We start from the raw sequence: 230686 nt of genomic DNA on the forward strand, positions 1-230686 counted from the left end.
ACCCTCGGTTATACGTGAAGCTGAATGATTTCCTACCCTTGGCTTGTTGCGCAGAGAGCGTCCCGATCAGTTTTGGCCCCGCCATGCCGATCCAATCTGCATAAACATAAATGTCCGTCCGGTCTGCCATACTAAGACTTGCCAATCAGTTTCAAATCCTGCAATTTCCTTCCCAATTCATCGTCAGCAGCCAATTTGAGAAAATCGTCTTGCAAGCCCAGAACGCGCAGAACATTGAAATATGCTCCTATCGACACGCTAGGGTTACCTTTCTCAATGTGGTACAATGTAGTGCGATCAATACCTGCCCGTTCAGATACCTGAATGGTCGTGAGTTTCCGCCGCTTGCGGGCTAACTTGATGTTTTCGCCCAATTGTTCCAGAATTTTCTGGAATCTGGGTAGCACAACTTGCTTTTTGGTCTGCATAATGTTGATTATTATAAACAAAAATATAAATAATGTTGAAAATAATCAACATCATTTATACCGTGCGCAGTCGCGGCATCCCGGAGGATAATTTCGGGTGGCTGGCAAGCTGTTAGAAGTTCACTAAACATTATATTGCTTTTAACATAAAACTCTTCCACGATGACCCTTTGGACAGAGTCGAAATCCCTTGACGAAATCATTAAATTACAGACAAAGGCTACAAATTAATAGGCGTTTCCTGACGCAATCCTTAGCGAAAAACGCCCTTTTAGGGGGGCAGCAAAAAATAAATTATTCAAATCGCGATCGTTGGAGGAGCAGATGTTGTTGTCGAAAACGGAGCCAATCCTTTTTTTACCAACAATCATCAAGAAACCTTCACCATGAGTACACAGAACGAAACCACCACGCTCAAAAACAGTAAAGAATTATTTGTTAAAATGGTAGTCTCCAACTGGGAGCTGCAAAACCAGCGACTGAACGGCTGGCTGGCCCAATTGTCCGACGAGCGTTTGTTGGAGCCCGTTGCCGAAGGCAAAAACCGGGCAGTTTACCTGCTGGGCCATCTGATAGCAGTCAATGACGGAATGATCTCATTACTAGGCCTGGGCGAACGTCTGTACCCGGAATTGGATGAGATTTTTGTTAAAAACCCTGACCGCACGTTTGATGAAATCCCGACGGTAGCGGACCTGAAAACAAAATGGGCTAATCTGAATGCGGTATTGACCCGCTACTTCACCGAGCTCGATGCGGACGAATGGTTCGGCAAACACAATGCGGTTTCTCAGGAAAATTTCGCGCGCGAACCGCATCGGAATAAGCTTAATATATTGATTAACAGGACGAATCATGAAGCCTACCACCTCGGGCAGCTTATTTTTTTAAAAGCCTGACATCGCTTTAAGATTGTTGTAAAAGTCAGGGAATTTGTAATATTTTACAGATTATTCACCACTCCATAAACCTTCATCACTCACCACCATGGCTGTATACAACCTATCATTAAATGGTAAAAAGGTGAAAGTCGATGTGGAACCCGATATGCCTTTGCTATGGGTGATACGCGACTTTGCCGATCTGAAAGGGACCAAATTCGGGTGCGGAATGGCGCTATGCGGCGCTTGCACGATCCACCTGAACGGTCAGCCGACACGGGCATGCCAGACACCGGTTTCGAGTGTCGGGAAAAACGATAAAATCACGACGATCGAAGGTATCGGCGAAGGCAAGATGAGCATTATCCAGAAAGCCTGGATAGAGGAGCAGGTCCCGCAATGTGGTTATTGCCAGTCGGGACAGATCATGTCGGCCGCAGCGTTGCTGAAATCCAACCCATCACCGACCGACGCGGACATAGACGCGGCTATGAGCGGCAACTTGTGCCGCTGCGGCACTTACGACAGGATCCGAAAGGCGATTCACCGCGCCTCGGATGAAATGAAAGTAGCCGGGAAAGGGATCGGTCAGCGTTAATGCAAGTTCATCAACCTTAGCCACAGAAAACATTGGAAAATATACAAACATCGCGGCGCGACTTCCTGAAAGCCGCCGGATTTACATCGATCGGACTGGCCGTAGGCATTTCGGGCTTTACCAGGGATGCTTCCCTGAAAAAGATCGCCCCGGCGGTATTGAAGCTGGAAATCAATCCATTCATTATTATCGATACCACCGGAAATATCACGTTGGTGAATCCGCGCCCGGATATGGGCCAGGGCTCGACGCAGGCCGTGCCGTCGCTATTAGCCGAAGAGCTGGAAGTGAGCCTGGAAAAGGTGCTCATTGTACAAAGCGACGGTAAAGGCAAATATGGTAGCCAGACCTCCGGTGGCAGCAGCTCGGTGCGCGAGCTGTGGATGCCGATCCGTAAAGCCGGTGCAGCAGCGCGGGAAATGCTGACGACCACCGCAGCCAAAAGGTGGAACCTGCCCGCTGCGGAATGTGTAGCCGAAGACGGTAAAATATGGCATAAGGCTAGCGGAAAGAGTCTCTCTTACGGAGAGCTGGCAGATGATGCCTCGAAGCTGGAAATCCCCAAAGAGCCCAAGCTGAAAGAACCGAAGGATTTCAAGATCATCGGAAAGTATAACAAGCGTCTCGATGTACCCGAGCGGGTGACAGGAAAGGCTGTTTATGGCCTTGATGTGGACGTGCCGGGTATGGTGTACGCCGCCATCGTGCATTCGCCGATGATCCATGGCAAAGTTGCCTCGATCGACGATTCGGATGCGAAAAAGGTGAAAGGCGTTTTGCAGGTAATGAAAACCGAGCGGACCATGCCGCACCGTACCTCGGAAGCCGTAGCCGTTGTGGCTACCAACTGGTGGGCCGCATTGAAAGGCAAGCGGGCGCTGAAAGTCAATTGGGATAATGGTAATTATGCCAAAACGGTGGATACTGCCAGCTATTTCGCCGCGACTTATGAGGCCGCCCAAAAGGAAGGCGTGAATTTTGAAGAGAAGGGTGATTTTGCAGCCAAATATGCTACCGCGAAGGACAAGCTTGAATCTCACTATGAAACGCCATTTCTCGCGCATGCGCCTATCGAGCCCGAGAACGCGGTCGTACATGTGAAGGATGACGGCTCGGTGGAGATATGGGCGCCGATTCAAGGGCCGGACTGGGCATTGAGAGATGTTTGCGGGTATTTGAAAGTGAAACCCGAACAGGTGAAAATCAATGTGACGTTGCTGGGTGGTGCATTTGGCCGCAAGGCTTACCATGACTTTCTGCTCGAAGCATGCCACATTTCAAAAGAGCTGAAAAAGCCCGTCAAAGTAATCTGGACCAGGGAAGACGACATTACCCAGGGACCGTATCGCCCCGGGATGCTGAGCCACATGCAGGGATTTGTAGAAGATGGCAAGATCACGGGTTTCCATCACCATGCAATCGGGGAGTCCATCGTAGGACAGGTTTTTAAAGGACTGAAAGACGACGAGGCTGATCCGTGGCTGAGCGAGGAAATCAGTACAGGGAACAACAAATACCAGTTTGCAACAGCTTCGAAAGTGAGCTGGACGAATGTGAAAACCGACATTCCCGTGGTTTGGTGGCGGTCGGTGTATGCTTCCAACTTCGGCTGGGGGCAGGAATGCTTTGTGGATGAACTGGCGCATCTGGCCAAAAAAGATCCGTTAAAAGCACGTCTTGAAATCCTGCCGGACGAGCGCTTCAAAAAGGTGCTCGAAACGCTGGCGGAAAAAGCCAATTGGAATGAGAAGCTTCCCGAAGGCAGCGGCAAGGGAATTGCGGTCTTCAAATCATTCGGAAGCATTTCGGCCTGCTGCATTACAGTTTCCAAAAAGGACAGCGGGGTTAAAATCGATAAGGTCGTGTCTGTGATCGATTGCGGCTATTATGTAAACCCGGACAACGTAAAGGCGCAGACAGAGGGAAATATCGTGATGGGGATCACTGCCGCGATCAAGGATGGAATCACATTCACCAACGGCATTTGTGACCAGACCAACTATCACCAGTTCAATGTCATGCGGATGAACGAGGCGCCTCCTATGGAAATCCATATTGTTGACAGCGGGGCCGTTCCGGGCGGGGTAGGAGAACCTGGCCTGCCACCGATCGCTCCCGCGCTGGGTAATGCGATATTCGCAGCCACCGGCAAGCGACTTCGGAAACTGCCTTTTGACATTACTAATATTGCCTGATAAAATGGCCTATGATGAACGGGTAGCCAATCGCATTCGCGAGGCTCTGGTTAATCAGCCCTTGGTGGAGGAGAAATCCCTCTTCCAGGGGCTGGCTTTTATGGTCGATGATAAGATGTGCATCTGTGTCCGCAACGATGTGCTGTTATGCCGCATCGGGCCCGACGAATATGATGCGGCGCTGGAAATGAATGGCGTGGAGCCGATGATCCACAACGGGCGGTCGATGAAGGGTTATGTATTTGTAAATCCGGAAGGATATGCCTCCCGGGAAGCCTTTGAGTCATGGGTGGCCAGGTGCCTTAGCTTCAATAAGGTTGCCAAGTCATCCAAAAAGAAAAGTAATGGAGGAACTGTTGGTTAACCAGAAATATCAGCTGGAAAAATTTCCCGGAAAGGGAGGCTGGACATACGTGGTCCTGTCCGAAATCCCGCAGAATATCAAACGGAAGTTCGGGATGGTGAAGGTTAAAGGGCGCATTGATGATTATGAATTGATGGGCTACAATCTGATGCCTATGGGAACGGGCCAGCTGTTCCTGCCCGTGAAAGCGGAAATCCGCAAGCGAATCCGCAAAAAGGAAGGTGATTGGGTAACGGTAGAGCTCTATGCCGACAATTCGGCATTAGTTATCCCGGAAGAACTGATCGATTGCCTTAAAGATGAGCCCAAAGCCTATACCAACTTCATGAAACTCGGCGAAGGTGCTCAAAAAGAATACCGCGACTGGGTTTATTCTGCCAAAAAGGACGAAACGAAAGTAGCCCGTATCGCCAAAATGATCGATATGCTATTGCAGGGAAAGCGGCTGACGGGCGATCAGCCGATTTGAATTAATGTTTCCAATAAAAAGTCCCTACCGAATTGCGATAGGGATTTTTTATTGGAAGCATGCCAATCCTTACTCCGCGCCGTCCGTCTTAGCCCGTTGAACGGCATAGCCGCCGATCTTGTGGCCGGATGACAGGCCGACTTCGCAGTCGAAGCGGTAGTGGATCATACCGTAAATGCGGGACACCGATGCTTCGGACGCCATGTCGTCGACCTCCTTCTTTTTATCAGGGAAAATGTGCGCTAACACCTCGGCTGCGGCTCCCGAGAATGTAGAGTGGCCCGATGTGTAGGACGGGAAGTTAGGCAACCCGACAGAGGTTTTGATCTTGCTGCTCATCTGGTTCGGGCGTGGATAATAGTACCAGTACTTCACGTCCCAGCAGCAGATTCCCGCATCCTGCATGGTGGTGCCCAGCAGGGCAAGTGTACGAGCGGTGCGCACCTCGCTGTATTTGTTTTCGTGGCATAATTCGGCGCCCTTCCTGTGCCAGTGGCCCGGAGGGGTGTAGCTTCCAACGCCATCGGACCAGAAGCTGGCGATACGTGCTTGCTCGCGCGTCTGATTTTTAGCGATGTTGAGCAATTCGTCGAGATCCTTTTGGTATGCAGGGCTACCGATGGTTGGCGGCGCCTCGGGACGGAGCGCTACTACCGTTGCCGAATCGAAATTCCAGGGCTTTACGAGGCCGTAGGTCGGCAGCATAGGCGGACGTGGGGGGAACTCCTGGCTTACCCACGGCTCGGTAACACCGATTTTCCGTGCGTTCGCGATCATGGAGGCTGTTTGCGCCTGGTTGTTGGCGCCGCTCATTTTGTCGGTTTTAGCGCGTGCCATGATTTTGGCGCCTACCGCTTTGCCCAGCTCGGATCCGGCCAGGATATCACTTTCGACGTTCATTCCTGCCGATATTCTGCTTTGTTTGTGCTCGGCCAGTTTGGCTTCCAGGAAAGGTACTTCGCCAGGGAACATTGCTTTGAGGATCACGCAGGAAACCTCGGCAACGACTGCGTCTTCTGATGGGTAAGACGGAAGATCGCTCACAGGTAGCAGCGTTTTGATCGAAGTATCGTTCTTGGAAGGGGCTTTACGGTTGTATTTGAATTTGTAGTTCCACGCGGCTACCAGCGCGTCATACTGCGCTACACTCAGGTAGGCAAGGGCGCGTGCTGTGTAGGGCGGGTTGGCAAACGGGAATTTTGGATCTTCCAATGGTTTGCTCGCGTCGGGTACCGGGTACTTGCCATCCGCATTTGAAGCCGGCGGGCTGTTGTAGCGTGCAGCTAATTCGCGTGCTATTTCGTTCCACCGGTATACTGCGCCTGCTCCCCAATAATTGATTTGCTCGCGTTGCTGCGGAGTAACGGCGTCAGTTGCGGTTTTCAGCTTTTGAAGTTCAGCTTTATATTCAGCGGAAGCCGCTTCCTTGGGTTCTGCAACAGCGATGTCGCCAGACGAAGCTAGTACGTAAGGTTTCCAGGTACCGGCTTTTTCGTCCAGGCTGGAAGGAGTGTTGATGCCCGCAGTGGGTTCATCGACGGTCTTGGAGCAGGACCATAGCATCATCACCGCCATAGCCGGTAGGGCAAAGCGAGTGATGGATTGCCTAAGAGAGATATAGTTGATTTTCATCGTTTCAGTCTGGAATGTTAGTTTTTAGCTTCTTTGAGGTAGCGGAACTGGTAAAGCACGCCTACGGAAAAGGCGGTGCTTTGCCCCATATTCTGCCCCGAGATCACATGCGACGCGCGCGCATTCACGCCAATATTTTTAGGCTGGAATTTGGCATATAACCCTACCAAAGTCGCCTTCATATTGTTGCTCGGGAAAGGCATGTCATTACGGCGGATGTTATCGCCGCCATCACATGCGCCGTATTCGATAAAACCTTCGGCCTGGATGGATTTTTTTAGATAACCGAGTCTTGCCGAAGCGTCGTATGCATTGGGGACGGATACCTTGTTGGTGTTATACAGCTTGCCGTCGGCCTGATAAGAATCGCGGTCGATGGTAATTTTGCTTCTGAAAATATAGGAGCCCGAGGCGGTCAGGTAAATGCCGCTGCTATGCCGGTAACTGGCCAGCAACCGTGCAGTGGCTGTTTTGCATTGCAGACCGATTGACATCGGCAGAAAGTCGGGGATGTAGTTGGATGCGGGAATCGATGCGCCTCCGATGGCGTGCAGCGAGAATCCCGATTTGTTCAGGAGGCGGTATTTCAACCAGAGGGAGGCATCCTGTACGCCCTTCTGCCACCTGAGGTTACCCGCGCTGGCTTGTGTCCATACGTAAGGCAATGCCACGATGGCATTGAGGTCTTTCGTAATACCGACTGCCAGCATCGGCATGATGCTTTGTGTCGTATGCGTACCGATATTGAGGTTTTCACGCTTCAAAGTGTTTTCCCAATATTGGTCCCACGAGCTGTGCGTGTAGGATACGGCCAGACAGGCCGTTTTCTTGCCCATATAAATAGCGTCATTGGGCATCTGCGCGTAGGCGGAGGATATCGAGCCGGCGATCGTCAGCAATATGCCGAGCAGACGCAGCCCTTTTTGATGTAAAGAACTTATCATAGATCAGAAATTAATATGATGGCGCACACCTGAATGGTGCAAATAGTGTAGCATAACACCTACGGTTCAGCATGTCTGAACCTAGTGCGTCATGATTTTAAAGAGCATGTCAGCAATGTTCGGGCGGGGGAGATGCCAGCGAGGTTGGGTATGAGGGGTAATGCGGCGCAACATAATGCGTATGGGCCGATAAACGAAGTTCTTGCGCGATGGCCTCGGAATGAGCCGGGAACTGCTGCGTATTGGGAATATAAATTTTCCAAAGGTTGCCGAGCAACTCCACGGCTTTGCCGTACGGACTCTGGGGAAAGTCGGCCTGGGGATCATTCAGTACCTGGATCGCATTGGCCAGTTCAAAAAAGTGGTCGCGGGCTGCTTCATTGGATTGCAGCGTCACGTAAAGCGTATCGTTCTCGTGTACGACATGGGTGGGGTTGTAAAACTGCCCGTCCTGGCGAACCAGCCCTTCTATGTTTTCAGTGATTTCCAGATCGCCGGAATAGGGTAGCGACGGAAGGTACATTTTCCTGACCAGCGAGCGGCCCGCTTCGCCGGCAGTAGCGATCTGGTAGTCCTTTTCAAAGTAAAGAACAGCGAAGCTTAGCCCAAACATGTTGTAGAGCAGCAATATCAGTAACCCTATCGACGCCAGTCTTCTCAATTCTTAAAGAGGATTTATGATCAAATGTAATCACTTTAGGTACATATAAACAAGGGACTCTTTAAATCATTAACAGGCTCATTTACTGCAATATGTAGTAACCATGGGTTATTTAATATAGGATGAATGGGTTATTTATTTGGATTTCAGAGATATGTATAGCAGGCCTGGGTTAACGATTGTTAAAATTCACTATCTTGATCCCTCCAACATGTACCCCTGAAAGCCATGCGAACCGAACTGTCTTTGTCTGCGCTTTGTAAGCACACGGTACTGAGCCTGTTGCTGGCCTGCTGTGCATTCTCCCAGGAAAACACATTTACCCAAAAGGATTTCGAAGAGCTGAAACCGATCGTGGGAACCTGGCTGAATAAACGCCCGAGAGGTGATATTTACGAAACCTGGACCCGAAAAACTGACACGGAATTTATCGGGATGAGCTATACGGTGGCCGGCGCCGGTGCCGCAGCTGGCGATACGACGCCCCTTGAAAAGATCCGCCTTTATATCCGGGGTGGACAGATCGTTTACGCTCCGGTGGCCGCAGGGCAGAACGAGAATAAGGAGGTTTTGTTTAAACTAAAAAGCATCGAAGGCAAACGTTTCGTGTTCGAAAACCTGCAACACGATTTTCCCAAGCGCATTGTCTATGATTTCAGGTCAAATGATTCGCTTTATGCCCATATTGAGGGGGAAGTGCAGTCCCGGCAGCGCAGAGTCGACTATCCCTACCGAAGAATACATTAAATTATCCATAACACCATGAAGAGATCAGAGATCCTACCAATGCCCCCGTTTTTTGACCGATACATCAACCTAGTAGACGATATTGACCTTTTCGATGGTTTTTCAACACTTACGCCGGGGCATGTTTTTGCCGAAACGGAAAAGCTGATCGCGCTTGGAGACAGGGTTTATGCAGAAGGCAAATGGACTGTCAAGGACATTTTGCAGCACATAATCGATAATGAAAGGATTATGTCCTACCGGGCGCTTCGTTTTTCCAGGAATGATAAAACCCAGCTTCCGGGCTATGACGAAGCGATTCTTGCAGCAAATACGGTAGCCGGCCACCGCACCGTGGCCGATTTGATGGAGGAATGGAATGAGCTGCGCCGAAGCACCATCACTTTGTTTAAGAACATGGATAAAGCCATGCTGACGCGCGTGGGCAATGCCAATCAGACCGAAATAACAGCGCTCGCTCTGGGTTTTGTGATCCTTGGGCATCCGGTACACCACATGAACGTGCTCCGCGACCGCTATTTCCCGCTACTTTAAACCCCTGCTAACTGTTCGAGCGCCTCTTCCACCTTAGTTACCGGCAACTGGCAGGTTTTATCGAAGCAGACGTAAATGGCTGTTTTGGCATTTATTTCAGTTCGATTTTCCAGCAGCGGCAGCGTGGAGGAGGTGCTTGTGCCCATCACGATTTTGTTGGGGACAAAAAAGCGATCAAAATCCTTGCGCATCGCATCTGCATCGCCACCGACGATCGCGATTTCAGCGGTGGGCACGGCACGCTGGCAATACAGGGCAGCCCAGTTGGTAACCCATTGCACATCCGCCAGCAGCAGTTTGGTCATTTTAGAAAGCATATTGTCGGCTATTTCCAGGTACTCGTCGCGATCCAGCATTTTACCCAATGTGTAAAGATTATGGGCCATCATGGAGTTGGATGCCGGGATGACATTGTCAAAGAGCTCTTTTTTGCGCGCGATGAGCGCTTCGCCGTAGGTATCGGTAAAATGGAAGAAGCCTTCGGACTGGTCGAAGAAATTGCTTAACGTGTAATCGGCCAGGGTTTGTGCTTTTTGCAGCCAATCTTCCTCAAATGTGACCTGGTACAGCCCAAGATACCCCTCTATAACCGCGGCGTAATCTTCCAGAAAGCCGGTCACCGTGGCTACACCATTCTTGTAGCTGTGTTTCAAACGGTTTCCCTCCGTCATTTTGGATGCGATGAACTGCCCGGTAGCAATGGCCAGACCGCGTATTTCTTCATGCCCTAGCGCGCGGTAGGAATCAGTTAACCCTTTGATCAGTAGTCCGTTCCATGATGCCAGTATCTTGTCGTCCAGTCCCGGCCTGATTTTCGACCGGCGTTTTTCGGCCAGTTTGGCTAATGCATTTTCATACAATGCAGGAAAATCGCCGGCCTGAATTCCGGCGGTTTTTGCCGCATATTCAACGGGCTCGGTCAGGTGTAGGTGATTGTAACCGTGCTCCCAATTCCCTTGCCGCGATATTTTGTAAAGTTTTGAAAACCAGTTGAAATCTTCGCCCAATGCGGCTTTAAGCTCCTGCTCGGTCCAAATGTAAAATTTGCCTTCGATGCCTTCGCTGTCCGCGTCCAATGCCGAGAAGAAGCCGCCGTCCGCACTGCGCATCTCGCTTGTGAGCCATTGAATGGTTTGCTCGATACGGCTTGCATAAAGCGGGTTCTGAGTCAGCGCATAGGCTTCTGCGTAAATGCTAAGCAACTGCCCGTTATCGTAAAGCATTTTCTCGAAATGCGGGATAAACCAATCCTCGTCCACCGAATAGCGCGCCCAGCCGCCACCGACGTGATCGTAAATCCCACCCAGGGCAATGCGGTTCAGCGAGAGCTCAACCTGCGCCAATGCTTCGGGATTTTGGCTGATATCGAAATAGCGCAGCAAAAATTTGTAGATCGAAGGCATCATGAATTTCGGCGCACGGTCCATACCACCTTTCTGTGTATCAAAACGCCGCTGAATTTGCTCGAACATCAGGTCTGCATCGCTGGTATTGAACTGAACAGTACCACTGACCAGGCCGTATTTCTGGCTCTCGGAAGCGACCATGTTTTGGACAAAGCCCTCAGCGGAGCTGGCCAGCTCGTCGTAGTGATTGGTAAATGCCTGGTTAATGCTCTTTAAAAGCTGCACCCAGTTTTGAGCAGGCAGGTAGGTCACCCCGTAAAATGGTTTAGTATCCGGCAGCAGGAACACATTCAGCGGCCAACCCCCACGCACGCCCATGGCTTGCACGGCGTCCATGTATACCGCGTCCACGTCGGGCCGCTCTTCCCGGTCGACCTTGATGCACACGAAATATTCATTCATTACCTGGGCTATGGGCTCCTTTTCAAAGCATTCGCGTTCCATCACGTGGCACCAGTGGCAGGCTGAATAGCCGATACTGACCAGGATAGGTTTGTTTTCGCTTTTGGCTTTGGATAATGCTTCTTCACCCCAGGGATACCAATCCACCGGATTGTGGGCGTGTTGAAGCAAATATGGGCTGGTTTCTTTGCTGAGTCGGTTCATAGCAGTGCAGGCAGCGGCTATTGCAGGATCACTACCTTTTTAATGACAGTTCGGTTATTGGTAGTAAAACGGGCAAAATACATGCCAGACGATAGTTTAGGCAAAGGGATCGTCATCCTGGTTTGGCCGGCGAATGCTTTCAGTTTTTGTTGCAGAAATATCTGCCCTTTGCTATTGGTCAATGCAAATTCGACGTCGGTAACGCCGTTGATACCCGCCAGCGAAACGTTAAGCTCCCGTGCCGCCGGGTTTGGATAAACATTTACCATATCGATAGACGGTTCGACACCATTGACAGAATCGTTCAAATCGAATTTACAGAGGAAAACCTCTTTTCCCTTTAACGTAATGTTGCGCGCCCAGTTCTGATAGGAAACGGTGATCGAAGTCGTAGCGTTATCGGCTGCATATGGATTTTGAGCGGCGATCAGGATATTCTGGCCCTTTACAATGCCTCGCCAAACCGGGCTTTGCTGTTCCATATTGTCCCGCGCCGACATGGGGATCACCAGCTGATAAGCCCCTTCAAGCATATCCTTGAATTGGGAGAGCCTGTACAGCCCGTAAATGAAATGCTCGTAGGGCGCATAATTTTCCTGCCTGTCGGCCGATAAAAACGGGTTTTCCCAAAGCCAGAGGCCCTTTGCTCCGGAAAAGAAGGGGAAAATAGCGGTGGCTTCCGCCATAAAATCGGTGATCAGCGGGATGTTCGGGTCATAGCTATCGTGTACACGCAGCCATACGAACGGGATGATAGGCTTGGTGCTCCAAGCGGCATTCACTTCAATACTGAATAGCAGGTAGGAGAGGTAGTCCTTGCCGATAGGGTGATCGTAACCATAATAGTAATAGGGCGAGGGCGACAGAAAGTCCATGGCATTGTAAAAGCTACCTCCGATCTTTCCCGCATTGTCCTGCATCAGGTAATGCGTACGTGCAAGGTTAGTGGTCCAGTCCTGCCAGCTGTTGGCGGTGATATTCAGCCAGGTATTGCGGATGGGAACGTCGCTGTAACTGGTCAATGAAGCCTTTACACCTTTCGCGCGCAGACGGTTAGCGGCCTCGGTATACCACCAGCGGATATCCCGCTTGTAAGTAGCGAGGAAGTCGGCGTCGGACAGGTTTCGGTAGCTTTGGGGGATCTGCGTATTGGTTTTCAAGGCAAGAATATCGCGGTCTTCGCGCTGCATGCGTTCAATGTCCAGGCACACCACATCGGTGCTGGTAACAGTGCTTGCATAATTATCCCAGTAGCTCCGGTAAGCGGCAGTATCATTGCCCCACGGGCTTTTCAGCACATTATCGGCCCACGGCTGGTTACCACTCGATGTGGCCACCCCGTACCAGAGCATTGCGCGCTGGCCTGGCGCGAGCGAGCCAGGTTCAGAACCGCTGAATGCGGAAATATGGCTGAAACCATGCCTCAGTGGCTGTGACTGGGTGTCCCCGAAGCGCGGTCCGCTGTAAATTACTTTAAATGGGAGCGAAAACTCGGGGAATTTGCCCCATTCGATGCTATTGTTCGTTTTTACCGGGTTTAGCACATAACCGGGCTGGCAATTTTGACTCTGCGCTTTTGATGCGCAGAGCAGTACACTCAGAAATATGCTGAAAAATGCCTTTGAATAGATGTTTGTATAGTATGTCATAAGATAAGACCAGACAAATTCGTTACTTTTGCAATGTCGCCAATTTCATTTTTCCGGGACGCGCAGTCCGCGACGCGTAGTCCGGGACGCGCAATCCGGGACGCACAGTTCAGCAGAATAGAAATTGCCTTGAAACGTAAAATACAATCAACATGAAACGACTACTTCTTTTTGTTCCAGTCCTGTTTTTCTCGCTTTTGATGATTAGCTGTGGTGGCAAAGATAACAACGAAACGCCGGAGCCGACAGCAAAGAGTAAAATACTGGTCAATTATCCATGGAGAATGTCTTCCGTAACGGATTTGTCTGGAAAAGACATTCCTAAAACGCAATTAAGTGGTGACACAAAGTTCATTCTGGAAATGGACATTCAGTTCCAGCAAAACGCGACGGTGAGGGCTTTGGATCAAAATTCCAGCCAGGTAATCAATGGCGGCACCTGGTATCTGATCAACGAAGAAAAGGCGCTGGATATCAAGATCGTCGGATTCTCCGGTGAATTCGGACTGGAAGAGCTGACCAACAGCAAAATGAGGCTGAAAAGCAAAATGCCGGTTAACGGGGTAGAGCAGGAGGCGATCATGGTCTTCCAGCCTGTGATCAAATAACCGGTGGTGCAGTATACAATTTATAGTGAAAAGCGGCGGCTAAAATCTGCCGCTTTTCTTATTTTGTACAAATTTTTTTGAATGAAAAAGAACGTTCCCTCCATCATCAACGCGTGGTGCATGTACGACTGGGCCAATTCAGTGCACGCATTGGTGATCGTTTCCAGCATTTTCCCCGTCTATTTCAGCGCGACCGCATTAAGCGCTTCGGGTACGCCCGAGGTTAATTTTTTTGGGGCGCAGATCAAAAGCTCCGTACTTTTCTCCTACACGGTCTCCGTTTCATTCCTTATCACAGCATTGCTGATCCCCATTTGCACGGCCATTGCCGATTTTACAGGGAAGAAGAAGCGGTTTATGCAGTTTTTCTGCTACACCGGGGCGGTGAGCTGTATGCTGCTATATTTTTTTACCAAAGAAACTATGCTTTCCGGGGTGTTTCTCTTTGGTTTGAGTTTGATCGGATGGAGCGGTAGTATCGTCTTCTACGACTCTTACTTGCCCGAGATCGCTACCGAAGATCGATTCGACAAGTACAGTGCGCGTGGTTTTTCGCTGGGGTACCTGGGTAGCGTGTTGTTGTTACTGTTCAATTTGAGCATGATCCTGGCGCCGCAATTCTACGGCATTACCCAGAAGTCGCTTCCTGCACGTATTTCATTTTTTACCGTGGGAGTGTGGTGGATACTGTTTGCCCAGATCCCATTTTATTACCTGCCATCAGGCAACGCGGAGAAGGAAAAGAGCGGGAACTGGATATTTCACGGGTTTAGGGAACTAAGAAAGGTATACGGGCGTCTGCGCGAGCAGCCTTACCTGGCCAAGTTTCTGAGCGCGTTTTTCATCTATACGATGGGCTTGCGCACGGTCATGTACGTGGCGACGATCTTTGGTGCAAATGAATTGAAATTGCCTTCGCAAAGCCTGATCATCACCGTGCTGCTGATTCAGCTGGTCGGGATTGCCGGCTCTTACACATTTGCCTGGCTATCGGGAAAGATCGGTAATATCTATGCTTTAATGATTGGGGTCGCTGTCTGGATCGGCATCTGCACCGGGGCTTATTACACCACCGAAGCGATGGAGTTTTACGTGATCGCCTGCACGGTGGGGATGGTAATGGGCGGCATTCAGTCGCTTTCCCGGTCGACTTATTCCAAACTGATCCCTGAGAATATCACGGACACTGCTTCCTATTTCAGCTTTTACGATGTGACCGAAAAGCTCGCGATCGTGATTGGTACATTTATATATGGTACCGTCGAGCATATTACAGGCAGCATGCGCAACAGCATATTGGCATTGCTGGTTATTTTCGTGATCGGCTTGATGCTGCTATACCGCATTCCTTCCAGGAAAGTTTACAACTTCGAATTGGATCGTAACGAAAATTGAGCTAATATCGCGGCACCAAAAAGCAGGATGTTAGCTCAGCTGGTTCAGAGCGCCGCCTTGACAGGGCGGAGGTCAGCGGTTCGAACCCGCTACGTCCTACAAATGTAAAGGCCTGTATGATTGCAGGCCTTTGTTGTTTGCTTCTTAATATCAATCCCTGATAACCAGTCGGCTAGTCACAATGGATGGGCGATCACAAACATGTCGCGTACACCGGCTGCGATTTTGGAGCTGCCACCGAAAGTGAGATTGCCTCTGTAAAATCCTGTCAGGTAAGGTTTGCCATGAGACCCTACCGCGACGCCCGTACCGATGACAAAGTCGTCGCTGCGCGGAAATTCTGCGCGTTGGAGCGAGCCGTCCGGACCATATTTTAACAGGACCGAAACATTGCTGATCACATAAGTATTGCCCGATTGGTCTGTGGCTACTCCCGCGCCCTGGGAATTCATATCAAGGGGCGTGCCCCATAACAAACTGCCGTCGGAACTGTATTTGTTTAAAAAGCCGTTGGCTTCTACTTCGTGTTGGCCGGTCACAAATATATTGCCAAGCCTGTCTGTGGTGATGCCTATGCCTGAGTCAGAGTCCGGCCCTCCGTTTGACAGCATCCATTGAAACGAGCCGTCCTTGCTGTATTTGGCAATAAACACGTCCGCGTTACCTGCGGAAGTTCTGGTGGTATTGCCAAAGGTTGTTGTGCCGAAATAGGTACCGGTTACATAAACATCGCCACTATTGGGGTCTGTGGCAATTCCGTTGCCGGTTTCGCGGTGGCTGCCTCCTGCTGATTGTACCCACAAAAATTCTCCGTTGGTGTCGTATTTGGCGACAAACAGATCGAATTCTCCGGCGGATTGCTTACGAATGCTGCCAAAAAAGCCGGTGCCCTGAAACTCCCCGGTCACATACACATTGGCCATATTATCGATGGCCAGGTCATATCCGCGCTCCCCACCGTCGCTGCCGGCGGAGCGTATCCACTGTGCCTGTCCGTTGGTGTTATATTTGGCGATGAACACATCGGCGCTGCCCGCGGAGGTAACCGAGAAGTTGCCGGCAGAAATTGTTTCATAATAATGGCCGGTCACGTATACGTTGCCGTTTGCATCGACGGCAATGCCGTGTCCCTCGTCGTATGAGGTGCCCCCGATGGTTTCCACCCATTCAAGCAGTCCGTCTGGCTTATATTTCGCGATAAATACATCGGTGTTTCCCGCAACGGTTTTGGTAATGCTTCCGAAAGTGGTAGTAGCAGAAAATGATCCGGTCACATAAATGTTGTTTGCCGTGTCCAATGCAATGTCATAGCCGATGGCATTTCCTGCGGTTATAATAATGGGTGGGGTTATAGTCCCGATTGTATCCGGTTTTCCGACACTCTCAGGGATAGGAGCAGGTTCATGGGTGTGTGAGTTTTTGCATTGCCATAGTCCTAAACATAAAATGAAAAGACAAATATATCTCATGATAAATGAAAGATTTGGTAAGAAGTAAATCCGGCCGGATCAGGTGATTGCGGATACATAGACCAAAATACAGGCCCATTGAGTTGCACGGTTTCAGTAATAATTTCAATAACCAGAGTTTTATTATTACTTTAAAAAGACAAAGCTGAATTGAATCTGGAATTGTTGATTGTATTGAATGATTATGCTGGAATTGACGGAGCGCCGATGGGCGTTGTTTGATTATGTGAAGGAAATGCACGGCGGTCAGAAACGTAAATACACCGGTGCACCCTACTACACGCATTTACTGAGCGTAGCCGACCGCGTCGAACAATACGTGCAAAATGGTTATGAAACCGAAATAGCATTTTGCCACGATTTGATCGAAGACACCGAGTGTTCATTGGCTGACTTGTCTTACAAACTGATGAGCATTGGCTATAACATCGAGGAGGACGAGGTGATACTTGCCGGCGTAGACGACCTGACCGATAAATATACCACCGAAAGGTATCCGTCACTGAACAGGGCGGAGCGGAAGGAGCTTGAAAGCGCAAGGATAGTAGCGTCACGGCCGATTGCCCAGACTGTCAAGTACGCGGATATTATCGATAATATGCTTTCGCTGGCCGAGCATGATCCGGGCTTTGCACGGGTGTACGCGCGTGAAGTGGATAGTTATTTATGGAAGATCAATATGGGAAATCCAGGGCTCTACGCGGCTTGTTGCCAACTTCTGACGGAGGTCAAGGGCAAACTGAGGATCGACCAGAATTAGATCAGGCTCATTAAAAAAGCCTGCTTCGCAAAAAAAGAAGCAGGCTTTCATTATATCGGTAGCTAATTAAAGCGTCCGTTTTACTTCGCGTAGCTCGAAACTTTCGATGATATCGCCGATTTCGATGTCGTTGTAGTTTTTGATACTCAAACCACATTCGTAACCGTTTCTTACCTCCTGAACGTCATCTTTGTAACGTTTCAGCGAGTCGATTTCGCCCGTGTAAAGTACGATACCGTCGCGGATCACGCGGATCTTGTTGTTGCGTTTCACATAACCATCCGTAACGTAGCAACCTGCAATGGTTCCTATACGGCTGATCTTGAACACCTCGCGGATTTCGATGTTTCCGGTGATGATCTCTTCGATCGTCGGAGCCAACATACCCGTCATCGCGTCTTTGATCTCTTCGATCGCCTGGTAAATTACCGAGTAGTGGCGGATCTCGATCTGATCCTGTTCGGCCATTTTCTTCGCATTCGAAGAAGGACGAACCTGGAATCCGACGATGATCGCATCGGAAGCAATCGCAAGGTTGACGTCCGACTCGGAAATCTGACCTACCGCCTTGTGAATGATATTTACCTGAACTTCCGAAGTTGAAAGTTGCAGCAATGAATCCGAAAGCGCTTCTACCGAACCATCCACATCACCTTTTACGATCAGGTTCAACTCGCGGAAGTTACCGATCGCCTTACGACGGCCGATCTCTTCAAGGGTAATGTGCTTGCGGGTACGGATCGATTGTTCACGCTGGATCTGCTCACGTTTGGTAGCAATGTCACGCGCGTCACGCTCGTTTTCGAAGACGTTAAAGCGGTCACCCGCCTGTGGCGCTCCGTTAAGACCAAGCAGCTGTACCGGCATGGACGGACCCGCTGTTTTGAGCCTTTTTCCAAGATAATCGGTCATTGCTTTTACTTTACCGAAGTGCGCACCGGCCAATACCACATCTCCAACTTTCAAAGTACCGGTTTGAACGAGGATCGTCGTCACGTAGCCGCGGCCCTTGTCGAGCGATGCTTCCACGACGGTTCCCGCCGCGCGGCGGTCCGGATTGGCTTTCAGTTCGAGCAATTCTGCTTCGAGCAATACTTTTTCGAGCAGCTCGTCGATACCCAGACCTGATTTGGAAGATATCTCCTGGGTTTGGTATTTACCACCCCATTCTTCCACCAAAAGGTTCATATTCGCCAGCTCTTCGCGGATTTTCTCGGTGTTGGCACCTGGCTTATCCACTTTACTGAATGCAAATACAATAGGTACACCGGCTACCTGTGCGTGGTTGATCGCCTCGCGTGTTTGCGGCATGACGCTGTCGTCCGCTGCGATTACGATGATTACTACGTCGGTAATTTTCGCACCACGTGCACGCATCGCGGTAAATGCCTCGTGACCCGGGGTGTCCAGGAATGTTACCGGCTTGCCGGTTTTGGTTTTAACACTATATGCACCAATGTGCTGGGTAATACCTCCGGCCTCACCGCTTGCTACGTTTTCCTGACGGATGTAGTCAAGGAGCGATGTTTTACCGTGGTCAACGTGACCCATGATCGTTACGATCGGTGCTCTTTCTTTCAGGCTGTCCTCGTCGTCGACTTCCTCCTGAACGTCGTTTTGTACTTCTTCTTCCGCTGAAATAAAGGCTACTTCAAATCCGAACTCGTCGGCAATGAAAGTAATGGCTTCCGCGTCGAGGCGCTGGTTGATCGAAACGAACATACCCATGCTCATACATACCGAGATTACCTCCTGCACGGTCACGTCCATCAGGGACGCCAGGTCGTTTGCAGAAACGAACTCGGTTACGCGCAATACCTTTGTTTCTTCGTCGTCGAAGCCGTTTGGATCGTTCTGATCTGTGCGGTCGCGGCGACGGCCTTTTCCTCTTGCAGGACCTTTGGCGTTACCACCACCCATACGGGCCATTGTCGCCTTGATATTGCTGGCAACTTCCTTATCGGAAACCTCCTCGCGGCGGCCGCCTCTGCGGTTGTTGTTGCTGTTATTGCCTCCACGGTTGCCCGGTCCGCCTTGCGCAGGACGTTGCCCGCCTCCTTGCTGGTTACCACCCTGAGAGGTATTACCCGGCGTGTTAGGACGGTTGCGGTTAGCATCGGTGCCAGCAGCATTGGTATTTGTATTATTGCCCGGAGTTGCTGCATTCGCGTCGGCTGGACGGTTTTCACCAGGGGCCGCCGCTCCGTCGCGGATTCGTTTCCTTTTTCTCCGGCGTTTTTTGTCAGCGGCATTGTCGCTGGAAGCTACCGGATCTTTCTTTTTATTAGAAGGGAGTTCAATTTTTCCAACTACCCTTAGGCCTCTGAGTTGTTCACCGCGGGCTTCGATCAGTTCCGATTCACCGGATGGCTGCTCTTCCGGCGTATTGCTGCTCTCCGGAGCAGCAGGTACCGTCGGTTTTTCAGCAACTGGCGCTGTCTCTTTCGGTTCCACAGGCGCAGGTGCTGGTTTAGCTTCTGCTGGTGCAGCCGGGCGCGGTTCTTCTTTCACAGGAGCCTCGGCGGCCGGAGCTGCGGCAGCCGGTGCTGCGGCAGCCGGTGCTGCTGGTGCAGCCGGAGTTTCTTTTACCGGGGCCTCTGCCGGAGCTTCCTTCACAGGTTCAGGCTGGGTTGCAACCGGTTTGATTTCTTCCTTCTCAACCGGCGCAGGAGCAGGCCTAGGAGTTTCTGCAACCACTTCCTTCGGAGCTTCCGCTTTGGGTTGTTCCTCAGGAGCGGGCTGTTGTACTACCGGCCGTTTTGCATCCAGGTCGATCTTGCCAACTACTTTGATACCAGGAAGTTTATTTTCAAAAGCAGGTTGTGGCTCGGCAGCGGAAGGTTTTTCTTCCACAACCGGTTTCTCGTCTGCTTTCGGTGTATTTCGGAAATATAGAATTCCCTCAACATCGCTTTTAACTTTGTCTTCCTTCACCTCAATCGGTGCTTCCACAGGAGGAGCAGCCGGTTTTTGTGTCAGGGAAGTTCTCAGCTCATTCGATTTGAAGTCCTTCGCAAGAAACTCAATTTGATCGGCATTAATTTTGGTATTCGGATTAGTTTCCACCTTATACCCCTTGGCAGACAGATGATCCACGATCGTAGTAATACCCACGTTCAGGATCCGTGCCACTTGGCTAAGGCGCATCATTTTATCTTCTGCCATATTAGCAATTTAGTAGAATAAGGTTTTGCATTGATTGCAGGGCTGTTTTGCACAGCCCCACGGGTTAATATTATTCAAATTCTTTCCGCAGAATATCGAGTACTTCCTCGACAGTCGCTTCTTCAAGATCGGTCCTTCTGACAAGCTCTTCCTTGCTCAGAGCGAGTACGCTTTTGGCGGTATCCAGACCGATTTTGTGCAATTCGTCGATGATCCACTCGTCGATTTCATCCGAGAATTCGGTCAAATCAACGTCTTCATCATTTTGTTCTTCGATATCGCGGAATACGTCGATTTCCATTCCCACCAGTTTGCCGGCCAGCTTGATATTCTGCCCGCCTTTACCGATTGCCAGTGATACCTGGTCTGGTTTGAGGAATACCGATACGCGTTTGGCGTCGCGGTCGATCTGCATCGAGCTTACTTTTGCAGGGCTCAATGCACGGCTGATCAGCAGTTCGAGGTTGTCGGTGTAGTTGATAACGTCGATGTTTTCGTTACCCAATTCACGAACAATGGAATGGATACGTGAGCCTTTCATACCTACGCAAGCACCCACCGGGTCGATCCTGTCGTCGTATGATTCAACGGCAACTTTGGCACGTTCCCCTGGTTCACGAACAACTTTTCGCACAGAAATGATTCCATCGTAGATTTCCGGGATCTCCACTTCGAAGAGCCTTTCCAGGAAAACTGGCGACGTTCTCGACAAGGTGATCTTGGGCGAACCGTTGTTCATTTCCACTTTATGGATCACCGACTTCACGGATTCTCCCTTGCGGAAACGGTCTTTCGAAATTTGTTCGGTACGTGGCAGCGAAAGCTCATTACCCTCCGAATCCACGATGATTACCTCGTGTCTCAAAGTTTGGTATACCTCCCCGGTGATCATTTCACCCACCTGATCCTTGTATTTTTCGTACATGATCTCCTTTTCCATGTCCTTGATCTTCTGGATCAGGGTCTGGCGGGCTGTTTGCACCAGGCGGCGGCCAAATTCCACCAGTTTTACTTCTTCGGCCACTTCTTCGCCTACTTCAAAGTCACTTTGGATTTTGCGGGCTTCGGCCAGCGGTATTTTGTTATATTCCCAGATATCCTCGGAGTTGTCGTCCACGATCTCGCGGGTACGCCACATTTCGAGGTCACCACTCTCCGGGTTGATGATCACATCAAAGTTATCGTCGGTGCCATATTTCTTGCGAATCATAGTACGAAATACCTCTTCCAAAACACTGATCATCGTAGGACGATCGATGTTCTTGGAGCTTGCGAACTCCGCGAATGATTCAATTAATATTCCGCTATCCATGGGTATGTTAAAGAATATTTGCTGATACTAAGTTAGACATATTATATAATTGATCACAACCAGAAAATGCGATTCCGGCGTCGTGAGTCTATTTAAAAGAGATTTCGATCAGAGCCTTGGAAATTTCATCCAGGCGGATCGTCCGCACCAGCGACGCCTCGTCGACCGGTGTTTTCGGTTTTTTCTTGGGAGCGGGCAGCTGGATGGTAATGCTTTCATCACCTGCATCCGTCAGATTTCCCAGGAGGGCTTCACCGGTTTTCAGGGTAATCTTGAGGTTCCGGCCTACATTTTTCTTGTACTGGCGCGGCAACACCAACGGCTGGTCCAGGCCAGGGGAAGAAACTTCCAGCGTGTACGCGTCTGTGAATATTTCCAGCTCTTCAAGCTGCTTGGCTAGCCTGCGGCTGATGGAGGTGCATTGCTGGATGGTAATACCCTCGTCGCTGTCGACAAGGATGGTAACTTTCTGATTGGCCTTTGATGGTTTCATAACGATGTCTATCAGAAAACAATCGCCATCTTCCAGAAGCGGGGCCAACAAAACTTCTAAATGTTCCTTTACGGTCATGTATAAGCTATACAAATAAAAAAGGGGATTTAGACCCCCTCAATCAATCGATCAAAATAGAATTGGATGCAAATATAAAATTATTTTATCATTTCTACAAACATTCGGGGATGTCTTCCAAATCCGTTTCCGTCGGCTATTTTTGCAAAAAATGCTATTTAGAATCAATGAAGGGGATCAAGAAGTTACTGTGGTTTTTATATCAATGCTTTGCTTGCTATACCCTGCTGATTTACATACTGATACTGTGGGTGCCGCTGGATGGCTGGGTGGCCGGATTTATGATGATGTCGTTTCCCGCGGTCGTGCTCGTCCACCTGATTTCGGTGCCTGTTTGGTTTGTGGTGGAGAAGAAAAAGGCCATTTTGCCGCTGATCATGTTTGTAGCCGCTGGTTTATTTTTTTCAAGAACCTATCAATTCGGTGGTTCCGATGATGCTTCGGCGGAAAAGGACGGTAAGCGCAAGTTCTCTGTGATGAGCTATAATGTCCACGTTTTTCAGAAATTTTCGGAATGGCGGCTCGTAAGCACGCAAAAGGAAATCAGAGAAATGAAAGCCTGGATAGGGGATAGCGGTGCCGACGTGCTTTGCATGCCTGAATATTACGACGAGGACGACACTATTTTCGATTCGGGAAATTACCTGCGAAAAAAAGGATACAAACATTCGGCCCATTTCTATCGGAGGAAATACGGCAAGTCGTACTGGGGATTGGCAATACTTTCGAAATATCCGATTGTAGCATCCCGGGATACGATTTTTGTGGCCCAAAACGGAATGATCCAGGCCGACATCAAAGTGGGGCGTGATACGGTGCGGATAATCGGTTTGCATTTGTATTCGATGACGCTGGGCCTCAGTAAACTGGTACATCAAAAGGAAATGGACGGTGTGAAGGCCGAGGGCCGCATTACACTTCGGAAAATGAAAAATGGATTCACGCAAAGGGCCGAAGAGTTTACTGTTTTGCAGGACTGGGTCAAAGCATCGCCCTATCCGGTGCTGGTATGTGGGGATTTTAATGAAGTACCTTACAGCTATATCTACGGCAAGCTACGGAAATCACTCAAAAACAGCTTTGAAGAGAAGGGGAACGGGTTTGGCTTTTCTTACAACCACCTGCCTTATTTTATCAGGATCGATCATCAGTTTTATGATGAGAACAAACTATCGGTGCTGGACTTCACTACCTACTCCAAAATAAAGTACTCGGATCATTATCCGATCATGGGTACTTACCGCTTCAAATAAAAACAGGCTCCCAGGAGCCTGTTTTACTGATATTTAATGCCGAGACTGTCCAGCTCATGTACGGAGACCGTGGGCGGGAAAATGCCTCTGTCAAGTTTTTGCTTGACGAGCCCACCCGTTTTGGCGGCTTCCTGCTCGGTCGTAAAACCATCCATACCGGGCACTCCGGGAATAACCTTCTGCTCGATTACCAGCGTCGTATCCTGGCGGATGTTGTAGCCCCAGCCGTGCTCGCCCCTGATGGTTTCAACCTTGAAACGGGAAAGGCCTTCGCCGCCCTGATTTGCCCCCTGTCCTTTAAAGAACAAAAAGTAAATCGCTGCTGCGAAGGCCGTGGCCAATATACCTATGATCAGGATTCTGCTGTTTCTGCGGATCACAGATCGTCGTCAGTGTTAATTGGCTGGGAAGGATCAAAGCCCCAGAAGTCATCTGTGCCGCCACCTGAGCCGGATGCGCTACCTGTTCCGAGGTAACCGATCTTACCCACTACGAATGCACCTGCAAAACCTCTCTGCGTTGGGAAAGGAGCCCTTTCGATCCAGCTGTTTGCGCCCGGATCGTACTCCCAAACATCAGATCTGCCTTTTCCGCCCACTACATAAGCTTTTCCATCGATCACGAAAGACGAGCCGTATGAACGCGCTGGAAATGCATCCTGGTCGAACCCGTCAGCGAAATCTACACGGGTCCAGTTACCTGCACCGCCGTTACCTGCCGGATCGAAGCTGTAAATATCTTTATACGAAGTTTGTGAGTTGCTTTCTCCGAACCCTACGTAAGCTTTGGCACCGATGGTAAAGGAGATAGCACCAGTTCTTTTACCACCTTTGAAGGTCGCCATTTCCGTCCACTTGTCGGTAGTAGGGTTGTATTCATAAAAATCCTGGTAGTAGTTGCTCGCGTTGTAGCCAAGGCCTACGTATGCTCTGTCGTTTACTACGAATGAAGTAGCAAACTGACGGGGACCGCCTCCAAAGTCAGCGATCGCATCCCATTTGTTGGTAGCAGGATCGTATTCGTAGAAGTCTTTTTTGTAACCTGCGTCGACGGCCGTTACATTGTCGAAGCCGCCGCCTACATAGGCTTTGCCTTTCAACACGAATGCGGTGGCGCTGTTACGCCCCGATCCGGGGAATGGAGTTATTTGTGACCAGGTTTGTCTTTCGGCATTGTAAGCCCAAAAATCTTTTACCCGGGCAACTGTTTCATTTGTATAACCAGTACCAATGTAACCTACGCTACCAATCACAAAGCTCACTGCGTTGGTCCGGATCGATCCTCCGAAGTTCGGCAGATCCTTTCTGAACCAGTTTCCTTGTTTTTCTGCATCATCATCCTTGTGACAGCTCATCTGAACCAACGCGGTAGAAGCGACTAGAAGGGCTAACGAAGTCTTTTTTAAGGTATTAAACATGAAATTATTGTTTGACGAATTGTTACAAATGAGTATTGAGAATTATTGAATATTTCAATTGGCCGCTTGCCTGCATGTGATATGACAAGTTCACCGGTAACCTAAATTTTTTGCAAACATAACATCTTGATACTGCTAAGTAAAATAATCAGAAATTTTTTGTCCAAAACTTTAATCTGTCAGTTACTTTCAACGCGTAACAGGTTACAATGTTGCGCCGTTGGCGCCGGTCACTTGCCTCTGGATGCATTCCAACCCCGAAAGGTTTAAAATAGTCCTGCATCTTTTACGTTTCTTACCGTGTTTGCCACTATTCCGGTGCCTGCGGCGTAACGGTTCAAAAGCCTCTGTTTAACTCTTACGTATGCATTCCGTTTTTTGTTGCAAACCGGATTTTACTTTCTTATTTGTCCTAAATCGTTGAATCATGTTGTATTTAAGAATGCAACTGATATTTTTGCACTTTTTACTGTTCTTGCTCTAAATGAAATTTCAGTCTTATTCCTTAGGGAAGTCGTCCATAGTCTATAAGCTTCTGATCATAATTGGATTTGCATTTTCGCTCACAGCGTGTGAGTGGGGAGATCAGGTCGAATCCCTGGCCCAGCCTAATCCGGATGATTTTGCCGTACTTAGTACCGATACTGTCACAATTAAGCTCTCAACAATCGGCACGGATTCGCTGATGACCGGCGCTGCCTCGCGTATGCTTCTGGGCAACTATAAAGATCCTTATTTTGGAAAGGTACGAACCCTGAGCTTCTTTCAACCAACGCTGGCTAGCGGTATGTCTGTGGTGCAGGAGGCAGAATATGACTCGCTGATTCTAACCCTGAGATACGATAACTCTTACAGCTATGGCGATACGACCAAGCCGATGAACCTGACGGTTCACAAATTGCTTACCGATATTCTCGAAAAAAGCGCTTATTGGAATCACAATTCGACCGCATATGACCCGACAGCGATAGGAAAGATCACCATTGTGCCAAGGCCTACTACAACGAAACTGTTGAAAATCAGACTTTCGGACGCATTAGGGAAGCAGATTTTTGAAATGGCCAAAAACAACCAGTTGACTTCTAACACAGACTGGATAAACCTGGTGAAAGGATTGGTTGTAGTGCCCGCCACGACGGATAATGGCCCGGTTGTCGGCTTCAAATGGGGCCCTCCGGTAGGAGATACCACTTCGCTTCAACTTCATTATCATACGCCGCTGGTGAGCGAATTCAAGAAGGATTCGGCGTTATTTCGGGTTACGGCAAGCTACAATCAGACGTTGGCCGATCATGCAGGCACGCAGCTGGCGAAATTGCCTCAGAACACACGTGTTTCCCTGCCGTCCTCGCAATCTGGTAACCAGGCCTTCATGCAGGCGGGAACAGGTGTCATGCTGCGTGTAGATCTACCTTACCTGAACCAATTCAGATACGCGAAATACACAGCGATTAATAAGGCCTATCTGCGTGTGAAGCCGCTGAAAGCTTCTGTTACTGATGCGTTTAGGGTTCCAAAGGTTTTGTATTTGTACCGCCTCGATAAGAATAACCAGTTTTACACGGATGCCAGCGGTGCGCCTCTGGCGGTCACCCTGCTTGGTACCCCAAACGGCGTGAGCAGCGCTTATTTCACTGACCTGATCAAGAACGAGCAATATTACCGCTTTGATATCAGCTCATTCGCAACGGAAATAATGGTTTCAGAGTCCAATGATATAGGCGGGTTTGTGCTGCGCAGCAGCCCGTTTGGTTCGAGCGGGACTTTCCGTGAAGCAGGCAGTCTGTACTCGATGAGCGTCGACCGGCTGGTGGTGGGCGATCAGTTGAATGCAGATAAAGGCGTAGAGCTTGAACTGTATTACACGACGGTGAAACCTAAGTAGTAATTCAAAATCAACAAAGAAAAGGGGTAAGTTTAACGCTTACCCCTTTTCTTTTACATAACCACCCCATTCTTGGGCAGTATCTTCTCCGGAATTTTCTCGGCGCCGATCAGTTGCAGCAGGTTGATCTCGATGTTGCGCGACATCGAAGTCATTGGAATATCATTAGGCCCGTTTTCGAAAGGGTTTTGCATGATATAGGCAATCCATTCCACATAAAAGAATAGGAACGAAATCGTGAATGTGATAGGGATGGCAATGCGGCCAATGCTCTCGACAAGGCCCATCGGAAGTACCAGCGTGAAAATGAATATCACCAGGTGTACGAAAAAGGCGTACTGGGTAGGAAAAACGGTGTTCTTGATCCGCTCGCATTTACCCATTGCGTCGCAAAGCCGTCGCAGGGTATCGTCGATGTTCTGGTAGAGCAAAGTCTTGATTTTCCCCGAATCGTGTAAGGCAGCCATTCTAAACTGGATCAGGTTTAGAATGGCGTTGGGGATATTGTCTTGTGCGCTCACGTACTCGTGCTCCTGGGCAGTCAGGTGCAGGTCGGCATACACGAGCACCTGTGTGCGGCGAAGCGAATTGGCCAGCGCGTAGCACCAGGCAATTTGTAAGTGTGCGATATTGGAAACCAGCTCTTCCTTTTCTTTCGCGGGCGCTTTGGTGAACGCAACCGTCTGGCGAACGAGCGTCCGGCTGTCGTTGACAATTTCTCCCCAGGATTTACGGGCTTCCCACCAGCGGTCATAGGCCGAATTCGTCCTGAAACCCAGCAGCAGCGAGAGTGCCGTGCCCAGAATAGTGGTAATCGAAATAGGGAAGGAAAGAAAATGCCAGTTTTGATAACTGAAAAGATAAAATACCAGCGTTGCGTAAGCGGTAACCGCAACGACGCCCACCCAAATGCCTTTGAGCAGGCGCCAGATCGAAAAGACCTCTTTGACGTACATAAATGATCATAATAAGTTCTTTGCCAAAATAGAAAAAAGCGGGCCATAGTGTTTGCTATGACCCGCTTTTTGAAATAAAAACAATATCCTGTTAATGCGCAGCAGGAGCGTCGGAGACACCGCCGGGCCTGGCCGGCTGGTTGCCTTTTTTGCCTGTCGCCAGCTTTTCGATGGCTACAAACAAGACCGGCACAACGAAAATAGCCAGCGAAGTTGCAGCGAGCATACCGCCAAACACCGTCCAGCCAATGGTTTTCCGCGACTCGGCCGCCGCACCGCTTGCAAATGCCAGCGGAAGCACCCCGAGGATAAATGCCAGGGACGTCATAATGATCGGCCGCAAGCGCAGCTGCACCGCTTCGAGCGTCGCTTTGACGAGCTCCATCCCATTATCTACCCGCTCTTTGGCAAACTCGACGATCAGGATCGCGTTTTTGGCTGCGAGACCGATCAGGGTAATCAAACCGATTTGCGCGTAAATATTGTTGGACAAGTTCGGCAGGAATGTCAGCGTAAGGATCGAGCCGAATGCACCGATTGGTACCGCAAAAAGTACGGAGAACGGGATCGACCAGCTTTCATACAGCGCTGCCAGGAACAGGAACACGAATACGATCGAGATGGCGAAAATAGTTACCGTACTGTCACCCGCCTTAATCTCCTCGCTACTCATGCCGGAGAATTCGTAGCTGTAACCGGCAGGAAGCTTGGCTGCTTCTTCACGTAATGCGGTGATCGCCTGACCACTACTGAAACCGGGTTTCGGCGTACCGTTGATCTCCACCGAACGGTAAATGTTGTAGTGCGAAATCAATGCAGGGTTTTCTACGACCCTTGAAGTAACCAATGCGCTGAGTGGCACCATATTGCCAGCCTTGTTGCGTACGTAGAACTTCTGGATCTTGTCCAGCGACGAGCGGAAACTGCTGTCAGCCTGCACCATTACGCGAAAGTTCCGGCCGTAGAGGTTGAAGTCGTTGACATACGAACTACCCAAAAGTGTCGATAGTGAATTGAAGACATCATTCACCTGCACACCGAGTTTCTTGGTTTTGTCACGATCCACGTCGATCTGGTAGCTCGGCGTTCTGGCATTGAAGAAGGTATAGGCCATCGCGATTTCAGGGCGCTTGTTGACTCTTCCCAAAAACTCGCGGGCTACCGCTTCAAACTGCTGGATGTTATCGGTACTGGTTGATTGTTGCAGTTGGAATGTGAAACCGGAGGTTGCTCCCAAACCAGGGATCGCAGGAGGCGCGATGGCCAGTACGCGGGCTTCTTTGATGTCGGCGGTACGCTTCTGAATCTCCTTGATCACGGCTTGTACGTGGTGCTCGGCGCCTTTCCGGTCGGCCCATGGGTGCAAGCTGACAAACATGGTACCCACGTTGGATTTGTTCGAGAAGCTGATCACGTTCAACCCGGCCAGACCACCGACAACCTTCACTTCCGGAATAGAGGATACGCGGGCCATAATGTCCTTGATCATCGCCACGTTGCGGGTCGTAGAAGTTGCTTCCTGCATTTCATAGGTTACAAAAAGACGCCCTTCATCTTCCACGGGAATAAAGCCGGAAGGCTTGTTTTTAAACAGGAAGAATAACCCTACAAACAGACAGACCATCATCACTAGCACCAGCGGCGTGGCTTTAATCCATTTTGAAACCCCTCTTGTGTAGGAATGCGAAACCTTATCGAACCAGCGGTTGAAACGGTCGAAGAATTGTTCCAGAAGGTTCTTTTTATCGTCGGCTCCTTTGGAGGGGCGCAGCATGATCGAGCAAAGCGCCGGCGTAAGGGAAAGCGCGACAAATGCGGAAAGCAATACAGAAACCGCGATTGTGATCGCAAATTGCTGGTAGAGGCGCCCTACGATACCTGGTACGAAGCCCACCGGCACGAATACGGCCGCAAGGATCAAGGCAATCGCGATTACCGGACCGGAAATGTCTTTCATCGCCTGCTCGGTAGCAGCGCGGGGCGACATTTTTTTCTCATCAATATAATGCTGAACCGCTTCGACCACCACAATCGCATCATCCACCACAATACCAATCGCGAGTACGAATGCAAACAGCGTCAGCGTGTTGATCGTAAACCCGAAAGGAATAAAGAATATAAAGGTACCGATCAATGAAACCGGGATCGCCAGGATCGGGATCAACGTCGCACGCCAGTTTTGCAGGAAGAGGAACACCACCAGTACCACCAGGATCATCGCCTCGCCAAATGTGTGCAATACCTCCTCGATAGACACTTTCACAACCGATGCTGTTTCAACCGGAATGACGTAGTCGATATCTTTCGGGAAGGTTTTCTTCATCTCGGTCAATGCCTTCATCACACCTTCATAAGTGTCAAGGGCGTTGGCGCCGGGAGCCTGGTAAATCAGTACAAATGCTGCGGGTTTACCACTTACAAACGCATTTACACCGTAATCAAACTTGCCCAATTCCACGCGCGCCACGTCACGCAGGTATACTACGCTGCCTTGCGCGGGGTCGGAGCGTACGATGATATCTTCAAACTGCGCTTTGGTGTTCAGCCGGCTGTTGGTCAGCACGCTGTATTCGAATGCCTGCGCGCCCGGTTGCGGGGTACCACCCACGGTACCGGCCGCGATCTGCAAGTTTTGCTCTGCCAATGCTGCGGAAATATCCGAAGGGGTCATTCTCAGGTTGGCCAGTTTCTCGGGGTTAAGCCAGATACGCATCCCGAAGTCGTCGGCACGCGATACGATATCACCCACACCTTTCACGCGTTGAAGCGCGTCTTTGAGGTAAATGTTGGCATAGTTACCGATAAACTGCGCATCGTGCGTGCCGTTAGGCGAGTACAGCGCCAGGGCGATCATAATGCTGGGCTGGCGCTTGCGAACGGTCAGACCAAGGCGTTTTACCGCATCGGGCAGGGTAGGTTCGGCCACACTTACGCGGTTCTGAACATCCAGGGCCGCAATATTGACGTCGGTACCGACATCGAATGTCACGTTAATGCTGCTTTGCCCGCTGCTGGTACTGTTGCTGGACATGTAGGTCATGCCAGGCACCCCGTTGATCTGTGTTTCAATGGGGGTCGTAGTCGTTTGTTCGACCGTCTGGGCGTCGGCACCCGTGAAGTTCCCGCTCACCGTTACGGTAGGTGGGGTGACATCGGGATACTGGGCAATCGGCAGGGTGGTCAGGGCAATGAGCCCCACCAGGACTATCACCACCGAGGATACTATCGCGGTGACCGGCCTTTTTATAAAAACATCTGCAATCATTTCGTACTGGTTTATGAAATAGTAAAAGGGACCGGCTGCTTATTTTTTCTGAGGACCGCCCTGATTCGGTGCCGCACCCTGGGCAGGTGCACCTTCCTGAATGGCTGCTCCTTCACGAAGGTTCTGCACACCTTCCACCGCGATTTTCTCGCCTTCTTTAAGCCCGTCCTTCACAATGATGTTGGATCCGATAGCGGTACCGAGCGTCACTTTGCGCTGAGTAACCTTGCTGCTGTCGCCGGCCACGTACACAAAGAATTCGCCCAATTGCTCGGTTACGGCTTTATAAGGGATTACCACCGATTTCGAACCTGCATTGTTGAGCACCATCACCGTGCCGCTCATGCCGGCGCGGAGCTGGTTATCCTTGTTGGGGAAAACCAGACGGGCTTTGATGCTACCGGTCTGCGGGTCCACGGCGCGGTCGAGCAATGCGATCTTGCCGTGCGCCGGGTAAACGTCCGTTCCGAATTTGATTGAGAAGGTCGAATCACTGGCCTTTTGGGATTTCATCAATGTGGTGAAGCGGTAAATCTCTTTCTGGTCCACGTTGAAATCGACCGCCAGCTGATTGTCGGTCGAAACTTTGTTGAGCACTGTCTGGCCCGCGGAAACCGGCGCGCCGACTTTCACTGCCGAAATGCCGATGATACCATCAAATGGCGCAGTCACTTTGGTGTAGCGCACGCTGGTCTGGCTCGCTTTGATGCTCGCTTTGGCCGCGTCCACCTGTCTTTTGGCTACCTCGAGTGCGGCGTCCGCATTATCGACGAGCTGTTTGGCCACCGCGTCGTTTTTTTCGAGCTCGTGGTAGCGGTCCGCATCTTTCTGCGCGCGGGCCAGGTTGGCCTCCTGCACATTCAGGGTAGCCACAGCCTGATCGTAGTTGGCATCGTAAAGCTGGGCGTCAATCGTGTAAAGCAGCTGACCTTTGCGCACGCGGGCTCCGTCGGTGAAATGGATGCCGGTTACAAAGCCGGTAACCTGCGGACGCAGCTCGATTTCGTTCAATGGCACTACGGTTCCGGGGTACTCGTCATAGTATGAGGCCTCGGAAGTTGCTACCTCTGCCAAGGTTACTTGTACAGCCGGAGGGGCGGTAGGCGCCTGTTGCTGGTCTTTTTTGCCGCATGAAAAGATCGTCAATGCAAGCAGGGCAGCGGGGTAATATTTGGTTGTATTTAAATACATATCATTAAAGTATTTTCTAATGGAAGCAGGAGTTAAGTGTCGGCTTGGCCGGTTATTGGATATTGATCTGTCCGAGTGCTTTCTGAACGTCGATCTTGCTGGCCAGTACCAGGTACAATGCATTGTAATAGTTGATACGCGCCAGACGAAGGTCGGTTTCGGAAGTAACTACTTCCAGATAGGTTTTGATACCCGATTTGTATTGCAGCTGGATCACATCATACACCTCACGCGCCAGCTCTACGTTCTCTTTCTGAGCGAGCAGGTTAGTCAGGTTACCTTTATAGTTGGCTAATGCACTGGCATATTCAGAGTTTACATTGTTTTGAAGACCTTTCAGATCCCAGTCCAGGCGTTTGAGCTGCCATTCGGCTTGTTTGGTATTGGCTTTCCTTTTTCCGCCCTGGTAAATAGGCAGCGACAAGGTCAGCAAACCAAACGAGTTGGGGTAGTTCTTGTTATAAAGGTCTGAGAAATGGTTGTTCTGAAAGTTCAGGTTGTAGGCCCCGTTCAGCGACAGGTTGGGCAAATAGCTCCATTTGTTGTATTGCAAGTTCGCTTCGGCCAGCTTTTTCTGGGTGGCCAGAATCTGGTATTCGATCCGGCCGTTCAGATCTACATTCTGCAAAGTGTCCAGGGCGATTTCGCGTTCCATTTGCAAGGTATCATAGCTGATCTGCAACGCTTTGTTAATCGGATAGCCCATCAATGTTTTCAGGTATTCCAGTTTGGCTTTCAATACTTCCTCGTTGCTTTTCTTATTGGCACGGGTGTTGTTGAGCGAAATCGTCGCCCGCTTGTAGTCGATCTTGTCGGTAATACCTGATTTGTACTGGTTTTGGGCATCTTTCAGGCTGCGTTCCAGGCGCAGGATGTCCTCTTCGGCCACGCGGATCTGCTGGGTGGTGGCCAGCACGTCATAGAATGCCTTGGAAACGCTCACGGCCAGATCGGTTTTGTTGTTCACCGTGTTCTGACTTGCCGCGAAAAGTACATCGCCACGGGTACGCTTGGCTAGTAGCACGTCACGGTTGAAGATCTGCTGCGAAAGCGTGAACTGTGTAGCCGAAACGTTGTTAACCCCCAGCTTTACCGGGTTACCGGCGATAATGCTGGTCTGAACAATAAAGTTGTGCTGCAAATTGTAGTTAAAGCCGATCTGAGGGTACCAGTCGGCCAGTTTGGCGCGGACCTGATTGGCAGTAATCTGCTCGTCGATCAGCGATTGCTGGATCGCTGGCTGGTTTTTGATAGCGTACGCAACCACTTCCTGTAAAGTTGCCTGTTCCAGCACCGGCGCTTCCCGGTTACTTTCCTGGATGCCCTGAGCCAGGGCGGTACTGAGCAAATTCAATAAGAGGAATGCCGAGCTAAGCGCCAAACGCGTCGTTTTTTGTGGCTTAGACCAATGCTTCATGTAGGTTTTAATTAGAATTTTGGATAGAAATTAAGAGCTTCTGTCTGATGATGAACAGGTTTGATAATTGGAAAAAAACGTGAAAGGATCAGCTATCTGTGGCTAGAAACAGGATTTTGACCCCTGAAAAGAAAGGATGGTGTGGCGTTAACATGGCCGGTAGGTTTAGAGAACGTTTTTGTAAACAATCGGTGACATTATCGGGCTGCGTATAAGCTTCCCCGTTGTCCGATTGTACTTATTAAGGATTAAAATGAGGGAATAGTTTCCTATGTCTTTGAAAAAAATGAGCAGCGCACCATGAATTCTTTAAAATGTGTAATTTTAAAGCAGAATTGTGCCGTTCTAGGACATTTCAAAGGTTTTGGTTATGCGTAAAAATTACGCATTAGTGTTTTCTTCCATGCGTGTTTCATGCTGCGGCCAGACCTTTTCGATCAGCCCCGCGAAGATGATCACCAGCACGCAGCCGATCAGGTTCAGCCAGAGAAATGCGGTAAGGTCGATCACGTAGCTGACGACCACGAATATTTCCCCGATAATGCTTCCCCAGAAAACCGCGCGGCTGCCGATATTTTTGAAATAGAATGCGACCAGGAATATACCCAGTATTGTCCCGTAAAACAGCGAGCCCAGGATATTGACCGCCTCGATCATACTTCCCAGCCGTGAAGCATATTGCGCGACGGCAATACAGAACACACCCCAGAAAAACGTCGCCCAACGCGAGGCGGCTACGTAATTGCGGCCGTTCTCGTCCTTGCGGACAATCCGTTTATAAATATCGACAATCGTGCAGGAAGCCAGCGAGTTATAGGCCGCAGCTACCGAACCCATCGACGCCAGAAGTATCACCGCAATCAGCAGCCCCACCATCCCCGCAGGGAGGTAGTCGATCACAAAGCGCAGGAAAATGTAGTTCACATCGTTGGTATCGCCGCCATTAGCTTTCGAGAGCACAGCTGCGGCCTCTTTACGCACATCCTTTACTTTGCCTTCCAGACCTGCCAGAACACTGCGGGACGCCGCAATCGCTTGCTGATCATCCTTGCGAATCGCCTCTGTAAGCGCCATTACCTCGGGGCGTTTCACCGCCTGGATTTGCTCATGCTGCTTTTCCAACGCCGCATATTCAGTAGCGTAAGGGCTGGATTTGACGCGGTCGACGGCCGTCTGGTTGAAAAATAGCGGTGGTGTGGTGAACTGGTAGAATGCGAACACAAGTACGCCAACCAAAAGGATCAGGAATTGCATCGGAATTTTCAGCAGGCCATTCATTGCAAGTCCGAGCTTGCTTTGGCCTTGTGAGCTGCCGGTCAAAAAGCGGCCGACCTGCGATTGGTCCGTGCCAAAATAGGAGAGCTGCAAAAAGAACCCGCCAATCAGTCCCGACCAGACATTATACCTGTTATTCAAATCGAATGTAAAATCGATCAGATTGACTTTGCCCATCTTGCCTGCCACATGCAAAGCGTCGGTAAAAGACACTTGTTCGGGCAGGAACTTTACCACCATCACGCCCGCTACGACCATACCGATCGTGATAATGCCCATTTGCTGCAAATGCGTATGTGAAACGGCCCGCGATCCGCCCAACGTCGTATACAGGATCACTACTCCGCCGGAAATGATGTTTGTCCAGGTAATGTCCCAGCCCAGAATGGCCGAAAGGATCAGCGAGGGGGCATAAATGGAAAGTCCGGTGGATAAACCGCGCTGCAAAAGGAATAAAAATGCGGTTAATGCTCGCGTGCGCAGGTCAAAACGGCCTTCGAGGAATTCGTAGGCGGTGAATATTTTGAGCTTGCCGAATTTGGGAACAAAAGTCACGCACAATACCACCATTGCAAGCGGCAAGCCGAAGTAGAACTGGACGAAACGCATACCGTCGGTATAGGCTTGCCCGGGAGCGGAAAGGAAGGTGATCGCGCTGGCCTGGGTAGCCATCAGCGACAATGTCACATGGTACCAGGGCATGGATTGGCCGGCAAGCAGGAACGAATCCATCGTGTGCTTCTCACGGCTGCGGTAGATCCCGTAAAGTACTACAAATAGGAGGGTAAGCGAAAGAACAATCCAGTCGAGTGTGCTCATTGAAAACGGGTCATAAATAAATAGAAGAGGACAATTTGCAATGCGAGCATGCCGATCAGCAGAATGTACAGCTGTTTCCAGCTATTGACAAATGGGGGCAGCCCGTCGCGGTCCTGCGAGCTATTTTCTTTTATGATCATCGTTCGGGTCGAAAGGTTTAGTACGGAAAAATGGCCGGGTATTGTACCACAAGCAAAAGTAGAACGGTTTTGACATACTTTTAGCATGTAAAAATGTTAACGAAGCGTTAACGGTACCTCTATCCGTCAACTGGCCGGACAGGACAGAACAGGCTAGTTGACTAGTTAATAATTATTTATTTTCCCGCAATATTCCAATCCTGAACACCAAAACGATCTACTTGTGAAAAACTACCTGGCCTTCCTTTTACTTTTTCTAGCAGTACTTGCCGGCAGAGCAGCCGCGCAGGACCTTCCTCCGGCTTTCGATAACAGTTATGATGCCCAGAGGGATTCAAGGATCAGGCAGTATCTTTCTCCCAAACGCATTGTGTGGATGTCCGACCGCAGTGGGGCCAGTGTGGCAGACCCTACCAATTTGCTCAGGAAGGGTACCGGCCAGGCGGATCTGGTTCACAGAAACTTCGCGAAGCTGGTCAGCAAAGAGGGGGAAACGCCGGGGATATTGTTTGATTTTGGCAAAGAAATACAAGGAGGCATTCAGATCGTCACCGACCAGCCTGCGGACCAGAAACCGATCCGTATCCGCATTCGCCTGGGTGAGTCGGTCAGCGAGGCCATGTCCGATATCGATACGATTCACGGTGCGACCAACGACCATGCGATGCGCGATTTTACGATTCAGGTGCCGTGGCTCGGTGTAATGCAGGTAGGCAACTCGGGTTTCCGCTTTGCCCGGATCGACCTGGTGGATCCGGGTCGCGAGCTGCAACTGAAAGAAGTCCGCGCTATTTTCGAGTACCGGGACATTCCCTACCTGGGCTCATTTAAAAGTAACGACCAGCGCCTGAACACAATCTGGAACACTGGCGCCTATACGGTGCATTTGAATATGCAGGAATACCTCTGGGACGGTATCAAGCGTGACCGCCTGGTGTGGGTGGGCGATATGCACCCCGAGGTGATGACGATCAATACTGTTTTTGGTCAGAATGAAGTAGTGGCCAGAAGCCTTGATCAGGCCCGGGACATTACGCCGCTGCCGGGCTGGATGAATGGCATTAGCGCCTATTCGATGTGGTGGGTGCTCATTCACCGGGATTTATACAAAAACCAGGGTGATCTGCAATACCTGCGCAAGCAGCAAAAATATCTTGTCGCGCTGCTGGACCAGCTCATGCAGAAAACCAAAGACAATAAGGAGGATCTCGACGGAACGCGTTTCCTTGACTGGCCATCGAGCGAAAACCCGAAAGGCATTCACGCAGGTCTGCATGCGATGATGATCATGACGCTCGAAGCGGGCGCCGAGCTATGCCAAATCCTGGACGAGCCCGCGCAAGCGGCGCGTTGCAAAACCATGGCGGCGCAGATGAAAATGTACGTCCCCGACGCCAACGGTTCCAAGCAAGCCGCCGCGCTGATGGCCCTGGCTGGGCTGATGCCTGCCGAAAAGGCCAATGCAGAGGTGATCGCCGTGGGCGATTGCGAGCGTTTTTCGACATTCTATGGCTATTATATGTTGCAGGCCAAGGCCAAAGCGAAGGACTATACCGGCGCGCTGAACTGCATCCGCAATTATTGGGGCGGCATGCTCGACATGGGCGCTACCACCTTTTGGGAGGATTTCGATCTGGCCTGGACCAAAAACGCCGCACCGATCGATGAGCTTGTGCCGGATGGGAAAGACGACATTCACGGGGATTTTGGCGCCTATTGCTACAAAAAGCTTCGCCACAGCCTCTGCCACGGCTGGGCCTCAGGGCCTACTTCCTGGCTTTCCGAGCATGTGCTGGGGGTGAGCATCGTCGAAGCGGGCTGCAAAACCATCCGCATTCAGCCTAACCTGGGCGATTTGCAATGGGTAGAAGGGACTTACCCGACACCGCTGGGCGTGGTGAAAATCCGCCATGAAAAACAGGCTGATGGCACTGTCAAGTCCAAAATTGATGCACCGAAGGGTGTGAAAGTGCTGCGTTAAGATTTAATTCGCTTTTTTTATGAAAAAAAATATGCTCTCAGCTATGCTGGTATTAGGTACCCTTATGGCAAGCGCAAAGGGGCTGGTGCCTGGCTACCTTCGCTGCGAATACAAAGAATCACCGGTGACAGATGCCCTTCGCCCACGCCTGAGCTGGGAGCTGTCAGCGGTTGAAAACAATCAGGTGCAGACAGCCTATCAGATCCTGGTTGCTTCCTCAATCGAAAAACTTACCGAGAAGGATGCTGATTTGTGGAATTCAGGAAAGACAGCCGGCAGGAGCACTGCGCAGGTCGAGTATGCGGGAAAACCACTCGCGTCGCGCAAGGTTTGCTATTGGAAGGTCAGGAGCTGGGACAAAAATGGTCTAGCAGGAGAATGGAGTAAGCCGTCGCAATGGGAGATGGGGTTGCTTGGTAAATCGGAGTGGAAAGGGCAATGGATTGGGCTAGACCTGGACCGTTTGGGCAGGGGTAAAGTGTATCATCTGCCACCTGCTCCATACCTGAGAAAGGAGGTAACGATCCGTAATGGGATTAAGAAAGCACGGCTATATGTTACGGCACTGGGCCTGTATGAGTTTACTATTAATGGAAAAAAAGCGGGTGATGCGTTTCTGACTCCCGGCTGGACGGATTACGACAAGCGCGTCTACTATCAGACCTACGATGTGACTGCCGATTTGAAAGCCGGTAGAAACGCGCTGGCTTCGCAGTTATCCTACGGTTGGTATGCGGGTTATCTAGGCTATTCATTATTGGTCAAAAACCCGGTGGTACGCGCGTTTTACGGGAAGGTTCCTTCGCTGAAAGCGCAATTAGAAGTCGAGTATGCAGATGGGAAAACAGAAACTTTCGTGACTGACCAGACCTGGAAAGCCAACCAGGGAGCGCTACTTGAATCGGATTTGCTCAATGGCGAAACTTATGATGCACGTTTGGAGCAAACCGGATGGAACATGGCTGGTTTTGATGACTCCCGATGGAAGAACCCCCAGGTATTTGCAGATAAAGTGGAGCGTGAAATTCAGGTCTATCCCGGCCCGCCGGTGAAAATCACCCAGACGCTGCAAGTCGTGAGCCGGAAAGACCGCGGGAATGGCGCTTACATTTTTGATATGGGGCAGAACTACGCGGGCATTGTCAGGCTGCACGTAAAAGGCCGGGCCGGTGATACGGTTCGCCTGCGTTTTGGCGAAAAGCTTTATCCCGATGGCCGGTTGATGACCGAAAACCTGAGAATGGCCCGGGCTACTGATACCTACATATTAAAAGGGGATCCTGCGGATGAGACCTGGGAGCCCAAGTTTACATTCCACGGATTTCAGTATGTCGAGGTGACAGGGCTCAGAGAAGCGCCCACAGACCAAACGCTACTGGGATTGGTCATCGGCTCGGACACGCCGAAAGTCGGAACATTCCAGACCGACAATGCGATGGTCAACCAGCTTTACAGCAATATCGATTGGACGCAGCGGGCCAATTATGTGGATATCCCTACCGATTGCCCGCAGCGCGATGAGCGTATAGGCTGGACGGGCGATGCGCAGGTGTACGTGAAATCAGCGACATTCAATCGGGATGTGGCCTCGTTTTTCACCAAATGGGTGGTCGATCTGAATGACGGGCAATATGAAAATGGCGCCTATCCGCTCTACGCGCCGCGTCCGAACCTGCGCAAAACCGATACTTTCTCCCCGGGCTGGATGGAGGCGGGCATTATCTGTCCGTACCAGATTTACCAGACCTACGGCGATACCCGCATGATCCGCAATGGCTGGGCCGATATGGTGCAGTTCATGGATTTTCTTGACGTAAGAAGCAAGGGCGCCTATCTTTTTAAAGAGAATGCATTTGCCGATATCAATCCGAAAGGCGGCTTTGGGGATTGGCTCTCATTTGGCAAGAAAACCCCGCCGGATATGCTCGCCTCTTTTTACTACGCCTATTGCGCGGATCTGATGGCCGAAATGGCGGCAGCGATCGGGAATGCAAAAGATCAGCAGCGGTTTGCCGAAACGGGAAGGAAAGTACGGGACGCGATCCGCGGGCATTATGTGGATCAACAGGGGCGTTTCAAATGCGACCAGAAGGCTTATGGCAATGGAGCAGGTTATGTCGACGGTTCCCTGGGTTTTACAGGGCATACCCAGACAGCTTACGCTAATGCTATTTACATGGATATTATCGCCCCGGCGGACCGCACCAAAGCGGGAACCTATCTTACGGAGCTATTGAAAGAGAATGGTGATAAGCTCGGTACGGGTTTTCTGGGCGCCAAGCCGCTGCTTCCAGCGCTTTCGGCCACGGGCCATTCGGATCTTGCCTATAAATTATTTCTGAGCAAAGCATTCCCATCCTGGGGATTTGAGGTTGAAAATGGCTCTACAACTATTTGGGAGCGGTGGGATAGCTTCACCAAAGAGGACGGCTTTAAATACAATGCGGCCATGAACTCGTTCAGTCATTACGCGTTCGGAGCCGTGTGCGAATGGATGTTTGGCAATGCGGCAGGGATTGTGATGACCAAACCCGGATTCGAGACGTTTGATATCCGCCCCGAAATCGCGCCCGATAGTATGGGGAGGGATGGGATCAATCATTTAAAAGCTTCGCTGCGCACAATTAATGGCATCATCGCCTCCGAATGGAACAAGGCTGACGGTAAACTGACCATGAAGGTGACAGTGCCTGTGAACACGCTCGCGCATATATATGTACCCGCAGGCGAGAATACGCAGCTGCTCGTGAATGGAAAGCAGCTATCCTCCTCCGCGCCGGTAAAAAACCTTGGGAGAAGAGATAGCTGCACGGTTGTCGAGGCTGGCTCGGGCAGTTATGAATTTACGGTGGAAAGGTGAGCAACTAGCTCACCGTTTCGTTTACCAACCGGTCGATACAAACGCCGAGACTGTCACGCCAGTAAGGAATGGCAATGCCAAAAGCGCTTTTGATTTTAGACTTGTCCATCACCGAATAGGCCGGGCGGACCGCGCGCGTGACATATTCCGAAGTTTTAACCGGATTGAGCTTCACGGTCGTTTCGCTCAGGTCAAAAACCGCTTTGGCGAAATCATACCACGAAGTAACGCCTTCATTGCTGTAATGGTAAATGCCGTAGGCCGTGCTGCCGGATTCGGTAATATCCAGGATCACATTGGCCAGATCGATCGCATAGGTAGGAGAGCCTATCTGGTCGATGATCACGCCCAATTGCTCGCGTTCGCGACCGAGGCGCAGCATGGTTTTGACAAAGTTGTTACCGAATTCGGAATACAACCAGCTGGTGCGGATGGTGAAATGCTCGGGCAAAATCTCGCTGATAGCCGATTCGCCTTCCAGCTTGGTTAGTCCGTATATATTTTCAGGCTCGGCCGGATCGGTTTCGGTGAGCAGTTTGGGAATATCGCCTTTGAAAACGAAGTCCGTCGAAATGTGGATCAGCGTTGCCTGGTGTTTTTTACATACTTCGGCGATATAAGCAGCGCCGTCGCGATTGACTTTCCGGCAAGTGTCCACGTCGTCCTCTGCCTTGTCGACAGCTGTGTATGCCGCGCAGTTAATGACGAACTGCGGTTTTTCAGCCGTAAAAAGCTTGTCGAGCAGATCCTTGTCGAGGATGTTGGCGTTTTCTTCCGAAGGGAAGGAAATGTCGGTAATGTTACGTTCCGTTGAGTTTTTTTTAAGGCAGCTTCCCAGCTGACCTGAGGCTCCTAATACGACTATTCTCATTGAGTATTTGTTCAAATGCGTTCTTTGCAAATTTAAAGAATGCCTCAGGGAAGCAGGTATTATTTGTTGATTATTATTTTTCGGGAAGTGGTTTTGCCCTTATCGTCTTGGATATTTACAAGATAGACGCCGGCGGGAAGACTGTTCACATCGATGCCACGCTCGTAGTTCCGGTTGACTGATATAATGCTCCGGCCGCTCATGTCGACAACTGACATTTGCTTAATGCTTTTGCTGTTGCGAACAAAAATCCTGTCGCGCGCCGGGTTGGGGTATACCGCTGTATGCATTTCGTCAAGCGAATTGTTCTGCGGTTTCAGTATTTCCGTACCATCTGATGAGACCAATGCGCTGTCGGCGCCCGGCGCCATTTCACGTGTTGAGGAAAGATCCGCCCCGAATGTGTAAGCCAGGTAAGTGTTCGGAACAATGGCCGCGTTGGTCGTCATCGATCCAGCGCTAATGTAACTGGTACCGCCAAACAGCGACACCGGGTCTACTGTGGACGGGACTTTTACCCATTTGGAGCCATTCCAGCCGATGATATAAACCTTGCTCAGATTCCCGCTCGGCGCCAGTGTGGACATGCCGCTTTCCAGGTGCCATGATAGCGTGATTTTCGTAGCGGTTGCGCCGTTAATATCCCAATATTCCTGCGTTGAAATCTTGCCGACATTGGCATCCTTGCTTGTGGCCGAAAACGGGGCACCGGTAGGAAGTGGGGGATAATTGCCCCCCTTATGGCTTGATGTAATGCCTATCGCCGGATTTGCTGAAAAATAGGCCCCGGTGGTGCCGTCTGCGCTGGCCGCAAAGGGACGGTATACGGAATTATCGCTGGTGGGAAAGACAAAGCGGTTACTACCGGTAACCTTCACATAGCCATCGACCGTATTGGCGGTGACAACGGCAGTGCTGGGATAAGTAACTTTCCCGAATGCCAGGCGGTCGGTAAATATCCTCCGCCTTTGCGCATGCAGGCTGTCCATTCCGGTCAGCAGCACGCATAAGAGTGCTAAAATACGTAAAACCCTTCTCATCGTTTCTTTTATAAATTCTATGTGTATATAACACTTTTTGTTACGTAAAAATAGAATTTATACTACACATAAAAAAGTGTGCCCTGCGAAAAGTGATGAAAGGGATTGTGTAGGAAGTACAAAAGGCACTCAAGGCGCCTTTTGTAGTGCATTAATGTTGTGGATACTGTAAGATAAATGCTACTGACCGCGTCCAAGTACCATTACTTGAACCGTTCTGAAAATCAGCTGAACATCGTCAAATACGCTGTAAGATTTCAGGTATTGAAGGTCATATTTGAGGCGCTCGACGTTCTTGGCAACCGTATCGGCATAGCCTACATTGATCTGTCCGATTGAAGTAATGCCGGGTTTGACCGTCAAAAGGCGCTGGAAGTCGTGGGGAGCTGCTTCCATGAGCATGTCCACGTCATATTTGTACAAGGGGCGCGGACCTACCACCGACATTTCACCTTTCAACACATTGATAAACTGTGGCAGCTCATCAAGGCGCGACTTACGCAGGATACGGCCTATTGGTGTAATGCGTGGATCGTCGTCACCTTTGGAGTGTTGCAATCCCATTTTATCCGCATCCACTCTCATACTACGGAACTTGTAGATGTAGAACAACTCGCCCCAACGCCCCGAACGTTGCTGCTTGAAGAACACAGGCCCGGGTGAAGTGATCTTGATCGCTGCCCACACCAGGAAGAACACCGGCGCGCCGAGGATCATCACGATCGTGGAGAATATCAAATCGAATGCACGCTTAACAGTCTGTTCGTTCAGGCTTGAAAACGGCTTGGTGTTGATCTCGATGATCGGGTACATGTCGTGGTATTCGATCGTGGCCATATTGGTCATAAAGCCACGGAAGTCGGGTACCAGGCGAATGTGCGTCCGTTGGCGCTCACCCATGCGGATCACTTCCTTCACCTGCTCGTCATTCATCTCCGAAAGGCAGCAATACAGGTAATCCAGCTGCTTTTCTTTCACCATCGCTTCGAGCGATTCTATGGGATTTTTTTCCGAAGAAGGATCGATTGATCCGGAAAACCGGTAGCCTAGTTCTTTACGTTCTGCATAGAATTCGCGGATGAGCGCAGCAAGGTCGCCCTTACCCACGATCCCGTACCGGTTATAGTTGTAACCAGCCTGTCGGTAAATTTTCAAAAAAAGCACGGCTGCGGCCCTCGACGCTGTCGATAGCGAGATGAACATTACGTAGGTCATCAAAAACTGATAGCGCGAATACTCTTCTCCCTGCTTGCTAAGGTAAAGGAATGCCATCATCACCGCACCATGCACTGTCACCGCTTTCAAAAAGCTCGCAAGCTGCGTATTGAAATGGTAAGATAGCCGGGTGAAGCGGTAAGTTTTAAAAACGTAGATCGTAAAAATCCAGACCAGGTTTGCAACCAGGAGCAGGTTTACATACTGATTTTCGAAAAGCGTGGTGATCCCGTTATCAAAACGGAAGATATAGGCAAAGAAGAACGATAGATTTAGGAGCGCGACGTCCGTCCAGAGGTGAGCCTTAGGCAGTAGCCCAGGATAGTGATTTTTCATAAGTTTTATAACGTTGAGTATAATGCTTGCCTGGATACCAACTCCTTTTCGGGTTAATCTGGCCATCGGTGCTGAAAATATTCAGAGTTCAGTTCCGACCTGCCAGCCCCATATAAGAGGCATTCGATGGTACGTAACAAGTTTACGCTTTTTCCCTTTTAATTCAAAATCATCGATCCATACTATTACTACAAAGTGCGAGTAATCAGTAGATTATGTTTGAAAAATAATAGAACTAGGTGGAATAGTACTGTTAATATTCAATTTTCTTTAAACCTTTTATACGGAAGAAATGATGCTCAAATACAGTAATATTCCACCCCGTCGTTCTATCATGCTTTAAACGGCTAGCTCGGCACCGCTCGGCAATAACCGAAGCAGGTATTTGCCATAGCCGCTTTTCACAAGCGGCTGCGCAATTTCCGTCAGTTGCTCCGCCGTAATGAAGCCCATTCGATAGGCAACTTCTTCAATGCAACCTATTTTAAGACCCTGGCGGTCTTCGATAACCTGTACAAATTGTCCGGCGTGCATCAGCGACTCGAATGTCCCGGTATCAAGCCATGCCGTACCGCGGTCCAGCACACCGACCTTCAATTTGCCGGACTCCAGATAGACTCTGTTGACATCTGTAATCTCATATTCACCCCTCGGAGAAGGCTTGATCGACTTGGCGATTTCAATCACGTCATTATCGTAGAAGTACAAGCCCGGTACCGCGTAATTTGATTTAGGAATTGCCGGTTTTTCTTCGATGGACAATGCCTTGAAAGATGGATCGAATTCCACCACGCCGTACCGCTCCGGATCGTGGACCTGATAGGCAAAGATCACGCCACCTTCGGGATCGTTGTTAGCCTGCAACAGTTTGGAGAGCCCGGAGCCGTAAAAAATATTGTCTCCTAATATCAGGGCAACCTTGTCATCTCCGATGAATTCTTCGCCGATGATAAAGGCTTGGGCAAGTCCATCCGGACTTGGTTGTACGGCGTAGCTGAATTTACAGCCGATGCGGCTTCCGTCTCCCAAAAGCTTTTGAAAATGCGGTAGATCGTGCGGAGTGGAAATGATCAGTATCTCGCTTATACCTGCCAACATCAGGATGGAAAGCGGATAATAGATCATCGGTTTGTCGTAAACCGGCATAAGCTGCTTGCTAACCGCGAGTGTCAGAGGGTGCAGGCGCGTGCCGGAGCCGCCTGCGAGAATAATTCCTTTCATTTGTAATCGTCGAGTTTAAAGTTATCGCGCGTTGATCAATCAACGGCCGTCGTACATTTCTTCGTAGTAGTGGCTGTACGCACCCGATGTAATGTTATCGAGCCACCCCTGGTTGGCGAGATACCAGTTGACGGTTTTCTCCAATCCCTCCGCAAATTGTAGCGAAGGTACCCATCCAAGCTCTGTTTTTAGTTTCGTCGCATCGATCGCATAACGCAAGTCATGGCCGGCGCGGTCGGTAACATAATGGATAAGCCGGTCGGATGTGCCTTCGGGACGATCAAGTTTTTCATCCATGATCTTGCAAAGCAACTTCACGAGATCGATGTTTTTCCATTCATTGTGCCCGCCGATATTGTAGGTCTCGCCATTCGCGCCTTTATGGAAAATAACGTCGATCGCTCGGGCGTGGTCTTCCACGAACAGCCAGTCACGTATGTTTTCACCCTTACCGTAAACAGGTAGCGGCTTATCATTGAGGATATTGTTGATCATCAATGGAATAAGCTTCTCGGGGAAGTGGTTGGGGCCGTAGTTGTTGGAACAGTTGGAAATCACCGCCGGCATTTTGTAGGTGTTGTGATATGCCCTTACAAGGTGATCCGAAGACGCTTTCGACGCGCTGTATGGTGACCTTGGGTCATATTTAGTAGTTTCCAGGAAGAATTCGTTCGGGTCGTGAAGTTCGCCGTAGACCTCGTCGGTAGAGACATGATAAAACAAATGCTCCTCGAGGTTGTCTTTCCAGCTTTTTTTTGCCGCGTTCAGCAAATTAGCTGTCCCGATTACATTGGTCATCACGAACGCCATTGGGTCGGTAATCGACCGGTCTACATGCGACTCGGCTGCAAGGTGAATAACTCCGTAGAAATCATGTTCCGAGAAAAGCTCGCCAAGGAATGCCGCGTCCACGATGTCGCCTTTCACGAAGGTGTAGTTGGCGCTGTTTTCGATATCACGCAGGTTTTCGAGATTGCCCGCATAAGTCAGAGCATCGAGGTTGAAGATATGGTATTCGGGGTACGTTGTTACGAAGCGGCGAACCACGTGTGATCCGATAAAACCAGCACCGCCGGTGATGAGTATCTTTTTCATAATTCGTTCAAATTTTTTTTATTACAAACAGGAGTGTAATCAGCCTTTGAATACTGTCTTGAACACCTCCTCGAAAAGCGGAAGTATCTGGTCCTTTTCAGAAACGATAGGATTTTCGATTCCCCATGGGATAGCAAGGGTAGGATCGTTCCAACGGAGACCACCTTCGGCTGATTTATTGTAGAGACCGGTGCACTTGTATTGGAAAATACTGTCTTCCAGCGCTGTGAAACCATGCGCGAAACCCTCTGGAATGTACACCATATTGCCTTTTTCGGCATCCAATTCAAATAGTTCATACTTACCAAAGGTAGGGGAGTCTTGTCGCAGGTCCACTGCCACGTCGAGTACCTTACCTGCGATCACTCGTACAAGTTTGCCTTGCGCATGGGGAGCATTTTGGAAATGCAAGCCTCTTATTACCCCTTTTTTGGAAAAGGATTGATTGTCCTGAACAAACTCGCTGGTCAAGCCCTGGGCTTTCCACACTTCGCTGTTAAACGATTCAAAAAAGTGACCGCGGTCATCCCCGTAGATCGAGGGAGTAATCAGCAGCACATCAGGAAGGGATGTTTTGTTGAACTTCATGTTGCGTTGAGTAAATGGTTTTGAAATGATTTTCGTACTGGTCTATGATCTTATTCCACTCGTATATATGCTTGATTTTATGCAGGTTATTTTCAACCATTGAGAGATGTTGCTGTTTCCGCACAGTATCGATGCACTTCTGCACATCCTCCGCATTTCTGAAATAGAGTGCGTCATTTTCCAGGATCGTCGAGTTGAACTCGTTCTCGTTTGCGCAGATTAATGTCTGTGACGCCATTGCTTCGAGCAGGGAAGGGTTTGTTCCACCTACTGAATGCCCGTGGAAGTAAATATTCGAGAAGTAACGCAGGTTGTTCAGGGCATTGATATCATAAATTCCGCCAACGAACCTGATGTGTTCAAAGTCTTTGTATTTGGCTTTGAGGTATTCACCGTATTTGGTTGCATGCTTGCCTACGACGAGGAATGGCAGCTTTTGCTTCGCTTTTGAAACCCCTTCCAGAATTACATCCACATTATTTTCAGGTTCCAGACGGGCTATAAGCATGTTGTAAGCGTACTCCGTCAACCGGTATGGATCCAGAACGTTACTATCGGCATCTTCAAAAGGGAATGCGCCGTATGGAATGTAAGTGGAGGTGATGTTATACTTCTTCGTCAGGTAGCTTTGAATACCCAATGAGTCGGCAATCCAGTGATCGCTGTAAACGGTTCCCAGGTATTCAGCCCATTTCAAAAAGGACCTAACCGGCTTGGAATATTTCGTACGCTTCCATTCCAGCCCGTCCATATTCGTTGTAACGATCGACTTGCGCCGGGGCAGGAGCCAACCCCAGATCGTGCTGCTGGTATATCCCAACTGTAAGATGATGTCGAAGTTTTGGGACCGTGTGTGAAGGATGCAGTTTAAATCATACGCGAACTGTCCCACCGTACCCCATTTGTCTTCCGGGTCATTGCAGTGCACAATTTTCACCCCGTTCCATTCCGACTTTTGATAGGGATGGGTATGGGAGTTGTACACCGTGATGTCATGGCCGCGTTCCACCAGCCCCTTCGCCAGGTACTCGGCGAACTGTTCGAAACCACCGTAGTGGTTAGGGATTCCCCTTGTGCCTATGATTGCTATTTTCATGATTTTTAGTATCTACTTTTTGAGAAGAGAAACCAGCCTTTCCGCCGATGTTTTCCAGGAATATTTCTGCCGTATCTGGGCCTGTATATTTGAGAGATCATTTGAAGAAATAGCATCCTTATCTTCGATAAATCGTTTTACGGCTTGCGTGATAGATTCACGGTCGGCGTTGACGTGGAAGGAATCAAAGAAAGTGAAGTCTTGCATGGCAGTGGCATTGGTTGAGATCGTCGGGATTTTCAGCGCCGCGGATTCCAGTGGCGGAATGCCAAATCCTTCGGCAGATGAGGGGTAAACGAACAACTCCGCAGCTCTGTAAAACTCCATCAGGTCTTCGTCCGAAATATTCTTGAGAATCTTGACGAGCGGTCTGTAATCTTCAGGAACAGAATTGATAAGGTTGTTAAATTCAGGATCAACAATGGATTCATGCCCGATGAATACAAGGGAGATGCCGCGATTGTAGAGTTTCAAGTCAAGATATGCAGAAATAAGCAGCTTCTGTTGTTTCCTGGGTTCGATCCTGCTGACGTACAATATGTAGTCTTTCACACCAAACCGGCTTTGAATTTTTTGCTTTGATATCCGTTTATCGTAAGGTTCAAAGTAGAGCGAGCCAACCCCGTTCGGAATTACTGAAATGTCGGATATGTTCAGCCCGTAGTGTCGGCTGATGGCTTCCCGTGAGTATTCTGATACTGTGGTAATGACGTCCGATATTTTAATAGAATTCTTAAACAGGAAGTCCTTTGATAACCTGTAAGACAAGGGGAATTCACCGGGAAAATCCTTGAATAACAGGTCGTGCGTCGTGACAATATACTTGCAGAACTTTATTGGTGGAACCACGTACTGGAAATGCGCATAGTCCGGCCTAATCTTCTTAAGAATATACGGAAGTTCCAACGACAAGCGCAGTAATGGCGATTTTGAACGATACTTGATGAAAGATAAGTTACTTCTTTTACCAAACTCTTCCTGCAAAGTGTCGGTATTTTGAGCAGCTATGAAAATCTCGATATCAGGGCGGTCGATAAGCTGCTTATAGAGCTCCCTGATAAAAGTTTTGGTGCCCTGATGCTCCTTATCGAATACATGTCCGTCGACAAAAATCTTTAAGCTATTCATAGTAATAGGTCGATTGCTAGCGTACATTAACGTTGAGTGATCTTTTGAGACTTTTAAGCCTGTCGTGGCCATCGCTTGTGGGGACGAGATAACTACCCTCGCCGAGCTCGTTCCATGCATAAATCATAATGATCGGGTATACCTTACCGTCATTGGCATGTTTCCTTAACCAGGTACGACAATTCTTCATCGACTCGTATACCGAGTTGGCAGAGAAGCCCGTAAAGTATGCAGTGGTATCGGCCTTCGCGCGGGAATTGGTCCATGGTCTTGGGTCCCAATTGAGGGTGACAGCGGGGAAGTAAGGAATTTCGGATAATTGAGTGATTCTTTCCCATGTTCTGGTTTCATATGCCACCAGGTTATTTACTGGCTGTGTCCTGCGACCGGCTTGGTTTATATTGTGGTAGTTGTAGCCGGTAATGAAATCAAATCCGCATTGCCCCGCCAGAGAAAGCGTGTAACGGTCGTCAGACGAGCAGAGTGCAATTTTCAGACCGGGCAACCCCCGGCCTTTGGCTGCTTCCCTCAAACTGGAGAGAGCGGATTTAATTGACTCAGCCGACCCGAAATTTTTGAGTAGCGTGCCGGCGGAAAGGAATATTAAAAGTGGTGCGCCGTCCACCTGTAAATAGTTGTCTTGCTTGATGTCGGCAAGAATGCGCTCCTGAAAGACGGCCCAGGAGTCCGGTGAAATCTCAAAGCCATAATGATTTGAAACCAGTAGGCAGTACCTGAGTTTTGACTTGTTTACTGACTCTTGAAAGTACCGGAGCGCAGCATTCAGTGAATCCGCTTCACCGCTTTTCTGGGTTGAAAAATACCAGCAAAAGGAAAAGAAATCCAGACCTGCATCGGACGCCGCCAGTATTTGTTGATCGATCGCTTTTTTTGAATCGGAGTTCCAGCCCCAGACGGGTTTGCGATCAGCGAAAGATCCGGTCAGTTTTTGAGTGATATGTTTCGATCCGGCAGTCCATCCCCCGAAATAGTAAGCACCAACCAGCGGCTTTTGCCGGTTGTTGGTCTGACCGAACGTGGGGCCAGCTATCATCAGTTGTAATAATATGATTGCCAGTATTCTCATTCGTTAATAGGCGGATTATTTTTCGTTTCGGGCGTTTACACCTGCTTCAGAGCTTGCAAGTATTCCAGGTATGGGAGTTTGTTTTTTGCTCGTAAGTGTTTTTCCCAATTGAAGGAATGGATACTCAATATATCTGTAGGTTATGAACGATATCCCGACAATGAGGGCGATCCACATGACGAAGGTCAGAACGGGCTGACCAGGAATTTGAGGAACGGTTTTGAAGATCAGGCCTTGTGTCAGATAAAGTGAATAACTCACTACACCCAGCCTTAAAAAGACCGGATTGAAACTTTTATTACGAAAGAAATATCCCAGCATGAAGAGCAGGTACGCGGACACCAATGCAGATGTTACTGGCACAAACGAGAAAATGCCAAGGTCTTCCGGGTTGTTTGGTCTCCCGTACAGGTTAGCGTACGTGTTTGCGACCAGAATGCACATAGCCAATCCCAGAATCGTCAGTAATGTGCGGGTTGAAATTTTCTTGTCGTAATGTTTGAAGATCACTGACCCGGTAAACATGGTCGCTAGATAGAAAGCGGTTCCCCAACCCTTTTCGGCAAAATGCAATACCTTAACTGCTATAACGCCGAATGCGAAGCAAAATAGGAGAGCGCCGACAGCGATAACCACGGTTTTACTGAGCATACGCAAAATAAACAAGCCTGAAACGATCAGGTAAAAGACCATTTCCAGAGAAAGCGTCCAGTACAGACCGAGTATGCATGGTTGTCCTACCAGGCGCATCAGCATGGTTGTATTCCAAAGGATTACTTTCAAAGACGGAAAAGGATCCGCCATCAATCCTAAACTGATCAGGGCCAATGTGGCTATCAGGCTGACGTAATACAACGGGAACAAGCGAAATATCCGGCCAATCCAGAACTTCTTGAGTGAACCGTGCTTTTCAAGTGACACAGGTATGATAAACCCGCTGCAAAGGAAGAACACAGTGACACCAAAAACACCGAATTGAAAGTAATTATAACTTATTTCTCGGAAGAATGGTGAGAGTTTTTCTCCGCCATGCTGCAACAGAACCGCGAAGGCGGCGACAAACCTTAAGAAGTCCAAAAACTCGAGTCGGTGACGCATTGCTATTTGACCTTAATGTATGATTAGAGACTTGTTCGGATATTTTTCCTGTTGAGAGATCCGTCTATAAAACCCAGGTAAATTCCCTTTAACGATCGGCTGTCTTTCAGATATGTCAGTTTTAATGTAAGATAGAACATCCATCTCATGGCGAAAGCAGAATAGAATACGGGTAACATTATCAAAGGCAGGTGTTTCTTTTGCAGCAATATGAGATTCCTTGTTGCCATGTAAAAGGTGAACCACTTACCTTTATTCGACTTGAAAGAGTAGCTGACCTTGTGATAAACAATGGCATCTGCGGCATATATGATCTGGTGACCCGATTTCAGAATTCGCAGGCTATAATCGGCATCCTCGGAATTGGCAAAAAAACGCTCGTCCAGAATTCCTATTTCTTCAATAGCCCTGGCGGATATCAATGCCGAACATCCGTTCATGAAATCGATAGACTTGGAATCGTTAAATTTTGGAGAATCCGTTTTGTTGATTCCGTAATGTTCAACGACTCCTGTCAGCCGGGAAATTCCACCACCGGCGTACCACAGAACCTGTGGACGGTCATAGTAAAAAATTTTGGGGACCACAGCAAAACAGCGCGGATTGGCGGCGAACTGTTGCTGCATCACATTCAGGAACGTTGGGTCAACTGTGGTATCATTATTCAGCAACAGATAATACTCAGGGGCGTACTTTTCTTTTGCATACAGTATTCCCTTGTTATTTCCTCCGGTAAACCCGTAGTTTTTGTCTAGTGGCAGAATATCCAGATGCGGGTGATTCGGGAAATCGCGTTTCAACGATTCCACTGAGCCATCTGCCGATCCGTTGTCGACCAGTATTAGTTTGTAGTTTGTGTATGTAATATTATCTAGGGATTCAATACAATCCTTTGTAACCTGATAGCCATTCCAATTCAGGATGATAATACATATTAAGGGATTTGTATGCATAGGAGTTTCCGTTTTTACTATTAGTTTGAAAGGTTTGACAGGCTTTTGGGAGCTTGCCTTCTGGCGGAGTATTCAATATCCAGCTGCTTGAAGATCAAAGCCAGGTAAATGAGCATGAATTTCATCAAGCCCTGATCACCGGTAAGAAGGGCAAATGCCAGATAGCCTGTGAAGAGCGACACGCCTATCATGCCGGTATACCGGTTGACTTTTCTGTAGCGGCTCAAAAGTTTGCTGTACGCTGCGGAAAACATAAAGAGGTACGCTGCTGCTCCGAGAATACCGCCGCTGATGAGGACCTGGAAGACGATACTTTCGGCCCCGAGAAGGTCCCCTGTACGACCAGCTTCCAGGAGATATTGTATATAGTTGAATCCCCAACCCAGAACAGGCTTTTTGGAATAGATTTGCAGGGCACTGAGCAACTGGGTGTACCGCATTTCCAAACTACTTCCGGAAACGTTTCCCTCTTTTCCCAGCGTGAAAATGTTGTTAACAGTAGGCAAATAATCCGCAAGCAATTCGCTGAACAAGGTAAGTACGATCAAGGTTGTGCTGGCACCAAGAAATACGATCTGAAGAGACTGTTTAAGCCTTCCCAGAAGGATAATTACAAAAAGTGAAGCGAATAGACAGACCAACGAAGATCGCGAGTTGATCAGGAACAGACTCAAAATACAAGCAAGAATTGTTATGATCGTCATTAACTTACTCTTCTTGAAAGCCAATCCTTTATCAGGTTTTAAGTAAAGGAGGCAGAAAACCAGGTGAAGTGCCACTACACCACCATACAGAATGGCATTCGGGTAGTATGCCTGCAAACGTCCGGTGACATTACCCCTGATCTTTTCGGAAAAATCCGCGAAAACGATTTTGGAGTTAGGAAAAGGGTTGTTGTACTTGAAAAAATCTACTACGGGATTGACGTGCGTAAAATGGGTAATAAGGCCATAGAGTATGACGAACCCGAATGAAATGTTGATATACTTAGTTGCAACCCGCATATCGGCATTATTCGAAATAAATGCCCATATCAGCAATGATGGGAGAAAATAGTCGAATGCGAACGAAAGGACAATGTTGACGTTCATTGAAAAATATTTCTCACCAAGCGAAGCTATGGCCGACAATAGCATGATTAATAATATAGCCTGGTAACTCCTGAACAATGGGAATGTTCGGATCCTCTTCACGAATGGTTTTCCATGAAACATCAGGATGGCACCCAGCAGAAGGAATGTTAATATCCTGGTAAAACTGATGATCGGTAGGCCGGCCACATAAAAGACAGGTATGTAACTTGGAATTGAAAAGTAAAGCGCAACGCATAGGTAAACACCCTTTTTTAGTCCTTTGTAGTAACTAAACAAGAGTGTCAGAACAAATAGTGGTATAAAAATCGCTGTTAGCATGAGTGCAAGTCGTACTGTTTGTTCGTACTTATGCCGATTTCGGCGCTTTTAAGAGTCTTTTCGTCATCCCTAGAAAATTTCGGATATTTTCGATTTTTGTAGCTTTTTTCGAAGCTCGCATCAATGTACGCCATTCAAAGGAAGGTGTTTTCATGAGCAACACTTTCATAGCCATCACCCTCGGGATGACGTTGGCCTTTCTCGCATGCTGATAAGGCTGAATCCGTTTCAACAGCGATACGTCGAATGACGCTTCTTCGATATTTATTGCGTTTTGTGCCAGTGCCCCGTCCAATAGCTCGTCTCCTTTTTTAGTACGGGTCACGATCAGGCTTCTTCCGGGTCTTTGTTCGAAATCCGGGTAGCCATCGCTGGATTCTTCCCAAGCGTCGGCACAAACCAGATCCGCCTGTTCGCCGGTGCCGTCGGGGCAAATTTTGCAACGGAATTGAAGGTATTGATTCAGAATCCGCCCCCACGAATCGTTGTAAGTCATTTTGTGCTCGTTACCAGCCTTGTCGGTGAACTTGAAGTAGCCAGGCCAGCCATCTCCACGGTACCGTAACGACTGGACTTCGCTCGGCTCGCCGCCCAAGCTTCTGATCGCTGCTTCGGTTCCGCGCATACTAGGCACGCCTGCGCAGAAAAATGACAGCAGATACTTAATTTTGCTGCCTTTTTCCGGGTACAGTTTCTGATATTGCCTTACCGCAGCGATTTCGCAAGGTTTTGCTACTACCGCCAGCCTATCATACACTTCAAGTGCTCTTTCGAGGCCGAGAAGTGTTGCAGATGGAGCATAACGCGAGCCAGCATTTTGGACAGTCGCAGTGGTATCTGTGCTTACCTTGCTTTCGATATAAAGCGGTTCGCTCGCCGATGCTCCTACCTGAATCACGGCCTGGACCGTCCCGGAAGACAGGAGGTAGCCCGACACGGCAGTTAACACACCCCCGGAAGACCCCAGTTGCCTGCTTTCGCTATCGGTCGCATATCCGGTGCACATCCGGCTGTATATTCCCCAGATCGGATCATTTTGAAAATTATTTTCGAACGTGAGACTGTTCTCGATATTTAATCCCGGGCAAAACTTTTCAAACTCTTTGTTTTCTTCACTGGTTAATGCTTCAACCTCCTGAGGACGCAAAAAACCAGCCTTGTTGAAACCCAGACTTATCTTTCCGTTGAACTTGCCTGCGCACAAACCGCAACCTACACAAAGGTTGTTATTCAGCACAGCCCCGATAGATGATCTTGATTGAGTTTTCATAATATTGGATAGTTTTTCTCGCCAGCGTTTGATGTGGCTAATTCGGACTGAATTTGATCGCGCTGCCCTACGAGTGTAAGTATTTGGTTAACTGTTGCGTCGATGTTTTCCGACGACAGCGACGACAGGTTAATGACCCGGCTCTGTTGGCCAAAGTTTGCGAACGTTCCTTCAAATTTGTAGCTATATGCAAGGCCAATCGTGGGCACCGAGGATGAAAGTCCGGCGATGCACGAGTGCATACGTGAGCCCATAAAAAAGTAGCACTGCGAAACAATGTATTTCAGCTCCTGTGCCGAATAGTTTTTATCGATTACTGAGATAGATTTATCATTGCCAAACTCCTTGAGTATTTGATTCGACGCGACGAGATCATCTTCCGTATTAGGGCTATCGGCATTGTAGGTGTGAGGAATTAGCAGAACAGGATATCCATTTTTGAGAAGCTCGGATATCAATTTATGAACGAACTGTTTATAAGAACTGTAAGCTCCTGCCATCGCAGCGTAGCTTCCAAAATACATTAATCCGTTGATATTCAGCCCGACAGTTTTTGGGCTCAGGCCAGCTAGCTCAACTTTTTTGGGTTGCATTACCACTGCCATGTCCCTGAAAAGCTGGTACTTAACGTCAATTTCATCTAAAAGGGAAATTGCTTTGGTATCTCTCACAAAGACGTTCTTGCAGCGTTTCAAAATAAAGGATCCCAGAGATTTACCTGTAGGTGTTTTGAATGGTCCGATTGTTTGAGGCAGAAAGACCAATGGTTTCCTTAATAGCAATGCCAAATATGAATCAAGGACGTGACGGATTTGTCGCCTGAAACCGTAAATGTCACTGAAAGAATCTCCCTCGTTTACATTGTACACGGTACGCGCACCGAGTATGAGCTGACTGATCGGGTCGTCGAAGTCCTTTTTTCCGAAAAGCGACAGTGCCCTCACGCGAAGTACATGTGTGAGTAAAGTCCTGAATCTTATGTAGTAGACGTCGATATTTTTAGTGGCGCCGTTGTATTCAAATTTATAGTCCGATTTCCAGGGCCCGTTTTCGACACAGAGCACGTCGATTTTGCAATCTTCGTACTGTTTATACAGCAAAGTTGCAGCACCGATACCCAGGGCATTTACTCCTCTGTTGTCACTATTGTAAGATACTCCAAGGAGTAGAAATCTGTGTTGTTGAGAGCTCATTTCTATAATTATTTGTATTGGGTATTAGTTATAGCTTTTCGAATTCTTTTATGTCGTACATGAATTTCATTTTCGCCACAAATGCATCCTTTGGCAAATTGAATATACCGCTGTTTAAAATTGCCTCCTGGTGTTTCTGCTCAAACCGAGACCGTATGAAAGTGGCCGGATTGCCGGCAACAATGGCAAATGCCGGAACATCTTTTGTTACAACAGCGCCCGCACCGATAACTGCGCCTGTACCAATCGACCCTACATTAGGCAGGATAATCGCATTGGCGCCAATCCAAACATCGTCTCCAATAACCAGTGCGTTCCGGGATATTCTTTCCTGTTCGACATAACCCAGTCTCGGATTATACAAGTAGGGGTGAGTCGACGCCCAATTTATTCCATGGTTCCCGTTAAATATCCGTACACCCGGACCAAACGAGCAATAGCGACCAATTTGAGTTCCGGCAGGAATTCGCTCGGGATCGAAACAGCCATATGAATACTTTCCGACAGCAACGCGGTATTGTATTTGAAATAATTCCCTCAAAAGATCGGAGTCCATTTCGCGTCTACGCAAAACTTTGAACACCACTTTTTTTAGCTTTTCCGGCAAGTGTTTGAATATACGTACGGTTATGCGATGAAATATGGAACTCATTCTTTTGTATTTCTTAACGAGCTGAAAGAGATAAAACCAAGGTTATTTAAGGTAAATGCTGTTCTGATGATGACCTGGATATACATTAGTACAACAGCAAGAATGGCTCCATAAATACCCAGCACCATTATTAACAAGGTCGCCGCTATCGCGAACGTCACTATGACTTCGATCTGAATTTTCAGCTTTTGTTTCTGAAACTTTTTCGCTACCAATACGGCGGCAAGAATACCACTGATACTTTGCAGGAAATTTGCTACGAGCAACAAGACTGTGAGAATGTATAGATTGTCGTAGGTTTCGCCGAACGCCAGATGGATAATCGGTTTCCCGGATATAATGAACAATATCAATATTCCAAGGTTGACTGCCGAAATACTGCTGATGCTTTTTAAAGCTACGTTAAACGGCTGAGAATCTTCAATCAGTTTTGGCAGTATTATTTTGATTTTAGACATCGAAAGAATCAATGCGGCAGATGAAATAGTGAATGCCAAATTGAATTCGGCCACTTCCTTACCTTTAAGAAGTATTACGACTAGAAAAGGGACTAGCCGCATGTAGACCGGGATAGTTACATAGTTGAGACCGTAATTAATCAGATCGCTACTGATAAGGGAAAACCCGGTTGGTATTGCAGCAACATCCGATTTTTTCAGAATGTTGTAAAGCTGTTGTGCGGTGACTACTATTGATACTATTATGCTGCCGGTTAAGAAAAGTGTTAATGGAATTTCAAAAAAGAATAACAGAATGAGCATTCCGGTTGAAAGAACAGAAAATGCAAAATTGATAGTTGTCAATTTCTTGAAGTTGGCCGTCTTTTGATACCATGGTAATAAGAGTTCGGGAATTATGGTTTCAAGAAATACCTTTGTTAATACCAGGTAATAAAGCGGGCTGGAATCCACCATCGTTATCGTTGCAAATGCTATTGTGAAAATGCTGACGGATAAGGAAAGGAAGAAGGCAAGGTATCGTTCGATTGTGTTTTGCTGATTCGATTTTACCAGCATGTATTCGCTGAATCCGAAATTTGCTGCAAGTACGATGTATACACTAAAATTATAGTACGTCACATACGTGGCGTATTCATCCGGCAGCAGGGTACGTGCCAGTAAAAGGTTTGTAAGAAAACTCAGACCTTGCCTGATCAGGACTGAGGCAGGAAAGGTCAAGTTGGAATTACTTGCCTGTCGTTGAAGGGATTGAATGGAAATAGCCACTTTAAGCAATTTATCGGATGAACAAAATAGCTGTAAGGGTACTCTATTTTCTGCCGAGCTGATGTTACAGAGACCTGATACGGATCTCTTATCCCCGGAAAAGTGCGATGCTTTTATGCCAGTGCGCTAACGTTTGAACTGAACATTAACAGCACAAAAAAGACCGACCGATCAATGAATTGAACATGGCATGAGGAATACATGCCTAGACTGTCAGGTAGAAAATAGCTTACTTCCGGGCGCATCAACCGCAAGGTTGTGCGCCCGGAAGTATAACTAGGCCCTGGTAACCAATTTCTTGATTTTGGTTGTTAGTGTTCCCGTATTTGCTTGCCCTTCCTCGGCATAATAGCCGTATCCGTAGCCTCCATAGCCGTAACCATAGCCGTAACCCGCACCGTAGTTTACACCATTGAAGATGACTGCCAGGTTACTGAATCTACGTACGTGTTGAAGCTCTCCAATTCGTTTCAGGTGATCGAGAATCGTGTAATTGAAACGAACGATGTACAGCGTGGCATCTGCATGCTCAGCAATGAGTGCGGAGTCTGTCACCAAGCCATATGGAGGTGAGTCGATAAGAATATAATCGTATTGCGTTTTGAGCTCCTCGAGAAGGATAGGCAGTCGCCCGTTGCTTAGAAGCTCCGACGGGTTGGGAGGGATAGGACCGCTCGTAAGTACGTCGAATTTGGGGTGCACGCCTGTAGATTGGATGAATTCTTCCGGACGGCCTTGTCCGATCAGACAGTTAGATGCTCCAAACCGGTTTGTTACGCCCAATCGTTCATGTAACGTTGGTTTACGAAGATCCAATCCGATCAGGAGGACTCTCTTATCGGAATAGGCAAGACTGGCGGCGAGGTTAATACTCACAAAGCTCTTGCCTTCACCACCAATCGATGATGTGAACATGATTACCCGGCAAGTTCCGTCCCCAAGGTATTGGAGGTTGGTTCTGAGTGCCCTGAATTGCTCTGCTACGGCACTTCGACTGGTCATTTTTATGATAGCTTCCTCACCGGGAATAGTGGCGGCAAGGGCCTTCATTTGCCCAATTTCACCCAGAATTGCTGAGTGAGTAACTTTTTCAATCTCTTCTCTGCGTTGGACGGTGTTATTCAGCATAAAAAGCAGATTGATCAGCAGGATAGGAATAACCATCCCGGCAGCCCCGGCTCCAAGCCATATCAGGGATTTCTTCGGTTTAATCGGCTTGAAGCTTGAAATCGGCGCGTCTATCAACCGGCTATCGGTAACAGTAGATGCGTAAGCCAGCGCAGTTTCTTCCCGCTTCTGGAGTAGGTAAAGATAGAGTTCTTCCTTAATCGATTGCTGGCGCTTGATGCCGACAAATTCCCGTTCTTTTTTAGGTATACTCCGCAGCCCGGCTGAAAACCTAGTATTGATGCCTTCGAGGTTTCTTTTCGTTACGGCCATCCCACGCTTTAAGTTCTGCACGTTTTCGCGGATAGACTGTCTGGTGCCGGCAAGTTGTGTATTGATCGTCTCTAGGAGCGGGTTATTGGGCGAAGTTGTGCGGGCGTACCGTTCTCTTTGCAATTCGAGTTCATTGAATTTTGTCAAAAGAGAGACCAATACAGGGTCGTCGATCATATATGTTGCAGGAGCAACTGCACCTTCACCAGCATTCTGAATGTAATTATCAACGCTTTCCAGAATACTTATTTTTGTATTTACTTCGTTGAGCTTCGAATCGTTCTCTTTGATGTTTTCAAGAAATAATTGAGATTCTGCACTGATATCGGTAATTCCCTGATTGGTTTTGTAAGATTCGACATCTTTTTCTACGTCGCCGAGCTCACCAGTAATCAATCCAAGACGATTTTCGATGAATTTAAGTGTATTGCTTGCTTCGCTGTTTTTGTCGCTCAATGAAGACTGGACATAAACATCCAGTAACTTATTGAGCACGTCTTTTGAACGTTGTACATCGGAATCCTCGTAAATCAATTCAAGAACTGTACTTTTAACGTTTGGTTGTTCAACTGAAAGGCGGGTAAGCATATCTTCCGCAAGTTGTTTGACCTCAGTAAAGTGTAACTTCACATCTTTGTATTCAGAGTCAACTCCCTTGGTAACAATAAATGCTCCCCAGGCGTTGTTGAACCGCTGATTGAACGTAAATAGCTTTTCTTCATCATTGAACCTGAAGTGAGTGCTGTCTTCCACATGGATAACCATGGGTTCCTGATAACCGAATGGATTAATCACTTCCGCCTTTACGATAACAGGGCTTCTTTTGTACAGGTTAACAGTGCGCAAACCGTCCTTTGATGTGTAGGCAACATCAAGATTTAACTCTTTAATTACCTGCTCCATCAACGTTTGCGACTTGATGATCTCGAGCTCGTTTTCAACAAGCTTATTTCCGCCGAATTGAGAACTTAGCTCGGATAGGATGTCGCCTTGTGCCCCGCTTAGCCCTTTGTTTTCGTCCTTAATAAGGATGCTTGTCTTGGTGCTGTAAACGGGCTGGGTTGTCTGCAGGTAAAAAAACGCTGCTGTCAAGCAAAGGAAAACGAATATCGGAAACAGATACCAATACCTGAAGTATCGGGCGACGTATTCGTTGAAGTTGAAATCCTGTCCTTCCTCATCAAAAATATCTTGTGAAGAGGTGTTTGAGATGTTGTTTTTCATAACGTTGAGTGTAAGGAACTTTCTATTTACTAGCGGTGCTACTTTGTCAGATTGATTATTAAAATCCCCAGCGTGCTGATACCACCTACAACTGCTACGATGATAGGGACTGTTCTGATCCTGCTATCGGTATCTAGCATTCTTGCTTTGACGGGTTCGACATAAATGATATCGTTTTTATGAAGGTAGTAATAAGGCGAGTTGAACACATCTCTGGATGTAAGGTCCAGTCGTGCATATTCCCGTTTCCCGTTTTCCTCGCGGATGATCATTACATTACTTCTGTTACCATAAATAGTAAGGTCACCAGCCAAGCTCAGTACTTCGGGCAAAGTGATTTTTTCATCCGGAATAACGTAAACAGCCGGTAGTTTCACTTCTCCCAGCACCGATACTTTGAAGTTGAGGTTCCGGACAATTACCGAGGGCTCTTTGAGGAATTCCTTTAACCTGATCCGGATACTGTCGGCTGCATCGTTTGTGCGTAACCCAGAAACTTTCATTCTTCCCACCAATGGGATCTCAATATTACCGTCATGATCAACCAGATAACCCAGTGGTTGAACGCGAGCACCGCCCGTGCTTGAATAGTTGGTACTGGCCGTCGTAAACTGGTTAGGGGTATTAAAAACCTCGTTCGCTTCTGCATTCAAACTTCCAACAATGATTGAAAGCATGTCGCTTGGCTGAATCGTCGGGACATATTTTTGAGTAACCTCCTGCGAATAATATCTGGTTGAGTCTCCTTGGAAATATACAATCGATTTTGGTGACACGCATGACGTCATTCCTGCGATTGTCGCGAAAAAAATAATAGTGATTGTGGCTGCTAGTCCTGATTGACTGAAAGTGCGCATAACGATGTTGAGTATTGAGATAAAATTAGGTATGTATTAACTAATTGTTATAGAGCCTATTTCTGGGTGATACTTACTGGATATTCTTAATTCAACGGCTTGCGGCCGGGGCCTGGAATTTCGGAATTACCAATTGGAGCAATTTTTGCGATACTGGCAAATCTTAATATTTTACTATTCGGATGCTTTTTTGATATTTAATACAAATATAAAATAAATTCAATTATCGATGCTATTTTGATACAAGTTTTTCATTCTGGAATGGATATTTGGATAGCCAGCCGTTTTTGTCACATTTCGAAATCATATCGAGATGCCCCATCTTGTGGGCGTCGGATCCTAAAAAGCTCACTAACTGTTTTTCCAGTAACCAGTTGGCCATTTTCTGAACGTTGGGACCGTAGTAGGAGCTAAGCGATAAAACATTTACTTGCAATTCGCACCCTTGTGCTACCAGCTTTTGAAATACCTCAGGTTGCGAGTGGAAGTAGGTGTAACGCTCGGGATGGGCGAGGACCGGCTGGTATCCTTTTGCCAGGATTCCGAACAAAGTTTCGGAAGTATTCATCAGCGGCGTTGAATAAGGTAATTCAACGAGCAACCGCTTGCCAGGCAAAGTGAGTAGCTCTTCGCCTTTCGAGAGCATTTCAACGAAATGTTCGTCGATGAAATATTCGGCGGCCGCTTGTACATTGACTTCAATATTCGCGTCACGGCAGGCATCCCGAACTTGTTTTAAGCCTTGGCGTATGATGTCCGGAGTGTTTCTGTAGCAATCCCATATCACGTGCGGGGTGGTGATGATATGCGAGTATCCCAGCTCCTTCATCTTGAGGATCATTTCTATCGACTCCTCCACCGTTTCGACCCCATCGTCAATCCCCGGAATCAAATGGGAGTGAATATCGATCCCGATTCTGTCCAACTGAACTATTTCTGCGGTCTTACTTTTTCCGAATAACCAACTTAGCATATTGCAATTAAAACGTTTTGGAGAGCTTTATCTGGAATCCTGCAGAGTTATAAAGAAGCTTTCCATTGTCAAACGCCACTATCCCTGCTATCTTAAATCCATTCATTAACTCGCGATTTACTTCAAGCATTCCTGAAAATTGTCTTGTTGCTTTAAATATTCCATAAATTGGCTCAGTATGAATGGTACCGGTGGTATGGCCGACGAGGCTCGTTCCGAAGGTACCGTAATTGGTGGAGTAAGTAAGTTTAGTCATAATCCCCAGCGGCCCAGCTGAGCCTGCAAAGCCGAAATGGAAAGCAACGACCCGGTTGTTGGTGAAATAATCCATCGGGTATGTCGGCAAACCCTTTCTCATATCCCGTCGATTGGTAATTAGTGGTGTGCCCAGTCCTACGGTTTGATAAGACCATCCTTCCTTGTATAGATAATTGTTATAATAGTCTTCATCACCGGAAGGAGTAATCTTAGACCCTGCCTCTCCTCCCTGGTTCTTGGTGTAAAGGAATTCGAACAGTAGCTTGTTCCACTTTACTTTACCTGTGCTGATGGTTTTGTTGATGATGCTCAGTCCGTGAAGCCCGTCTTTTACGTTGGAAAGGTGGGCAAGCCCCCCGACTTCATAAAAGGTCTGGCGGTAGGCGAGCAGCTTCACGTTTTTGAAATCGTACTCAAAACCGACGTCGATTGATCCCATATGGTTGCCTACCTTGCTGGAGTTCCAGACCTTTCCGAAAATCACATATTCGTAAGTCTCCAACCCGCGAAGCTCGAATCTGTTTTTACCAAATGTTTTCTCCGACCACACATACTTCTCATCCCCAAAAAACACCTGATGATTAAATCCTCCATACAATTTGAATCTGGCTGCCGGCTTACCCAGCCGTACGTAAAGCGACTTTTGGTGAAATTGCGTGGTCGTCATGTTCGTGTCTCCATATTGCACCGGCGTCTTGCCGACCCAGCCGTGAGCGAAGTTGCCCTTAAATGCCACAAAACGTCCCAAAAATGGGATCGGATAATACTCGGGTATCGAAATCTGAACCTTTGGGATGCCCAGCGCATTGCCGGATATCGCATAGTTTCCCGAGGTCAGCAGGGTGTCGGATAATCCCATTACTTCCTTGATCCGGCCGCCTTGCAACTGAAATATACCTATGCGGAGTTTGCCGTAGCCTTCAATGAGTGTCAGGTTGGAACCTTTCCCGGCGTTGCCACGAACTTGTAGAGATGCTCCCCAGTCGACGAGTTTGGTCTTGGAGGTGTCATAGTCTACGCGGGCGCTGCCGATCAGGCTTGCCGAAGGTCCTGACAATGGGACACTTCCGAATTGATTGGAACGCATCCAGAAGGGAACCTGGTCATTAGAAGTAAAGCCGGCCTGACCTTCCAGACCAAATCGAACGTATGGAAATTGGGCCTGGGCGTTAAGGAGGGGTGTTGTGCACAAAAGTGCAATCAGGATTTTCTTCATGTTTTACGTTGAGTACAAGCAAAGTTACTGACTCCGATCAATTATCCAACCATTGAAGGAATGCAGTTTGAATTATTCCTTGAACAATCCGTTTGGCGTCAAAATGATTTTGCCAGTTTCGTAATTACTCCCACAGAGGAGGGTAACACATCGCCGGCGTCAAGAGCCGCCGCCAATCCTAAACTAAAATCGTGCCTGAATACTTTGCGAGCTTCCAGGTAACCGGAAAATTGCGAACGTTTACCAAATGCCTTTCCGGTCGAAAATGTTCCGTAATTCGTTGAGTATGTTAGCTTAAGAAGTGCTGACCATGATTTGGAGTTTGCCGAGGCAGCACCGTGAAATGCCAGCAGACGGTTGTTGATGAAGTATTCCCGCTCATTTCTGGGAAGCTCGCTCTTGCCGTCCAAAGTGGTGGTGATCAGGGGAGTTCCGAGTACGTTACCGTAATAAGACCAGCCTTTGCGGTATATATAATTATTATAATAATCCTCGTAACCCAGCAGCCCAAGCCGCTTCACGGCATCTGCTGCCTGATTTTTGGTATAAACTGCTTCAAATGTCACCTTTTTCAACCGAAACCGCTCATCAGCAGGGGCTTTGGTTGTAAAACTTATTCCATTTAGTCCATCGGCTGCATTGGCCAGGTGTTTGAGGCCGTCTTTGTCGTAAAAGCTCTGACGGTAGAGCATAATGGTTAACGACCCGGTGTCGTAGGTAAGACCGAGATCCACGGAGCCCAGGTGGTTTCCGACCTGGGAGTATTCAAAGCGCTTGCTGAGCACGACGTAGCTGTATTCTTCCCAGCGCGAAAGTGTAAACTCATTTTTTGAGAAAATAGACTTGTTGTTTCCCCACTGCACGTTGTCGTTCAGGCCTGCGAAAACTTTGAGTTTTGAAGTCGGCGTTCCGAAACGCAGGTAAAGGGATTTTTGATGCAGGTATGTTCTGGCTTCATCCACTTGTCGATAGGGGAATTGGATTGCCAGGGTACCCATCCAGCCATGTGCGTAGCTTCCCTTGACAGCGATAAACCTTTTGAGTATTGGAATGGCGTAAAATTCGGGCACGGAGAGCTCTACTTTGGGGATACCCAGGGCATTACCCGAGACGGAGAAACTGCCGGAAGTCAACAATGTGTCGGTCAGCCCGATGGTTTCGCGAAAACGGCCGCCACGTATTTGAAAGGCGCCGAGCCGCACTTTTCCGTATCCCTGAATGAGTAGTGCTTTCACGCTGCTGCCTGCATTCAAGCGGCCTTCCAATCCTGCGCCCCAATCGAAGAACTTGTCGCGTGAAGGGGCAAATACTTTTTCAGACCTGACGATGAAGCTCGCCGAACCACCCTCCAATGGAGTACTTCCGTATTGATTGCTCCGCATCCAGAACGGCACCACATCATTTGTTGTGACCGATCCCTGCGCTTCAAGGTTTAATTTATACAGTGATCCCTGCGCAAAGGTCAAATGAGAGAATAATACAAAAAGAAATGGTAATAGGCTTATTTTCATGCATATAACGTTGAGCTTAACCAAATATAAGGAACAACGTTACATTTCAATGATCGGTCAAACTAATTTTATAGAGGATTTTACTAAATGATAATATAGTTCCCAACAGGTGACTTACCGCCCGGCGAGCGTCTCCTGATGCCGCCACAAGTCCTGGAATGCCGGGCTGTTCCGGTGAAGATGATCAAATGTTCCTTCGTCGATCAGGTAGCCATCGCGGAGGATGTATACGTAATCGAACTTGGTGAGCAAATGTAGCCGGTGGAGTGTCGACACGACGGCTTTGCCACTGAATTCGGCAAACATTTTATCATAAATCGCCGATTCGGTTTTCGGGTCGATACTGCTGGTCGGCTCATCGAGCAGCACAATGTCGCTCGTGCGTGCTGCGAGGATGCCGCGTGCGAGCGCGAGGCGTTGCTTCTGGCCACCCGAGAGGTTTACACCCTTTTCCTGGATGCTGGATTCGAGGCGTCTCGGTAGCTTTTCGACTACCTCTGCGAAATGGGCAGTTTCGCAAACCTGCATAATGTCGTCTTCTTCGAATGGCAACCCGAGGGTAATGTTGTAGGCAATGGTATTTTCAAAAATCTCGGGGTCCTGCGGAAAGAGCGTCACCTGGTCAGCAAGCATTTCAATGGCTGCTTCGTACCGGCCGTCGACGGTTACTTTCACGTCCTTTTCAGGTTGATACAAACCTCTTAGCAAGGCAAGCAGCGTACTTTTCCCGCTACCGCTTTCGCCGATGAAAGCGATGCGCTGGCCGCGGCGAACGCGGATATCGAGCCCGTGGAGGCTGTGGGCCTGTTTTTCCGCATCGTAGACTTCGCCATGGGAGAAATTCAGATTGCTGATGTGGATTTCCTGCCAGTTTTCCGGAAGGTCACCGGCCTCGTCGATGCGGTGATGCTCGCGATAGGCCTCGCCGATGGCCCGGGCAGTTTGTACTTCGGTGTTGTAGCGGATGATCTCGGTGTATTGCCAGGCAATGTCCTGAAATACTGAGGTAAACTGGTTGACATAACTCAGCAGCGTAACCAGCCCGCCGACCAGGAACACTTCGCCCGGCACATAATGCTGGTAGACGTAGCCGATGGTTACTACAATGTAGATGATCGCAATAAACACGCTTGCCACAAACCACTTCCATTCGTTAATCGACACCGATCGCCGGAAAGGAGGAAATACGTCGGCTACCTTGCTCATCAAACTGATTTTCATCCGTTTTTCAAGCCTTAGTGTGATGACGGTGATGATATTGGAAAGGCTGTCAAACAGTGTAGAGGAAACAATGTGCTCTTTCTCGTTGGATTCGTCGAGCGCCTTAATGAAGGGCTTATCAAATTTAAAAATCACATACACATTGATAACACCAATGAGTACGCCCACCGCGCCAAACAGGGGGGAGAACCAGATAATCGCGACGAAGGAAAATATGAATTTGGCAAATGCGTGCAGGAACATGAAGCCGTTCTGAAAGAAGTCCTTCAATGCTTCGTATGCCTTACGTATGCGGTTGATGGTCGCGCCGCTGTGGTGGTCCTGGTGCCAGCGAATAGGTAAATGCAACGCCTGGTGATACAATTCGTCGAGAAAATTGCGGCTCAGGTCGAATGCCAGTTTACGTTCCATCACGCGTGCGGGCCCGTGGAACGCCCATTCGAGCAGGATCAGGCCCAGGTATGCGCCCCCGTACACCCACACGTTGCGTAAGGTGCCCTCTGCATCCTGTTGGATGGATTGGATAAACCAGCCATAAAGCAGCGGATGCGCCGCCAGTACGAGGTTGGCCATCACAAACATTCCATACACGAGCAGGTAGCGGCTGCGTTGCTGCCGGGCATAGCGCCAGGCCGTAGCGAGCAGGGACAAATAGGGATTCTTCATGCTAAAAATCAGTGGTTGCAGGAACGACGGAACGTCCCCCGGCTCACTAAACCACAAAATGCATTCGAAGGTTGCCTCCCGGTCGGTAAACTTTGCGTGAAGAATCAGTAGTTTTTAGGAGTTTGCGGTTTAGTTACACGTTGACCGATTTTGACAAACCAACCTTTTTGAACTACCAAACCGGAATTTTATGAAAAGATTAATGCACGTTTTTTGCAGCGCTGTTTTGCTGAGCATTGCCCTTGGAATTTCTGCACACGCACAGGACGGCTGGATCAGCCTGTTCAACGGAAAAGACTTTACCGGTTGGAAAATCGGTGCGAATGCCGGTTCCTTCACGATCGAGGATGGCACCATTAAAGTGGCCGGGCCGCGGGCGCACCTTTTTTATGAAGGGCCGGTTAAAAACCACATGTTCAAAAACTTTGAATTTAGGGCACAGGTTAAGACTACGCCGGGCTCGAACTCTGGTATTTTCATCCATACTACTTACCAGGAAGATGGCTGGCCGGCGGTAGGTTACGAAGTGCAGGTTAACCAGTCGCATACAGACTACAAGCGCACCGGTAGCCTTTACAATGTGATCGACGTAAAAGATACTTACGTGAAAGACAATGAATGGTATACCGAGTATATCAAAGTGGAAGGCAAGCACATTACTATTAAAATCAACGACAAGGTAGTGGTAGATTATGAGGAAACCGGCGTTGACAAACGTGAGGGCGAGATGAAGAATAGATTCCTGAAACAAGGTACATTTGCATTGCAGGCGCACGACCCCAAGAGTGTGGTGTACTACAAAGACATCCAGGTAAGACCGCTAACCGAATAACCCACATTGCTTCCGATGGAAGAAGAAGTTCATTTCGAATCGATGTTGGAACGCTTCCCCAAAAAGGGAGGCGAATTTTATATGATAGTGCCCGATGAGGTAGCTGCGCAATTCGTCGAAGGACGTAAGCCCGCGCGTGTGCGCTGCGTGATCAACGGCCAGGTGCATTTCCAGTGCGCGATCCGTTCGAAGGGTGGGGGAGGCTTTTATATTAATGTAGCCACTCAGCTTCGTCAGCAGGGTAAGCTGGTGTTAGGCCAGAAACTGCACGCGACTGTTCGAAAAGACGACAGTGAGTATGGCAGGGATATGCCAGAGGAATTGCAGGAATTGCTGGCGCAGGATGAAGAAGCGAAGCGGCTATTTGAAAATGCCAAACCGGTGAACCAACGGGCTATTATCCACTATATTGCCAGCGCCAAATCGGTCCAGGTAAGGATTGACCGCTCCATTATGATGACGGACCGCCTTAAAGCTGGACGTATTGTGTAAAGAAGTGTCAGACGTTGTCAGGAATAGTCAAGTGTAGTGAAGTATTGTCACTGATTGTCAGGAGTAGTGAAGTGTGGTTAGGAATTGTCACTGATTGTCACGAGTAGTCAGGTGTAGTCATGAATTATTTTCCTCTCAATACATGACTACACTTGACAATATTTGACTACGAATGACAACGCCTGACTACAAATGATAAGACTTGACCAAAAAACATCATTCATCGCGGTTAGAGACATTCCGGTACTGGCTCGGAGAAATGCCTTCGGATTTACGGAATTGCCGGCCGAAGTAATTCAAATCAGAGAACCCCAGCTGATAGCAGATGTCGGAAATGCTATCCTTGGTGTGCGACAGGAGCTGTTTTGCCTTTTTAATCTTTTCCCGCAATATAAAATCCAGAGGGCTGATGCTGAACTCGCGTTTGAACGCGCGGTAGAACGACGCCCGGCTCATGCAAGCCTTCTCGCTCAGGTCTTCTACCTGGATCTTTTCATTGATATTGGCTTTGATATAATTCACAACAAATGCCAGCGGATTGTCTTCGTGTTGGTAGGAGGCATCGTCGGTGGCGGCAAGGTGTTGTGTCTGGATAATATGTACAATGAGCTCCTGCAACGTCAGATCAGCGAGAATGTCTTTACCTAACGCTGAGCCGGAACAGATTTTAATCAGTTTGTTGAGCGTCTGTGCCAGTTCGATGTTATTGAGGAAATGATACTGGTTATGCTGCAAGGACCAGAACTGCTGCCGGCCTTCGCGGGGATAGGTCTCGCTGAGGCGGTCTACGATCTGCTGGATTTTCATCTGGTCGATGGCCAGGGCAATGCATTGGGTGGGATTGTCGCGCTGAGCCTCGGGGAAGTCGATTTTCATCGTCACATTCGCAGGTACCAGCACCGTTTCTCCGGGAAGGTAATCAAATCCTGGCTGGTCGAACAAATGCATGACTTTTTTGCCCCGCAGCATGCTGGTCACTACAAAATCCGGGAAAGTAAGCGGCACAAGTGCCGAAGGTTGCAAAGTTTCAAACAGGTTCAACTCGCAGTTTTCCAGCGTGAATGCCCTGCGGTTCTCCACCAACGTTTTCAACGATTTCTCCCCCGAAACCGCCACCTGATCCAATCTGAAACCCGCTGCCATTGTTTTCTTTTGTTTTAAACCTCAACATCTCTTACAGCTCCCACACGCTTCACCACAACTCAACATCAATACAAACTCGTGACAATACCTGACTATCAATGTCCATCTATGACTATGCCTGACTACAAGTGACAATCCTTGCTACGCCGGCCACCCTTACTCCTTCGTCCTTTCTTCCATCCTCCCACTAATCCATTTAAATATAACTCTTTTTCGAAAAAATGAGATAATTATCCTAACACTTGACACGATCGTACCAATGATTAACGCCCGGCGAAGCTAGGTTTGTATTGTTAATCATTTCTAAATATAACCTTTAATCATGGATACGATCACCGAAAAACCGGCAGTTGAAAGTAAGGCTTACAGCAGCGAAAATCTGGCTAAACGGCCTGATTTTAAGGAAAAATATGACAACTATATCAACGGCCAATTTGTCGCGCCGGCCAAAGGCGAGTACTTCGAAAATATTTCACCTATTGACGGGCAGGTATTCACCAAAGCCGCCCGCTCAACGAAAGAGGATATAGAAGCGGCACTCGACGCGGCGCATGCTGCGTTTCCGGCCTGGAGTAAAACTTCCGCCACCAATCGCAGCAACCTGCTTCTGAAAATTGCGCAGGTAATAGAAGATAACCTCGAATACCTCGCGATCGTCGAAACCATTGATAATGGAAAGGCCATCCGCGAAACCCGCGCAGCCGACCTCCCACTTTGCGTCGACCATTTCCGCTACTTCGCCGGCGTGATCCGCGCCGAGGAAGGCAGCATTTCAGAGCATGACGAAAATACGGTTTGCATTAACCTGCACGAGCCACTGGGTGTGGTGGCGCAGATCATCCCCTGGAACTTTCCGCTCCTGATGGCAACCTGGAAAATCGCGCCGGCACTGGCGGCGGGTAACTGCGTGGTGGTCAAACCGGCCGAGCAGACGCCTACTTCTATTATGATACTCATGGAGTTGATCGGGGACATTCTGCCTGCCGGCGTGCTCAATATTGTTACCGGTTTTGGTGTAGAAGCCGGTAAACCGCTCGCATCGTCGCCACGCGTGGCCAAGGTCGCATTTACGGGTGAAACCACTACTGGACGGCTTATTATGCAGTACGCTTCCGACAACCTCGTGCCGGTGACGATGGAGCTGGGCGGTAAATCGCCTAATATTTTCTTCCCGTCGGTGATGGATGAAGATGATGCTTTCCTGGACAAAGCCATCGAAGGTGCCGTGCTATTTGCATTGAACCAGGGCGAGGTTTGCACCTGTCCGTCGCGGATGCTGGTGCATGAAAGCATTTACGACAAGTTCATCGAAAGAGTAATTCAACGCACAAAGGCGATCAAAATGGGGCATCCGCTCGACGGTACCACCATGATGGGCGCGCAGGCTTCGAACGATCAATACGAGAAGATTTTGTCTTACCTGAAAATAGGCAAGGAAGAAGGCGCGGAAGTACTCACCGGCGGAGATGCGCAGACTTTCGAAAACGGCATTTCGGGAGGTTACTACATTCAGCCTACGATTTTTAAAGGCCATAACAAAATGCGGATTTTCCAGGAGGAGATTTTCGGTCCGGTAGTGTGCGTGACCACTTTCAAAACCACCGAGGAGGCTATTGCGATTGCTAATGATACATTGTATGGGTTAGGTGCGGGCGTGTGGACGCGCGACGCGCATGAGCTTTACCAGGTACCACGGGCGATCCTGGCGGGTAGGGTGTGGGTGAATAACTACCACGCCTATCCCGCCCACGCTCCGTTCGGTGGCTACAAAAAGTCGGGTTTTGGCAGGGAAAACCACAAAATGATGTTGGGCTACTACCGCCAGACCAAGAACATGCTGATTTCGTACGACAAGAACAAGCTGGGATTTTTCTGAGGATGTTATGACCGAGCGCGTTCTGATTACTCCCGAAGCCAAAAAGGTCGTGAACCAGCTTCGGGAGTTGCACGGTGAGCTGATGTTTCATCAGAGTGGAGGTTGTTGTGATGGCTCACAGCCCATGTGTTTTCCCAAGGGAGAGTTCCGCGTATCGGAAAGTGATGTGTTGTTAGGGGAAATAGGAGGCTGTGCGTTTTTTATGAGTCGCGACCAATTCGAGTACTGGCAGCATACGCAGCTGACGATCGATGTCGTACCCGGTCGGGGCGCGAGTTTTTCATTAGAGATACCATTGGGTGTACGTTTCATCACCCGATCGAGACTTTACACGCCCGAAGAGGCTGGCGATCTCAGGGCAGTCAACGTCTGAAAACTGTATTGTTGCAAGAAGTTATAGTCAAGTATAGTCAGATGTGGTCAGGTTTTGTCAAGGGTTGTTTTTCCCTCAATGACAATACCTGACCATACCTGACTATTCTTGATTGCACTTGACTATACCTGGCCACAATGACCACACCCGAGCCAGTCGTGTAGTGAATCTTTTACACGGTGGTTTCACACCTTTCTTGTCGTTTTAGCACTTAATGGTTATATTTGTTCAAATCGAGCGGTTTGCTGACTGGGAAAATCAAGGTCAGCTATATGTATAACACATCTGTAAATCAACGAATTTGCGGATATTAAAAGCTGAATTTTGAATTTCAACGAATTTGAACTCCACGAAGACGTTTTGAACGCCGTGGATTCCATGAACTACCAACTGGCAACGCCTATCCAGGAGCAGGCTATACCACACATTCTCAGCGGGAAAGACCTGTTAGCTTGTGCACAAACAGGAACTGGCAAAACAGCCGCGTACCTGATTCCCATTCTCGACAAAGTTGCCCACGAGGCCAACGCGCACACCGGCGCGCTGATTCTGGTGCCTACCCGGGAGCTTGCTGTGCAGATCGATCAGCAAATCCAGGGACTGGGCTATTTTGTAGGTGCGACCAGCATTGCAGTCTATGGTGGCAATAAAGGCCCGGAATGGGATCAGCAGAAGAAAGCATTAACCCAAGGTGCGGACATTATTATTGCTACGCCGGGCAGGCTCATTGCGCATTTGCAGCTGGGCTACGTTCATTTCCGTGACCTGCGGCACCTGGTCCTCGACGAGGCCGACCGTATGCTGGACATGGGCTTTCTGGGTGACATCCTGAAAATTATGAGTTATCTGCCCAACGAGCGTCAGACATTGATGTTTTCGGCCACCATGCCGCCCAAGATCGGTGACCTGGCCAAACGCATTCTGAAAGACCCCGAAGAGATCAGGCTGGCGGTTTCGCGCCCGGCCGACCGGATCGATCAGCAGTTTTATCTGGCCAAAGACGAGCAGAAGCTGCCGCTTCTGATGCATTTGCTGAAAGGCGTCGAAAATATCAGTATGGTACTGTTCACCTCCCGCAAATCCAACGTTGAACCGATCGTGCGGGCACTGCGTAAATTGGGACTCGGCGCACATGGTATTTCATCGGATTCGGAGCAAGGGGAAAGAGAAATCGTACTGCGTGACTTCAAAAACCGGCAGTTCCCGATCCTGGTTGCGACCGACGTATTATCCCGCGGCATAGATATTGATAATCTCAGCCATGTTGTGAACTACGACGTTCCCCGCGACCCCGAGGATTACGTGCACCGTATAGGGCGTACAGCACGCGCCGAATCAAAAGGCACAGCCATGACGTTCATCAATGAGCACGATCAGAAATATGTATTGAAGATCGAAAGGCTTTTTGAGAAGGAATTGGAGAAAAAATCCGTTACGGCAGAACTGGGACTGGGCGAGGCTCCTGTATTCGAGCCGCCACGTTTTCGTACGGCAGGACGTAATAGCAACAGAAAGAACAGGAAAAAATCCGGGCAGGGAGCGCCATCCGCGAGGAAACCACGCCCCGAAACAAAGCCCCAGCATACGACCGGCGCAGAAACCGCCGTTGTAGCTGGTGATGCGGCAGCGGCCATTGCACCGAATGCGGCCGGCAGGGCGAAGCGCAGGAACAAGCGGAGGAGACCCAAGAAGGATCAGCCGAAAACCGTAAACCCTACTGAGGCACAGGCCTCTTGATCAGAGTTAGTCAGACGTGAGCATTGTTTGTCTTGCTTATTCGTCATGAAAGAACTTAAATTACGTACACTTGGACCGTTTGATAGATTGGATAAGGAATTATAAATTCAGCGTATCCGATCCTCCCATCATTACGATGGAAGGCTTGTTTTCGCTGTTACTGCTTTTGCTTCTGAGCCTGCTTGCGGTATTTTTTCACCTTGTCCGCATCCTTTTCAACTCCCCGGTTGATTTTTCGCTCGATTGGAACCTGTTTCTGAGCTGGATACCGCTCATTATCGCCTTCATGGCGGATAATCTCACGAAGCGTTTCGGACACATTCCATTCGTTTTAGGGATTCTCAGCATTGCCTGGCTCGCATTCTTCCCGAATGCACCTTACATGATCACCGACCTGGCGCACCTGACCGTGGATTACCAGCGCGATTTGACCTGGCATGATATCATCATGCTGTTTTCTTATGCAGAAGTGAGCCTTTTCAATGGGCTGGTCTCGCTTTACTGGATCCACCGCTCCTGGCGGAAGGTATTCGACCGGAAGCCTGCCAACACGCTGCTGCTTTTAAGCCTTCCGCTGGCGGGCTTTGGCGTATATCTCGGCCGCGTGCGCCGGATGAACAGCTGGGACATTATTCATGAGCCGCGCGCGATCCTTAATAACCTCTTCGAAAGTCTGTTGGACCGCACCGCGTGGGTGTTTGCGATGGAGATCGGGATGTTATTGGGGATATTATACCTGGTGCTGTGGGGGGTGATACGTTTCCGGATCCGGCATTCGAAGAAGAACACCGAATCCGGAGATCACTAGTTATTGATAAGAATCTCGAATGTTTCTGAGCCTACCGTCACGAAATGCAATCCGTTGTTGATTTTCGAGACGTCGACGGGTTCTGATGGTACATATTTTCCAGATTTTACGATCTGGCCCTGGACATTTCTAATATTAAACGGCTGATGGGGGTTTTTTGCCTTGATTGTCAGATTATCTTTGACTGGATTGGGGAAAATATTAGTAGCATCTGAATTCACTCTATATTGCGAAAAGTTGTCTTTTACTGCCACTATTTTGGAATATGCAAAAGTTCCGTCTTCATCTTTTTGTTTTAAGCGATAGTAAGTTGTGGGGTAGGGCGCAATATCCGGGTATTCATACTGGTGATTTGCTTTCGAATTGCCATTCCCTGGGATGAATGCCAGAACGTCAAACAGCTTGCCGTTACGACTTTTTTGAAGTTCAAATCCGGAGTTGTTGACTTCCTGCGCGGTTTCCCATTTCAAGATGTTACCTTCCCGGTTATTGGATCCCGTAAAACTAACCAGTTCGACAGGTAGTGAGGCGCAAACGGTGTTGATCTCATTATCGCTGTTGCACCCTTGGGCGTTCCCTTCTATCAGATAATTGGTGCGGTTGGCCATGAAATTGCAAATACCCTTGACGCTACAGAAAGAAAGAAGCGGATTGTCAATGAGCTTGATGTAGGACGGGGTTGTATAATCCAGGCTGTCGAGGCCGGCGAGCGTGGTTAGCACGCTATTTAATTCAAAATTGATATAATCATTTACAACTCTGAGGTTGCGTAGTCCGGTAACACTGGTTAATCCTGCATTTTGACCTATGTATAGAAATCCACCGATGCGGGTCAATGCACTCAGCGGGTCAAAATTGGTAACCAGCGGAATCGCTCCCAATGCGACCGCGCCCTGTATTTCAACAATATTTTCCAGGCCGGTGAGATTAAGCAGGTTTTCATTTCTACCAATGGACAAAAAGCCGGGTATAAGGGTGAGTTTGCTTAATGCTGAGACGGTAGTCAATGCTTTGTTATCAACTACCCTCACGTTGTACCCCACAGTTGTTAAATCAGAAAGGCCGTTTAAGTTAGTGATTAATGGATTATTGTTTATATCGATTTCCCCCACCACGTTTTTCAGACCTGAAAGGCCATCCAGACTTAACAGGCTTGGATTCTGGTAGATGTATAGAGGGCCATTAATGGTGTCTATTCCCGAAAGGCCTTCTAGATTGATAATTCCGGCTCCGGAAACGGTGATTCCCTGGATCTCACAGGATTTGGTAGCAGGAGAAAGTGTATCGATGCTATGCTGGCTTGTCAGGTTGAGCGTTATCGTGCATCTTTGTGCGTTGGCCGACCAAGCGGCCGAGAGGGCCAGTACGGCCAGAAGGAGAAATTTTCTCATAAGATATTGTCCAGTGAATTTTGTAACCGATGCAATATAACCTATTTCGGCATGGCGAAATTTGCGGCAACGAAAAATTGGCAAAAGGTTTCCAAAACTAACTTTTCAACTATAACAAATGGAGCCTTTACAGATTTTGTACCGGTGCGAGCACCTGGTGGCTATCAATAAGCCCAACGGCCTGCTCGTGCATCGCTCGCCGATCGCAAGTGATGCCGATGTTTTCGCCGTGCAGCTCCTGCGCGATCAACTGGGCAGGAAAGTGTACCCCGTCCACCGTCTCGACCGCAAAACTTCCGGCGTGCTGCTGTTTGCCTTAGATGAAGCCATCAACAGCGAAATGCAGCGCAAATTCATGGATGGCGAGATCAACAAAACTTATCACGCCATCGTGAGAGGCTATACTCCCGACACCGGTACGATCGACTATCCTTTGAAACGCGACGACGGCGTCACGCAGGACGCTGTTACTTATTTCGAGACATTAATGCGCAGCGAAGTGCCATTCGCCATTGGAAAACACGCTACCTCCCGCTACTCGCTGGTGAAGTTAAACCCCGACACCGGACGTATGCACCAGCTTCGCAAACACATGGCGCACATTCTGCATCCGATCATTGGCGATCGCCCACATGGGTGCAACAAGCAGAACCGGTTTTTCAAGGAGCATCTGGACATGATGCAGATGATGCTGCATGCAGTGGAGTTGGACTTTATGCATCCTTTGACAACAGAAAGGGTGACCATTCAGGCGCCCTTTCCGGTAGAGTTTTCGCGAATGCGCCAGGTATTGTTGCTGGAATGATGGGTATTTGACAGACGTAGAAAATATCTCGAAAAAATTTGTAGAAATACTTTGATAAATATTTTGCAATTGATTAGTTTTGTGATGTGTTAGGAAGTGATGTTGTTCAAAAGAGATCGAAGTATGTAAAGACTATCCAATCCAGATCCGGGATAGTAGGACGCCCAATCTTACACTCCATTTTTCGGGCGCATTGGCGTCCGGCAGAGAACCCTCAGTTCCTGAGCTCTTTTAATCACGACGAATCAGGCAAGTATTTCCTTATGGCGAATCGACCGTAAAGGACAGACATATTGTGCCCGTCAGAACCGCCTCCGTACCGGAATTTCAACAAGTCGGAGATATTCCTTAAAGTTTTTCACGCTTTGTAACCATTACGCCAACCTCATGGCATACCTGGATACCTATACCACCCCCTTAACGGCTGCGACGGCTGCACACCTGTTAAGAAGGGCGACTTTTGGACCGACGCAGCAGGAAATAGCCGACTTTACCGGCAAGACGGCATCGCAGGCTGTTGATATTTTGATTAATAATGCATCCTACCGGGCGACGCCCCCGCCGCCGGTGGAAATGGATGCGACAAGAAGCGATGCGGGGCAGCCTTTTTTGGGGAAGTCCTACGATGAAAATAGGAGCTTTTCCTACTACAACTATATTAGGAATTGGTGGATTGGATTTATGGCTGAGCAAAATGGCCGTCCTTCCGTTCTCGAAAAACTCACTGCTTTCTGGCAAAATCATTTCGTAGTTACCTATGCGTCCATCCAAGACTATCGGTTCGCTTATCGTTATCTCGCATTACTAAGGTCGAACTCGCTTGGTAATTTCAAGGAGATGGCGATTAGCATGACCAAGGATCCGGGCATGCTGATTTTTCAAAATGGTAACGAGAACTGGAAAGAGCTTCCAAATGAGAATTATGCCCGGGAATTACAAGAGCTGTTTACCGTGGGGCAAAAGGATTTTAATGGAGTTGCCAACTATACCGAACAGGATGTGAAGGCGGCGGCGAGGGTCCTGACCGGCTGGCAGGCATCCAACCTGAGAAAAGCAGGTACAACAGAAATCGGATCATCTTTCAATCCGGACAGACACGATACGGGGGATAAGACCTTTTCAGCAAAATACAACAATACGATTATTGCGGGGAGATCCGGGGCCGACGCGGGCGAGGTGGAATTGAGGGAGCTGATCAATATGCTTTTGAGCCATCCTGAATCTCCCAAATACATTTGCCGGGAGTTGTACCGGTGGTACGTAAACCCCAATGTTACAGCGGAAATCGAGGAGCAGGTTATTAAGCCGTTGGCAACATTTTTCGCGGGAAGTTCCAACAACTTTGCCATAGAGCCCATAATTCGCACGCTTTTGACCAGCGTAATTTTTTTTGACAGCAGAAATTTCGGAGCGATCGTCAAATCTCCTGCGGAGCTCTTGATTGGAACAGTCAGGATATTCGATGTAACCGTGCCGGACTACGTGACCGACTATTCCGCATTTAATAAAATGATAGCCTTCCTCAGCAGTGGAATGGATCTCTTGCAGCTCAATTTGCTCAACCAGCCTTCCGTTTTTGGTTCGCTTCCATACTATCAAACAGGGTACTCAAGAAACTGGATCAACGAAACGACCATCGGGCAGCGCGGCACACGGACGGATGCATTTATTTACCCCTACTTAGAGCTCAAACCGGGCAGTTTGATGGCGATCGATATTCTCGGGAGGTTAAGACAAATCCAACCTAATTTTTCCGACGTATCCGGGACACCGGGTATTACCTGCGAGCAGGTTTTGGCCGAATTTACCAAAAACCTCTTTCCGTTCGAGCTTCCACAAGCACAAAAGGACTTTCTGATAGACTCCATTATGATGATGAAGAACAGCGCACGGACCACATGGGTGCGGGAGTGGGACGCGTATAGGTCGGCACCCAACGATCCCGCCAAGCAGAACGTCGTGCTGTGGAGGTCCAGAACGCTATTAAAGTATTTGTTGCGCATGGCAGAATACCAACTGTTTTAACCGGGTGTATATGAAAAGAAGGGATTTTATAACTGCAGCGTCGGCGTTGGTGGCTCCCGTCATTCTAGACGGCTTTGGCGTTAAGTCGTTTGCGAAAGGCTCAGCTCTGGTACAGTCGCTTAAACAGACCGCTGCGCTGAATGGCGACCGGATTCTGGTCATCATTTATCTGGCGGGTGGGAACGACGGATTGAATACGGTAATACCACTTGAATTTTACTCACAGTATTACAACATGAGGAGTAATATCGCAATACCCGAGAGTGCCATCCTGAAATTGTCGGGAAATCCGGAGACCGGCTTTCACCCTGTCATGACCGGCATGCGCGCACTTTATGATGAAGGTAAGCTGGCGATCGTCAATGGTGTGTCGTATCCCAACCCCGATCTCTCACATTACAGATCAACCGATATCTGGATGACCGGGGTTGAATCCAATCAGTATGCCTTGTCGGGGTGGGCAGGCAGATATATCAATGACCGTTATCCCGGCTTTCCTGACAGCTATCCCAATGCTGAAATGGAAGATCCACTGGCTGTTCAGATCGGACAAATCAGCACGACTACCCTGGCTGGAAGCGAACAGGGGATGGGTATTACCATTCAGGATCCAAATTCATTTTATCAATTGATTGGAGAAAGCAGTGCTGCCATAGATTGGCCCACCCCATGCTGTGATGCAGGCGACTTGTTGAATTATATTCGTCAAAAACAATCATTTGCGGTGGGGTATGCTTCCGAGATCAAAGCGGCCGCGGACGCTGGAAGGAACCTGGCGGCTTATCCGGATTCAGCACAAAAAAATGAATTGGCAGATCAGCTCAAAATCGTAGCCCGGCTTATACATGGGGGACTTAAATCAAAAATCTATTATGTGGAGCTCGGTAATTTCGACACCCATTCCGGTCAGGTTGGAACAAGTGTCACAGAGGGTGTCCATGCACAGCTGCTTAAGAAACTTTCCGATGCGGTCTATGCCTTCCAAAATGATTTGAAACTGCAAGGAACCGAAGAGAAGGTACTTGGGATGACATTTTCTGATTTTGGCCGAAGAGCAAATTCGAATGCTTCAAAAGGGACCGATCATGGCATTGGGGCGCCTATGTTCGTGTTCGGAACCGGAATCAAAAGACAGCTGGTAGGGATGAACCCGAACCTTGTGAACGGACTTCTGCCTGCCAACCCAGGTGCCGGCGTGGTTAACCGGGATATTAAAATGCAAATCGATTTCAGACGGGTTTATTCGGATGTTTTAAACGACTGGTTTGGAACCGCAACGACCAAGACAGACCAGCTCTTGTTTAAAAATTTTCAGACAACCTCATTATTCTCGGATGTAGTGCGGACGATTTCCTCCGGTTCCTGGCATAATCCAGGTGTTTGGTCGTCTGGGCGCGTGCCTACTCTAAAGGACATTGTGCGGGTAAGTAAAGGCCACGTCATTGAAGTCGGGTCAGCAGTTCAGGCGAAAGACTTGAAAGTGGAGATAGGAGCCGAGTTGAAATTTTTAGGAAAAGTTGGGGTACAAATACAGAACGGGGCCTAGATTATGAAGAGATTTCGACTGGCATTAGTTTTATTCGGCTCGTTGTTACTCGCGACCGGAGCATTTGCCCAAACGGGAATTTTGCGGACAGAACGTGCCCCGACTTCGGTGGTGACTTTCACCGAAAGCGCGGATTTCCTCGGGCTGAGCAGCACTCATTTTATTGATGGGTATGTGAAAAGGGATGGAGTCGGGCGTTTTATTTTTCCGGTTGGCCATGGTAGTAAAGCAGGCCCCTTCGCCACAGACGGAGGAGGAATTATCGGCGCATATTTTGCCGAATCGGCCAGTGGTTCGGTTGTTTCCGGCGGGCCTTTTTCGGTCAACACCAAGACAGATGAAGTACAAGCGGTCAGTACTAACGAGTACTGGCATATTGACGGCGCGTTGGCGACAACCCTGACCTTCACCTGGAATAATGAGAGTGCAGTTGCTGCATTGACCGGAAGTACGTTACAGAAACTATCCATTGTTGGCTGGAATGCGACTAACAAGCGATGGGAAAAAATTCCTTCGCAGGTAGATGCTGTGTCCGCTCTCGGTGGAAATAGCACATTAAATGCAGGGTCAATTTCGAGCAGTCGGCCGTTTGTCCCAAACGGCTACGAGGTATTTACCCTAGGCGCCTTGACCAACAGCGTTGCTCCGAGCGATTATGCCGGAAAACTGGAAGTCGCCGATTGCAGATCGATATCCGGATGGGTTTATGATAAAAACAATATAGAATCCGAATTAGTGGTTGAAGTAGTCGAAGGAGCGACTGTACGTACTCAAACTCTTGCAAATACTTTCCGATCCGATCTGTGGAATCAGGAGATAGGAACAGGAAAATACGGATTTTCGATCCCATTGCCGGAGGATTTCCGGGACGGGAACTACCGTAACCTTTCTGTTCGCGTTCGAGGTACCGAATTCGTTTTAGACGGTTCCCCGAGAAGCGTTGGTTGCGGTTACCGTGGAGAATTCGAAACTGCTGACTGTTACACGATTAAGGGATGGACAATGATCGGGGAGTATCCCGATTCTTCGTTGGTGGTCGACCTTCTGGCCGATGGTCAGATGCAAGGATCATTTCCGGCCAACCTGTTCCGCGCGGATATTCAAAGCCAGATTGGTGGCAGTGGAAAAATAGGTTTTGAGTTTGCTTTGCCTAACTCGGTCAAAACCAACGTGCCGAAACAGATTAGTTTGAGAGCAAAAGACAGCAAGTATGTGCTGGATGGGTCCCCGAAGACATTGCAATGTGGGACGCCACAACTCTTTGGGAATTTTGAAAGCGCCGATTGTGCTACTTTCCGTGGCTGGGTTTGGGATAAAACGTATCCTTCCAGCGCATTGGCAGTTGAGATTTTGGAAGGGGGCAATGTGGTGGCTAGCGGTGTCGCCAATATTTATCGCGCAGATCTGAAAGCAGGCGGCTACGGTACTGGTAACTACGGATTTGCAATCCCGCTACCTGCTTCATTTAAAGACGGCAAGGCGCATCAACTGACAGCGCGGGTGCAGGGCAGCAGCTACATGTTAGGTGGTTCGAAAAGCGTTACTTGCTTGCAGGAGGAATACGTAGGTTCATTCGAGGAAGGTGATTGTAACTCGCTTCGCGGGTGGGTCTGGGACAAGAACCACCCAGATGTGGCGTTGACAGTGGAACTGCTCTCGGGCGGGATAGTGGTGGGGACGAGCGTGGCCAAGACCTACCGTGCGGATTTGAAAGCGGCGGGCTACGGTACAGGTAACTACGGTTTTGCGATCCCCTTACCTACGAATTTGAAGGACGGTCAATCACGTTCATATAGCATTCGTGTTCAGGGTACAACTTATGTTTTAGGCGGCTCTCCGCGCAGTATTACCTGCGCAGTTCCGTCGCAGTACCTGGGCAGTTTCGAGTTGGCAGACTGTTCTGTTTTCCGTGGCTGGGTTTGGGATAAAACGTATCCTTCCAGCGCATTGGCAGTTGAGATTTTGGAAGGGGGCAATGTGGTGGCTAGCGGTGTCGCCAATATTTATCGCGCAGATCTGAAAGCAGGCGGCTACGGTACTGGCAACTACGGATTTGCAATCCCGCTACCTGCTTCATTTAAAGACGGCAAGGCGCATCAACTGACAGCGCGGGTGCAGGGCAGCAGCTACATGTTAGGTGGTTCGAAAAGCGTTACTTGCTTGCAGGAGGAATACGTAGGTTCATTCGAGGAAGGTGATTGTAACTCGCTTCGCGGGTGGGTCTGGGACAAGAACCACCCTGATGTGGCGTTGACAGTGGAACTGCTCTCGGGCGGGATAGTGGTGGGGACGAGCGTGGCCAAGACCTACCGTGCGGATTTGAAAGCGGCGGGCTACGGTACCGGTAACTATGGTTTTGCGATCCCCTTACCTACGAATTTGAAGGACGGTCAATCACATTCATATAGCATTCGTGTTCAGGGTACAACTTATGTTTTAGGCGGCTCTCCACGCAGTATTACCTGCGCAGTTCCATCGCAGTACCTGGGCAGTTTCGATATGGCAGATTGTACGGGCCTGAAAGGCTGGGTCTGGGATAAGACGTATCCTGCCAGCGCTTTGACGGTAGAGATCCTGGAAGGCGGTACGGTGGTGGGCAGTGGTTTGGCTAACATATATCGTGGAGATTTGAAAGCGGCGGGATACGGTACAGGTAATTACGCTTTTAATATCCCACTGCCCGCGTCCTTAAAGGATGGGGTAGTCCATCAGTTGAGTACGCGCGTGAAGGGGAGCAGTTTTACGCTGGGCGGTTCGCCTAAGAGTTTAGGTGTTTGTAGCACATCAGCTAGGATTACGGAGCTGCATGCTGCAGGGATTGAAATTCAGTCTGTCGAAGAAGGGGAGCCTGCCTTTACTTTCTTCCCTAATCCAACTTCCGGCATTGTAACGGCACGACTCGATCAAGTCAAAGCAGGGACAAAATTGTCTGTGGTGAATTTGGTTGGCCGAACCGTATGGACGACGCAGCTTTCAGAAAGAGATTATCCCATTCACCAACAGATTGACCTTCGGGAATTCTCCCCTGGTATTTATGTTGTGAAGCTGGAAGCGGGTTCTAAAATAAAATTGAGACGACTGGTTCTGGTGAAGTAACCTCCGTGAGTCGCTCCATCAATTGAAATAGTACCCCTGTTGATTGCGTAGTCGTGACGCGATCAACAGGGGTACTAACTTCATAAATCCAATCCTCAAGCCCGCACAGCGACATCCTTATGCGGAAATCTCACAACAGGTTTCCCCCCGCGTGAGCCGGCCTCCGATTTGCTTCCGGTAGTTTCTGTTTTGAGAAACCCCGGTTTTTTTGCAAGATCCACCAAATCCGCAAAATGCTTCGTGGCAAACCGCTCCATCAGCATTCTGCGGTGATATTTGAGCTCGATCATCGATATGTTCAGATGGTTGGCGATTGCTTTGAGCGGCTCTTCCCGTGAAAGGGCTTCCAGTATGGCCCGCTCAATGCTCGATAGATAATCTACCGATGGAGCTCCCGCGGTAATGCCTGCTGACAATATGTTCTGAACATCTTCGGAGAGAAACAAATTGCCTTTCTGAACCTGTGCAATCGCGGTAAAAAGCTCTTGGGACAAGCAGGTTTTGGTCAAGAACGCCTTGGCGCCTAACCGCATGTAGCTTCTGATCAGCCAGTCGTCATTGAGCGATGTCAGCACGATTATTTTGGTGCTTTTGTCAGTATGGCGAAAGATGGCGTCTACGCCCTTGTCGTATTTGCCGTTGAAGCATAGTTCGGTGATTATAAGGGTAGGAGGGATAGCGCGAACTTCCGTTGTAAAAGCCTGGATCGAGCTGTAATGGTCGATCGATTCTATGGCAGGCAGAGAGTTGATCAGATTTATTCTGAGGGCTTCGGTGAAGATCTGGTGGCTATCAATTAGTGCTATTCTCATTGTTGGAGGGATTAAAGATTAGTTATGTATTGTACTGATTATCAGGGGTTATTTGGCAGAGAGGCGCTCCATTCAGGTTTGCAGGTGAATGCATACCAGCTGGAAGCCGGGCAAAATCTAGCGGACGATATCTGTTATAGAAATCTAGGAGCTAGCTGGCAGCTTTGGATGTGAAACGGTAAAAAACGGGACTTGCCGGCCAATCAGCGCTGGCTGGATGCTTTTGGTCGAATTGATTGGCTCATCAATGTAGTCGCGACAGATAATCGTTGTGTGATCTGCCGGGGAGGCCGGCCCTGTCGGGCAGTTGTGGGAATCGTTGCTGGTAACATCTTTCTATTATTAACGTTGAATAAAATATTACTTCATGGCTATACCGCATCAGATAGATTCTGCTCCGAACGATCTCTGATTTGCTTTCAGAAATTGTAGAAGGCTCTTGGCTGGATACGGATTTTAGTGCGTGAAATGAGCTGGGGTCGAATACCCGGAGTAGAATATTGAGTTGAAACTATATAACAAAGTTTACTATCACAAATCATAGATCAAGTATATACTTTTAATCAGACTAGTTATTTAAATAGTTATATTAATAGATAGGATAGTTTTATTTTTCTCGTAAGAGAATATTCGGCGACACCTCATTGAATTGAATTCGAGTTGTTTATAAGGTAATTGTTGATAATGAATAGGATAAGGGGCAAGTTAGCGTCAATTAGAATAGTGCAAATTGACACGTTATTGCATATACGCAAACTGGTGCGAAGGTTAGGCCGCCGGATGTGACAGTGTAGTATTTGTAGCCGGGTATTGATCGCTAAATAGAAAGATGTTGTAATATTAATTCTACATATAAGTATTCCAGATGAATTGCGGTCGTGGAGAGGTTTTGAAAGACTTTTACACTGCTAACCGGTAGGTAATTATGTTGTAGAATGTAATAGAAATTACTATTAACCTTCGAATTAGGTCACTATTTTGCTTTCGATTTTACTCAACGATATAATGAAGGGGATCTTGCGGCATGCAGATCCCCATTTTTGTTTCTAATCTGCGCTAGCCAGTTTCGGCCGAAATTTAACCACCTTGTTGCTCTGCGGCTTCACGGTTTGCAAATACGCGAAAATCGCGCGTAGGTCGCCTTCTTTCATCCCCGCGTACATCGTCCAGGGCATTGGCGTATTCATTTCATTTGATGCAACCTTGTATGGCTTGTAGCTCGAATCGGCGTAGGGTTTGAAGCGCTGCACGAATACATCGGCCGTCCAGGTACCGATGCCGTTGGTCTTGTCGGGCGAAATATTTGCCGAGGTGGTAATACCATTTGGCATGATAAATTCCATTCCGCCACCAAACTCTGTTCCGGGTACTTTTTCGCCTTTCTCGCGCTTGCTGTGGCATTCTATGCAGCTTGCCGCCGTGGCCACATAGCGGCCATAGGCAATCTGGTCGGTTTCCGACGGGCGCTTGGTAAGATTGGCTTTGGCAGGCATTGTGTTGATCAGGATATTGACAGGGAAGTCATATTCAGGGGCGGCTATGTCGTGCTTCACTGGCGCGAGGGTACGTACGTACGCGATGAGGCTGTAAATATCTTCCTGGTCGAGCTGGCCGTAATTCCGGTAGGGCATAATCGGGAACAGCGCCTGACCATCTTTGCTGGTACCGGTGGTGATGGCGCGGAAGACCTCGCCGTCGGTCCATTTGCCGATTCCATACGGAGTAATATTTCTGGCATAAAACACGCCCGGAAAACCCATATCACGGCTGAAAAGCTCGCCTCCGCCGCCGAAATTGCCGGCGGCCAGCGGGGCTGAAAACAGCGTCCAGTCACGGGTACTGTGGCAATCCACGCAGACTGCGACGTGATTGGCAAGATACTTTCCTCGTTCGATGCGTTCGGGCGTTCTTTCCACCGAAAGAACAGGAGCTTCGCCGACATCGGGAAGCGCAGTTTTTACATAGGTAGCAGCCGCGCCGGCGGCGAGAATGAGCATCAAAAGGAGAATGCCCACGATTTTAAAGAGCTTTTTCATAACAGAGGGGTGACAGTAGATGGTGAATGTGAGGATTGATCATAAGGTACGATAATTCCCGTAAAGCTCAAATACTTAGTTATTTAGCGAAACTTGAAGGGCAGGGTTGCAACGTTTAAATGCAACATGGTGTCTAAAACTCAAAATTCAATCCGGTCATGGCCATGAAAAGAACTTTATTTGCAAGCTGTCTCGCATTGCTGATGCTCTCGTGCTATCCCAGGGATTCTGAACCCTTTGTCGGCAATGTGAAATTCAATGGCACGGGTTACCGGCCGGTTTACAAAAATCCCGAAGAGATATCCAAAGTGGAAGTTCAGGCGGCACAGGCGCTCAAAACGCCGGGGAAAATCTATACGTTCGACCGGTATCTTTTCATCAATGAGCTCGGCAAGGGCATTCACATCATCGACAATACCGATCCTAAAAAGCCGGAAAATCTTTCATTCGTCTCCATTTTAGGCAATTATGACATCGCCGTGAAGGACAATTGGCTGTATGCCGACAACTTCTCCAACCTGCTGGTGATAGACATTGGTGATCCGAAAGTCCCGAAAGTTGTGAAAAGCATTCCCAATGCCATTCCCGTGCATAATTACCCGCCTTTGCAAGGGATCTATTTTGAATGCGCCGACGAGAAAAAAGGCGTCGTAGTGGATTGGGAAAAAGTGGATATGGCAAAGCAACCCAAATGTTACCGGTAATCACTGAACGATATTGATTAGCTATGAAAAAGTTGATACCTCTTTTATTCCTTGGGCTTGCGGCGATCGGCCTGATGCTGCTGCTAAATGCATGCGATGATGGTAAAGCTGACTCGGGACCCAGCCCGCAAACCGGAGCCGGTGGTTCGATGGCAAGGTTCGCAATTACCGATAACACGTTGTATATCGTCTCAAAACAATCTCTGGAAGTGTACGACATCAATGATGCTGCAAATCCCACCAAAGCGATAACCAATAATATGGGTTTTGGCATCGAAACGATTTTCCCATACCAGAAGAACCTGTTTATCGGCGCGATGGACGGCATGTACATTTATGATAATACTAAACCCAATGCGCCTGTGTTGTTGTCCAAATACACACACGTGTTTTCTTGCGATCCGGTGGTGGTGCAGGGGCGCTATGCTTATGTGACGTTGCGCGCGGGTGTGACCTGCCGGACGGGCACCGCTTTCAGTTCGCTGGATGTAGTCGATATCGGCGACCCTGCCAAACCGCAACTGGTGGGTAGTCACCGCATGGATTCGCCGTACGGATTGGGTGTGTCCGGGAACAAGCTCTTTGTATGTGAGGGCGATAAGGGCTTTCGGATGATGGATATCAGCGATCCAAGGGTGCCGATTCAAAAGCATCTTTTCCAGGAAGTCCCGGCTTACGATGTGATCGTACGCAGCAACCGGTTGATCGTGACGGGTAAGGATGGCCTTTACCAATACAAATACGACGATTCGGACAGCCTGGAATACCTCAGCAAGATCCCTGTTCTATGAGAACCAGCCTGCTTACTATTATCGCTTCATTGTGTTCGCTTTGCACCTGCTTCGCGCAGTTCGATGTCGAAACTGCCAAACGGCACGTAATTGTCAAATACTCGCCGCTGCCGATGTTTGATCTGGACAATACCATTCAATTCGGGGTTGAAATACCTTTGGGTAAAGGGGATTTTGCATTGCAACAGGACCTGGGGTACGGAAATTCTTCTTTTAATGGTTGGTATCACGATAACAGCCAGCGGCCCGATAAGGAGATTTACAAAAGCCGGACGCATTTGAGATGGTATTTTGTAGAGAAACGCAGGATGCGTGCCTACGTTGGGCCTGAGGTCTTATTCAAAAAGGTAGTCTATCGCGAAAGCCAATGGTTGGGTAAGGATTGTGAGTCGCCTTGGGGGCCATGTAGTTTTTTCCAGAACCAGCAGGTAAGGGTTGATAAGAACGTTGTGGCGGGGCATGTCCGTTTTGGGTGGCAGTTTATTACCCCCGGCCGGTTTGTTTTCGACGTTTTTACCGGTATCGGCTTCCGCCATATATTCGCTACATCACATTCACCGGGCATACCCGACTCGGATATACGAGGTGTTGATGACAGTTGGGAGCGCATTTCCCCGAATGAGTCCGATGTTCGTCCCAGTGCTGTAATGGGTTTTCATTTGGGAATTCTGTTAGGTAAATACCGCCGGGATTGACTACATTACCATTCAATCCCTAAACATCGGACAACCATGGACAATGCTATCAGCTGGTTTGAAATACCAACCACCGACCTGGATCGTGCTACTGCTTTCTACGAATCGATTTTTCAGATCAAGTTCATTCCGCTCGACACCCCGAACCTGAAAATGCGCATGTTCCCTGTGGACAACATGGCGACAGGGGTAGGCGGGGCGCTCGTATACAGCGGTGGGTTCCATAAGCCTTCCGCCACCGAAGGCCCATTAATCTACCTCAATGCGAATCCGGATGTCCAGATCGTGCTGGACCGGGTAACAGATGCCGGCGGCAGAGTAATCGTTCCCAAAACACAGATCAGCCCCGAATACGGCTATATGGCCGCATTCATCGATTCGGAAGGAAACCGCATTGCCTTGCATTCGGCACCAGTTGCGTAAGCCTAGATTTTGACCTGCAATGTCAGGTAAAAGCCCCGCCCGTCGGATGGCAGGATACCCGGACCGGGATAGCCTGTTGCCCGGCGGGTAAAATACATTTCGTTGGTCAGGTTGTTGATGCTGCCCTCCGCTCTGAACCGTTTCCACTCATAGGAAAGGCTCACATCCAGGATCTTGTAAGCGGGGATGAGCCCTACTACGGAGGACACGCCGCCATCGACCGCATTGGTCGCTTCGGAGAACTGGTCGGTAAGATGAGTAAGTTGCAGGGAACCTTTCAGCTTTTTATAGCCCAATCGCAAACCGGTTTTCAGGTTGATTTTAGGTACAAATTCCACCTGGTTACCTTGCACTCCGGGAATCTCGCTGTGTTTGTATTCGGATCTAATGAATGCAACGTTTGCGAATAACACTCCGCTCCAGACCGTCTGCTCGGGCCGTGCGAGCCTGAGCAGATCGGCCTCCGCGTACGATTCAATTCCCATGATAATTGCCTGGCCAACATTGCTTCTCAGGCGTAGCACACGGTTGCTTTCATCATAAAACTGTACTTCACCAATGCGGTTGTTATAGTTCAGGTAGAACAGGCTCACGTCGTAATTGAACAGTGAGGTTTGATGACTGCGCACGCCCAAGTCGATCGAATAGCCTTTCTCATCCTTTAAATTCGGATCGATGACCGACGACGGGTTCGCAATGCGCATATCGCTGAAGGTGATCGACCGGTAGTTTTGTGATATGTTGCCGTAAAGCTCAACCTTTTCGATGGGCTTATATCCAACCCCGATGCCGGCGAGCAGGAAATGACGGCCGTTGGTGCGGTACTCTTCGGTCCGGGAGATGTTGATGACATTACCCGCAAGGTCTCGCGCGATGTTGCCATAATAGCCGTCTGCGGTTGTTTTGATATATTCAAAACGCAGGCCGGGCGTGATCGACAGCTTGTCGTTGAGGTAAAATATATTTTCTGCAAAAAGGGCAATGTTGCGGTTGGGAAAACGGTAGTCGTAAGTAATGAACCTGTCAGGTTCTACGAACGTAAAATCAGCATCCTTTCCTTTGCTGCCCAATCCTTGCAAGTTGTGGTTGTATCCATAGTAGTAGCGCGAGCCCACGAGTAATACCGACATTTTCTTGGCAACAGAATACCTTTTCAGGTAACGGGCTTCGGCGCCCCAGTTGGTGAAATCACCTTTGATCAGGTCACGTTCGCTGTTGTCGTCGATAGTCGCTACGCGGTTAGGTCTGAAACCGAGCGAATAGCGGTTGGCGGCCAGCCCGAAAACACGCAGGTTGAACTCGTTGCCTGCATTAAAACGATGGTCGAAATGCACCGCCGCCATATTCCAGTTGACATTAAACCAGTTACGTTCGCGGTTGGTCTGGCGGGGATTATCGGCAAACATAGCGTCCGAAAGTCCGCCAGGTTGCTTGGCCAGGTAATGCATATGTGTGATATCGAGGCCGATCGTGGTTTTATCCGAAAGCTTGTAATCCAGGTCGGTATAAAATGTATAATTGTTGAAGCGGGAATTCGTACGCCAGCCGTCGGCCCTTTTGTATTGGAAAAAGGTATAGTAGCTTACCTTTCCGACCGTCCCGCTTGCGCTGGTAAATGCATTGTAAAATCCGAATGAACCCACGCTTTGCCGTGCTACGACCTCTATCTTGCGATCCTGAACCGGCTTTTTCATCACAAAATTGATCAGCCCGCCAAATTGCGTACCATATTGCAGCGAAGCCGCGCCGCGCACGATCTGGATCTTGCCGACCGCCTCAATAGGGGGGGTATAGTAGCTTTCGGGGTAGCCCAGCGCGTCTGCGCTGATGTCGTGGCCGTTCTGCCGCACATTGAAATTGGCCGTCCGGTTGGGATCCAGGCCGCGCCCGCCGATATTGAGCTGCAAGCCGCCACCCTCGTTTTCCCATATATTGAGCCCTGCTACACGGGAGTACACCTGCCGCGCATTATTGGTCGATAAATTAGCTACCAGCTGTTCCGGGGTAATCACTTCCGATTTTTTGCCCTCGTAAATGCCCATGCTTTCCACACCGCGAAGCCGCGAGAACCCAAAATCCGCCGCTTTTTCCTTCACGGTCAACTCATCGAGGTTTTGTTCAGACGAGGTAAGGTAAAGCTTGAAATGCAGGTCCTTCCCGCGGGCATTGAATTGCTTTTTCTCGATACGGTAACCCGATAGCGTTGTTTGCAGCGTGTAGTTACCGTTCGGGACGGACTCGAAAATAAACTTACCTTCCTCATCGGTGACGGTGGTGAGGTTTTCGCTTAAAGAGATAGTGCAACCTTTGATGGCACTGGTGTCGGATTTGGAAAAAATGTGGCCCGATAACCTTGTTTGAGCCAAAGCAATACTACTGATTAGCAGCAGGAGGGGTAAAAATTTAAAGACCTTTAATTTCATTGTTAAATGGGGTAATCCAGGATTTGTGTCGGAACGAGTCGCATTGCCGGGACAGGTCCACGTCGGGGGCGATCAAGGGCCTGCCGGTGCGGCCGTTCAGGGCTACATACGAATCTACGTACACGTGTGGTTGCACGAAGCCGCGCGCAGCGTAATGGTCGCGCAGCATATGCGCGTATTGCAGGATCATATCGGGCTGGGTCGACATCATTTTTTCCTGCAAGCGCGTAAGAAAATCATTGTTGTTGACAGTCTGCCGTTTTCCATTGGCGTCCGTGACGGTAAACTGAGTATACCCCGCTTTCTCCATCAACATAACCCTCCACGAAAACCGGTAACCTTCCTCGGTCCAAAACAGCTCGTCGGGGTAGAGCAGGTACCGGAACGGGAAAGCGATTTGGAATACGAAGAAAACTGTAAAAACAGCGTAAACGGCCGGTTGTACCAATGCCGGGTATCGGTAACGTCCCGCCGGCTTTGTAATGATCGCAGGCCGTCCGAGCAGGCGTCCAACCCGATTGATCAGTTTTTGATGAAATTCAGCCGGGAAAAATACAAGTGCAGTCACGATCATGATGTAAGGGAACATGCCGATCGGAAAAAGCAGTGAAGTTAGTAGATGGAACACTACCACCGAGGCATAGGCAAATGGTCTCGTCCGGCGGTTCCACAGCAGAAACCCGACGCTCAGATCGTACATGCATCCTATCCAGCTAAAAACGTAGGCGGTTTCAAGGTGATTGAACAAGCTGCCGATAACGGGCGTGTCGTTCTTGGCAGGCAACCATATTTTCAATGGCAATGCTTGCAAAAGCCAGTCGCTATTGAGCTTTGCGATGCCGGCGTAGAAATACAGCATGCAAACAAGCACGCGGACGCAGTCGATGCACCAGGCGGGGATTTGTCCGGCGTGCGCGGCTTCATTGCGACGCGCATCAACGGAGAACATCGTGTTTGCAGGCAGGAAGATGAGCATAAAGCAAAGCAGGCTCACAAAATAATAATGGTTTAGATAAGTGCTCTTGTCCATGAGCTCGATGTAGGTGAAGCTTAGGAAAAGCGCGATCGAGGCCAGCCGGTAATACCAGCCGATCGAAACAAGCAATGCCGAAACGCCACAGACCGCGAACAGGAGATAAGTCCACTCGCCAAGCGGCTTGACAAACCCGAAACCATAAAAGGAGAAAAAGAACTGCGGGTTGATATACAGCTCCCTGACCCAACCCAAAGCCACAAAACGGGCTGTGCTGATCATCAGCATCAGTCCGAAAATGGCCCTGAATACAGCCAGGGGAGCCGCTGAGGTATATTTTTGCAGATATGCCCGCATGGTGTCCTACTAATCCCCGTCGTTGTCGGTGTAAGTGATAGTAATGCTCATAGCGGAGGTCATGTCCACTTTCAGCATCCGTACGGCCTTTTGCATTTCGCTGTATGTGTCTTTCATCACCTGATTATTGGTTTTGACTTCTTCGTACAAGTTGGGTTTCAATGCGTCGAGCCTGGCAGCAGCTGCCTGGAACTGCGCATTGATACTTTCACTGAGCAATTTGCCTGTGCTGCTGTCTTTGGCCCCCAATGCATCCAGGTAGGTTTTAAGACCTGGCCCGGCTTCTCCGGTTACCGCGTACCTGCCATTGAAGAAATCAACATAGGCTTTGTGTGCTGTCTGGGCAAGGGTCTTTGAAATATCTTTTTTGTAAAATGCCTCTACTTTTTCGGGGGCAGGAATGCCGCTGGCCATCGCGCCGGAAGGAATCCCGAATTTGCCCGAGCGGATGTAGCGCTCATAATGCAGCACAGTAGCATTGACCATCAGAGAGGTCGACGAACCAATGTCAAGGCCGGTTTTGCTGATAAACGTGTTGAGGTAATCACCCTTCCATTCGCCCATCACCTTCCCCAGCAAGGACTCCATCCTGGCGATAACGCGGGTAATGTAGGCGAGCTTTTTGGCAGCATCTTTATCGGTCGTGTAATGCGCAAGAATAGCCGCATCGTCAGCGCCAATGCCGTTGAGCAGGTAATCGAGCGCGGGAAAGCCCTGGGTGGCATAAGAAGCCGGTACTTCGAGGCTCGATGCAGGGTCAGCAATATTGGCCGCAATGGCCGTCTCGCTGGCTGGGTAGATGTTGAAGAAATTCCGGACAGTTTGTTTTTCCCCGGGTCCGAAGTCAAACAGTTCGACGCGCTCCCACGCTACATATGCACCCGCCCACGCGCTGCGAAACTCTCCGAGCGTCTGGGCATCGGGCTTGGCAGTGAATGCTTTTGATTTTTCCGACATCAGGTCAAACTTGATCTTGAACTGATCGTAGGAAGGGATGATAATGTTTTCGGCCAGGGCTTTGAGCATTACCGACCGGTCTTTTCCTTCGTCGGTAGGTTGAGGGTCGGGCTTATCGCTTCCGCCCGAACAGCCGAGGAAAAGCATTGTCAGCAGGAGCGCGAAGTACTTTTTCATTCTATCAGAGGTTAGATTTAAAACGACAAATGGTGGACCGGCTAAATGCCGATCCACCCACTTGAAAAGAGATAATATGTGTTATTGAAGCTTGAATTTCTTCGTAATTGCGTCGGCTGCGGCATTTACTTTGTCATTGGTCAAATCCCAGAACTGGTTCGGCGATGCCGGTCCGATCAGGCCCAGCAGGATCGTGTCGGAGAAGTTCGAGTCGGCACCGTTGATGGTGCAGTAACGCAACGAGTAAATAAAGCCAAGGCCTTCACCGATGGCGTGTGCGCGGGCTGCATCGGTCGTTCCACTTTTCCATTTCGCCAAATAACCCAATGCCGCCGAAGCGATAGCTTTCTCCATTTCCGTACGGATGAAAGTAGCCTGTGTTTTAAGCTCAGCCTTATCGTTGTTTACGATGGCTACGCGGCCTTTTACAAATGCAGTGTGGATTTTGGCATAAGAAGCCTTGTTGTATTCCCAGATATACGAGCCCAGGAACGATTCGGTCGCTTTGGCGCCCTTTGCAGCGTCGGTTGCACCTTCTAGGAAAATAGGGTTTGGCGTAAGCAAGCCGAAAGCTTCATCCCAATTGTGTTCAAGTGCGGTATATTTTTTGCCCGAAACCAGGGTGGTGTTGTCGGCTTCAAGGCCTTTGTCCATTACCACATTGCCGATATAATCAAGCTGCAACGCGCCAATAAGGCCTTTCTGGATGATTTGCGCGATTTCGATACCTCTTGAAGTCACCAGGTAAGTTCCCAGCTTACCGGCTTTGCCTTTGGCTGCGGTCTCTTTCACCGACTTGCTGATCTCGGCCATTTCACCGAAATAGCCTTCCAGTGCTTCACGGTCCTTGTCCGCCGATGTTCTCGAAGAAGCCGTCAGGTTGCGAAGTTGTACGCCTGATGCATTCAAATCGGCACCTACCACCTGGATCGCCCCTGATTTGATATCTTTGAACGGGTTACCAGTATTCGCAAACATGTTTTTCATAACAGTTGCATCGAGCGTGGCCGAATCACGCACCGCGCTGCCCAGGTAATAATTCAATGCCTGGAACATCCTGTACCGATCAACTCCGGATTTCAAGTCTGCCGTGGTATCACCTTTGGTATCGATAAAAAGGGCTTTATAAGGTGTCGTGGGCGTTACTTTCGCATAGTCGATCTTGGTGCGAAGGTCTTGCTGCGCAGGAGGTGTAGGCTCGTCGTCATCTGAGCAGGAAACAAGTCCGAATGCAGCGACAGAGGCGAACAATATAGCCCGCAACTTGAAATTGTAGTGTAGCATTTATCCAGTAAGCGTTTTTGTTGGGGATGTAACTGTAAAGATTTATTTAGATTGATTATAAATCGCTGCAAACATAAAGATTATTTAGAATTGGAACAAATTATGAAAGAAATGAAGGCAAAAACTTTTTGGGTGTATCAATAAAAAGAAAATTCCCTGCTGAATGCGAGCTTGTTAGCTTACATTCAGCAGGGAATTTTCGTTGATAAATCTCAGCGAGCGTGGCGCTCAGCTGCCTGTTTCCGGTTTCTTCCTGCTGTTATATTTCTTCTCGGCCGTTTTGGCTTTTTCAAAATCCAGTACTACGCCGTTGATACAATACCGCAGGCCGGTAGGGGGAGGACCATCGTCGAAAACATGCCCTAAATGCGATTTGCAGCGGCCACACATAACTTCGATGCGGTGCATTCCCAGACTGTTGTCCGCAGCTTCTATGATGGATTTCTTACTGATCGGCTCAAAGAAGCTCGGCCAGCCGCAGCCGCTTTCGTACTTGGCGTCGCTTTTGAATAGCGGGTTACCACAAACGGCGCAGTAGAACGTGCCGATCTCTTTCGAATGCTCGTACTCGCTGGTGAACGGGCGTTCGGTGCCTTTCAGGCGTGCCACGCGATACACTTCTGGCGACAGGACCTTCTGCCAGTCGTCGTTGCTTTTTTTGACAGGCGCGGTTTCGGTATGCGAGTATTCGGGTGCTTTCTCGGCTGGTTTGCTCTGGCCAGAGGAGGATTGCCCGTAGCAGTTTTGCAATGTAAGGGCAAACACACCGGCGATGGCGGCCATAATGAAGTTTTTCATGCGTTTATCATCTGTTTTTTCAAGATATACGATTAAAACGCTCGCACGGGTCAAACAAATTCCCCGAATTTTATAACAAAAGTATCACAACGCGCCTCAGATGAACACCGACAGGTCGCGCACGCCCAGCTTACGGGCGGTGGTGAAGCCTTCGCCGTATTTCACGCCGATCGCGTGGCCCATTTCTTGTGCACGCGCGATAATGAATTCCAGGAACTCCGGCGACGAAATGTAGCTCTGCGGCTCGCCTTCAACTTTATATTCGGGTACGTGAAACTGACTTTTGAAAGCCTTTATAGCTTCCACCTTTTTGTCGTGGAAATCGGTTATGTCGACGATGAAATCCGGGGTAATGTACCGGTCCTGGATAGAATGGAACACCTGTTTCGGACGCCATGCCTCCTGCTCGTTACCCTTTTCGTCGTAAGTTTTGACCATGCGCAAGCCCGAATAGAAGCTGGCTTCGGCGACAAGTGCCCCGCCGCGGCCGTGATCGGGGTGACGGTCGTCGATTGCATTGGTAATGACGATTTCAGGGCGGTATTTACGGATAAATGGAATGATCGCTTTTTGGTGCGCTTCGTCGTTTTTGAAAAAACCATCGGCCAGGCCTACATTTTCGCGTACTTCCACGCCAAGAATGCGGGCGGCGTCGATGCCTTCCTGAATGCGGCCTTCGGGTGTACCGCGGGTACCCAGTTCGCCTCTTGTCAGGTCAACAATACCCACTTTTTTACCCAGCGCGATTTGAGCGAGCAATGTGCCGGCGCAGCACAGCTCTACGTCGTCGGGGTGAGCTGTGATGGCAAGAATATCTAATTTCATGATGGTTTCGGGATTATTTGATGCGCAGTTTCTGTCCGATCCGCAGTGTGGTGCGGGTGGACATGCGGTTTTTACGTGCAATCGATGAAATGCTTACGCCGTAACGCGAAGCAATAGAGCCCAGTGTATCACCTGAGCGCACCTTGTGCAGAATAGAACGGGAGTAGGCCTTGGGGGCGTCACCCGCTTCAAATTCGCTTTTGGTCGATTTGCCACGGATGTGGCTCCATGCCGCGCTAGTCAGCAGGAAGTGGTCAGACTTAATGGCTGCGCCTGGCCAGTCAAAAATATGTTCGGGATCGAACGGGTTCCCTTCATAGCGGTTTTCGTAATGCAAATGGGAGCCTGAGCTGCGGCCGGTATTTCCCCCCAAACCGATCACTTCACCGGCTTTCACCAATTGACCCGATTCTACCATTTGTTTGGAAAGGTGACCGTACAGCGTTTCCAGGCCATTGTAGTGCCTTACCACCACAAAACGGCCATATCCGCTGCCATCCCACGCCACGATCCGGACCATGCCATCGTAAGTACTTCTTACCGAGTCACCCGTTTCCAGGTCCAGGTCAGTACCATTGTGCCAGCGGCCCCAACGGTAGGCAAAGTGGGAGGTAACCGGCGTACGTTCCATCGGCGCCGACCACATGCGGTTGGCGGCCTGGTCATACAATTTGAGGTCTACGGGCTCATCGAAATCTTCCGGTTTCAGGCCGTAGGGGTTGATCGTGCGGGCATCCCAGATCACGTAATATTCAGCTGCCTTTACCCATTCATCCGCAACAAGCACAGAATCTTCGGCGATCACTACTTCGGTTTCCCCTTCGTCAATGGTGGCAGTATCTTCATTCACGACGGGGTTCAGCGGCTTGACCGGCTCGAACTGGCTCTGGAATTTCAGGTTGGAGGTTTCTACCTCATATTCGTCCTCGGGCTGAGGAGGTGCTTTGGTCGTCGGGCCCTCGTTGGCATTATTGCCCGACTGGTTGATCTTGGGATTTTTTCGGAATTTTCCTCGCTCTTGCGCTTGCGTGTTCCAGGAGATCAGACACACGGCCATTAGCAAACAGACAATAAGCTTTACTTTCATAAGTATAATACCAAATCAGACTACGCTGGTGCTTATTATTCAGCGTAGCCTGATCCTTTTAGGGGTTGTGCGATTGATTTAAGCTGTTTCTTCTTCGATAATAACGTCCACTTCCCGCTCTACGAGGAATCGCTCAGCATCCAACGCCGCCATACAGCCTGTTCCCGCAGCGGTGATTGCCTGGCGGTAAACATTATCCTGTGCGTCACCGCAGGCAAATACGCCCTTGATGTTGGTCAGAGAGGTCCCTTTAACAGTTTGGATATATCCGGTTTCGTCCATGTGGACATAGCCTTTGAAAATATCCGTGTTTGGTTTGTGGCCAATCGCAACAAAGAAACCAGTTGCTTCCAAAAGTTGCTCCTCGCCCGTTTTATTATTTTTAACCAATACCGATTCAAGTCCTTCTTCACCGTTCAGCTTCACGGTTTCGGTATTCCAGAGGATTTCGATATTTGGCAATGTTTCCAAACGTTTCTGCATGATCTTCGACGCGCGCATTTCGTCGCGGCGCACCAGCAGGTATACTTTGCGGCAAAGTTTGGCCAAATAGCTGGCTTCCTCGGCAGCTGTATCGCCGGCACCTACCACCACCACGTCCTGACCACGGAAGAAGAAACCGTCGCACACCGCGCAGGCAGATACCCCGCGTCCGTTCAAACGTTCTTCGCCTTCAAGGCCAAGCCATTTGGCAGAAGCACCTGTTGAAATAATGACCGCGTCGGCAGTGATTTCGTGCTTATTGTCGATGATTACTTTATGCGGATAGCCGGTGAAATCAACCGAAGTAGCCAGGCCGTAACGGACATCGGTGCCGAAACGTTTGGCCTGTTTTTCGAAATTGATCATCATTTCGGGTCCCGTAATGCCATCGGGATAGCCCGGGTAGTTGTCAACTTCTGTGGTGATTGTCAGCTGGCCACCCGGCTGGGCACCTTGGTAAAGTACAGGATTCAATCCCGCGCGGGACGCATATATGGCGGCTGTGTAACCGGCAGGGCCGGAGCCAATTATTAAGCAAGAGACTTTCTCGGATGACATGTTAATATAAAACTACTGTTAATGACGAATGTTCTACGTTTTGGCTGGAAATTCCAGCGGTGCCAGACAAGGCAAATACGCGTGTGTGAACTTGAATTTACCCTTATTGTACCTGTTGGTACAACACAGGCAGACTGACAAAAGTGCAAAATTTCAGCCCGTTATGCAAATGCGTTTAAAGGATGCGCCACTCGATCCTTCGGTTTTTTTGCCGGTTCTCATCGGAATCATTGGGCGCCATGGGTTTTGTTTCGCCATAACCTTTGGCCAAAATCCGGTCGGCCGCAATTCCCGACTGTTGCAGATAATATTGTACCGACTGCGCCCGGCGTTGCGAGAGGGCCATGTTCTCGGTGTCCGAACCCACGTCGTCGGTGTGGCCGGATATTTCAATTTTAATGTTTTTGTTTTTATGCAAAAAGTCGCTCAGCTTGTCGAGCTCCACTTTCGATTTGTCGTCCAGGATATATTCCCCGGTTTTAAAGAAAATATTGTTCAAAACCTCCGCGCGGTCCTTTTCAATGGCTTCCAGCGGGATTTCAAGGTCTACAAACGATTGATCTTTATCGACTGAAAATGAAAGGCTTTTGAACAGATACCCTGGCCTTGACACAAAGAAAGCATATTCACCTCCGCTATTTAAAACCGCCAAAAACGAGCCATTCTGGCTGTCGGAAGTGAAAGAGCCTACCTTGGTCTGGGTTTTCAGGTCAAAAAGATCAATATCGGAAGCCAGTACCGTACCCGTTTTTTTATCAAACACCTTACCCTTCGCATAGCGCGTAGGCGTGATGAGCTTTTGCAGCGACTCCGGCACGCGGAAGGTATATAGCAGCGAGCGTCCGCCGCCCTTTTCGGTGTTATCATCAGTATAGTAGGCATTTTCGCCGTTGGAGGCTATAAAAAGTCCTACCTGATCGGAAACGGTGTTGATTGGGTAGCCAATATTCGCAGGCGCTGCCCATATCGTGTCTGTTTTTTGGGTGATAAAAATATCGAAACCACCCATTCCCGCCAGACCGTTGGAAGAGTAAAACAACGTACGGCCATTGGCATGAATAAAAGGGGCATTCTCGTCATCGGGCGTATTAATGCCCGGGCCAAGGTTTTTCGGGGCGGTCCACTGTTTCTTGTCGTCCAGGTGCGTTACCCAAATGTCGCGTTTTCCCACGCCGCCTTTCCGGTCGGATGCGAAGTAGAGGGTATGTCCATCGGCCGACAGAGAGGGTTGTGACTCCCACTCACGGGAGTTAACCTCTTGTCCCAGGTTCACTGGTTGGCTCCATTCTTTTCCCACTTTATGAGAAATGTACAAATCACAGCTGCCAAGGCCATCGGGGCGGTTGCAGGCTGTGAAAACAAGCGTGCGGCCATCGGCAGAAACCGTACAGGTCCCTTCGTTGTTGGTCGTATTAATGTTTTTGGAGATTTCCTCGGGTACATCCCAACGGTCAGCCGGGCTGCGGTCAGCCGGGCCGCCTTTTATTCGCCGTGTGAAGTAGATGTTTTCGTCGCGGTTAGCGGTCAGGCCGGTGAATATCAGCGTCTCATCATCGGCGGTCATTACCGGGAAATATTGAGTTCCCAGAAAGTTTACCGTATCTCCCATTGATTTTTTCTCAATAGGAAGCGGGTTTTTAACGGCCTGCTGCGCAAAACGGGCAGATGCGACCGATTTTTCCGCTAACCTGCCCAGGCTGGACCTGGCAGGAAACAATGCGAATGCTTTTTCGAAATAAAATTGAGCTGAATCATACCGCTGCACATTGAAATGGTCACGGCCTATCCATTGAAAAGCCGCTGCCGATTGCGGTGCGTCCGGTTTGAGATTGATAGCCTTATAGTAATGCTTGCGGATCAGATCCGGCTTTCGTTGGAGCTCGTACACCTGCGCCAGACGTAAATGTGTATCGTAACTGTTCGGCTCAATTTCGAGCACTTTTTCAAACAGCTCTGTGGCCTCAGGGAGCTTCCTTTCCTGCCATGCCTTTTGTGCCTTATCGTATACTTCTCTCGCTTTTCTGGATAATGTAACGTCCTGAGCGGAAACGTTTTGGAGGGTGATAATGGCTAGCGCGAAACAGAAAAGAAGAACCCGGTGCATTATGGAATGTTCATAAACTTGTGAGTTTGTAACGACATTTTCCATTTGGGATTGTCTTTGATATAGTCAATTATCAAAGGCAACATCCCGTCCTGCTTACTCCATTCAGGTTGGAGAAGCAGCGTGCAGTCCGGCGAAACTTTGGCGGCATGTTCTTCTGCGAACTCGAAATCGCTTTTATTGTAAATGATCGCTTTCAGCTCGTCGGCATTCTTGTAAATGTCCGGGTGGGGTGTTTTGAATTTTTTGGGAGAGAAACAAACCCAATCCCAATGCCCGGTGAAAGCATACACGCCCGAGGTTTCGATATTGGTTTTGAAGCCAGCGGCTCGCAATGCACCCGTGAGCTCGTCGAGGTTGTACATTAACGGCTCCCCTCCGGTAATTACTGCCAATCGACCGGGAAACTGTAACGCGCCGTCCACAATCGCATCAACGCCGAATTTAGGGTGGATACTTGCGTCCCACGACTCCTTCACGTCGCACCAGTGACAGCCTACGTCACAGCCGCCGAGGCGGATGAAATACGCAGCACGACCACTGTGCTGGCCTTCACCCTGCAGGGTGTAAAAGGCTTCCATCACCGGAAGTTGAGAGGTAACGATGGGCAAAGTTTCAGTAAGCAAAGTCTTGAAATATTGAATGTTGAAAAAAGTGTAACACGCCTGAGCGCCGTAAAAATCCCGTAAAGGTACAAAATTCAAACTTCCTGAGAGGGTTAATGGTTCTCTTTAAAAGTAGCATCTTTGCATTTATGAATACAGTAGCAATCCATCAGCAGGAAGTGATTTGCGCGCTTGCGACGCCTTCGGGTGTGGGCGCGATCGGTGTTATACGCGTGTCGGGCCTGGGCGCGATCGCGATGGTCAACAGCGTTTTCAAAGGTAAGAACCTCGAAAACGTCGAATCCCACACCGTACATTTCGGTACCATCAATGCCGGCGACGAGATCATCGACGAAGTGCTCGTATCCGTTTTCAAAACGCCACGGTCATTTACCAAAGAAGATTCCGTCGAGATTTCCTGCCACGGCTCCGACTATATTATCCGGCAGATATTAAAGGTGCTCATCATCCAAGGCGCCCGCATTGCCAAACCCGGTGAGTTTACCCAGCGTGCCTTTATGAATGGCCAGTTCGATCTGGTACAAGCCGAAGCCGTGGCCGACCTTATCGCCGCCGACTCGCAGGCCAGCCATAAAACCGCATTGAACCAGCTGCGCGGTGGCTTTTCGAAAAAGCTCGCCTCGCTGCGCTCCGAACTCATCCATTTCGCTTCCCTGATCGAACTTGAACTCGATTTCGGTGAGGAAGACGTAGAATTCGCCCAGCGCGAGGACCTACGCAGGCTCATTGATGCGTTACTTTCTACTATCGAACCACTTATCAGCTCCTTCGACTTTGGCAATGCAATCAAGGAAGGTGTTCCCGTGGCCATCATCGGCTCGCCCAACGTCGGCAAATCGACGCTTTTGAATGCATTATTGAATGAAGAAAAGGCTATCGTTACGGCCATCGCCGGCACCACCCGCGACGTGATCGAAGACACCATCGTCCTCGAAGGCCTCAAATTCCGCTTTATCGATACCGCCGGCATCCGCGATACCGATGACGTCGTAGAATCCATTGGTATCGAGCGTTCGAAAGCCGCTATGGACAAGGCTGACATTGTAATTTTCCTCTTCGACAGCGCGGAGACGCTTGCTGATAACCGTGCATTGGCTGCATTGCTGCCTGCGAATAAGGAGGTGGTTTTTGTTTTAAATAAAACTGATATTAATCCTTCTCTCGCTTCCGAACTGGCTGGCGACGCATCAGACATCATTCCCATTTCCGCTCACACGCAGCAGAATTTGCCCGCATTAACGCAGAAACTCGTCTCACTTGTGCACGGGCAAGCCGCCGGGGATACAGTCGTGACCAATCTGCGGCACTATGAGCATTTGTTGAAGACTTCGGATTCTTTGACGGATGTTTTGAATGGCTTGTCATTGGGCGTTACCGGAGATTTTCTCGCGCAGGATATCCGGTTGGCGCTGCACCATTTGGGAGAGATAACGGGGACGATTGTGACGGATGATTTGCTGGATAATATATTTTCGAAGTTTTGTATCGGCAAATAAATAACGCAAAGTGTCGATAAACAAACGGTTGAGAATTGGGTCTTTTAAACTATAATTTGTTCGTGGTTTTTTAAGTCTTCTATGGATATTTTCGGCAGCAACTTTGTTTCGCCTTCAATTGACTTACTATGGTTTTTCGTTGTTAATAGATGGTGGGTGAGTTCCAAACGTTTTTGCGTTAGTCATTTTATAGCGATGAACTCGGCAATATTAACAGATACAGATTTAACAGGTATTTACCAGATTTAAGGTTTATCTTCAAGCGATAGGAAGTAGGTCGGATCTGTTTCCCGTTTTGCAGCTTTGTTAAATTAAATGAAAATAACAAGTCTGGTAATAGGCCTGCTCCTTTTATTGTGGACGTTGACGACAGCCCAGCGCGCTGCCGCCCAACCGGGTGCACCTCCGCGGGGGACTGAAAATGTCTATGTAGCATCGGTGAAGCACTATGGGCCGGAGAATGGTTTGGCTCATCGGGAGGTAAATGCGATTTTTCAGGACCGGCAGGGCTTTATGTGGTTCGGTACCAAGTTTGGGCTCAGCCGTTTTGACGGAAAAACATTCACTAACTACACGAAAGATCGCAACGGACTTGATTTTGACGATATACAATCCATTGCCCAGGATGCTGATGGATTGCTCTGGCTCATGGGGCCTTTCGGCGAGTCACGGATTTCGCTGTTCAATCCATTGACAGGAGCGACAATTCCGTTTGAAAAAAAATTTGGTAAAAAGCATATCGGAACCTACCTGAACATGCCGCAGCGGCTACTGGGTAGCCCAAACGGTACGATATTTTTTGCCAACTATATCCCGGCAATGCTATCTTCCTATCATCCTAAATCGGGTCTGAGGCATGTCCGTCTTTCCCGATTTAAGCAATTGACCATTCGCCAGGTAACCGTCAGGAACACTGTCTGGGCCATTGCCGACGGACGGGTCCTGGTTGAACTCACCGCCGAAGGGCGTGTTCTTCGGCAGTTCGGCCATGCAGAAATCATGTTTACCGGCTGTTTAGGGCATCGCAACGCGGGTAGCGAATTTTTCTACCCGGCCACAGATTCGGCCACCAGGGCTGCCAAGGTTTACGGAATTGATGAATCGGGGAATCAGTTCGAGCTTCCGCGGGCACAACAACCAGATTTGCTACATCCGCTTTTCCCGATTTGCTACACCTTTGATAAAACCGGTGCAGTGTGGGACGGAGCGCGTCTTCGGGACTCAACGGGCAAAATATTGTTGGATATTAGTGACCAGCTGACGGGTGAAGCAGTGGTCAACCGGAGTTTTTTTGCCGATCAAAACGGCGCAATGTGGCTGGGAACGAGTTTTGGCGTGTATCAGGTCAAGGTGGTACCCAATTACTTCCGCAGGTTATTTTACAATGCCGCGTACACCGGCGAAAAAACAGCGGCCATTCGCGGGATCACAGTCAGCGGGGATGGCGTTTACGCCAGTTTGGAAAAATTCGGGCTCTATACCTGTAACGCCAAAGGTGAATCCGTAAGAAAGCTGTTGAGCGAGCCGCGTTATGGACCGACGGTGGCACTATTGGATCATCCGCCCGGGAGGCTGATGCTGGGGTTGGGACATTACCTGGTGGATTATGAAAGGAAGACTGGTACGCAGAAGGCGTATCAGCTGCCCGACAACACCACAATCTGGGCGCTTCAACCGTTTGCTGACGATCGATGGCTGGCCGGTGGTCGGCTGGGACTGTGGTGGGTTGATTTGAAAGCAGGCCGGGTAGAATCATTTACCCGCTATAATCAGTTTCAGGAGCTTGCACAATCGCATGTACTGTATATTGCCCCGGACTCGAAAGGGACATTCTGGATTTGCTCGGGAACCGGTTTATATACGATCGACCCGGTAAGGGGCATTACCGCCCGTTATTGGAGTGGGGGAAAGGGGCGTTTCTATTTGCCTGCTGACGTTTATGAACATTTTTATCAGGATCAAAATGGTATCTATTGGTTGGGAACAGCCAATGCCGGGTTGATACGATGGGACCAGTCCCGGAATACATACCGGCAGTTCCGGCACTCCGAAGGATTGACCAATGACAATATTCACGCGATTTATCCCGACCGCAGAGGCCGCCTCTGGTTAAGCAGCGACCGTGGTATCATGCAGTTTGATCCGGTCCGGCTGATCACCAGGGCGTATTTTACCCAGGACGGCGTTACAAATGACGAGTTTAACCGTACTTCACACTTTCAGGACAAAACCGGGAAACTGTATTTTGGAGGACTAAACGGGGTTACTTCTTTCGACCCCCGGGACTTTGAAAACGAAAAGCCACAGGACCCGCTGCCGATGCGCCTGGTTTCGTTCCGTCAGTTCGATAACTCGCTCGGTCAACTCACAGACAAAACCGAAGAACTCGCAAAAACATGGGAGATCATCGTCCGGCCGGGCGAACACACTGCAGTGCTGGAATTCACGATGCTGAATTTCGCAGATGCTGAAAAGAACGTATACGCTTATCAGTTAAAGGGGCTTGACAACACATGGACTCAGCAAACCGAATCGACGTTACGGCTGGGTAATCTGCCTTACGGTAAATACCAGTTGCTGATCAGGGGCCAGGCGGCAAACGGGCAATGGTCAGCCAATACGCTGACAATCGGCGTTGACGTCAGGAAGCCTTTTTACCTGCAGACCTGGTTTTTGGTGCTGGCAGGAATGTTATTGATTGCAGGTATATGGGGTTGGTTAAAATGGCGGATCTGGAACCATCAGCAAGAACAACTGAGACTCGAAGTGGAGATCAGGCATGCCACTGCCCGCATCGAGCAAGACAAGGAGGTTATTGAAGGGCAGGCCAGGTCGCTTCATGCGCTCAATGAAGCCAAGTCCCGCTTTTTTGCCAATATCTCCCATGAGTTTAGGACACCACTGACTGTTATTCTAGGCATGACCTCCGAGCTGAAACGGTATAAACCGGATGAGGTAGTTGAGCGAGGCCGCCGTGCTGCCGACCTCATTGAGCGCAATGGGAGCAGCCTGCTGCGACTAATCAATCAGATTCTGGACCTTTCCAAACTTGAATCCGGGACGATGTCGTGGCAACCTGTCCGGGCTGATCTGGTCAGATTCACCCGTTATGTGGCTGAATCTTTCGATACCATGGCCGCCGCGAAGAATGTTCAAATGCATTGCCATTCTGATGAAGATGATCTGGAAGTGGATTTTGATAAGAATAAAATGCAGGACATCCTGTCAAATATCCTGACTAATGCCATTAAATTCACTCCCGCCGGTGGGCAGGTCTATCTCCGGCTGACTACGGTTGCTGTAACTGGTGAGAACAGTGAATCGGTTGGGGGCCAGGAATATTACGAGGCGGTTTCACCGGTGCAGCAACCGGGCAGTGAATGGATTTTAATTCGTATACACAATACCGGTCCCGGTATTGAGGTGGACAAGTTACCTCTGATCTTCGACCGTTTTTTTCAGGTCTCCGGCCAGCCGACCTCCGGAACAGGGGGGACAGGTATTGGCCTTGCGCTGGTACGAGAACTGGTTTCGCTAATGCAGGGTGGGTTGAGCGTTCGAAGCATTCCGGGTGAAGGAGCTGAGTTTGTCGTCCGCTTCCGTCGCACCCGTCAGGCACCGTCCGGATCACTATTACAGGCTGAGTTGGTTCCGGGGAGTTCCGACCCGTCGGACGCGATTGGCCCGGCCGGTGAAGGGGCCGAAGAAAACCCTGTTCTCTTGCTGGTGGAAGACAACGACGACGTGGCGACTTACATCGTATCCGCCATCGGCACCAACTACCGCATTATTCGTGCAGGCAACGGGCAGGAAGGTATAGATCTGGCTTTGGAAAACATTCCGGACCTGATTCTGACGGATGTGATGATGCCGCTGAAAGATGGCTATGAATTGTGCGATACGCTTAAAAGTAATCCTGCGACGAGTCATATTCCTATTGTTATGTTAACGGCCCGCGCCGGAACGAGTGACCGGATCAGCGGACTCAGGCGCGGCGCCGACGCATACCTGACCAAGCCGTTTCAACGGGAAGAGTTGGAAGTCGTGCTGGGTAACCTGCTCAGATCCCGTCGCCGTTTACAGGCCTATTACAGCCTGCGGGCGATGGGATCTCCAGAGCCTGGCCTGGCTCCCGTGGAGGAAAATGAGTCGGTGGAAAACTTGTTTTTGCAAAGGCTGCGGTCCGCGCTGGAAGCACAGTGGGGGAACAATGAGGCATCGATGGAGGCGATTTACCAGGAGATTGGTATGAGCCGCTCGTCACTCCACAGGAAGATGATTGCCCTCACAGGGATGTCGGTCACCCGCTATGATCGCTCCCTTCGCCTGGCTCGGGCGAAATATTTGCTGACTAGCACTCCCATGAGTATTTCGGAAGTAGCCTATGCGGTGGGATTCGAGGATCCGAAGTATTTCAGCCGGTTGTTTTCCGAGCAATTCGACCATTCTCCAACTGAATTCCGGCGGCTGGGACAATAGTCCACCCTTTTGAGCACGTGGTCCACCTTCGTTTCTGCGTCCTGCTATAAGTTTGTTGCGTGGGTTTTGATCCATCGTAACCTAAACTTAATTTACTCAAAACCATGACAACGAACCACGCTAAACAGCCTTCCCCTGAAAGCATCCTTCAAATGGGCACCGGCTTTTGGGCATCCAAAGTACTATTGGCCGCCGTCGATTTCGACCTGTTTACCCTTCTGACAGAAAGCAGCCCTCCGACGGCCGCCGAGTTGAAGCAAAAGCTGGGTTTGCATTGCAGCGACCGGAATATGTACGACTTTTTAGATACGCTCACCGGCTTTGGCTTTTTAAACCGTACCGGTATCCTCGAAACAGCCACCTATTCCAACACTCCCGATACCGACCTGTTTCTGGACTTGAAAAAACCGACCTATGTAGGCGGAATGCTCAAAATGCTCAATAACCGCCTGTACGGCTTTTGGGGAAACCTGGAAGAAGGGCTGAGAACCGGGAAGCCGCAGAATGAAGCCAGGAATGGGGGTAATTTGTTTGAAAACATATATCAATCTCCTGAACAGCTGGAAAATTTTGTGAACGCTATGAGCAGCATTCAGGTGGGCGCATTTATGGCTTTTGCCCAAAAGTTTGATTTTACCAGATACAAAACGCTGACAGATGCGGGTGGTTGCAGCGGCTTGCTCTCTGTCCTGATAGCTAATCACCAGTCCCATATGTCGTGCGTAAGCATGGACCTACCGGGTGTGACGGCCATCGCAGAGAAAACAATCGCGAAAGCGGGCTTAAATGGCCGGGTGAAGGCGGTATCTGGCGATTTTTTCAAAGACGCATTTCCGGCTGCGGATATGGTGGTCATGGGTAATATTCTCCATGACTGGGACGAGAACCAAAAAATCGGCCTGATGAAGAGCGCGTACGCCGCATTGCCCGACGGAGGTGTTTTTATAGCCATCGAAAATGTGATTGACGGCGACCGGAAAGCGAATGTATTTGGCATGTTGATGAGCCTGAACATGCTTATCGAAACAGGTACCGGCTTTGACTACACTTTGGCGGACTTCAACCGGTGGGCTATGCAAGTTGGATTCAGTTCCACCTCGCTATTGCCGCTCGTCGGGCCGACCAGCGCGGCGATTGCCATAAAATAATACAGCTTCTTTCCTGAAAGAGCGTCCGGTATTCCGCCGGACGCCTGAATAACTATGTCCAACCAACTCGACGGAAAAATTTAAATCAAAATTATGATGGATCATTATGTGTTATCTGCTGAATATCGGCTACGAAGTATAGCTGTGTTAGCTTTCATCCTTTTGGTCACCAACAATGTATTTGCCGATACGATCTGGCAAGGCGACATCAGCAGCGACTGGGACACACCTGGCAATTGGTCGGCCGGGGTGCCCGATGCGTCCGACATCGTATTCATTCAAGGTGTGGCGCTACCTAATGTTAACCCCATTATCGCTGGTGCGGCAGTCGCCAAGGCTGTTTCGCTGTCTCCCGGTGGCTTCCTGACCATCGCCGTAGGCGGAACCTTGTCCGTCGCCAATTCTTTAACACACGGGATATTTATGTCCGGCTCAATAGAAAATAACGGGACGTTGAATATCGATGATGTTGCTTACAATGCCATTGGGCTGGCATCAGGAAGTCTTTTTACCAACAAGGGCACGATCAACATCGGAAATACAGCGGATATTGGCTATTCCGGCATATACAACGAAGCTGGTACTTTTGTGAACGAAAGTGGGGCCATTTTCATTAACCGAACCGGCAAGGCATCGTCAACCGTTGGTGCAATTGTGGTTTCGGGGACCTTCACCAACAAAGCGAATATCACCATTGGAGGCGTTGTGCCAGGACTTTACGATGGCAAAGGCATTTGGTGTGCTATTTCAGGAAATTTTTTAAATGAAGCCGGCGCCCTCATCTCGATTAGCCGAACGGTCTCGGACGGGATTTACAATGTTTCGGGCTTTACGAATAATGGATCCATTGATATCGGGGCGGCGGGAGATATCGGCGGTTATGGAATACTTAACCATAATAACTCGTCCTTTACGAACCAGGGGGCTATTGCTATCGGAACCGGAGGAAATATCGGTGGAGATGGAATAGCGAACCTTAGTGGTGCGTACTATACGAATCAGGGATCCATTGATATCGGAACCGGAGGGGATATCGGCGGCGATGGAATTTTCAACGATGGTTACTTTGACAATACCGCCAGTACCGCCTATATCAACATTGCATCAGACAACGTCATCTCCAATAACGACAACTACGGAGAGTTTTACAACGGAGGGGTGGTCATTGAAAACGCAACCGGTTATAGCAGTATCTCCGAAAACACTGGCGTGATACAAAATCTGAATGGCGGCAGTTTCGCGGTTCTTTCAGGTTATGCCGCCATTTCTGCATCTGGTCAGATATGGACGGGGTTCTCGGATGCCGAATGGAATAACTCGTCCAATTGGCATAATGCATTGGTGCCTACGGCTTCCGATGATGTGACCATAGCAGACATGACTACTGACCCGATCATCAGCACGATTGAAGCGAAAGCGAAGTCAGTAACGGTTCAAAATGGTGCATCACTGACAATAGGGGGCTCGGGGACCTTAACTATTGATGGTGCAGATGTTCAAGGTTTGTTAAACCAGGGCACGGTAGTTAATAACGGATTGCTGAAAATCGGGCTTACCACAGGCACGGGAAGTTATGGTGTGCGAAACGAAGGGCAGTTTGCCAACAGCTCCGGCGGGGTGAAAATCGACAATGCCACCCAGGCTGCGTTTTATAATTTCTCAGGCACATTCACCAACAATGCGTCGCTCTCGCTTAAAACTGTGGTAGCTGCGCCATTTTTGCTCAAATCAGATGGAGGTACAATCAGTAATAATGCGAGCGGAACCTTGTCCGGTACAGGCATAATCAACCCTGCGCATTTTACTAACAATGGCATGCTGTCGCCGGGGTATTCGCCCGGGATTCTCACCTTCGATGGCAGCGAGAATTTTGCAACCAGTACCCTGGCCATTGAAGTAAACGCGGCGGGAGTTGCGGGGATAGATTTCGACCAGATCGTAGTGAATGGAACAGCGACGCTGGGCGGTACCCTGGCGCTCACCTTCAATTTCCCGGCACCCAGTGACGGCGATGTCGTGACTATTATAGACGCCACTGCGCTAGCCAGCACATTCAGCTCGGTAACAGGCTTGCCTGAACATTGGACTGTGAAATACGATTCACCCAATACCGGGGAGGTAAGTCTGGAGTATTCGAATAACTTGCCGGTAACCCTGGTGCATTTCGCAGCTAAAAAACTGAATGATGGTGTAAAACTGGATTGGCAAACGTCGGAAGAAACCAACAATCAGGGATTTGATATCGAACGCCTACTTTACCAGGGAACATGGGAAAGTATCGGGTTTGTGGAAGGGCATGGTTCTACAAAAGGAAACAGCACTTACTCCTTTTGGGACGGAAACCCCCTGGCGGGTGTGAATTACTATCGGTTGCGCCAGCTGGATTTTGACGGGAAAGTTGAATATTCCCGGATCGTTAGTGTGAGTATGGATGAAGCAGCAGTTGTAAAAATATACCCAAATCCAACTAGTGGAATTATCCATGTAGAAGGTTCCCGGTCCGAAGTGAAAATTCTGGATATTCTGGGTAGGTCTGTGATGGATGGAACAATAACCAATCAAAAAATCGACGTTTCCCATTTACCTGACGGTTTTTACATCCTGGCGGTTTTTTCTGAAAGCAAAGTGCAGTCAATTCCGGTTGTGAAACTCTCATCGAGGTGACACCGTTCTGACCGCGCTCTGCGTCGGCGACGTTTCCATCAATGTGACTCAAAATAGAAACCCTTACAGCAATACTCGCGCAGGATGAACGGGATTCTCAAACCGGAGCTCATCCCGAAGTGTAACTTTTAAGCTCACAAAGAAGCTAAGAATGTGATTGAAGTAATTATAGTCAGCAAAGACCGCACGCTAGTTTAAATTATTCGATTTTGGAAGTGGCCTGTGTAGGAAATACCATTAGGCAGGCGGGAACAATTTCTGTATCTTATTTAGTCAATTTTGTATGTAATTTATTGATATGTAGTGGATTGTGTGTTTTGTGTCGGCAAATAAAGTAGGTAATAATATACAAACGTCTGAAAATTACATTGGAAAATACGGCGTCACTGACCACCTGACATAGTCTGTATGCTATGACTTAACTCACTGATGAAAAGAAAAATACGGGAACAACTTAGAACGAAACAGCCTGGTCAGTGAAAATTGAAATCAGCGGGGCCGCCCGGCGGTAATCAGTTATGCCGTATTTTCCATTTGAAGGGGGTGAATTGAAGAAAGTAAGCCGGACGCCATCCACGGGGCATAAATTCATTTCAATACCTGCACTTTACCAGTATATTGAACGCCGGTGTACAATGTCACCAAAACATTGTACAAGCCAGGCAATAGTTTGCTTACCTCAATACCCTGCGCGGTAAGGTTTTCCCTTTTAAGGACATTCACTCCTGACGCATCGTACATGGAAACTGCTTTCACTTTCCGATAATTGTGGATGATCAGTTTATCGCTGGCCGGATTTGGATATACATAGAAATCGGCCGGTTTTTCGAAATCTGCGCGCTCAATATGGCTGTACGCAAAAGTTTCATCGTGATCCACCATTTTCAGACGGTAGTAATTGACACCATTTGCGGGTGAGCGATCTTCGAAGTGGTACTTTTTCAAAACCTTGCTTTCGCCAGTTGAAGGGATACTACCGATTACCTGCCATATTTTGCCGTCGATGCTGCGCTGGATATCAAAACGGTCGCTGTTGGTTTCCTCCGTTGTCGACCAGGTCAGCAATGAGAAGGACTCTTGCCTGGAGGCGGCAAAAGACACCAGCGTCACAGGCATGCTGGTACAGGTTGCGTCAAGACTGTCGCCGGTGATGGTCCAGGATTTGGTAGCAGTCAGATAGCCCCGTGCGAGCTCTGCGGTCTGGCCGTATGTCTTTTCATCGGCCTCAAGGGCAAGTCCAAAAGGAGTAGCGGGATTGGCTGCCCATCCTATGAGCGTATTGCTGTAATTAGTGCAATCCAGGCCGCTGCCTATCAACATCCCTGACATATCGACTGAATCATTTAAAGTCAAGTTGCCAAGCGGTTGATTGAAAGCCGAAGCATTTTTAAACATACTACTCATATCAGTTACATTACTAACGTCCCAGTCTCCGATAGGCTGATTGAAAACCTGGTTTGCATAAAACATTGCACCGATATCGGTTGCGCTGCTGACATTCCAGTTGCCGATAGGCTGATTAAATGCTGACACACCAAACATCCCACTCATGTTGGTTACACTACTGACATCCCAATCAGCGAGTGGCTGATTGAAAACAGGATTGAACGCAAACATGGAGGCCATGCCGGTAACGTTGCTGACGTCCCAGTCTCCGATAGGCTGATTGAAAGGAGTATTATTAAACATAGCATTCATCCGGGTCACATTCCCGACGTTCCAGTTGCCAATCGGTTGATTGAACGCGTGAGCTTGAATGAACATTTGCGTCATGTCGGTAACACTACTGACGTCCCAATTTCCAATAGGTTGATTAAAATTCTTCGCGCCGTCGAACATATGTCCCATATCGGTCACACTGCCAACGTTCCAGCTACCGATAGGCTGATTGAAAGCAGAGTTTGTGAACATAAAGGCCATGTCGGTTACATTTTTCGTATTCCAGTTTGCAACAGGTTGATTAAAGGCCAGGGTCCCCGCGAACATGGAGTTCATGTCTGTGACCTTACTGACATCCCAGCTTCCGATAGGCTGATTGAAAAGCTGGGCCCCGTTAAACATACTAGCCATGTCCGTAACTTCACCCACATCCCAATTGTTCATGGCGGGCGCGTTGCTCAATGAAGAACAACCTAAAAAAGCCCGTTGCATGGTGGTTACACTACTAAGTATGGGCGCGTCGGTCGCTGAAATCGCGGTCAAATTTACGCAGCCGGTATAAGCAGATTCCATGGAGGACCACACTACACTGCCCCATTGCTCAATAGTCAGCAGTTTCGGGTAACTGCCAGTGTGAGCGGTGATTCTATGAAACGGGACGGCGCCGGTCGGCCTGATGGCTATGCGGTAGATTCCGGCAGCGGGTAATGTAATGACATTCTGGTCTGTAAAAGTACCTGCCGCCGGCAAGGTCCCGGCCAAACCGGCAGGGATGCTCTCGTAGTACACGGTGTACTCCCCAAAGGCTGGGATTTTAATTTGAGTGTTGGCTGTGCCGTCGCCTTGAATATCCGTTTTCCAGGTCGTTACATAATCCGAAGCAGTAATTTGAGCTTGCGACTCGATATCTGCGAGTGCCCCTAGAAAGATCATCAGGAGCTGCGTGATAAAAGAATAAAACTTTGCAGTGGGGTAGATATTTGCCATGTTATATCGGAATGGGGCCAAGCGATGAAGTTATAGATTTATTTTCAGGTACACATACTAAAAAACACTATGACTCTGTCGAAAAATTGTGACAGGCACTTGGTTTATCGCGCAGTCCGGGAAACTAAGAGTTAGGTGAAAGACAGACTGAAGTGGTTACTGGTGACGGCATCCGTAACTGGCGTAAGTTATTGAATTCCAATGCGGAAGATATGTATATTTAAGGCATAAGTGAGCGCATCAAGTATATTCTTATGTCCGATGACCTCGGCGAAGTCGAAACTGTTCGGAATTTCCGAACAGTTCAACGGGAGGGGAGCCGGTTGGTAGAGCGCAACCGGATTCACTATGATTTTGATCATCATCGCGGTGGGATACAGAGGGAATACGAGGCTAGGAACTCAATTCCGGCAATAGGAAAGCCAGCGGCTCAAAGATTTTCTTGTAAAAGGTTATGCAGTAAATGAAGCTTATCCATCGATCGAAGAAAAGGCTGCGACTTTACTCTATCTTATCATCAAGAATCATATATTTTGTAGATGGTAACAAACGTGTTGCCGTGGCATGTTTCCTGCTATTTTAGGAAGAAACGATCTGCTAATATCTGACGGCGGTGATCCAAATTTCAGTAACAAGGCGCTAGCCAGCCTTACCTTGTTTGCCGCAGCCAGTAAGCCGGCAGAGATGGAGATGGCAAAAAATCTCATCATCAGCATACTCAACAGAAACCAGTAGTTTCTGTATCTTATTTGGTTCTTTATTTATGTAATTTACTGATAATGAGATTAGTGAATGTTCTGTATCGGCAAATAAATAGATAGAAGACTGGTAAGTAATAATATACAAACGACTGAAAATTAGATTGTTGATCTGAATTTTCAGTCGTTTCTTTGGCTCTTTTCCTGGTGATCTACTAGTTTTTGTCCCTTAAGACCAGTTGGTTTTGGAAGGCATACGAAATAGAGGAGATAACTTCTCTTATTTACGCTTGACCTAACTACATTTTGATTGGGCGATGCTTATTGATTGGGCGATGCTTAGAACATAGCGTAGTTGACCGGAACGCTGTCTACAAACTGTTCAAAGCTGATTATTCTTCCATCTTTCAACTTCCAAAGGTGGGCTACACGTGCAGAAAAATATTTGTTTGTTATTTTGTAGGTTCCGCTGTAAGTTCCATAGGCAACCACCTTGTCCTGGTCAGCCAAATAGCCTTCCGGAGTGAATTTATAGTTGATCCATTCGCTGGCCAACCTGCTAAAAACGTTTTGAGTGATCGCCTCCAATCCGATATACCTTCCCGCATAGGGAAACCCCTTAGCTTCTATCCAGATGATGGTATCGGCCACATACTTAGCAAGGTTTTTTCCGTTTTCCTCGGAACTGCCACCCTCGTAAGTGCCCTTGATAATTTCTAAATTTGTCATAAGTTCAACGGGGCTTTGCCTCCCGGTCATGTTCTGGGCATAGCCGGAATTCGATCAAGCATTCTACCATTTCATCTCGCCCGTATTGACTTTTGCGCCGATTTGCAGGGCCGTTTCAAAGCTGAGACCCGGGAATTCAGCAGTAATGGCTTCAATGAGCTCTTGTGAAGTTTTGTTATTTTTCAACGCCTGTTCGTAGAACTCGACGTAGGACTTGGTGTGTTGCACGGAAGTGAGATCCAGAGCGTCACCAGTTCTTCCATGAGCAGGAACCACGATTTGCGGCTGCATCGACGTGATTTGATCCAGGATGGCAATCCAAAGACTGCGTGCATCGGGTGTTTGAGCATCTGCCATCCAGGCATTGAAATGATTGCCAAAGACATTGATACCGCCGACAACCGCTTTCAGTGAAGGAATCCATATGAAGGTCCTGCCAGGGAAACTTTCAAGTCCAATTACTTGTAATTGGTTGCCTTCCAGCTCCATATTTTCACCTATTAAGATTTGTGGCAGCACCACGTTTGAAGTAAGGGCTTTTCCTAACCGCTGACCCCAAACGTCAAGTTTTTTTTGAGCTGTGGCTTTGATGTGCTCCACAGTCGAAGCAGCAGCGTAGGCGGTAACCTGCGGAAAGTGTTTTTTAAAGACTTCGAGCCCAAAATAGAAATCTGGATCGCCGTGCGATACGAAAATGGCCTTCAGGTTTTTATTGGAAACCTTGATTCTGTTAGCGACTTTTTCGGCTTCGGCCAACGTGAACTGTGCATCAATTAGCACAGCATCTGTTTTTCCGGAAACAATTACTGAGGCGACACCGAAACTGTTTTCGGAAGCGTTGAAAACCTCAAGCGATAAAACCTCGCTTTCAATTGTAATGAAATCCTGTGTCTGCATTTTGAATTCAGTTGAAAGGTGCTTAGACCTTGGTATGATAGAAATATATTGTGATGACAATGCAAAACTACCAGTACACCTTACTGAAACCTTTGAACAAGTTCAATAAATGCAGTACCCGTTATGTCGACCGGGCGATTTTTTTTCGAATCTTACTCAGAAACTCGTGGCTGATCCCAAGATAGGCGGCCAATTGAAGATTTGTCAGTCGGCAGGCCAGCTCCGGATATCGTTCCGTGAAATCCTGGTAGCGCTTGTCGGCCGTTTTACTGAGCATATCGATCATGCGGCGCTGCATGGCTGCATGCGTTTTTTGAGTCATGACCCTGAAAAGCTTTTCAATTTTGGGAATATGCTCGTAAGCGTACTCCTTGTCTTGTGCTGAAATCATCAGCAATTGACCGTCTTGTAGACTTTCGATGAAAAGCTGAGAAGGCCTTTGCGTGGTAAAACTGTCGATATCGGTCACCCACCAGCTTTCTGTTGCAAAGTACAGAGTCTGTTCAGAACCATTACTATCCAAATGATATACCCGAAAAAGTCCGCTGGTTACAAACCCTTCAAATTTACATACATCCCCCTCGCGTAGCAGAAGCTGTTTTCTTTTCACCGTCTGTGGATGAAACAGCCGGCAAAAATGCTCCATTTCATCATCCGAAAGAGCAGTATGTTTGGCAATGTTTTTTTTTAGCAGATCAAACATCAAAATTCAGATCATGTTACTGGCATTAGCGACCAAGAATGTTCAGGCGGAAGCCTGTAAACGATATGCGGAAAACTAAGTTATCAATTTCGTTCCGTATTTGGTCGCGTCAAAGCCTAGTTTGAAAGCAATTTCATTCACTGAAAGACTGGCGCTGATCAAAATCATCTTGGCTTTCTCCATCAATTTTTCATATAAATGATGATGTGTGCTCAAGCCAGTCAGATGCGATGAACCATCATTCATTCTCAGATGATGGTTGATATCCAGCAAATCAAGTGATCCACCCGCGTCACCCCATGTCTCCATCAGCGTCAGCACGGCGTATTTAAAGGGTTTTTTTGAAGGAAGAAGCCGAGCATTTCGCTTCCCTTTCGATAGCGCTAACAATTTCTGGGTCGAGGAGTTGATGACCGACGACGTTTTGCGGACAGCGAATGACCTTGTCAAGCAGTACGGTCCCGCAAAAACTGAAATCAGGTACACGTTTTGATTTGTAAGAGAAAATTCATCTCTTGCCCACTACAAAAACAGTGTATTCAAATGCTTAGTAAAACCATCGTGATGACCGCATTGCTGGCCGGTTCGTTTTGTGCTCAGGTGCAGGCTGGTAATCCTTCATTTCCCCTGCATACTGTGGCAAAGGCAGTCCCGGATTCGATTGATCTGACCAAAATCCCTTACAGCGAAAAGGAACTGGCCGCATTTCCCATTTTTGACCCGCCGACCGACATCGTCCCTCTGAATAAGCCACTTATCCGCGATTTTGACAGGCTATTTTTCCCAACGAAACAGGGAATGATTCCTTTGGAAGGGAAAGTTTACAAAGCATTCATAACGAGTGTGACGAGTAAAGAATGGTCGTTACCGTTCTTTGAAAAGAGTTACCGCGAGCTGATCATCGGGGCGGGCGGCGTGCTGATTTACCAAGGAAAAGTGCCGGCCGCAGAGCTGGAACGCATTCAGGACGAGGCCACATATTTCGGCGAAGAGGGCTCGATCGACTACACCAATACGGTGGTGAAAGTTTACGCAATCCGTAGAAAAGAAGGCGATCATGTCTTTGTGCAGTTTTCGGGATACAGTGCAGGCGGTTCCATCCAGATTTTGCAATTGCCTGAAAAGGAGAAATGAGGTAAGCATGCAAAAGTCCCTGGCTGTCTGGCCGGGGACTTAATACAGATCTAAAAAACAAAAATCATGAGAGCCATCAATCCCTGGATCAATTTTAACGGTAACGCCGAAGAAGCATTCACTTTTTACAAATCCATTTTCGGCGGAGAGTTCACGAAGATCGTCCGTTTCCGGGACCTGGCCAGCGACGAATTCCCAATACCCGAAAGCGAAGCCGATAAAATTATGACCATCGAGCTGCCGCTCGGCGAACACAACGCCTTGATAGCCAATGATGTTCCATCCTTTATGGGTCGCGTCGACGAAAACGAAAACCGATCCAAAATCGCCATCAGCGCCGGAAGCCGCGAAGAAGCGGAGCGGCTGTTCGAAGGGCTTTCCGCCGGCGGAAGTGTCGAAGGGCCATTCGGAGAAAGTCCGTGGGGAACGTACGCAGGTATGTTCCGCGACCGGTACGGGATTGAGTGGATTGTGGAGTTTGATCCGGAGGGGTGAGAATGTAATCTCTCTCTCTTTAATTTTAATATGCGGCAGTTTCGTTTTTGAATTTAGAAACGCCAAGAAATAAGTCCCTATCCCGTAAAAATGCCGAAATCCAGATTAAGGCCAAAGGTATCGCCGGGTTGAGCATCGATCCATCATGTGACAACTCCGTAGTCATCGCTCCGGCAAAATAGCAGCAAGAGTGCTGTCAAGCGAATTAAAAGACCTGGAAATGAATGGATTTATTGTCAAAAAGGTGTCGGTAGGGTATCCCGTTACTATTGAATATCAGTTGCTGCCGTATAGTGAGACCCTACAAGAGGTAGTCGGCTCATTATCAAAGTGGGGTATTCAGCATCGGGAGAAGATCAGGCATGAAATGTCAGAAAATGTTTCCAAAAAGCAGTGAAAGGATACGGTGGGTCTCCATACTGAGACCTCATTGTCATCATGGCCAATAGCGCACAAAAAATCCCATGCTAGGTAAATTATGGTGCCGATATCGGAACGAACGTGTTTATGGCTATTTTTTGGACTCGATTACCTAAGCTGCTTTATCGAGCTGCTGGCTTTTTGTAAATGTTTCCCGTAAACGGGCGCATGCTCACCCTGGCTTATTTTCAGACGCTTTCTCTTACTGAGCTATCGATGTTTTAATGATTTTGCCCTTATTGCACCCTCAGGGTTAGAAATTCCCTGCGTGCAATAAGTGGAAAATTTACGGCCAGCCAAAAAAGTTAGCCGGTGGCACGAAAACATGAAATGCGGAAAAACTGGCACGATTTCTTTTTTCTTCGATTATTATAACTTTACTTTGTCTATCAAATTAATAGAATATCAGTCAGCCACCGACCGGTTTATTTCCAGGCATCTTAATTTATCTACATCATGAATGCACATTCAGAAAGGATAACTATTGCTTCGTCCACGGTGGTATCCCGCCGCCTATTCCGAGGCACCGATTGGTGTTGTTGATATTGTCCTACTTCATTCTCTGATCCCGGAAGTCATTCCGGTGACCGGCCGCGAATGCTGCCGGCTGGCTTTGTATGGACTTGCCTTTGTGGCGTGTATGCATAAGCGTTACTTATTCTACTCACCTAATACTGTTAAATGAAACGAGTTTTATTGCTAACAATGCTGATACTGGCCGTCCGGCTGGCATCGGCTCAGGAAACCGTCAAGGGTTTTGTGAAAGACAACACCGGTCAGTCGCTGCCGGGGGCCACGGTTGTCCAGAAAGGCACTTCCAAATACGCCGTAACGGACCCCGACGGCAATTTCGAGATCCCGGCAGGCAAAGAATTTCCATTTACATTACAGATCAATCTGACGGGTTATCAGCAACAGGACGTAGAAATTTATGAGCTGTCTCCCGTGCCCATCGATGTGGTATTGAAAACCGCCAACGTACTCGACCAGGTGGTTGTGATCGGCTATGGGACGCAGAAAAAAGGTGATTTAACGGGCTCTGTATCATCCATTTCTACGGGTGATCTCAAAGGCGTGCCCATTTCCTCGCTCGACCGCGCATTGCAGGGCCGAGCTGCGGGCGTGCAGGTAACACAGTCGTCGGGGCAGCCCGGAAGCTCGGTGAGCATCAAAATCCGGGGTGGTAACTCGATCAACGGCGCCAACGAGCCGCTGTATGTGATCGATGGGTTTCCGGTTTATAACAACAACAGCTATGCCGACGCCGGGGTTACCAATGGCCCGACTATCAATGCATTATCTACATTGAATCCCAGTGATATCGAATCCATAGACATTCTCAAAGACGCTTCCGCCACTGCCATTTACGGCTCGCGCGGTGCGAATGGGGTGGTGATTATTACTACCAAAAAAGGCAAGCAGGGGAAGAACGTGATCACCTATGACGGCTACTATGGTGTGCAGAAAGTATTGAAAACGCTGCCCTTGCTGAATGCACAGCAATGGGCGCTGCTGAAAAATGACGCGATGGCCGATTCGAAAAAGGCCCCCGCGTTCAGTCAGACGGAGATCGACAGCCTGGGGAGGCCGGGCGTCGGTACCGACTGGCAGGACGAGGCATTCCGCCAGGCATCGATCCAGAACCACAGTCTTTCGTTTTCGGGTGGTGATGATAAAACAAGGTTTGCATTGTCGGGCAACTATTTCAAACAGAACGGGATATTGCATAATACCGACTTTGAGCGCTATTCTTTCCGGATCAACATCGACCGCGACATGAGCAAGCGTTTCAAGCTGGGTTTCAATTTTACGGGCAGCAAATCGTCGGCCCAGGTAGCGCCCGAAAACGTGGTGCCTAACCTGCTCCAAATGCCGCCTACCATGCCGGTTTACGACCCGACTTCGGCTAACGGCTTCACATTGCGGAGCATTTACGACAGCCCGCTGGCCAACCCGGTTGCCACACTGTTTCTGCAAGTGAACCAAACCCACATTTTCCGCGGTTTCGGCAATGCATATGGCGAATACCAGATTGCCGACGGACTGAAAGCCAAGGTTTCGCTGGGCACCGACATTCTGCTCAACAAACAGAACCGCTACCTGCCCTCGACCTTGCAGGAAGGCAGCGGGTTGAATGGCCAGGGTATTGTGGGAAATAAAAACACCATCGGCTGGCTGAACGAGAATACTTTGAGCTACAACAAAACATTCAGCGAAGACCACGCGCTCGACGCGGTGATAGGAATCACCCAGCAGGCTTCCACCACCGAAAACACCGTTGCCCGCGCCGCTACATTCGTGACCGACGATTTCAGTTACCATAACCTCGGTGGCGGTACCACTTTTCAGAATGCCTCTTCCAATTATTTCAAATGGACGCTGCTTTCGTACCTGGGCCGGGTGAACTACACTTTCCGAAGCAAATATCACCTCACGCTCACCGCCCGCGCGGATGGTTCTTCCAGGCTGGGTAAGGACAAGAAATGGGGCTTTTTCCCGTCGGCCGCGTTCTCTTGGAACCTGGGGCGCGAAGATTTTATCCGCAATGTGCAGCAGATCAGTAACCTGAAATTTCGCGTAAGCGGGGGCGTAACGGGCAACCAGGAGATCGCGCCCTACACTTCGCTCGCCCAGGAAGCCTATTACAGCTATTTGTTTGGCCGGAAGCTGGTGGCCGGTTATGCGCCCAACGGTATTGCCAACCCGAACCTGGGCTGGGAGCAAACCGCTCAGTATGATGCCGGTATTGATCTGGGGTTGTTCAAAAATCGCGTGAATGTGACGCTCGACGCTTATTATAAGAAAACCACCGACTTGCTTCTGGACGTGCCGCTGCCTTACACGAGCGGTTATCCCAATGCATTCCAAAACTACGGAAGCGTGGAAAACAAAGGGATCGAGCTGTCGATCAACACGGTTAACTCCGAAGGTGCATTCGGCTGGACCACCGATTTTGTATTCTCCACCAATCGCAACAAGGTGCTGAGCCTTGGCCCCGGGGTAAGCTCGGTGATTTCGGGCGTTTCTATCGCGCAGGTCGGCTATCCGCTGGGTTCTTTTCTGGTGCTGAAAACCAATGGCATCTTCCAGAGCGGGGACGATATTGTCAATTTACCCAAGTTCAATGCGAACGATAGAGCTGGAAGCCAGCGCTATGTCGATGTGAGCGGTGCGGATGGTAAGCCCGATGGCACGATTACCCAGGCTTATGACCGCGTGATTGTGGGTAATGCGCAGCCGAAGTTGCTTTTTGGTCTGACCAATAATTTCTCTTATAAAAACTTCGATCTAAACGTGCTGCTGCAAGGGCAGTCGGGCAACAAGGTTTACAATGCCAACCAGGCCAACCTCGAATTGGGTACAGGCTACATTAATGCCTCCACGACGATGCTCGACCGCTGGACGCCGGCCAATCCGAGCAATGTGATCCATCGCGCCATCGAAAACCCGGCGGTGACTGTTTCCGACCGCTTTATTGAAAACGGCTCGTACCTCAGGCTGAAAAACCTGAGCCTGGGTTATTCGCTGCCGGCTTCGATTACCGGTAAGCTGGGTATTAGCCAGCTGCGGCTTTATGTAACTGCCCAGAACTGGGTTACCTGGACGAAATACACCGGTTACGATCCCGAAGTGAGCCGCAACGAACAGGCCACGCTCACACAGGGCGTCGACAACGGCGTGTACCCGGCCAGCAAAACGTTCCTGGGCGGTCTGACACTCACTTTCTGATCAGTTAATGGAGAACATCGCAATGAAAAAATTGACTTATACATTACAAAAAAGCCTGCTCGCCATGACGTTGACCGCATTGCTCGGCGGTTGCGTGGACCTGGAAGAAGCACCCAAATCGTTTGTTTCCTCCGACCAGTTCTTTAAAACCCAGGCCGATGCGCTCGCCGGAGTGAACGCGATCTATTTTCGCCTCAATTCCACCGGCCAGACACCTTATCACATCCTTTTCTCGACGGGGATGGATATGATGACAGACGATGTGCAGCCAGGCCCGGGTGCCACCAATGCGGATGTGCGCTCCCAATCAGCGCTCTCGCATTCGTCGACCGGTCAGCGCGTACGCGAGATCTGGCAGCAGCATTACGACGCGGTCAACCGCGCCAATATCGCTATCGACAAAATCCCGCAGATCCAGATGGACGAAACTTTGCGCGGCCGGCTTGTGCTGGAAGCCAAATTCCTTCGGGGATTGTTTTATTTCAACCTGGTGCGTCTGTATGGCGATGTGCCGTTGATTCTGCATGAGACTACCTCGCTGAGCCCCGCCGACCTGTACGTAGCGCGCGCGCCTGCGGAGCAGGTCTATCAGCAGATTATTCAGGATTTAAAGGACGCCGAGGCATTGCCCAATGAGCCATTTGCCAAATCGGGCGCCAAATACGCGGCCGCCGATGCGGGGCGGGCAACGGGCGGCGCAGCCCGGTCGCTGCTAGCGAAGGTGTACCTGACGCGCTATGACTATACCAATGCAATCCAGAAATCGAAGGAGGTGATCGACGGACCATTCGGTTACGCATTGTTTGCCGACTATTCGCACGCATTCCTGCCCGCTTACAAAAATGGCATCGAGCATGTTTTCTCCGCCCAGTTCGAATCCAACGCCGACTCGCACGGCAACAACCAGGCGATGCGCGAGGCGCCTACGGGCATTCCCGGCCTGAACGGCAACTTTGCCGAGCAGCCGATGCCGGGTGTGTATGAGCTGTATTCGCCGGGCGACAAGCGCCGGGATGTGACATTCATTACTTCCATCGTAAGCCCCACCAATGGGCAAACCTACAAATTGACTGTGAAGGACCCGGCTACGGGCGGCACCAGGCCCAACCCGCATTTTAACAAATGGTGGGACCCTGCGCAGGCCGGTAACCTGTCGCAATCCGCCGCCAACGTGTCGATCCTCAGGTTTTCCGATGTGCTGCTCATGCATGCCGAAGCCGAAAACGAGCAGAATGGTCCGACAGCCGCCGCCTATGCATCCTACAACAAGGTGCGCCAGCGCGCGGGATTGGCCGGTTTGACCGCCGGCCTCTCACAAGCGCAGTTCCGCGACTCGCTGCGCGTGGACCGCCGGCTTGAATTCGTGTTCGAATATTCGCGCTGGTTCGATCTGATCCGTTACAAACCCTTGGAGGGGCCTGATGCTTATCTTATCAAATCCTTGCATGCCGCCGGTAAAACCAACGCGCAACCCAAGCACTACCTGTACCCGATACCACAGCAGGAAATCGATAACAATCCCAAGTTGCAGGGGCATCAGAATCCGGGTTGGTAGACAGTTTGATGTTTTGAAATCCTAAATAACTATCTCATGATCAAAAAATTAGTACTAATGTCGCTGCTTGTGACCCAGGGATTCTGCCAGGCGTTCGCGCAGCAATCGACGGCTTCAAAACGGCCGAACATCATCCTTATTTACACCGATGATCAGCGTTTCGACGCGTTGAGCGTGGTGCAGAAAGAGCAGGGTGACAAGGCCCGGTTCCCGTGGTTCACCACGCCTAACCTGGACCGGCTTGCCGGCGAAGGTGTCCGGTTCCGGAATGCATTTGTGATCAATTCGCTGTGCTCGCCCAGCCGCTCTACCATGCTTAACGGGCGCTACAATCATTTGAACGGCATTGCCAATAACCATACCGGGCTCAGCGATACCACCGTGACTTACGCGACCGAGCTGCGCAAGGCAGGCTACCGCACCGCATTCTTTGGCAAATGGCATATGGGCAAAGAATCCGGCAAACGTCCGGGATTCGATTATTCAGCCAGCTTCGTAGGCCAGGGCCAGTATTTCGATTGCCCGATCGAGATTAACGGCAAACCCGAGCCGAGCAAAGGCTGGGTGGACGACGTTTCGACCACCAATGCGATCGAGTATATCAAGGCGCACCAAAGCGAGACGTTCCTGGTTACGCTCGCATTCAAATCCGGCCACGGGCCATTCCAGCCGCCCGCGCGACATAAGGATACTTTTGCGAACGTAAAACTGACCAAACCAACCACCGAAAACCTGGATTCGCCTTACAAGGGCCAGATCGAAACCCCGCGGCGCCAGAATAGCAACACAGGGCAGAACGCGGCGCAGAATACCACACCATCCGCATCCTGGACTGAAAACAACGATCAGAAGATCCGCAATTATTTCGGGGCATTAAAAGGCGTCGATGAAAACGTAGGCCGCGTGCTGCGCACGCTCGATTCGCTCAGGCTCGACCAGAATACGGTGGTCATCTTTTCCAGCGATAATGGCTTCTTCTTCGGAGAGCATGGCCTGGGAGACAAGCGGGCAGCATATGAGGAGTCGATCCGCATTCCGCTGCTGGTTCGTTACCCGGCCCGTTTTCCCAAAGGCAAGAAAATTGATAAAATCGTGCTAAACCTGGATAACGCACCTACATTGCTCGACCTGGCAGGCATTCAGCCGCCGGCTTCGTTCCAGGGTAAAAGCTGGGTGCCGCTCATCGAAGAGAAAGCCAAAGACTGGCGGACCTCGTTTCTCTATGAATATTTTTACGAGACGCCCTACAACACGCCGACCATCAAAGCCATTCGCACCGAAACCGGCAAGTTGGTCCAGTATCCCGGCGAGGAAGGCTGGTCGGAGCTGTATGACCTTTCCAAAGATCCCAATGAGACCACGAATTTATATCAGTCGGCTGGCGGCGAAAAGCTGAAAAAGCAATTGCTAGGCGAGTTGAGCAAGCAAGAAAAGGCGACGGGCTATGTGAATCCGGATTATGCCGACGCGCGTCCGGTTGACGAGAAAGGGCAGTATAAGCGGCCTGCAAAGGAAATCATCCCTTAATGTATTTCAAATCGTCAACCACCCAACAAAATCCTATGTTCCGGCGTCAATTTCTGGAAAATATGGCTTCGCTGCCTGCACTCGCGCTCGATTTTCCGGCGCTCGATGCGAAGCTGCTCATCACCGGCATCCGCATTCATGAGGTGAAAGTGAACCAACGCGGTAACTGGCATTTCGTGGAGCTGCTTACCAATAAGGGCCTTACCGGCCTGGGAGAAGCTTCGCACGGATTTTCAGCCGCAGTGAAGGATGGCGGCGACCAGTTGCGAACCGAGTTGAACTCGTTGTTTCAACTCGTGAAAGGCGAATCGCCCTTTGCCGTTGAGCAATACCGGCAGCGGGGTTTTCAAAAGGCATTTGAACGGGGCAAGATCGCCATCACCGCATTCAGCGCGATCGAGCATGCATTGTGGGATTTGAAAGGTAAAGCGCTCGGCGTACCCGTCTACGAACTACTCGGCGGTAAGCTGCGCAGTGAGTTGAAAGTGTATGCCAATATCAACAGGGCCACCAATGAGCGCGATGCCGATGGCCGCCGGCTTATTTCAGCGTTTCAAAGTAATGCTGAAAATGCATTGAAAAGTGGTTTCAAAGCAGTGAAGCTGGCACCATTCGACGATATGAAGCCGCTGAAAACTTCGAATGAAGCACAAATCGCCTCCGATATCGATTACGCCGTGCGCTGCATTGAAGCTGTCCGACAAACGATCGGCCCTCAAACCGACCTGCTGATCGACGTTCATAGCCATTTGGACCGGGAACTAGCCATTTCCACAGCAAGGCGTTTGGAAAAGGCCGATTTATATTGGTTTGAAGAGCCGGTGGACCCGCAGAAATTCCCGGCCGAAACCCGCGCTATTACTGACGCTACCGTGCAGCCATCCGCAGGAGGCGAGTCGATATTCGGCAGGCAGGGTTTCGCACAGCTGATCGCTACGCGCGCGTTGGACGTAATCATGCCCGACGTGAAGCATTGCGGAGGTATCCAGGAACTACGTTTCATCGCCGCATTAGCCGAAACGGCAGGCAACATCGCCATTGCCCCGCACAACCCAAGCGGTCCGGTCTCCACTGCCGCCAGCGTGCAAGTGTGTGCATCCATTCCTAATTTCTCGATTTTGGAATATGCCTACGGCGAAGTACCATGGCGCGCTGAGTTGTTATCGCCGGTGGAACACTTCCAGAACGGCTTCATCCGGGTACCCGACACGCCTGGGATAGGGCATAAGCTGAATGAGGCGCTCTTGAAAAAGCACTCGGTTTAAAACATTCTGACCACTTATTTATCTGATCATGACAAGTAAAGCAACAAATTTCCTGGCGGGGGCCCTGGCCGCCGGGCTTATTTTTCAACCGGTCCATGCCCAATATACACCACAGAAGACATGGCAGGGGAAAATCGGCAAGACGATCCCTGAAACCCGGACGTTTTATGCTGAGCACCGCATTACAGCGCCGCAGAATGCGCCTAACATTATCTATATCCTGATCGACGATATCGGCTATGGTTCAGCGTCCGCGTTTGGCGGGCTGATTCCCACGCCCAATATCGATAGCCTTGCCAATAACGGTTTGCGCTATACCAACTTTCACACGACCGGCGTGTGTTCTCCCACGCGTACGGCGCTGTTGACTGGCCGCAACCACCATTCCGCGCACGTAGGCAGCAATGCAGGCGCGGGTACGCCGGGTTACGACCGCGTGATCCCGTTCGAGAAAGGATTTGTGAGCGAGATTTTGCGCGAGCAGGGGTACAACACATTTGCGGTGGGTAAATGGCACCTGACGCCCAAACGCGATCAGACACAGGCAGGGCCTTTCAACCGCTGGCCGGTGGGGCGCGGATTTGAGAAGTACTATGGCTTTCTGGGTGGGGCCACCGACCAGTACCGGCCTATATTATGGGAGGGAACCGAGAAGGTCGAGAAAGGGTATGATGATAAACGGCTACTGTCCGAGCTGATCACCGACCGGGCTATTAGCTACATTGCAAACCAGAAATCAGCGGCGCCAGATAAGCCATTTTTCCTATACTACGGTCCGGCAGCTACACATTCGCCGCATCAGGTGGATAAATCTTGGAGCGACAAGTTCAAAGGCAAGTTCGACAAAGGCTGGGACTGGTACCGTGAGCAGGTGCTGGCCCGGCAGAAAAAACTGGGTGTGGTGCCTTCTTATGTGACGCTGGCGCCCGGCAATGAGCTTGTCAAGAAATGGGATGAGCTTATCGCGGACGAAAAGCGGCTCTATTTGCGGCATATTGAGGTCTATGCGGGTTATCTGGCCCACCTGGACCATGAGATCGGGCGTTTGGTACAATACCTGAAAAGCATCGATCAGCTCGACAATACCCTGATATTCCTTTCGATCGGTGATAACGGCTCTGCACGTGCCGGCGGGCCGAATGGTCGGAGCAATTTCGGTACCGGTGCGCAGAGCGAAAAGGAAGACCTAAAAAGAGATCTGGCCAATATCGATCTGATCGGCACCGAAAAATCTAATGTGCTTTACCCGATCGGCTGGGCGCAGGCTACCAATACGCCATTCCGCTATTTTAAAGCCGAGGCCAATGGCGAAGGCGGTACGCATAACCCGTTGATCGTTTTCTGGCCGAAACACATCAAGGAAAAAGGCACCGTGCGTAGCCAGTACACGCACGTGATTGACATTTTGCCCACCACACTCGAGCTCGCCGGCCTGAAAACCGTACCGACCGTGAATGGTATCAAACAGGACGCCCTGGAGGGAACTAGTTTTGCCGCCTCACTCAATGACCAGGACGCGAAAGATAACCACCGCATTCAGTACTATGAGATTTCCGGCACACGATCTGTTTACAAGGATGGCTGGAAAGCCGGTGCTTACCACAAACGCGGACAATCGTTTACAGCTGATACCTGGGAGCTGTTTAAGATCGATGAGGATTTCAATGAAAGCAACAATTTGGCAGCGAAAAATCCGGCTAAGCTTGCCGAGCTGAAAGCGGCTTTTGATCAGCAAGCAACCAAATACAATGTGTTCCCGCTCCGAAACGGTGATAGCAATGAGAAAGACAAAGAGCCCGATTTCTTCGATGGGAAAAAGCACATTGTACTCTATAATGGCCTTGCGCACCTGACCGAAGCGCCCATTTTCAATAACCGCTCGTTCACTATCTCAGCGGAGCTGCAACTGAACGACAGTCACCGCGAAGGGGTCATTTTTGCAATAGGAGGGCAATTCGGAGGATTGAGCTTCTTTGTGCGAGGCGGGAAACTGCATGCCGCGCACAATACCGACGGCCAAATCGAAAGCCTGGATTCTGGCAACGAAATATTGCCGGCCGGTAAGTCGACGGTGAAACTGATTTTTCAGGCCGATCAGACAGCAAAAAACGGCACTGCGTCCATCTACATCAACGACAGGAAAGTAGGGGAGAGATTGCTCTCTAATGCGGTATTCAAAGACGATTGGGATGGAATCTCTGTCGGCCGGGACGATAACACCGCCGTTTCGAATGAGTACAAGTCACCTTACGTCTTCGCCGGCGGGCTAAAGAGCGTGGTGATTGATTTTTAGCGTGGCTATTGTATCAGATTGCCGCGGATTCTGTGAAGGATGAGTCCGCGGCGCTGTTTATTTTGTTGTTCGGCATAGGGTGCCACACGTAAAATTGTCTCTGTACAGATAGAGTCCGATTGTTGCCATTTTGTTAACCGGCGTTGCCATGGAAGTATCCGAACAACTTGTCATGCATTACTTTTCTGGAAAAACCACCTCCGAACAGGATAGGGTGGTAGAAAAGTGGCTTGCATTGCATCCGGACAATGCAGCCAGGGCGTTGGAATGGATCAGTGAGCAGGAGCCCGGAAAGGGCCAGGAAATTTTCGGGGATTTGATGATCTCCAAAGAGCAGGTCTGGGCCGATGTACAACACAGGTTCCCGGAGGCGGATGGCAGCCGCAAAATGCCTTTCACCTCTTTCGGCAGACAACGTACTTTGAAAAGATATCTGGCCGTCGCCGCGAGTCTGGTATTGATCTGTTCGTTTGCGTGGTTCTGGCTGAAAGAATCAGACACTGTCCGTGTTGCAGCCGCATACGGGCAAACCCGGCGCGTTACGCTTCCCGATAGTTCGGAGGTTGTCCTGAATGGTAACAGCAGCGTGCACTACCAGGCATCGTGGGAGGGCCGGCCACGCGAGATATGGTTGGAAGGCGAGGCTTTTTTTGACGTAAAACACCTTCGGACGCATTCGGATTTTACAGTCCATTTATCTGCGGGTAAAGACATTCAGGTGCTGGGCACGCAGTTCAACGTCGTCGACCGGCAAACCAGAAGCTGCATTGTTCTCAAATCAGGAAGTATCCGGCTAAGCCTGGCCGAAATGAATAAACAGGTTATGATGAGACCCGGCGATATGGTGCAGGTCAATGGAAACGGTTCGGAAATAACCGGCAAAGAGGTTGTCAATCCCGAAAACTATTCGTCCTGGACCCAGGGCCGCTGGCGGCTTGACGGCACCTCGCTGGGAGATATGCTGCAAAAAATCGAGGAAAATTATGGAGTAACGGTTCTGGTGGAAAACCGGGAACTGTTGACCAAAAGAGCATCCGGCTCTATTCCGTTGGGCTCAACCGGGGCCCAGACCCTTATCGAGGACATTGCCAATTTGTTTGAATTACAGTTCATCAAGAAAGATAATACGCTGATCCTGGCCCGGTAACCGGCCAGCTTCGGGAAAGATCATTTGCTCCAAAGCCGCAAAACGGAGCATTGTCTTTGTGAAACCCGATTTTACCCTGTCATCATGAACCCAGCCTGCCGGCGCAAGTCACCTGTTATAACGACCGTTGACCGTGCCCTGCCTGGCCTTGCATTGCAGTTACGTATAACCTGTTTCGTTACTTAAACTACGGATGACCACTATGAAAAACATTTCCAGGATTGCGTTATGCATATTTTTAGGCCTGATCGGCTACCCGGTGGGCGCTCAGGGGCAACTGGTCTCGTACCTGAGCGAAAACCGTCACGCTGATCGGTCCCGGCAACCGCAGTACATTCAGTTGAAGGAGGGACTCAAAACACTTGAAGGTAAATTCAATGTATCGATCGCTTACCAAACCGGGCTCGTTGACCAGATCCAGATAGACAGGAAACTGCTGGTGTCAGGCAAGGATGCGACGATCGAAGGCATGCTCGAAGCGGTACTGAAAGATTCGAGAATACATTACCGAAAATCACGTGAAGGGCTGTACCTGCTTTATAAGGAAGAAAGCGCACCTAAGACCCAGGTGAAAAACACCGGCGATTCCCCGAATGTCCTGCTCAAAGTCGACGCCAGCCCCGCTTACGATAGCAAAGCATTCGGTGTAAGCGGCAAAGTGACTGAAAAAACGACAGGGAGTGGAATACCGGGTGTAAACATTCTCTTGAAAGGCGCCAATATCGGCACAGTGACCGACGAACATGGCGGGTTCAGTATCGAGGTGCCATCGACGGACGGAGTGCTGGTATTTTCTTACATCGGATATGTTACGCAGGAGATACCCATTGCCAACCAATCCGTGGTGAACGTAGTCCTGGCCGAAAATGTCCAGGCACTTTCGGAGGTAGTCGTGACCGCGTCAGGGTTCAAAGAGGCTGCCGACCGGTTGGGCTCCACCAGCAGCAAAGTCGCCGGAGAAGCGTTGGCAAGGTCGGGAGAAACCAGTGTGATCAACGGCCTGGCCGGGAAAGCGGCGGGAGTGCAGGTATCTAGGGCCGCGGGTGATCCGGGTGCAGCCGCATTTATCCAGATACGGGGCCAGAATACCCTCACAGGCAATACGCAGCCGTTGATCGTGGTCGACGGTATTCCGATCAGCAATACTACGGAAGGCGGAACCTCGGGCGGGGTAGTGCCCCAATCACGTCTGAACGATATCAATCCCAACGATATAGCTTCCATGCAGATACTCAAAGGTGCTTCCGCGGCGGCACTATGGGGGTCACGCGCGGCAAACGGGGTAATTTTGATTACCACGAAAAAGGGCGCGGACAGCAATAAGCTCAATATCGGTTTCAGCTCCACATTTTCGGTAGACCAAATCAACCGATTTCACCCGTTCCAGGGAAAGTTCGGGCAGGGCGCCGGGAGTGTCTACAACCCCAACGGCGCCAACGCCTGGGGGGATAAGATCGCCGACCGTGCGGGGGGCGCCGATGAAGTCAATACGGCGGGTGCCTTTTTTGAGGCTTTGGATGGCAGCAGGTATTATCCCATTATCAGGAAAAATTCACGGGATGTGTTCAACACTTCCAACTATGACAAAGTTTTCCGCGACGGTTATTTTACGGACAATGCGTTGAGCCTGAGCGGAGGGGATCAGAAAACCACTTATTTTTTCAGCATTGGCGATATACGCCAGAAAGGCGTGCAGCGCGGCAACAGCACCTATAATCGGACTACACTGCGCCTGAATGTGGAGCGTAAGTTCAATGAAGTCGTGCGTATGTCGGCTACGGCAGCCTACACCAAAAGCTTTTCGGACAGAATCCAGCGGGGCAACAACCTGGCAGGGGCGATGGTGGGGCTTTTGCGCAATCCGGCGGATTTCGATATCTCCGACTACAAGGGAAGCTACTATTCCAGCCCGACCGCCTCGCCGGTTACCGGGCGCCAGCGCGGATACCGCAGCTACCTGGGAAGCGTTATCAATCCGGCCAACAACAATGCGCTCTGGGCGCTCTATGAACAGCAGAATTCTACCGACGTCGACCGTTTTATGAACAGCGCCGAACTCGGGATCAAACCCGCCGCCTGGCTGGATATCGTCGCCCGCGCCGGATTGGATACGTATTCCGACGAGCAGATCAACTATTTTCCGGTCAATGACATTACCGGCGCGGGAACCGGCCAGTACAAAGAGCAGATCACCAAAGAAACCCAGGTGAATGCCGACCTGCTGGCCCGTGCTACCAAAGATTTCGGCCCCAATTTCAGCTCCACGTATGTAGCGGGTGTGAATCTCAACAACCGGAAATACAACAATATGGGTGTGACGATCTCCAACTTTCTGGTGGCCGACGCGCCGGCAAATTTTGCCAACGCTACCGCGCTCAACCGTACGCCCGTAAATCTGAAAACGGAGGTGCGAACCGTCCGGGCGTATGCGACCGCGAGTTTTTCGGCATATGATGCATTGTTTCTGAACCTGTCCGGCGCTGCGGAATCGGCTTCGTCTTTCGGCGCGCTTTCCGACAAAACATTCTATTATCCCTCCGCCGACGTGGCCTGGGTTTTCACCAGGTTGAAATGGATGGATAAGGTAGAAGCCATTAATTTCGCCAAGCTGCGCGCGTCCTACGGGGTCGTTGGGGTGCAGCCGCTCCCGTACCGCTCCAATACGATCTTTTCTTCCACCGTTTATAGCGCCAACCCTTGGGGAGACAACCTGGTAGGTTCCCAATTTGGAAACGGCGCCTATACGCAGGGCAGTTCATTGGGCGATCAGTACCTGAAGCCTGAGCGGAAGACCGAGTACGAAGTCGGGCTGGACATGCGCATGCTCGACAACCGTCTGAAACTAGGTTTGACATACTATAACAATAAGGTACGCGACGTGCTGGTGCCGGTAACGCTGGCACCCACCACCGGTTTTGCCACCAAGTACACCAATGCAGCGGTACTTCAGAACAAGGGCCTGGAAATGGACCTGAGCTACGATGTGATCCGAAAGGGAGGTTTCACCTGGGCGGTTCGCGGGAACTTTACCCGCAACCGCAGCAAGGTGCTCGACCTGGCCGGGACGCAGTCGCTGTACCTGGTGGGTGGCATCGAAAATTTTCTGGATGCTCGCGCGGTGGTCGGACAGCCCACGGGGGTGTTCTGGAGTAGCCGCTACCTGTTGAAGGAAGATGGATCGATGACGCTCGATGCCAACGGGTTTCCAGTGGCAGATCCGGTTACCGGGGTAGTAGGGGATCCGAACCCGGATTGGATAGGCGGTTTTGGGACGACATTATCCTACAAAAAGTTCAGCCTGGATGTGCTCTTCGAAACCTCGCAGGGCGGCGACTATTTCAGCGGTACCCGGGGTGTTATGTACAATTTCGGCACTCATCGTGATACAGGCAATGAAGTTACGCTGACTGCCGATACTAAAAACTATGCGGGTAAGACCATTCCCGCAGGGACCACCGTACGCGGCAATCTGAAAGACTTTGGCGCCGGTCAGGTGCTGCTGGACGAAAGTTGGTACACCACCCTTGGAAGCGGGTTCGGGTCATTGAAACAGCAGTTTGTGGAAGATGGCAGCTGGACCCGCCTGAGGCAGCTTTCGCTGTCCTACCGGCTGGATACGGAGGCATTCCGCAAAGCTACCAAATTGCAATCGGTGGAGTTTTCGGTGACTGGCCGTAACCTGTTTTTATGGACAAAGGTGGTAGGTATCGACCCTGACACCAACCTGTCCGGAGGTCCTGCCGGGCGTAATATGGATTATTTTAACACCCCCGGTACACGTTCCTACCTGTTTACCATCAAAGTAAATTACTAGTATTCCCCAACCCGCAGCATCCATTTCAAAGCATTTACCCGGACAAATCACGATGAAAACGACGAGAAGGAAATTGATAAAAATGGCAGGTCTGATCCTGGGCGCCGGGCTCATCTCCTGCGAATCACTGGTCGATAACATGAATACCGACCTGAACAATCCCACCGATGCTTCGGCGTCGTTGATCCTGACAGGTGCGCAACTGGGCAACGTTTCGGTGCAGGAAGGACATTTGGCGCGTGTGGCGGCGATGTGGTCGGGGTACTTTACCGGCACGGATCGTCAGTACAAGGATATTTATAGCTACAATGTCACCGGGGCCTCATTCAATGACGTCTGGCAGTTTGTCTACCAGGGTGTCGTTGAGCAAACCAAGCTGGTGATTACCAAATCGCAGACCACCAACAACAGGCTCGTGCAAGGCATCGCGAAGGTCACCCGGGCCAATGCGCTGGGTACCGCCGCGGCTTGCTGGGGCGATGTTCCCTTTTCGGAGGCAGCCGACATTACCAAATTCCCCAATCCGGCTTTTGAACCGCAGATCGAGGTCTATAAAAAATTGCAGTCGCTGCTCGATGAAGCCATCGCGGACCTGGAATCGGGCATTGGTACTTCTCCGGGAGCAGCCGACATTTTCTTTCAGGGAGATGCCGGCAAATGGACGGAGGCGGCCTATACGCTTAAATCGCGGTTTTATATGGAAACCAGGGAGTACAAGCTAGCCTACGCAGCGGCTGGCAAAGGGATCGCAGCTTCCGGGCGCTCGCTTGTAGTCACACACGGCAGTACGCTGAACGTGAATGAAAACCTGATGTACGCCTTTATTGCCAGAAACCGTGTGGGGGATATCAATGCGGCACTGGCACTGGCGCCGAAGCTGCTGAACCCTGCCAGCCCTAACTATCACGGCAATGCTAAAACCGACGAAACTGCGCGCTACAATCATCACTTCATTACGGTAAACGCGAGCGGAACGCAGATCCCCGTTTCTCCCAATACCAATAGCACGACAACCTCCCGAGGGCTTTTCGGTCAATCCGCACCTTATCCATTGATTACATTTTCTGAGAATCTTCTCACGTTAGCCGAAGCCGGGTTGAGAAGCGAAGGGGTAGAGATTGGATTGGAAAAGCTCAATGCCTTCCGCGCCTACCTGAATGGTGGAGGAGACCTTGACCCGACCTACAAAACTTACCCTTACCGGTATGAGCCCTACACGGCAGGCGATATCGCGCCTGGTGGTATGCTCAACAAAGACGGCGTCCAGGCTGAGCAGGCGTTGCTGCGCGAAATCCTGATGGAGAGGTACCTGACTTTTAACGGGCAAATACTGGGCTTCAATGACCTGAGACGGACTCGAAAAGAGACCGTGGCCGTACAATTGCCTCCCAACGCCGGTACCGCGTTGCCCGAACGGATGATTTACAGTGAAGCGGAGGTGAATTCCAATACCAGCGCCCCGCGCCCGGTTCCGGGGGTATTCATAAAAACACCCGTAAATCTTTAATAAATTGCTTTGTAACCTGCCAAAACCGATCCGTAATCGAATGATGTTCTTTCAGAAGCAAAAAATAGGACTGCTTGTTTTAATGCAAACAGCACTGCTGACGGCCAAAGCCGCAGCGTTTACAGCCGACTCGGTGAAAGTAACCCTCACCGAAGGGACCAACCTGGCGATCGCCCTTTCGCCCGACAAAAAGACGATAGCCATGGATTTGCAGGGTACTATTTTTACCATTCCTGCCGGCGGCGGCGCCGCCCGCCCGCTAACCGACGAATTTGGCGACTGCCGACAACCGGCGTGGACCCCGGATGGTTCCAAAATCACTTTCCAGGCCTTTTGGGACGGCAACTTTCATATTTATTCGGTCGGTAGGGAGGGTGGCGCGCCCGTGCAACATACATTCGGCAGTTTCGACGACCGCGAACCGACCTGGTCGCCGGATGGTACCCGCCTGCTTTTTTCTTCCGACAGAAGCGGCAACTACGACATCTGGCAGCTCGAACCGGCGACAGGCAAGCTCACACAGCTTACGAGCGATCCGGCTAATGATTATTTCCCCGCATTCTCTGCCGACGGCGCGCAAATCAGCTACGTTTCGGAGCGAAATGCAGCCCCCGGTATTTACATTATGGACGGCTCAGGCCGTGAAAAGCTGTTTCTGACCACCACAGGGAAGCTTGGCGCGCCCGCCTGGCATCCGAGTCAGCCCAAAATCATTTTCCATAATTTTATCGAAGGGAAAACAGTGCTGGATATGGCCATGATCGGAGGAGGGGAGTGGGTAACCCTTTCCGCGGATGGTGAAGATGTGTTCCCTTTTAAAGTCAGCTGGGTTTCAGATACCGAATATTTGTATACGTCGGCAGGAAAGATAGTGCGTGGAAAACTTGCTGAGCAACAAAAGCTTTCGATTCCGTTTTCTGCGCAAATGACATTGGGAAGAAAGCCCTATCCGGCCAAAAAATATGATTTTAACACTACAAAACTTCAACCGGTGAAAGGGATCCGGGGGCCGGTAGTCTCACCGGATGGCAACCAGGTAGCTTTCACTGCCCTGGGAGATATGTACCTGCTCAAAAAAGGCAGCACGGTTCCGACTCCGCTCACCAATGACGAGTTCATCGAAATCGATGCGGCATGGTCGGCCGACGGAAAACGGCTCGCCTACCTGAGCGACCGGAAAGGGGACATGGACTTGTATGTACGGGATATGGCGACAGGCAAGGAAACCCTCTTACTGGACGCGGACGGGCCGCTTACGCTTCCTTCCTGGTCGGCCGACGGTAAACAAATTGCTTATTATCAAAAGGATCCTTCGGTATTCGGACGTTCCGCGCTCAAAGTCATCGATATCGTTTCCGGTAAATCCAGTCCCATTTATGAGCCGGTTTTCGACGGTTCCCAGCCCAGCTGGTCGCCGGATGGCAAATACATTGTCATATCTTCACTGGTTCCTTATTCAACCCGCTATCGCGAGGGCGTCAGCAAGTTCCTGATCATCTCGACCACTGACAAAAGCTATCGTTACGTGACGCCTGTCAATGAAAGAACGCTCTCTACCCGTGGCAAAAACGGCCCGTACTGGTCGCCGGACGGCACTAAATTTGCATTTTCGATGGACGGTGTGCTCTGGACGGTCGCTGTGAGCGGAAATGGCGATTTGCTTGCCGCCCCGCGCAGACTCACCAACGAACTTGCGGAATGCCCAAGCTGGACGGGCGATTCGAAAAGCATCGTGTACATGGCCACGGATGTACTCAAAAAGGTTTCGGTGGTAAGCGGCCTTAGCGAGACCATTCCGGTGACGCTCAGCTACAAGGTACATCAGCCCGGCGGCCGTTATGTGATTCACGCCGGGAAGCTTTTTGACGGTAAAACGGATGGTTACCGAAATAACATGGACGTAGTTGTCGAAGGCAACCGTATCATCAGTATTGAGCCGCATAAACCCGGCAGGGCAGGGAAATTGATCGATGCGTCCTCCCGGACAGTGATCCCCGGCCTGATTGAAATGCATACACACCAGTCGGCCACTGCGGGCGAACCGCTGGGAAGATTGTGGCTCAGCTATGGTATCACCACGATCCGTGAACCAGGCGGCGACCCTTACGATGTCATCGAGCGAAAAGAATCCTGGGTCAGCGGGCGAAGACTCGGTCCCCGTGATTTTTACACGGGCGGGATTCTGGACGGCAGCCGGATTTATTACGGGATGAACGTGGGCAATGTTCCCGGCGCGCAACTGGAGCTGGAACTGGAAAGGGCAAAGCGCCTTGATTTCGATATGATCAAAACCTACGTGAGGATGCCCGACCTGATGCAGCAGCGTATCACGGCTTTCGCACATTCGATAGGTGTGCCGGTATCTTCCCACGAAATTTACCCCGCTACACGCTATGGCGTAGACGCGGTAGAGCACATGGGCGCAACAAGCCGCAGAGGGTATTCGCCCAAGCTGACAGCCCTGAACAATTCGTATCAGGATGTTACCGAACTACTCGTCAAGTCGGGAATGAATATCACTCCGACCGCTTCCCTGCAAGGCGGGCTGCCGATGCTGGTGGACAAGGACCCGGCTTTTTTCGAACATAAACAATTCGCCGCCTTCTACGGACCTGCCGTGGTGGAGCAGGTGAAAGCGCAGACAAACCTGCGTACCAAGAGCAATCCGGCCTTTTTAACTACATTTTCAAATATCCAGAAAACGGTCAAAACCATGGTAGAACGCGGAGGGCACGTCACGCCCGGCACTGATTCCCCGATTATACATCCGGGGATCAGCTACCATGCGGAGTTGCAGAGCTGGGTCGATGGCGGTATCTCGCCGTTTCAAACACTCCGGTCGGCCACGCTGTATTCGGCGGAGGCGCTGGGTGTAGCCAAAGACCTGGGTACTCTGGAAAGCGGAAAACTTGCCGATATGGTCATTCTCGAAGGAGATCCTCTCAAAAACATCAAGGACGTGCTGAATGTAAAAACAGTGATCCGGAACGGTGAAATTTTCGCTATCGAGGATATTCTCAAAGCCAGGGTGCAGCAGGGTAAGCCGGCATTACAGGGGTCTCATTCAAGTAATTGATCGCGCAGATGATCAGGAAAATCCTAGTACTCGCTTCCCTTTCTTTACTGGTATGTCTTTCAGGTGCAGCCCAGCAAAGCGATCAACTTGTAAACGAACGGATGCTCCCGGCTATGGAGGAGCTGAAAGACTTTGTGGCGATCCCCAACGATGCGCTGGTGGCCAGCGATATTGAGAAAAATGTGGACTGGGCCCGGAATGCTTTTGCAAAGAGAGGTTTTGAGGTCTCGGTGCTGAAAACGGATAAAATGCCTCTTTTTCTGGCGGAGAAGATCTTCGACGGAAATCGTAAGACTGTGCTCTTTTACTTTCACCTGGATGGGCAGGCAGTGCGGCAGCAGGAATGGTTTCAGGCAAATGCCTACGCGGCTGTGTTGAAGGAAAAGGATCAAAACGGAGCGTTCAATCCAATCGATTGGTCGGTATTGCGGGGCGGCAAGATCAACGACGAATGGCGGCTTTTCGGGCGCTCGACATCGGACGATAAAGGCCCTATTGTAATGTTTTTGCAGGCCATGGATATGCTCGGTTCACAAAAACAACAGCCGCCGTTCAATGTCAAGGTGGTTTTGGATTGTGAGGAAGAAAAAGGTTCGCCCGGGCTTAAAGGCGCTTTGGCAAACTACAAGTCTGAGCTGGCGGCCGACTACCTGATCGTCATGGACGGTCCCATGCATTCGTCGAATCTTCCGACCCTGACTTTCGGCTGCCGGGGCGGTACCGGGTTTTCGCTGACTACCTACGGCGCGATCACCCAGCAGCACAGCGGGCATTTCGGGAATTACTCGCCCGATCCGACATTTAGTCTGTCCAGGATAATTGCCTCGATGAAAGACGAAGACGGCAGGGTCTTGATCAAAGGTTTTTACGACGGGATCAGCTTTGACGATAATGCGGCGAAAGTGATGGCTGCCGTACCCGATGTGACTGCCGACATTAATGACCGGCTGCAAATCGCGGCAGAAGAAAAAGTGGGGAAAAACTATCAGGAATCGATGCAGTACCCGTCGCTGAACATCCGGGGCCTAAAAGCGGCGGTGGTAGGGAAGGAGGGCGGCTCGATCATCCCTGAGCAGGCCATTGCCGAATTTGGCATCAGGCTCGTCCCTGAAACCGACGGAAAAAGAATGACGGGCCTTGTAAAAACGCATCTTGAGGGTTTGGGGTATCAGGTTGTCGACCACGTCCCAACCAAAGCGGAAAGGCTGCGGTATTCCAAACTGGTTTTTATGGATGGCGGTGGCAGTGGCTCGCCCGCTTTTCGGACGGAAATCGACTCGCCGATTGGGAACTGGCTGAAAAAATGTATGAATACAGCTTTTCAGGTCGACCCGGTTATCATACGCATTATGGGCGGCTCAGTACCGGTAGTGCCTTTTATTCAGACCCTTGGCGTGCCTGCGGTGATTGTTCCACTGGTGAATATGGACAACAATCAGCATAGCCCCAACGAAAATCTCCGGCTGGGTAATCTCAGGTCGGGCATTAAAACTTGCTATTCAATTTTAACGACACCTATTGATCAATGACCCGTCACCATCAAAAACGTTCCATCGTTTTTAAGTTAATGTCTGCCAGCACAAGTATCATGCTGGCGGGCATTTTGCATTTAATACCGGCGGCCAACGCTTCCCCCCAGCCATCCGCCGATTCGGTGAAGGTTACCCTCACCGAAGGAACAAACATGGCCATTGCGCTTTCACCCGACAAGCAAACGCTCGCCATAGATCTTCAGGGAACGATATGGGTGCTGCCCGTGACCGGGGGAAATGCGAAAGCGATTACCGACGCGCTTGGCGACTGCCGGCAACCCACATGGTCGCCGGACGGCACCCAGGTGGCATTTCAATCATACCGGGATGGTAATTTTCATATCTGGAAAGTCAATAAGGATGGCAGCGGACTTCGGCAGCTGACCACCGGAATTTACCATGACCGGGAGCCGTATTGGTCGCCGGACGGGGCCAGCATCGCATTCTCCTCTGACCGCAGCGGCAACTACGATATTTGGAAAATTTATTTAAAAAACGACAGTCTGGCGCAACTGACCGATCATCCCGGCAATGACTATTCCCCGGCTTTCAGCGCCGACGGTAAGAGCATCGCCTATATATCCGAGCGCGCGAGCGCTGCGGGCATTTATATCCGTGACGAGCAAGGCGAGCATAGGTTGTTTGTACACAGCAAGGAAAAGTTGGCCTCTCCGGTATGGCAGCCTGATGGTGAGCATATGGTATTCAACAGCCTTGCGGCCGGGAAAAGCCAGCTTGAAATGGTGAAAACGGGCGGTAGCGACTGGCAAACCCTGTCGCCGGAAGCGGAAGATGTATTCCCGTTCAGGACATGCTGGCTTTCCTCGACCGAATACCTATATACGGCCGATGGGCAGATCAAGCTCGGAAAGGTAGGGAGAGACGATGCGAAAGGGATTGCTTTTACGGCCGTGGTGACGCTTCAGAGAGACAGGTATGCGCCAAAAAAGCGCGACTTTGATGCTGCGCTTTCCAGGCCGGTGCAAGGTATTCGCGGGCCGGTGGTCTCCAACAGTGGAAAGTTTGTGGCGTTTGCCGCACTGGGAGATATATGGGTTTTGGAAACCGGAAAACCCAAGCCGGTGCAGATCACCCACGATGTATTCATCGATATTGATCCGGTCTGGTCTGCCGACGACCAGTGGCTTGCCTTTACCAGCGACCGGAATGGTAATATGGATTTGTGGATCAGGGAAATAAGCACCGGGAAGGAAGTGTGCCTGCTCGACGCGGCAGCTAATCTGAAATTTCCAAGCTGGTCGCCCGACGGTGCCCGGATCGCGTTTTACCAGGCCGACCCGAGCGCTTACAGCCGAAGCAGCCTTTGTGTGATCGAGCTTAAGACCAGAAAAGTAGCGGCGCTGTATGACGGACTTTTTGAAGCATCGCAGCCTAGTTGGTCCAAGGACGGCAAATACCTGGTGGTCTCTTCACTGGACCCGTATTCCAGCCGCTTCCGGGAGGGGCTTAGCAAGTTTCTGGTCATTTCGTCGGACCGGTCCGGGGCGCGTTTTGCTTCGCCCGTACCGGGGCGGTCGCTTGCTACGCGTGGTAAAAATGGCCCGGTGATCTCCCCCGACGGCAGGACGATCGCCTACATCCTGGATAATGTGCTCTGGACCATTCCGGTGGACAGCCGGCTGAATATTGCCGGTCCGCCGGTGCAGCTCACGCGCGAGCTGGCGGAAAACCCAAGCTGGACGGGCGACTCGAAAAGCATTGTTTTCCTGGCTACGGACAAGCTTAAAAAGGTTGTTGTTTCCGATGGACGCATTGAGCCGCTCAGCATGGACTTTACCTGGAGGCCGGAGCAACCCAAAGGCAGGCAGGTGATCCATGCCGGAAGGGTTTTCGATGGCATATCGGACCAATACATCGAAAATGTCGACATCGTCATCGAGGGAAACCGCATCAGGGAAATCGTGCCGCACCAAACGAATCGGAAAGAAAAGGTTATCGACGTCTCTGGTCAAACCGTGATCCCGGGTCTTTTCGAAATGCATACCCATCAGAATGCCCAACTTGGCGAGAAAGGAGGCCGGTTGTGGCTGGCATACGGGATCACTTCCATACGGGAACCCGGGACCGACCCGTACGATGCATTGGAGCGGAAAGAGTCGTGGGCCAGTGGCAAGCGGCTGGGGCCGAGGAGTTTTTTCGCCGGTGGTCATATGGAGGGGAGCAGGGTCTATTATAACCGTAGCACCAGTAACGTGGCAGGGGCCCAGCTGGAACTGGAACTTGGCCGTGCGGTCGCACTAGGTTACGACATGATCAAAACCTACGTGGGATTGCCCGATATTTTACAAAAGCGGGTCACTGAATTTGCCCACGCAAACGGCTTGCCGGTATCGTCGCACGAAATCTACCCGGCGGCCGGCCTGGGCGTCGATGGCGTCGAGCACATCGGAGCGACAAGCCGCAGGGGCTATTCCCCCAAATTGACGGCGTTGAATAGGAGTTATCAGGACGTGGTGGCCCTGACGACACAGTCGGGCATTTACATGACGCCTACTATTTCCCTTCACGGGGGAATGAATGCATTGATATCCGGAGACAGCTTATTTTTCGACCATTGGCAGTTTCAGGCATTTTATTCCGAAAAGCAAAAACAGGAGCTCAGGTCCGCTGCCGCAAGGGCCAGGGGATCAAACAAAACATATCCAAACATCGAAAAAACGATGGTACGCCTGATGCGGTCGGGAGCCAGACTTACGCCGGGGACCGACTCACCGATCATACCGTCGGGACTGAGCTATCATGCCGAGCTCCAGAGTTGGGTGGCGGCCGGTCTTTCACCTTTTGAAACCTTGCGTGCTGCCACCCAATGGTCTGCCCAACAGGCAGGAGTTGGCGACGACCTGGGCACGCTCCAACCCGGCAAGCTTGCCGACATGGTGATCGTCGACGGCGACCCGTTAAGGCAGATCAAGGATCTACTGAATGTTAAGGCGGTTATCCAAAACGGGAAATACCTGGACATCAAAGCTATTACAGAAGTAAAATGAAATATTGTATTGTTAAATATTTGGCGCGCAATTTATTATATTTAACAATATGGATTTTGCGGAATAATATTTTGAAAATACTTCTATTTCAACGATAAAAAATATGAATAAATCAACATTTTCCGATGATCAGCTCATTGAGCTGATCGCGGCGGACGATACAGAGGCATTCAAAATATTGTTTGACAAATATTATTCGACCCTGGCCCGGATCCTGATGCGCTATTCGGATGACTCAGAGCTGATCAAGGATTGGATCCAGGATATTTTTGTTATGCTTTGGGAAACCAGGGCGCAGCTTCAAGGTCACCAGATTGCTAACTTTAAGGCCTATTTCATCGTAATGGCGCGTAATCATGTGATGCGCGTGCTCGCCAGGAAGAAAAAAGCAGTGCTGGTGTTCTCCCCGGAAATGGAAGTGTGCGATGTCCCGGACAACACCCTTTGTGAAAGCCTGGATGCGGCCGAACTCAGGCTCATGCATGACGCTGCGCTGGCCAAGCTTCCTGCAAAGACGCAGCAAGCCTACCTTCTTAACCGGCATAAAGGGCTCACTTACGGTAAAATAGCGGACACAATGGGGATTTCTATCAAAACCGTCGAAGCCCATATTTCGCGGACGATTGCATTCCTGCGGCAGGAACTTGTCGTTTATTTACGCTAGATAAACCGGGTTGTTGCTGGCCTACTTTCCCTACATAGGCGTGTATCCAACGGATTTCTGATAAAATCAATTTCTCTTTCCGGCAATGAGAATGCCTTTATCTTGATATACGTAGGTATATTATACGTGCCCGTATGGCGTGTTATGAGATTGGTATTTTGTTATATCTTATTAAAATTCAATATTTTATTATAAACTTTTCAAGAAAATGAAATGAGGTCTTGTACGTACGTAATGATATCGTAAATTTGAATAAAATTACTTACGTAACCAAATCAACGACCATCATGAAAAGACTTTTCCTCAATGCAGGTTTGTTGCTGATGCTTTGCCAGGGCATCGCGCTGGCCGATGGCGGTCCGGATGCCCGGGATCGGAAGGCTGCCCGCAAAGTGCGCGTGCTGCGTGAGATTCCCGGCTACCTGGCGCCAAAGGATTCGGTGACAGCGGCCGAAAAAGCAGAGGACGATTTCAAGCCGTCTATCCACGTGGGGGCGATCGTGCATATGTTCGCTTCCGCCGAGCAATCGGGTTTCGGCGGTAATGTGACCGACAAGGCAAGTGACTGGAACAAAGGTTTTTCGCTTTACCGGGCGCGGGTGCTGGTGGGCGGGCAGCTTTCCAGGAAGGGGAGCTTTTTTATGGAAACGGAGCTTCCGTCGCCCATCGGAATCCAGCTCGGCGACAGTACCAAGAATGTGAAAGTGGCGCCGATCCTGCTCGATTGTCAGTATGAATACGCTTTCTCAAATGCATTTCAACTCATTGCCGGTATGCAGCTGGTTTCCAGCAACCGCAATGGCCTGCAAGGTGCGGCGGGATTGATGGCCAACGATTTTACCTATTTTCAATACCCCTATAACCTTTTCGCCAACAGCCCCTTGCAAGGCAACTTCGGCCGCGACCTGGGCGTGAATGCGAGGGGGTTTCTTTTAAAAGACAAGTTGGAATACCGGCTGGGTCTGTTCACGGGCAGGAACCTCGATGGTCAGGCGCCGTTACGTATAGTGGGCCGCGTTGCTTATAATTTCCTTGACCCCGAGAAAGATTATTACTATGCCGGTACCAAGCTCGGTGCAGGTAACACCATCGCCTGGGGCGCGGGTTTCGATACGCAGGGTTCTTATTATAATGTAGGTACAGACCTTTTCATCGATAAAAAGGCCGGAGATGCTGGCTCTGTAACCCTGAATGCCGCATTTCAATACATGACGGGCGGTACCAATGTCAATTCGAAATACACTTTTGCCCGGCAGATTCCCAGGCAAACCGTACAGTTCCTCGAACTGGGCTATTATTTCAAAAAAACACGTATCCAGCCTTGGGTGCGTTACGAAAACCAGAACATCTCCGCAACCAAAGAACAGGCAGGTTCGGAGCTGATCGACAATTTCGACAAAGCCAAATCGAGCAGCGTTTACGGCGGCGGATTGAATTACTTCTTTAATGGAAGCGCCACCAATCTTCGTCTTTCCTATGTGGCGCGCAAGCATAATGTGGCCGACGCGGGTGGTGCGTACAGCTCGAAGACCTACGGCCAGGTTTGGTTGCAAGTACAGTTTTTCCTATTTTGACCCGTTTCGACGTGTTTAGAAGGGCTTCTTTTGATCTTAATTTTCACTCATATCACTATTAAAATTGACCGATGAAAACATTCAAAATGTCTTGCCAGGTAGTATGGATGGTTGTGCTGGTGCTTGCACTGGCGGCTTGCGGCGGTTCGGGTTCAGGGGGTAGTCAGGAAAGCAAAAAGGAAACTGTGAAGGTGGGTATCCTGCATTCGTTGAGCGGAACGATGGCGATTTCGGAAGTTTCCTTGAAAGACGTCGTGCAAATGGCTATCGATGAAATCAATGCAAAAGGCGGCGTGCTCGGCAAGCAGATCGAGCCGGTAATCGTGGACCCGGCGTCCGACTGGGACCTTTTTGCGGAAAAATCGAAAGAATTGTTGCTCGATAAAAAGGTATCCGCGGTTTTCGGCTGCTGGACGTCCGTTTCACGCAAATCGGTACTGCCTGTTTTCGAGGAAAACAATGGCCTGCTTTTCTATCCGGTGCAGTACGAAGGCGAAGAATGCTCTACCAGCGTGATTTACACGGGTGCTACCCCGAACCAGCAGCTGATCCCGGCGGCCGAATACATGATGAGCGAAGAGGGGGGAGGGTACAAGAAGTTTTATTTGCTGGGTACCGACTATGTTTTCCCCAGAACAGCCAACAAAATCCTGAAAGCGTTTTTGCTTTCGAAAGGTGTCCCCAAGGAGAATATCGTGGAAGAATACACGCCTTTTCACCACCAGGACTACCAGACAATCGTCTCCAAAGTGAAACAATTCGCGGCGGGCGGCAAGGCGTGCGTACTTTCGACCATCAACGGCGACTCGAATGTGCCTTTCTACAAAGAGTTCGCCAACCAGGGGCTTTCGGCAGCGACCTGCCCGATCATGGCATTCTCGGTAGCGGAAGACGAGCTGCGCGCAACGGATACCGAATTCCTGGTAGGGCACCTGGCGGCATGGAATTATTTCCAATCCAAGGAGTCGCCTGAAAACAAGAAGTTTGTCGAAGATTTCCGTGCATTCTGCAAGAAAAATAACCTCCCCGGCGGCGACAAAAGGGTGACCGACGACCCGATCTGCTGGGCTTACACCGGCGTGTACCTCTGGGCGAAGGCAGCCGAAAAAGCGGGTTCGTTTGAGGTATCCAAAGTACGTCCCGCATTGTACGGCCTGGAATTCGCTTCGCCGGATGGCCTGGTTAAAATGGATATGAAAAACCACCACCTGGCCAAGCCGGTAATGATCGGAGAGATCAAGCCCGATGGCCAATTCGATATCATCTGGCAATCAACCGGCCTGGTGAATCCCGAGCCCTGGTCCAAGCTGACTTCCCCCGACAAAGACTGCGATCACGTGGGTCACGGCGGAACGTATACAGTAGCAAGTAAGTAGGCATTTGTCCACAGCGGCCATCGCGGCCGCATTTAACATCCATGGTTATGAACTGCATTCAAAAGGTGTGGCTGGTGATCCTTTTGGCCATCGGAATCGGCGGCGGAGCGTTCGCACAGCAGGCAGACAGCATTTCCATTAAGGTGGCGGCTGTGCTGAGCCCGCCGAACGACACGGCCCGCAGCCAGGCGCTGCAGTACCTGGCTGCGCAGAAAGACCCGTCGACTTTCCCGCTGCTCGCGGCGATCAATGACAAGAAGCTTTATATGCTGGACGGCAAAGCCGTTACCACGGGCGAGGCGGAAAATTTCGGTGGAAAAGAGGTTTTTACGGTCTTTTACCTCTATCCGCAAAACAAGGAGGCGGCGGTTAAGCTGCCGGCCGATCAACTGCAGAAAGTAGAGATCAGCAGATCCGAAAGACTTATACTCAACGTTGTTTTGCCCTATCTGAATTTGACCAGCCATGATCCCCAAAAGCGGATCATGGCGTACGGTCAGCTCGTAAGCGCGCAGGACACGGGGAAAATCGCGATCCTTGCAAAAGCATTGCGGCAGGAAGCCGACGCCGGTGCGCTTACCGCGGGAAAGGAGGTGCTTTTTCAAATGAAACTGCATGAGGCACTTTCTGAACCCGAGGCAAAGGCTTACATCGACAGCCTGGATGGAAATTGGGGTGAAAACGTAGGGCTGATCCTCAAAAATTATGCGGAAAATGGGAATGTCGTATCGGCGCGTGCGTATGCCGCGGAGAAGGTAAAGGCGCTCGAAAGCCTTCAAGGGCGTATCGAGAAGGCGCAAAACCTGTTCAGCGGCATTAGTCTCGGCAGTATCCTGATCCTGATCGCACTCGGCCTGGCGATTGTCTACGGGCTGGCCGGGATCATCAATATGGCGCACGGCGAATTTCTGATGATCGGGGCCTACACGACGTATTGCATGCAATCGCTTTTCATCGATACCCTCGGCGTGAAATCCGACCTGTATTTCTGGGTCTCGATCCCAGTCTCGTTTATCGTGGCGGGCATATTCGGGTTGGTGCTCGAAAGATTGGTGATCAGGCATTTGTACGCCCGGCCGCTGGAAAGCCTACTGGCTACCTGGGGCGTCAGCCTGATCATGGTGCAAGCTGCCCGGAGCATTTTCGGGGACCTTACGGCGGTAAAAGCGCCTGCATTCCTGGCGGGCGGCTGGCAACTGATGCCGCATTTGGTATTGCCGTATAATCGGTTGTTTATCATTGGATTAACGGTAATTGTTGTCTCGCTCACCTACCTGATGCTCTACCGCAGCCGTCTGGGCATCCGCATTCGTGCGGTCACGCAGAACCGCACCATGAGCGCGTGCCTGGGTGTGGAGACGCGCCGCGTGGACGCGATCACATTCTTCCTGGGCTCGGGACTGGCGGGCCTTGCTGGCTGCGCGATGACGCTGATTGGCAACGTGGTGCCGGATATGGGCCAAACCTACATTGTCGATTCGTTCCTGGTGGTGGTAACGGGTGGTGTCGGCAAGATTGCCGGGGCTATCGTGTCGGGTCTGGGGATCGGTTTTCTGACCAAGGTACTCGAATCGTTCTACGAGGCTGTTTATGGAAAAGTGCTCATTCTGGCGCTTATCGTGGTCTTCCTGCAATTCAAACCCCGCGGGCTATTCCCCGACAAGGGTCGTATCGCCGAGGATTGACCTGTCAATTTTTGAAGGGAAACCAATATTATCTCACATCGATTATGGGAAATAAAAAGGATTTCGGGTTGTATGCATGCGGTATCGCATTGTTCCTGATCATTTTGCCGCTGGGTAATGTGCTGGGTTTCGTATCGGGCAACACCATCTCGCTTTGGGGGCGGTACTTCTGCTTTGCCATTGTGGCGCTGGGCGTGGACCTCATCTGGGGCTATACCGGCATTCTTTCCATGTGCCAGGCCTTTTTCTTCTGCCTGGGCGGATACAGCGTGGCGATGCATATTGTGCTCAAAGGCGCGACCGCCTCGGGTACCAATGGCATTCCGATGCCCGACTTTATGGCCTGGAACCAGGTGGAAGCACTGCCGTTTTTCTGGGTGCCTTTTCAGTCGTTTGGGCTTTCCCTCGCATTGGGGCTGCTCATTCCCGCGGCATTCGCCTTGGTTTTCGGGTATTTTATTTTCCGAAGCCGCATCCGCGGGGTGTATATGGCCATCATTACCCAGGCGCTGGCACTGGCGATGTGGCTCATTTTCCTGCGCAACGAAACCATGTTGGGCGGTACCAACGGTCTGACGGATTTTAAAACGCTGCTGGGGCTGAGCCTCTCCACACCGGGCATGAAACTGGGGTTGTATCTGGTGTCACTGATTACGCTGGGCGTCGCTTTCTGGTTCAGCAGGAAACTTGTCGATTCCAAGTTCGGCAAAGTACTGCAAGCCATCCGCGACAGCGAATCCAGGACGAGTTACACGGCCTACCGCGTCATGCATTACAAACTAGCCATATTCATCCTCGCAGCATTACTCGCTGCCGTTGCCGGAATGCTCTACGCGCCGCAAACGGGTATTATCACGCCGGGGAGAATGGATGTGAGAGCGTCCGTCGAAATGGTGATGTGGGTGGCAATTGGCGGCAGGGGTAAATTGAAAGGCGCCATTCTGGGCTCGCTGATCGTGAATTTTCTGTACAGCATTTGTACCAGCCTTTTTCCCGATTCCTGGCTGTTCATACTCGGTTTCCTGTTTGTTACCACGGTATTGTATTTTGATAAAGGACTGCTCGGGATGCTGGAAACAGTGGCGGCAAAGCTTGGAAGTAAACGTAAGCCCAGCCCTCAGCCCGCAGGTCACGAAGTAATGCAGTCGTAAGCCGGCTGGTCTGTTAGTTGTTATTCCAAAACCAAAACTGCCATTATCATGCTATTGACAGTGAAGAACTTATCCGTCTCTTTCGGGGGCGTGCATGCATTGAACCTGAGCGGGTTCAATTTGCTGAACCGCGAACTGCGGGTGATCATCGGTCCGAATGGCGCTGGCAAATCGACATTCCTGGACATTCTTTGCGGCAAAACCAAGGCCGACGCCGGTCAGGTCCATTTCGATGGACATTCGGTACTGGGTAAAAGCGAGGTGCGTATCGCCGACATGGGCATCGGCAGGAAGTTTCAAAAGCCCTCTGTATTTCCCAGCCTGACGGTGTATGACAATATGCTGCTCGCTTTCAAAATGAACAAAGGTATTTTCGCTTCGCTGTTTTTCAAGCCTAATCAGGAAATCGACGATCGCATCCATGAAGTGGCATTGAAAGTAGGTTTGCAGAAATGCCTGGGAAAAGTTGCGGGGGAGCTTTCGCACGGCCAGAAGCAGTGGCTGGAAATTGCCATTGTCGTATTGCAAGACCCGAAACTGATGCTGATCGACGAGCCGGCGGCCGGGATGTCGGATGAAGAAACAGAGAAGACCGGAGAGCTGCTGCTCCAATTGGCCCGGCAGCATGCTATTATCGTGATCGAGCACGATATGAAATTCGTAGAGCAGATCGCGCAGGACCTGGTGACCGTGCTCGTGCGCGGGAAGTTGCTGATGGAGGGCACCTTCGAGGAGGTACGTAACGACCAGCGGGTGATCGACAGCTACCTGGGCAGGGCCAATGTTCAACTTGAAAATTTCTGAAAAATGAACGCACCGATCCTGAAAGTCAGCTCGCTGACATCCGCCTACGCGCAAAGTACGATTCTCTGGGGCACGTCGCTGGAAGTTAAAAAAGGGACCGTAACTACCGTAATGGGGCGCAATGGAGTGGGGAAGACCACTTTGCTCAAAACCATCATGGGTATTGTGCAGCCGAAAGACGGAATTATAGAATACAATGGCGAAGCGGTAACGAAGTTGCCTGCATTCAAAAAGTCGAGAATGGGCATTGCCTACGTGCCGCAGGGAAGAGAGATTATTCCGAAACTGACTGTCTACGAAAACCTCAAACTGGGCCTGGAAGCGGTACCCGACCGGAAAGCGAAGATTCCCGAAGACGAGATTTACACTTTGTTTCCGATTCTGAAAGATTTCCGCAACCGCCTGGGCGGCAACCTCAGCGGCGGCCAGCAGCAGCAGCTGGCCATCGCCCGCGCGCTCACGGGAAGGCCGTCATTACTGCTGCTCGACGAACCCACCGAAGGGATTCAACCTTCCATTTCGCAGGAGATCGGGCAAATTTTGAAGACTCTGGCGCGGGAGAGGGGTATTTCGGTTTTGCTCGTCGAACAAAAGATCGATTTTGCCAGTCCGGTCACCGACTACTACTATTTCATGAGCCGCGGGGCGGTGGTTTCCCAGGGAAGCGCGGAAGAAATGAGCCTGGAAGAGCTGCAAAACCACATTTCACTTTAAGTTTTACTGGTTTACATAACGCGTATACTCATGTACCTACGTATCTTTACGCGTAGGTACGTGAGATTTTCCAGTTTCAGCCCATGCTAAAAAAACAAGTTGTCCAGGACGAAACCCAGGAGCGGAAGACTTTTCTGTACTTCACCTGGCTCTATGTATCGGCATTGCTGATCGTGGCGGTGATCTCGATCCTCAGCCAGATCCTGATCCAGCGCTACCTCACCGCCCAGCGCGACGATTCCCATATTATCAATTATGCGGGAAGGTTACGTACTTATAGCCAGACGTTAAGTAAGACGGCATTGCTCATCGAATCGGGCAGGGACGTGGAATCCAATCAGAAGGAGTTTGTCAATACCCTCAAACAATGGCAGAAAGCACACGTGTCGTTGATCAGCGGTAATTCTTTCTTAAATCTTCCTCCCAATAACCGTAAGGAAATCGCCATGATGTACGACATGGTGAAAGATCCTTACCAGGAAATATTGGCCGCCTCGAACAAAATGGTGGCCGCAATGGAAAGCCGTAAGGCCGGTGATTCGCTGAATATCGGGCCTTACGTAAAGAAAATACTCGAATACGAGAAGTCGTACCTGCTGGGTATGGAGCTGATCGTGTTCGACTACGACCGTTTCTGGCGGCAGAAAGTACGTACGCTGAAGGAAATCGAATACATCCTGCTGGGGGTGGTGCTTTTTACGTTGTTGCTGGAAGCGGGGCTGATCTTCTTCCCGCTTTCGATCAGGATCCGTCAGACCATGACCGGGCTGATCGACTCCGAAAACCGCTCCAAGCAGCTGGCCAGGCAGTTGCAGGAAAGCAGTATATCCATTGAAAAATCGCACAAAGAGCTCCGGGAGACTACTTATGCATTGGAAAAAGCCACTTACCTGGTTAAAACCGACCAGGACGGCAGGATCATTTACGCCAACGACAAATACTGCCATGTGACCAAGTACAGCAGCTCCGAGCTGCGCGACCGCCCGCTTTTCTACAATAACCAGGGCGGAAGCGAGAGCATCATTTACAGCCATATCCGCGACCCGCGGCGGCGCACCGAAGTATGGCAGGGAGAAGTGTATGATACGGCATCCGACGGTTCGGGTTTCTGGCTGGATGTGACATTGATGCCCATTATCAACAATCAGGGTGAGTTGTACCAATATCTGGTCGTTTGCAACGACATTACCAAGCGCAAAAACACGGAAAAAGAGCTATGGCTGCTGACCGAGGAGAAAATGCGGCGGCAGGAAACAGAGCAGCACATCCGGTCGCTGTCGATCATTACCGGTCAGGAAAAGGAGCGTGAGCGCGTCGCCGCCGAAATCCACGACGGGATCGGGCAGATGCTGACGAGTCTGCGTATGAAGCTTGAACAGGTTGATGACCGGATGGAACATAAGGACCCGGAAATCCAAAGAGTGAACGAACTGCTGGCGGCGATTATATTTGAGACCAAGCGCATTTGCGCGGACTTGTTGCCGAGCGTACTGGAAGATTTCGGGTTGCGGTCGGCGATCAGGGAACTGGTCAAAATGTGCCGGGAGGCGTCGGATCAGGTCACTTTTTACCTGGAAGAGAACATTAAAGCCGAAGCATTGCCGCGCGAGCTGGAAGTAGGGGTGTTCCGGATCTTGCAGGAATCGCTGAATAATGTGATCAAGCATTCGGGCGCGACGATGGTCGAAATTCACGTCGACAGCGACGGCGAGTTTCTGAATATGATCATTCAGGACAACGGAAAAGGATTTTATTTTGATAACCAATATATTTATTCGCGGGAGAAGTTTCCAAAGGCACACGGCCTGCGGGGCATGAAAGAGCGGGCCGATCTGCTGAGAGGGACGCTTAATATCAGTTCGGAGCCCGGGAAAGGCACCACCGTCCAGCTGGAACTGCCCTTGCATTTATAAACTAACTTCCCACAACAGACAAACGACCCGAAACATGAAAAAAATTGCCGTATTCTTAGTCGACGACCACGAAATATTCAGACACGGTCTCAAACAGCTCATTAGCAATGAACCGGATATGGAAGTGACGGGCGAAGCCTCTTCCGGCGAAGAGGCGATCACCTCACTTGCGCATATACCCGCGGACGTTATCATTATGGATATTCGCATGCAGGGTATCAGCGGGCTGGATACGGGTAAATCGGTCATTAAAGCCAATTCCAATGCGAAGCTGCTGTTTTTCAGCTTATTTGATAATCCAGACTACGTAAGCACGGCGCTCGACATGGGCGCCAGCGGCTACATTTTGAAAGACACAAGCAATAAGATCTTCCTGAATGCGATCCGCTCGGTGCATGCGGGACATTTCTACTTCATCGGCGATGTAACGGACACCGTGGTGCGGAAATATCATGAACAGCGCAATGCTACCGGTGGGGACGCACCGGCTGCGGGTGTCGCCGAAATCGCACTCTCCAAGCGGGAACAGCAGATTATCCGCATGATTCATCAAGGTGTAAGTAATAAGGATATTGCCGAGACGCTCGGCATCAGTATCCGCACCATCGAGGCCCATCGTTTGAACATTCTTCGTAAGTTTCAGGTCAATACGATCGAGGAAGCGATGGAAAACGCCCGCGCCGCTTCATTATTGGTTTAAATAATACTTCAAAAACTTGCAGCGCTTGGATTAGGTAGTTATATTTACGTACGTAATAATACCTAAGTAATTCCGAGCGCTATGCATTTATCTCCCAGAGAACAGGAAAAGCTCATGTTGTTTCTGGCCGGTGAGCTGGCCGAAAAGCGAAAGGCCCGCGGTTTGAAATTGAACTACCCCGAATCGATCGCGCTGATCAGCAGCCGGTTGCAGGAAGCTGCCCGTGACGGACAATCGGTGGCGCAGCTGATGCAGTTTGGCGCTACCATTCTGGCCCGCGAGGATGTCATGGAAGGCATTCCCGAAATGATCCATGATATCCAGATCGAAGCCACCTTTCCCGACGGTACCAAGCTGGTGACCGTGCACAATCCGATACGTTAAAACGCAACAATATGGTACCAGGTGAATACTTTCTGGCGGAGGGCGATATTATAGCCAATCCCGGCCGCCGTACCGAGCAGCTTACGGTAGTCAATACCGGCGACAGGCCGGTTCAGGTAGGCTCGCATTTTCATTTTTTCGAAGCCAACAAGCAGCTCGCTTTCGAGCGCGTGAAGGCATACGGCATGCGTCTGAACATTCCGGCGGGAACGGCGGTCCGTTTCGAACCGGGGGAGGAGAAAGACGTATGGCTGGTAGCGTTAGGGGGCAGTGGCCATGTTTTCGGATTCAATAAGCTTGTAGATGGTCTGCTCGAGGGTAATCAGGACGCAGCGTCAGCCGAAGCATTGAGGAGGGGTTTTAAAAACGAATTGCCATGAGTCTTCATATCAACCGCATTAAGTATGCCAATATGTACGGCCCTACCACGGGTGACCGCGTACGCCTGGGCGACACCGACCTGATCATCGAGATCGAGCGGGACCTTTCCGTGGGCGGGCCGGAAGGCTATGGCGAGGAGTCGAAATTCGGCGGCGGTAAGACGATCCGCGACGGTATGGCGCAGTCGGGCACGGCTGTGCGTGATGACGGCGTGCTGGACATGGTCATTACCAGTGTGATGATCGTCGATCACTGGGGCATCGTGAAAGCCGACATTGGTATCCGCGACGGGCACATTGTGGCGGTTGGTAAAGCGGGCAACCCGGATACCACCGACGGCATTACACCCGGTATGGTGATCGGGGCGGCCACAGAAGTGCATGGCGGTGCGGGACTGATCGCGACGGCGGGGGGCATCGATACGCATATTCACTTCATATGTCCCCAGCAAATAGACCACGCGCTGTTCAGCGGCATCACGACCATGATTGGGGGCGGCACGGGGCCGGCCGACGGCACGAATGCCACGACGGTTACGCCCGGCGCCTGGAATATCCGCAAAATGCTGGAAGCCGCCGAGGCTTTTCCGATGAACCTCGGATTTACCGGAAAAGGCAATTGTGCCGCCGAAGCGCCGCTGGAAGAGCAGGTGAGGGCAGGGGCCATCGGGTTAAAGATTCATGAAGATTGGGGGGCCACACCTGCGGTGATCCATGCATCGCTACGTGTTGCGGACCGGCTTGATATTCAGGTAGCTATACACACCGATACACTCAATGAAGCCGGTTTCCTGGAAAGTACCATGGAGGCCATAGGCGGGCGCGTGATCCACACTTACCATACCGAAGGTGCCGGGGGCGGCCATGCGCCGGATATTATCAAGGCGGCCATGTATCCCAATATCCTTCCTTCGTCGACCAACCCGACGCGGCCATTTACCGTCAATACCATCGACGAACACCTCGATATGCTCATGGTTTGCCACCATCTCGACAAATCGGTGCCGGAGGATGTTTCTTTCGCCGACTCGCGCATTCGTCCGGAGACCATCGCGGCCGAGGATATTCTGCACGACATGGGCGTTTTCAGCATGATGAGCTCCGACTCGCAGGCCATGGGCCGGGTGGGAGAGGTGATTACCCGTACATGGCAGACGGCCGACAAGATGAAAAAGCAGCGGGGCTTCCTGCCGGAGGACAGCCGGGCCGCGAACGACAATTTCCGGGCCAAACGCTATGTAGCCAAGTACACGATCAACCCGGCCATTACCCATGGTATTTCCGAATATGTCGGTTCCATTGAACCGGGCAAGCTAGCCGATCTGGTGCTCTGGAAACCTGCTTTTTTCGGGGTAAAACCGGAGATGATCATCAAAGGCGGCATGATCATCGGCAGCAGAATGGGCGATCCGAACGCGTCTATCCCCACGCCGCAGCCTGTCATATACCGGCATATGTTCGGCGCTTACGGAAAAGCGCTCACGGGTACTTGCATGAGCTTTGTCTCGCAATGCTCGCTGGATGATGGCATTGTGCAGCAATATGGTCTTCAAAAGCTGCTGCGTCCGGTCAGGAACTGCCGCGACATTTCCAAAAAAGACCTGATACATAACGACGCGACCCCACAGATCGATGTGAACCCGGAAAACTATGAAGTGAAGGTGGACGGAGCGCATATTACCTGTGAGCCGGTGTCGGTGGTACCGCTGGCACAGCGCTATTTTCTTTTTTGATAAAAATGACTTTCAACGCATTTGAATATGATTATCAGGGAAAAAGCAGGGCACATTACAGACTACGAAGGCCTGGATATCACGCCCGACTGGCTGGACCTGGAATGGTTTGAAACCCGAAAAAGGATCTTGCATAAGAAGACGAGCCGGGGGCTGGTCGTGTCGATGAAATTCCTCGCCGAATCCCCGGAAATCACGGAAGGTGATGTGCTGTATGCCGATGCGGAATGGCTGATCGTAGCCCGGGTCCTTCCTTGCGATTGCATCGTCGTAAAACCCGGCAGCCTGTTCGAAACCGCTTCACTTTGCTACGAAATCGGTAACAAGCACCTGCCGCTTTTCTTCGAGGATGATGCGTTGCTGGTGCCATTCGAGATGCCGCTCTACCGCCTGCTCACTGCGCAGGGGTATGCCGTGTTGCGCGAAGATCGGAAGTTGCTCCACCCACTTAAGACGACTGTTTCGCCGCATGGTTCGGGCAGTAGCGGCAGCTTGTTTTCAAAAATCATGCAATTGACCAACTCCTGAAATACCAATGGAAATGCGCCTGTTAAATCTGCTGCAACTAAGCGATCCAACACTGCCGATCGGCGGGTACGCGCATTCGGGCGGGCTGGAAACCTATGTACAGTCGGGCATCGTTTGCAGCAGGGACACTGCCTGCGACTACATTCGGCAAATGCTTACCGAAAATATCTGCTATGGTGACGCCGCATTTGCCTCGCTGGCTTATGAAGCGGTTTGCCAAAACGATATCGACGAATGCATTAACCTGGATACCGAATGTGCCGCCCTCAAATTGCCCAGGGAAATCCGCGAAGCGAGCATGAAACTGGGAAACCGGCTATTGAAAGTGTTTCAACCGGTTTTGCAAAACCAGGTGCTCGATCAATACGTAAAAGCCATTCGCGGAAACGCTGCTTCGGGACATTACTGTCTGGCGTTCGGGATATGTGCCGCAGCGATGGGCATTTCCAAGGAAGAAATGCTCACCGGATTTTACTACAACGCAAGCGTGGGAATGGTTACCAATAGTGTCAAAATGATCCCACTGGGCCAGCAGCAGGGGCAGGAGCTTTTATTTTCATTACAACCATTGATAGCGGAGCTGGTGCAAAAAAACATACAGCCCGACCGCGACTTGCTCGGGCTTTGCTGCACCGGGTTCGATATCCGCTGCATGCAGCATGAAACTTTGTATTCAAGACTTTATATGTCCTAAATATGACCCGTAACTATATTAAAATCGGCGTGGCCGGGCCGGTAGGGTCCGGCAAAACGGCCCTTATCGAACGCCTTACCCGGCAAATGGCTTCGGTTTACAGCGTGGCGGTCATTACGAACGATATTTATACCCGCGAGGACGCCGCATTTCTGACCGTCAACAGCCTGCTGCCGCCCGAGCGCATCATTGGCGTCGAAACCGGCGGCTGCCCGCATACGGCCATCCGCGAGGACGCGAGTATGAACCTTGAAGCAGTCGAGGAAATGGCCGACCGCTTTCCCGATCTGGAAATCATATTTATCGAAAGTGGTGGCGATAACCTGTCGGCCACATTCAGCCCAGACCTTGCCGACCTGAGCATTTTTGTGATCGACGTCGCCGAAGGGGACAAGATACCACGGAAAGGCGGGCCAGGAATTACCCGCAGCGATTTGCTGGTGATTAACAAGATAGACCTCGCGCCTTACGTGCACGCGGACCTGGGCGTGATGGAGCGCGACGCGCGCAGGATGCGCAACGGGGCACCCTTTGTTTTCACCAACCTGATGTCGCTCCAGGGCCTGGACCAGGTGATCGGATGGATACGCCGATATGCCTTAATGGAGGAAATCGCCGAGCCAGAGCTGGTGCGATGATAGCCTCCCTGGATGTCACAGCGGCATTGCGCGGCGGACGCACCTACCTGAAAGAGAGTTTTTGGCAACCTCCCTTCAAAATCGCGGATGTTACCGAAGACAGGCGGCGCTCTGAGCTGCATTTAATGCAAATGAGCGCATCGCCGGGCGTGCTGGCCGGGGACCATTACCAGATCGGCATCTGCCTGGAAGAAGGGGCAACTGTTCATTGGCACACGCAGTCCTACCAGCGCCTGTTCAGTATGGCATCGCCGGCGCGGCAGCAGGTGCGGGCGGAGCTGGCTCCGGGCGCATCACTGACTTACCTGCCGCATCCCTGCGTACCGCAAGCCGGGGCCGATTTTCGGGGTGAAAACCGGATATTTCTTTCACCGGACAGCCGGCTGATATGGGGCGAGATCGTAACCTGCGGGCGTAAATTGAATGGGGAGGTATTCCGGTTTTCCAACTATCGGTCGGTAACCGAGGTGTTCCTCGAAGGCAGGCTCGTTTTAAAGGAAAATCTGCGATTGATGCCGCAGCGTGTCAGTCCTGACAGGATCGGGCACCTGGAAGGTTTCACGCACCAGGGCGGCTTGATATGCGTCGACCCGCGGCTGGATGTTGCGGGCCTCGTTCCGCACCTGTCGGAAAGGCTGGCGGCAATTCCCGGTATCGATTTCGGTATTACCAGTCTGCCGGTCAACGGGTTTGCGCTGCGAATGCTGGGGAACCATTCAGAGCGGCTGATGCAGGCGCTCAAAATCACATCAGAGATCATCACAAAAGACGAAATACTATGCAAACCGAGTTTCAGGTATTGATGGCCGCGGCTATCAGCATTGCCTGTCTGCACACACTCAGCGGGCCAGATCATTATATTCCATTCATCGCCTTGTCGCGAAGCAGAAATTGGTCGCTCGCTCGTACGATCGGCTGGACGGTCCTGTGCGGCTGCGCGCATGTGTGGAGTTCGGTACTGCTGGGTTTGGGCGGTGCTGCGGCTGGCTGGTCGCTGAGCCGGATCGAATGGCTGGAAGGCGTCCGGGGAGGTATTGCAGGCTGGATGCTGCTGGGCTTCGGGATTGTTTACGGGATATGGGGCCTGTGGAAAATGCGTGGCGGCTATTCCCACAAGCATTTCGATGCCGGTGATAATGGGGAATTGTATGTGTATGAGCATAATCACAGTCAAGCCGGTGCGCCTGGCGCAGTGGCGCCTGCCGATCGTCACAAGGTTACACCGTGGGTGATGTTCGTCATATTCCTGCTGGGGCCGTGCGAGCCGATGATCCCGCTGCTCTATTTCCCGGCGGCAAAAAGTTCGTGGACGGCCATGGCCACGATGATCGCCGTCTACACGGTATGTACATTGGCGATGATGCTGACGATGGTCCTGCTCGGATTTTTTGGTATTTCAATGTTCCGCCTGTCTTCGCTCGAAAAGTATATGCATGCCCTGGGAGGGCTTACGATCACGATTTGCGGGGCCGGAATGGTGTTCCTGGATTGGTAGGGAGCGTTCTCCGTGGAGTACCGTGCAAGTACTGCATCGGGTTAATCAGATAAAGAGCGAAACTGCGCCCGAACAAAAGCTGCCTTGAATAGGATGCAATAATCATGTCAAATATGAATTTTGCCTTCCATGACGACTACCGCAGATCCGCTGATCCAGATATTATCGGCTTCGGCATTGAAACGGATTTCTGACGGCCGGCCCATTTTGAGTCCTTGCAGCAGTTTGTATTCCGTTCCGGCTTTTACATAACCTTTTTGCAATAGGTAACCTGCCAGGGGTCCCGCGGCACTGCCGGTCGCCGGGTCCTCATCAATTCCGATCCCCGGGTTGAAAAACCGCGCCTGAACGGTGTAACGCGGATCGTTTTCCGACAGGACAAAGCAGTAAAATCCTTCAAAGCCATAATTTTCGGCGATTTGGATCAAAAGCTTTTTGTTAACCGTTGCAGCTTCCAGGGCAGCGATATCCTTCAAGGGCACCATCAAATGTGTGGCTTCGGTCGATACGACGGTGGGGGCGAGGTCATTTGCCAATACCTGTTCGTTGTCCAGGGAAAGGGCCCGGGCGACCTCTTGTTGTGGTACTGCCGCTTTAATAATGGCAGCGCTTTGCCGCATACCAATAACCGGCTTGGCCGGGGTCGAATGATCGACAGTCAAAGTTATGATGTCGTCCTTCATGAGCACATACTGGCTTCCGTGCTGCCCGGCAAAAATATCCTGCCCGTTCAGCAGTGCGGCGGCTACTGCGCCGAGCAAGTTATGCCCTGCGCCACCCACCTCAAATCCGGTCGGTGTAAACGAGCGAACCTTCAAGGCCTTTTGGGAGTAGTAAATAAAAGAGGTTTCTGAATAGCCAAATTCAAGGGCTATTTCCGAGTAGGTTTTTATATCCAGGTCTGATTCCGTCAGTACGACCGCCAGTGGGTTGCCCTTATACCTTACAGCAGAAAAAACGTCGAGTACGTAATAGGGATAGCTTTTCATGAATGCAATATAATCTATAAAGTCTATGGATGACAATCGAAATTAAATTACTTTTCTATGTTCTTTGCCCCATTGGATCATCGAATCAATCACCAGATCAAATGACCGGCAGTATTCGGTAACCTCGTATTCCATTCCCACATACCCTTCGGGATCAGGTTTGCGAACAATAATCCTGTTCATTTCCAACTCGCGCAGTTCCCGACTCAACGTTCTGGCGGTTATTCCCGGCATCGACTTTTTGAGCTGATTGAAACGCATGTTGCCGCGACTCAACGAAAGCAGGATCGGTAATCTCCATTTTCCGCCGACGACGCTCAGCGTGTCTCGAAGGTATTTCAATTCTGCGGCGTAAGGGTAGCTGGGGTCCATTTTGAAAGCGTTTTAGTATCCTTGAATATACCATTTGGCAAGCGTGAGCACTTCCTGTATATCATTGTAGAAAAAAGTGAGATGAAAAATCAGTCAAAAGTAAACATTCAGGATCAGCCTTCTGCGTTTATAGCGATTCACCAGCTTATACAACGGTATACCGATATGATCAATCTGAGAGAGTGGGATGTTCTACCTGAAATTTTTTCTGAAAATGCTATCTGGAAAGCGCTGCCGCCAGTCAATATGCAGTTGACAGGACTAAGTGCGATCTGCGACGGAATCCCGGAAAGCGTCGGCCGGACCGCATTTCTGGTGCAGTTCACAACCGGCGCAATCATCGAAATGCACGATGATTCCCGTGCTTCGGTCCGGTCTCATCTGACAGAAATCGGACGCTTCACAGATACGGAGCAGGATTTCAGGGCTGTCGGGATTTACCGAGATATAGTTATCTGCGAAGACGGGATATGGAAGTTTTACCAGCGCGTCTTCGAGCTGCGGCACCAGCTGGATCACAAAACACCAGGACTGAACCCGCATTTGCCAAATGCCGGTACCGATCGCGCGTGCAGCTAGGGAGCTAACACCTGGTCGAATTTTTTTACCAAATTGGCTGGCTGCTCGCGCATGGCATAATGTCCGCCTTCCATTTTGAAAACCGGCCAGTTCCTGACCCGGGCCCGGTCGACTCCCATTTTATCGGTGCCCGCATTGGTTTGCCCGTTCTTTGTCATGGCTATGAATGAGGTCGGGATGTGCCGCACGGCCGGGTTTGAGATACGCAAAGGTTCCAGGTAAGTTCCAAGTGGTTGCGGTACGTCCATCGGTGGGGACTGGCTGGTAGCCCCGAACGGATATAGGACAAGGCTGTCCCTGACAAATGGAGCGATCATACCGTCCCAGATTTTGCCACATACATCTCTGGCGCTCTCCCCATCGTTGGGCACCATCGCATCCAGATAAATCAGCCGGCTGATGCGGTCCGGCAGCTGTTCGGCCACACCGGATATCACCATACCGCCAAAACTGTGCCCTACCAGTACCACATCGGATAGGTTTTCAAACCTGATGACATTGACAACATCGTTGATATAGGTCGTCAGATTGATCTTCGCATTCGAAAGGTGAACACGTTCCCCCAGCCCGGTTAAGGTGGGCCTGTAAACAAGGTCGCCGCGGGCCGTTAAAATCGAATCCACCCGGGCGTAATCCCATCCACCCGACCATGCGCCATGTACAAGTACGAAGGTCCGTTTCGCGCCGGGCTGTGCCATGCAACAGGTACTTAATAATAGAATAGAGATAAGCAGCAGTTTTTTCATCATATGTTCATTAAGAGTATGATGCGAAATTAGCTACCTTTACTATCGAAAATATAGTTGTTACCTGATGGTAAGTAGTTACCCACAAGTAAGTATCAAGCATGAATAGCTCACAACCTGCATGCCAGTACGAATTAATGGCCGCCCGCGATGCACTTGAAGTGATTCAGGGCAAATGGCGGATTCCCATTGTGATTTCACTGACCTATGGCACCAAGCGTTTCGGCGAACTGCAGCGCGATATTTCCGATATATCGCCAAAGATGCTTTCGCAGGAGTTGAAAGCATTGGAAATAAACCAGATAGTTGTGCGAAAGCTGCACGACAGCATGCCTGTGTCGGTTGAATACTCGCTTACGCCGCTGGGCCTGTCGCTGAAAAACCTTTTGGTAGAACTGCGGCTCTGGGGTAAGCATCTTCGCAGTGAAATCGTTGGCCGGTGAGTGTCACCGTTTAAGTAATTAATATGTTGATAACGGCTTTAAAAACGGAGAGAAAATAAAGGCAGGCTGGATCAGCGACAGTGACTACGAATAGTACGCCCTGGTAGCGCCTGGATGGCAGAATTCATTGTTCGAAGGATTCCTGTACACCATTGAACAGCCCTGTATTCCCTTTTTCCCAGATTTTGGTTAGCTCTTCAACTATCTCCGGATGATCTGCTGCAACATTGTGATTTTCGTGCGGGTCGGTGAGGTGGTCGTATAACTCGACGGTTGGCTGCTGGTTTCTGAAATATTTCGTGAGCCGGTAACGGCGATTTCTAACCGAGATCCCTTTGTTGTAATAGCTGTAAGCGACATTGTCCCAATCCTTTTGACTGCCTTTTTGTAATAGCGGAGCAAAGCTTTTTCCGTCCAATGCCGGAAGTGTTTTCACCCCGCACAACGCCATTAAAGTAGGGTAGATGTCGATGGAGCTTACAATCTGGTCGCGGACAGCGCCACGTTTTGATCCAGGAGTCTTAACGATCAGCACGCTGTTTACGGCCTGTTCAAAAATGGTGTGCTTACCCCACACGCGGTAGTCGCCTAAATGCCAGCCGTGGTCACTCCAGATCACGACAATAGTATTTTTCGCAAGCCCGGATTGGTTGAGCTGATCGAGCACTTTGCCGATTTGGGCGTCAGTATAGCTGATTGCCGCATAGTAAGCATGCCGGAGTTTTTGAGCATAAGCAGGCGAGACCGGTTTTTCCAGTGAGGCTTGCTCCTCACCAGACAGGTATTGGTTGAACTCCCTGCTCGCGTGCAGGCTCGCAGCGTTTGTGTTTTGGGGAATATTGGGAGATGGAGTCAGCGTAATTTTTGACTCGTCATACAAATCCCAGTATTTTTTTGGGGCATTAAAAGGCAAATGCGGCTTGAAAAAGCCGACGCCGAGGAAAAACGGTTCTTTTTTTGCTGCCAATTCTTTCAGCTTTTTAACGGCGAGATCGGCCGTTAGTCCGTCCGGGTAGCCCTGGTCGGCAACCTCTGCCGCTTCATATGGTTTTACCTGACCCTTTTTTGTTTGCCTGTTGCTGCCGTCGGCATAACCGAAAAACGCATTCCAGCCGGTGCCCCATTTTCCGGCATCGAACAGAATTTCATCCCAGCTGTTGGGAAGCTCAGCCTTGTCACTTTTGGGGTCGGTATACCCATACACATAACCATCGGGAGAATGACTGATTTTCCCGATCCCAACCGTATAATAGCCATTGCGCCGCAAATTGTCGATGAACGTCTCGGGCAAATCAGTACGGGTTTTGCCAGCTATACATTGTTCAATAGCTTCATTTTTGATCTCGGTGAGGTTTCGCGGCCGGCGGCCCGTAAGCAGGCTATACCGCGATGCACCACAGGTCGGCTGGGTTACATACTGTCGTCGGAATACAGTCGCATGCTTTGTCAGTCTTTCCAGATTCGGGGCCTGCACCTGAGTGTTACCATATACTTTCAAATCAGGCCGAAGATCGTCAATACAGATAAAAAGGACATTGGGTCTACTGCCCGCAGATTTTGTGGTCGTCTGGGCGGATGCCGTCAAAATTGCTGCGAGTAAGGCCACTCCAAAGACTAACGCCGCACGCTGTGGCGATGTATTCATGATTGCTGCATCTGTTACGTAAACGTTAATCCAAAGGAACGCTATCCAGCTGAATATCCCAGTGAGCATCAAGGATTTCAAAACGGCGCTGTTCCTCCTTTTTCAACTTTTCAAGATCAGGATATAGTGCCTTTTTATATGGTTCGGTCAGGTTGGGATCGAATGCGGCTTCGGCGTTTTTGAAGACGAGCGTGACACGGTAGTCCCACCGGCTTTCTTCGGTCGAATGTAACCGCGGCTTTTCAGCCTTGATCGACAACAGGTCGCCTTTTTCGAGTGCTTTTTTCAGCAAGGGGTAGTGGTTCTTTTTATAAAGGGCGATGAATTCGTCTGCCAGCCCCCATTTAACTTTGTAATAACCTTCGACAGTAAATCCGGCCTGGGCCGTCTGCGCAAAAGTGCAGCTACCGAAGGATCCCACGAAGATGATCAGCAGCATCAGTGTTTTTTTCATAAGTAAGAATTTTTGAAAGGGACGTGTGTAAAGACAGTTAAATTTATTTTAAATGGTTAACTCTATCAAATAAATAGAATATAGTTGTGCAGTGTACCACCTTTGATAAATGCCTGCCTGCACATTGGCCCGGCCGGTGGTAAACTGGCCAACATTATTGATATAGCTGACCGGTGACTTTCGAATTTTCTATCTTTGCATTAAAATCTATTTAAGAGATAGAATAAGTATTTTTAAATGAAACTCAAAGCAATTACACTTGGTGGTCTGTTCGCCGTATCGAATGCCGCTTTTGCTCAGGACAAACCCGTGCTCGTCGAAGGAACTGTCCCCGGCGCAGGTTCGGGGTACGTGTATCTGGAAAAATTCGAGGAAAAGATTTTCTATCCGATCGATTCGGTCAAAATCGAAGGCGGCAGGTTTAGCATGAAAGCTTCGCTGAAACTCCCGGAGCTTTACGGCCTGACGGTCGATAAGAAAAAGGATCCGCTGTTCCTGTTTCTGCAAAACACGAACAAGGTTAATGTCACGCTTGATACCGCTGCGCGTTACCACCAGGCGAAGGTGACGGGCTCGCCTGCGCAGGACCTGTTCGAACAATACAAGGCAAACCCGGATGTGAAAATCGATGAATTCATTAAAGCCAATCCGGCCTCGATCGTATCTGCATATGTGCTTTACCGCAACTTTGCCTACCGCCTTTCGCCGGAAGAAATTGAGCGGAATATTGGCCTGCTCGATGCATCCCTGCACCAGACGCCATACGTGAAAACCTTACAACAGCTGGTTGTGACCCTGAATAAGGTGAGCATCGGAAAGCCGGCAGTTGATTTCACGGCCAATACGCCCGAGGGCAAGCCCGTGAAGCTGTCCGACCGTTTCGGCAAATACCTGCTCGTTGACTTTTGGGCCGCCTGGTGCGGGCCTTGCCGCAAGGAGAATCCTAATCTCGTAAAAGCGTACAAAGCATTTAAGGACAAAGGCTTCGATGTGCTCGGTGTTTCGCTGGATAAGAGCAAGGATGCGTGGATGAAAGCCATCGGGAAGGATGGCCTGGCCTGGACGCAGGTTTCCGACCTGAAATACTGGCACAGCGAGCCGGCAGCACTTTACGGGGTAAGGGCTATTCCTGCCAACTTCCTGATCGACCCTCAGGGTAAAATCATCGGAAAAAACCTGAGAGGAGAAGAGCTGCACAAGAAACTGGAAGAGCTGCTCGGTGCACCCGCCGCAACGGCTGCAAGCAGATAAGATAAAAAGTACCACACCCGCTCCTCGCCAACTTTTAGCATACAATGCCATTTGAAACGGCTCATTAAGCCGATGGGATAACTATGTCCTGTAAGCCATGAATCAATCCAGTAATACTACCCAATACTTATGACCATTAAACTACTCACCTTAGGAGGCCCGAACGCCGGCTCCTTTTTACAAAAATTGAAATGTACATGGCTGATTATCTTTTGCTTTGCCTCCACTTTGCGCGCACAAACCGTGATCCGCGGTACGGTGCTGGACGAGGGCAATCAGCCGGTAGCGGGCGCGACGGTCGCCATCCGGTCGGCAGGAGCAGGGAGCGTTACGGATGTTGAGGGGAAATTCAACATTTCTACCGGCAAAGCGTTGCCGCTTGCGCTTACTGTCAGTTATCTGGGGTTCAAAACCCAGGAAATCACCGTCACCTCTACCCAGGAACCGCTCAATATCCGGTTGGCAGAATCGACCAACCAGCTGGATGAGACGGTGGTGGTAGGTTACACAACATCTAAAAGATCGAGCTACACGGGGTCGGTGGCGGTTGTGAATGCGAAAGACATTGAAACGCTGCAAATAACTACGGTCGGAAAGGCTTTACAGGGCACTATACCGGGGCTGCAATCCATTGCTTCGGCAGGCCAGCCGGGCTCCGATGCGGATCTGTACGTAAGGGGTGTCGGCTCGGTGAATGCTTCGACGGCACCACTGTATGTGGTCGACGGTATACCTGTCGCAGATGCCAATAATCTGAACCCCAGGGATATTCAATCCATTTCGGTATTAAAGGACGCGACGGCAAGTGCGTTGTATGGTTCCAGGGGTGCCAACGGCGTGATTGTGATCACCACCAAATCTGGTTCGCTGAATGCGAAGCCTGCATTCAACTTTTCGGTCAACTATGGCATTACCGGCCGTGCGGTGAAGGATTACAAGTATTTGTCGGCCAAAGATTACTATGAACTGCAATGGGAGGCGATCCGAAACACGCAGCTCGACCAGGGCAAAACCTCAGAAGCGGCCGCCCAATATGCCACCGATTACCTGGTGGACGGTGCATTGAAGGTCAATATTTTTGGCCCCAACTACCCCAAACCCGTTGGGCTTGACGGTAAAGTAGTGCCAGGCGCGACACCGCTTTGGAACGACAACTGGGGCAAGGCCATTTCCCGCCCCGGCGTGCGCCAGCAGTACGACCTGAGTGTGAGCGGCGGGAGTGCGAGTACCAAATACTTCCTCTCGGCCGGTTACCTCAATGAGCAGGGCTGGATCCGCACGTCGGATTTCCGGCGCTACAACCTGCGGACCAATTTGCAGTCTAAAATCAACAAATGGCTGGATGTGGGCGCGAACGTCTCGCTGTCGTCCGGCTTTCAAAAGGCTCCTAACCAAAGCGATAGCAACACCGGCAACTTCGCCAATTTCCAGCGGCTTATCTCCGATATTTACCCTGTCTACGAGCGGAATCCGGACGGTACGTATATTTTGGACGAACAGGGTAATAAAAAATGGGACTACGGCACATGGCGCCCTACAACGGCAGTGAGCGGTTCCAATATCCTGGGTTCGGCCGAGAATGCCATTTCCGGCGAACAGACCGACGCTGTGCTGCTCGGGACGAATTTCACACTCACGTTCGCAAAAGGATTATTCCTGAAAACAACGGCGAATGTGGATTACCGTTCGGTCACCTCGCATACCTATTCGCATTCCTATTACAGCACGGGGGTGATCACCGACGGCGCGGGTTCCGCATCGCGAAGCGCCCGCCGCATCCTTAACTACACGGTGAATAGCTTTTTGAATTATACGGTCAACCTGGGCGGCAAGCATTCGCTCAGCCTGCTGGCCGGGCCGGAAGTGTACGTCAACAACGTTTCCTTCCTTTCGGGAAGCCGTACAGGTTTTCAGGTTTTGGGCAAAACGGAGCCTTCGGCGGGGACGGTCAGCGGCGTGTTTGACGGGACTTCCTCGGACTACAAACTGGCAAGCGGCCTTGCCAAGCTGGATTACGATTACCTGGGACGCTACCACTTTTCGACCAGCTACCGTCGCGACGGCTCCTCGCGGTTCAGCAAGCAGTCGCGGTGGGGGAACTTCTGGTCGGTGGGCGCGGCCTGGAACATCAAGCAGGAAAACTTCCTGAAAGACGTTTCGCACCTGGATAACCTCAACTTGCGCGCGAGCTATGGTGCGCAGGGCAACGACAAAGTGGGGGATTATGCGTACGGAGGGTTCTATTCTATTTACAACAGCCTGGATAAGCTCGGCCTGTTGCCGTCCGACCTTCCCACGCCCGATTTGAAATGGGAAACCAACCTGAACCTGAACTTCGGCGTGGATGTGTCGCTGTTCGACAACCGGCTCATTGCCCAGATCGACCTGTTCGACCGCCGCTCGAAAGACCTGCTGTTCAACAGACCACTCTCGCCGTCCACCGGTTACAGCGGCATCAGCGCCAATGTCGGCTCATTGAGCAACCGCGGGATCGACGGCCAGATCACCGGCGTACCATTCCGCAGCAAGGATTTCACATGGACGGCCACGCTTAACTTCGGGCATTATACCAACAAAATCACCAAACTGCCTCAGAAGGAAATCCTGACGGGTTCGATAGGCCAGTACGGCAATACCAAAAAGCTGGTAGAGGGCGGCTCGGTCTATGATTTTTACATCAAGGAATGGGCAGGCGTAAACCCGCAGAACGGCAAGGCCACCTGGTACAAGGATGTGCTGGACGAGAACAAAAACGTGACTGGCCGGACGACTACCGAAAACCAGACCGAAGCCACGCCGTACTTCCAGGGTAGCTCGCTGCCCGACTTCTATGGCGGCTTCAACAACAGCATTGCCTACAAAAGCTTCGAATTCTCGTTCCTGCTCTCGTACAGTATTGGCGGCAAAGTTTTCGACGGCGACCAGCCGATGATCACGCACCTGGGAAATGCTCCCGGCCGCGCGTGGTCGGAGGAGGCGCTCAACCGCTGGACGCCGGAAAACACCAACACCGACTACCCACGCCTTTCGTACGTTTCCGATGCCTGGAACACCATTCCTTCCACGCGGTTCCTGTACGATGCTACCTATGCACGTCTGAAAAATATTTCGCTCACCTATACTTTGCCACGGGCGTGGGTATCGCGCCTGACGCTCAGTGACGTGAAAATCCGCCTCGTGGGCGACAACATCCTGACGCTCTACGGTCATAAGGGAATGGATCCGGAGCAGACCGTTTCAGGCTCTACCTACTACCGCTACCCGGCGCAAAAATCGTTTTCGGCAGTTCTTAATGTGTCATTTTAATACAACATCTATTTAGTCCATGATACGGAAATTCAGCTCATTAGTCGTTGCGGCAGCCCTGCTAACCTCGTGCAGCGACGAGTTTTTCAATACTTCCCCGGCCACCCAGATCACCACGCCCGAAGTGTTCTCTTCGGAAGCCAATATCGACGCGTTCGTCAACGGGTCGATCCGTTTCCTGCTCGAAAACAGCACCTCCCAGGACAATCCGGGGCTTCCTACCATTTTCCTCACGCATGATGTGATGGGAGAGGACGCGTTCGCCCGCGACGGCCGGTACGGCTTCCGCGATTCGTATCCCTACCGCGACCCGTTCGATAACACTACCCGACGCGCATTGTTTTTCTGGACATTGCAATACAGCTCGATTGACCATGCAAACAACATTATCGCCAATGTAAAAATCGATAATGCCAGCAAGGCGAGCCTGAAACACCTCAAGGGACAGGCCTATGCACTCCGTGCGCACAACTACCTGAACCTGGTGCGGCAATATCAGTTTACCTATGCCAAAGACGCCAACGCCAAAGCGGTACCGGTTTACACCGAGCCCACCACGCCGAATACCGTACCCAAGCCGCGTGCTACCGTGAAGGAAGTCTACGACCTGGTGATCGCCGATCTTACCGAGGCCGAAAAGCTGCTCGCCGGCTTTGAGCGGCCGCAGAAAAACCGCCCTAACCTGAATGTGGTGTACGGATTGTTTGCCCGCGCCTACCTCACACAGGAGAAATGGGAGCTCGCCCGCGATTACGCCGCCAAGGCCCGCGACGGATACCCGATCATGTCGGCTGCGCAGTACACACAAGGTTTCAATGATGTGAGCAACCCGGAATGGATCTGGGGCCACCCGCAAACGCTCACCCAGAACAAGGGCGGCGCTTCCTACATGGCCTACATCGAAACGACCCCTTATGCGACCGATGCGGCCGGGACCAACCTTTACTACGGCTACAACAGCATTATGCCGGACCCGAATTTCATCGCCCTGTTCGACAAGGACGATATCCGCAAATCGCTGTTTGAGATCGCAAAACAGCCCGCCGAGGCATTGTACCGCGGTTACCGTTACAAAAAGTTCAGAAACAAATATCCCAATCACGATGCGCATATCGTGCTGATGCGCTCCTCGGAACAGCTGCTGATCGAAGCGGAAAGCAAAGCGAGGCTCAACAATGTGGCCGCTGCGACGGCAACGCTCAATGAGCTGAGAGCGCAGCGTGGGTTGACGGACTTGTCGGGCCTCGGCAAAGACGCATTGATCGCAGAAATCCTGCTCGAAAGGCGCAAGGAGCTTTGGGGTGAGGGTTTCCGCCTTTATGATATTCTCAGGCTGCAAACCGCGCCGGTCAGAAAGGAGACGACGGAAAAGTTTGTCGATACCCGCGGTGCGACGGTGAGCGTTTTAGGACATTGGATTACCAAATTTCCCGATGGCACACCGTTGGTGCCGAACAGCAAATACTACCTTTTCCCGATCCCGCTCAACGAAATTAATAACAACCCGAACCTGTAAGGGAGGGCCATCCAGCAATTAAACATGAGAATTCCCTTTGTACTATGTTGTCTGATCTCCATTTCCACCTTCGCCCAACGCGACAGGCAGGGGCACACGACCTCAACCAGCGCGCACGAGCACGCACATGTGGACGAAAACGAATTTGCCCACAATCACCTGGACCACATTCAGGCCTACCGCAAAGAAACAGCCTACGTGCACAACCTGCCGCCCGCGCAGTTCCTCGAAGGTATCGGTACCTCCACTTTGAAAATCACGACGAAATCGGAGTTGGCGCAGAAGTACTTTGCCCAGGGCGTAGCACTGCTGCATGATTTCTGGGATTTTGAAGCCTATCGTTCATTCAAAGAGGCGATCAGGCTGGATTCATCGGCAGTAATGCCTTACTGGGGACTGTATAGTGCCATCGGAGCTACCGAAGGGCCTGATTTTGACGACGACAAAAAGCTGGCCGTCAGAAAGCTGAAAACATTGAAAGACAAAGCCAACGAGCATGAAAAGCTTTACGCCGAAGCCATTCTTCTCCGGGATGCGCCCGGCGAGAATAGCCGGAAGCAATACCAGCAAAAGCTCGAAATTATAGTGCACAAATTTCCCGACGACGTTGATGCGAAGCTCTTTCTGGCATTAAGTAAAATGAGCGGCTACGACGTGGACCTGAACCCCCGCGAAGGCCAGATTTACAGCGAATACCTGCTCCGCGACGTGCTCAAATCCGATCCGGACAATGCCGGCGCGCACCATTACTGGATCCATTTGATGGAAAACTGCTGCCCGGAGGAGGCTATTAAAAGCTCCGAACGCATCCGGGTGCTCACGCCAGGCGCTGCGCACATGGTGCATATGCCAGGGCATGTATATTATAAATTGGGCCAGTACCAAAAGGCGCATGAGGCGTTCCTGGAAGCGGTGGCGGTGGACTCTGTTTACATGAAAAAACAAGGCATTCCCGAAGTCGATACCTGGAATTACATTCACAATATCAATTACTTGCTCTCCAACAGCGCCGAGAACGGACATTACAAAACCGCGCTTTATTACGCCGAAAAGTTGCAAAACATGCCGGTGACCAGAGAACGTAAAGCCAAATATGAGGGCCGCTTCTTCTACCAGGGCATTATCGCCCCGGCCAAAATGGAGCTTTGTTTCGGATATTACAAAAAAGCCGCTGACCGTCTGAAACTGATCAACGACAAGGATAGCATATTCAGTGGCAAGGCCATCGGCTACAAGGACGGTCTTTATTATTTCGCGTTGGGTATGGACGCGGTCAAACGCGGCAAGGCGGACGAAGCGAAAAAGTACTCCGACGCCCTCGACGCGCATTTGTTCCGCAACAGCACCCAATCATCTCCTGACGACGTGATTGCTTCCAGAAGGCTCGGCGACTTGAATGTAGCTTCCCTGGAATTGCAGGGCCTTATCAAAAGCCTGGAAAACAATGACGAAGAGGCGATCCGCATCCTGAAAACAGCCCAAAAGAAGGAGCACGACCTTGGTTATAGCGAGCCGCCATCCTACGCCCGGCCCGTGCTGATCAGCCTGGGTGAGGTCTACACAAAAGCGGGCAAATATGACCTGGCTATCCAGGCCTACGAGGAGCTCGCGAAAAAGCGTCCTAACAGCGCCAATGCATTGTGGGGGCTCTATAAAGTTTACAAGAAAAAAGGTGATACAGACAAAGCGAAAGAGCTGGCCGCACAGCTGAACGAAGTGATCAAAAGCGGAGATAAATCGCTTTACCCGCTCTGAGGAATTATTGACGAGCTCGTGAAAAAGGGAAATGCAATCGTGCATTTCCCTTTTTGGATGTTACCATTTCCGCTTCTGTTCGAGCGGGTAAGTCTTGTCGATTTTACTTAGAACTACATATAGTGAATCGCGGCTTTCGTTCACGCCCCGCAGGATATAACTGTCGGCGGTGGGCTGCTTGTAATGCAGCGTAATGTGCCGGGCAGTGTCCGCGCGGTTGCGCAGATGGAAGACCTTTCTGATCGTATCTGCCTGATAACCGTAGTAATACCTGCCGATATTGCCGTAATATTCGGTTGTACGTACGGCATTGCGGGTGTCGAGCCGGAAGTTCTTGTTGACCCGAATGCTGACCGTGTTGAATTTTTCAAAAATCACATTCTCCCAGCGTACCGAATCGGTAGGCGTGGGTGGCAACAGCTGATTGTTCAGCCGGAATTCGGTCACTTTGTAGAAGCCGGTGGTCGAAGCAAGCCCATCCTCGAGCGGTAGTTTAAACGACTTCCCGTGCGCATACAGCTGTCCGTACCCGAAGCCGCGCACGATCACAAAGAAGAAAATAAAAACGTATTTGAATGCGACCCGAAGACGGTTCTGCCAGATTCTCGGAAAATGGAGCGGTTTGACAAAAGTTAATGCAACTGCCTGGTGATCAATCAGTATCTGGTAGAACCTGCGTGAATCGCGCACAAGCAGCAGCAGCGACAAGGTAAGCAGGTGAAGGCTGGTGAGCTCCACGCCGGCATCGTAGCCGATGTTGACAAACCAGATCGGCAACAGTATGGCCACCATCATCAGCGCACCCAGTGTGGTGGTTCTGCGGAACAAAAGCAGCAAGGTGGCTATCAACTCGAAAATACCCGCAAACACTTCAAAAAAGGATGAAACACCAGTCGTCAGCCAGTATAATTTGCCGGGCGTGAAATCGCCCAGGTTCGTATTCAACTGGCTGATGGTAGGGAAGGGCATTTGCACCGGAAACACCTTCGCCCAAGCAAACCACGACATGCGCAGGATGATCCCGTAGCGTGCCGCCACGTAAAACCAGTAGTAAATTTTCTCGAAATCCTGCCGCCGCCGGTCGACAAGATCCCACAGGTAACCACCGCCGATGCAAAAAAGGATGGTAATGAACCAGCCGGTGTAATTTTTCCCTTCCTGGCTGGCGAAAAACCAGGGCTTGTTCTGCGAGATCACGTCGAGCCAGCGGAAAGGGTAGTCATTAACATTGAAACCGGCGTCGAAGTCCTGCCTGTAAAACTCCGGTGTAAACGGGATGGTGCTGATCACCGCGTAGATGAGCGCGGTGCGTAACAGGATTTTTTCATACGGCTTCCACGCCGCTGCCTGTGTAATGGTAGACATAAAATAGTTTATTAAAACAAAAATGAGACCTCCCGGTGGTTTGCAGGCACCCCGGTTCGGTTGCAAATTAAGCACTTTTTTATTTATCCTATTTAATCTATAAAATTAATAGATTAAAATTTTGTAAAACCGGACCCTCTTACTTTATCTTTGCAACCGGTTGAACCCGAAGGCCGTTCAGACCACCTTGAACGGCAGCACAAAGCGACCGGCACTAATCCTGCAAATTGTTCCGGTATTGTGCAATCATGCCCTGTGTCCACCCTCAGGTAATTGCAATGTTAACTCATTCCGTCCATCGGCCGCGGCCCGGCGAAGGACGATCGCCTGTGCGCTTATGCATATACGCGGTCGCCCAAACCTGTCTGTGTCCGGCGTAACCTTAGCACCCGTTTTAAGATGCGTAAATTTTTACTAGCGCTCTGTGCATTGCTTCCGGCTGCCCTGTCTCATCATCGACGGCGATCCGCTGGCAGATGTGAAGGAAGTGCTAAAAGTATAGACAGTGATTAAAAACGGTAATGCCTTCCCGGTTAACGATCTTTTGAATCAACCTAAATAAATATCCACATAAACCGTAACACCAATGAAAAAGCTGATCCTTGCTGCCGGAGCACTTTCAATGCTGCTCACCGCCTGCGGCAAAAAGAAAGAAAGTACGGAGCCGTCCACCGAAGAGGTGACGAAAATCCACCAGACTGCATTGACGATCGACCCGCATATTGACCTCCGGGAAGATTTCGACGCCGCGGGTAACGATGCCGGCGCGTTTACCGAGGACCAATTCGACCTGGTAAAGCTCGATTCGGGAAAACTGGACGTGGCTACCATCGCGTTGTTTGCCGACCCGCTGCGCCGCACGCCGGAAAACATCGTATTGGCACGCAAACAGGTCGATAGCAAGCTGGCTGCGATCCGGAATTTTGTCAAGAAACACCCCGACAAGCTGGAATTCGTGCGCTCGACGACGGATATCGAAAAGCTGGCGGCGGACGGCAAGCATGGCATTCTGCTGAGTTTCCTGAACGCGCTGTCGCTTGGGAAAGATACTTCGCTGATCGATCATTATTATAAGGAAGGCGTCCGGGTTTTCGGCTTCGCGCATGCGGGCAACAACGACTGGACCGACTCTTCGCGCCCCAGCGAAGGCCTGGGCGACAAGCCTAACGAGGCCGGCGGGCTCACGGCCATCGGCAAGGCGGCGGTGCCGATCCTGAACCGGAAAGGGGTGATCATCGACGTGTCGCAGCTCACCACCGATGCATTGAACCAGACGCTGGAACTGAGCAAAGCGCCGGTGATCGCCTCCCATTCTGCCGTTCGGAGCATTGTCGACAATTCGCGCAACCTGTCCGACGCCGAACTGAAAGCCATTGCGGCCAAAGGCGGCGTGGTGCATATTGTAGCTTTTGCAGCTTACCTGAAAGACACGGCCGCATTGAAGGAGGATTACAAAAAGCAGATTTTCGAGCCGCTCGGGCTGCAAGTGGGCAAGGATAACCCGAAGGAAAAGCTTGATTCGGCCGGTTACCGCAAATACAAGGACGCCTACCGCACATTTTCGCGTAATGAATGGAAATACGCTTCGCTGGACGATTATCTGAATGCGGTCGATTATGCCGTGAAGCTGATCGGCATCGATCACGTGGGTTTCAGCGCCGATTTCAACCATGGCGGCGGTGTGAAAGGTTATGCACACGTAGGAGAGGGGCCAAACATCACGGCGGCGCTCCTGAAACGGGGCTACTCCGAAGCGGATATTCAGAAACTGTGGGGAGGCAACTTTTTGAGGGTATTCAAAGAGGTGGAGAAAGCCGCACAAACAACTTCCTTAGCAAGTAATACAGCGGTAGGCCAATCAGAAATAGCAAAAAACCGATAACCGCGATTTCGGGCTCGAAATACATAACGCTGATGTTGACCAGCGCGTAACCGGCGATGAAAATGAGCGTCATCCAGGGGTACAGCTTCATCTTGTAAATGCCGCCGGGCTCGCCTTGTATGCGGGCCCGGCGGCGCAGGATGAACACAGCGGCGCAGGCGGCGATGAGGCCGATGCTGTCAAAAAACATGACGTAATTGAGTATTTGCTGGAAGGACGAAATGCTGAACAGGAAAACGATGATCAATGCAGTATAGACTGTGAGCGCCACTTCCTGCGTTTGCGTGCGATGGTTGACTTTGGCAAAAACAGCCGGCAGCACGTGTTCTTCGGCCATGGCGTAGTACACCCGCGGGTTGGATAGCAACGAGGCATTCACATAAGCCAGCACCGCCAGGAACATCACCACCGACACCACCCGCGCGGCCGATTCCCCGAAAATCACCGCCACCATCTCCGCCGCTAGTGCCGGCGAATTTTGCAGTCCTTCGAAGCCCAGCACCGACACGTAAGCGTAATTCACCGCCAGGTAAAGCACCAGTACCAGCCCCATTCCCAGGAAAATCGAGTGGGGCATAGTGCGGTGCGCGTCTGGCACGTCATTGCCGAAGTTCATGGTCTGGTGATAGCCGCCGTAGGTGAAAAAGATCGGCACGAAGCACAGCCAGAATGCCTGCAACGGGCTGCCGGAAACTGCCGGCAGCATGGCTTCCCTGGCCTGCGGGTGAGGCAGGAACACGATCGAGATCAGCAGCACGAGCATACCGATTTTGATCACCATGAGCACGTTCAGGGTCCGTGCGCCCATTTTAATACCTAATAAATTGATCCCGTACAAAGCCAGTACCGCCGAAATGGTGGTAATGCGCGTCGCTAGCACGGGTTCCATGTCCGGGAACAGCAGCGGGCAGATGTAACCTGCACCCATCATCGCCACCGAAGCGCTTGATCCCGCATTAGCGATGATCGAGATCCAGTTGACCATGAATGCGAATGCCGGGTGGTAGCAATGCGAGAATATCTTGTAGAAACCGCCGGCAGCCGGGTAGCGCGAGCCTACTTCGGCAAGCGTCAACGCGCCGAACAAGCTGATGACCGCCCCCGCGATCCATGCCGCGAAGAAAATGGACGGTACCTGGGCCTTCTGAGCGATTTCGACGGGCGTGCGAAATATGCCGGTACCGATCACCATGCTGGTCATGAGCATCGTCAAATCGAAGGTGTTCAAGCGGGGTTTGATGGCCATGGCGCTAGCGGGTGAGCAGGCCCGCGTCGATCACGAGCTGGGTGCCGGTAATGAACCGTGCTTTGTCCGACACCAGATAGAGCACCGCATAGGCCACGTCCTCCGCTTCGATCCACGGCACGGGCAGCAGGTTTCCGGCGGAGGCTTCCGCGATTTCAATCGCCGTTTTGCCTTCCAGCTCGGCAAGCCCGTCGTTCATCGGGGTGTTCACGCCGGTAGGGTGGATGGAGTTGACCCGTATATTGTGCGGTGCCAGCTCGATCGCCCACGATTTCGTAAGGCCTACCAACCCCCATTTAGAGGCCGCGTAATGGCTCAGCCGGTTCATTCCGCGCAGTCCGGCGATGGACGAGTTGTTGACGATATTGCCCGATTTTTGTGCGATCATGACCGGGATCACATGCCGTGCCGCCAGCCAGGCGCCTTTCAGGTTGATGTCGATCATAGCATCCCACTCGGCTTCGGGAAGCTCGTGGGCGGCCCCATAAGCACAGATACCTGCATTGTTGAACAGCACGTCGATGCGCCCGAGTGCGGCGACGGTAGCTGCCACGGCGTTGCTCAAATCGGTATCCACGCGCACATCGCCGGTAAAGATTTCGCAACGAACGCCCCTTTGTTCGACCTGCTGTTTCAGACTTGCCAGTTCGTCCTCCGAGCCGAGCGTGTAGCCGGGGTAGGAGAGCGGCCGGGCAATGTCGAATGCGGCGATGTGGTAGCCCTCGCCTGCGAGCGCGAGCGCGGTGGCGCGTCCCTGTCCGTGAGCGGCGCCGGTGATGAAAGCAACAAGGCCAGCCATATCAGATCGTATGTTCGGGTTTGAATGGGTTCAGGTAAGTGTCGATTTCGGTGCCATTAACATTGTTAAAAATGTTGGTGGCGATCATAATACCCGCAAATGCGGTCAGAAGTACGATTTCGGAATCGGTGTAGCGTTTACGGACCGGGACGAATTCGGCGTCTTCCACAAAGCCGCGATTCCGGGCGATGGCGGCGCCGAAGGTAAGCAGCGCCTGCTCTTCGTCCGAAACCACCAGCGCCTCGGGGCTTTCGCCCGCCTCGATGATCATCTTACGGAAATAGGTGCTACACAAAGGGCAGTCGGCCGCCTCGGAGATCGACCACGCGAAAAGCGTTGCAAGGCGTAGTCCCGTGATTGCTTTCACTTCTTCAAAAAGCGGGTACCACTGCATGTAGGCTTTGAATGCGGTGCCCGAATGGCCCAGCGTGGCTTTCATGTTGGTGATCCGCGAATTGTAAACCGTTGTATGCTGAATGAATGCAATCTTGATCTCGGACGGGTAATCCTTTTCGCTCAATGGTTTTATCCTGGGCATCTTGAATGTTTTTATGAATGATGTCAAATAGTTGGCTCTCCCTGGATATAGCCCAGCGATTGGAGAAAGATGTCGGTGTCACGCAATGTTTTGGTAAACCATGCGCCCCGGTTGAAAAAGCCATGGGGTTGCTCGGGGTAAAATAACTTCCCTACTTACCGGCCGCTTGTTGCTGTTGCTGAACAGCTTGCGGCAGACGACGTTTGAGCACATCGTCCCAGGTGATGTAAGGATAGATATTGTATTTCCTGGCCTGCTCTTCAAATAATGCTTTTAATTCTTCCAGCTTCTTCGGATTCTTTTTAGCCAGATCGATACGTTCGTTGAAATCCTCGTTCAGGTTGTAAAGCTGCCAGTCGTTGTGCTCGGGATCGGCCACGCTGATGGCGCTCACCAGGTTGCCCGCAGGGGCCGAAACCGGTTTGTAGGCAAATCCGGCCTTCCAGCCGTCGTGATAGATCGACCGCGAGCCGAAAATGTAGTAGTACTGTGTCTTGTGCCGCGAGACGGCCTTGGCGTCGCCGATGGAATAGGCGAGGGAGGTTCCCTGGATCGTGTCCTGCTTTATACCGCGGATTGCCGCAGGCGCTTTAATTCCCGTAATTTCCAATGTAGTAGGCAACAGGTCGATCACGTGCCCGTACTGCGTACGAATGCCGCCTTTATCCTTGATTCCTTTCGGATAGAATGCGATCAGCGGGTTGCGCGTCCCGCCCTCCGAATGCGCGTCCTGCTTCCAGTATTTGAAGGGCGTATTGGCCGCCTGTGCCCAGCCGAGGGGGTAATTGGCATTGGTACCTTCCGGCGCGCCGATCCATTCAATTTGAGCCAGGTTGTTTTTTACCTGCTCAGCCTCCGATAGTGGCGCCGAAGCCAGCGCCGCATTCGACGACCGGGCGATTACACCGCCCAATGCACCTTCCTTACTGGCCCCGTTATCGCCGATCACAACCAGAATGAGCGTGTTTTCCAGCTGGTTGATCTGTTTGAGATGGTTTACCAACCGGCCTACTTCATGGTCGGTGTAAGTCAGGTATCCGGCGTAAACTTCCATGAAACGGGCGTACAATTTCTTTTCGTCGGACGAAAGGCTTGCCCAGGCGCGGATGTTGGGATTACGCTCCGGCAACACCACATTAGCAGGGATAATGCCCTGCTTTTTCTGTTGTGCAAAAACAGTCTCCCGGAAAACATCCCAGCCGCTATCGAACTGGCCTTTGTACTGATCGCTCCATTCCTTTGCAACCTGGTGCGGGGCGTGGGTGGCGCCTGGTGCGTAATACAGGAAGAAGGGTTTGTCCGGCGCAGCTTTTTTCTGGCGGTCGATGAAGCTGATCGCCTTGTCGGTAATCTGTTCGTTCAGGTGGCGGCCGTCAGGCTGCACGTGCGCATTATCCTCCACCAGATCGGGTTTGTACTGGTCGGTTTGAGAGCCGAGAAAGCCGAAGAAATGGTCGAACCCCTTGCCGGAAGGCCATCGGTCGAACGGGCCGGCATCCGTAGCGTCCTGGTCGGGCGTAAGGCCATATTTTCCTACTGCAAATGTGTTGTAACCCGATTCCCGCAGGATTTCTGCTACTGTCCCCTTGTCGGAAGGAATGCGTCCGTCCCATCCCGGAAACCCGAACGATGCCCAGGTGTGCGAGAAGCCACCTTCGTGTACCGAGTGGTGGTTGCGGCCGGTGAGCAATGCCGCACGGGTAGGGGCGCAGATCGCCGCCGTGTGAAAATTGGTGTAACGCAGACCGTTATTGGCCAGACTATCGAAAACCGGGGTACGGATCACCCCGCCGAAAGTGGAAGTAGCGCCGAAACCGACGTCGTCGAGCAGGATCCAGACCACATTGGGAGCGCCTGCGGGCGCTTTCAACGGATTAGTCCAGACTTCTTTGGAATCGGCTAGACTTTTGCCTACCGTTCCGGTGAAAGGCTGCTGCTGTTGGGTAATGTTTTGTGCCGAGGTGCGCGACCAGGACAGGCCTGCCGCCAGCAGCGCCGCGAAAAGTAGTTTTTGCGAATGCATATATGATTTGTTTGGTAAAACAATGCTTCGATTCTTACCGGCGAGCAGGTTGGTGGCGGCTGAATGGCGCTCTGAGGTTGATTTTAATGAAAATCTACAAAATCGATAGACAAAGTAAATTTTTATTTTGAAAACTAACAAGTACTGAATGGTTTTTGCGCCAACTTTCGGCTGCCGAATGGGAGCAAAGCATTTACAGCTACTGCGATCGGCAATGCATGCGCATCGTCACAGAAGTCACCGGTGTCCGTCTCAATATCGTCCGGCAACAGCGGAATTTAGGAATACGTATACCTATGGTCGTTCACTGCTGATTGCGTCCCCCGCAAATGCCAGACATTGCATTGCCGCCAGACTCCATTGCGCAACGCCATTGGTGGATATGCGCGGGGCTTCTTCCACTGGGTTTAAAACATCTGGCGCCTGAATACGCGAGGTTTGGGTAATGGCCTCGCGGGTACCGCCCTGTCCGCGGTGAAATTCCTGCCAGGCGCGTTCAGCAAGTTTTTTGTCGCCGGTTACCTTCGCGGCGAATGCGGTGAGGCGTGCATGGCCTTGTTGCAAGTTCAGCTTTTTAAGGCTTTCTCCTAATGCCTGCTTCTGTTCTTCGGGCGCGGCATTGTACAGGCGGCAATAGTCCGTCCAGGCTTTTTGAAATGCTTTATCGTCGATCAGGCTGGTCAGCTCGTAACATATTTCCGCAAGCCCGAAGACTGCGCTTAGGTGCGAAACGGATATTTTGCCGGTCGGTTCGTGCTGGAATGCGCCGGTTTTGAGGTTTAACAAGGACGAGCCCGTAAAAAAGCCGTGAGGCTGGGCGGCGATGGTGCGCATGCTGTTGAGCAGCTTGTCGCGGATGGCTTTATCCTGCGTGCGCTCCCATTCGGTAAGCCAGGCACCTGCTACGGCACCCCAGTCCGTGCCGAAGGATACGGTGGCCAGGTCGGAGTTTTCGGTGTTTTTCGGGGCTGCCGCATTCACTTTCCTTACGGGCACGATCGTTTGCAATGTGTTCACTGCATCGATCTGCTCGCGCATGAGATCGCCCGTGCGCTCGTCGGCGGTGAGGTAGTAGAAGAACCGGCGGTTGGTGGCGGTGCTGATGCGCAGCTGCTTGGCGCTGCAACCCCAATGCATCACATTGTGTCGTGACCCGAGAGGCGCGAACGGGCCGATATGGTGCACATCCCCTCGCCGGTATGGCGCGTCATAGCCTCGGCCAGTCGGAATGCGTCGGAGCGGCCTGTGCGGAGAAAGTGGTACCAGAGCCAGATGTCGGTCGATAGCTCGGAGTTATCCCAGGCGAATCCGCCTACGTCGTACTTCCACACGTGCCGGTCGGTGTCGTAGGAATGCATGAAATCTCCGTAATTCCAGAATCCGTACCAATGCCGCTCTTCTACCTGTTTTTTGTAGTATTCAAAATAAAAATCCAGCTGCTTTTCGATCTTTTCCTTGGCCGGCACCGAGCGGTCGGGCAGGCTGAATGCGCTGCCAAACACGCCGCTTGTGACAAGATAGGCAGGCGTCGGCAGCAGCACCGGTGGCGATTGGATTTGCCGGACGATACCTGCCAGCGCAGCATTCGAAGGTGTGGCGGGTAGTGCCCAAAGCTGCATTTCGCTCGTGCGTGCTACCCCGTACGGGCGCCCGTAGCCAGGTTCGTAATCCTCGTAAGTGATTTCCAGCCCTTCGAGTTGCTCGGCGTAGGTGTCCTGGCCCATGCCATCGTGGTAGAACCGCATGTCCATCGGCTCCGCGCGCGGGGCCCAGAGCCAGAGCGTGACCTCGCCGTTGTCTTGATCCGCGTTTCGGATATCGAGTTGGGCAGGGTGACTTTGCCAGAAATTGCGGATACCAAATGCCATCCCGCCCGCAGGCGTACCCACATAGCCCGTTCCTGCCGACCGTTTTCCAAAAGCCGATTGCAGCCAGCTATGGCCGGATTTGGTCTGTTTTTGTATTTCAAATGCATCCGGCGTGGGTTGGAAAAGCGTGTAATTGCCGAATGCAGGAATGTATTGCAGCCTTTTGGACACGCTGTCCGGTAGTTGCTCATTGCCGGGTGTGGCCTTGCCCGCTACCTGGGCATCGGTAAATGCCTTGCCCGGATCGCGACGCAGGCCGGTAAGGCCGCGCACAGCTTCGGCGAAAATGCCGTCGTGCTCGCCTGCGAAGCGGATATGCCGGTTATGCAGCTCCTGATTTTGAAATGGAATATCAAACCGCACGCCAACGCCGCGGATGAAATCCTTCGTCTCGTCGGCATCGTAAATAATGGTATGCACAAGCCGCACGGCCTCGCTTTCCGCATAGAAATACAGCCGGATGGTAAATGGCAGCAGTTGCCTGTTTGCATCGGCATGGCTGCCCTCCACTTTTACCACAGCACGGACCGGGCCGTTTTGCTCGATGGTGAGTTTGGAAATTTTACCTTCAAAACGGCTGACCCCAAAGCTGGTTTCTTCATCGTCAGTACCTTGTTGCTGCACCAGAAGCACCAGCCGTGCGTTCGCGGCGGTAGTTTTATTTTCGGTGGAAAGCGTTTCGAACAATGTATTCCCGTTTTTCGCGATAGTGCATTGCAGCTTGCCGGTATCAATCTTCCAATGCGATGCGGTTTCCCCGATCAGCGCCTTACCTGGCTGCTTCTGCGGTTTCACCGGTTGAATGGACCAGTTACCCTGCGGCGCTTCCGCATGTGCGAGTGCGTGGGCGGTCCATTTAAGCGTACCGTCGGGCCAATAGGCCAGGGGCCAGGTTTGCACCGGCTTTTCGACATTGCCTTGCAAGAGCTGGAAACCGCTATCGGCCTTCACTGCGCCCTTCGGCCAGGGTACGCCCCAGGTAGCGCCGCAGACTGGCTCGTCGGGTTGTTCGAGCCAATGCAGCGGGGCGGCCATCGCGCCCGCCGCTCCGGTTGTTTTTCCAGTAAATGCGCCGTGCATCGCAGCCCAACCCGGCGATGTGAGACCAGCCGAAAGTGATGCAAAAGCAGGACCGGATGCCGCGGCCATGACTGAGTTTTTTACAAATTTTCTGCGTGTTATTTTCTTCATTTCAATCCAGAGTAAGGGCGTTTACGGACATGCCGGAAAGTGATACGGCGGTAAATTAGGAAAGTTTTTTAGTATATCGGTGCGGTAGATTAAATAGATTATATATTTTTGTGTCAATCCTACAATTAATCTATCAAATTGTATATTTTAAATATATAGTTGTTTAATTGATGAAATACGCTATGTTTCATTGGATTGTGTTGGCCGCATTTAGTGAATCAATATAAGCTGAGCACATCAGCGAAACCGGCATGATCGCGACAGGCCGGTGCATTGCCGACAGTTTCTTTCCGTGTAGAACCGCCCTGCACGAATAAGGAATGTTTTATTTAAATAATCCAAAAAAATCTCAATGAGAATCAACACCAGCGACCGCAGGTCACCGATTTTATGAAGCAACTTTTTTATCATTTCAGCATTGCCGCCTGCCTGGCGGGGGCGGCCGTCGTGGTGCATGCAAAGCCCGCCGAAAACAAGCGGGTAGTTTCGCCCAAACCAAAACTGGAAAGGCCGGGCCGCGCACCATTTGCGGTAACCAAGCCCGCAAGCCAGCATTTAAAACGCCATGCCGAACGAATTTTGAAGGGTACCGTCAAAGACGATAAAGGCGAGGCGCTACCCGGAGTGAGCGTGGTCATCAAAGGCACCACCCGCGGCTCGCTCACCGACGAAAAGGGAAATTTTGAACTCGGTGTACCTGAGCAAGGTGCGGAGTTGGTGTTCTCATTTGTAGGCTATGTGCAGCAACAGATCACCGTCAAAAACGAATCGCTGCTGAATGTGGTGCTGCTGTCGGACACCAAGGCGCTGGACGAGTTCGTGGTGGTCGGTTACGGAACACAGAAAAAGAGCGACGTGACGGGCGCAATTTCGAGCCTTTCGGAGGCGCAGATCCGCGAACGGCCCGTACAGAACGTGGTACAGGCCATGCAGGGCAAGGTAGCCGGCGTGGATATTACGACCAACCAGCGTCCCGGTGAAGTAGGGCAGATCCGCATTCGCGGTAACCGCTCCATCAATGCGTCCAACGAACCCTTGTACGTGATCGACGGCGTTCCGCTTTCGGCCAGCGAGGTGACAGCCATTAACCCGAATGACATTGCGTCCGTGGAAATCCTGAAAGATGCTTCTGCCACAGCCATTTATGGCTCGCGCGGCGCCAATGGGGTGATCCTCATCAATTATAAGGAAGGTAAAAAAGGCCGAACCAATATCAGCTATGACGTCAGTTACACGTCTACCAAAATCCATTCGATGACCGACTGGATGAACTCGGGGCAGCTGCTCGACTGGCAGCGGCAGGCGCATATCAACGGTGGTACTTACACCGGCAAATACGGCACCGCGCCCGACCCGAATTTCGACATTCAGACATTCGGCGGCGGCGAGGAGTACGGCATCAACAGCATCCGCACCGCTTATGAATGGAACCAGGACGGCACCGTGAAACTCCGCGCGGCCACCGCCGAAGAGCAGGCCGCAGGCTATGCCGCGCAAGTTCCGGTGTACAATGCCGCTAACCTGTTCGACCAGAAGTGGGGCGACCTGGTGACCCGTACTGGCCGCACGCAGAACCATTTGCTGTCGCTTTCGTCGGGTACGGATAAGTCGAGGGTGTATCTCTCGCTGGGTTACCTCAACCAGCTCGGGACGCTGAAAGACCAGGATTTCAAACGCTATTCGCTCAATTTGAAAGGCGACATTACGCCCCGCAAATGGCTGACCGTCGGTCTGGCATTGAATGGCGTGTACTCGTTGCAGAACTACGGAACGTCGGAAAACTCGTCGAACAGCGGCGCCAAAGACTCTTACGGCCAGGCGCTCGCGCTCATGCCTTATGCACGCGCATTCGACGATAACGGCCAGATATTGAACACCAACCGTGAGGGGCTTTCGGCGCATAATGTGCTGTTGAACATCAATAACTCCACCAACGAGCATAAGCTCGCCTCGCTGCTTTCGAATGTGTACGCCGAGATCCGGTTCACCGACTGGCTGAAATTTTCGAGCAAATTCGGCGCGCAATACAGCGACAAGGAGTACGGCTCTTTTTATGGCGCGAATTATACCAACCCTTTCAGCGCAGTAGGCACCGCGCCGCTGATCGGTTACAATGCACACAACAAGTCGCTCGGCTGGACATTGGAGAACCTATTGTTTTTCAATAAACAATTTGGCATACACAACTTCGGCGTGACCTTGTTGCAATCCGCACAGCAGAATACCAACAATTCGATCAACATCCGCGCCCAGGGCATTACATTCCCGTCGTCGCAGTGGTACAACCTGGCCGCGAACGCGATTGGGAACCCGATGGGCTACGGTACTTCGTACAGCCGCTCGGCGCTCGCTTCCTACATGGGGCGCCTCAATTACGGCCTGCTCGACCGCTTCCTTGTGACATTGACCGGCCGCTGGGACGGCGCTTCCGTGCTTGCCGAGGGCAATAAATGGGAGTTTTTCCCGTCGGCCGCGTTGGCCTGGAAGCTCGAAGAAGAGGCATTCGTGAAGCAGATCGACTGGATCAGCCAGTTGAAGCTCCGGTACAGTTGGGGACGCACCGGTAACTCGTCCGTAGCGGCCTATTCTACCGGCGGCTCGATCATCGGCGCGGCTTATGTTTTTAATGAAACACAATATGCCGGCTACAAATCGTCGACGATGCCCAACACGGCATTGCGCTGGGAGAAAACGGCGCAGCAGAACATCGGTCTGGATTTTGGCTTGCTCAGAAACCGCATTTCGGGCTCGATCGAGGTGTATAAAGCGCAGACGAGCGATTTGCTGATGTCGCGCTCGATCCCGCCGGTGCTGGGCTACACGAGCATTCTGAGCAACATCGGCAAAACCGAAAACCGTGGTGTGGAGATCACCATTTCTTCCGTGAATGTGCACCAGAAGGATTTTACGTGGAGAACGGATCTGAACTGGTCGGCGAACCGGGAGAAAATCCTCGAACTGACCAACGGTGCTACCGACGACCTGGCAAACGGCTGGTACATCGGTCAGCCGATCTCGGTTTTTCGCGATTACCAGTATGACCGGCTTTGGCAGAACACGCCGGAGGATTTGCGGTTAATCGAGCTTTACAAAAAGATCGGCAACATTACCGCATTGCCGGGGCAGGTGAAGATCAAGGACCAGCCGCTGGTGGAAGTGGGCGAGGGCGCTACCGGTTCCAAATCGGTGACTTTGGCGAGCGGCGAGGTGGTCAATTACCTGGACAATGGTTTTGGAACCATCAACGACAGCGACAAGTCGATCCTGGGCAGCAACCGGCCTTCCTGGACAGCGGGTTTGACCAACACATTCGGCTACAAGAACTTTGAGCTGAGCTTCCTGCTCCAGGCACGCATTAACAACCTGTACTACGGCGCATTGCAAACCTACGGCCGCCGGGTAGAGAACGACACCTGGAGCCCGACCAACACCGGCGCGGCCTACCCGCAACCGACCACGGCGACCTTTACCAACTACAATAATGTACGCAACTATGTAAACGGCTCGCTAGTCGCGTTGCGGAATGTGTCGCTTACCTACACGCTCAACCAGGGCATTGCCGACCGTTACAAAATCGGCAGTGCGCAGGTGTACGCGCAGGTGCTCAACCCGTTCATGTGGGGCGGCGCGGCTGTGAAAGCGGGACTGAACCCCGAAGACCTGACCGGCTGGGATACCACCGCGGGCGCGCAGTCGGGCGGGCAGACGAACAACACCATCCTGAACCGCAGCCTGGTGCTGGGACTGAGAATTACCCTTTAATAAAGCATTTCGACCGATGAAAAAATACATCTTACCCATTCTCTTTTTACTTCCGCTGACCTCCTGCAAGGAGTTTCTGGAAGAAAAAATGGTATCGACTATCACGCAGGACTATTTCGAAACCGAAAAAGGCGCCGAAGATCTCGTGGTGGCATCCTATAACACCCTCCGCTGGAAATACGGCTTCATGGAAGGCCCATACCTGTTCGAAACCGGCACCGACATCACCGAGCCGACCGACAACAACTGGGCGACGGTCAGCCCGGCCGTGTGGGCGCCTACCGGAGAGGCGGGCAGCTATGCCAATAACCTGATGGGCTACTATGCAACGCAGCTGCTCGGGAGCTACCCGATTATCAATGATTGCAACAAGGCCATCGAGATTATCACCGAAAAGGCGCCGGGCAAGTTTGGCTCGGACAAGGAATATGCCAATCAGCGGCTGTCGGAGGTGTATTTCCTGCGTTCGTGGACATTCTACATGCTGGTGACCCAGCTCGGCGATGTGCCGATGCCGCTCAAAAGCAACAACTCGCTTCCGACGGTTTTCAACTTCCCAAAATCGACTTCGGCACAGGTGTACAGCCGCATTATCGGCGATCTCCGCTTCGCTCACGAGCATTTGCCTGCGGCGCAAGCTGAGCGCGGGCGCATTACGAAAGGCGCGGTGTCGCATTTGCTGGCCAAGTTGTACTTACAACGGGCACAGGGGCAGGAGTTTAAACAATACCGCAATGCAGACGGTACCGTGAACCCCGCCGATGCCAATGCGCATTTGGGACTGCTTTTCAAGGGGCAGGGCAGTGCCGACCTGGATTCGGCCCGCATTTTCGCGACCGAGGTGATCGACGCTTATGCCTCGTCCAACGGCGGGCAGTTTGGGGGGCTGGCGGCTAATTATTGGGATTTGTTCAAAACCGCGCGTGGCGATTGGAGCAACGAGAGCAACAAGGAAATTATCCTGCAAGCCTCGTACGGCAACAACCTCGATAACGGTCGCTACGGCATGCGGACCACCGCCGCATTTACCTGCGATTACACCAATGCAGCCTGGAACATCCCTTCCAAAACCTGGGCTTACGGCCTCCGCAAAGGCACGGGCTTTTTGCCTACCGACTGGGGTTATGATGTTTTTACAGACAAAATCAATGATTCCCGCTTTGAAAAGAGCTTCCAGATCGAGTATCAGAGCGCTTCTTTCGACAATGCGGCATTGCAGGACGGGCCAGGACTAGCTTATACCGATGCGAACAATAAGTCGCTGACGTGGGCTGCCGAGGAGGCAAGTTATTTCAATGCCAACATTCAGGCAGGCTACAACCGGCCTTCGTGGGGCGGCCGGAAAGCCGTTGCCGGGCAGCGGAAAATAGGGCAGGGCGACCTGGGTCTGGTGTTTTTGGAGAATACCAAGGAAACGGCCATCGATATCAATGAAGCGCTCGCGCAGCCTTATGTACTGTACCCACGCTGGGTGAAAAAGGGTGGTGAATATTACTACCGCAAAACGGGTGTGGACCGGTTGTCTTCCAACACCGGCCTGCTGATCGGGCGTACGATCCGCCCGTCGTCGCGCAAGTTCATCGACCCGAACCGCAGCACGGTGGATAACCACTTCGGTACCCGCGATGTAGCGATATTCAGGCTGGCGGAAACCTACCTGATCCGCGCGGAAGTGTATGGGCGGCAAGGCAATTATGCGGCGGCGATCGAGGATATCAATGTCCTACGCGCCCGTGCGGCTTACAAAACCGGCGAAAGCCGCGCGGAAGTGCTGGCGAGGTTGTATCCGGGGTCGGAAAACCTGACGGTTGCTGAAAAAAGCTATCCTTACGCCGCTGCGACCGATACTTATGCCAAAATTAAAGTGGATGCTTCCTATTGGGATGGAGCTTCGGCCAAATCGCGCCTGGAAAACTATCCGCCGGAAGCGAATAGTTCTGCGAAGCGTTTTATTCATTTTATTTACAATGAATACTCGCGTGAATTCAATTCGGAACAGATTGTGTACGAGGGTATTCACCACGCGGGCATCCAGCTCGAACGCGTGCTGCACCATAACCAGCTCGCATCGTCCAAAACCGGCAACTGGCCCGTGGCCGACAACCCGGTGAATGCAAACGGGCAGAATGGCAACGGCAAGGGCGTGTTCCGCGCGAAGGACACATTCAAGCCTTTTCCGCAATCGTACATCAACATGCTGACCGACGAAAAAGGCGCGCCGCTCACCACCGATGCCATCCGGAATTACCAGAACCCGGGTTATAATTGATTTTTGAAATACAAATAAATACTGATGCTGAAAAGGTTAAGTACATGGGCGCTGGCCGTGCTGATCGGCGGGGCCGCAGCGTCTCAAACGCCTGATACACCGAATATCGTTTTCATCCTCGCCGACGACCTTGGCTATGGCGACATTGGAGTGAACGGCCAGAAACTCCTCCATACCCCGAATATCGATGCGCTGGCGAAAGAGGGCATTATCTTCACCGACTTTCACGCAGGCGCGCCTGTGTGTTCGCCCTCCCGAAGCGTGCTCATCACGGGCCTGCATACGGGACATACCACCATTCGCGGTAATGCGACCATCCGCGGGGGCATTGCCGGCAGCAAGGGCAAACAGACCGTCCGGAGAACCAACCTCACCGCTGAGGATTTTACAATCGGGAAGCTGATGGGGCAGTCGGGCTACACCACCGCGCTCACCGGCAAATGGCATCTCGACGGCTACGACACGCTCGCGACGCCTATTCACCGGGGCTTCGACCAGTTTTCGGGCTGGCTGATCGCCTATCCGGGCACCTACGCCAACGGCTATTGGCCCGCGCAGCGGTACATCAACGGGCAGCTCAAAAACGTAGACCGCAACCAGAACGGTCGGAAAGGCTACTACGCTGATGACCTGACGACCGACGAAAGCATCGCATTCATGACTGCTCAGCGCGGTTCGAAAAAACCTTTCGTGCTGATGATCAACTACAACAGTCCGCATTCACCGCTCGACGCAGTAGACAGTACCATTTACCAAAAGGAAGACTGGCCGCAAGACATGAAAATCTACGGCGCCCAGGTGCACCACCTCGACGAGCAAGTGGGACGCATTAAAAGGTACCTCATCGAAAGCGGTTTATCCCAAAACACTATCGTGTTCTTCTGCTCCGACAACGGTCCGCGCTCCGAAGGCACACCTCAGCAGACCGCCGTCGCCGAGTTCTTCGATTCTAACGGCCAGCTCCGCGGTTACAAGCGCGATATGTACGAAGGCGGCATCCGCGTTCCTATGATCGTATGGGCACCGGGAACCGTCAAACCCGGCACTGTGAGCAAGGAACCGGCCTACTTCGCCGACATCATGCCCACCTTTGCGGAAATCGCTCAATCGAAAGTGCGTTACGACACCGACGGTGCCAGTGTATTGCCTGCCATCAAAGGCAAGCCCGCTTCGAAACCCCGCTTTTTGTATTGGGAGTTTTTTGAAAAGGGCTTCGAACAGGCCGTTCGATATGGAAAATGGAAGGCTGTGAAAGCCAAAGGCAAGCTCGAACTATACGATCTGGACAAGGACATTAGCGAAACGCGTGACGTCGCCTCGCAGCACCCGGACGTAGTTGCCAAAATTGAAAACTATCTGAAAACGAGTCGGACGGAATCGCCATTCTGGCCGGTGGAAGGGAAATGAAGGGATATTTGAAACCAATAGGCAGGGCAGCGCTGGGCGTTGCCCTGCTGTTTTGCATTCCGGCCAATGCGCAGACGGGACATGCACAACCCCACGGTAAGCAACCGGTTAAGCCGCGAACAACGAGCCGACAAACGGCTCGCACCAAAGTGTCCAATGCACCGAAAGGAAAACTTTTGCATTCCGACGACTTTACCGGCGCACTGGACACCACCCGCTGGCACGCCGAAATCGAGCCCGTGGCAGGCCGTCATTCCGAAGTGCGCACCCAAAACGGACGCCTGATCCTGAACACCGCCGGAGGCGTCACCGTCTGGTTCAAGCCGCGCCTGGAAGGCAACATCCGCATAGAATACGACTGGACCGTGCTCGTCGACTCGGGCAGGAACGACCGGTTGTCGGATTTGAATCAATTTTGGATGGCTACTGATCCTTTAAATGCGAATTTGTTTACGCGCTCAGGGAAGTTTGAGAGCTATGATTCGCTGTCGCTTTATTATGTGGGGTTTGGGGGGAATAGCAATACTACCACGCGGTTTCGCAAGTATCTCGGGGATGGGGCGAAGCCTTTATTAAAGGAATATTTGGATGCGGGGCATTTGCTGAAGGCTAACCATACTTACCATATTGTGATAGCCGTCATTGACGGTCGGACTACTTTTTCGGTGGATGGGGAGGTTTTGTTTGATTATTTGGATCCGTCGCCTTTGAGGAGTGGGTGGTTTGGGTTTCGGTCTACCGCGGCACGGCATTCTATTGGTTGTCTTAAAGTTTGGCGCATTGAATGAAGCAATTACTTCTAGTCAATAATCCTATTCACAATTTTATTGGTAAATGAATAGAAATCAGCATAACTGCTTTTTACAGCTCCCAAATGTGCTCCGATGGCCCCATCGGACGGCTTCAACAAAAAGATCGGTTTTCTTGCCTCCATTGCCATCGGTATCAGGCTGTGGTAATGTTTTAAAAGTGCCAGGCAATATGGGTCATCGTTTACAGTCAAGTCTGTTTCTGGCGCGTCGTTCAAGACGGATTCCCTGAAAACATTAGGTATCCGATTTGCCCATTTTAGATATGATTTTACCGGTCGGCTTTCTTTAACCCCATGTTGCATGACCACATAACCCAAGGGAACGATCGATCCACGAGGCAATTGAAGTGACGGTTCGGGATTCCGACTGAGGCGGTCTTCCCATTCGCCTTGCCAGGTTACAAGCCGATTTCCAAGGTTTCTCAAACCCTGTAATGAAAACAAGTCAGCCGCCATTGGGACAACCACATAGTCGGCAGCAATTAATGTCGCTCTGTTTATGGCTCCAAAATTAGGTCCGATATCAATAATGTTGAAATCGGTACTCCAACGTTGACCAGCTTCCATGATCACGCGGTAGAAAGACGACACGACGCGAAACGCCGCCTCATCACGGTTCAGGCAGGAACCCCAACCGCTACTTAGTTTGTCTTCAAAAAGGGATAATTCCAAGTCCCCGGCAAGAAGGCCGATATTGCTTTTGATTTCCTCAATGTGAGCTGGGGATATATCGCCTATGCCTCGATTCAATGGCTTTATACTTTCTAGAATCGTCGGTCTGCGATCCTCGCTATCATATATATCCTGCAATCGATCATCATTCAAAAACATTGAAGTGAGGTTAGTTTGAGGATCAAGGTCTACGGCAAGGCATCGGTAGCCCAACTCGGCCAACATGTAGGTGAAATGGTACACCAAGGTCGTCTTGCCGACACCACCTTTATTATTAAAGAAAGCAATCGTCTTCATTATCGTTTTTTGTAGATTACTACCCCAAAGCTAGTAGGCTGATCGAGAATAAATACAGGATCGGGTGAGCCGTTTCTCGAAAGGGCTGCCTTAGCACGTTTGACGCCAACATTAAATGCATTGATAAACCCTAGATTTTTTGCTGCTTCTGCCAAGGTTGGGTTCCGATAGTCGTTTTTATTGGGAAAGTTTTCAGGCCTCGCATCGCCATACAATCCGCCGGGATTTGTAATTTCTATTCGATCACTGAACTCATAGAACTTGATCGGCGCATTCGACTCATAGTCGCGATGTATAATCGCATTATAAAGCAATTCCTCGATCGCGGACGCAGGATAGGCCGAATCATAAGACTCCCCAAGTCCAAGCTGTACCCGCTTTTCGATTTGAGATTTGATAAAGTCTTTCATGACACGCATTTGAGTGGTCAGGTCGCCCTCAAACCGGTGTTCAAAATCAAAATCACTTACTTCGTCTGTTCCGACGAACCTCACATATTGAACATATGCTCCACTCAGATAAAACCTTGGGTTTTTGCCAAAAAGCAGTATTCCTGCATTGGTAGGAACATCATTTTTTAGGTCGTAAAATTTAAGTGATGAAAGTTGCTCCTTGATTTCCCTTCCATTGGCTTCAAGCGTTTCCGGGTCTATCGCAGTCGGCAGGTAAGTCAATTTAAACAGATCGATACTTAACTCGTTCAAGTCACTATCGTAGGTTGGGCGCGTGTCGAAGGTTTTTGAAAAGGTTGAGCGCCTTTCGCCTAATATTCTTTCCTCCGCCTCGTTCGCAAAACCCCTTCTCTGTCCAACGCGAACGCAAACGCGGCCTTTGTACCGTGTAGGTGGTACTTTGGAAGGTTGAACCTCTACCACGGCAATATCCCCATTATCAAAAGAAAACTTTGCCACTGTCATCGCGGGAGGGGGAACAATACGTCCATCGGTTCGAAAGTTAAGCAGCGTCTGCATGAGCTGCTCATCTACCTTAGTGCCATTCAAACTTCCGTCGTCATTCGCTCCAATGATCAGATATCCTGGCAATCCATGCCCCGGCATGTCATTGCAAAAAGCGCATATAGCCTCACCAAATTTGTCAGCGTTAGTTTTCGAAACCGTTTTTTCTACTCGGTCAGATTCCAATGCGGGTAGTAGTAGTGCAATCTCTTCCAGGGAAATCATATATAGCGTTCGTTAAACCCTGGCAAGTTGAAAAATGCTCGTGCAATTACCAAATTTTAAGCGTAATGGCTGTTTTCTTTCAATGTGTATACCCGAGTGAAGTTGCGTTTCTACATGGACAAAGAATTATTTGCCGGATACTTTGCCTTCTTTACAGGTTTGGATTTGCAGAAACATCTCCCGAATATGCATCCTCCTATAAACAAGTGTCACACATGAAAAAGCTTCAAAGTTATGCCCTGCGATGGTGGGGGATCGGCGAAAGCCCCCCGAACGCTGACACTAGCGTTTAGGACACCTTAGGCAGGGTATTTTCTCATCCTTAAACTAAGTGTCAAATGAACAACACACTATCAACCCCCGCCGAGTCCACGGACTCGCGGCACCTGGCTTTCGGCCGGGAAGTGGCGGAGCTGCTATCGCAGAGCAGCCCGTCAAACTGGATAGATGACCTTTGGGACATTTATACCGGGTACATGCCGCGCCGCGCAGGCTTGCGCAAAGAGAATTGGGCTACAACCCCCGCGCGGCAGACATTTTTACATCATTCAAGGAGCTGGTGTTTTTCTTCCAGCGTGTTGAGGGGATGAAGGGGTAACCCTCCCCATATACAAGCAAAAGCCAGGCAATCGTTGTCATTGCCTGGCTTTTGATTTAATGCGGTGCCGGTATTGCCTTTCGTTCACCTTGTTATTACATCCCGCCGGGATTTCCGAAAACGAGAAAGGTATTGTTTTCTACCAATGTTGCGTGCCTGACGGCACTTTCATTACAATGAAATAATCGCGCTGGCGTCGTACTACCAATGCTACATGCAGGAAGGAACCATCAGGGCAGAAACGCCAAATCGCGTTAGCGATGTGACATTGGTAGTTCAATATGATAACGCTCACTCGTAAATGCCGTAGGCATGTAACAACCAAACTCAACTCTTGAAGCCAACTTTAACATTTCATTAACCATCTTTAACAAGTCCGCTGAATACCCCGAAATAAAAATCATTACGTTTGCCAAAACCTTGATAACCAATAAAAAAAATGGCAAAGAGTGTACACCTGCTCGCGTGGTTAGTAGTGGCTTCGTGCGCGTTGTGCGAGGCGCAAAATGCGGCGTACCTGCCGAAGGATAAGGTCGTGCCCGACACCACACGCACGGTAACTTCGCACGGGCCCGAGCGCATTACGCGTAACATCATTCAGGATCGGAAAGGCAATATCTGGATCGCTGCATTCGACGGGATTTTCCGGTATGATGGCAAGTCGTTTACAAACATTACGAGCAAAGTGAGTTCGGCCCGGTTCTTTTCGGTTTTGGAAGACAGGGAGGGCAAGTTCTGGTTCGGGACGATCGGTTCGGGCGTTTATCACTACGATCCCGAGGGGGCAGACGGGCAGGAATTCCGGCATTTTACGACGGCCGAGGGGCTGATCGACGATCGGGTGCCGCATATCTCGAAAGACAAATCCGGTCGTGTCTGGTTTGGGACGCTCACAGGAGCGAGTCGCTTCGAACCCGGACGGGCAGTCGGGAAGCAGTTTCAAAATTACCGCATGAACGGGTCGTGGCCATTTACGCTGGAAAGCGGCGACCTTCCGCCGGATGATCACGACGACGTTAATTCCATCATCGAGGACAAAAACGGGAAGTTCTGGTTTGGGACAAGGGGCGATGCGCGCATTTATGATGGAAAAACATTTAAGGTCATCAGGCATGACGGGCAGACGTTTACAAACGTCCGTACGATTATCGAAGATAGTAAGGGTAATATCTGGCTAGCCGGGCAGGATGGGCTTTGGCGTTACGACGGCATTTCATTTACCCAAATTACGGATGATTTTGTGGGGTATGTTCACGAAGACCGGAAGGGGAATATCTGGACGAGCTCGAAAAATGCGGTAACAGAAAAATGGGGAATTGCCAGGTACGATAAAAAAGCCCTGTCGGATAAGAAGCCGGTTGCGACCCACATAAAATCGGAATATGAGGTCAATGAACGAATGACTTTTGGAATTCTGGAAGCCAACGATGGCAGCATCTGGTTCGGCTCTCTGGGCGGCGTGTATTGTTACGACGGCCAAACGGTTAGGGATTTTAAGGATAAGGCGGGGAAGCAATAGGGCGTTGAGCCGCCGGTTTGCATTATTCGGCGGATAAGCAAAAGCCAGGTCATCGTGCTGATAGCCTGGCTTTTGCTGAAATAAAGCGTTTACTCAACGCACGGCCTACTTATACCCGTCATTCTGTTTCAAACTAGGGTTCCGGTCGATCTCGCTTTGTGGGAGCGGGTACAACACCTGGTAGTCAAATGCGGTCTTGCCGCGCCCTTTGGCGAGCTCGATGAATTTACCGTGGCGGATCAGGTCCTGGCGGCGGAGCTCTTCGGTGAAAAATTCCCAGCCGCGTTCTTTCAGGATGTGTGCCCGGAGCGCTTCCTTGGTGGCGAATGCGGAGACGGACAATGCTGCTACGCCGGCTTTGGTGCGGACCTGGTTGATGAGGTCAATCGCGGCGGCAGTCGGGCCTTGAAGCTCGTTCAATGCCTCGGCTTTGCTCAGGAGGATGTCGGCGTAACGGATCACGGGGAAGTCGTTGCCGAGGTCGGCGCCGGTGGCGGGGAGGTCTTCTTCGAATTTGAAGCTGCGCTTGTCGTCCTGGCCAAGCACGATGTGCTTGCCGCTCAGGTCGTCGTATTCGGTCAGGAAGGCTTCGCGGCGCTGGTCTTTCGGATCGAAGGAATCGTAGAAGCCGGATAGCGTTTTGAGCTGGGTAGCGTAATTGGCTTTGGTGGCGCCTTTGTATTTGTAATTGGGCGGCGCGGCGTGCGGCAGATAATTGGTACCCAGCCCCGGCTGGGCCACATGCGGCCTTACGTAAATAAATTCGCTGTTCTTCTCATTGGCTAGCTTGAACAGGTCGGTGCGGTTGGCCGAGTTGAAGAGGCTGTAAGCATTCAGGTCGATCACCTTCTGGGCGGTTTCGCTGGTCTTTTGCCAGTCTTTGTTATTCAGGTAAAATTTGGTCAAAAAAGCGAGGGCCGCGCCCTTGGTAGCCCGGCCATATTGCTTGGCGGTGACGGGCAGGATGTCGGCCACGGCGGAGAGTTCGTCGGTCACAAACTTCACGAATTCTTCCTTGCCGGCGCGTGCGGGGCGGTCCTCACTGCTGCTGATACTGTTGGTAATCAGCGGGGTAGGGCCGAAAAGGTCATACAGCGAAATGTAGCCGCTCGCGCGCAGAAAGCGGGCTTCGGCGACGATCTGCTTCTTGCGTTCGGGGTCGAAGTCGATGTTGGGCACATTATCTATCACAAGGTTAGCACGGTAAATGGCGGCGTAGTAGCGGGTCCAGGCCGTGTCGAAAAACTCGTGGGAAGCGTTCCAGGTGAAATCTTCGAGCGGCTGCGCGAGCCCGCGGAGCCCGCCCTCGCGGATAATGAGCAGGTCGGTGGTCACTTCGGCCATCACCAGGATGTTGCGGAAGCCGTCGGTTCCCTGTTTCTGTTCGAGGGCGTATGCAGCGTTGAGCAATGCCTCGGCATCGTCGGCGGTTTTGAAGAAATTGTTGGGCCCAAAAGAAGAGTACACTTCCTCTTCCAGCGGCTTGTCGCAGGCGGCGGCGCCGATCATTAACAGGATATATAGTAGCTTTTTCATTGATTCACAATAATTAAAAATGGATACTCACGCCCGCAGTGTAAGTGCGCGAGAGGGGAAATGCATTGTAATCGGCGCGGACGTTGGAGGTGCCGAATGCGCTTACCTCGGGGTCATAGCCGGTGTATTTGGTGATGGTGAACAGGTTCTGGCCGGTCACGTACACCTGCAAGCCCTTGATATGCCGCCATTTGGCCGACGGGAAGTTGTAAGTCAGCTGCACCGATTTCAACCGCAGGTACGAAGCGTTCTCCACGGCCCGGCTATTGACATTGCTTGTATAAGAAACGGCCACCGGCACGCCCGACGAGTTCGCATTGGTCGGGTTGGTGGGCGTCCATCGGTCGGTGTAGCTTTCGGCGAGGCGGTTGCGGCGGAATGAGATCGGATTTTCGGATTCGGTCCGGTTGAGGTTGAAGAGCTTGTTGCCCTGCACGCCCTGGAAGAAGAACGACAGGTTGAATGCGCCGTAGGTGAAATCGTTGTTCAGGCCATAGGTGAAATCGGGGAATGGCGAGCCGAGAATGGTCCGGTCGGCGGAGTTAATGGTGCCGTCCTTGTTCACATCGCGGTATTTGTACTCGCCCGGACGAGCAAGCGGTTGTGCGGATTTGGCAATATCCTCACCTTGCTGGAATACGCCATCCACTACATAGCCATAGTATGCATTCAATGGGTCGCCTTTGCGGATAATGGTGAAATCGTTGGTAAAACCGGCCGAGCCGCCCAGAATGTACGGCAACGCACCCAGGTCGGTCACCTGGTTTTTCACGATCGAGAAGTTCAGGCTCGACCGCCAGGTAAATGGCGCCGTCACGTTGATAGATGTCAATCCGAAATCGAAACCGGTGTTTTTCAGGCCGCCCACGTTTTTAAAAGTCGTGGTAAAACCGCTGGTACGCGGGATCGGCAGCTGCAAAAGCAGGTCTTTGGTTTGTTTATGGAAATAATCGATGCTACCCGACAACCGGTTTGCAAACAGGCTGAAATCCAAACCGATATCCAGTTGGGTGGTGGTTTCCCATTTCAAATCGGGATTCGGGAGCTGGGTCGTCGAAATGCCCACATACGGCGCGCCGTCGAAAATGGCCTGTCCCTGCGGACCGAGCAGCACGAGCGATTTATAGCTGCCGATGTCCTGGTTACCGGTCACGCCGTAGCTCGCGCGGAGTTTCAGGTCGGTGATAGTGTTGATGTTTTTCAGGAAAAGTTCGTCCTTCATGCGCCAGCCCAATGCTACCGATGGGAAAATGCCGTACTTTTTGTTATCCCCGAACCGCGAGGAGCCATCGGCGCGAATGGAGGCTGTGAGCAGGTATTTGTCGAGCAGATTGTAGTTCACCCGGCCCAGGTAGGAGAGCAACTGGTTCTTGGTGCGCCCCGAGCCGAGCGAAAAAGTACTCTGCGCGCCCGCCGCGAGGTTATCGGTGCCCAATGCATCGAGCGGGAAGTTCTGCGCGCCGGCGGAAAGCGAGCTCACTACAAACTCCTGATAGGTGTATCCGCCTAGGATTTCGAGCTGATTATCTTTGTTGAGCGACTTGCTGTACCGCGCGGTAAATTCAACGAGGTTGTTGGAAGCATTGCTTGTGAGTACGCTCGCGATGCCTTTGGTACCTTCGGCGCGTTTGGTGAGGCGGGAGGTGAAAATATCCCGCCGTGAATCCTGACGGTCGGTACCGAAGTTGATCTTCGCTGACAGCTCGGGCAGGAAGTAGTACTCGGCAAAAACGCTGGCAAATGTGCGGTTGGTGGTCGCGAAATCGCTCACTTCGTTGGCCAGGCCGACTGGGTTTTCCAGGTTTACGATCTGCGTCTGCGTCCAGGTGCCGTTCGGGTTTTTGATGGTCAGGGTAGGGTCCTGGAAAATGGCGGTGTTGATCACCCCCGCGCCTTCGTTCACGCTCACGCCATTGGGCACGAAATCGTCCTTTACCTGGCTGGAATTAAGGTTTAACCCAAATTTAAACTTGTCGCCGGTGTAGTTCAGGTTCACCCGGCCGACATACTTCTTAATGCCCGAACTGATCACGACACCCTTCTGGTCGAGGTAGTTGAGGGAGGCATAGTAAGTGAATTTGTCCTGCCCGCCCGAGAACGAGAGCTGATGGTTTTGTAAATACCCCTTTTTGAAAATCTCATCCTGCCAGTAAGTGCCCTGGCCAACGGCGGCAATCTGCTCTGCGGTGAATTCCGGGGCCTGTTTCTGATCGGCGCGCAGGTCGTTGAGTAGCGTCATGTACTGCTGTGCATTAAGCATCGGCACACGTTTGGTCACTTCCGACACCGCGCCGGATAGCGCGTAGTTCACATTCAGCTTACCTTTCGCGCCTTTTTTAGTAGTAATCAAAATAACCCCATTCGCTCCGCGCGAGCCGTAAATGGCCGTCGCCGAGGCGTCTTTGAGAATTTCGACGGACTCGATATCGCTGGGGTTCAAGGCATTCAACGGGTTGCGTGGCGCCTGCTCGTTGACGAGCGTGGAGCCGGGTACCACCGACGCATTGTTGACCGGTAGCCCGTCGATCACGTACAGCGGCTCGTTGTTGGCATTAATGGAGTTGGCCCCGCGGATGCGGATGGTCACGCCGCCGCCCGGCTCCGAGCTCGATTGCGTCACCTGCACGCCCGCGGAACGGCCTGCTATGAGCTGGTCCACAGATGTTTGTACGCCTTTATTGAAATCCTTGCTATCGAGCGAGCTCACGGAGCCGGTCAGATCGCGCTTTTTCTGGGTACCGTAACCTACGACCACGAGCTCGTTCAGCTGCCGGGTGTCGTCGTTCAGCTGCACGTTGATCTGTGAACGGCCCTTCACTTCGAGCTCCTGCGTAATATAGCCGATGGCCGAAAATACGAGTACGGCGTTGCTCTCGGCGGTGATTTCGAATTTGCCGTCGGCATTGGTAGTGGTGCCGATGGTACTGTTTTTGACCAGCACATTGATGCCCGGCAGGGCCGACTGGTCGGTGGCGGAAGTGACTTTTCCCTGAATGGAAACGGACTGGGCGTGGCTTTGCAGAGCCAGTATGCCGCCCAATAGGGCCCAAATCAATCGGATGTGATTTGAACGGAGAAATGGAATCATGGGTGATGCTTTTAGTCTACACTTATTTGATGGGCAAAGTAAAGTTATTTTAAATTTTTAAACTACTAAATTGGTAGATTAAATAGTTTAGTTAATTTTGTGCACCAGCCACCATTAAACTCCGCTTCCTGCGACCGCATGGGCAGGGCGCGACTTCACTCACTTAACCAAGCATTGTCATGAAAAGGCAATTTTATTACACTTTGGAGCTGGTAGCGATTTTCCTCCTGGCCGCATTTACATTCGGCGACAGCCCCTACGAGAACGAGATCAAGCAATGGCACGAAAAGCGCATCGAGAGCCTGAAAGCGGAATCGGGCTGGCTGAACCTTGCGGGATTGTACTGGCTCAAAGAGGGGACCAACACGTTTGGCAGCGCCGAGGAGAACGACATTCTTTTCCCGGCCGAAAAAAGCCGTCCTTTCCTGGGTGAAATTGTTTTGGAGAAAGACAAAATCATCCTCAAAGCGAAACCCGACGCGCAGATCTTTCATGGCGATCAGCCGGTGACCGAGCTCGACATTTCGCCTGCGGGCAAGCCGGTGACATTGAAACACGGGCCGCTGCGCTGGTTTGTGATCAAGCGGGGCGACAAGTATGCGATCCGCCTGCGCGACCTGGAAAGCGAATTCCTGAAAGGCTTCACGGGCATCGAGCGCTACCCGGTGCAGGAAAAATGGCGCGTAAAAGCACAATTTGTGCCTACCAAAGGCCGCACGGTGAGCATTACGGATATTACCGGCCGCACCGACGATCAGGTTTCGCCGGGTAAGCTGGTGTTCACAGTCGATGGCAAGGAATACAGCCTGGATGCGGTGGGCAAGCCGGAAAACCTGTTCCTGATCTTCGCCGACCAGACCAACAAGCACGATACCTACGGTTCGGGCCGTTTCCTGTACTCGTCTGTCGAGGCCGACGGTACGGCCTGGCTCGATTTCAACAAGGCCATTAACCCGCCTTGTGCATTCTCCCCTTATGCGACTTGTCCGCTGCCGCCGAAGCAAAACAAGCTGGCGTTGGCCGTGGTGGCCGGCGAAAAGCGCTACGGCGACCACTGATTTCTCCGCCGCGCATTGACGCGGTCTCCCGACTGATTTTTCAAGGCATGATTTCCCGGCACCCTGCAAACCGCAGGGTTGCCCGGCCATGCCCTTTTCACTCCGTTTTTACACAAATCTACACTTTGATATGATAAAACCTTACTTCACCCATTTGCGTAAAGACGGCTACGCGAATGCGGCACGCATGGCGCTGGCTGCATTGCTGCTGGGCGTCGCTACCCCTGAGCAAACTTATGCAGCGCGGAACATCGCGCCTGCTTTCGCGACGGCCGACAAGCCGGTATCCGGCGTGATCCGCGACAAGGAATCGGGGCAGGGGCTGCCCGGCGTTTCGGTGATCGTGAAAGGCTCGTCCAACGGCACCATTACCGACCACGACGGCAAATACCAGCTCATCGCGCCGGAAAATGCCACATTGGTCATCTCATTTATCGGCTATACGACCATTGAAAAGGAAATCGGCGGACAAACGGGCATTTCCATTGATCTGACCGCCGACACGCGCCAACTGAGCGAGGTGGTGGTGGTCGGTTACGGCACGCAATCGAAGGCGGAATTTACCGGATCAGCCGTCCGGTTGAAAGGGGAGTCTATCAAAGAGCAGCCCGTTCAGAGCTTCGATCAGGCCTTGCAGGGACGCGCGGCGGGTGTGAGCATTGCACAGCCGAATGGGGTGCTCAACAATCCGCCCGTGATCCGTATACGAGGCGTGAATTCGATTTCACTGAGCTCTTATCCGTTGGTGGTGGTGGATGGTATTCCCATTAATACAGGAAACGTATCAACGAGTACCGCGGTGCCGAACAACCCGCTGGGCGATATTAACCCGGCCGATATCGAGTCGATCGACGTGCTCAAAGATGCGGCGTCGACCTCCATTTACGGCTCGCGTGCGGCGGCGGGCGTGCTTTTAATTACTACGAAAAGGGGCAAAACGGGCAAGCCGAGGATCAACCTCGAATCCTGGGCCGGCGTATCGACTGTCACTCGCCTGCCGGAGCTGCTGAATGCCCGGCAGTATATTGCGATCAAAAACGAGGCCGTGCTGAATGCCAAGATCCTGGGCGGCAACGAGAACAATGACAAAGTACCTTCCGCATTGTTTTTTCCAAACCTTAATCCCGACGGCACGCCCATCGACACGCGCTGGTACGACTATATTTACCGGACCGGCGTGTCGCACAACCATAACCTGAGCGTTTCGGGCGGCACGCAGACGACCAAATACTATTTTTCAGCCAATTACAGCAAGCAGAACGGCTTTCTGCGGGCCAACGAGTTCGACCGGAAATCTGCCCGTTTCAATATTGACCAGGAAGTGAACAGCTGGCTGAAACTGAATGGAAGCGTTTCCTATAATACCACCAACAATGCGTCGCCCTATGCCGGCTCGTTACCGGGTTCCAACTTTTTCCTCGTTGGCCTCGCGCGCCTGGCCACCGCATTGCCGCCGAACGTGCCTGCGTATAACCCTGATGGTTCATACAATATCAGTACCACCAGCCCGAACACCATCGGGATGGGCAACAACCAGGTGGTGAGCAACTGGGGTAACCCGGTGGCGCAGCTGGACAAGAACCATTACACCTCTGCCAACGACCGCATTATCGGAAGTTTCGCGGCCACCGCGCGGCTATTGAAAAACCTCGAATTCCGCACCAGTTACGCCATCGACCGCCTGCGAACCGAGACCAAAACCTTTGATAGTGCCTTGCAGGGTAATGGTTACTCCACCAAAGGCAATGCGGTGAATGTGTCGGCATTGCGCGATAACTGGAACTGGACCAACACATTGACTTTCACGCCGACATTCGGCAAGCATTCGCTGTCGGTACTGGCAGGTTATGATGTTCAAAAATTCAATAATTCGGCCTGGGGCGCTTCCCGCTCGCAGGGTGCCGACCCGTTTTTCGAGAATTACCAGGGTAACTGGGGTTCGATCACCTCGTCGGGCAACGAGCTGGACGAGCGGGCTTACCTGTCGTATTTTTCGCGGGTGAGCTATGATCTGGCCAAGAAGTATTTTGTGACGGTCAACTTCCGCCGGGACGGCAATTCCGCATTGGGGCTGGATAAAAAGTATGGCAATTTTGGCGGCGTTTCGGCGGGCTGGGCATTGTCGGAAGAGGAGTTTTACAAAAATTCCAGTGTAGCCTCGGTACTGAACTCTGTGAAGCTGCGGGCCAGCTGGGGTCGGGTAGGGAACGGTAACATCAGCAATGCATTCGGTTCGCTTGAATTATACAACGGCGGCTTGTACGGTAGCGCGCCCACGTGGGCGATCTCGCAGGCGGGCAACTCCGACCTCGGTTGGGAGACGAGCCGCCAGACCAATTTCGGCGCCGACCTGGGCCTGTTCGGCGACCGTTTCCAGGTGGACCTCACCTATTTCGACAATAATGTGGACGGCCTGATCCTCAGCGCCCCACAGGCCATTTCGAAAGGTATTCCAAGCAATTCCATCCTCCGCAATGTGGGCTCAATGTATAACCGGGGCATCGAACTGGGCATTTCGGGTACATTAGTGCGTTCGGGCGAGTTTTCCTGGAATGCGTCGGTGAATTTTACCAAGCTGCGCAACAAGGTTACGGCGCTTTCGGACGGCAACACCGACATCATCGGCACCACACACGTAGCCTACGAAACCACCAACGTGACGCGGGTAGGGCATTCGGTCGGCAGCTTGTACGGCGCCAAAACAGCCGGCGTGAACCCTGAGAACGGCCGCCGCATTTTCATCAATGCCAAAGGCGAGAAGGTGCAGTACAGCCAGGTAGTCGGCCCGGGCGAAAGCAACTGGACCTATCTTGACGGTAGCAAGGCATCGGCGATTACCGGTGCGGATTATTACCTCATCGGCGACGCGTTGCCGAAATGGTACGGCGGTTTTTCCAATAATTTCAAATATGGCGCATTCGACGCGTCCATTAACCTGACTTACTCGGGCGGCAACTACGTCATGAACGGTACCCGCGCCACGCTCCTCGACCAGCGGGCCTACAACAACTCGACCGAGATCCTGCAACGCTGGCAGAAACCGGGCGATATTACCGACATCCCGCGCCTGGTGTACAACGATCAGCTTTCGAGCGGCTCCTCATTCCCCGTTTCTACCAATGCCGAAAAGGCGGACTTCCTGCGACTGCAAAACTTGTCGCTCGGCTATCGCGTACCGGCATCGGTATTCGGCAACTCGGGCATTGGTCCGGTGCGCATTTACGCGCAGGGTTCGAACCTGTTTTTGATCACGAAATACAACGGCACCGACCCGGAATCTTCGGTCAACGGGAATTCCAACACCACGCCCGGTATTGAGAAGAACTCGGTAGGGCAGGCGCGGACGTTCACGCTGGGGGTTAATCTGAGTTTTTAATTAAAAAGCATTCTACCAATGAAAATATTCAACCAAATAGGCCGCAACACGCTCGGCTGGGGCTTTTCCGTGGCATTTGCATTGCTGCTGCCATCCTGCGATTCCGATAAACTGCTGAACCCGGTGCCCAAAACTTCCATTACCGGCGCCAACGCGTTCGATACGCCCGAGCGCATTCTGGGACTTGTGAACGGCGTCTACAAATCGGCCAAAGGCGGCAACTTTTACGGAGGCAACTACTACACCTATTCCGAAGTGCGGGGCGAGGAGTTCATCAACCGTACCAGCAACACGTTCACCGCTTTCGAAGCCTGGAACCACACGCTTAATGCGAGCTCCAACTTTATCGCGGGTTTCTGGGCCGCTGGTTATGAAACGATCAACAATGCCAATATCCTCATCAAAGGCATCGGCGAGCATCCGGGGGTGGTGAACGAGGCGTTGGGCAGGCAATATGTAGCCGAGGCGAAGTTCGTGCGGGCATTGAGCTACTTTGCGCTCGTAACCGCCTATGCGCGACCGTTCAACGAGGACAAAGGTGCCTCCAAAGGCCTGCCGCTCCGCCTGCAAGCCGAGACTACCACTGCCAACAACGACCTGAAACGCAGTACCGTCGCCGAAGTTTACGCGCAGATCATCAAAGACCTGGACGAGGCAGAGGCTGACCTGCCATTGACCCACGCCACCGCGCTGCTGAACACCACGCGGGCGCACCGCAACACCGCTATCGCATTGAAAACGAGGGTGTATTTAAACAGCGGGAACTATGCCAAAGTGATCGAGGAAGCGAAAAAGATCGTTTCAACCGCGCCGCCATTCTCTGCGGCAACCGGCGTGAAGCACAAGCTGGAAAGCATTGTCGAGATTTTTTCCACCAATTACACCAGCAGCGAGTCCATTCTGTCGGTACCGATGACCGAGCTCGACAATGTGACCGGCCAGACGTCCTTTCCCTACGTGATCAATGCCAATTCGGAATACAATCTCAACCCGACCGGCATCTGGGGCGATACCGAATGGCGTGCTTCGGACCTGCGGCGCACATTTGCACGCACGGCCTCGGGGGTACAGTTCCTGACCAAATATGCGAAGCCGTCGCCCTTCCTGGACTACCTGCCCATTATCCGCTACTCGGAAGTGCTGCTCAATTACGCCGAAGCGGCAGCCCGCACCGGTGACCTGGTCACGGCAACGGCCCTGCTCAAAGCCGTCCGCACCCGCTCCGACGCCAACTACGAATTCCCCGCAGGAGCTACCGGCACAGAGCAGGCGTTGGTCGCCACGATCCTCAAAGAACGCCGTATCGAGTTCCTGGGCGAAGGTTTTCGCTCAAACGACATCGTGCGCAACCTGTTGCCATTCCCGGCTAAGTCTGGTAATGGGCTGGTCGCGCCGGAGGTAGTGCCCTCGCAGACGAACTATGTTTTCCCGCTTCCCAATACAGAGATTGTAACAAATAAGCTGTTATTGGATTAACATTTCATGGAATAACAAGCAGCCGGAAGTTTTGGAACCCTTACCACGGTTTCCGAATTTCCGGCCTTGCTATTCGCCAAATGCATTACCGCAGTTTTGCGTGGCCTATATTGGTATAAGTGGAACTGGTGCGGGACCGACAGCCCTAAAGAAGCTACCAGCCCTTCACCGCCCCGCCCTGGAATACCTTCGCCGCAGCCTCTTCCACTTCTTTGGATTGGTACGCCTTTACATACTTCTTGACCTTTTCCTCATTCTTGTTGTCCTCACGGGCCACAATCAGATTCACATAAGGTGAGTCTTTGTCTTCGATCAGCAGGCCGTCGCGGGTGGAGATAAGCCCGGCCTTACCTGCAAAATTGTTGTTGATAATCGCGAGTGTAACGTTGGCGTCGTCCAGGGTGCGGGGAAGCTGGGGCGCTTCAAGTTCGAGGATTTTCAGGTTTTTGGAATTTTCGACAATGTCGATCACCTTAGGGAGTAACCCAACACCTTCTTTCAATTTGATCAGCCCATATTTTTGAAGCAGCAGCAGTGAGCGCCCGCCGTTGGTCGGGTCGTTAGGGATTACCACGGTATCGCCGGGTTTAAGGGCGTCCAGGTTTTTGATTTTTTTGGAATACCCGGCAATGGGGTAAACGAAGGTGTTGCCCACAATGGCGAGTTTGTAGCCGCGCTGTTTGACCTGCTCGTCGAGGTAGGGCTTGTGCTGGAATGCATTCACATCCACATCGCCGTGGCTGAGGGCCTCGTTGGGCACCACGTAATCATTGAATGTGATGAGCTCCACGTCCAGGCCGTACTTTTCCTTTGCTACTTTCTGAGCGGCTTGTGCCACTTCATATTCCGGGCCAACGGCAATACCAACTTTAATGTGATTCGGGTCGCGATCTTGGGCCGCTTTTTGGTTGCAGCCTGTTAGTAATGCCGTTCCCAATGTCAATAACAGGAGTAAGTTTTTGTCGAAGTTCATATTAGTTAATGTATTTAGATGCAGCCTAATAGGTGTAATTTGTTGATGTTGATTTAGCTATGGCAGGCTTGAATTGCATTTTGAAAAACAGCTTGAACACATCTTTATTATCTGTGGTCAACTCGCTTGGAAAGGCGGTCGCCGAAAAATTGAATGACGAACACCAGCCCGATCAGTAGCACCAGTACGATGTTCATAATCATCGCGTCGTAGCCGATGTAACCATATTGATAACCGATTTGCCCGAGCCCGCCCGCGCCCACGGCTCCGCCCATGGCCGAGTAGCCCACAAGCGTGATGAGGGTAATGGTGGCGACATTTACGAGCGAAGGCAATGCTTCAGGCAGCAACACTTTATACACGATCTGAAACGGCGTGGCACCCATGGCCCGCGCGGCCTCGATCAGCCCGGCCGGTACTTCGATGAGGCTATTCTCGACCATCCGCGCGATAAATGGCGCGGCCCCTACGCTCAATGGTACCAGTGCGGCGCTCACGCCGATGGAAGTTCCCACGACGGCCCTGGTAAACGGGATCATCCACACGATGAGGATGATAAATGGAATTGCCCTGAAAATGTTGATCACGAAGGAAATGACGCTGTTGAGCGTGCGGTTTTCCAAAACCTGCCCCTGACGCGTCAGAAACAGCACAATGCCGGTGGGTAAGCCCAGGATGAAGCCGAAAATGCCGGCGGTAATGGTCATAAAAATAGTTTCGCCCAGGCCTGAAAGCAGTAGCGACACGACGGGGTCAGACATATCCTAACAATTCAACTTTAATGTGGTGGTAGATAAAGAAATCGATCGCCTTCTGGTAATTCTCGGCCCGGCCCGAGAGCGCGGCAAGGATCACGCCGAAATGCTTGTCGCCGATATGGTCCATCTGCGCGCTGATGATCTTGGTATCGATCTCAAACAACCTTGCGGCTTGCGAAAGCAATGGCTGGTCGGCCGTTTCCCCGTTCAGCCGCAAACGAAGAAGTGGCGACATCCCACCTTCATTAACGGCAGTCACGCGGTGCCGGTAATGCTCGGGAATCTCAACGTGCAAGGAGGCATTGATAAACGAGCGCGCGAGCTCGGTTTTGGGGTTCGAAAAAATGGCGTTCACCGATCCTTTTTCCACGAGCTTGCCCTGACTGATCACCGCTACGTCGTGGCAAATCGATTTAACCACATTCATTTCATGCGTTATGAGCAGGATCGTGATTTTCAGCCGGCGGTTAATGTCTTTCAGTAGCGCCAGAATAGACGCCGTCGTGCCGGGATCGAGAGCGCTGGTGGCTTCGTCGCACAGGAGCACCTTCGGGTTGTTGGCAAGGGTTCGGGCAATGGCCACGCGCTGCTTTTGTCCGCCCGAAAGCGTCGAGGGATAATCCGCAGCCTTATCTTCTAGGCCCACGAGCCGCAGCAGCTCGGATACCCGTTCCCGGATCTCGTGTTTCGACTTGCGGCCGAGTTCGAGCGGGAATGCGACATTCTCGAAGACGGTGCGCGAAGCAAGCAGGTTGAAATGCTGAAATATCATCCCGATCTGTCGCCGCTCGCCGGCCAGTTCGCGATCGGAGAGGGTGGTTAGGCTTTTACCGTCGATCAGTACCTCGCCGCTGGTGGGTTTTTCGAGCAGGTTCACGCAGCGGATAAGCGTGCTTTTCCCCGCGCCCGACTGTCCGATCACCCCGAAAATCTTGCCTTTCTCTACTTTCAGCGATACGCCGGCCAGGGCGGTCACTTCCCGGTCTTTCTGTTTAAAAATCTTGGTTACACTTCTTAGCTCGATCATGCGGCCATCCCTTATCCCGATAGTTTGTTTTGAAATCCAATATTAGAAAATAATCTATAAAGTCTATCGAGTAAAGGATAAATTTTAAAAATCCTTTGGTTACTAAAAAGCATTTGCCTTATTTTGGCGACCGGGCAGCATTACGCTGTATTGCGTATAGCTGTGATCGGTAGCGCTTTGAAATAAATTAGCACGCGACTTTTGGAGCGGTCGCTTGCGTGATAAGCCAAATAGGCCTTTATTTGTCTATTAGTCTTGTAGAGTATTCTTCTTATTAACCACCAATAAGAGCTTTTCGATCCGCCGTACGCCTGTTGCAGGCCAGTAGCCTCGTTGCGGGCAATGCGGGAAAATTGTGTTTAATCGTAAACAAACGGTGTTGTAAAACTTTCCGGAAGTGCGTGACTTAGGGGATTTATCGGACCAGCAGCTCCTGGCGGCGTTTCAGGAGGGCTCGGTGGCGGCGTTTGAAGCGATTCACCGGCGCTATTTCGGGCGGCTGTATGCACATGCATTCAAAATGCTGGGCAATGCGCACGACGCGCAGGACATTGTGCAGGAGGCATTTATAGCGCTCTGGATCAAAGGCGCCACCATTCAGGTGCATACCGGCCTGGCTGGCTATCTTTTTACCGCCGTCCGCAACCGCGTGCTCAACCTGATCGAGCGCGACAAAACCTACCGGGCCCATCTCGACGCGCTGGCCGCGTTTCTTGACGAGAATCCGTCGCCGCCTGCCTATGCGGCGGACGAGGAGTTGCTGTACACCCTTTTCGAAGCCGAAATTGAGCAGTTACCACGTAAAATGAAGGAGATTTTCGAATTGCGCCGGCAAGGCGAATTGTCGTACGCGGAGATCGCCGACCAGCTTTCGCTTTCGGACCATACTGTTAAAAAGCAAATCAGTAATGCTATTAAGATATTGAAAGACAGGCTCATGCAGTGGAAGTCGCAACTAGTCGTGTTATTTTTTTGAAAAATTTCTACTACTAAATGCAAAATCGCCTGTCATAGTACCGAATTGCAATTCATAACAATATCACAATGGACCAGCAGCAGGTAAGGGATTTGTTGGCGAAGTACCGCTTCGGCCGATGTACCGAGGCCGAAAAGGCGCTCATCGCACAATGGTACGCGGATACGGCCAGGCAGCAGCCCGGCTTACCGGCAGACCTCGACCTGGAAACGGCGCGGGAAAAGTCATGGACGAACATCCTGGCGGTTGTCCGGCAACCACACACACTGGAAACCCAGCCGGCAGTGCCGCCGGAAGTTGCATCCGGGAGCCGGATGGAAGCCCGCATACGACCGGCGCGCGCATTCTACGCGGCAGCGGCAGCGGCGGCGGTGTTTTGCGCAGGGCATTTCTGGCTGAGCGAGAATTTCGCTCCGAGCGGTAGAAATGCAACGCAAAGGATGCTCATGGCCAGTACATTACCCGGGGAAGTGAAAACTTACCGGTTGCCCGATAGTTCGCTGGTAACGCTGAACGGCGGCACTTCGATCAGTTATCCTGCCGCATTTGATGACAACGCGCGGGAGATCACGCTGACCGACGGCGAGGCTTATTTCGATGTGAAACATGACATGGCGCATCCCTTTATCGTCGATGCCGGCCGGACGCGGACGCAGGTGCTTGGGACCGTATTCGCCGTGCGCGCCTACCGCAGTCTCAATGATGTGCGGGTGACCGTAGCAAGCGGAAAAGTAGGCGTACGTAATGGAGAGGGCTATCCCGAAGCGCAGACGGCTTTCCTGCTTCCCGACGAACAACTGGTGGTCGACAACCGGAGCGGACGGGCGCAGAAAGAGCATGTGAATGCGCGGTCGCTGGCCGGATGGATCCACGGCGCGCTGGATTTCAACAATGAAGACCTGAAAACGATCGCATTATTGCTGGAAAAGAAATTCAATGTGGCAGTGCGGGTAGATGACAACACGCTTGCTGCACAGCGGCTTACGGCACGTTTCCGGGCGGAGGAAACTTTGGACGACATTCTCGGGACGCTGGCCATGGCGGGCAATTTCCATTACCGTCGCGCAACAGATCAGGTCTTGATCTCAATGAACGAGCATTAAAAAACGAACAGATTATGACGGAACTTATCCGATTGAACGGACGCTGCGAACGGCGCCATTTGAACCGGTTCTGGATGATCATCGTCCTTGTTGCTTCGCTTTTCCAGCCGGTTTTGGCCGACAGCGAGAAGACGATCCGGGACGTGAAAATCTCCATCAGGGCTGAAAAACAGTCTTTGAAAGCTATTTTAAAACAAATTGAAGAAAAAAGCGGGTTTGTTTTTATTTATCAAGATAGACTAGTAAATCCATATACTAACCTAACTTTTGAAGTCCGCAATGAACCTGTGGAGCAGGTGCTGAATAAGCTCCTTCGCCAGCGCAGCCTGGACTATGAGCAGCAGAAAGAAAAAGTGATCATCCGCGAAGCTGCCAAGCAGACAGGCGAGGCGTCGGATTCGGGCGAGGCGGACGATCAGGCCATTAACGGCGTCGTGAAAGATGAAAAAGGCGAGGGACTCCCTGGCGTGACTATCCGCGTCAAGGGTAGCAACAAAGGTACACTCACCGACGCCAACGGCGCATTCACTATTTCCGCAGGGGGGAGTGACGTGCTGATTTTCAGCTACATCGGTTATGTGACCTTGGAGCGGCCCCTTGGCGGTTCCACCAGTATCGATATAGCGCTGAGACCCGACGAAAGCCAGTTGAGCGAAGTGGTCGTAACGGGTTATACCCAAACCAAACGTAGCGCCCAAACCGGCGCCGTAACCACGGTCGATTCCAAGGATTTTTCACAGGTTTCCTACAACAGTGTGATCGAAAAATTGCAGGGTACCGTGCCCGGTTTGCAGATTTCGAGCAATTCGGGCGTGCCGGGGACTTCGGTACTGGTGCGGTTGCGCGGCGCCACGTCCATTAAGGCCGGTAACGATCCGCTGTATGTGGTGGACGGTGTTTTTATCAATAATGAAAACTTGCAGGGCCTTTCGCGCGGCATGGGCGGGCAGACGCCCAACCCGCTTTCGGACCTGAACCCGGACGATATCGAGTCGGTGTCGGTACTGAAAGACGCGAATGCGACCGCATTGTATGGAGCGCGGGGGGCCAATGGGGTGATCCTGATTACGACCAAACGCGGCGCGAGAAATTCGCGCACGAAGGTGAGTGTCAATGTCGAGCAGGGTTTTGCCAAGGCCACCAACCTCTGGCAGCTGGTAACCGGCCCCGAGCACGCCGAGCTGGTGAACCTGGTGCATCTCAACGACGGCAAAAGCTACGCCACACGCCCGTTCCGGCCAGTGTCGGAGGCAGTCGCGGGCTTTCCGGCATTCGGCAGCCCCGAAGAGCAGGGAACTTACGACCGCGTGAGCGACATTTTCCGCACGGCTTCGCTAAGCAAATACACATTATCCGTTTCCGGCGGCGATGCACGTACCAACTTTTATCTCGGTGGCGAGTACCAGAACCAGCAGTCGACGCTGAAAACGCAGGATTTCAAGCGGTACTCCTTCCGCTTCAACATCGACCATTCGATTTTGCCTAACCTTAAAATAGGGACGAGCAATACGCTGTCCAGCGTGCCGCGCAGGCTCGTGCGGGTGGGGGACGGGCCGGCTGGGTTGTTCCAGGCGGCGTTACACACGCCTACTTTTTACCCGTTCTACAATGAGGACGGCAGCTACGCCAAACCGACGGTTTTCGACAGCCACCTGGCCATTCTCGAAAACTCGGACACGCATTCGGTGAGTTTGCGGAGCATTAATAATGTGTACGCGATCTGGAATATCCTGCCGAACCTTTCTTTCAAATCTTCGTGGAGCAACGATTACAACAACTACCACGAAAAGGCCTACTACAATACCAACCTCGTCTACGGCCAGCCCGCGGGTGAGGCCAACGACGTGACGACGATCAAGCAGTCGCTCATTGCGGAGCAGCTTTTGAACTACAATTTATCCTCCGCCAAGGGCGAATTCTCGGTTTTCGTAGGGAATACCATTCAAAAAACGACTACCGAACGCGCCACGCTCACCGGTACCGGCTTTCCGAGCAACCAATTCAAGCGCATTGCCTCAGCGGCGGTGCAAACGGCTTCATCCACAGGTTCTTCCTATGGTTTGCTGTCGTATTTCGCGGGTTTTAATTACAGTTATGACAACCGGTACAGCATTGACGGCAACATCCGCGCCGATGCGTCTTCGCGGTTCGGCGCCGACCACCGCTGGGGCTATTTTCCGTCGGTAGGGTTGGGCTGGAATATCTCCAAAGAGGCGTTTTTCCCTGAAAGCAATACCCTTACCGACCTCCGCTTCAAGGCCAGCCTCGGCTTGACGGGCAATCAGGATATCGACGATTTCGCCTCACGCGGTCTTTGGGCGGGTGGTACCAATTACGGCGACCAGCCCGGCATTGCGCCCAGCCAGCTCGCTAACCCGGATTTGAAATGGGAGACGACGCGCCAGTACAACTTCGGCCTTTCAGGCGCCTTGCTGAAACAGCGGCTGAATTTTGAATTCAATTACTACGATAAATTCACCTACGACCTGCTGCTCGACCAGCCCGTGGCACCTAATACCGGTTTCTCGTCCGTCGTGCGCAATGTGGGCGAGATCAGCAACCGGGGCGTGGAGCTTCTACTGAACTCTGTGAATGTGCGCACCAAAGATTTGGAATGGAAAACCGTGCTCACCGTTTCGCGGAATGTGAACCGCGTGCAGAAACTGCTGACGCCGATTACCGCGAGCTACGATATGTTCCGCGTGGTGGAGGGCCAGCCGCTGTATTCGGTGTATGCCTATAAGGAAATTGGCCTGAATGCGGAGAATGGCAACGCGATCTACGAGGATGTAAACAAGGACGGCAAGATCACTGTCGACGACCAGCGCATTGTAGGTAATGTGTGGCCGAAATTCGAAGGGGCATTTCGTAATACATTGTCTTACAAAGGCCTCGACCTGAACCTGAATTTTTATTACAAATACGGCAACTCGGTGTACAACTACACGGCTTACTTCCTGGAAACGGCCGGTACACGCGGCGTAACGCGCTCTATTCAAAAGAGCTCGCTCAACTACTGGCAAAAGCCGGGCGACACCGGCGTGCTGCCAAGGCCGACCAACCTGACCAATCCCGATGGCAGCCTGAACTACTTCCGCACCGGCAACAGCCGCTACCTGGAAGACGCTTCGTACCTGCGCCTGCGCGATATTACGATCAGCTACAACCTGCCCAAGGGCGTAGCTAGGGCTATCCGCGCGTCGGGTGTGAGGCTGTATGTGACGGCTACCAACTTATGGACGCTGACCAACTATTCCGGGCCCGATCCTGAGGTGAATGTGGCTGCCGACAGCCGGAACGGCCTTGTGCAGGGTCTGGATTTTGGTACGCCGCCGCAGCCGAAATCGGTTGTAGTGGGTGTGAATCTGAGTTTTTAATGGATTTGATATGAGAAAACTGAATATAGCATTGATCTTGACCGCCTTGTGGTTCTCGTCCTGCTCCGACCTGCTGAATACCGAGCCGGAGCAGAATATCTCCGACGAAGCGGTGATTGTGGATGAAAAATCGGCCAATACGGCCCTGGTGGGCGTGTACGACGCTTTGCAGGGCTACGCGACCTCCAATATTATCGGTGTGGACCTGGCTTCCGATAACGTCGTGAACTACAACAACCAGAACAACCTGGTGCCCGACCTGACGCCCAACAATGCGGGCGGCGGCTTTTCGGCGATCTACAAGATGATCAACCAGGCCAACTTTATTATTGCGCTCGTTCCGGGCGTGCGGGACGGTTTTTTTACCCAGGAGGAAAGAAACCAGGTGCTCGGCGAGGCTTATTTCCTGCGCGCATTGGGATATCTCGACCTGGTAAAAACCTATGGCGGTGTGCAGCTCGTACTCACGCCTGCCACGGGCCCGGATACGCACAAAGGCACTAAAAGAAGCACCGCTGCTGAAACTTATGTGCAAATCGGTGCGGACCTGGACCAAGCCGAGCAGCTGTTGAAAGAAACCGTAAACCGCACCCGCGCGACGCGCTTTTCGGTATATGCATTGAAAGCGAGATATTTTACCTATCTGCAAAACTGGGAACAGGCCGAGGTTAACGCATCGAAAGTGATTGCGAATGCAGGTTTTAAACTGGTCAGGCCTTATTCCGCATTCTTTACCGGCAAAACCACCGAGGAATCGATTTTTGAACTGGTTTACAGTACTTCGGATCGTAACTCGTTCTATACCAACTGGCTTTCGCCGGCAGACGGCGGTCGTCACGACTACATTCCGGCGCGCGAATTCGTGAGCCAGCTGCTCGATCCGTCCAAAGGCGGCGCGCGCAAAAGTCTGCTCAAACAAACGGCCGAAGGCTCCTGGGACCTCATTCAATATGGTAAACCTGACGGTTCCAGCTCGGTGTTCATCCTGCGCATTGCCGAGCAGTACCTGATCCGCGCCGAAGCGCGGGCCAACAAAGCCACGCCCGATTTTACCGGTGCATTGGCCGACCTGAATGCAATCCGCACCCGCTCGGACGTGCCCGCAGCCACGCTCACGGTAACGTCGGGCAAGGAGGCATTTAACCTGGCGATCCTCGAAGAGCGCCGCCTCGAACTGCCGTTCGAAGGCCACCGCTTCGTGGATGTGGTGCGCACCGGCCGCTCGGCGACGATTTTCGGGGCTATTAATGCCAACCGCAAGAACCAGCAATTCAACATCCTGCCTATTCCGCTCACGGCCATTCAGACCGATGCGGATCTGGTACAAAATCCAGGCTATTAACATTCATTCCTACAAAATATGAGAATCAAACTGATCCTGAACACTGTTTTCGCAGGCATTGCGATGGCCACGGCGACATTCACAGCCGTGAATGCGCAGACACCCGTAACCGTCAAAAAGAATGCTACCACCCGCCATGGTCCTGAGAGAGGCTCGCTGATCATCATTGGCGGGGGCGGGGCTACGCCTGAAATCTGGAAGCGCTTCGTGCAGCTGGCGGGCGGGAAGGAAAAGGCCAAAATCGTGGTCGTTACCGCCGCAGGCGGCGATTCGGCGGCTTATGATACCAAATCCGTAGAGCTCGTGAAGCGCGAAACCGGCATTGCCAACGTGACTTTGCTGCATACCAACGACCTGAAAGAAGCCAACAGCGAAAAATTCGTTGCGCCCATTCGATCAGCAACGGGCGTATACATCGTAGGAGGTCGCCAGTGGCGCATTGCCGACTCTTACCTGAACACATTGACCCATCAGGCATTCCAGGAGCTGTTGGACCGCGGCGGCGTGATTTCCGGTACTTCGGCGGGGGCCAGCATTCAGGGCTCATTCCTGTGGCGGGGTGATACCAAAGGGGCGCATATCCTCGTCGGCGACCATACGCAGGGGCTGGGTTTCTTGAAAAACTCGGTGATTGACCAGCATTTGTTCCGCCGCAACCGCCAGTTCGATCTCGTGGAATTCGTAAAGAATGCGCCGGAGCTGATCGGCATCGGGCTGGATGAGGCTACTTCCATTGTGGTTCAAAAGGACACGTTGGAGGTAGTGGGGCGCTCGTACGCATCCATTTATGACTACAACACCATCATCGGCAGCGGCGCGAAGCATGTGCAGGGCAGTCGCGAGGTATCGACGGCAAGCAATGGGCCATTCTTCTTTTTGCATGAAGGGCAAAAGTATGATTTGAAGGAGCGGAAGGTAATCGAAGCGCCGAGAAAGCAACCCGAACAGGAAGTGCTCTCTGGTAACAAGGGAAAATAAAATGCATTGTATCCACCCCAATTATAATCTGATTTAATGAGACATTATTTATTTAAAAACCGTGGGCCTGCAAGGTCCGGGCAAAGGATAGGGTGGCTGATTGCTTCTCTGTGGCTTGCTGTTTCGGCAGCGTTTGCAGGACCTGCCGATGAACTGACGGGCAAGGTCACTGATAAAGACGGTGCCGCGTTGCCCGGTGTGAATATCCAGATCAAAGGAACCACGCAGGGAACGGTGACGGATACCGATGGAAATTTTCACCTCAATGTGGCCGAAGGGCAGGAGCTCGTGGTGTCGTTTATCGGGTATGTTAGCCAGCAGGTGCGGCCGGGCAGGCAAAGCAGTCTTACAGTGAAACTGGAAATCGATCAGCGACAGTTGAATGAGGTGATTGTCGTCGGTTACGGCACGCAGGAACGTAAGAACGTGATTGGCTCCATTGCCAAAGTGGATCCGACCGACGTAAAAAGTATTCCGGTTGGGAGTTTCGACGCTCAGCTGCAAGGAAAAGTCCCCGGCGTGCAGATTACCTCCAACACCGGCGTGCCGGGCGAGGCGGTGACCGTGCGCGTCCGGGGCGCGACATCCATCAATGGCGACAACGACCCGCTTTACGTAATCGACGGCGTGTTTATGAACAGCAACAGTATGCAAACCACCAACACCGGTGGCAAGGCTACGTCGCCCATTGCCGATATCAACCCCAACGACATCGAAAGTCTCGAAGTCCTCAAAGACGCCGAGGCGACCGCGTTGTACGGCTCGCGCGGCGCAAACGGGGTCATTATCATCACTACCAAAAGAGGTAAGTTCAACCAGAAAGCCAAAGTGAGTCTGAATGCCTCTTACGGCTGGGCCAAGGCGGCCAAGCTCTGGGACCTAACCACCGGCCCCGAGCACGCGCAATTGGTGAACGAATGGTGGATCAATACCGGCAAAGATACGCCGTCGCTGAACCGTACGGAAGCTAACCGGCCATTCCGCCCTGTTTCGGAGGGCGGCCGCGGATTGCCTGAGGAGCAAAAAACGTATGACCGGCTCGGCGAGATTTTCCAGACCGCGCCATTGCAGAATTACGACTTGTCGGTTTCCGGCGGGACGGCTTCCACCAAATACTATATCGGCGGCGGCTTCACCAGGCAGGAGTCGATCCTGAAACCGATCACATTCAACCGGGCGAGTTTTAAAGTAAACTTAGACCAGAAGATTTCAGACAAAATCCAGGTAGGGGTGAGCAATAGCTTCGCGCGCACGTTCCGCAACCAGGCGCGCGCAGGCGACGGTCCGGCGGGCGGGCTTTTACAGGCCGCATTGCATACGCCTACCTACCTTTCGCCGACTAATGAAAACGGCGAGCTGGTAGGCCGCGCGGGTTTCGACAATGTGACTTTGCTGTTGCAAAACTACGATGTGAAGTCCGTGAGCCTGCGCTACATCGGTAATCTCTACGCCGAAGCCGAGATTTTGCCTAACCTTAAATTCCGTACGAGCTGGGGGTTGGATTTTAATAATTATGATGAAAATGAATACTGGAACACGTTCCTGATCACGGGCAGCCCGAACGGCTTCGCGTCGGCGAACAACGGGCAGGCTACGACGTGGCTGAATGAGCAGACTCTCTCGTTCCGCCAGAAAATCGGTGCGAAGCATTCCTTCGGCATTCTGGTAGGTAATACCATTCAAAGTGATTTGAATACCGGTACTGCGGCGACGGGGCGCGGTTTTGCCAACAATTCCTTCAAACTGATTTCTTCGGCCGCCACTACCACGGGATCGAGTAGCTGGTCGAAGAAAAACCTGGCCTCGTTCTTCTCCCGCGTGGATTACAATTACGGAGGCAAATACCTGCTCGATTTCAGCATTCGGGCCGATGGCTCGTCCAGCTTCGGGGCCGACCGTAAATGGGGCTATTTCCCGTCGGTAGGCGGCGGCTGGCGCGTAAAACAGGAGGATTTTCTTAAAAATGTGGCCGCTATCAGCGATCTGAAAATCCGTGCGAGTTACGGTGTGACGGGTAATCAAAACGGCCTGGGCAGCTTCGCGGCACTCGGATTGTGGAGCAGCGGTTCGTCCTACCAGGGCAATCCGGGCATTGCGCCGCAGCAATTGGCCAACCCCGACCTGCAATGGGAGCGCACCAACCAGTTGAATGCCGGCGCCGACATCGCATTCTTCGGCGACCGCCTCGGCATCGAATTCAACGTCTACCGCAAATACACCAGCAATGGCCTGCTCTCGCTCACATTGCCCGCTACGACGGGTTTTGCCAACTACCGCAGCAACACGGCCGAGATCAGCAACAAAGGTTTCGAACTGGCGATCCGCTCGGTGAATTTCCAGAACAATACGCTTTCGTGGATCACGACATTCAACGTGGCGCGGAATGTGAACAAAATCGAGAAGCTGGAAAATCCGCTCGAATACGGCAGCCGGAGCCTGATTTTGCTCCAACAAGGGCATCCGCTCTATTCTTTCTGGGTTTACAAACAACTTTACGTAGACCCGCAGACGGGTAACACCGTGTACGAAGATGTGAATAAAGACGGCAAGATCACCGTCGCCGACCGGCAGATCGATGGCAGTATCTGGCCCAAATTCTTCGGCGGACTGACCAACACCGTGACTTACAAAGGCTTTGATCTGAATGCATTTCTGGCATTCAGCTATGGTAACAAGGTGTACAACCACAACAAGTTCTTCGGTGAAGGCGGCGGTGCCCGCGACGCGGCACGTGTGATTTTTGCGAGCAACAACGACCGCTGGCAGAAGCCCGGCGATGTGACAGACGTGCCCCGGCCTGACGGCGTGAATGTGAACAACTATCGCGACGGCGGCAGCCGCTGGCTGGAAGACGGTTCGTTTGTGCGCCTGCGCAACCTGACCATCGGCTACACCATTCCGGTGCGGCACATCAGCTCGCTGCGCATTTACGCCACGGGTAGCAACCTGTTCACCATCACCAAATACACCGGCCTCGACCCCGAGTCGAGTGCATCGAGCGCACAGAACGAGCAGGGGATCGACCTGGGCACGCCTCCGCAGCCGCGCAGCTTCCAGCTGGGTGTTAACCTGACATTTTAATGATCGAATTTATGAAAGCATTCAAATACCTCTTGCCGTTGTCCATGCTGATCGGGCTGGATTCCTGCAACAACTTCCTCGATGTGCAGCCTCGCTCGTCTATTTCTGACGACCAGACGATCATCGACAAGGCTTCTGCGGAAACCGCCGTGAATGGCGTGTACGATTCGTTCCGCAGCTATTACAGCATCAATTTCCAGTCGATCGGCTATTTGTCGGGCGACAATATTCAATGGACCGGCTCGCAGTCGCAGATCCAGGAGTTTATCAACCACCGCGTGAATGCGGAGAATTCGACTGTTTCCGCGGTTTGGACCGGCATTTATAGCACGCTCAACCGCATTAACCACGTCATCGAAAAAGTGCCGAACGTTCAGGACCCGTTGCTGACCGCGCCTTTGAAAAACAAACTCATCGGCGAAGCCTATTTCCTGCGTGCATTGGCCTATTTCGACCTCGCACGCATTTGGGGCGGCGTCCCGATTGTCACCAAACCGACCGCCACGCCATCCGACAACCGCGGCATCGAGCGCGCCACGCAGGAGCAGGTGTACGCGCAGGTACTGGCCGATCTGAATGCCGCCGAGCCCTTGCTGCCCGCGACTACCGACCGTTTCCGCGCTACGCAAAAGACGGTATGGGCATTGAAATCACGATATTACCTCTATCAAAAGGATTATGCAAAAGCGGAGGAGTATGCTTCGAAAGTGATTTCCGATGCTGCGAACTACAAGCTGGTTACGCCGTACAGTGCATTTTTTGCCAATGATGCAAGAGGCACTACCGAGTCGGTTTTCGAGATTTTTTACAGTGTTAATGAAACTAATGGCCACCGTGGCCAGTGGCAGCCGCAGGAAAAAGGTGGTACCCGGCAATGGGCACCGAATGACGCATTCGTGGCGCTGGTGAACGATCCGGAAGTGGGTGGTAACCGCAATGCCCTCGTGGCCAAGGACAATCAGGGCCGTTGGTATGGCAACATGTATTACCGCAGCCCCGCCACCGACCCGACTTTCGTGATCCGCATTGCCGAGCTCTACCTCATACGTGCCGAGGCGCGTGCGCAAACGGGCGCGCTCACAGGCGCGCTCGCGGACCTGAACGCAATCCGCGAACGCGCAGGTATCGCTAAAAGTACCGCTGCCACATCAGACCAGTTGCTGCTTGCTATCGAAAACGAACGCCGGATCGAATTTGCATTGGAGCCGCACCGCTGGTTCGATCTGGTGCGCACCGGGCGAGCCGATAAGGTGCTTAATGTGACCGATCCGAACCGTTTGCTATTGCCCATTCCGGCAGAGCAACTACTGATCGACAAGGCTTTGAAACAAAATCCCGGCTACTAATCCCTGAACCTTATGCCACAAAACCTGACTTACCCGGCTAGCGCCAAAGTACCGCATGCTACCGGTTCGGACGCTGCATCCGCCGCATGGAGCCCCTTCGAAAAGGTGCTCTTCCGTGTTGCATTCATTTATTTTGCGATCCAGAGCATTCCGCTCGATTGGAAATACTTTCGGCGCATCTTCCAGATCAACTGGTTGAACCTGACCTACGGCGATATTTTCGACCTGGCACGTTACCAGCCGCGGTTTTTCGGAGAGCAGGACACCTTCGCGAACTGGCTCGTAATACTGGTGATCGCCATCGCCGGCGCAGTGATATGGGGCAATCGCGACAAAGACCGCCGCGATTATAACCAGCTTTATTACTGGCTCCGCGTAGTCGTGCGTTACCGGCTGGCGGCCGGGCTGATTGCCTATGGTTTTATCAAATTTTATCCCTTGCAGGCCCCGGAGCCGTCGCTCAGCAACCTGAATACGGCCTATGGCGATTTCAGCGCCTGGAAGTTGTTCGCATTGAGCCTCGGGGTAGTGCCCAACTACGAGTCGTTTTTAGGGCTGGTCGAACTGATAGGGGGATTATTGTTGCTCCACAGGAAAACCACCACCATCGCAACGCTCATTATCATTCCGTTTACCGGTAATGTGTTTTTCTCCAATCTGGCTTATGAAGGCGGTGAGTACGTGTACAGCTTTTACCTGATCATCCTCGCATTGTTCCTTTTCGCATTCGACGCGAACCGGCTTTTCCGGCTTTTTGCATTGGAAAAACCTACTGTGCCCAACCTTTTCAAACCCGATTTCAGCGACGCGCGGTTGAAATTTGGCCGGGTCGCGTTGAAAGCGGTATTCGTGCTGTTTTTCGTGGTGATTTATGGTTCCAAAACTTACGCAGGTTATCATTCGAATCCCTATCAGTATCCGACAAAAGCAGGCTTACCTAATGCTGCGGGGCTTTATAATGTGGAGGAATTTGTGATTAATGGCGATACGCTGGCCTATTCGGCGCTCGACTCCGTGCGGTGGAAAGATGTGGTGTTCGAAAAATGGGCCACGCTCAGTATCCGCGCCTCGCGCCCGCGAGTGATCGACTCTACCAATGTCGAACAGATCCATTTCGACGATGCCAAGCGCAACTTCGAATTTGCAGGGTCGGGCGGGCGTAACTATTATGGTTACGAGTTGGATGAAAATACGAAGACTTTGAAGTTGATCAACAAAGTGAATGCGTCTGACCAAATCTTGCTGCATTATACCCGTCCGGACAGCGCCACGATCCGGCTTTCCGGCGTTAGCAGCGGCCGGGATTCGTTACAGGTGGTTTTGAAAAAAATCAATAAAAAGTACCTGTTCCAGGAAGTGAAAAAGGTAGGACGCAGGGGTGAATTCAAATTGTAATCTAAAAACTTTCAAGATATGTCAACGATCAGAACAAACGCAGATGATCTGACGCTCACGGGTGCAGCACCGGTCGAAGAAGCCGTCAACGGCGAAGGTACTCGGCGAAGCTGGCCCGAATGGCAGAAAATCCTTTTCCGTATCGCATTCGTGTTTTTCCTGGCGATGTCCATTCCCAACAGCGCCGGCTGGTACACCGACCTGGTCACATTCGATTGGACGCGCCTGCATTATCGCGACGTGTACGACATCGCGCGCTTTGGTTCGGGGCTCGATCTGTTCGGTAAATCCATTTTTGGTAGTCAGCTCGAAGGTTATGCGACCTGGATCATTACTGCATTGGCTGCCATAGCAGTCGGGTTGATATGGACGGTCATTGTAAAAGCCATCAAGCGTGAGCCAAGGGAGTATAACCTGCTTTATTACTGGCTCCGCGTGGTGGTGCGCTACCGGGCTGGTATTGGCATCATTGGTTTCGGATACACCAAGCTGATGCCTACCCAAATGCCTTACCCTTCGTATGGGCTGCTGAATACCAATTTCGGGGATTTTACATTGCAGAAGATTTATTGGCTCTCAGTCGGGATTGTGCCCTGGTACCAGGTATTTGCGGGCGTGGTAGAGCTGACGGCCGGTATATTGCTCTTTTTTCGCGGCACCACTACGCTGGGCGCTATCCTGCTGCTGGGCGCGTTAGGGGATATTGTGTATGTTAATTTCGCCTACGACGGCGGTGTGCACGTGTACAGCTCTTACTTTGTGCTGCTGGCGGCATTTTTGCTGATTAAGGATATTCCAAAATTCTGGAACCTGCTGATTCTGGAACGCTTTACCGTTCCTAACAGCTACTATCCTGCATTCAGCGAAAAGTGGCAACAATATGTGCGCTATGGCCTGAAAGCATTCGTTTTTGGCCTGTTTGTGTTCTATTTGTTTTGGTTGCAATATGTCAATTTTAAATATGACCCTTACAAACAGCCTTCCACAGCGGGCATTAAAGTGCTCCGGGGCAACTATAATGTAACGGAATTCAAAATCAACAACCGGGAAATTCCCTACTCGCCGACTGATACGGTAAGATGGCAATGGGCGACGTTCGAAAACTGGACTACACTGACTTTTAAAGTAAACAAACCCACCCCGCTCGATCTTTCCAACGGCGGCGGTGCGCCTATGCGCGACCTCGGGCGGACGTTCGAGCTCACCGGCACGGGCGGTGGCCAACGCGTGTTCCATTACCTGGCTGATACGGTCGAACATACTTTGTATTTGCAGGATAAATATGTGAAAGGAGGGCCGCGCGACGGCGTAGGCCAGTTGCAACAGCGCGAGGCACGCCAGGGACAGGCCGGGGGAGGTGAGGAAGTTGGACAACCGCAACGGCGCGGTGAAGGAACTGGCGGGCGTGACAGAAATGGCCGCAACTGGATCAGCAAACAGGCATTGGCCAGGATAGGCGACGAGAACAAGATGATCGACCCGCTCGGCCAGTCGGCCCGCCGCGACCGCGAGTTCGCTGCCAAACCGCGTCGCGGAAAACGCAACCGTATGATCCTCAACTACTCAACCACAGACGGATCTCGGGTCATCCTCAGAGGAGTTAACGAGAAAAAAGATTCAATATATGTAGTCCTGGACCGTGTCGAAAGACCGTACGTTTTGGCTAAAAGCACGCTCAATGCAGGGAAATACAACTAAGATTATCGGCAGCATGGTGGTGTTTGCCATGCTGTCGGCTATGAATCCGAAAGTCAGCCAGCAACGCCCGGACCCGTTGCTGGCTGATACCCTTTCACAGCCTGGTCATTTTGGTTTCGGCCGGCCGGCCACCGAGGCGGAGATCGCCGCGCTGGATATCGATGTCCGCCCCGATGGCAAAGGCCTGCCGAAAGGCGAAGGCAATGCGACGGAAGGTAAGGCCATTTATGCATTAAAATGCGCAGGCTGCCACGGCGCCACCGGCACCGAAGGCCCCAACGACAGGCTCGTAGTAGGCGATACTACACAGGGACGTGCCAGGCGGATCAAAGCCATTGGAAACTATTGGCCCTATGCGACTACCGTTTTTGATTACATCCGGCGGGCTATGCCTTTCAACCAGCCAGGTTCGCTGACCGACCGGGAAGTGTACAGCCTGACAGCCTACCTGCTCCATGCGAATGGTTTGTGGGACGAGAAGGCAGGCTTGAATGCTAAAAACCTTCCGAAAATTAAAATGCCGGCACGCGATAAGTTCGTTCCCGACGACCGGAAGGGTGGCGCTGAAATTCGATAATTATGCAGCAACCCCACGATAAAAAGACATTGATCAGTTCCGGCAAAATGAGCCGGCGCAACCTGCTCGCCGGGGCGGCAGCGGCTTCTTTTGTTTTGGTACAAACCGCCAGCGGCAAAGCATTCCAGGCGGCATTGACTGCTTCGGAGCTGGCCGATGATCCGACCAAAGTTCCGGGTGTGCCGCCGGGTGTACTCGGCACGCGGTCGCCTTTTGAAAAACCGGTGAAAACCCCATCCGACACCTCCTCGCGTACGCCTTTGCAGGACCTGCACGGCATCATCACACCCTCGGACCTGCATTACGAGCGGCACCATGGCGGCGTTCCGGCTATCGACCCATCGAAGCACGAACTGGTCATTCATGGCATGGTCGATAAGCCGATGGTATTCTCGCTGGCCGATTTGAAACGTTTTCCTTCGGTTTCCCGCATTGCATTTCTGGAATGTTCGGGCAACTACCGGGGCGCGGGCGACGGCAAAATCCGTCCGCAGGAAATTTGTGGCCTCACCAGCCAGAGTGAATGGACGGGCGTGGCGTTATCGACGCTTTTTCGCGAAGTAGGCGTTAGCCCGAAAGCTACCTGGTTTCTGGCCGAGGGCGGAGATGCGGCAGTAATGACCCGCAGTGTGCCTGTGCACAAGGGCTGGGAGGACGCTATTATCGCTTATGCCCAAAACGGCGAGGCTATCCGCCCTGAGCAGGGCTATCCCGTGCGCCTTTTCCTGCCGGGATGGGAGGGTAATGCCAACGTGAAATGGCTCCGCCGGATCGAGCTCGCCGACGCGCCCTTCATGACCCGTGAGGAGACTTCCAAATACACCGAAGCGGTAGGTGGGGGCAAAATCCGTCAGTTCAGCTTTACCATGGATGCCCGTTCGATCATTACCTACCCGTCGTATCCCGCGAAAGTGGAAAAGGGCTGGATCGAAATAAGGGGGATTGCATGGAGCGGCCGGGGAAAAGTAACCCGCGTGGAAGTAAGCACCGACGCCGGCAAAACCTGGCAGAATGCCGCCTTGCAGGAACCGGTGCTCGACAAGGCCATCGTAGCATTCCGTTACCTGTGGAATTGGGACGGCAGTTCTACCGAGATCATGAGTCGTGCGGTAGATGAAACCGGGTATGTGCAGCCGTTTTTAAAACAATTACTCGCAGCACGCGGAGGGAATATGGGTTACCATTTCAACCCGGTCACAGCGTGGTACTTGCAGGGGGACGGGCAGGTATTGTTTAAAGCTACGTAGCTTTGTTATTGTAAATGCGACCGTCAGATCGGTGCTTAGCTTGCCGTTTTAAAATATCCTTACACCTTCATGCGCCCGACTCCGCTGGCCCTAGGGAGCAGCGGAAAACAGTCGGCCGTTGTCCAGCGACAACGCCTACCTCCCTATACGTACCGACCGATTGGAATTGTTGACGTATAACAGCATAGGTTATCTTTCGTGTAGAGCCACAGATATTACTGTGAACGTATAATCATATCGTGTGTAGTTTCTTGGCAATCTACTTGTTTTGTGTACTGCATTAAGTGTTTTATTTTATTGAAATAATTATGTTTTTGTCCGGGCTAGTGAGATTGATTTGTTAAAGAAGAGTCCGGATTGTTATCACATAATTGCTTATAAAATATGACTTTACAGGAAAAAATACCGGCTGAGCGGCCTGCGGAAGGACGGACGTGCACTTTTGAGAGATCACTTTAAAATGTAATTGTAGAATATTATCAAGAATTTTAGCTTGCTGACTTTATAATATTTTTTAAAAATTGGTCGCCGCACCCGGACGCTACTCAGAATAATGATTTTGAGTCGATGTTATATGTTTACTTGTTTCAAAATTTTATTTTATAAATTTGTTAAATTGTAAAATAAAATTTTGTTAAATTATATAATATACAACTATCGTATATGTGTTTTATGGAATATAGGTTCGTTTGTATTGAAGGTGCGAAAGGGTATTTTTGTTGAGAGACAAGTCTCGATACCAACCTAACTATTGTTTACTTATGAAGAAGATTTTACTGCTCAGCACCCTGCTGGTGTGCTGCTCATCGTTGCTATGGGCACAGGAAAAGTTTGTAACAGGTATAGTCACCGCCGCGGAGGACGAATCGCCGATCCCGGGAGTGAACGTGCTAATCGCCGGCACCCATAACGGCGTCATCACGGACATGGATGGCAAATACAAAATCGCCGTACCCGATCAGGGTAAATTGACCTTTAGTTTTGTTGGTATGATCTCACAGGAAATCACTTTCGACGGCTTGTCGGTGATAGATGTGAAACTGGTATCCGACGCCAGGATTTTAAGTGAAGTGGTTGTGACCGGTAGCGGTGTGGCTACCAGCAAAGCCAAGCTGGGGATATCGGTGGAAACGATTTCCGGTAAAAGCCTGCCGCAGACGCCTTCCGCTTCGGTAGATCAGGCGCTGGTCGGGAAAATTCCGGGAGCGCAGATCACCAGCGGTAACGGAACGCCAGGTGCGGGGGTTAACATTTTGCTGAGAGGTATTAACTCTGTGAACCGGGGAACTTCGCCAATGATCCTGATTGACGGTATTCAGATGGCTTCGACGGATCTCAGCGCGATCGACCTTAATTCGATTGAGCGGGTGGAAGTTGTTCAAGGCGCCGCTTCTGCTTCCATTTATGGGGCTCAGGGCGCAAACGGGGTTATCCAGCTTTTTACAAAAAGAGGGAAAAACGGCCAGCTGAATATCGATATTTCCAGCGCCATCACAAACAACACCTATCTGAATGTGGGCGGAGTGGCCAAGTCCCGCTTTCATGGATATAATACCGATGCAAACAATAATATCATTGGCTCATCAGGCGCGCCGATTTCTATTGACCCGCAGACCGGCTTGTACACCGAAAACGTAATCTGGAACAGTACGGATCCGCTTAACAAGACCGATAAGCCCTACAACGCCAATCTTGCGTATCATGATCACTTCAAACAATTTTTCGTTCCTGCCAATACGATCAACAATAGTATTTCCCTTTCAGGAGGCAGCGAAAAGTTCGATTTCAGCGCTTCCGCATCCAATAACCATCAGAAATCCAATTTTCTTAACAATGGTTATAACGACCGTAGCAACCTGGTTACCAACCTTGGCGTTCAGCTTGCCAAGGGGTTAAGGCTGCGCAGCACCACGCAGCTGGTTTATACCAAAAACACCGTAAATGGGAACAACATATATTCGATCTTTAATAGCCGTGCATTTGTGGACTACGATTTCAAATTACCCGATGGGAGTCCCATCAACAAGTTGGGGGATGCAGCGGGCGTGAACGGAAGTAACCCTATTTACGCCCAGTATTATTCAGACAGCGACGATAAAAAGGTTGATATCATTCAAAATTTCAACCTGAACTATAAAGTCAACAAGTACCTGGAACTGGATGCAAAGTACGGGCTCAATTATAATAGGGAAGACTACGTCTACACGGCGCAAAACCAGTCAAACAATGCCAATTCCGTGGCCGCCTCGACCTGGGTGGGCTCCGCGATCAGTCCGGACAACACGGGTGGCATCGATAAATATACCTACGCAAGAACGTTCCAGAATTTTTTAGGTACTGCATTTATTTACACCAATTTCGAGGATGACTTTCATTGGAACGTTCCAATTACGACATCTACCCAGGTCTCCTTTGACTACCGCAACCAGAAACAGACGCTGTATGCAGCAGCGGCTGCCGGATTGCCTACTTACACGCCGTTTAACAGCACGCAGGGAACATCCTTCAAGGTTCTTCAGGATTACAGCGAACCGTTTATTACCTACGGATACCTTGTCAACCAAAAAATTGAATATGGGGATATATTTGGTGTTGCCGGCGGGTTCAGAAGTGACTATTCGTCCGCATTTGGCGGCGGTTCAAAGCCGTTTACCTTTCCAAGAGGTGATGTTTATTTAAGAATGTCCTCACTGGGCTTTTGGGAATCAGGAGCTATCGCCGACCGCATTCCCGAATTTAAATTGCGTGCCGCATACGGAGAAGCAGGTATTCAGCCTAAGCCTTTTGACCGCTATGTTACTTTAAGTACAAAGGTTTTGGGTGCCAGCAATGCCTTCTATTTCGATCCAAACCAAAATAACCCTGATTTGGGTGTGGAAGTATCCAAAGAGCTTGAAATCGGAACGGATTTTACATTGAACGTGATGCCGAACGCCGCCTGGCTGAATGATGTGCGGCTATCGGCCACTTATTGGAAACGGACTACGGATAATGCGATATGGAGCATTGACGTGGCGCCAACTTCGGGTTCGGGAACTTTGAAAACCAATGCTTTTTCACTGGGCTCCCATGGTCTGCAGGCGTCATTGAACGCATCTGTATACCAGGGCAAGAATTTCAGCTGGAACCTGACTACCAACTTCACGAAACAGACTTCGAAAATCAATTCTGTCGTTGGCGATCAGGAGATCGTTGTTATCTCCAATGCGGGAAGTACCAACTATGTGCTTCGCAAAGATGAAAAAATCGGACAGCTTTACGGCCATAGATTGATCCATAGCCTGGATGCCACAAAGCCGGATGGAACCCCCTTTCTTTCCGAGGCCGAAAAGGGTGACTATACGCTGGCAAGCAACGGGTATGTGGTTAACAAAGCGACAAAATTCCCTTATGTAACCCCTGACAAATACAGCTTCGGCGATCCTAATCCGAAGTTCAATATTTCGTTCATCAATGAT

Annotated in this window: 168 protein-coding genes, 1 tRNA gene and 1 pseudogene (1 of these 170 cut by a window edge); 92 read left to right on the plus strand and 78 right to left on the minus strand. The window is 51.0% G+C overall.

Annotated elements, in window-relative coordinates:
• Positions 1–131: 131 nt before the first annotated feature.
• On the minus strand, positions 132–428 hold the full coding sequence (locus J7619_RS26800; protein ID WP_082217164.1) for a helix-turn-helix domain-containing protein: 297 nt from the start codon (positions 426–428) through the stop codon (positions 132–134).
• Positions 429–814: 386 nt separating this feature from the next.
• Here J7619_RS26800 and J7619_RS26805 point away from each other — a divergent pair, with 386 nt between their 5' ends.
• The 5 genes from J7619_RS26805 to J7619_RS26825 all read left to right on the plus strand — a co-directional run bounded on the left by J7619_RS26805 (position 815) and on the right by J7619_RS26825 (position 4935).
• On the plus strand, positions 815–1327 hold the full coding sequence (locus J7619_RS26805) for a DinB family protein (RefSeq protein ID WP_291206334.1): 513 nt from the start codon (positions 815–817) through the stop codon (positions 1325–1327).
• Between the two features lie 88 nt (positions 1328–1415).
• Positions 1416–1907, plus strand: coding sequence for a (2Fe-2S)-binding protein (locus J7619_RS26810; protein ID WP_291206338.1), 492 nt, complete (start codon positions 1416–1418; stop codon positions 1905–1907).
• Between the two features lie 32 nt (positions 1908–1939).
• Positions 1940–4102: a molybdopterin cofactor-binding domain-containing protein gene (locus tag J7619_RS26815; protein WP_291206341.1), complete on the plus strand. Its 2163-nt coding sequence runs from the start codon at positions 1940–1942 to the stop codon at positions 4100–4102.
• 4 nt (positions 4103–4106) lie between these two features.
• Positions 4107–4466 carry a TfoX/Sxy family protein gene (locus J7619_RS26820; protein ID WP_291206344.1) on the plus strand — a complete coding sequence of 120 codons (360 nt, stop codon included), beginning with the start codon at positions 4107–4109 and terminating at the stop codon, positions 4464–4466.
• Positions 4447–4935, plus strand: coding sequence for a YdeI/OmpD-associated family protein (locus J7619_RS26825; RefSeq protein ID WP_291206347.1), 489 nt, complete (start codon positions 4447–4449; stop codon positions 4933–4935). Before J7619_RS26820 ends, J7619_RS26825 begins: the two co-directional genes overlap by 20 nt.
• Before the next feature lie 69 nt (positions 4936–5004).
• On the opposite strand, the gene J7619_RS26830 is transcribed toward J7619_RS26825, so the two are convergent.
• The 3 genes from J7619_RS26830 to J7619_RS26840 form a co-directional block, all read right to left on the minus strand.
• Entirely contained in the window at positions 5005–6567 is a 1563-nt protein-coding gene (locus J7619_RS26830) for a phosphatase PAP2 family protein (protein ID WP_291206350.1), read from the minus strand.
• Between the two features lie 17 nt (positions 6568–6584).
• The gene (locus tag J7619_RS26835) at positions 6585–7511 is read right to left on the minus strand and encodes a hypothetical protein (RefSeq protein ID WP_291206353.1); all 927 of its coding nucleotides are present in this window, start codon (positions 7509–7511) and stop codon (positions 6585–6587) included.
• A 109-nt stretch (positions 7512–7620) separates the two neighbouring features.
• Complete coding sequence (locus tag J7619_RS26840) at positions 7621–8172, minus strand: hypothetical protein (RefSeq protein WP_291206356.1); 552 nt, start codon at positions 8170–8172, stop codon at positions 7621–7623.
• 228 nt (positions 8173–8400) lie between these two features.
• Between J7619_RS26840 and J7619_RS26845 the strand changes: the two genes are divergently transcribed.
• Both J7619_RS26845 and J7619_RS26850 read left to right on the plus strand, forming a co-directional pair.
• Positions 8401–8919 carry a DUF6265 family protein gene (locus tag J7619_RS26845; protein WP_291206359.1) on the plus strand — a complete coding sequence of 173 codons (519 nt, stop codon included), beginning with the start codon at positions 8401–8403 and terminating at the stop codon, positions 8917–8919.
• 15 nt (positions 8920–8934) lie between these two features.
• A complete protein-coding gene (locus tag J7619_RS26850) occupies positions 8935–9453 on the plus strand; it encodes a DinB family protein (protein WP_291206362.1) in 519 nt (172 codons plus the stop codon).
• On the opposite strand, the gene J7619_RS26855 is transcribed toward J7619_RS26850, so the two are convergent.
• On the minus strand, positions 9450–11465 hold the full coding sequence (locus J7619_RS26855; protein WP_291206365.1) for a thioredoxin domain-containing protein: 2016 nt from the start codon (positions 11463–11465) through the stop codon (positions 9450–9452). The two genes, J7619_RS26850 and J7619_RS26855, sit on opposite strands and share 4 nt — an antisense overlap.
• A gap of 17 nt (positions 11466–11482) precedes the next feature.
• Entirely contained in the window at positions 11483–13114 is a 1632-nt protein-coding gene (locus J7619_RS26860; protein ID WP_291206368.1) for a T9SS type A sorting domain-containing protein, read from the minus strand.
• Positions 13115–13266: 152 nt separating this feature from the next.
• Here J7619_RS26860 and J7619_RS26865 point away from each other — a divergent pair, with 152 nt between their 5' ends.
• From J7619_RS26865 to J7619_RS26875, 3 genes are all read left to right on the plus strand, one after another.
• On the plus strand, positions 13267–13722 hold the full coding sequence (locus J7619_RS26865) for a hypothetical protein (protein WP_291206371.1): 456 nt from the start codon (positions 13267–13269) through the stop codon (positions 13720–13722).
• Between the two features lie 81 nt (positions 13723–13803).
• Positions 13804–15117 (plus strand): MFS transporter, encoded by a 1314-nt coding sequence (locus J7619_RS26870; protein ID WP_291206374.1) that lies wholly within the window; start codon positions 13804–13806, stop codon positions 15115–15117.
• A 24-nt stretch (positions 15118–15141) separates the two neighbouring features.
• Positions 15142–15216, plus strand: a tRNA-Val gene (locus tag J7619_RS26875).
• Between the two features lie 77 nt (positions 15217–15293).
• On the opposite strand, the gene J7619_RS26880 is transcribed toward J7619_RS26875, so the two are convergent.
• On the minus strand, positions 15294–16391 hold the full coding sequence (locus J7619_RS26880; protein ID WP_291206376.1) for an SBBP repeat-containing protein: 1098 nt from the start codon (positions 16389–16391) through the stop codon (positions 15294–15296).
• 379 nt (positions 16392–16770) lie between these two features.
• Between J7619_RS26880 and J7619_RS26885 the strand changes: the two genes are divergently transcribed.
• Positions 16771–17346: a metal-dependent phosphohydrolase gene (locus J7619_RS26885; protein WP_291206379.1), complete on the plus strand. Its 576-nt coding sequence runs from the start codon at positions 16771–16773 to the stop codon at positions 17344–17346.
• Between the two features lie 66 nt (positions 17347–17412).
• Here J7619_RS26885 and infB read toward each other — a convergent pair whose 3' ends face one another.
• The 3 genes from infB to rimP all read right to left on the minus strand — a co-directional run bounded on the left by infB (position 17413) and on the right by rimP (position 22394).
• Positions 17413–20511: a translation initiation factor IF-2 gene (gene infB, locus J7619_RS26890; protein WP_291206382.1), complete on the minus strand. Its 3099-nt coding sequence runs from the start codon at positions 20509–20511 to the stop codon at positions 17413–17415.
• 70 nt (positions 20512–20581) lie between these two features.
• Positions 20582–21823, minus strand: coding sequence for a transcription termination factor NusA (nusA, locus tag J7619_RS26895; RefSeq protein ID WP_090385457.1), 1242 nt, complete (start codon positions 21821–21823; stop codon positions 20582–20584).
• Positions 21824–21911: 88 nt separating this feature from the next.
• Positions 21912–22394, minus strand: a complete 483-nt coding sequence (rimP, locus tag J7619_RS26900; protein WP_291206391.1) for a ribosome maturation factor RimP — start codon at positions 22392–22394, stop codon at positions 21912–21914.
• A gap of 167 nt (positions 22395–22561) precedes the next feature.
• Between rimP and J7619_RS26905 the strand changes: the two genes are divergently transcribed.
• On the plus strand, positions 22562–23647 hold the full coding sequence (locus J7619_RS26905; RefSeq protein WP_291206394.1) for an endonuclease/exonuclease/phosphatase family protein: 1086 nt from the start codon (positions 22562–22564) through the stop codon (positions 23645–23647).
• Positions 23648–23670: 23 nt separating this feature from the next.
• Here the strand turns inward: J7619_RS26905 and J7619_RS26910 are convergent, their stop codons facing one another.
• Together J7619_RS26910 and J7619_RS26915 are read right to left on the minus strand one after the other, a co-directional pair.
• On the minus strand, positions 23671–24027 hold the full coding sequence (locus J7619_RS26910; protein WP_291206397.1) for a DUF4907 domain-containing protein: 357 nt from the start codon (positions 24025–24027) through the stop codon (positions 23671–23673).
• Complete coding sequence (locus tag J7619_RS26915) at positions 24024–25064, minus strand: kelch repeat-containing protein (RefSeq protein WP_291206399.1); 1041 nt, start codon at positions 25062–25064, stop codon at positions 24024–24026. The genes J7619_RS26910 and J7619_RS26915 overlap by 4 nt, the downstream gene beginning before the upstream one ends.
• Positions 25065–25548: 484 nt before the next feature.
• Between J7619_RS26915 and J7619_RS26920 the strand changes: the two genes are divergently transcribed.
• Complete coding sequence (locus J7619_RS26920) at positions 25549–26949, plus strand: DUF4270 family protein (protein ID WP_291206400.1); 1401 nt, start codon at positions 25549–25551, stop codon at positions 26947–26949.
• A 53-nt stretch (positions 26950–27002) separates the two neighbouring features.
• Here J7619_RS26920 and J7619_RS26925 read toward each other — a convergent pair whose 3' ends face one another.
• From J7619_RS26925 to J7619_RS26950, 6 genes are all read right to left on the minus strand, one after another.
• On the minus strand, positions 27003–27905 hold the full coding sequence (locus J7619_RS26925) for a bestrophin family protein (protein WP_291206403.1): 903 nt from the start codon (positions 27903–27905) through the stop codon (positions 27003–27005).
• Positions 27906–27996: 91 nt separating this feature from the next.
• On the minus strand, positions 27997–31170 hold the full coding sequence (locus J7619_RS26930; RefSeq protein ID WP_291206406.1) for an efflux RND transporter permease subunit: 3174 nt from the start codon (positions 31168–31170) through the stop codon (positions 27997–27999).
• Between the two features lie 39 nt (positions 31171–31209).
• The gene (locus J7619_RS26935) at positions 31210–32361 is read right to left on the minus strand and encodes an efflux RND transporter periplasmic adaptor subunit (RefSeq protein WP_291206409.1); all 1152 of its coding nucleotides are present in this window, start codon (positions 32359–32361) and stop codon (positions 31210–31212) included.
• 52 nt (positions 32362–32413) lie between these two features.
• A complete protein-coding gene (locus J7619_RS26940; protein WP_291206412.1) occupies positions 32414–33778 on the minus strand; it encodes a TolC family protein in 1365 nt (454 codons plus the stop codon).
• A gap of 381 nt (positions 33779–34159) precedes the next feature.
• Positions 34160–35872: a sodium:solute symporter gene (locus J7619_RS26945; RefSeq protein ID WP_291206415.1), complete on the minus strand. Its 1713-nt coding sequence runs from the start codon at positions 35870–35872 to the stop codon at positions 34160–34162.
• Positions 35869–36012, minus strand: a complete 144-nt coding sequence (locus tag J7619_RS26950) for a hypothetical protein (RefSeq protein ID WP_012779664.1) — start codon at positions 36010–36012, stop codon at positions 35869–35871. Before J7619_RS26950 ends, J7619_RS26945 begins: the two co-directional genes overlap by 4 nt.
• Positions 36013–36235: 223 nt before the next feature.
• Between J7619_RS26950 and J7619_RS26955 the strand changes: the two genes are divergently transcribed.
• Both J7619_RS26955 and J7619_RS26960 read left to right on the plus strand, forming a co-directional pair.
• Positions 36236–37993, plus strand: coding sequence for an alpha-L-rhamnosidase C-terminal domain-containing protein (locus J7619_RS26955; protein ID WP_291206420.1), 1758 nt, complete (start codon positions 36236–36238; stop codon positions 37991–37993).
• A 19-nt stretch (positions 37994–38012) separates the two neighbouring features.
• A complete protein-coding gene (locus J7619_RS26960; RefSeq protein ID WP_291206423.1) occupies positions 38013–40853 on the plus strand; it encodes an alpha-L-rhamnosidase in 2841 nt (946 codons plus the stop codon).
• A 4-nt stretch (positions 40854–40857) separates the two neighbouring features.
• On the opposite strand, the gene rfbD is transcribed toward J7619_RS26960, so the two are convergent.
• The 22 genes from rfbD to J7619_RS27070 form a co-directional block, all read right to left on the minus strand.
• On the minus strand, positions 40858–41724 hold the full coding sequence (gene rfbD, locus J7619_RS26965) for a dTDP-4-dehydrorhamnose reductase (RefSeq protein WP_291206426.1): 867 nt from the start codon (positions 41722–41724) through the stop codon (positions 40858–40860).
• Between the two features lie 59 nt (positions 41725–41783).
• Positions 41784–42764 (minus strand): T9SS type A sorting domain-containing protein, encoded by a 981-nt coding sequence (locus J7619_RS26970; protein WP_291206429.1) that lies wholly within the window; start codon positions 42762–42764, stop codon positions 41784–41786.
• 180 nt (positions 42765–42944) lie between these two features.
• Complete coding sequence (locus tag J7619_RS26975) at positions 42945–44315, minus strand: sugar transferase (RefSeq protein ID WP_291206431.1); 1371 nt, start codon at positions 44313–44315, stop codon at positions 42945–42947.
• Positions 44316–44654: 339 nt separating this feature from the next.
• Positions 44655–45536, minus strand: a complete 882-nt coding sequence (gene rfbA / locus J7619_RS26980) for a glucose-1-phosphate thymidylyltransferase RfbA (protein WP_291206434.1) — start codon at positions 45534–45536, stop codon at positions 44655–44657.
• Between the two features lie 39 nt (positions 45537–45575).
• A complete protein-coding gene (gene rfbB, locus J7619_RS26985) occupies positions 45576–46631 on the minus strand; it encodes a dTDP-glucose 4,6-dehydratase (protein WP_291206437.1) in 1056 nt (351 codons plus the stop codon).
• A 39-nt stretch (positions 46632–46670) separates the two neighbouring features.
• Complete coding sequence (gene rfbC / locus J7619_RS26990; protein WP_291206440.1) at positions 46671–47219, minus strand: dTDP-4-dehydrorhamnose 3,5-epimerase; 549 nt, start codon at positions 47217–47219, stop codon at positions 46671–46673.
• Positions 47191–48315 (minus strand): DUF1972 domain-containing protein, encoded by a 1125-nt coding sequence (locus J7619_RS26995; RefSeq protein WP_291206443.1) that lies wholly within the window; start codon positions 48313–48315, stop codon positions 47191–47193. The genes rfbC and J7619_RS26995 overlap by 29 nt, the downstream gene beginning before the upstream one ends.
• Before the next feature lie 12 nt (positions 48316–48327).
• Positions 48328–49443 carry a glycosyltransferase family 1 protein gene (locus J7619_RS27000; RefSeq protein ID WP_291206446.1) on the minus strand — a complete coding sequence of 372 codons (1116 nt, stop codon included), beginning with the start codon at positions 49441–49443 and terminating at the stop codon, positions 48328–48330.
• Between the two features lie 16 nt (positions 49444–49459).
• Positions 49460–50530: a glycoside hydrolase family 99-like domain-containing protein gene (locus tag J7619_RS27005; RefSeq protein WP_291206449.1), complete on the minus strand. Its 1071-nt coding sequence runs from the start codon at positions 50528–50530 to the stop codon at positions 49460–49462.
• Positions 50531–50545: 15 nt separating this feature from the next.
• Entirely contained in the window at positions 50546–51628 is a 1083-nt protein-coding gene (locus J7619_RS27010; protein WP_291206452.1) for an acyltransferase, read from the minus strand.
• A gap of 23 nt (positions 51629–51651) precedes the next feature.
• Entirely contained in the window at positions 51652–52581 is a 930-nt protein-coding gene (locus J7619_RS27015) for a glycosyltransferase family 2 protein (RefSeq protein WP_291206455.1), read from the minus strand.
• Between the two features lie 20 nt (positions 52582–52601).
• Positions 52602–53672 (minus strand): O-antigen ligase, encoded by a 1071-nt coding sequence (locus J7619_RS27020; protein WP_291206458.1) that lies wholly within the window; start codon positions 53670–53672, stop codon positions 52602–52604.
• A 349-nt stretch (positions 53673–54021) separates the two neighbouring features.
• A complete protein-coding gene (locus J7619_RS27025) occupies positions 54022–55263 on the minus strand; it encodes a Coenzyme F420 hydrogenase/dehydrogenase, beta subunit C-terminal domain (RefSeq protein ID WP_291206461.1) in 1242 nt (413 codons plus the stop codon).
• Positions 55260–56456 (minus strand): polysaccharide pyruvyl transferase family protein, encoded by a 1197-nt coding sequence (locus tag J7619_RS27030; protein WP_291206464.1) that lies wholly within the window; start codon positions 56454–56456, stop codon positions 55260–55262. Before J7619_RS27030 ends, J7619_RS27025 begins: the two co-directional genes overlap by 4 nt.
• A 28-nt stretch (positions 56457–56484) precedes the next feature.
• Positions 56485–57108 carry a CatB-related O-acetyltransferase gene (locus J7619_RS27035; protein ID WP_291206467.1) on the minus strand — a complete coding sequence of 208 codons (624 nt, stop codon included), beginning with the start codon at positions 57106–57108 and terminating at the stop codon, positions 56485–56487.
• Positions 57105–58334 carry a lipopolysaccharide biosynthesis protein gene (locus J7619_RS27040; RefSeq protein ID WP_291206471.1) on the minus strand — a complete coding sequence of 410 codons (1230 nt, stop codon included), beginning with the start codon at positions 58332–58334 and terminating at the stop codon, positions 57105–57107. Before J7619_RS27040 ends, J7619_RS27035 begins: the two co-directional genes overlap by 4 nt.
• 276 nt (positions 58335–58610) lie before the next feature.
• Entirely contained in the window at positions 58611–60998 is a 2388-nt protein-coding gene (locus tag J7619_RS27045) for a polysaccharide biosynthesis tyrosine autokinase (RefSeq protein ID WP_291206498.1), read from the minus strand.
• 38 nt (positions 60999–61036) lie between these two features.
• Positions 61037–61786: a polysaccharide biosynthesis/export family protein gene (locus J7619_RS27050; RefSeq protein WP_409012771.1), complete on the minus strand. Its 750-nt coding sequence runs from the start codon at positions 61784–61786 to the stop codon at positions 61037–61039.
• Positions 61787–62087: 301 nt separating this feature from the next.
• Positions 62088–62828 (minus strand): tyrosine-protein phosphatase, encoded by a 741-nt coding sequence (locus tag J7619_RS27055; RefSeq protein WP_291206504.1) that lies wholly within the window; start codon positions 62826–62828, stop codon positions 62088–62090.
• Positions 62829–62835: 7 nt separating this feature from the next.
• Positions 62836–64302: a capsule assembly Wzi family protein gene (locus J7619_RS27060; RefSeq protein ID WP_291206507.1), complete on the minus strand. Its 1467-nt coding sequence runs from the start codon at positions 64300–64302 to the stop codon at positions 62836–62838.
• 98 nt (positions 64303–64400) lie between these two features.
• Positions 64401–65813, minus strand: coding sequence for a capsule assembly Wzi family protein (locus tag J7619_RS27065; protein ID WP_291206510.1), 1413 nt, complete (start codon positions 65811–65813; stop codon positions 64401–64403).
• A 114-nt stretch (positions 65814–65927) separates the two neighbouring features.
• Positions 65928–67700, minus strand: a complete 1773-nt coding sequence (locus J7619_RS27070; RefSeq protein WP_291206513.1) for an ABC transporter ATP-binding protein — start codon at positions 67698–67700, stop codon at positions 65928–65930.
• Positions 67701–67890: 190 nt separating this feature from the next.
• On the opposite strand from J7619_RS27070, the gene J7619_RS27075 reads away from it, so the two are divergent.
• Both J7619_RS27075 and J7619_RS27080 read left to right on the plus strand, forming a co-directional pair.
• Entirely contained in the window at positions 67891–68532 is a 642-nt protein-coding gene (locus J7619_RS27075; RefSeq protein ID WP_291206516.1) for a DUF1080 domain-containing protein, read from the plus strand.
• 15 nt (positions 68533–68547) lie between these two features.
• Positions 68548–69024, plus strand: a complete 477-nt coding sequence (locus J7619_RS27080; RefSeq protein WP_291206518.1) for a YdeI/OmpD-associated family protein — start codon at positions 68548–68550, stop codon at positions 69022–69024.
• 216 nt (positions 69025–69240) lie between these two features.
• Here the strand turns inward: J7619_RS27080 and J7619_RS27085 are convergent, their stop codons facing one another.
• Positions 69241–70167 (minus strand): AraC family transcriptional regulator, encoded by a 927-nt coding sequence (locus J7619_RS27085; protein WP_291206521.1) that lies wholly within the window; start codon positions 70165–70167, stop codon positions 69241–69243.
• Positions 70168–70489: 322 nt separating this feature from the next.
• Between J7619_RS27085 and J7619_RS27090 the strand changes: the two genes are divergently transcribed.
• The 4 genes from J7619_RS27090 (at position 70490) to J7619_RS27105 (ending at position 74961) form a co-directional block, all read left to right on the plus strand.
• A complete protein-coding gene (locus J7619_RS27090; RefSeq protein ID WP_291206524.1) occupies positions 70490–72043 on the plus strand; it encodes an aldehyde dehydrogenase family protein in 1554 nt (517 codons plus the stop codon).
• Between the two features lie 7 nt (positions 72044–72050).
• Positions 72051–72416 (plus strand): DUF779 domain-containing protein, encoded by a 366-nt coding sequence (locus J7619_RS27095; RefSeq protein WP_291206527.1) that lies wholly within the window; start codon positions 72051–72053, stop codon positions 72414–72416.
• Between the two features lie 324 nt (positions 72417–72740).
• Positions 72741–74153 (plus strand): DEAD/DEAH box helicase, encoded by a 1413-nt coding sequence (locus J7619_RS27100; RefSeq protein ID WP_291206530.1) that lies wholly within the window; start codon positions 72741–72743, stop codon positions 74151–74153.
• A gap of 70 nt (positions 74154–74223) precedes the next feature.
• Positions 74224–74961 (plus strand): DUF1361 domain-containing protein, encoded by a 738-nt coding sequence (locus J7619_RS27105; protein ID WP_291206533.1) that lies wholly within the window; start codon positions 74224–74226, stop codon positions 74959–74961.
• Here J7619_RS27105 and J7619_RS27110 read toward each other — a convergent pair.
• Positions 74958–76352, minus strand: a complete 1395-nt coding sequence (locus J7619_RS27110) for a T9SS type A sorting domain-containing protein (RefSeq protein ID WP_291206536.1) — start codon at positions 76350–76352, stop codon at positions 74958–74960. The two genes, J7619_RS27105 and J7619_RS27110, sit on opposite strands and share 4 nt — an antisense overlap.
• 118 nt (positions 76353–76470) lie before the next feature.
• On the opposite strand from J7619_RS27110, the gene J7619_RS27115 reads away from it, so the two are divergent.
• From J7619_RS27115 to J7619_RS27130, 4 genes are all read left to right on the plus strand, one after another.
• Complete coding sequence (locus J7619_RS27115) at positions 76471–77157, plus strand: pseudouridine synthase (protein WP_291206540.1); 687 nt, start codon at positions 76471–76473, stop codon at positions 77155–77157.
• A 387-nt stretch (positions 77158–77544) separates the two neighbouring features.
• Positions 77545–79182 (plus strand): DUF1800 family protein, encoded by a 1638-nt coding sequence (locus tag J7619_RS27120; protein ID WP_291206543.1) that lies wholly within the window; start codon positions 77545–77547, stop codon positions 79180–79182.
• Positions 79183–79192: 10 nt separating this feature from the next.
• On the plus strand, positions 79193–80728 hold the full coding sequence (locus tag J7619_RS27125) for a DUF1501 domain-containing protein (protein WP_291206546.1): 1536 nt from the start codon (positions 79193–79195) through the stop codon (positions 80726–80728).
• 3 nt (positions 80729–80731) lie between these two features.
• A complete protein-coding gene (locus J7619_RS27130; RefSeq protein ID WP_291206549.1) occupies positions 80732–83824 on the plus strand; it encodes a T9SS type A sorting domain-containing protein in 3093 nt (1030 codons plus the stop codon).
• Between the two features lie 95 nt (positions 83825–83919).
• Here J7619_RS27130 and J7619_RS27135 read toward each other — a convergent pair whose 3' ends face one another.
• Both J7619_RS27135 and J7619_RS27140 read right to left on the minus strand, forming a co-directional pair.
• Complete coding sequence (locus tag J7619_RS27135) at positions 83920–84636, minus strand: response regulator transcription factor (RefSeq protein ID WP_291206552.1); 717 nt, start codon at positions 84634–84636, stop codon at positions 83920–83922.
• Between the two features lie 1046 nt (positions 84637–85682).
• Positions 85683–86672 (minus strand): c-type cytochrome, encoded by a 990-nt coding sequence (locus tag J7619_RS27140; protein ID WP_291206555.1) that lies wholly within the window; start codon positions 86670–86672, stop codon positions 85683–85685.
• 164 nt (positions 86673–86836) lie between these two features.
• Here J7619_RS27140 and J7619_RS27145 point away from each other — a divergent pair, with 164 nt between their 5' ends.
• The 4 genes from J7619_RS27145 to J7619_RS27160 are packed head-to-tail and all read left to right on the plus strand — an operon-like array spanning position 86837 to position 89285.
• Positions 86837–87376 (plus strand): hypothetical protein, encoded by a 540-nt coding sequence (locus J7619_RS27145; RefSeq protein ID WP_291206558.1) that lies wholly within the window; start codon positions 86837–86839, stop codon positions 87374–87376.
• Between the two features lie 23 nt (positions 87377–87399).
• Positions 87400–88167 carry an LVIVD repeat-containing protein gene (locus J7619_RS27150; protein WP_291206561.1) on the plus strand — a complete coding sequence of 256 codons (768 nt, stop codon included), beginning with the start codon at positions 87400–87402 and terminating at the stop codon, positions 88165–88167.
• Positions 88164–88862 (plus strand): hypothetical protein, encoded by a 699-nt coding sequence (locus tag J7619_RS27155; protein WP_291206564.1) that lies wholly within the window; start codon positions 88164–88166, stop codon positions 88860–88862. Before J7619_RS27150 ends, J7619_RS27155 begins: the two co-directional genes overlap by 4 nt.
• Before the next feature lie 36 nt (positions 88863–88898).
• The gene (locus tag J7619_RS27160; RefSeq protein WP_291206568.1) at positions 88899–89285 is read left to right on the plus strand and encodes a VOC family protein; all 387 of its coding nucleotides are present in this window, start codon (positions 88899–88901) and stop codon (positions 89283–89285) included.
• 2 nt (positions 89286–89287) lie between these two features.
• Here J7619_RS27160 and J7619_RS27165 read toward each other — a convergent pair whose 3' ends face one another.
• The 10 genes from J7619_RS27165 to J7619_RS27210 form a co-directional block, all read right to left on the minus strand.
• Positions 89288–91708, minus strand: a complete 2421-nt coding sequence (locus tag J7619_RS27165; RefSeq protein WP_291206571.1) for a TonB-dependent receptor domain-containing protein — start codon at positions 91706–91708, stop codon at positions 89288–89290.
• Positions 91689–93038 carry an HTTM domain-containing protein gene (locus tag J7619_RS27170; RefSeq protein WP_291206574.1) on the minus strand — a complete coding sequence of 450 codons (1350 nt, stop codon included), beginning with the start codon at positions 93036–93038 and terminating at the stop codon, positions 91689–91691. The genes J7619_RS27165 and J7619_RS27170 overlap by 20 nt, the downstream gene beginning before the upstream one ends.
• Before the next feature lie 9 nt (positions 93039–93047).
• Positions 93048–94172, minus strand: a complete 1125-nt coding sequence (locus J7619_RS27175; protein WP_291206577.1) for an imelysin family protein — start codon at positions 94170–94172, stop codon at positions 93048–93050.
• 81 nt (positions 94173–94253) lie between these two features.
• Complete coding sequence (locus tag J7619_RS27180) at positions 94254–95456, minus strand: DUF4856 domain-containing protein (RefSeq protein ID WP_291206580.1); 1203 nt, start codon at positions 95454–95456, stop codon at positions 94254–94256.
• 228 nt (positions 95457–95684) lie between these two features.
• A complete protein-coding gene (msrB, locus tag J7619_RS27185; RefSeq protein ID WP_291206583.1) occupies positions 95685–96254 on the minus strand; it encodes a peptide-methionine (R)-S-oxide reductase MsrB in 570 nt (189 codons plus the stop codon).
• Between the two features lie 96 nt (positions 96255–96350).
• Positions 96351–97079, minus strand: a complete 729-nt coding sequence (gene bshB1 / locus J7619_RS27190; RefSeq protein WP_291206586.1) for a bacillithiol biosynthesis deacetylase BshB1 — start codon at positions 97077–97079, stop codon at positions 96351–96353.
• Between the two features lie 13 nt (positions 97080–97092).
• Positions 97093–98166, minus strand: a complete 1074-nt coding sequence (locus J7619_RS27195; protein ID WP_291206589.1) for a M23 family metallopeptidase — start codon at positions 98164–98166, stop codon at positions 97093–97095.
• A 78-nt stretch (positions 98167–98244) separates the two neighbouring features.
• Positions 98245–99207 (minus strand): thioredoxin-disulfide reductase, encoded by a 963-nt coding sequence (trxB, locus tag J7619_RS27200; protein ID WP_291206592.1) that lies wholly within the window; start codon positions 99205–99207, stop codon positions 98245–98247.
• Between the two features lie 175 nt (positions 99208–99382).
• Complete coding sequence (locus J7619_RS27205) at positions 99383–101311, minus strand: OmpA family protein (protein ID WP_291206595.1); 1929 nt, start codon at positions 101309–101311, stop codon at positions 99383–99385.
• Positions 101311–101892: a 7-carboxy-7-deazaguanine synthase QueE gene (locus J7619_RS27210; RefSeq protein ID WP_291207079.1), complete on the minus strand. Its 582-nt coding sequence runs from the start codon at positions 101890–101892 to the stop codon at positions 101311–101313. The genes J7619_RS27205 and J7619_RS27210 overlap by 1 nt, the downstream gene beginning before the upstream one ends.
• 173 nt (positions 101893–102065) lie before the next feature.
• On the opposite strand from J7619_RS27210, the gene mnmE reads away from it, so the two are divergent.
• The 4 genes from mnmE (at position 102066) to J7619_RS27230 (ending at position 111724) form a co-directional block, all read left to right on the plus strand.
• Positions 102066–103433: a tRNA uridine-5-carboxymethylaminomethyl(34) synthesis GTPase MnmE gene (gene mnmE, locus J7619_RS27215; RefSeq protein ID WP_291206598.1), complete on the plus strand. Its 1368-nt coding sequence runs from the start codon at positions 102066–102068 to the stop codon at positions 103431–103433.
• Positions 103434–103748: 315 nt separating this feature from the next.
• The gene (locus tag J7619_RS27220; protein WP_291206601.1) at positions 103749–107912 is read left to right on the plus strand and encodes a two-component regulator propeller domain-containing protein; all 4164 of its coding nucleotides are present in this window, start codon (positions 103749–103751) and stop codon (positions 107910–107912) included.
• A gap of 104 nt (positions 107913–108016) precedes the next feature.
• Entirely contained in the window at positions 108017–109060 is a 1044-nt protein-coding gene (locus J7619_RS27225) for a methyltransferase (protein ID WP_291206604.1), read from the plus strand.
• Positions 109061–109204: 144 nt separating this feature from the next.
• On the plus strand, positions 109205–111724 hold the full coding sequence (locus J7619_RS27230) for a T9SS type A sorting domain-containing protein (protein ID WP_291206607.1): 2520 nt from the start codon (positions 109205–109207) through the stop codon (positions 111722–111724).
• Between the two features lie 588 nt (positions 111725–112312).
• Here J7619_RS27230 and J7619_RS27235 read toward each other — a convergent pair.
• The 5 genes from J7619_RS27235 to J7619_RS27255 form a co-directional block, all read right to left on the minus strand.
• Complete coding sequence (locus tag J7619_RS27235; protein ID WP_291206610.1) at positions 112313–114370, minus strand: BspA family leucine-rich repeat surface protein; 2058 nt, start codon at positions 114368–114370, stop codon at positions 112313–112315.
• Positions 114371–115407: 1037 nt separating this feature from the next.
• Positions 115408–115797, minus strand: a complete 390-nt coding sequence (locus J7619_RS27240) for a nuclear transport factor 2 family protein (protein ID WP_291206613.1) — start codon at positions 115795–115797, stop codon at positions 115408–115410.
• A 63-nt stretch (positions 115798–115860) separates the two neighbouring features.
• Positions 115861–116694 carry an MBL fold metallo-hydrolase gene (locus J7619_RS27245; protein ID WP_291206616.1) on the minus strand — a complete coding sequence of 278 codons (834 nt, stop codon included), beginning with the start codon at positions 116692–116694 and terminating at the stop codon, positions 115861–115863.
• Between the two features lie 121 nt (positions 116695–116815).
• A complete protein-coding gene (locus J7619_RS27250) occupies positions 116816–117304 on the minus strand; it encodes a Crp/Fnr family transcriptional regulator (RefSeq protein ID WP_291206619.1) in 489 nt (162 codons plus the stop codon).
• A gap of 168 nt (positions 117305–117472) precedes the next feature.
• Positions 117473–117718 (minus strand): hypothetical protein, encoded by a 246-nt coding sequence (locus J7619_RS27255; RefSeq protein WP_291206622.1) that lies wholly within the window; start codon positions 117716–117718, stop codon positions 117473–117475.
• 222 nt (positions 117719–117940) lie between these two features.
• Here J7619_RS27255 and J7619_RS27260 point away from each other — a divergent pair, with 222 nt between their 5' ends.
• From J7619_RS27260 to J7619_RS27410, 31 genes and pseudogenes are all read left to right on the plus strand, one after another.
• Positions 117941–118531, plus strand: a complete 591-nt coding sequence (locus J7619_RS27260) for a hypothetical protein (protein WP_291206625.1) — start codon at positions 117941–117943, stop codon at positions 118529–118531.
• Between the two features lie 66 nt (positions 118532–118597).
• The gene (locus J7619_RS27265; RefSeq protein WP_291206628.1) at positions 118598–119026 is read left to right on the plus strand and encodes a VOC family protein; all 429 of its coding nucleotides are present in this window, start codon (positions 118598–118600) and stop codon (positions 119024–119026) included.
• A 190-nt stretch (positions 119027–119216) separates the two neighbouring features.
• The gene (locus J7619_RS27270) at positions 119217–119423 is read left to right on the plus strand and encodes a helix-turn-helix domain-containing protein (protein ID WP_291206631.1); all 207 of its coding nucleotides are present in this window, start codon (positions 119217–119219) and stop codon (positions 119421–119423) included.
• Between the two features lie 704 nt (positions 119424–120127).
• A complete protein-coding gene (locus J7619_RS27275; RefSeq protein WP_291206634.1) occupies positions 120128–123175 on the plus strand; it encodes a TonB-dependent receptor in 3048 nt (1015 codons plus the stop codon).
• Between the two features lie 22 nt (positions 123176–123197).
• Complete coding sequence (locus J7619_RS27280; RefSeq protein WP_291206637.1) at positions 123198–124730, plus strand: RagB/SusD family nutrient uptake outer membrane protein; 1533 nt, start codon at positions 123198–123200, stop codon at positions 124728–124730.
• 36 nt (positions 124731–124766) lie between these two features.
• Positions 124767–126257, plus strand: coding sequence for a sulfatase (locus J7619_RS27285; protein ID WP_291206640.1), 1491 nt, complete (start codon positions 124767–124769; stop codon positions 126255–126257).
• 35 nt (positions 126258–126292) lie between these two features.
• Entirely contained in the window at positions 126293–127522 is a 1230-nt protein-coding gene (locus J7619_RS27290; protein ID WP_291206642.1) for a mandelate racemase/muconate lactonizing enzyme family protein, read from the plus strand.
• 28 nt (positions 127523–127550) lie between these two features.
• Positions 127551–129815, plus strand: a complete 2265-nt coding sequence (locus J7619_RS27295) for an arylsulfatase (RefSeq protein ID WP_291206645.1) — start codon at positions 127551–127553, stop codon at positions 129813–129815.
• A 148-nt stretch (positions 129816–129963) separates the two neighbouring features.
• Positions 129964–130962: a FecR domain-containing protein gene (locus J7619_RS27300; RefSeq protein WP_291206647.1), complete on the plus strand. Its 999-nt coding sequence runs from the start codon at positions 129964–129966 to the stop codon at positions 130960–130962.
• Positions 130963–131164: 202 nt separating this feature from the next.
• Positions 131165–134776 carry a SusC/RagA family TonB-linked outer membrane protein gene (locus J7619_RS27305; RefSeq protein WP_291206650.1) on the plus strand — a complete coding sequence of 1204 codons (3612 nt, stop codon included), beginning with the start codon at positions 131165–131167 and terminating at the stop codon, positions 134774–134776.
• A gap of 52 nt (positions 134777–134828) precedes the next feature.
• Positions 134829–136283, plus strand: coding sequence for a SusD/RagB family nutrient-binding outer membrane lipoprotein (locus J7619_RS27310; protein WP_291206653.1), 1455 nt, complete (start codon positions 134829–134831; stop codon positions 136281–136283).
• A gap of 82 nt (positions 136284–136365) precedes the next feature.
• Entirely contained in the window at positions 136366–139359 is a 2994-nt protein-coding gene (locus J7619_RS27315; RefSeq protein WP_291206656.1) for an amidohydrolase family protein, read from the plus strand.
• Between the two features lie 8 nt (positions 139360–139367).
• Positions 139368–140888: a M20/M25/M40 family metallo-hydrolase gene (locus J7619_RS27320; protein WP_291206658.1), complete on the plus strand. Its 1521-nt coding sequence runs from the start codon at positions 139368–139370 to the stop codon at positions 140886–140888.
• 38 nt (positions 140889–140926) lie between these two features.
• Positions 140927–143899: a DPP IV N-terminal domain-containing protein gene (locus J7619_RS27325; RefSeq protein ID WP_291206661.1), complete on the plus strand. Its 2973-nt coding sequence runs from the start codon at positions 140927–140929 to the stop codon at positions 143897–143899.
• 103 nt (positions 143900–144002) lie between these two features.
• Positions 144003–144563, plus strand: a complete 561-nt coding sequence (locus J7619_RS27330) for a sigma-70 family RNA polymerase sigma factor (protein WP_291206664.1) — start codon at positions 144003–144005, stop codon at positions 144561–144563.
• Positions 144564–144850: 287 nt separating this feature from the next.
• Positions 144851–146137 (plus strand): hypothetical protein, encoded by a 1287-nt coding sequence (locus J7619_RS27335; RefSeq protein WP_291206667.1) that lies wholly within the window; start codon positions 144851–144853, stop codon positions 146135–146137.
• A 71-nt stretch (positions 146138–146208) separates the two neighbouring features.
• The gene (urtA, locus tag J7619_RS27340) at positions 146209–147513 is read left to right on the plus strand and encodes an urea ABC transporter substrate-binding protein (RefSeq protein WP_291206670.1); all 1305 of its coding nucleotides are present in this window, start codon (positions 146209–146211) and stop codon (positions 147511–147513) included.
• Positions 147514–147560: 47 nt separating this feature from the next.
• Entirely contained in the window at positions 147561–149198 is a 1638-nt protein-coding gene (urtB, locus tag J7619_RS27345; protein WP_291206673.1) for an urea ABC transporter permease subunit UrtB, read from the plus strand.
• Between the two features lie 44 nt (positions 149199–149242).
• A complete protein-coding gene (gene urtC, locus J7619_RS27350) occupies positions 149243–150349 on the plus strand; it encodes an urea ABC transporter permease subunit UrtC (protein ID WP_291206676.1) in 1107 nt (368 codons plus the stop codon).
• Between the two features lie 48 nt (positions 150350–150397).
• The gene (gene urtD / locus J7619_RS27355) at positions 150398–151153 is read left to right on the plus strand and encodes an urea ABC transporter ATP-binding protein UrtD (protein ID WP_291206679.1); all 756 of its coding nucleotides are present in this window, start codon (positions 150398–150400) and stop codon (positions 151151–151153) included.
• Between the two features lie 3 nt (positions 151154–151156).
• Positions 151157–151867: an urea ABC transporter ATP-binding subunit UrtE gene (gene urtE / locus J7619_RS27360; RefSeq protein ID WP_291206682.1), complete on the plus strand. Its 711-nt coding sequence runs from the start codon at positions 151157–151159 to the stop codon at positions 151865–151867.
• Positions 151868–151950: 83 nt separating this feature from the next.
• Positions 151951–153780, plus strand: coding sequence for a PAS domain-containing protein (locus tag J7619_RS27365; RefSeq protein WP_291206685.1), 1830 nt, complete (start codon positions 151951–151953; stop codon positions 153778–153780).
• Positions 153781–153814: 34 nt separating this feature from the next.
• Complete coding sequence (locus tag J7619_RS27370) at positions 153815–154480, plus strand: response regulator transcription factor (protein WP_291206687.1); 666 nt, start codon at positions 153815–153817, stop codon at positions 154478–154480.
• 81 nt (positions 154481–154561) lie between these two features.
• Positions 154562–154864: an urease subunit gamma gene (gene ureA, locus J7619_RS27375; RefSeq protein ID WP_090374003.1), complete on the plus strand. Its 303-nt coding sequence runs from the start codon at positions 154562–154564 to the stop codon at positions 154862–154864.
• Positions 154865–154875: 11 nt separating this feature from the next.
• A pseudogene (gene ureB / locus J7619_RS27380) lies at positions 154876–155181 on the plus strand (urease subunit beta); the annotation flags it as partial.
• Between the two features lie 59 nt (positions 155182–155240).
• A complete protein-coding gene (gene ureC / locus J7619_RS27385; protein WP_291206695.1) occupies positions 155241–156977 on the plus strand; it encodes an urease subunit alpha in 1737 nt (578 codons plus the stop codon).
• Positions 156978–157004: 27 nt separating this feature from the next.
• Positions 157005–157505: an urease accessory protein UreE gene (locus J7619_RS27390; RefSeq protein ID WP_291206698.1), complete on the plus strand. Its 501-nt coding sequence runs from the start codon at positions 157005–157007 to the stop codon at positions 157503–157505.
• Between the two features lie 13 nt (positions 157506–157518).
• Complete coding sequence (locus tag J7619_RS27395) at positions 157519–158199, plus strand: urease accessory protein UreF (protein WP_291206701.1); 681 nt, start codon at positions 157519–157521, stop codon at positions 158197–158199.
• Positions 158200–158201: 2 nt separating this feature from the next.
• Positions 158202–158837 carry an urease accessory protein UreG gene (gene ureG / locus J7619_RS27400; protein WP_291206704.1) on the plus strand — a complete coding sequence of 212 codons (636 nt, stop codon included), beginning with the start codon at positions 158202–158204 and terminating at the stop codon, positions 158835–158837.
• Positions 158834–159640, plus strand: a complete 807-nt coding sequence (locus tag J7619_RS27405; protein WP_291206707.1) for an urease accessory protein UreD — start codon at positions 158834–158836, stop codon at positions 159638–159640. The genes ureG and J7619_RS27405 overlap by 4 nt, the downstream gene beginning before the upstream one ends.
• Complete coding sequence (locus J7619_RS27410; protein WP_291206710.1) at positions 159616–160332, plus strand: hypothetical protein; 717 nt, start codon at positions 159616–159618, stop codon at positions 160330–160332. The genes J7619_RS27405 and J7619_RS27410 overlap by 25 nt, the downstream gene beginning before the upstream one ends.
• Positions 160333–160439: 107 nt before the next feature.
• Here J7619_RS27410 and J7619_RS27415 read toward each other — a convergent pair whose 3' ends face one another.
• Together J7619_RS27415 and J7619_RS27420 are read right to left on the minus strand one after the other, a co-directional pair.
• A complete protein-coding gene (locus J7619_RS27415; protein WP_291206713.1) occupies positions 160440–161321 on the minus strand; it encodes a PhzF family phenazine biosynthesis protein in 882 nt (293 codons plus the stop codon).
• Between the two features lie 42 nt (positions 161322–161363).
• Entirely contained in the window at positions 161364–161693 is a 330-nt protein-coding gene (locus J7619_RS27420) for a helix-turn-helix domain-containing protein (protein ID WP_291206716.1), read from the minus strand.
• Between the two features lie 81 nt (positions 161694–161774).
• Between J7619_RS27420 and J7619_RS27425 the strand changes: the two genes are divergently transcribed.
• Positions 161775–162272, plus strand: coding sequence for a nuclear transport factor 2 family protein (locus tag J7619_RS27425; protein ID WP_291206719.1), 498 nt, complete (start codon positions 161775–161777; stop codon positions 162270–162272).
• Here the strand turns inward: J7619_RS27425 and J7619_RS27430 are convergent.
• Positions 162269–162970, minus strand: coding sequence for an alpha/beta hydrolase (locus tag J7619_RS27430; RefSeq protein ID WP_291206722.1), 702 nt, complete (start codon positions 162968–162970; stop codon positions 162269–162271). The two genes, J7619_RS27425 and J7619_RS27430, sit on opposite strands and share 4 nt — an antisense overlap.
• A gap of 149 nt (positions 162971–163119) precedes the next feature.
• Between J7619_RS27430 and J7619_RS27435 the strand changes: the two genes are divergently transcribed.
• A complete protein-coding gene (locus tag J7619_RS27435; protein ID WP_291206725.1) occupies positions 163120–163461 on the plus strand; it encodes a helix-turn-helix domain-containing protein in 342 nt (113 codons plus the stop codon).
• Between the two features lie 124 nt (positions 163462–163585).
• On the opposite strand, the gene J7619_RS27440 is transcribed toward J7619_RS27435, so the two are convergent.
• Together J7619_RS27440 and J7619_RS27445 are read right to left on the minus strand one after the other, a co-directional pair.
• A complete protein-coding gene (locus J7619_RS27440) occupies positions 163586–165106 on the minus strand; it encodes a sulfatase (RefSeq protein ID WP_291206728.1) in 1521 nt (506 codons plus the stop codon).
• Between the two features lie 25 nt (positions 165107–165131).
• A complete protein-coding gene (locus tag J7619_RS27445) occupies positions 165132–165560 on the minus strand; it encodes a hypothetical protein (RefSeq protein ID WP_291206731.1) in 429 nt (142 codons plus the stop codon).
• A 237-nt stretch (positions 165561–165797) separates the two neighbouring features.
• On the opposite strand from J7619_RS27445, the gene J7619_RS27450 reads away from it, so the two are divergent.
• From J7619_RS27450 to J7619_RS27465, 4 genes are all read left to right on the plus strand, one after another.
• Positions 165798–166811 (plus strand): TlpA disulfide reductase family protein, encoded by a 1014-nt coding sequence (locus J7619_RS27450; protein WP_291206734.1) that lies wholly within the window; start codon positions 165798–165800, stop codon positions 166809–166811.
• Between the two features lie 129 nt (positions 166812–166940).
• Positions 166941–170117 carry a TonB-dependent receptor gene (locus J7619_RS27455; protein ID WP_291206737.1) on the plus strand — a complete coding sequence of 1059 codons (3177 nt, stop codon included), beginning with the start codon at positions 166941–166943 and terminating at the stop codon, positions 170115–170117.
• A 19-nt stretch (positions 170118–170136) separates the two neighbouring features.
• Positions 170137–171633 (plus strand): RagB/SusD family nutrient uptake outer membrane protein, encoded by a 1497-nt coding sequence (locus tag J7619_RS27460; RefSeq protein WP_291206740.1) that lies wholly within the window; start codon positions 170137–170139, stop codon positions 171631–171633.
• A gap of 24 nt (positions 171634–171657) precedes the next feature.
• A complete protein-coding gene (locus J7619_RS27465; protein WP_291206743.1) occupies positions 171658–173388 on the plus strand; it encodes a tetratricopeptide repeat protein in 1731 nt (576 codons plus the stop codon).
• Positions 173389–173448: 60 nt separating this feature from the next.
• Here J7619_RS27465 and J7619_RS27470 read toward each other — a convergent pair whose 3' ends face one another.
• Positions 173449–174753, minus strand: coding sequence for a hypothetical protein (locus J7619_RS27470; protein ID WP_291206746.1), 1305 nt, complete (start codon positions 174751–174753; stop codon positions 173449–173451).
• A 586-nt stretch (positions 174754–175339) separates the two neighbouring features.
• Between J7619_RS27470 and J7619_RS27475 the strand changes: the two genes are divergently transcribed.
• Positions 175340–176635 carry a dipeptidase gene (locus J7619_RS27475; protein WP_291206748.1) on the plus strand — a complete coding sequence of 432 codons (1296 nt, stop codon included), beginning with the start codon at positions 175340–175342 and terminating at the stop codon, positions 176633–176635.
• On the opposite strand, the gene J7619_RS27480 is transcribed toward J7619_RS27475, so the two are convergent.
• The 6 genes from J7619_RS27480 to J7619_RS27505 form a co-directional block, all read right to left on the minus strand.
• Entirely contained in the window at positions 176550–177881 is a 1332-nt protein-coding gene (locus J7619_RS27480; protein ID WP_291206751.1) for an APC family permease, read from the minus strand. The genes J7619_RS27475 and J7619_RS27480 overlap by 86 nt on opposite strands.
• Before the next feature lie 4 nt (positions 177882–177885).
• Positions 177886–178680 (minus strand): mycofactocin-coupled SDR family oxidoreductase, encoded by a 795-nt coding sequence (locus tag J7619_RS27485; protein WP_291206754.1) that lies wholly within the window; start codon positions 178678–178680, stop codon positions 177886–177888.
• Between the two features lies 1 nt (position 178681).
• On the minus strand, positions 178682–179218 hold the full coding sequence (locus J7619_RS27490; RefSeq protein WP_291206757.1) for a carboxymuconolactone decarboxylase family protein: 537 nt from the start codon (positions 179216–179218) through the stop codon (positions 178682–178684).
• Positions 179219–179369: 151 nt separating this feature from the next.
• Positions 179370–181241 carry an arylsulfatase gene (locus J7619_RS27495; RefSeq protein ID WP_291206760.1) on the minus strand — a complete coding sequence of 624 codons (1872 nt, stop codon included), beginning with the start codon at positions 181239–181241 and terminating at the stop codon, positions 179370–179372.
• Positions 181242–181535: 294 nt separating this feature from the next.
• Positions 181536–182426 (minus strand): hypothetical protein, encoded by an 891-nt coding sequence (locus tag J7619_RS27500; RefSeq protein ID WP_291206763.1) that lies wholly within the window; start codon positions 182424–182426, stop codon positions 181536–181538.
• Positions 182378–184300: a hypothetical protein gene (locus tag J7619_RS27505; protein WP_291206766.1), complete on the minus strand. Its 1923-nt coding sequence runs from the start codon at positions 184298–184300 to the stop codon at positions 182378–182380. The genes J7619_RS27500 and J7619_RS27505 overlap by 49 nt, the downstream gene beginning before the upstream one ends.
• Before the next feature lie 390 nt (positions 184301–184690).
• Here J7619_RS27505 and J7619_RS27510 point away from each other — a divergent pair, with 390 nt between their 5' ends.
• The 4 genes from J7619_RS27510 to J7619_RS27525 are packed head-to-tail and all read left to right on the plus strand — an operon-like array spanning position 184691 to position 192526.
• Entirely contained in the window at positions 184691–188062 is a 3372-nt protein-coding gene (locus tag J7619_RS27510) for a TonB-dependent receptor (protein WP_291206769.1), read from the plus strand.
• A 16-nt stretch (positions 188063–188078) separates the two neighbouring features.
• Complete coding sequence (locus J7619_RS27515; protein ID WP_291206772.1) at positions 188079–190331, plus strand: RagB/SusD family nutrient uptake outer membrane protein; 2253 nt, start codon at positions 188079–188081, stop codon at positions 190329–190331.
• Positions 190332–190355: 24 nt separating this feature from the next.
• Positions 190356–191738 (plus strand): arylsulfatase, encoded by a 1383-nt coding sequence (locus tag J7619_RS27520; protein WP_291206775.1) that lies wholly within the window; start codon positions 190356–190358, stop codon positions 191736–191738.
• Between the two features lie 8 nt (positions 191739–191746).
• Positions 191747–192526, plus strand: coding sequence for a DUF6250 domain-containing protein (locus J7619_RS27525; RefSeq protein WP_291206778.1), 780 nt, complete (start codon positions 191747–191749; stop codon positions 192524–192526).
• An 11-nt stretch (positions 192527–192537) separates the two neighbouring features.
• On the opposite strand, the gene J7619_RS27530 is transcribed toward J7619_RS27525, so the two are convergent.
• Positions 192538–193518 carry a ParA family protein gene (locus J7619_RS27530; RefSeq protein ID WP_291206780.1) on the minus strand — a complete coding sequence of 327 codons (981 nt, stop codon included), beginning with the start codon at positions 193516–193518 and terminating at the stop codon, positions 192538–192540.
• Positions 193518–194699 carry an ATP-binding protein gene (locus tag J7619_RS27535; RefSeq protein WP_291206783.1) on the minus strand — a complete coding sequence of 394 codons (1182 nt, stop codon included), beginning with the start codon at positions 194697–194699 and terminating at the stop codon, positions 193518–193520. The genes J7619_RS27530 and J7619_RS27535 overlap by 1 nt, the downstream gene beginning before the upstream one ends.
• 338 nt (positions 194700–195037) lie before the next feature.
• Here J7619_RS27535 and J7619_RS27540 point away from each other — a divergent pair, with 338 nt between their 5' ends.
• Together J7619_RS27540 and J7619_RS27545 are read left to right on the plus strand one after the other, a co-directional pair.
• Entirely contained in the window at positions 195038–195289 is a 252-nt protein-coding gene (locus J7619_RS27540; RefSeq protein WP_291206786.1) for a hypothetical protein, read from the plus strand.
• Between the two features lie 447 nt (positions 195290–195736).
• Positions 195737–196816 carry a two-component regulator propeller domain-containing protein gene (locus J7619_RS27545; RefSeq protein WP_291206789.1) on the plus strand — a complete coding sequence of 360 codons (1080 nt, stop codon included), beginning with the start codon at positions 195737–195739 and terminating at the stop codon, positions 196814–196816.
• A gap of 105 nt (positions 196817–196921) precedes the next feature.
• Here J7619_RS27545 and J7619_RS27550 read toward each other — a convergent pair whose 3' ends face one another.
• Positions 196922–198352: a RagB/SusD family nutrient uptake outer membrane protein gene (locus J7619_RS27550; protein ID WP_291206792.1), complete on the minus strand. Its 1431-nt coding sequence runs from the start codon at positions 198350–198352 to the stop codon at positions 196922–196924.
• 13 nt (positions 198353–198365) lie between these two features.
• On the minus strand, positions 198366–201407 hold the full coding sequence (locus J7619_RS27555) for a TonB-dependent receptor (RefSeq protein ID WP_291206795.1): 3042 nt from the start codon (positions 201405–201407) through the stop codon (positions 198366–198368).
• 212 nt (positions 201408–201619) lie between these two features.
• On the opposite strand from J7619_RS27555, the gene J7619_RS27560 reads away from it, so the two are divergent.
• The 3 genes from J7619_RS27560 to J7619_RS27570 all read left to right on the plus strand — a co-directional run bounded on the left by J7619_RS27560 (position 201620) and on the right by J7619_RS27570 (position 207350).
• The gene (locus J7619_RS27560) at positions 201620–202498 is read left to right on the plus strand and encodes a DUF1684 domain-containing protein (RefSeq protein WP_291206798.1); all 879 of its coding nucleotides are present in this window, start codon (positions 201620–201622) and stop codon (positions 202496–202498) included.
• Between the two features lie 130 nt (positions 202499–202628).
• Positions 202629–205874, plus strand: a complete 3246-nt coding sequence (locus J7619_RS27565) for a TonB-dependent receptor (protein WP_291206801.1) — start codon at positions 202629–202631, stop codon at positions 205872–205874.
• Between the two features lie 18 nt (positions 205875–205892).
• On the plus strand, positions 205893–207350 hold the full coding sequence (locus J7619_RS27570; RefSeq protein ID WP_291206804.1) for a RagB/SusD family nutrient uptake outer membrane protein: 1458 nt from the start codon (positions 205893–205895) through the stop codon (positions 207348–207350).
• 154 nt (positions 207351–207504) lie between these two features.
• Here the strand turns inward: J7619_RS27570 and metQ are convergent, their stop codons facing one another.
• The 3 genes from metQ to metN form a co-directional block, all read right to left on the minus strand.
• On the minus strand, positions 207505–208323 hold the full coding sequence (metQ, locus tag J7619_RS27575) for a methionine ABC transporter substrate-binding lipoprotein MetQ (RefSeq protein ID WP_291206807.1): 819 nt from the start codon (positions 208321–208323) through the stop codon (positions 207505–207507).
• A gap of 107 nt (positions 208324–208430) precedes the next feature.
• Positions 208431–209084: a methionine ABC transporter permease MetI gene (metI, locus tag J7619_RS27580; RefSeq protein ID WP_291206810.1), complete on the minus strand. Its 654-nt coding sequence runs from the start codon at positions 209082–209084 to the stop codon at positions 208431–208433.
• On the minus strand, positions 209077–210108 hold the full coding sequence (gene metN / locus J7619_RS27585) for a methionine ABC transporter ATP-binding protein MetN (RefSeq protein ID WP_291206813.1): 1032 nt from the start codon (positions 210106–210108) through the stop codon (positions 209077–209079). The genes metI and metN overlap by 8 nt, the downstream gene beginning before the upstream one ends.
• Before the next feature lie 397 nt (positions 210109–210505).
• Between metN and J7619_RS27590 the strand changes: the two genes are divergently transcribed.
• The 12 genes from J7619_RS27590 to J7619_RS27645 all read left to right on the plus strand — a co-directional run.
• Complete coding sequence (locus J7619_RS27590) at positions 210506–211084, plus strand: RNA polymerase sigma factor (protein WP_291206816.1); 579 nt, start codon at positions 210506–210508, stop codon at positions 211082–211084.
• Between the two features lie 68 nt (positions 211085–211152).
• Positions 211153–212187 carry a FecR family protein gene (locus J7619_RS27595; RefSeq protein WP_291206818.1) on the plus strand — a complete coding sequence of 345 codons (1035 nt, stop codon included), beginning with the start codon at positions 211153–211155 and terminating at the stop codon, positions 212185–212187.
• Positions 212188–212201: 14 nt separating this feature from the next.
• A complete protein-coding gene (locus J7619_RS27600; protein WP_291206821.1) occupies positions 212202–215564 on the plus strand; it encodes a TonB-dependent receptor in 3363 nt (1120 codons plus the stop codon).
• A 10-nt stretch (positions 215565–215574) separates the two neighbouring features.
• Positions 215575–216906, plus strand: coding sequence for a RagB/SusD family nutrient uptake outer membrane protein (locus J7619_RS27605; protein ID WP_291206824.1), 1332 nt, complete (start codon positions 215575–215577; stop codon positions 216904–216906).
• An 18-nt stretch (positions 216907–216924) separates the two neighbouring features.
• Positions 216925–217884: a cyanophycinase gene (locus tag J7619_RS27610; RefSeq protein ID WP_291206827.1), complete on the plus strand. Its 960-nt coding sequence runs from the start codon at positions 216925–216927 to the stop codon at positions 217882–217884.
• 36 nt (positions 217885–217920) lie between these two features.
• Entirely contained in the window at positions 217921–220965 is a 3045-nt protein-coding gene (locus J7619_RS27615; protein WP_291206828.1) for a TonB-dependent receptor, read from the plus strand.
• An 11-nt stretch (positions 220966–220976) separates the two neighbouring features.
• Positions 220977–222311 (plus strand): RagB/SusD family nutrient uptake outer membrane protein, encoded by a 1335-nt coding sequence (locus J7619_RS27620; RefSeq protein WP_291206830.1) that lies wholly within the window; start codon positions 220977–220979, stop codon positions 222309–222311.
• 12 nt (positions 222312–222323) lie between these two features.
• On the plus strand, positions 222324–223706 hold the full coding sequence (locus tag J7619_RS27625; protein WP_291206833.1) for a DoxX family protein: 1383 nt from the start codon (positions 222324–222326) through the stop codon (positions 223704–223706).
• Positions 223707–223724: 18 nt separating this feature from the next.
• The gene (locus J7619_RS27630) at positions 223725–225404 is read left to right on the plus strand and encodes a hypothetical protein (RefSeq protein ID WP_291206836.1); all 1680 of its coding nucleotides are present in this window, start codon (positions 223725–223727) and stop codon (positions 225402–225404) included.
• Entirely contained in the window at positions 225385–225981 is a 597-nt protein-coding gene (locus J7619_RS27635; protein WP_291206839.1) for a c-type cytochrome, read from the plus strand. The genes J7619_RS27630 and J7619_RS27635 overlap by 20 nt, the downstream gene beginning before the upstream one ends.
• Positions 225982–225983: 2 nt before the next feature.
• Positions 225984–227228: a sulfite dehydrogenase gene (soxC, locus tag J7619_RS27640; RefSeq protein ID WP_291206842.1), complete on the plus strand. Its 1245-nt coding sequence runs from the start codon at positions 225984–225986 to the stop codon at positions 227226–227228.
• Between the two features lie 761 nt (positions 227229–227989).
• Positions 227990–230686, plus strand: partial view of a SusC/RagA family TonB-linked outer membrane protein gene (locus J7619_RS27645; protein ID WP_291206845.1) — the 5' portion only. 468 nt of this gene lie beyond the right edge of the window; the window shows 2697 of its 3165 coding nt (coding positions 1–2697); its start codon is at positions 227990–227992; the stop codon falls past the right edge of the window.

The sequence above is a fragment of the Dyadobacter sp. genome, from assembly GCF_017744695.1.
GTDB lineage: Bacteria > Bacteroidota > Bacteroidia > Cytophagales > Spirosomataceae > Dyadobacter.

Coding starts and splice junctions, on each gene's coding strand:
- J7619_RS27020 (WP_291206458.1), bottom strand. CDS start 53,672: ATGAACGTCAACATTGTCCTTTCGTTCGCATTCGACTATTTTCTCCCA.
- J7619_RS26820 (WP_291206344.1), top strand. CDS start 4,107: ATGGCCTATGATGAACGGGTAGCCAATCGCATTCGCGAGGCTCTGGTT.
- J7619_RS27545 (WP_291206789.1), top strand. CDS start 195,737: ATGGCAAAGAGTGTACACCTGCTCGCGTGGTTAGTAGTGGCTTCGTGC.
- J7619_RS26850 (WP_291206362.1), top strand. CDS start 8,935: ATGAAGAGATCAGAGATCCTACCAATGCCCCCGTTTTTTGACCGATAC.
- J7619_RS27290 (WP_291206642.1), top strand. CDS start 126,293: ATGTTCCGGCGTCAATTTCTGGAAAATATGGCTTCGCTGCCTGCACTC.
- ureG (WP_291206704.1), top strand. CDS start 158,202: ATGACCCGTAACTATATTAAAATCGGCGTGGCCGGGCCGGTAGGGTCC.
- J7619_RS27600 (WP_291206821.1), top strand. CDS start 212,202: ATGACGGAACTTATCCGATTGAACGGACGCTGCGAACGGCGCCATTTG.
- J7619_RS27515 (WP_291206772.1), top strand. CDS start 188,079: ATGAAAAAATACATCTTACCCATTCTCTTTTTACTTCCGCTGACCTCC.
- J7619_RS27165 (WP_291206571.1), bottom strand. CDS start 91,708: ATGAAATTAAAGGTCTTTAAATTTTTACCCCTCCTGCTGCTAATCAGT.
- J7619_RS26870 (WP_291206374.1), top strand. CDS start 13,804: ATGAAAAAGAACGTTCCCTCCATCATCAACGCGTGGTGCATGTACGAC.
- J7619_RS27595 (WP_291206818.1), top strand. CDS start 211,153: ATGGACCAGCAGCAGGTAAGGGATTTGTTGGCGAAGTACCGCTTCGGC.
- J7619_RS27620 (WP_291206830.1), top strand. CDS start 220,977: ATGAAAGCATTCAAATACCTCTTGCCGTTGTCCATGCTGATCGGGCTG.
- J7619_RS27405 (WP_291206707.1), top strand. CDS start 158,834: ATGATAGCCTCCCTGGATGTCACAGCGGCATTGCGCGGCGGACGCACC.
- J7619_RS27235 (WP_291206610.1), bottom strand. CDS start 114,370: ATGGCAAATATCTACCCCACTGCAAAGTTTTATTCTTTTATCACGCAG.
- J7619_RS27445 (WP_291206731.1), bottom strand. CDS start 165,560: ATGAAAAAAACACTGATGCTGCTGATCATCTTCGTGGGATCCTTCGGT.
- J7619_RS27160 (WP_291206568.1), top strand. CDS start 88,899: ATGGACAATGCTATCAGCTGGTTTGAAATACCAACCACCGACCTGGAT.
- J7619_RS27420 (WP_291206716.1), bottom strand. CDS start 161,693: ATGGACCCCAGCTACCCTTACGCCGCAGAATTGAAATACCTTCGAGAC.
- J7619_RS27015 (WP_291206455.1), bottom strand. CDS start 52,581: ATGCATACAAATCCCTTAATATGTATTATCATCCTGAATTGGAATGGC.
- J7619_RS27410 (WP_291206710.1), top strand. CDS start 159,616: ATGCAAACCGAGTTTCAGGTATTGATGGCCGCGGCTATCAGCATTGCC.
- J7619_RS27155 (WP_291206564.1), top strand. CDS start 88,164: ATGAGAACCAGCCTGCTTACTATTATCGCTTCATTGTGTTCGCTTTGC.
- mnmE (WP_291206598.1), top strand. CDS start 102,066: ATGAATACAGTAGCAATCCATCAGCAGGAAGTGATTTGCGCGCTTGCG.
- J7619_RS26855 (WP_291206365.1), bottom strand. CDS start 11,465: ATGAACCGACTCAGCAAAGAAACCAGCCCATATTTGCTTCAACACGCC.
- urtB (WP_291206673.1), top strand. CDS start 147,561: ATGAACTGCATTCAAAAGGTGTGGCTGGTGATCCTTTTGGCCATCGGA.
- J7619_RS27110 (WP_291206536.1), bottom strand. CDS start 76,352: ATGAGAAAATTTCTCCTTCTGGCCGTACTGGCCCTCTCGGCCGCTTGG.
- J7619_RS27465 (WP_291206743.1), top strand. CDS start 171,658: ATGAGAATTCCCTTTGTACTATGTTGTCTGATCTCCATTTCCACCTTC.
- J7619_RS26865 (WP_291206371.1), top strand. CDS start 13,267: ATGAAACGACTACTTCTTTTTGTTCCAGTCCTGTTTTTCTCGCTTTTG.
- J7619_RS26960 (WP_291206423.1), top strand. CDS start 38,013: ATGAAAAAAAATATGCTCTCAGCTATGCTGGTATTAGGTACCCTTATG.
- J7619_RS27540 (WP_291206786.1), top strand. CDS start 195,038: ATGAACAACACACTATCAACCCCCGCCGAGTCCACGGACTCGCGGCAC.
- J7619_RS27610 (WP_291206827.1), top strand. CDS start 216,925: ATGAGAATCAAACTGATCCTGAACACTGTTTTCGCAGGCATTGCGATG.
- msrB (WP_291206583.1), bottom strand. CDS start 96,254: ATGAAAAACTTCATTATGGCCGCCATCGCCGGTGTGTTTGCCCTTACA.
- metN (WP_291206813.1), bottom strand. CDS start 210,108: ATGATCGAGCTAAGAAGTGTAACCAAGATTTTTAAACAGAAAGACCGG.
- J7619_RS27535 (WP_291206783.1), bottom strand. CDS start 194,699: ATGATTTCCCTGGAAGAGATTGCACTACTACTACCCGCATTGGAATCT.
- J7619_RS27480 (WP_291206751.1), bottom strand. CDS start 177,881: ATGGCCATCAAACCCCGCTTGAACACCTTCGATTTGACGATGCTCATG.
- rfbC (WP_291206440.1), bottom strand. CDS start 47,219: ATGAAGTTCAACAAAACATCCCTTCCTGATGTGCTGCTGATTACTCCC.
- J7619_RS27530 (WP_291206780.1), bottom strand. CDS start 193,518: ATGAAGACGATTGCTTTCTTTAATAATAAAGGTGGTGTCGGCAAGACG.
- J7619_RS27275 (WP_291206634.1), top strand. CDS start 120,128: ATGAAACGAGTTTTATTGCTAACAATGCTGATACTGGCCGTCCGGCTG.
- J7619_RS27520 (WP_291206775.1), top strand. CDS start 190,356: ATGCTGAAAAGGTTAAGTACATGGGCGCTGGCCGTGCTGATCGGCGGG.
- J7619_RS27295 (WP_291206645.1), top strand. CDS start 127,551: ATGACAAGTAAAGCAACAAATTTCCTGGCGGGGGCCCTGGCCGCCGGG.
- J7619_RS27240 (WP_291206613.1), bottom strand. CDS start 115,797: ATGACAAATTTAGAAATTATCAAGGGCACTTACGAGGGTGGCAGTTCC.
- J7619_RS26885 (WP_291206379.1), top strand. CDS start 16,771: ATGCTGGAATTGACGGAGCGCCGATGGGCGTTGTTTGATTATGTGAAG.
- J7619_RS26950 (WP_012779664.1), bottom strand. CDS start 36,012: ATGATCATAAAAGAAAATAGCTCGCAGGACCGCGACGGGCTGCCCCCA.
- J7619_RS27570 (WP_291206804.1), top strand. CDS start 205,893: ATGAAAATATTCAACCAAATAGGCCGCAACACGCTCGGCTGGGGCTTT.
- J7619_RS27315 (WP_291206656.1), top strand. CDS start 136,366: ATGCAAACAGCACTGCTGACGGCCAAAGCCGCAGCGTTTACAGCCGAC.
- J7619_RS27175 (WP_291206577.1), bottom strand. CDS start 94,172: ATGAAAAAGTACTTCGCGCTCCTGCTGACAATGCTTTTCCTCGGCTGT.
- J7619_RS27280 (WP_291206637.1), top strand. CDS start 123,198: ATGAAAAAATTGACTTATACATTACAAAAAAGCCTGCTCGCCATGACG.
- J7619_RS27395 (WP_291206701.1), top strand. CDS start 157,519: ATGCGCCTGTTAAATCTGCTGCAACTAAGCGATCCAACACTGCCGATC.
- J7619_RS27120 (WP_291206543.1), top strand. CDS start 77,545: ATGGCATACCTGGATACCTATACCACCCCCTTAACGGCTGCGACGGCT.
- J7619_RS27310 (WP_291206653.1), top strand. CDS start 134,829: ATGAAAACGACGAGAAGGAAATTGATAAAAATGGCAGGTCTGATCCTG.
- J7619_RS26805 (WP_291206334.1), top strand. CDS start 815: ATGAGTACACAGAACGAAACCACCACGCTCAAAAACAGTAAAGAATTA.
- nusA (WP_090385457.1), bottom strand. CDS start 21,823: ATGGATAGCGGAATATTAATTGAATCATTCGCGGAGTTCGCAAGCTCC.
- J7619_RS27625 (WP_291206833.1), top strand. CDS start 222,324: ATGCCACAAAACCTGACTTACCCGGCTAGCGCCAAAGTACCGCATGCT.
- urtA (WP_291206670.1), top strand. CDS start 146,209: ATGAAAACATTCAAAATGTCTTGCCAGGTAGTATGGATGGTTGTGCTG.
- J7619_RS26800 (WP_082217164.1), bottom strand. CDS start 428: ATGCAGACCAAAAAGCAAGTTGTGCTACCCAGATTCCAGAAAATTCTG.
- J7619_RS26860 (WP_291206368.1), bottom strand. CDS start 13,114: ATGACATACTATACAAACATCTATTCAAAGGCATTTTTCAGCATATTT.
- J7619_RS26905 (WP_291206394.1), top strand. CDS start 22,562: ATGAAGGGGATCAAGAAGTTACTGTGGTTTTTATATCAATGCTTTGCT.
- rfbD (WP_291206426.1), bottom strand. CDS start 41,724: ATGAGAATAGTCGTATTAGGAGCCTCAGGTCAGCTGGGAAGCTGCCTT.
- J7619_RS27550 (WP_291206792.1), bottom strand. CDS start 198,352: ATGAAAAAGCTACTATATATCCTGTTAATGATCGGCGCCGCCGCCTGC.
- J7619_RS27095 (WP_291206527.1), top strand. CDS start 72,051: ATGACCGAGCGCGTTCTGATTACTCCCGAAGCCAAAAAGGTCGTGAAC.
- J7619_RS26995 (WP_291206443.1), bottom strand. CDS start 48,315: ATGAAAATAGCAATCATAGGCACAAGGGGAATCCCTAACCACTACGGT.
- J7619_RS27320 (WP_291206658.1), top strand. CDS start 139,368: ATGATCAGGAAAATCCTAGTACTCGCTTCCCTTTCTTTACTGGTATGT.
- J7619_RS27180 (WP_291206580.1), bottom strand. CDS start 95,456: ATGCTACACTACAATTTCAAGTTGCGGGCTATATTGTTCGCCTCTGTC.
- J7619_RS26810 (WP_291206338.1), top strand. CDS start 1,416: ATGGCTGTATACAACCTATCATTAAATGGTAAAAAGGTGAAAGTCGAT.
- J7619_RS27265 (WP_291206628.1), top strand. CDS start 118,598: ATGAGAGCCATCAATCCCTGGATCAATTTTAACGGTAACGCCGAAGAA.
- J7619_RS27025 (WP_291206461.1), bottom strand. CDS start 55,263: ATGAAAACTCAATCAAGATCATCTATCGGGGCTGTGCTGAATAACAAC.
- J7619_RS27490 (WP_291206757.1), bottom strand. CDS start 179,218: ATGCCCAGGATAAAACCATTGAGCGAAAAGGATTACCCGTCCGAGATC.
- J7619_RS27430 (WP_291206722.1), bottom strand. CDS start 162,970: ATGGCACAGCCCGGCGCGAAACGGACCTTCGTACTTGTACATGGCGCA.
- J7619_RS27305 (WP_291206650.1), top strand. CDS start 131,165: ATGAAAAACATTTCCAGGATTGCGTTATGCATATTTTTAGGCCTGATC.
- J7619_RS27220 (WP_291206601.1), top strand. CDS start 103,749: ATGAAAATAACAAGTCTGGTAATAGGCCTGCTCCTTTTATTGTGGACG.
- J7619_RS27125 (WP_291206546.1), top strand. CDS start 79,193: ATGAAAAGAAGGGATTTTATAACTGCAGCGTCGGCGTTGGTGGCTCCC.
- J7619_RS26915 (WP_291206399.1), bottom strand. CDS start 25,064: ATGTTTAATACCTTAAAAAAGACTTCGTTAGCCCTTCTAGTCGCTTCT.
- J7619_RS27460 (WP_291206740.1), top strand. CDS start 170,137: ATGATACGGAAATTCAGCTCATTAGTCGTTGCGGCAGCCCTGCTAACC.
- metQ (WP_291206807.1), bottom strand. CDS start 208,323: ATGAACTTCGACAAAAACTTACTCCTGTTATTGACATTGGGAACGGCA.
- bshB1 (WP_291206586.1), bottom strand. CDS start 97,079: ATGAAATTAGATATTCTTGCCATCACAGCTCACCCCGACGACGTAGAG.
- infB (WP_291206382.1), bottom strand. CDS start 20,511: ATGGCAGAAGATAAAATGATGCGCCTTAGCCAAGTGGCACGGATCCTG.
- J7619_RS27150 (WP_291206561.1), top strand. CDS start 87,400: ATGAAAAAGTTGATACCTCTTTTATTCCTTGGGCTTGCGGCGATCGGC.
- urtE (WP_291206682.1), top strand. CDS start 151,157: ATGAACGCACCGATCCTGAAAGTCAGCTCGCTGACATCCGCCTACGCG.
- J7619_RS26925 (WP_291206403.1), bottom strand. CDS start 27,905: ATGTACGTCAAAGAGGTCTTTTCGATCTGGCGCCTGCTCAAAGGCATT.
- rimP (WP_291206391.1), bottom strand. CDS start 22,394: ATGACCGTAAAGGAACATTTAGAAGTTTTGTTGGCCCCGCTTCTGGAA.
- J7619_RS27285 (WP_291206640.1), top strand. CDS start 124,767: ATGATCAAAAAATTAGTACTAATGTCGCTGCTTGTGACCCAGGGATTC.
- J7619_RS26930 (WP_291206406.1), bottom strand. CDS start 31,170: ATGATTGCAGATGTTTTTATAAAAAGGCCGGTCACCGCGATAGTATCC.
- J7619_RS26945 (WP_291206415.1), bottom strand. CDS start 35,872: ATGAGCACACTCGACTGGATTGTTCTTTCGCTTACCCTCCTATTTGTA.
- J7619_RS27330 (WP_291206664.1), top strand. CDS start 144,003: ATGAATAAATCAACATTTTCCGATGATCAGCTCATTGAGCTGATCGCG.
- J7619_RS27435 (WP_291206725.1), top strand. CDS start 163,120: ATGAATAGCTCACAACCTGCATGCCAGTACGAATTAATGGCCGCCCGC.
- J7619_RS27055 (WP_291206504.1), bottom strand. CDS start 62,828: ATGCTAAGTTGGTTATTCGGAAAAAGTAAGACCGCAGAAATAGTTCAG.
- J7619_RS27560 (WP_291206798.1), top strand. CDS start 201,620: ATGAAAAGGCAATTTTATTACACTTTGGAGCTGGTAGCGATTTTCCTC.
- ureC (WP_291206695.1), top strand. CDS start 155,241: ATGAGTCTTCATATCAACCGCATTAAGTATGCCAATATGTACGGCCCT.
- J7619_RS27365 (WP_291206685.1), top strand. CDS start 151,951: ATGCTAAAAAAACAAGTTGTCCAGGACGAAACCCAGGAGCGGAAGACT.
- J7619_RS27005 (WP_291206449.1), bottom strand. CDS start 50,530: ATGAGAATACTGGCAATCATATTATTACAACTGATGATAGCTGGCCCC.
- J7619_RS27605 (WP_291206824.1), top strand. CDS start 215,575: ATGAGAAAACTGAATATAGCATTGATCTTGACCGCCTTGTGGTTCTCG.
- J7619_RS27065 (WP_291206510.1), bottom strand. CDS start 65,813: ATGAAAATAAGCCTATTACCATTTCTTTTTGTATTATTCTCTCATTTG.
- J7619_RS27485 (WP_291206754.1), bottom strand. CDS start 178,680: ATGGCTGGCCTTGTTGCTTTCATCACCGGCGCCGCTCACGGACAGGGA.
- J7619_RS27070 (WP_291206513.1), bottom strand. CDS start 67,700: ATGAAGAATCCCTATTTGTCCCTGCTCGCTACGGCCTGGCGCTATGCC.
- J7619_RS27335 (WP_291206667.1), top strand. CDS start 144,851: ATGAAAAGACTTTTCCTCAATGCAGGTTTGTTGCTGATGCTTTGCCAG.
- J7619_RS27440 (WP_291206728.1), bottom strand. CDS start 165,106: ATGAATACATCGCCACAGCGTGCGGCGTTAGTCTTTGGAGTGGCCTTA.
- J7619_RS26825 (WP_291206347.1), top strand. CDS start 4,447: ATGGAGGAACTGTTGGTTAACCAGAAATATCAGCTGGAAAAATTTCCC.
- ureA (WP_090374003.1), top strand. CDS start 154,562: ATGCATTTATCTCCCAGAGAACAGGAAAAGCTCATGTTGTTTCTGGCC.
- J7619_RS27425 (WP_291206719.1), top strand. CDS start 161,775: ATGAAAAATCAGTCAAAAGTAAACATTCAGGATCAGCCTTCTGCGTTT.
- J7619_RS26845 (WP_291206359.1), top strand. CDS start 8,401: ATGCGAACCGAACTGTCTTTGTCTGCGCTTTGTAAGCACACGGTACTG.
- J7619_RS26940 (WP_291206412.1), bottom strand. CDS start 33,778: ATGAAGCATTGGTCTAAGCCACAAAAAACGACGCGTTTGGCGCTTAGC.
- J7619_RS27145 (WP_291206558.1), top strand. CDS start 86,837: ATGAAAAGAACTTTATTTGCAAGCTGTCTCGCATTGCTGATGCTCTCG.
- J7619_RS27470 (WP_291206746.1), bottom strand. CDS start 174,753: ATGTCTACCATTACACAGGCAGCGGCGTGGAAGCCGTATGAAAAAATC.
- J7619_RS27225 (WP_291206604.1), top strand. CDS start 108,017: ATGACAACGAACCACGCTAAACAGCCTTCCCCTGAAAGCATCCTTCAA.
- urtC (WP_291206676.1), top strand. CDS start 149,243: ATGGGAAATAAAAAGGATTTCGGGTTGTATGCATGCGGTATCGCATTG.
- J7619_RS27090 (WP_291206524.1), top strand. CDS start 70,490: ATGGATACGATCACCGAAAAACCGGCAGTTGAAAGTAAGGCTTACAGC.
- J7619_RS27195 (WP_291206589.1), bottom strand. CDS start 98,166: ATGAAAGTAAAGCTTATTGTCTGTTTGCTAATGGCCGTGTGTCTGATC.
- J7619_RS26830 (WP_291206350.1), bottom strand. CDS start 6,567: ATGAAAATCAACTATATCTCTCTTAGGCAATCCATCACTCGCTTTGCC.
- J7619_RS27135 (WP_291206552.1), bottom strand. CDS start 84,636: ATGAGAATAGCACTAATTGATAGCCACCAGATCTTCACCGAAGCCCTC.
- J7619_RS27505 (WP_291206766.1), bottom strand. CDS start 184,300: ATGAAGAAAATAACACGCAGAAAATTTGTAAAAAACTCAGTCATGGCC.
- J7619_RS27080 (WP_291206518.1), top strand. CDS start 68,548: ATGGAAGAAGAAGTTCATTTCGAATCGATGTTGGAACGCTTCCCCAAA.
- J7619_RS26835 (WP_291206353.1), bottom strand. CDS start 7,511: ATGATAAGTTCTTTACATCAAAAAGGGCTGCGTCTGCTCGGCATATTG.
- J7619_RS27495 (WP_291206760.1), bottom strand. CDS start 181,241: ATGCATTCGCAAAAACTACTTTTCGCGGCGCTGCTGGCGGCAGGCCTG.
- J7619_RS27325 (WP_291206661.1), top strand. CDS start 140,927: ATGTCTGCCAGCACAAGTATCATGCTGGCGGGCATTTTGCATTTAATA.
- J7619_RS27390 (WP_291206698.1), top strand. CDS start 157,005: ATGATTATCAGGGAAAAAGCAGGGCACATTACAGACTACGAAGGCCTG.
- J7619_RS27085 (WP_291206521.1), bottom strand. CDS start 70,167: ATGGCAGCGGGTTTCAGATTGGATCAGGTGGCGGTTTCGGGGGAGAAA.
- J7619_RS27050 (WP_409012771.1), bottom strand. CDS start 61,786: ATGACGTCATGCGTGTCACCAAAATCGATTGTATATTTCCAAGGAGAC.
- soxC (WP_291206842.1), top strand. CDS start 225,984: ATGCAGCAACCCCACGATAAAAAGACATTGATCAGTTCCGGCAAAATG.
- urtD (WP_291206679.1), top strand. CDS start 150,398: ATGCTATTGACAGTGAAGAACTTATCCGTCTCTTTCGGGGGCGTGCAT.
- J7619_RS27630 (WP_291206836.1), top strand. CDS start 223,725: ATGTCAACGATCAGAACAAACGCAGATGATCTGACGCTCACGGGTGCA.
- J7619_RS27140 (WP_291206555.1), bottom strand. CDS start 86,672: ATGAAAAAGCTCTTTAAAATCGTGGGCATTCTCCTTTTGATGCTCATT.
- J7619_RS27415 (WP_291206713.1), bottom strand. CDS start 161,321: ATGAAAAGCTATCCCTATTACGTACTCGACGTTTTTTCTGCTGTAAGG.
- rfbA (WP_291206434.1), bottom strand. CDS start 45,536: ATGAAAGGAATTATTCTCGCAGGCGGCTCCGGCACGCGCCTGCACCCT.
- J7619_RS27565 (WP_291206801.1), top strand. CDS start 202,629: ATGATAAAACCTTACTTCACCCATTTGCGTAAAGACGGCTACGCGAAT.
- J7619_RS27035 (WP_291206467.1), bottom strand. CDS start 57,108: ATGAGTTCCATATTTCATCGCATAACCGTACGTATATTCAAACACTTG.
- J7619_RS26920 (WP_291206400.1), top strand. CDS start 25,549: ATGAAATTTCAGTCTTATTCCTTAGGGAAGTCGTCCATAGTCTATAAG.
- trxB (WP_291206592.1), bottom strand. CDS start 99,207: ATGTCATCCGAGAAAGTCTCTTGCTTAATAATTGGCTCCGGCCCTGCC.
- J7619_RS27010 (WP_291206452.1), bottom strand. CDS start 51,628: ATGCGTCACCGACTCGAGTTTTTGGACTTCTTAAGGTTTGTCGCCGCC.
- J7619_RS27000 (WP_291206446.1), bottom strand. CDS start 49,443: ATGAATAGCTTAAAGATTTTTGTCGACGGACATGTATTCGATAAGGAG.
- J7619_RS27030 (WP_291206464.1), bottom strand. CDS start 56,456: ATGAGCTCTCAACAACACAGATTTCTACTCCTTGGAGTATCTTACAAT.
- metI (WP_291206810.1), bottom strand. CDS start 209,084: ATGTCTGACCCCGTCGTGTCGCTACTGCTTTCAGGCCTGGGCGAAACT.
- J7619_RS27075 (WP_291206516.1), top strand. CDS start 67,891: ATGAAAAGATTAATGCACGTTTTTTGCAGCGCTGTTTTGCTGAGCATT.
- rfbB (WP_291206437.1), bottom strand. CDS start 46,631: ATGAAAAAGATACTCATCACCGGCGGTGCTGGTTTTATCGGATCACAC.
- J7619_RS27115 (WP_291206540.1), top strand. CDS start 76,471: ATGGAGCCTTTACAGATTTTGTACCGGTGCGAGCACCTGGTGGCTATC.
- J7619_RS27260 (WP_291206625.1), top strand. CDS start 117,941: ATGCTTAGTAAAACCATCGTGATGACCGCATTGCTGGCCGGTTCGTTT.
- J7619_RS27450 (WP_291206734.1), top strand. CDS start 165,798: ATGAAACTCAAAGCAATTACACTTGGTGGTCTGTTCGCCGTATCGAAT.
- J7619_RS27170 (WP_291206574.1), bottom strand. CDS start 93,038: ATGCGGGCATATCTGCAAAAATATACCTCAGCGGCTCCCCTGGCTGTA.
- J7619_RS27455 (WP_291206737.1), top strand. CDS start 166,941: ATGACCATTAAACTACTCACCTTAGGAGGCCCGAACGCCGGCTCCTTT.
- J7619_RS27300 (WP_291206647.1), top strand. CDS start 129,964: ATGGAAGTATCCGAACAACTTGTCATGCATTACTTTTCTGGAAAAACC.
- J7619_RS27245 (WP_291206616.1), bottom strand. CDS start 116,694: ATGCAGACACAGGATTTCATTACAATTGAAAGCGAGGTTTTATCGCTT.
- J7619_RS27475 (WP_291206748.1), top strand. CDS start 175,340: ATGAAAAAGCTGATCCTTGCTGCCGGAGCACTTTCAATGCTGCTCACC.
- J7619_RS27635 (WP_291206839.1), top strand. CDS start 225,385: ATGCAGGGAAATACAACTAAGATTATCGGCAGCATGGTGGTGTTTGCC.
- J7619_RS27510 (WP_291206769.1), top strand. CDS start 184,691: ATGAAGCAACTTTTTTATCATTTCAGCATTGCCGCCTGCCTGGCGGGG.
- J7619_RS27045 (WP_291206498.1), bottom strand. CDS start 60,998: ATGAAAAACAACATCTCAAACACCTCTTCACAAGATATTTTTGATGAG.
- J7619_RS27615 (WP_291206828.1), top strand. CDS start 217,921: ATGAGACATTATTTATTTAAAAACCGTGGGCCTGCAAGGTCCGGGCAA.
- J7619_RS27060 (WP_291206507.1), bottom strand. CDS start 64,302: ATGAAGAAAATCCTGATTGCACTTTTGTGCACAACACCCCTCCTTAAC.
- J7619_RS26935 (WP_291206409.1), bottom strand. CDS start 32,361: ATGTATTTAAATACAACCAAATATTACCCCGCTGCCCTGCTTGCATTG.
- J7619_RS27370 (WP_291206687.1), top strand. CDS start 153,815: ATGAAAAAAATTGCCGTATTCTTAGTCGACGACCACGAAATATTCAGA.
- J7619_RS26975 (WP_291206431.1), bottom strand. CDS start 44,315: ATGAAAAATCACTATCCTGGGCTACTGCCTAAGGCTCACCTCTGGACG.
- J7619_RS27210 (WP_291207079.1), bottom strand. CDS start 101,892: ATGGAAGCCTTTTACACCCTGCAGGGTGAAGGCCAGCACAGTGGTCGT.
- J7619_RS27130 (WP_291206549.1), top strand. CDS start 80,732: ATGAAGAGATTTCGACTGGCATTAGTTTTATTCGGCTCGTTGTTACTC.
- J7619_RS27205 (WP_291206595.1), bottom strand. CDS start 101,311: ATGCACCGGGTTCTTCTTTTCTGTTTCGCGCTAGCCATTATCACCCTC.
- J7619_RS26970 (WP_291206429.1), bottom strand. CDS start 42,764: ATGAGAAGGGTTTTACGTATTTTAGCACTCTTATGCGTGCTGCTGACC.